This window comes from Streptomyces sp. NBC_00683 (assembly GCF_036226745.1).
Lineage (GTDB): Bacteria > Actinomycetota > Actinomycetes > Streptomycetales > Streptomycetaceae > Streptomyces.
Genome location: NZ_CP109013.1, coordinates 3,099,733 through 3,330,418, shown reverse-complemented (window position 1 = coordinate 3,330,418; position 230,686 = coordinate 3,099,733). Strand labels below are relative to the sequence as shown.

Sequence of the window (230,686 nt, the reverse complement as noted above, 5' to 3'; positions counted from 1 at the left end):
ACAATCCCGTCGACTGGTGGCCGTGGTCGCCCGCGGCTTTCGAGGAGGCCCGCAGGCGAGGTGTTCCGGTGCTGCTGAGCGTCGGTTACGCCAGCTGCCACTGGTGCCACGTGATGGCGCACGAGTCCTTCGAGGACGCGGCGGTGGCGGACTACCTGAACGCGCACTTCGTGCCGGTGAAGGTCGACCGCGAGGAGCGTCCCGACGTCGACGCCGTGTACATGGAGGCCGTGCAGGCCGCGACCGGCCAGGGCGGCTGGCCGATGACGGTGTTCCTGACCGCCGACGCCGAACCTTTCTACTTCGGCACGTACTTCCCGCCCGAGCCCCGTCACGGCAGCCCGTCCTTCCAGCAGGTGCTCGAAGGTGTCGTGGCCGCGTGGACCGACCGCCGCGAGGAGGTCGCGGAGGTCGCCGGGCGCATCGTCCGGGACCTCGCCGGCCGCTCCCTGTCGCACGGCGGGGAGGGTGTGCCCGGTGAGCCGGAGCTGGCCCAGGCGCTGCTCGGGCTGACCCGGGACTACGACGAGAAGCGCGCGGGCTTCGGCGGGGCGCCCAAGTTCCCGCCGTCGATGGCCGTCGAGTTCCTGCTGCGCCACCACGCCCGTACGGGGGCCGAGGGCGCCCTGCAGATGGCCGAGGACACCTGTGTGGCCATGGCGCGCGGCGGGATCTACGACCAGCTCGGCGGCGGCTTCGCCCGCTACTCGGTGGACCGGGAGTGGGTCGTACCGCACTTCGAGAAGATGCTGTACGACAACGCGCTGCTGTGCCGTGTGTACGCCCACCTGTGGCGTGCCACAGGATCGGAGCTGGCCCGTCGGGTGGCCCTGGAGACCGCCGACTTCATGGTGCGCGAGCTGCGGACGGCACAGGGCGGTTTCGCCTCGGCACTGGACGCCGACAGCGAGGACGCGCACGGACGGCACGTCGAGGGCGCGTTCTACGTCTGGACGCCCGCGCAGCTGCGCGAGGTGCTGGGCGAACAGGACGCGGCTTTCGCCGCCGCGCACTTCGGGGTGACCGAGCAGGGCACCTTCGAGGAGGGAGCCTCCGTCCTGCAGCTGCCCGCGACCGCGGAGCCCGAGGACGGCGCCCGGGTCGCCGATGTGCGGGCCAGGCTGCTGGCGGCGCGTGAGCTGCGGGTGCGGCCGGAACGGGACGACAAGATCGTCGCCGCCTGGAACGGCCTGGCGATCGCGGCGCTCGCCGAGACCGGCGCGTACTTCGGCCGGCCGGATCTGATCGACCGGGCCACGGAGGCCGCCGACCTGCTCGTACGGGTCCACATGGGCCCCGTGGCCCGGCTCTGCCGTACGTCCAAGGACGGCCGCGCGGGCGACAACGCCGGGGTCCTGGAGGACTACGGCGATGTCGCGGAGGGCTTCCTGGCGCTCGCCTCCGTCACGGGTGAGGGCGTCTGGCTGGAGTTCGCCGGTTTCCTGCTGGACATCGTCCTGGAGCGGTTCAAGGGCGAGGGAGGGCAGCTGTACGACACGGCGGACGACGCGGAGCAGCTGATCCGCCGCCCGCAGGACCCCACCGACAGTGCGACCCCGGCCGGCTGGACGGCGGCCGCGGGAGCGCTGCTCTCGTACGCGGCGCACACCGGTTCGGAGGCGCACCGCACGGCGGCCGAGGGCGCGCTCGGGGTGGTGAACGCGCTCGGGCCCAAGGCCCCCCGGTTCATCGGCTGGGGGCTCGCCGTCGCCGAGGCGTGGCTGGACGGGCCGCGCGAGGTGGCGGTCGCCGGGCCGGTCGGCGGTGAGCTGCACCGGACCGCGCTGCTGGGCCGGGCGCCCGGTGCGGTGGTCGCGGCGGGCGAGGCCGCCGACGCCGGTACGGAGTTCCCCCTGCTGGTGGACCGGCCGCTGGTGGGCGGGGTGCCGACCGCGTACGTGTGCCGGCACTTCGTCTGCGACGCGCCGACGACGGACGCGGCCGAGCTGGCCGGGAAGCTGGGCGGCTGAGCCCGGCGGGACGCTCAGCCGTGCTGGTAGGCGACGAGCGAGATGCCGACGTAGTGGACGATGAAAGCGGCCAGCGTCAGTGAGTGGAACACCTCGTGGAAGCCGAACCAGCGCGGCGAGGGGTTCGGCCGCTTGATGCCGTAGATGACGCCGCCCGCGCTGTAGAGCAGCCCGCCGACGACGACGAGGACGAGGACCGCGATGCCGCCCGTGCGCATGAAGTCGGGCAGGAAGAACACCGCGGCCCAGCCCATGGCGATGTAGCAGGGGGTGTAGAGCCAGCGCGGCGCGCCGACCCAGAACACCCGGAAGGCGATACCGGCCGCCGCGGCCCCCCACACCGCCCACAGGAGCGGCCGCCCGGTGGACTCGGGCAGCAGGAGCAGGGTCAGCGGGGTGTAGGTGCCCGCGATGATCAGGAAGATGTTGGCGTGGTCGAGCCTGCGCAGCACGGCTTCGCCGACCGGGCCCCAGGTGCCGCGGTGGTAGACCGCGCTCACGCCGAACAGCAGGCAGGCACTCGCGATGTAGATCGCGCAGGCGACCCGGGCGCGCGTGCTGTCGGCCAGGGCGATCAGGGTGATGCCCGCGATGACCACCGCGGGGAACATTCCGGCGTGCAGCCAGCCGCGCATCCGTGGCTTCTCGGGGACGGGGTCATCGAGGACGACGGGTCCGGACGCGGCGGCAGAAGTCATGACCGCATGCTACCTACGCAACCGTAGGTAACGAATTCGAGTGGCGATGCTCACGTGGGCGGCCCTCTGGACATATGGGCGCGATGGTCGGATGATCAAATGAGTGCGGTCGGCACCGGATGAGCGCCAGGGGAAAATGAAGGGGTCAGCATCCGGGTCGCAGCCCCCACGGGGCACCTACAACAGACACCCTCGACAAGGAGCGATCGTGGCGCGCGACATCGCGGCTCCCCTCACTGTTCCCACCCAGCACCAGGAGCTCGTCTCCTGGGTAGACGAGATCGCAGCCCTCACCGAGCCGGACCGTGTGGTCTGGTGCGACGGCTCCGAGAGCGAGTACGAGCGCCTGTGCGAGGAGCTCGTCGCCAAGGGCACCTTCACGAAACTTGACCCGGTCAAGCGTCCGAACTCGTACTACGCCGCGTCCGACCCGAGCGATGTCGCCCGCGTCGAGGACCGCACCTTCATCTGCTCCGAGAAGGAGCAGGACGCGGGCCCGACGAACCACTGGAAGGCCCCCGCCGAGATGCGGGAGATCTTCACGGGCGAGAAGGGTGTCTTCCGCGGCTCCATGCGCGGCCGCACCATGTACGTCGTCCCGTTCTGCATGGGCCCCGTCGGCTCACCGCTCTCCGCCATCGGCGTCGAGATCACCGACTCCGCGTACGTCGCCGTCTCGATGCGCACCATGACGCGCATGGGCAGCGCCGTCCTCGACGAGCTCGGGACCGACGGCTTCTTCGTCAAGGCCGTCCACACGCTGGGCGCGCCGCTGGAGGAGGGCCAGGAGGACGTTCCGTGGCCGTGCAACTCCACCAAGTACATCTCGCACTTCCCCGAGGACCGCGAGATCTGGTCGTACGGTTCCGGCTACGGCGGCAACGCCCTGCTGGGCAAGAAGTGCTACGCGCTGCGCATCGCGTCCGTCATGGCGCGTGACGAGGGCTGGCTCGCCGAGCACATGCTCATCCTCAAGCTCACCCCGCCGCGCGGGGAGAGCAAGTACGTCGCGGCGGCCTTCCCGAGCGCCTGCGGCAAGACCAACCTCGCCATGCTGGAGCCCACGATCTCCGGCTGGACCGTCGAGACCATCGGCGACGACATCGCCTGGATGCGCTTCGGCGAGGACGGCCAGCTGTACGCGATCAACCCCGAGGCCGGCTTCTTCGGCGTCGCGCCCGGCACCGGCGAGCACACCAACGCCAACGCCATGAAGACCATGTGGGGCAACTCCGTCTTCACCAACGTCGCGCTCACCGACGACGGCGACGTGTGGTGGGAGGGCATGACCGAGGAGCTTCCCGCGCACCTCACGGACTGGAAGGGCAACGACTGGACCCCCGAGTCCGGTACGCCCGCCGCGCACCCCAACGCCCGCTTCACGGTGCCGGCCGGGCAGTGCCCGATCATCGCGCCCGAGTGGGAGGACCCGAAGGGCGTGCCGATCTCGGCCATCCTCTTCGGCGGCCGCCGCGCCTCCGCCGTCCCGCTGGTCACCGAGTCCTTCAACTGGCAGCACGGTGTCTTCCTCGGAGCCAACGTGGCCTCCGAGAAGACCGCCGCCGCCGAGGGCAAGGTCGGCGAACTGCGCCGCGACCCGTTCGCCATGCTGCCGTTCTGCGGCTACAACATGGGCGACTACATGAAGCACTGGGTCGAGGTCGGCGCCGACAAGGCGGACCAGTCGAAGCTCCCGAAGATCTACTACGTGAACTGGTTCCGCAAGAACGAGGCGGGCAAGTTCGTGTGGCCCGGCTTCGGCGAGAACAGCCGCGTCCTGAAGTGGATCGTCGAGCGCCTGGAGGGCAGGGCCGAGGGCGTCGAGACCCCGATCGGCATCCTGCCGGCCAAGGGCTCCCTGGACACCGACGGTCTGGACCTCTCCGAGTCCGACCTGGACTTCCTGCTCAACGTCGACAAGGAGGTCTGGCGCGAAGAGGCCGCGCTGATCCCCGAGCACCTCAACACCTTCGGCGACCACACGCCGACGGAACTGTGGGACGAGTACCGGGCGCTGGTGCAGCGCCTGGGCTGACGCCCCTTCGATCTCCGTGGCCGGGCATCCCGACATCCGCCCTGACCTGTGGGGGTCAACTGCCCGCCGCGGTAGGGACGTGCACGAACACGCCCCTGGCCCCCGGAGCCCCTCACGGCTCCGGGGGCTGTCCCTTTTCGGTGGGAACACCCGTGTAACGCCAACTCCTTGCGCACACTCTCTTCACAACAGTTGCATGGTCCTCACAGGGCGCCGCGGGGACACCGCAGGCGCCGACAACTCTGTGGGGGGACGCAGTTGAACAGGTCACGGCACAGAAGACGCAGCATGGCGACACTGCTCGCGCTCGCACTCGCGGGTGCGGGCCTGACGGTGCTCACCGCACCCGCCGCCCACGCGGCCGAGGACGATGTGGCCAAGCTGCCCATCTCGTCGTTCTCCTCCATGGTCGTCGACTCCGTGCACGAGCGCGTCTACGTGAGCGACGACACCCGCCTGCTGAACACGAAGTCGTCGGTGCTCGTCTACAACTTCCAGGGCCAGCGCGTCGCCACGCTGCCGAGCACGGCCGGTGCCGTGAGCGGCCTCGCGCTCTCCACGGACAGCACCAAGCTGTTCGTGTCGGAGATGGGCCGGATCGCGGCGTACGACACCGAGACCCACGCGAAGACCACCCACGCCTCCACCTACTACTGGGGCGAGTGCGGGCGGCAGGTCGCCTACTCGGGCGGCAAGGTGTGGTTCACCGAGATCGCGTACGCCACGCAGTGCGACGATCGCGTGAGCCAGCTGTACGGCACCGGCAGCACCGGGGTCTACACGACGGGCTGGGAAGGCGCGGGCAGGCTGCACTTCGCGACCACACCCGGTGCCCCGGACCTGCTCACCACGGGGCAGACGCTGAGCACCGGAGAGGCCAACCCCTACCTGACCACGTTCGACAGCAGCGGCGACACGCTCGTCCGGGGCCCGCAGCGCCGCTTCGCCGACAGTGAGGGGGCGGGTGCCCTCGACCTCAAGGACCTGGCGCTCACCCCGGACGGCAGCCGACTGGCCGTCGCCGACGCCGCCTACGGCACCCGGCTGCTCGACGCGGCCGGCCTTTCCGATGCCCCGACCGCCTACCAGCCGCTCCCGGAAGGGGCGACGGCCTCGGCCGTGGCCTTCAGCGGCGACGGCAGGTACATCGCGCGAGGCGCCGCCGCCGCAGGCTCCGTGCCCGACCTGCTGATCCAGAAGGCGGACCCGGAAGAGGGCACCACCGCGTCCGAGTTCGCCTTCGAGGGCGAACTCGACGGCGCCCGGATCGCCCCGCGCGGTCTGGGGTGGTCGAACGACGGCTCCCGGCTCTTCGCCGTGAGCACCAACGCCTCGGGCACCTCCTACTGGCTGCACGTGATCCAGCCGCCCGCTGCCCAGTACGACTCCCGCTTCACGGGCTCCCTGTCCACCACCCCGGGCCGGGCGGTCGTCGGTGAACCGCTGGGAATCCGGGGCCGGCTGGAGCTCGACGGGCCCGCCCCGGCCGAGCCGGTGAAGGTTTCGGCCGTGCGCCACGACGCGAACGGCGACCGCAAGCTGGCGGCCGTGGAGGTGGGCGAGGACGGCTCGTTCACGGTCCTCGACGTCCCCTCACTGGTCGGAGAGGCCGCATACACGCTCTCGTTCATGGGCGATGTGACTCACCGTCCGGCCGAGGACGTCACCCTTGCCGTCGCCGTGGACAGGGCGCCGACGGCGATCGTGCTCAGCGCACCGGCGGAGGGGGCGAAGAACCAGAGCCTGGAGATCACCGGCACCCTCACCGGCCAGGGCCGGGCGCTGCCCACGGGCATCACCCTGTCCGTGCAGCGCACCGACAAGCGGGGCACCGGCACGCTGACCTCGGCGGCCGTCGCGGCCGACGGCACCTTCCGGATCAACGACCTGCCCTCCGCGCGGGGCGAGGTGGTGTACACGGTCAGCTATGCGGGCGACGCCCTGCACAGCGCCTCGACGGCGTCCGTGACGGTGCGCGTCCGCGCCGCCTAGCCCGTGCGGTGGCACCCGGTCCACGAGTCTTCGCGACCCGTGGACCGGGGCCGTCAGAGGGCGCCGACCAGCTCGGGCGGCGCGGCGGAGTCCGGCGCGGCCGGGTCCGGCGCGGTGGCCGTCGGCATCGCGGCCGTGTGCGCGTCCATGCGCTCGGCCGAGAGGATCGCCACGGCCGTGTCGGCGCGGGACGCGGCGACCACCAGGGCCCGGCCCGCGAGGGCGTGGGCGCGGCGGTGGAGAGTGGCCGCGGGTGCGTCGCTCAGGCCGGCGTGCCGGGTGGGCGGGGTCCCGCGGAGCCGGGCCACCTGCTCGGCGATGCGGTCGCCCGCGGTGCCGAGCCCCAGCTCGTCGGTGACCGCGAGGAGGGCGGCCAGATGGCCGGCGAGTTGGATGTCCAGCTCCTCCTCACGGGTGCGGTGCGGGAAATCGGCGTCGTCGGCCGGTGTGTGGACCGATTTGGTGCGGATCGGCTCGTACATGGGTGGCCTCCTGGTGTTGCAGTAAGGCCATCCTAGCTTGGATTCAGTCTAAAGTTGTGGGCGATCCGGAGAATGGGCGGACCGCCCGGTCCCGCACCCGGTCTCAGGGCTGGCTGTATCCGTCCAGGAAGTTCCCGATCCGGGTCATGGCGTCGGTCAGATCCTTGGTCGACGGCAGGGTGACGACCCGGAAGTGATCGGGTTCCGGCCAGTTGAAGCCCGTCCCCTGCACCACCATGATCTTCTCGGCGCGCAGCAGGTCGAGCACCATCTGCCGGTCGTCCTTGATCTTGAAGACCTTGGGATCGAGTTTCGGGAAGAGGTACAGCGCCCCCTTCGGCTTCACACAGGTCACGCCGGGAATCTGCGTCAGCAGGTCGTACGCCGTGTCCCGCTGCTCCAGGATCCGCCCGCCCGGGAGCACCAGATCGTTGATCGACTGCCGTCCGCCGAGCGCGGTGGCCACGGCGTGCTGGGCCGGCATGTTGGCGCACAGGCGCATGTTGGCCAGGATCGTGAGCCCCTCGATGTACGAGGTGGCGTGCGCCTTCGGGCCGCAGACCGCCATCCAGCCGGAGCGGTACCCGGCGATCCGGTAGTTCTTGGAGAGCCCGTTGAAGGTGAGCACCATCAGATCGGGGGCGATGGCGGCGGTCGGGGTGTGGGTCGCGCCGTCGTACAGGATCCGGTCGTAGATCTCGTCGGAGCAGACGACGAGGTTGTGGCGCCGGGCGATCTCGGTCAGCCCGCGCAGCATCTCGTCGTCGTAGACCGCACCCGTCGGATTGTTCGGGTTGATGATCACCATGGCCTTCGTGCGGTCGGTGATCTTCCGCTCGATGTCGGCGAGGTCGGGCATCCAGTCGGACTGCTCGTCGCACCGGTAGTGCACGGCCGTGCCGCCGGCCAGGGATACCGAGGCCGTCCACAGCGGGTAGTCGGGAGCGGGGACGAGCACCTCGTCGCCGTCGTCCAGCAGTGCCTGCATGGACATCTGGATCAGCTCGGACACGCCGTTGCCGAGGTAGACGTCCTCGACGTCGAGGTCGATCCCCTTGGTCTGGTAGTGCTGCATGACCGCGCGGCGCGCGGACAGCAGGCCCTTCGCGTCGCCGTAGCCGTGCGCCCCCGCGAGGTTGCGCAGTATGTCCTCGAGGATCTCGGGCGGGCACTCGAAGCCGAACGCGGCAGGGTTGCCGGTGTTGAGCTTGAGGATGCGGTGACCTGCTGCTTCGAGCCGCATGGCCTCTTCGAGCACGGGGCCGCGGATCTCGTAACAGACGCCTGAGAGCTTCGTGGACTGGATGACCTGCATGTCTGCGAGCTTACGACCGTGTTTCACCCGGTGCTCGGAGTACGGCCCCGGGTTGCTCCCTCAGGGGCCGTACGCCGGTCCGTCCCGTCTTCCATCGGCATGCCGCCCACGGCCGCCCACCGTGGGATGGGCCGGTCGTGGCGGCGGTGGGGCTTGGAATGGGGGCGTGACGTACGGAGGCGGGTGAGATGCGCCACGCCGCCGGACTCACCCGGGCAGGACGGTCCCCACGGGGAGCCGTACGCCGAAGTCGTCGGCCAGGACGCGCAGCACCTCGGCCGCGTCGCCGAGCTCCCGTTCCACGACGGTGCCGTCGTCGGCGGTCTCGACGAGGGTGCGGCCGGACAGCGCCCGGTGGAGGCCGGGCAGGGTCCGCTGGGCGTACACCGCCTGCTGGAAGGGCGAGCGCGGATTGGTCGCGACGTGCCAGTTGATGACTTCGAAGTCCGGAGCCTCGAACGGCTCCAGGGTGAACTCGTACTGCGGCTCCCAGACCCCGCCCTTGTCCGTCTGCAGCTCCCACAGCTCGAGCGGTCCGTCGTGCGGCGCGTGTACGAGCCGGTGGTGGCGCGGGGTGTCGTGCAGTTCGGTGTCCACGATCAGCGGGATGGGCTCCAGCAGCGCCCCGCTCGCGCCGAAGCCGACATCGGCCAGGAAGACGGTGGGGGCCGTGGGGTCGGCGGGGTCGCTCTCCGTCTCCACCTTCAACAGCATGTGTGTACGGGGCCTGATGTCGCCGGGCGCGGCGCCCAGCACCACCCGCGCGGCCAGCGGCGTCACCCGGAATCCGAGCTGGGTCAGGGCCGCGGTGAGGAGGGTGTTGTGCTCGTAGCAGTACCCGCCGCGTTCGCTGCGGACGAGCTTCGACTCCACGTCGGGAAGCGCCAGGGAGGGCGCACTGCCGAGGACGGGTTCCAGATTCTCGAACGGGATGCCCAGCATGTGGGCGCGGTGCACGGACCGCAGCACCTCCCGTGTGGGGCGGCGCTCCCCGGACCAGCCGATGCGGGCGAAGTAGGCGTCGAGGTCGAGTGTCATGCACCGACCCTACAAAGCCGCCCCGGGTGTGCTCCCGGGCCTCCGCATACCGGAGCGGGCGGGATCTCCCGGGTCGTCAGGCGCCGGACGGCGGCTCGATGCGCGCCAGCCAGGCGGTGAGGAGCGTTTCGAGCTGTGCGGCTTCCTCGGGGGACAGGGTGTCCAGCAGCCCCCGCTCGTTGCGCATGTGGGCGCCGAATGCCTGGTCGATGACATTCCGCCCCGCCGGGGTGAGCGCGACGACGCGCCCCCGGCCGTCGGCCGCCGAACGGCGGCGGGTGACGAGGCCGTCGCGCTCCAGGCGGTCGATCCGCTTCGTCATGGCGCCGGTCGTGACCATGGTGTGTGCCGCCAGCTCCCCGGGGGCCCGCTCGAAGGGCTCACCGGCACGCCGGAGAGCGGCCAGCACGTCGAACTCGCCCTCGCTCAGGCCGTGGCGCCGGTAGACGGCGCAGAGCTGCTCGGTGAGCAGCGCGCCCAGCCGGTGCAGCCGCCCGATCACTGCCTGCGGCCGGACGTCGAGGTCGGGGCGTTCACGGGCCCACTCGGCCTGGATGCGGGCTACGTGGTCGAGCGGCGCTTCGGAGTCCTCCTGCATGACTTCACTATAGCTTCCATGGAAGGCATAATAGTTTCCATGGAAGCTAGTGTGCGGTGGACGCTGGTCACGGCGATCGCTCCCGTGGCCTGGGGTACGACGTACTTCGTCACCCATGAGTACCTGCCGGCCGGGGACCCGCTGTACGGCGCCGCGATCAGGGCGCTGCCCGCGGGGCTGCTGCTCCTCGCCGTACGCAGACAGCTGCCGCGCGGGTCGTGGTGGTGGCGCAGCGCCGTTCTGGGGCTGCTCAACACGGGCGTCTTCTTCGCCCTGGTGTACGTCGCCGCTCAGGTGCTCCCGACCAGCCTGGCCTCGACGATCATGGCGACCTCGCCGATGGTCATGATGATGATCGCCTGGGGGCTGGTCGCGGAACGCCCGCACGTACGGCACCTGGCCGGTGCGGGCGTCGGCGCCGGGGGAGTGGCGCTCATGCTCCTCACGGGTGCGGATCAGGTCGAGCCGCTGGGTGTGATCGCCTCCGTCGCGGCCATGCTCCTGTCGTCCCTGGGGTACATCCTCGCCAAACGATGGGGAGGCGGGGTGGACGTCCTCGCCTCCACGTCCTGGCAGCTGATCGCCGGCGGGCTCCTGCTGCTGCCGTTCGCGGTCGTCGTCGAGGGGGCGCCGCCGCACCTGGACGCGCCCGCCCTGCTCGGATTCGGCTACGTCTCCGTGGTGGCGACGGCGCTGGCCTTCGCCGCCTGGTTCGCCGGGCTGAGGCACCTGCCCGCGGCGACGGTGGGCCTGGTCGGCCTGCTCAACCCCGTCACCGGTGTCCTTCTGGGCACGGTGATCGCGGGCGAGGTGCTCACGGTGCGTCAGCTCTGCGGGCTGGTCCTGGTGCTGGCCGGAGTCCTCCTCGGCAGGCCCGTCGTCAGGAAGGTGAAGGCGGCGCGGGCGGTGAGTTCCGTGCACTGATTCGCTCGGCGGCTTGAATTCGCCCCTTGTGGGGCACCTCTCCATACGCAAACATGCGCATGTCAAAAACCGGAAGAACTCCGGTCACAGGCATATACGGAGGGGACCCCCACATGAACAAGCCTCTCATCGGCGCACTTTTTGCTGTCCTGTTCCTCGGCGCGGGCATCGCACCCGCAACCGCGGCCACCGGCCCCGACACCGCCGAAGTCCGGGTGAAGGCGGTCGACTTCGCCGGGACGGTCGCGCTCAGCAACTGTTCCGGCTCGGTCGTACGGGCACCGTCCTCGCAGCCCGGCGACCCGGCCCTCGTGCTGTCCAACGGGCACTGCCTGGAGAGCGGCTTCCCCGACCCGGGCGAAGTCGTCCTCAACCAGGCCTCGACGCGGAGCTTCACGCTGCTGAACGCGGCGGGCAGCGGTGTCGGCACCCTGCGCGCGAGCAAGGTCGCGTACGGGACGATGACGGACACGGACGTCTCGCTCTACCAGCTCACCAGGACGTACGCCCAGATCGAGAGCAGCTACGGCATCAAGGCGCTGGAACTCGACTCCGCGCGACCGGTCCAGGGCTCCGCGATCACGGTGGCCTCGGGCTACTGGAAGCGCACCTACAGCTGCGACATCGACGGGTTCGCCTACCGGCTGAAGGAAGGCGCCTGGACCTGGAAGGACTCGATCCGCTACACCTCCGCCTGTCAGACCATCGGCGGGACGTCCGGCTCCCCGGTGATCGACGACGCGACCGGCAAGGTGGTCGCCGTCAACAACACCGGTAACGAGGACGGCCAGCAGTGCACGGACAACAACCCGTGCGAGGTCGACGAGAACGGCACCGTCACCGTCCGCGAGGGCATCAACTACGCCCAGCAGACGTACGGCATCGTGCCGTGCATCGGCAGCGGCAACCAGATCGACCTGAACCGGGCCGGCTGCGCGCTGCCCAAGCCGTAGCGGGAAGCGGCCGTCGAGCCGGGGTTGCCACCCCGGCTTCGACGGCCCCTTCCGTCGGAGGTTCACCCGAGGAGCGCCTCCCTCAGCCCCGCGCCCGCCCCGTACCCCGTACCGCGCGGCCGGCCAGGGTGGTGGTCCGCCTGCCGTCCTCGATGACGAAGCGGCCGTCGATCAGGACGTGCGGGATGCCCACCGGCAGGGTGCGGGGCTCCTCGAAGGTCGAGCCCGCCGCCACCGTGGCCGGGTCGAAGAGGACCAGGTCCGCGCGGTAGCCCTCGCGGACGAGGCCCCGGTCGGGCAGGCGCAGGCGGGCGGCGGGGCGGGAGGTGAGGTGCGCGACGCACTCCTCCAGGGTCAGGATGCCCAACTCCCGTACGTACCGCCCGAGGTACTGGGGGAACGTGCCGTAGGCGCGCGGGTGGGGCTTGTCGCCCTGGAGGATGCCGTCGCTGCCGCCGGTGTGCACCCGGTGGCGCATGATCTGCTGGACGTTCTCCTCGTGGCCCACGTGCTGGAGGATCGTCGTGCCGAGCCGGTCCTCGGTGAGCAGCCGGCGGGCGGTCACCCAGGGGGCCTCGCCGCGCAGCCGGGCCGACTCGGCCACCGTACGGCCGACGTAAGCGGACAGGGCCGGTGCGCCGACGCCCGAGATCTCGATCGTGTCCCACTCGATCGGGACACCGTGGCAGCCGTCCGAGCCGACGACCTCCAGGTGATGGCGTATCCGCTCCGCCGTCGCTTCGTCCGCGAGCCGGGTCAGCACCGACTCCGGACCGCCCTCGCCCGCCCAGCTCGGCAGCATCGCGACGAGCGTCGTGCAGCCGGGGGTGTACGGGTAGGTGTCCAGGGAGATGTCCGCGCCCGACGCGAGGGCGTCGTCCAGGAGTGCGAGGAGGTCCGGTGCCTTCCCCTTGTTCACGCCGAAGTTCATGGTGGCGTGGGCGAGATGGAGGGCGCAGCCGGCGTCGCGGGTGAGCTGCACCATCTCCTCGTACGCGGCGAGCGCCCCGGCACCGTACGAGCGGTGGTGCGGGCAGTAGTAGCCGCCGTGCTCGGCCACCACCCGGCACAGCTCGGTGAGTTCGGAGTCGTTCGCGTACATCCCCGGGGTGTACGTCAGCCCTGAGGACATGCCGACCGCGCCCTCGGCCATGCCCTGCGCGACGAGTTCCTTCATCCGGGCCAGCTCGGCGCCGGTGGCCGGCCGGTCCTCCCAGCCGACCGCGAGCATCCGTACGGTGCCCTGCGGGATCAGGTAGGCGGCGTTGACGGCGATGCCCTGGCCGTCGAAGTTGCGGTCGAGGCGGTCCAGGTACTCGCCGACGGTGCGCCAGTCGAAGTCGATGTCCGAGCCGTCGCCGTTCCAGCCGGCGATGGAGCGGCGCACCTCGGCGAGCGTGCGGTCGTCGGCGGGGGCGTAGGACAGCCCGTCCTGGCCGAGGACTTCGAGGGTGACGCCCTGGGCGGCCTTCGCGCTGTGGTCGGGGTCGCGCAGCAGGGCCAGGTCGCTGTGGGCGTGCATGTCGACGAAGCCGGGGGAGAGCGCGAGGCCGTCGGCGTCCAGGGTGCGGGCGGCGGTGGGGCGCGGGCCGTCGCCCTCGCCCCGGATCTCGACGATCCGGCCGTCGTCGATGCCTACGTCGGCTCGGTGGGCGGGGGCGCCGGAGCCGTCGATGACGGTCGCGTCGCGGATGACCAGGTCCATGGTGTGGCTCGCCTTTCAGGGGGCCGGTCCCGTGACCGGGGCTCCGCCGCCGGACCCCACGCCCTCCGGGCGATTGAGGAGCGGGGTTCCGGGGCGGAGCCCCGGTCACGGGAAGGGGCGGGGCGGGGAAACGAACCCCGCAGGGGTCAGAAGAACGTGCGGATGTAGTCCGTGACCGTGCCGTCCGCCTGCACCAGCGGAATCAGCTGCCACTTGTCGAAGCTCGTGCACGGGTGGGACAGCCCCATCCCGACCCAGTCGCCCACCTCCAGCTCGGCGCCCTCCTCCGTACCGACCCAGGTGTGCTGGTCGGACAGACCGGTGACCGTGATGCCGGTGGCGGCCCGCACCGAGCCGTCGCGCGCGGACCGTACGACCTGCGCCTGCGGGAGGTCGAGGTCGTACGCCGCGTCCCGCTTGCCCGCGTTGAGGAACGCCTGCTCGCCGGAGGGGCGTGAGACGACCTGGGCCCAGAGCCGGAAGGCGGGCTGCAGGGCGCCCTCCTCCGGGACGCGGTTGAACGGGGTGATGCGCAGGTAGTGGCCGTCGTCGTGCGAGACGTACGCCCCGGAGCGCAGCAGCTTGCAGACGGGGCGGGAGAGTTCGGGAATCCCCGCGAAGACGTCGGCGACCGCGTCGAACCAGGCGCTGCCGCCCGCGCTGATCAGGATCTCGTCGGCCGGGGCGAGCTTCGCGAAGCGGCCGGCCGCGTCGAAGCCGGCGGCCAGCGCGACGAGACGGCGCAGCCACTCCCGTACGCGCTCGGGGGAGGCGTCGGGCACCTCGCCCTCGTACCCGGCGACGCCCACCAGGCGCAGCGTGGACGTGGCGGCCACCGCGTCGGCGACGGCCACGCAGTCGGCCTCCGTACGGGCACCGGTGCGCGCGCCCTGGCCCGCGCCCAGTTCCACGACGACGTCGACGGGGCGTACGGCGCCCGCGGCGCGCAGGGCCTCGTCCATCAGCTCGACGCCGCGCACGGAGTCGACGTAACAGGCGAACGTGAAGTCCGGGTCGCCGTCCAGCTCGGCGGCGAGCCAGCGCAGCGCCACCGCGTCGACGACCTCGTTGGCCAGGAAGATCCGCTGGATGCCGTGCGCACGGTAGACGCGTGCCTGGTGGGGGACGGCGGCCGTGATGCCCCAGGCGCCGTACTCCAGCTGACGGGCGAAGAGCTGCGGGGACATCGACGTCTTGCCGTGCGGTGCGAAGGCCAGGCCGTGCCGCTCGGCGTACGTCTCGAGCAGCGCGAGGTTCGCCTCGACCGACTCCGCGGACAGGGCCAGCACCGGGGTGGTGAACCCGCCGGTGAAGAGGTTCCGGCGTTCGGCGGCCAGGGCGCCGACACTCAGTCCCTCCGCGTCGGGGGGCAGCGCCTTGAAGCGGTGGTCGACCCGTTCGTCGATGAGTGCCGTGACGGACTGCTCGGCGGCCAAGGGAGCCTCCTCGAAAGTGATCGTTGCATCATGTGCAACACCCATTGCGCATATCGCTTGACGCTGTCTAACATCCGAGCCGATGCCGGGTCAATGGTGAGCACCGGCGCCGACAGCCGACCACGAGGAGCCCAGAGTGTCCGGATCCGCAGCCGGGACAAGCACCGCAGACGCGGACGTCGTCTGTCTCGGTGAGTCCATGGTGACGTTCCTGCCCTCGCAGCCCGGCCGCCTCGCCGACGTCCCCACCTTCGGCCGAGGCATCGGCGGCGCCGAGTCCAACGTCGCCTGCGCGCTCGCCGCGGCCGGCCACCGGACCAGGTGGGTCAGCCGGGTCGGCGCCGACGGCTTCGGCGACCACCTCGTCGCCGCCGTCGCCGGATACGGCGTGGACACCTCCGCCGTACGACGCGACCCGGACCGCCCCACCGGCATCTACTTCCGCACGGCGACGGACCGGGCCACCGACACCCACGAGGTCGCCTACTACCGGGCGGGATCCGCCGCCTCCGCGATGTCCCCGCACAACGTCCCGTACGAGGACCTCCTGACCGGCCGCATCCTGCACCTGTCCGGCATCACGGCCGCACTCTCCGCGGACTGCCTGGCACTGCTCCAGGACCTGACCGCCCCGAGGGACGGCCGCCCGCTGGTCTCCTTCGACGTCAACCACCGCCCCGGCCTGTGGCGGAACGGCGCCGCGGGACCGGACGTACTGCTCGACCTCGCCCGCCGCTGCGACCTCGTCTTCGTCGGCGAGGACGAGGCCGAGGAGGCGTGGGGGGTCGGCGGAACAGCCGCGATCCGCGAGGCACTGCCGGAGCCCGCGGTCCTGGTCGTCAAGCGCGGGAGCGAGGGAGCGACGGTGTTCTCGCGCGGTGCGGAAGGCACCGACACCGCCACCACCGTCCCCGCCCTCCACGTCGACGTCGTCGCCCCCGTCGGCGCCGGTGACGCCTTCGCCGCCGGATTCCTCTCCGCCACCCTGCGCGAACTGCCCGTACGGCACCGGATCCGGCACGGCCACCTCATGGCCGCCGCCGTCCTCACCGTCCCCGGCGACCTCACCGGCCCCCCGGCCCGCGCGTACGCGGACCGTCTCGCGGACCTCGACGACGACGCCTGGGGGAGACTTCGTCTCGGCCCCGGGTGGACGGGGGACGATCCGGAGGTACGTACGCCGTGAACGAGCGCAGCGAGAGAACAGACAAGAGGGGCATCCCGGACGAAGTCCTGGCCGAGGGCAGCGAGGCACGCGCATGAGCCAGACCGTCGACCGCGCGCTGAGCATCCTGCCGCTGCTCGCCCAGGGCCCCGCCGACCTCGGCCAGGTCGCCGAGCGGCTCGGCGTCCACAAGTCCACGGCGCTGCGCCTGCTGCGTACGCTCCACGAGCACGGACTCGTCTACCGCCAGCAGGACCAGCGCTACCGCCTGGGCGCCCGGCTCTTCGCCCTCGCGCAGGAGGCCGTCGAGAACCTCGACGTCCGTGAGATCGCGCACACCCACCTCGTCGAGCTCAACGAACAGTGCGGGCACACCGTCCACCTCGCCGTGTACGAGGAGAACGAGGTCCTCTACATCGACAAGGTCGAGAGCCGCTACCCGGTGCGGATGTACTCGCGGATCGGCAAGCCCGTCGCGATCACCGTCGCCGCCGTCGCCAAACTGCTCCTGGCCGACCTGACCGAGCAGGAGCGGCGCGCGATCGCCGAGCGGCTCGACTACCCCATGTACACGTCCCGTTCGACCCCGAACGCCGGCGCGTTCCTCAAGGAACTCGCCGGCGTGCGCGAACAGGGCTGGGCCACCGACCTCGGTGGCCACGAGGAGTCCATCAACTGCGTCGGCGCCCCCATCCGGGGTGCGGACGGGCGGGTCGTCGCCGCCATGTCGGTGTCCGCACCGAACGTGGTCGTCACGGCCGAGGAACTCCTCACCCTGCTCCCCCTGGTGCGCCGCACCGCCGACACCATCAGCCGGGAGTACTCCGGCGCCACCCCCACCAAGAAAGCCTGAACCGTCATGACCGAGAAGACCGCACTCACCCCCAGCACCCACACCGCTCCGCCCGCGAAGTTCTCGCACGGCGTGAAGAAGGGGAACATCCTCCAGGTCGCCGGACAGGTCGGCTTCCTGCCCGCCGACCGCGACGGGACCGGCCGGGCGCCCACCCCGGCCGGCCCGACGCTGCGCGAGCAGACCCTGCAGACCTTCGCCAACGTCAAGGCGATCCTGGAGGAGGGCGGCGCGAGCTGGGACGACGTGATGATGATGCGCGTCTACCTCACGGACGTGGACCACTTCGCCGAGATGAACGCGATCTACAACGCGTACTTCGAGGAGCAGGGGCTCAAGGCCCCCGCCTCCGCCCGCACGACGGTCTACGTCGGCCTCCCCGCGGGACTCCTCATCGAGATCGACGCCCTCGCGGTCCTCGGCTGACCCGCTTCCCCCACCGCCCCACCCGCATCACGGCCCGGCGCCCCGTCCCCTTTCGCACGGGAGCGCCGTGCCGCGCTCCCCCCTGCCCCGAAGGACCCCCCTGTTACCCCCCGGAGTTGACCGAACATGCTGCTCGCTGCCCCACCGGCGCCGGCCGAGATACCACCGCACACCGGTGGACTGCTGCTCCTGATCGACGGCACCGCAGGACTGCTGACCGTCGCCGCGCTCGGAATCGCGCTCCTGCTCCTCCTGATCATCAAGGTCAGGCTGCAGCCGTTCGTCGCGCTGCTCGCCGTCTCCATAGCCGTCGGCCTGGGTGCCGGTCTCTCCGTCACCGAACTCTTCGGCACGGTCCAGAAGTCCGCAGCCGTCTCCGTCATCGAAGCCGGCATGGGCGGCATCCTCGGCCATGTCGCGATCATCATCGGCCTCGGCACCATGCTCGGCGCGATCCTCGAGGTCTCCGGCGGCGCCGAGGTGCTGAGCACCCGCCTGCTCAACCTCTTCGGCGAGAAGCGCGCCCCGCTCGCCATGGGCCTCACCGGTCTGATCTTCGGTATCCCGGTCTTCTTCGACGTCGGCATCTTCGTCCTGGCGCCGATCGTGTACGCCGCGGCGAAGCGCTCGGGCAAATCGATCCTGCTGTACGCGATGCCGCTGCTGGCCGGTCTCTCCATGACCCACGCGTTCCTGCCGCCGCACCCCGGACCTGTCGCCGCCGCCGGGCTCTTCGACGTCTCCCTCGGCTGGGTCATCCTGATGGGTGCCGTCGTCGGCATCCCGTCCGTACTCGCCGCCTGGGTCTACGCCGCCTGGATCGGCAAGCGCATCTTCGTCGAGGTCCCGCAGGACATGGTGGAGGCCGCCGAGGAGGCCAAGGCCGCCGTCGCCGCCGAACAGCGCGCCGACGGGGTCACCCCCCGCGAGAAGCCCGTCGCGCTCGGCACCGTGCTCGCGATCATCGGCGCGCCCCTGGTGCTGATCCTCGCCGCGACGTTCTCCTCCATCGCGCTGGACCCCTCCACCCTGCGCTCCGTCATCGAGTTCTTCGGCAGCCCGTTCGTCGCGCTGACCATCGCGCTGTTCCTCGCGTACTACCTGCTGGGCATCCGGCGCGGCTGGTCCCGCAAGTCCCTCGAATCGGTCTCCACGTCCTCGCTCAAGCCGGTCGGCAACATCCTGCTGGTCGTCGGCGCGGGCGGGATCTTCGGCGCCGTGCTCAAGGCCAGCGGCATCGCGGACGCGCTCGCCGACACCTTCAACGACGTCGGCCTCCCGGTCATCCTGCTCGCCTGGCTGATCTCCGTGGTGCTGCGGGTCGCCCAGGGCTCGGCCACGGTCGCGATCGTCACCACGGCGGGCATCGTCGTCCCGCTGGTCGAGGGCCAGGACATGTCGCAGGCGCACCTCGCGCTGATCATCATGGCGATCTCCGCAGGTTCCATCTTCGCCTCGCACGTCAACGACGGCGGGTTCTGGATGGTCTCGAAGTACTTCGGCATCTCGGAGCGCGACACCCTGAAGTCGTGGACGGTCCTGGAGACGGTCCTGTCGGTCGCGGGCTTCGTGGTCGCCGCGGCGCTGAGCCTGGTGATCTGACCCCTCCGGCCCGCGGATCCGACCCCTGCGGCCGCACCGGGATCCGGTGCGGCCGGAGGGGCCGGTGCGACGCGCCCCCTTGTGCGATCTGCCTCTTTGCGCTTCGTTGATCGGCATGGTGGACACAAGCGGAACCACAGAGTCAGGATCAGGGACGGGGCAGGGACCCGTCGCAGGATCAGGAACCGGGGAGCCCGACTCCCGTCCCCGTAAATCCAGTTGGAAGTACATCGGACCCGGCATCGTCGTCGCGGCCACCGGCGTCGGCGCCGGGGACCTCGTCGCGACACTCATCGCGGGGAGCAAGTTCGGCTACACCCTCATGTGGGCGGCCGTCATCGGCTGCCTCGTCAAGATCTCCCTGGCCGAGGCGGTGGGCCGGTGGCATCTCGCGACGGGCCGCACCCTCTTCGACGGCTGGCGCAGCATCGGCGGGTGGACCACGGTCTACTTCGCGATCTACGTCGTCGTCTGGGGCTTCGTGTACGGCGCGACGGCCATGTCCTCCAGCGCCCTGCCCATCGTGGCGCTGTTCCCCGACGGGCCGGGGCTGAAGACCTGGGCGATCATCACCGGGCTGGTCGGCCTGGTCTTCGTCTGGTTCAACCAGTACGCCGTCTTCGAGAAGGTCATGACGGTCCTGATCGGCGTCATGTTCGTCGTCGTGGTGTACGTCGCCATCCGGGTGGTGCCGGATGTGGGGGCCTCCTTCGCGGGCCTCCTGCCCGTGCTCCCGGACGGCTCGCTGATCTACACGCTCGGACTGATCGGCGGGGTCGGCGGCACCATCACCATGGCGGCGTACGGGTACTGGGTGAACGCCAAGGGCTGGAGCAACTCCTCCTGGATGAAAGTGATGCGGCTCGACAACAGGGCCGCCTACATCACCACCGGCGTCTTCGTCGTCGCCATGCTGATCGTCGGCGCCGAACTGCTGCACTCCTCGCAGATCGCCCTGACGAAGGGCGACCGGGGGCTGATCGACCTCGGCCAGATCCTTGAGGACCGCTTCGGGGCGACCACCGCGAAGCTGTTCCTCGTCGGCTTCTTCGCCACCTCGTTCTCGTCGCTCATCGGCGTCTGGCACGGCGTGAGCCTGATGTTCGCCGACTTCGTCGAGCGGATGCGGGCCGGCCGCCGCAGCGGGGACACGGAGCGGGCGGGCAGCGAGACGATCGGCCGCCAAGAGCGGTCCGTCCCCTTCCGCGTGTACCTGCTCTGGCTGACCTTCCCGCCGATGACCCTGCTCTGGCTGGACGAGCCGTTCGGCCTGGTCATCGGTTACGGGGTGCTCGGCGCCTTCTTCATGCCGTTCCTGGCCCTGACCCTGCTGATGCTCCTCAACTCCTCCCGCACGCCCAGGGAATGGCGCAACGGATGGCTCAGCAACGGGATGCTGGGCGCGGCGGGCCTGCTGTTCGTCGTGCTGTGCGTCCAGCAGGTGCGCGACCTGCCCTGGTGACGGCGCCGTAGGTGTCCGCGGGAACGCAGCAGCGCCGCCGGGGGAGCGGCGGCGCTGCTGGCTCGAAGGTCCGACCCGGTTACGGGAGCCCGTGGACGTGCGGGCCGACCGCGTTCGACCAGGCGTTGCCCGCCGTGGCGTCCCAGTTCGTGGACCAGGTCATCGCACCGCGCAGGTCCGGGTAGGTCCTGGACGGCTTGAACGAACCGCAGTTCGTTCCCTTGGCGAGGCAGTCCAGGGCCGCGTTCACGATGGACGGGGCGACGTAGCCGCTGCCCGCGCCGCGGGTGGACGCCGGGACGCCGAGGCCGACCTGCGACGGTGCGAGGCCGCCCTCCAGCTGGATGCAGGCGAGCGCGGTGAGGAAGTCCACCGAACCCTGCGAGTAGACCTTGCCGTCGCAGCCCAGCATCGAACCGCTGTTGTAGTACTGCATGTTGACGACGGTCAGGATGTCCTTGATGTTGAGCGCCGTCTTGAAGTACTCGCCGGACGTCGACTGCATGTCGATGGTCTGCGGCGCCATCGTGATGACGAGGCCGGAGCCCGCCTTCGACGACAGGGAGCGCAGCGCCTTCGTCATGTAGGTCGAGTTGAGGCCGTTCTCGAGGTCGATGTCGACCCCGTTGAAGCCGTACTCCTGGATGAGCGCGTACACCGAGTCGGCGAACGCGGTGGCGGAGGCGTCGCTGTTGACCGCGATCGTCCCCTTCTCACCGCCGATGGAGATGATGACGTTCTTCCCCGCGGTCTGCTTGGCCTTGATGTCGGCCTTGAACTGGGCGACGGTGTAGCCGTTCAGGCCCGCCGAGTCCAGGTTGAAGGTGACGGCACCGGGCGTGGCCGTGGCGTCCGCGAAGGAGACGGCGATGATGTCGTAGTTCGCGGTTACGTCGCTGAGCTTCTGGACGGTCGCGCCGTTGTTGAAGTTCTGCCAGTAGCCGGTCACCGCGTGCTTGGGCACGGAGGTCACGGGGCCGGGGCCGGGGTCGTCGGCCTTGGCCGTACGGCCGCTGACCGCAGCCGACTTGACCGACTCACCGGCGGAGTTGGTGGCGCTCACGGAGAACTGGTAGGCGGTGTCCGCGGCCAGCCCGGTCACGGTCGCCGAGGTGCCGGTGGAGGTGGTCGCCTTCGTGCCGCCCCGGTAGACGGTGTACCCGGTGGCGCCGGAGACCGCGTTCCAGGACAGGGACACGGAGGAGGACGTCGTCGTGCCGACGGTCAGACCGGCGGGGGTGCCGGGGATCGCCGGTTCGGGGTCCGTACCGCCACCGCCGTCGGGACCGGTCACCTCGACGTCGTCCGCGAAATAGGCCGCCTGGCCGTACCAGCCGTGGGTGTAGACGGTCACCGACGTGGTGGAGGCGCCGGTCGTGAAACTGGTCCTGAGCTGGGTCCAGGAACTGGACCCGGGGGACCAGGTGGAGACGTCCGTCGTCCCCGTGCCGCTCGCACCGATGTAGGCGTATCCGCCCTGCACCCAGGAGCTCAGGGAGTACGTGGAGTTGGGCTTCACCGCCACGGTCTGCGTGCACTTGGCGTTGTCCTGGCCGGCCGGGGTGCCCTTGAGGGCGGACGCACCGCCGTGGACGGGCGAGGAGACGGCGCTGCCGCTCCCGGCGGAACAGGTCCAGTTGGAGAGCCCGGACTCGAAGCCGGCGTTCTTGGCGACGTTGACGTCGGCCGCCTCCGCGCTGCTGACGAGCCCGGTGACGGTCAGGGCGCCGGCCGCGAGGGCGGCGACCGCCCCGCCGAGGAAGGCCCGGGAACGGCCTCTTCTGTGTCTGCTGCCTGCGGAGCGTTCCACTTGCTGCCTCCGGTGGGGGAGTTGGGGGTGCTGGCGCGAAACGGTGGCCACCGCTGGCCATAAACTGGTCCAGACCAATCAAGTTGTCAAGACCTCTGGCGACAGCTCGTCCCAACCCGCACAATGAACGAGGCGCTCAGGCGTCGTCCTGCAGCCGTGCCGCCACGTATCCGCTCACACACCCCACAGCCAGTACGGCGTTCGACATGAACAGCCCCTCCGCGGCCATCTCCTCCCACTGCACCGCCATGTTCAGCAGCTGCGCCACGATGGGCACGGCGATCGCCGCGGCCATGTGCTGCGGCAGCGAGTGGCGGAAGGGCTCGCGGTGCATGCGGGCCGCCGCCCATGCGGCCAGGGCGAGGCAGATCGCGTTGGGTATGTGGATCAGCAGCAGACGGCCGCCGAAGGTCTCCATCCGTTCCGGGGTGGCCACGTGCTCGTACACGACCGTGGCCTGCACGTACTCGGTGACGACGAGCACGACGATGCCGGCAGCCCAGGCGCGGGCCAGCGCGAAGACGGCTGCCCCGCGTCCGTCGTCCCGGTGGGTGGGGGTCCCGGGGTAGCTGTAGCGAGTCATGCGGGTGTGCCTCCGTATCGGCCGGTGAACAGCATCGAACGACCTACTTCACCGTGATGCTTTCGATGATCCGGTCCAGGTCGGATGCGGCCAGCGTGCCCTTGGCGGCATCGATGCGGACCGCGTACGTCTTCTTCTCCGAGTCCAGGCCCGTGATGATCACGCCCTTGACGCGGGTGCCCTTGGCGGGGGTTCCGTCCTCGCCGCCGGAGGTGAACTCGAACTCGACGCGCTTGGCCTCCCGCACCTCCTCGGGACCCTTGACGGAGACGTCCGACTGCTTCTTGAGCGTCGCCCCGAGCGCGATGCCGGCCTCGGCGCCGATCGCCGCCTCCTCCACCGAGTCGGCATTGGTGAAGTCCAGCTGCACGGTGATGGTCCCGACCGTCCTGCCGTCCTTCGTCAGCCGGGCCCCGGCGGCGTTGAACTTGCTGCGCTCGGCGTCGCTCTGCTCCTTGAAGGCGACCGGGTGCGCCACCGAGACGGCCGGGGTGGTGAGCTTGCCCCACCCCTGCGGTGTCGTACCGGTGGCGGCGTCGTCGCCGCATCCGACGGCGAACACGCCCAGGGCGAGTACCAGGCCCCCGGCGACCACTCCGCGCCCGGCGCGTCCGCCGCGAGGTGTCCTGTCCTGCTTGATTCCGCTGCTGTCCATGGCTGGCTGCTCCTGTCGGCCGTGATCAGTTCGCACAGTAGCTGTACGGCACATAGCTCCGGCTGCCTCCGTTCGGCGCCCCGAGGAACTCCGCGTCGTTGAGCATCTCCTCCTTCTTCTCGGTGGACACCGAGAAGCCGACGCTGAGGCCCAGGTTCAGCTCGAATCCGTACTCGGCGGCCTCGGTCTGGCCGGTGTAGGTCGTCCGGCTGGAGAGCCCGTTGTCGAAGAGCAGCTGCCCGAACGGGTCGTCGGCGCCCGGCCGCGACGTCGGCGCGTTGTCGTTGAACATGTAGCTGAAGGGCATGCCGTACTTGCCATTCCCGTTCAGCCACTCCTGTGCGATCTGCCGGTCGGCGTCGCCCTCCGGTCCCGGCTTCAGCACCACCGAGTTGGTGACCACCTCGATGCCGGTCTCCGAGTCACCGCCCTTGACGCCCCCGCTGCCGCCGCGCTTGTCGGTACCGGACTTCCCGTTGTCGCCGCCGACCTTGGCACCGTCCTTGACGCTGCCCTTCTCCACCGTGCGCGTCATGTCGATGCGCAGCAGCTCGCCGGTCTCCTTGTCGTGGGTGACGGTGATGGAACCGGTCTGCGTGGTGGAGGCGCCGGCTTCCCCGCTGATCGGCCCGGCCTCGTAGGAGGCCTTGGTGCCGTACTCGATCGCCGCGGAGTACGTGTACGCCTTGGTTCCCTTGAAGTTGTTGTCCGTCCAGGTCACCTCGGGCGAGAACTTGAAGTTGCCGCCCAGCGCCGCGCTCAGCTTCTTGTCGTCGCCCGCACCGATCTTGATACCCGCGGCGGCGCTGGCCTCGAAGCCGACCTTGCCGTAGCTGATGTGCCGGTCGCCCAGCTTCTCGTCGATGCTCTTGCGGAGCTTCTCCTCCTCGGCCATGGGGCCCTTGCCGAAGAGGTAGAGGATGCCGTTGCCGAGCCCGGCCCCCTGGGAATTGGCGTGCCGGTTGGCCAGCTCGTACGTCTTGAGCTTCTCGATGTCGTCGCGGAAGGACTTGGCCTCCTCCTCGCTCTTGAAGACCCAGGTGTCACCGTTGGTGACCTTCAGGCCGGCCCCGAGCTCCACCTTGTCCGAACCGAACTTGCCGACCTTGGCGCCCGGCTTCCAGTCCTTCTTGGCGGCGATGGAAGCGGCGTCGGTGAAGGTCATGGTGACCTGCTGGTCGTTCTCGTCGACCTTGCCGTCACCGTTCATGTCGGTCTTCGACTGGAAGGTCTGCTGCTGGAAGCCGTACTCCTCGCCCCATTCGATGAACAGGACCTTGGCCTTCGCGCCGGCCTTGTCGGAGATGGAGGAGAGCTGACAGAGCGGTGGCTCGTAGTCGGCGTCCGTCTTGGGAGCCGCCTGGTTCTCTCCGCCGCTGCCGCACTCCCCGAAGGTGACGGCGCACTTGAACCGCTCGGCGATGCGACCGCCGACCTGGGTCGCGGTGAGCGCGCCGATGATCGAGGTCACGACCACGACCATGCCCACGTACTCCGTCGCGGTGGCGCCGCGGTCGTCGAGCGGCAGGCCGTACCAGCTCCTGTTGCCCCGCCGCCCGGAAAGCGACGGTATTCGCCCGATCTGATCCATTCGAGGAGCTCCCTTCGCACCCGGCAGCCACCGCCGGCAGGAACCGGAGACTACGGAGCGAAGCAGGTTGCGGGCGTGGGTCCTGGGGCCCCAATCCGGGCCCAGAGTGCGAGGTGGGCCCGGATTCCGCGTCCCGTGGCGGAACGGGAACCGCCCTCACCGTGCTGACGTGCAACAACAGGGAGTGGATCACGCCTAATCGTGAAGTACATGATTAAACCTTTTGCTGGTACGGAATTTAACGACCGGTCACATCTCCCGATTTGGGTACGCGGGCCCTGTGTGGAACTGCTGTGGAGTGACTTACTGGGGGCCGAAAGGTGTTCTCTGCATCCGGGTACGTGGATAAAGTGCTGGATCAGGAGCACGGAGCAGGGAGCGATTGCGGCCGGCGGTACGCGGCGGCCGGAGCCGAACGGGGAACAGCGTGCCGACCGCAATAGCAGTGACCAGTGCCGACCTGGTCCTACCGCCCACCGACCAGCAGACGCCGCCCGCGGCGCTCCTGCAAGCGCCCGGTAACCAGGCGTTGGACCAGGCACTGGTGGACATGCAGGTGCTGCTCGACCAGCACGGCTATGTCATCGCCGTCTATCCGGCCAACATCGCGACCGCCCACGAGCGGCGGCTGCACACCATCCGCAACATGCTCGAGAGCGATCGGATCGCCCTGCTCAAGGTGGATCTCCCGCCTCTCGGACTCGCCGTCCTGGTGCGTCAGCTCCGGCAGTTGTCCATCTGCGACTTCAGCGCCGGGGTGGTGGCATCCGCAGCCAGGCTGCTCGCCCACTACATCCACGCCGGCGCCCTCCTCAACTCGGTCACCAAACTCGACCGGGTCCCCGTCAGCCTGAAGGCCCACGCCAAGTCATGGGTGCCCGGCTCGCAGTTCGGGGTGCTCGCCAACCCGAACCCCCAGCTGATCAAGATCGGTACGGGAGAGCTGGCCGGCCCGGAGTTCGGTACGCACCTGCTGGTCGCCAAGGGCCAGCTGCAGTCGGACTGGGTGACCGGCACGATCGCACCGGCCTGGCAGGTCCAGGCCGTGCACGAAGTCGCACTGCCCTCGGATTCACCGGGCTGGTGGGGCACGTCGAAGATGATCGAATTCGCTGCTTTCCTGCCCGATATCTCGGTCATCTACCAGCTGGTTTCTTCGGTCCGCAGGGAGGTTTGCACCTGGTGCGGAAATGAACTCATCGGCGACCGCTGTGGGTTGTGCTCGGCGCCACTGAAGCCGCAGGAGAACCAAACGCGCGCTTCCGGTGTCCTGAACCAAGGAACACCCATGCGCCAAGGGTCGTAGAACACCGCACCGTGCGTCCCCGCTGTGCTCCTCGACAGCCGGACAGGACAGCCCGGACCGAAAGGCTCCGGTGTCCCCACGCCCGTCCGGCACGGCCCCGCACGTCCCCGCTCCGCCTCATGATCCGAAACGGCACGAAACCGCTCCGCCCATCTGCCCGCTCATCGGCCCACGTCTCCCAACGAGGTTGCTCCGCTCATGAACTCACGGCAACGCCGCGGCGTCATCCTTCTGCTCCTGTCGGTCCTCTGTGCCTTCGGCGCCTTCGCCGGTGTGCTCTCGGTGATCAGCGACGTCAACTCGAAGGTCGGACCGGAGGTGACTGCCTACCAGGTGAAAACGGACGTGGCGCCGTACACGGCGCTTGAACCGGGGCAGTTCGAGAAGGTCGAGATGCCCAAGCGCTGGCTGTCCGAGAACGCGGTCACCGACCTCGCGATCATCAACGGCAAGATCGCCGTCACCCAGCTGCGCAAGGGCTCCCTCCTCCAGGACGACATGCTCGTCAAACGCCCGAGGGTGGAGAACGGCGAGCAGGAGATAGCCATCATGATCGACGCCGCGACCGGTGTCGCAGGCAAGATCCGCCCCGGCAACCTCGTCAACATCTTCGCGACCTTCGCCGCCGAGAACGAGGGCGACAAGGCCACCTCACGCGTCATCGTGCCCAACGCCAAGGTCATCGACGTGGGCCAGCTGACGGCCCTGGACCCGAAGCGGGACGACCGCAACAGCGGCCCGAGCGAGGCGGTGCCGATCACCTTCGCCCTCAACACCACGGACGCCCAGCGCGTCGCCTACGCCGAGTCCTTCGCCGAGCACGTACGCCTCGCCCTCCTCCCGGAGAACAGTCCGACCACGCTCCGTCCGGGCGAGGGCAGCTACAACCTCGACGAAGACAAGAACAAGTGAGGGCCGGATGAGCACAAGAATCCTCCCGGCCGTCGGTGATGCCGACGCCGCCCGATCCATCACCACACTGCTCAGCCAGCTCCCCGACGCGGAGCCGGCCGGGCCTCTGGGTGACTCGACCTCGTTGCTCGACACCCTGGCACGGCTGGCCGGCGAGTCCCTCGACGAGCTGCCCGAGGTCGTGCTGGTGCATGAGCGGATCGGTCCGGTTCCAGCGCTCGAGCTGATCCGGGAGGTGGCCCTCCGCTTCCCGGCGGTCGGGGTCGTGCTGGTCACCACCGACGCGAGCCCGGGGCTCTACTCGGCCGCCATGGACTCCGGTGCGCGAGGCCTGGTCGGTCTGCCGATCTCGTACGAGGAACTGGCCCAGCGAGTACAGGCCGCCGCGGCCTGGTCCGTGGGCGTCCGCCGCCACCTGGGCCAGGGTGCGGACGTCTTCACCGGCCCGGGCGGCACGGTCGTCACCGTCAGCGGCGCCAAGGGCGGCGTCGGCACGACGGTCACCGCCGTCCAGCTCGCCCTCGCGGCCAGGGCGTCCGGGCACACCGTCGCACTGGCCGACCTGGACCTGCAGTCCGGCGACGTGGCCTCGTACCTCGACGTCCAGTTCCGCAGGTCGATCGTCGACCTCTCCACCATCCAGGACATCTCGCCCCGCGTGCTCCAGGACGCCCTGTTCAACCACGACACCGGAATCGGGCTGCTGCTGGCTCCGGGAGAGGGGGAGCGGGGCGAGGAGGTCAGCGACCGGGTCGTACGCCAGACCATCAGCGCACTCAGGCACCGCTTCGAAGTGGTGATCATCGACTGCGGTACGCACATGAACACGGCCAACGCCGCAGCGATCGAAATGGCGGACCGGACCCTGCTGGTGACCACGCCCGACGTGGTGACGGTCCGGGCCGCCAAACGCATGGTCCGGCTCTGGGACCGGCTGCAGATCCGGAAGGCGGAGGAGACGATCACGGTCGTCAACCGCTACACCCGCAACACGGAGATCCAGCCGCCACTGATCGAGAAGATCACGGCCACGAAGGTGGCCCGGATCGTCATCCCCGCGAACTTCAAGGAACTGCAGGCGGTCGTGGACGCGGGCCGAATGCAGGATTTGGAGGCCAAGTCCACGGTGAAGCAGGCACTGTGGGGACTCGCGGGAGATCTGGGACTGGTCAAGAACGCCGAAAACGCGGACAAGCAGGGCAAGTTCAAGGGTGACCGAGGTGCAATCGGTGGCCGGCGCGGACGTGTGAAGTGACGAGCGAAACGATGCGACCGAGGGGGACAGTTGAACCATGAGACTTCCAGGAACGGGACCTGTCACAGGCCCAGGAGGCGCAGCCGAACACCTCATACCCGGCGTACCGGAGCCGCCGGGTGACGAGGTCATGTGTGCCGTACGAGGCCGCCGGGGCGGACTTCGGAGCGACCGGGGACAGACCGCGATCGAGTTCACGGGCACACTCCCGCTGATCCTGGTCACGCTGGCCCTGCTCTGGCAGGGCGCCGTGATCGGCTACACGTTCATGCTGGCGGGCAACGCCGCCGACAAGGCGGTCACCGCGGCCACGTCCACGTACGGGAGCCGGGAAGCGGCCTGCGAGAAGGCCGGACGGGAGGACCTGCCCAGTGCTTGGGCCGCCGACTTCGACTGCGGTGTGACCCCTGGCGGTGGCCTGGTGAAGGCCACGGTCGACGTGAAGGTTCCGCTGTTCTTCCCCGGTGCCTTCAACCTGCCGATGACGCTGACGGGCGAGGCCGCAGCCAACACGGAGAGGCTTGGACCATGGTGACGCACGTCCTGCCCATCAAGCCCGCCCGGCGTACGAGGACGGATCGCGTCCGCAGGATGCGCAGTACCTCACAGCAGGGACAGGCTGCCATCGAGTACGTGGGCGTGCTCACCCTTCTCCTCGTCGTCGCCCTCGCCGTCGTCCAGCTGGGCATCGCGGTGTACGCGGCTCAGCAAGCCGGCACGGCATCCCGCGCGGCGGCCCGCGTCGCCTCGTACGACCGGGCGAGCACGAGCGCGCAGCAGGCGGCGCGGGAATCCATGAGCGGATGGCTGGCCGACGGCGCCACCGTAGTCGAACGTCCCGGATTCGACGAGACGACGGTGACGGTAAGGATCCCCATCCCCGCCCTGCTCCCGATGCTCGACTTCGGATCAGTCACGAAGAGCGCCACCATGCCACGCGACTGACAGCCGTACCACCGCACCACACGAGGGAGTTGAGAGCATGAGTCTGCGGGCGCGCATCACCAGTCCCGAGCCGACGAACGGGCTGAGCGAGGAGAGCCAGCTGGTCGGGATCTACCGCGCCAAGCTTCTGGAGGAGATCGACCTCGCCGAGATGTCCGCCCTCGCGGCGGCCGAGCGCAGGGCGCGCCTGGAGCGCGTGCTGGGCCACATCATCAGCCGTGAGGGCCCCGTCCTCTCCTCCATGGAGCGTTCGCAGCTCATCCGCCGGGTCGTCGACGAAGCCCTCGGCCTCGGCATCCTGGAGCCCTTGCTCGAGGACGCGTCCATCAGCGAGATCATGGTCAACGGTCCTGAACAGGTCTATGTGGAGCGCGGGGGCCGGCTGGAACTCCTCCCGCTGCGTTTCTCCTCCAACGACCAATTGATGCAGACCATCGAGCGCATCGTCTCCACGGTCAACCGCCGTGTGGACGAGGCGAACCCCATGGTGGACGCCCGGCTGCCCTCCGGCGAGCGTGTCAACGTCATCATCCCGCCGCTCTCCCTCAAGGGCCCGATCCTCACCATCCGCCGGTTCCCCCGGGCGTTCACGCTCCAGGAGATGATCGGCCTCGGCTCGCTCGACGAGCACATGCTGATGCTGCTCGCCGGACTCGTCCGCGCGAAGTTCAACGTGATCGTCTCCGGAGCCACCGGTACCGGAAAGACCACCCTGCTCAACGCGCTCTCCGGACTGATCCCGAACGGCGAGCGCATCGTCACCATCGAGGACTCCGCCGAGCTCCAGCTCCAGCAGACCCACGTGATCACGCTGGAGAGCCGTCCCTCGAACGTGGAGGGCAAGGGCCAGATCACCATTCGCGACCTGGTCCGCAACTCCCTGCGTATGCGCCCCGACCGCATCATCGTCGGTGAGGTCCGTGGCGGCGAGACCCTCGACATGCTCCAGGCCATGTCCACCGGTCACGACGGCTCGCTCGCCACCGTCCACGCCAACAACGCCGAGGACGCGCTGATGCGTCTGCAGACGCTGAGCTCCATGTCCGAGGTCGAGATCCCGTTCGTGGCGATCCACGACCAGATCAACAGCGCCGTCGACGTGATCGTGCAGCTGACCCGTCACGCCGACGGCTCGCGCCGCATCACCGAGATCGCCGTCGTCGACTCGCACGGCCGCGAGGACTACCGCATCGTCTCGGTCTGTCGCTTCGCCGCCCAGCCGATCGCCGCAGACGGTCGCGTCGTCGGCAAGTTCGAGTACTACCCGCTGCCTCGCCGCGTCGCCGAGCGCTTCTACATGACGAGCGAGGCCATCCCGGCCGCGTTCGGTGTCGCCCGGTCGGAGGAGCAGCTCGTCGTTCGCCGGTCCGCCGCCTGACCCGGTCCTGTTCGTCCCCGTCCCTGCCCGCCGCTCACTGAGAAGGTCCCCGCCCGACATGGATAATCTTCCGCTCCTGACGATCGGAGTCACACTGCTTGCCGGCCTGTTCGCCGTCCTCGGCGTGCACGGCTACTCGGCGGGCAAGGCGCAGCGGCAGGTCCTGTTCGACCGGATGTCCCAGACCGGGCAGGTCACGATCGGCGGGCGGGTCCGGCGCTTCCGCGGGATCGACCGGCGCCTGCGGACGACGAGCCTCGGCAAACGCATCGAGCGCAAGATCTCGGCCACGGGCCTCGATCTGACGCCGGGCGAGTACGCCGTCTACGTCGTGGCCGCGCTGCTGGGCCTCTACTTCGTCATCGGGTCGATCTTCGCGTCGTTCTTCGGACTCCTCGCCGCGTGCATCGGCCTGTGGGGCGGCAACGCCTTCCTCAACTACCAGCGCACCAAACGCACCGAGGCGTTCATCAACCAGCTGCCCGAGCTCACCCGCGTCCTGGCCAACGCGACCCAGGCCGGACTCGCTCTGCGCACAGCGATCGGGATGGCGGTCGAGGAGCTCGACGACCCGGCACGGGAGGAGCTTCGGCGGGTGGCCGACCGGCTGGCCGTGGGCCACACCCTCGACGACGCGCTCAACGAACTTGTCGAACGGCTGCCCTCCCGTGAGCTGACCGTCCTGGTGTCCACGCTGATCCTCTCCAACCGGGCCGGCGGCACGATCGTCTCCTCGCTGCGCAACCTGACGGAGACGCTGGAGGAGCGCAAGGAGACCCGGCGAGAAGTCACCACGCTCCTGTCACAGGTGAAGGTGACAGCGGTCGCGGTCCCCATCCTCGGGATGGGCTTCCTGCTGATCATCAACGGGATGCGGGACGGGGCCCTGGACGACATGACGGCCGCGACAACGGGCCGGATCGCCGTACTGGTTGCGGCGGGCCTGTACGGCTTGGGCTTCTTCCTCATCAACCGGCTCACTCGCGTCCGTATCTGAATCCGACGGCCCGAAGAATTAGGAGAGAGGACACACCATGGACCTTCTGATCGCGGCCGTCTTCGGACTCGCCGTCTACGGAGCCTTTCACGGCATCCGCATGTACCGAGCCGACGCCAAACTCCCCGGGGACCTGGCCGTCGCGCTGGAAGTCGGTGCCACCCGCACGACAGCGGCCGGTTCCGCGATCGACCGCCTCGGCATGCGATACGCCCCCCGGGTGCTGCGCATGATGGGCCCCAAGCGGGTCGACAAGGTGCGCCGCAAGCTCGACATGGCGGGTAACCCGGGCGGTATGACCGTCGACCGTTATGCGGCTCGCCGAGCTGTCTACGGCGGCCTCGGCGCCATCGCGGCGCTGGCCATGCTGATGAACGGGCAGCCCATCCTGGCCGTCCTGCTGGCTGTGTACGGCTTCTTCTGGACCGATGTGATCATCAGGGCGGCCATCGGGCGCCGCAAGGACGACATCGACCGGACCCTTCCGGACTTCCTCGATGTCCTCGCGGTCGTGGTCTCCGCCGGCCTCGGCTTCCGGCAGGCGCTGGAGAGGGTCTCCGAGAAGTACTCGGGCCCGTGGGCCGACGAACTCCGCATCACACTCCGCCAGATGGATATGGGTGTGAGCCGACGTGAAGCCTTCGACCAGTTGCGCAAGCGCAACGAGTCGGAGCAGGTCTCAATGTTCGTCTCCGCTCTCCAGCAGGGCGAGGAGCTCGGTGCACCCATCGTGGACACCCTGATCCAGATCGCCAACGACATGCGCCGCACGGATGCCCAGAACGCCCGCCGCAAGGCCTCCAAGGCCGTGCCCAAGGCCACGCTCATCGTCACCAGTTTCATGCTCCCCGGAACGATGATCCTCATCGCCGTGGGCTTCTACTACGCGGCCGACGTCAACATCGGAGATGTCTTCGGAGGCTGAGCGTGCAACGCGACGAATACGGAGAGGAGGAGGTGAACCAACCATGGGACCACGAACGGAGCAGCTCGCTCTGACAGGCGGTCCGGACGCGTCCACGGTGGCAGGTACGCCCGGCCATGTGCCGGCCCTGCCGATACAGGTGAACGCGCTCCAGGCACTGTGCCGTCAGCTGTTCGGCTTCCGGCTCGCGATGACAGCGCTCGCCGCCCCGTTCGCGCTCAACGGGGTCGACGACGAGCTCGGCAGCTGGCTCGTGGGCGCCGCTGTTCTCGTCACCGTCATGGTGTCGTACGTGCTGATGCGCGACTGGGAGCGCTTCGGCCCGATCCTCCTGCGCCATCCCACACTGCTCGCCGCCGACATGCTCTTCGGTGCGCTCCTGCTCTTCGCGGCCTCTCCGGGCTCCACGCTGTCCTACGTCACGGTCTGCACGCCGCTCCTTGCCGGCCTGGTCTACGGCTGGCGCGGCGGTGCGATCTTCGCCGCACTCCAGTCGCTGCTGCTGGCTGCTGCGTACGGGGTGAGCGAGAAGGTCGAAGCGGACGCCTCGGCGCTCCTCGTGGTGGGGCTCTGCATCATGGCGGGCGCGGTCGGCAGCACCCTGCGGGGTCTGCTGCTCCGGTTCGGCGCGGCCTCCCAGGCGCTTACTGATACCCGAGCCCGCCTCGCCGTCAACGGTGCGGTGGAGGAGGAGCGGGCCCGTCTCGCCCGTGAGATGCATGATTCCGTCGCCAAGACCCTCCACGGCCTCGCACTCGCGGCGGAGGGACTGGCCAGCACGGCGGACCGCATGGACCCGCTCACGGTCAAGCACCAGGCGGAGCTCGTCGCCCGGTCCGCCCGCCGGGCCGCAGCCGAGTCCCGGGAGTTGCTTTCCGATCTCCGTAGGGAGTCCGGCCTGGACGGTGGCGTGGACGTCCTCGATGAACTGGAGGCACGCACGCGCGACTTCGCGCGCCGCCATGGCGTCAAGGCGGCCTTCCACAGACTGAGTGAGGGTCCCGTTCCGCTCATTCCGCACGCCGTGGCGAGGCACGCACTCACGATCGCGACCGAGGCGATGGAGAACGCCCAGCGGCACGCGCGCCCCAGCTATGTAGACGTCTCCGCCGGCTTGGTCCGCGACGTGGTGCGCATCAGCGTCTACGACGACGGTGAGGGCCTGCCCCCGGGCACGTCGCTCGCCGACCTCCGTAAGGCAGGCCACTTCGGCCTGGTCGGCATGGTCGAGCGGGCCGCTTCCATCGGCGCGCGCATCCGTATCGGCCGAGGCCGAGCGGCACGGGGGACCGAGGTACGCCTGGACCTCTCGCTCGCCGCGATGGATCTGGCACCTCCCGCACTCCCCAGCACCCCGGAGTACCGGCCCCCGCTCGGGCAGGTCCCCGGCCAACACGTATGAAACCGAAACTGACGCTCACAGACGAACAGTTACAACACAGTCCCCACCCTTGAGAGAGGAGGCCGCACCATGTCGGACGAGATCTCCCGCAGCTCCGGAGAGCAGTGGACACAGCACCCGCATGTCTCGCAGCACACGTCCTCGCATCCCAGCCCGCTCAGTTCCCACCACACCTCCGGTGCCTCGACCGCCGCGGCATCCGGAGAGCTTCCTGCCTTCCCCGGCCTTGCGGCCATGCCCCCACCGATGCCCCTCAGGGTCGTTGTGGCCGACGACAATCCGGTCGTACGCGCCGGGCTGACGGTTCTGCTGCAGGGCCGCGACGACATCGATGTGGTCGCGGAGGCGGGTGACGGCCGTCAGGCCTACGAAATGACGGTGCAGCACCGCCCGGATGTCGTCCTGCTGGACGTGCGTATGCCAGGGGTCGACGGCATCTCCGCGTTGCCCCACCTGGTGCGCCTCGCACCGGTCCTGATGATGACCTACAGCCGCGAGAGCGAGATTGTCCACGAGGCACTGCGGCTGGGCGCCGGTGGGTACCTCGTGCACGGCGAGTTCACTGCGGACCAGCTCGTGGCCGCTGTGCGGGACACGAAGGAGGGGCGGGCCCACTTCACGTATTCGGCGTCCAGCGCTCTGCTGGAGTCGGTGCGAGGGGGCGCCAGTCCGTCGGGGCAGGGTGGCCAGCCCTTGCCTGAAGGGCTCGGAACGGCCTTCACCGGACAGGGGTACCGACCGGCGTCCCCTCCGGGACATCAATCTGCATCCGCACACAGCGCGCGGGACCGGGCAATCCCCACATCGGGATCGAATGGCCAGGTCAGCTCAGGGCGAGCGGAGTTGGGGCAATCCCAGTTCGCTCAAAAGGCTTCGCTTGCGCAACCTTCTGTGGCACATTCAACTTCAGAGGCATCCTCGATGGCGCCTCAGGGAATGGTCGACGAGCTGAGCGAACGGGAGGTGGAAGTGATGGGTCTGATCGCGTCGGGCATGACCAATCAGCAGATCGCGGCCACCTGCTTCATCAGCCAGAAGACCGTCAAGAACCACATCAACCGCATCTTCGCCAAGTTGAACGCCAGCAGCCGGGGCGAGGCCATCGCCTACTGGCACCGTGCGTCGTCCGGGGGGTCGACGAATCGTGGCTGAGCGCGCCGTGGGCCCGAAGGCCCAACTGAACCAATGGGCCCGGAGTTGGGCCCGCAGGCCCATGTGGGCGGGTGTTGTCCCGACGTACGTTTCTCATGTCGAAAGCGAGACCGGCCAGGAGGAAGCCGGAAGCGCGGACGACACGAAGACTTACGTAGCAGTGTCGGCCGACTCACGGTCGGCCGAACTTGGAGGGGAACACCATGTCGAACATCACCCTGAAGGCCGCCACCACCACGCAGACCTACGTCAACGGCTGGAAGAACACGGCCGTCGAGGCGATGAAGCGTCGCAGCGACAAGGGTCAGGGCGCCATCGAGTACGTGGGCATCACCATCCTGGTTGTGGCGATCGTCGTTGCGCTGCTCAACACCAACATGGGTGCGACGATCGGCAACAAGTTCACCACCAAGATCAACGAGGTTCTCAACAAGTGAGTCCGCGGACTCACAGCGAGTCAGGGCAGGCCGCACCGCTGTACATCACAGCGGTGGCGGGCCTGCTCTTTCTCGCGTTGATCTTCTTTGCGTTCGGTGAAGCGGATGTCAAACGCAACGGTGCCCAGACCGCGGCGGATGCCTCTGCGTTGGCGGCAGCCCAGCAGTCCCGCAGTCTGGAAGCGCTGGACCTGCGAGCCCACATATTGGACAGGGCCTACCTCGCCCTCCTGTTCAACAGCCCTTTCCCCGGTACCCACAACGGTTGTGGGAAGGCGTCGAGGTTCGCTGCGCAGAACGACGCCACCAGCGTCGAGTGCCGCATGCTCTTCGATGGCCGCTGGGGATTCCGGGTCGGTGTCGAGTCGAACAAAGGGATGAGCGCGAACCTGGTTCCGGGTACCAAGGGGAAGCGCGCGAAGGCCACTTCAGTGGCTGTCGTCGAACCTCGCTGCAAGTTCGTCCCGAACCCGGACTTGTCGTCGCCGTCGCCCGGCGCGCTCGCCTGTGACACCAAGGTGTGGGTGATCGACCCCAAGGATCTGGCGCTTCTGCCGGAAATGACCGATCTCTTCACCGTACGCCTAGCCGAAGATTGACCGCGATCGTAAAGGACCTTGACTGATGAGTACTCCGCACGTGAGGAAGCTGCGCCGAGCAGCAACGGCCGTAATTCTTGCGGCCGGCCTCACCCTTTCCGTGGCCGCCTGCGGCGGTGATTCAGGCAAGGGTGAGAAGGAGAGTTCGTCCGCCTCTTCGTCGAAGCCGGCTGAAGACTCCGGAAAGGGTGAAGGGGAGACGGTACCCGACACCAGCAAGGTTCTGGTAACGATCAAGAGCGACTCCGGAATCGACATGGTGATCAACTCGGCGAAGCGCGACACCGGCGGCTTCCTCACCATCAGCGGACAACTCAAGAACACAGGCAGCGGTCTGTACACGACTCCGATCCAATGGAGCGGTGAGGAGCAGGCCGTCGCCGGCACCGGACGGTCGCTCGCAGCCATGACCTTGGTGGATTCAGAGGCAAAGAAGCGCTACTACGTGCTTCGCGACACGGACAACAGGCCGCTGACGACGAGCGGATTCGACCCGAGCATCGAGGCCGGAAAGAGTCTCACCTTCTTCGCACAGTTCCCGGCTCCTGCCGCGTCGACCAGTCAGGTCGACCTTCAGTTCCCGGGCTTCGCCAACGCGACGATTGAGATCTCTTGATGAGTAGCGCCATCATTAGCACCCAGGGGGTCCGGGCCCGGGTGGCGATGACCGTGCTTGCCGGGGCAATGGCCTTCGGAGTCGTTGCGGCGCCCGACGCCGCAGCAGAGGACAGCCCGTACCCGTCGGCGTCCGCAGAAGTGCCGGTAAAGGTGGATCCGAACGACACGGATCTCAAGCTGCCGGATGGTGCCACCCTTGCCGCGCCCAAGGTCCTCGACATCAAGTCCGTCATCGAGGACCTGGGCGGGGAAGAGCGTCGTGAGGACACCAACACCGACATCAAGTTCGCACTCCAGGCCGAGGTCCTCTTCGGCAAGGACAGTGCCAAGCTGAGCTCCGCGGCCAACGGGCGCATCAACGCGATCGCTGCCGAGATCAAGAAGCAGGACGCGAAGAAGGTCCGTGTCTTCGGCTTCACCGACAACCTGGGCTCCTCCGCGCACGGAGACGTTCTCTCCAAGCAGCGTGCGGAGGCCGTGCACAACGTCCTGGAGTCGTCGCTGTCGGGGTCCGGCATCACGTTCGAGATCCGGGGCTACGGCGAGCAGTACCCGATCGCTGACAACGGCACGGAAGAGGGCCGTAAGAAGAACCGCCGGGTGGAGGTCTCCTTCCTCCGCGCCGAAGGTTCGCAGAGCTGAACCGTCCGGGGAGTACCCGCACATTCCCGGGGCTCGCCGCACGGCCCAAAAGGGGCCTCACGGCAGCGGCATCCACACCGCTGCCGTGAGGCCCCGCCTTCTGTCAGTGGTGGCTGCCACCATGAGGACATGGCCAACCCGAACCTGACCGCCGGAGGCCTCTGGCGGCTGCACCACGACGGCCAGGAGATCGCCCGGCTGACGGTCACCGGCGGCGACATGCCCTGGATCCACGCCGAAGTCGAGACCCTCCCGGGATTCGAACAGTTCCGCCCGGTCTTCGCCGAGCAGGAGCGGGCTGCCGACGAGGAGGACTGGGAGCGGATCGACGCGTGCTGCACCCGGATAGGCGCTGCGCTCACCCTTACGTCTCCCGACGGCGAACGGGTCACCGAGTTCATGCTGCGCATCCATGGCGACGGCACGGCCGGCTGGCGCTGGTGAGACGGGCAGGCACGGAGGCTGACGGGCGTCAGAGCAGATGGACAGGGAGGAGCCGCCTGTTGCGACGGGCGCCGTCGCCGCGCCCAGTGCCTGTCGGCCGTCATGGTCGGCGACTGGGCGTCTGAATCCGGTGGATTGGGTCCTGGGGCCCATGCTTCGCGCGCCGTGCCGTGGTCCGATGGAGTGTGTGAACTCTCCGCGCGCAACGGCTGGTTGGGGGACGCAGCATGTCTGGCACAGGCGGATTCGCGGTTTCGGGCGGTGCCGGAGACATACCGGCTCCGGCGGGCAGGCAGTCGTTGCCGAGGCCGTTGCAGGCGGTACTGCTGCTCGTTGGGCTGCTGTTCGCCTTCACGGTCCTCGGCGGCATCGGCGTACTGACGCTGGCGTCGTCGGCCGACGCCATCGACGGAGAGCTGCTCGGGCTGCTGCTGTACGCGGCGTTGCCGGGCGCGGCAGGGCTCGCGCTGTCGCTGCATGTGCGGACGGGTGATGTCTGGATCTGGCGTGGACTCATTGCCGTCCACGTGTGGTTCGTCCTCGGGGCACTGGCGGCTCTGGGCGATGGCGGGCAGGGTGCGCCGCAGCTGGTGATTCCTGTCGTCGTCCTGCTCCTGCTGCTGCGCCGCAGTTCGCGTGACTGGTTCGGCCTGCGCATGGAGCAGCGGGCCGATCACCGGCGGTTCAGCATCGCGCGGATGATCAGGTGGCGCAGGGACGGCGGCCAGAGCGCCCTGGAGTACGTGGGGCTGGTGCTGGTCGTCGTGGCGCTCATCGGCGGTCTGATGGCGGCGGGGATCGGCGGTCAGATCGCCGGCGGCTTCCGCAGTGCGGTGTGTGAAGTGATCGGCAGTTCGTGCCCGGCGCCGGGCAGCGGTGACGTGGTGGCCGGTGAGGGCGCCGACTCCGGTGGTACGGATGCTGGCGGGTCGACCGTGGCCGGTGGTACCGATGCCGGTGGGACCGGCTCCGGCGGCACGGGCGGGGACGGATCGACCGTGGCCGGCGGTACGGATGCGGGTGGGGCCGACGCGGGCGGGGCGGACGCGGGCGGGGCGGGTGCCTCGGGTGGCGGTTCGGACTCCGGAGGCGCCGGCGCTTCCGGTGGCAGTGGCGGCACGGTCGTTCAGGTGGACGAGGGCGGCGACGACGTGGACGCCTCCGCGGGGGCGGACGGCGGTGATCCGGGAGAGGGCGACGACGAGGGCGAGAGCTGCACCTCTGGCTTCGGCGCGTTCCTCTCCTGCGCAGGGCATCAGACCGGCGGCTTCTTCACCGGTGTGTTCGCCAACGGCCTGTGGGGTGACGTCACCGGCACGATCGACACCGTCTTCCATCCCGTCAAGGCGTGGAACGGCCTGATGGACTACGGCAGCAGTCTCGGCGACAAGTGGTCCCAGGACTCGGAGGGCGCAGGCGACAAGTGGTCCGACGGCGACTACGTCGGGGCTGCCTGGGACTGGACGAAGGCATCCGGCGGTACCGGGCTGAAGGTCCTGGACGACGTCTTCATCGGTGATGAGGTACGGGATCTGTGGAAGGACGGCAACGAGGGCCAAGCGATCGGTACCGGCCTGTGGAACATCGGGTCCCTCTTCATCCCCGGATACGGCGAAGCCAAGCTCGTCGGCAAGTTGGGGAAACTGGGCAAGCTCGGGAAACTCGGCAGGCTGGGCGAGGTGGCCCAGAAGGCCGCGGACGCCTCGGCCAAGGCCAGGAAGGCAGCCAAGGACGGGGACGTCGAGGGCGCCAGGAAGGCCGCCGACGAAGCCCAGGAACACGCGGACGAGGCTGCGGACGAAGCAGGGCTCACCGGTTGCACCGTCGGACTGGGCGGACGCCTGCACGTCCCGTACGGCGGGGGCGGTGCGGGACTGGGACTGCCCGGCTCCGGCAGGGGCACCCTGGCGGCGGCGCGGGCGACCGTGCCGGTCCTGCTCCTCGCCAAGGAGTGCGACGAGGTCGACCCCGAGAAGAAGGCCGCTGCCGAAGAGGCGCAGAAGCAGGCCGACGAGGCGAAGAAGGCCGCCGACGCGGCCAAGCGCAAGAAGGAGCTCGAACGGGCGAAGAACGCCCCGAAGCCCGCCTGGTACAACGACCTGACGAATCCGCGCGCCGGCACGAAGGACAACGGCGACGGGAAGTGGAAGTCGATAAAGCCCGGTGTCTGGAACTATCCGACGGAAATGGGTGCGCGTTACCAGGAGCAGATCTCGAAGGTGGCGCGCGGGAAGGAGTACCGAGTCGAACTCGACAAACTCACGGGCAATCCGGTCGACTTCGACGGCTGGGACTCGACCCGCGGTACCTATCTGGAGGCGAAGTACGGGTACCGGGGGCCGGATTTCTACAATGCGGAGACGGGCAGGCTCACATCCGGCATAGCCGACCGGTGGGCCGATCAGGCGACCCGTCAACTGGACGCGGCTCGTGGGAAACCGGTCGAATGGCACATGTCCGATCCGGAGGTGGCCGAGGCCGCGAGGATCATGTTCGAGGACAGGGGCATCGACGTCGAGGTGATCGATACGCCCGGAGACGTCACCGGTTGACCATCGGGTTCCGGACAGGACCGGACAAGAAGAGCTGATCGCTGATCACGGTGCCGGGAAGCCGTCGCCCAGGGAGTCTGTCGTGCTGGATGTCGGTGTCAATGGGTTCTGGGGTACTCGGGCGGAGAGCCTGCGGTCGATCGCCGAGAGGTGGTTCGCGACATTCGAGGGCCTCAGGGGCCTCGACGCCACGAGCTTCCACGGTTGGCACGAGGCGGGCAACGATCTCCCGTCCGACCCCATGCTGACTCCCGCAGTGCCCGCGCTGACCGAGTACGTGGAGCGGAGGAACACCGGGCCGGACCCCGACGTGGCCGGTTACACGGCCTCCCTGTGGGCGCACAGCCCCGGGATGCCGCGAGTGGTCGTCGCCATCCACGCGGGTGGGTCCTCCCCGTACGTCACCAATTCGGTTTCGGTTTCCTTCGGCTCGCGCACAGTGGATGAGGACGCGGAAGTGATCCGGCGGGCCCCCGAGGTCCTCCACATCATCGCGGATGCGTGGGACACCGATACGGGGCAGGTGTACAACAGGTCCCAGCTCAGGGCTGTGTCGAAGCACTTCGCCCTCAAGAACTCCGATCCCCGTTGCGGCCGGGCCGTCCAACTGTCCGCCCGGCGTGCGGCGCTGGCGCCCGACGGGCTGCCGGGTACGTATACCCGTACCGCTGCGGGCGGCTTGCTCATCGACCTCACGCGCGGCGGTACGGAGGCCCCGTCCGACGAGACGATCATCGAGGCCAACACGGTGCTGCGGGCGGCCGGCGCGTTGGAACCGCTCGCCACCCCGTTCGACCGGGCGACGTTCTGACACCGGGCCCGCGGCAGGGAAGACTCCGTCCGGACCGAGGTCGTCCAGCGGCTGCTCGATGCCGAAGTGGGCGAGGGAGGGACCTGCGGCTCGCGTACGGTCAGGTGGTTGATCCCGGCGTCCGCGGAGAGTGCCTGGACCGCCTGCAGATAGGCATCCTCGACCTGGCCGTGGTCGCTGACGGTGTTGTCGGCGCCGGTGTAGTGGCCGTGTTCGTCACGGTCGGCGGGGTCGTACTTGGTGACGCGATAGACGCAGGGCAGCACGATCCCATCCTCCGGCATGGGTCGGACTTGGCTTGCCTCCATGAACCAAAACCGGTCTCTGGGCGTCGTTGCCCATGATCGGACGAGACGTGCGACGGGCGAAGGACCATGGGACATGCGATTACTCATTGATGTACTGGAGGGGGACCGGTCCGTCGTCTCCCGCGGTGCGATCGCAGTGAGAACCGCACGGCACTTGTGCCGCCGCCGTGACTCGTCTGTCCGAATGGCCCGTGAGTGACAGGGTCGCGAGCGGACCGAGGCCCCCGCTTCAGCAGGAGCCGATGTCGTACCCGGCTGGCAGAGTTCCCAGCCATGGACACCTCGGAATTCTGGACCGTCATCGAGGCCGCTCGCTCTGCCGGCGCAGACAAGCCTTTCGCCGAAGCCCTGGTCGATGAACTGGCCACCCGTACGGAGGACGACATCCTCCGCTACCAGGAACGCTTCGACGAGGCGCACGGAGCCGTGTACCGCTGGGACGTGTGGGCAGCCGCCTACCTCATCGGCGGCGGTTGCTCGGACGACAGCTTCATGGACTTCCGCGCCGGCCTGATCGGGCTGGGCCGCGAGTGGTACGCGAGGGCGGCGGCTTGCCCGGACGTTCTTGCGGAGCACCCGGCGGTGGCAGCCGCTGCGGAGGCGCACATCGACGAGATCGTGTTCAACGAGGCCGTCAACTACGCGGCCAGTTATGCGTTCGAACGCGTCGCCGGGGATGGGGCGGACTTCTACGAGGCATGGAACGAGTACAGCGCCTCACGGAATGCCGGCTCCGAAGCAGCCTCCGAAGGCATGGGCGAAGACTTCGATTTCGATGACCCCGATGAGATGCGACACCGACTCCCGCTGCTCGCCGCTCTCTACTTGGGTGACACCCCCTGACCTTGTTCACGCTTCCGGCTCTGGCTCAAGTTCTGTGGAGTCGGCAACCTTGAGCATCAGCCGCCCTGATCAGGGTGGCGTCAGCCTTCGTCGCCGAGCCCCATAGGTCGTCTCAGGCGGCTTCGAAGCGCCCGGTCCACGGTGATCATCATGGAATGGATGCCCTTCGAAATCTCGGAGCGGGGGAGCAGGGAAGTTCGTATGATCGCGGCAGGGATGGGGCTCGTAGCGCAGTGGTCGTCGCGCCTTCACCGCATGTGGGAGGACACCGGTTCGAATCCGGTCAGCCCCGTCCCCGCTCCCGCTCGGGAGCCGGTCGCGAGTCCTTTCCGCGGCGGCCCCCGTCGCAACGCAAGACGCATCCGCGCGTCCGGCGTTCCGGAGGCCAGCAGGTGGCGTTCAGCTGGAGTACACGCCCTTTCAAGATCGTGTCACCAGAGTTGCTCCTCGTGCCTACCTCACACTCGCGTGCCGGCGTCGCCTCTGCATGCGCCACGGCTTTGACGCTCTCAGGACTGCTCCTCACAGGGATGCTGGCCGCTCAGCCCGCGGCTGCCGCGGACCCGACCGGTTACCCGAACGTTCGGATCAACGAAGTCACCTCGTCGAACAACGACACGGTGGAGCTGTACAACACCGGCTCGACCGCAGTGAGCATCAGCGGCTGGAAGATGTCCGACGACAGCTTCTCGCCGCAGTCGTTCAGCCCGTCCTCCAGCACGATCCCGGCCGGCGGCTTCGTCACCTTCAACTCGCCCAAGGGGCTGGGTGATGCGGACAAGCTGGTCATCTATACGTCCGGCGGCACGGTGGTCGACCGCGTCGAGTGGGCGACCGGCAAGGCCAAGCCGGCGATGGTGCGTTGCGGCGACGGCTCCGGGACGTGGGTGACCGCCGCCTCGGCGTCCACGTTCGGCGCCCCGAACGCCTCGGGCTGCCCGTCGTCGATCCCGGCGGCGAGCCGGGCGCGGATCAACGAGGTCACCTCGAACGGCTCCGACACGGTGGAGCTGTACAACGGCGGAACGAGTGCGGTCAGCGTCGGGTCGTGGAAGTACGTCGACAGCGACACCTCCCACGCTCCGGTGTCGATCTCGTCCTCCTCGCCGAGCGCGACCAGCATCCCCGCGGGTGGCTACGTCACGTTCAACTCCACCATCGGACTGGGTGACAACGACTCGGTCTTCCTCGTCGACAGCAGCGGCAACACCATCGACTCGGTGACCTGGGCGACCGACGGTGCCAAGCCGTCGGACGAGCGCTGCGCCAACGGCACCGGCTGGTTCCGGACCGCCGCGACCGCGACGCCCGGAAGCGCGAACTCCTGCTCGGGCAGCGGCGGCGGCACGGGGGGCGGCGGCACCGGGACCGGTCAGCTGCTGGGCGGCGGCGGCTCGCTCACCAGTGGCTGCACCCCCGAGGCGCCCAGCGGTTCTGGTTCCACCCCGTCGGGCACCCTGGCGTGGCCGGGCGGGCTGGACGTCACGATCGCGGACAACGTCTGCGCGTTCACCACGTCCACCGGCCCGGAAGGCCGCGACCTGAGCGGCCTGGCGTTCGACCCGGCGAACCCGTCGGTGCTGTGGGCCGCCAAGAACAAGAACTGGCTGTACAAGCTGGTCAAGAGCAACGGCAAGTGGGTCCCGGACGCGACCTGGAGCGCGACCGGCAAGCAGATCCGCTTCGCGGGCGGCTCCGGCGAACCGGACGCCGAGGGTCTGACGGTCGGGAGCAACGGCCACATCTACGTGACCTCCGAGCGCGACAACACCAAGAACACGGCGCCCAAGGACACGATCCTGGAGTTCGACCCGGCGGCGACCGGATCGACGCTGTCGCCGGTTCACCAGTGGGACATGACCTCGCAGTTTCCACAGCTCGACACCGGCAGCAAGGATGACGCCAACCTCGGCTTCGAGGGCGTCGGGTACGTACCGGACAGCTGGCTGACTACGAACGGCTGGGCCGACCCGCTCACCGGCGCCGCCTACAACCCGGCGAACTACCCGCTGCACGGGTCGGGCCTGTTCTTCGCCGGCCTGGAGTGGGACGGCTCGCTGCACGTCTACGGCCTGAACTCCGACGGCACCTTCACCACGTTCGGCAGGATCGTGACAGGAAAGGCCTCCGTGATGGACGTGACCTTCGACGACGGCACCCAGCGTCTCGTCGCGACCTGCGACAACACCTGCGGTGAGACGCACACGTTCATGAAGGTCAACGCCTCCGGTGCGATCGTGCCGGACGTGACCTACACGAACCCGGCCGTCATGCCGGCAGACAACCTGGAGGGCTTCGCGATCGCGCCTGCCGCGACCTGTGTCAACGGCTTCCGCGAGGCGGTCTGGAGCGACGACGGCATCTACGGCTTCGGCTCCGGAAGCTCCTCGTACGGACACACCCTCTACAGCGGCACCTTCCCCTGCTGACCCTGTTGATCCTGCCGACCACGGAAGGCGGGCCCACCACGGGGCCGCCTCCCCGGTAGGGCGCCCAAGCAGTACGCAACGATGAAGCTCCTGGTAGGCGGGGACACCCGCCGACTACCAGGAGCTTCGTCGTGCCTGCCCCGGGACCGCCTCCAGCAAGTGGAATCCGGCCGCTCCATAAGGCTGTCTGGTTCCTGGGGGTGCAAGGTGAATTGGGTGAATGTACAACCAGTCCAGACCGATGCGGCAAGGTGAAGATCGGATCAGGTACTGCGAAGCTTCCTACCAAGGAGATCGGTTGGCGATATTGGACAACAAGTTCATGACGCGGCCACCGCGCCGTATGCGGCGCCGCCTTGTCCTCTGTTGCGCTTCCGTGTTGTCCGTTGCTCTCGCCGCAGGGTGCACCAGCGACACCAGCGGGGCAACCGGGCCGGGCGCGTCGAAGAGCAGGCCGGGACAGCAGCCGACGAACCCCTCCGACGCGCCGGCCCGCACCGAGGCGAAACTCGCTAAGCAGCTCGAGGAAGTTCTCGGCACGGAGGAGGTCAGTGACAGTGATCCCCTTTTTGTCGAGGCGGGTCTTGAACGTGTCAGCGACGGAATCCACACCGAGCCGGAACTGGTACGGGGGCGCTCCTACGAGTTGGCGGTCGCCTGCGCCGGACAAGGCGGAGTGACCCTGTCCGTAGCCCTGGACAACCCCGCCCGCCGTACCGTGCATTGCGATGGCGTCCCTATTCGGCTGCGCGTCACAGGTTCAGCGGCCAAGGTCGGGATCGATACCGAGGGGATGCCGGGGGCCACGGGAATGGTTGCCTGGCGCCTGGACAAGGCTGACGGGTAGGTCGCAGGCCCACCGGGAACCGGTCCGCCATGGCGGGCTGCCTGAGGTTGCTCCCCGCGTCGTTCCCGCTCTGCGGTGTGCGACGGGGGAGCGACCTGTGCGTCGGAATCCTCTGCGCCGGTGTCCGGGCGTGTCAGGCGATGCGGATGATGCTCCTGCCGAGGGTGGTGCCGTCGGCGAGCTGTTGGACGGCGGTGGCCAGGTCCGCCAGGTCGAACTCGGCGGTGATGTCCACGCGCACCTGGCCCTCTGCGACGAGGTCGAGTGCGCGGCGGACACTGTCGGCGAGTCGCTCGGGGTGCGTCTGGCCGAGCAGGTTGCTGTTGTAGGTCACGAGCGACTTGCCCTGCATGAGGAGGTCGTTGGCATCGGCCAGTACCGGGTCGAAGGTGCTGAGGTTTCCGTAGGCGGCCAGTCGGCCGTGTGCCGCGAGCTGGGCCAGGTTCGTGCTGCGGGTCGGGCCGCCGACCGGGTCGAGGATCACGTCGAAAAGCTCGTTGCCGAGCTTGGCCGGGAACTCCTCGCGCAGCAGGAGTTGGTGGTAGCCGAACTGCGCGGCGTAGTCGGCCCGCGCCGCGTTGCCGACGACGCCCACGATCCGCGTGGCCCCGGCCGACGCGGCGAACTGCGCGGCGAGTGTGCCGACTCCGCCGGCGGCGGCGTGGATCAGCACGCTCTCGCCGGGCCGCACGCGGGTGGCCGTATGGATCAGGTCGTAGGCGGTCGGAGTGCTCCAGCCGACACCTGCGGCCGACCGCAGCGGGATTCCGTCGGTGTCCAGCGTGAGTACGGACGGTGCGACGACCACCTCGGCGTGGGCGCCTCCCGTGACCAGGGCGGTGACGGGCCGGCCCACGCGGCTTGCGTCGACGCCCTCGCCGACCGCGGTGATGTGTCCGGACGCCTCGAAGCCGGGGACGAAGGGGCGGGGCACGGGGAAGTGGCCCGCCCGGACCATGGTGTCCCCCCACTGGACCCCGGCGTAGGCGACGCGGATGGCGACTTCGCCGGGGCCGGGGGTGGGCTCGTCGAGTTCGGTGACCCGGTACTGGTCATCGGTGTCGAGGATGACTGCCTTCACGGTTACAGCTCCTTGCGTTGACTCAGTATCCTTATATTCGAACCGTAGGTATATAAGGTTCCTTAGTCAACCCATGAATCTGTCATTGGAGTGGGAGCGCATGGTGGACACCCCGGTCGAGGAGTACCTCTGTACCCGGATCCGGCGGGCGGAGCAGGCGCTGATGGCGCACCACGAGGCGGTGCTGCGCACCCACGGGCTCGCCATGACGCAGTACGCCGCGCTGCTGGCCCTCTCCCGCGAGGGCGGCATGTCCGGTGCGCAGCTGGCCCGTTCCTGCGGGGTGACGCAGCAGAGCATGGGCAGCGTGCTGGCCAACATGGAGACCAAGGGCCTCATCCGCCGGGAGGCGTCGCCGGTGCACGCCAAGGTGCAGATCGCCACCCTGACCGATGACGGTCAGGTGCTGCTGGACCGCGCCTACCAGGAGGTGGTCATCCTCGAGCGCGCACTCACCGACTCGTTCTCGCCCGCCGACCACGCTGCGCTGTGTGAGCTCCTGGAACGCGCCACCGCCGTCCTGGCCCAGCAGACGCGCCGGGCGGGCGACCGGTCGGCCGACTGAGCGTCCGCGCCGCGGCCGCGGAGGCCTGGACCGCTCGTAGGGGCAGGCGTCCGAGAACCGCGGCTCAGCGCTTCACCGGCTCATGGCCGGGGCGCAGGCCGTTGACCATGAGGTCCAGCAGGTGATCGGCCATGTCCTCCTGCACCTGCTCGCGCATCCAGGCGGCGGCGTTCATCAGCGCATGCACGTCTGCCGCCGTGACGTCATCGCGTACCGCGCCCGCCTCGCGGGCGGCGTGCAACAGGGCCTCGGTGATCGCGGCCATCCGTCCACAGGCTTCGTGCAGCTCCGAGGCCTCGTCGTCGAGGCTCTCCATCAGGAGCGTGGCGAGCCCCCGGTACGCCGCCGCGTGGGCGGTGACGGCCCTCATCCACTTCGCGAGCGCGTCCAGTGCCGAGCCCTGTCGGGGCAGCTGATCGCCGAACTCGAAGAGTGCCGTGTGCCGTTCGCGCAGCAGGGCCGCGCACAGTGCCCGCCGGTTCGGGAAGTGCCCGTACAGGGTCCCGATCGCGACGCCGGCCTGGCGGGCGATCTTCTCCAGTGACGCCCCTGTGCCCTGCTCGCGGAACACTTCGTCCGCCGCCGCCAGGATGCGGTCGTGGTTCCGCTGCGCGTCGGCGCGCGGCCGGCGCGTTCGGGCGTCGCTCATCCATCTGCCCCTTGCCAAGTCGAGGGTGCCTCGACTTATTATTCCGAGGACCCCTCATCTTAGAGGAAGGGCTTCACATGATCTTGGTAACCGGAGCAACCGGATCCATCGGCAAGCATCTGGTCCAGCAACTACAGCAACTCCAGGTGCCGTTCAAAGCCCTCGTCCGGGATGCCGGCAAGGGCCGTATGCTCGGCTGCCCGTACGTCGTCGGAGACTTCGACGACCCCGAGTCGATCGACGCGGCACTCACTGCCGTCGACCAGGTCCTTCTCAACGGTGCAGGTGCGGTCCCCACCGCGGACGGGGCGGAGCAGCCCATGGTCGCCCAGCAGAAGGCGGCCATCGACGCGGCTGTGCGTGCCGGTGTGGCGAAGATGGTCAAGATCTCGGTCTGGCGTGCTCACCAGGGCGGCAGACTCGCGGAAGGCGCGCACTGGGACATCGAGCAGCACCTGAAGGCATCGGGCATCGAGTGGGCCCTCCTCCAGCCCAGCGGCTTCATGCAGAACTTCATCACCGGAGCGGGCACCTTCAGCGACGACGGAAGCCTCATCGCCCCGGCGGTCGATGCGCCCGTCTCGTACATCGACTGCTACGACATCGCCGCGTGCGCGGCCGCCCTGCTGACCGAACCCTCGGGCTCGGGGCGGAGTTTCGTGCTGACCGGCCCCGAAGCGCTCACGATGGCCGAGATCGCCGGGCAGCTCTCCAGCGCGCTGGCCAAGCCTGTCGATGTGGTCGGCCTCAGCAGCGACGACATGGCGGCCAGGCTCCAGGCGCAGGGTGTACCCGCACAGTTCGCCCTCGACGTCGCCCACCTCTGGGCGGACGTCGGCACCGGCTCCCTGGCCGCGACAACGCCCGAGGTCAAGAACCTGACCGGCCGTGAACCCCGCACCTTCGCCGAGTTCCTGGCCGCCAACCGGGCCGCCTTCCGCTGAGCGCGGGCCCGGAGGCCGTGACCCGCGGTTCCGGATTGGGTCGGGAGGTGGGTCCCTGGGCCTACGCAGCGGGCCCGGGGGGCTGAATATTCTCGCCGGTGAGCCGGTTGACCGGCGCCGAAGCGAAGTGTTCACGCTGTGATGGGGTGAGGCGTTCCATGGGTGCCGGGTTCTTCCACTCGTACCACCTGGGCTGGACCCGGGTGGATGCCGGGACGCTGCTCGGCGATCTCGAAGCGGCGGGGCTCCGGCTGGCCCATCCGGTCACCGGGCGCATCGTGCTCGACAGCCAGGACCCCGCATCGCCGGTGTCCGGCGGGACCCGGTCGCCGGTCTCCAGGGAGCAGCTGCTCTCCATCGCCGGGCTGGAGCGACTGGACGGGATCGGTGTGCGGCTGTGGGTGAGCCATGACCTGGACGTCCTGATGCGTATCCGCCGGGCGGGGCCGCGGGTGGCCGTGGCCGAGTTCGGTCTCGGAGGGCTGCCCCCGGAGGAGTTGGAGAAGGCCGTACGGGCGATCAGGCTGACGGTCGGGCGGGCGTCCGTGCTGTGCATCGGCTTCGTCGTCGACCGCGAGGGTGCGACCGCGGGGACGGACTGGGACGGGGTGGTCGTCGACGGCACGGCCGGTCTCGACAGGTGGCCCGACGCCGTTGCCGTACGGGAGGGCATCGCGTCCGGGCACCCGCAGCTGGCGGCCCTGGAGTCGGTGGAGCAGTCGCCGTGGCGGGTGTACGGGAACGCGGTCCTCAGCGTGTGACGCAGCCCCGGCGAAGAAGCCTGCGAAATGGGGTTCATCGTGTGCGTATTGAGGTCGGGCCTCGGCGTGAATTGGGGAGGAAGCACTCCTGAATCGCGGGCGGTTACGGGTGCAGGGCCGCCAGGGCCGCGCGGATCTGGGTGACCACGCGGTCGGGGTGGCGGAATACCTCGACCGCGGTGAAGCGCAGCACGCGGCGGACCTCGGGGCAGGCCTGGAGCTCGTTGAACCGGCGCAGATCGATGGCGTGGGCCTCGCGGGTGCCGTGGCAGGCGTAGCCCTCGACCTCGACCACCAGGCCGTGGGACCGGAAGAAGAAGTCCGGGTGGAGGGTGCGGCCGGACGGTGTGCGCAGGGCGGCCTGTGTTTCCGGGTGCAGGCCGGCGTCGTGCAGGTGGAGGCGGGCCAGGGTCTCCGCCGGGGAGCCGGACCGGGCGTCGGTGAGGGGGAGCCAGGCGCGCGCCCGCACCGCCCCCCGCCGGTGGGTGGCCAGCTCGGCGCGGAGAGCGGCCATGTGGACGAGCGGCGGGCGCTGGACTCCTCGTACCGTACGGGTGGCGAGCGCCGAGTCTGCGGCGGCGACGGCCTCGTCGCGGGGGAGGCACCGTATGAGGTCGCCCACCGTCCGGGCGGCCGACGTGGTGGTCAGCCCCCGGCGGACCGTCCGGTCGGCCGCGTCGAGGGGCAGGCGGTGGACGCGGGTCCCCGGGCGGCGGCGGTATGCGCCGGGGCGCGGGTCGGTGAACTCGGTGGCATGGCAGGTACGCGAAGGGTCGAGGATCTCGACGAGGTGCAGGGCTGCCGCCGTGCGGTGGCTGCACACCAGGTGGGGCTGCAGGCTCTGTACGACCCAGGCGTGGGTCAGCCAGTCCACCAGCCGGCCCGGAGCTGCCCAGGCACCCGGGTGGATGGGCTGCCAGCCGGCCGCTGCCAGCCGCTGGTACAGCGGGTGCGCCGGCCAGCCCGCTTCCCGGGCCCTCGCGGTGAAGAGGACGCCGCCGGGTGCGAGGGACGCCAGTTCCCGTATCTGACGGGCCCTGCGGACGGCGCGCGGTTCCTGCGGGTCGGGCGGGCGCCATGTGCGGATCGGGCGGCTCATGGCACAACAATCCACGAAGGGGGCGCGGGCTGCGGAGGGCTGTGGATAACGGGATCCCTAACTGATCGTTTCAGAATGACTTGGCCGGACTGGCTTTGTTCACGAGAACCGGCTCTGGCTCATCTTCTGTGGAGCAGTGACGCTGCGTCCTGTCGAAAACCTGCTCACCCGACCTGGGTCCCAGTTGGCGCCCCTCCCGTCTCAGGTCCACGGCAGGCTTACTCCGCCGCGCGCCATCAGCTGCGTGCTCGTCGCGAGAGGATGGGGTGGTGATCCGCTACGACCCCGAGACACAGGCCCTGTACCGCCGCTATTGCCTCCCTGCGCGCCGCTACCTGAAGCTTGGCGGAGCGGTACTTCGCATGCCGCGCGAGGAGTACGAGCCATTCGTTCATGCCCTGGCCGCTGATGCGAGGGCTGTAACCGACGCCGAGCTCACCATCCTCTTCGAGGGCAGCTGGCGCGAGCGGCGCACCGCGGCATGGCTAGCCGCCGTCTCGCGCCGTGACCACTTCCGCGAGCGTCTGGGAGCGCTGCTGCTGGAGAGCGAGGTCTGCTTCGCGGGTGGGGCCTACTGCGTGGCGTTGGCGAGTTTCGGCACCGCGCGGGACGCCGACCTGCTCGCCGCTTACCTGGATCACTACCTGCATCGGCCCGACCTCGCCTACGACCAGCCGACAGCCATGGGCGCCCTGGCGTACACCGACTCCGTCCTGCACAGCGACCGGGCCAGCCGTTTCCTCCAGGAGGGCGGCCTGTGGCGGCAGTGGTTCCAGGACGCGCCCCACATGCACGGCGAGGACGGTATCTCCACCTACCTGGGCGGCATCCGCCTCGCTTGCACCGTCATCGACGAATGCGCCGACACCTGACCCCATCGGTCTTGTTCGCGTCGAAGACTCTGGCTCGTCGTCCTTGACGCGGCGACCCTCCGTCACGCCCACAGAAGTTGACCCAGAGCCCGAGAACCGACAGCAGATGTTCGCCACTTCGGGAGTCACTTGAGTGAGTCCCGGATTCCAATGGCTTGCGCTTCGTGGCATACGGGAAGCAATCGCCTGGGGCCTCTTCCCCCGGGCGTCGCCGGGGGAAGATAGACCCTCTTGATGCCACCGAGTTGTCGTGGACGGCTCTCGCCCCAGCTGGATCAGGCTGTGGGGCGACGGCGGGCGCGGAGCAGATGGACTCCCTTCACGGCGTGCCGACCTGGGGGGCGTCAGTCGGACCGGCGATCACGTACCCGCCGACGGGCGCGGTCGACAACCCGTGTGTCCGGTCACCGTCGGCGAACGAGCCGGCCGTTCAGGACGAGGTGCGCTGTCATGCCGAGGACGAGCCCCCAGAACGCCGAGCCGATGCCGAACAGGGTGACGCCGGAGGCCGTGGCCAGGAATGTGACCAGGGCGGCCTCACGGTCCTTGTCCTCCTTGACCGCACCCGTCAGGCCCGCGGACAGCGCGCCGAAGAGGGCGACGCCTGCGAGAGCGGCGACGAGTTCCTTGGGCAGGCCCGCGAAGAACGCCACAAGGGTGGAGCCGAACGCGCCGACCACCAGATAGAACGCACCGCAGGCCACCCCGGCGACGTAGCGCCGCCGGGGGTCGCGATGCGCCTCGGGGCCCGTACAGATCGCGGCGGTGATCGCGGCGAGGTTCACGGCGTGGGATCCGAAGGGGGCGAGCACGGCGGAGACCAGGCCGGTGGAGCCGACCAGGAGACGGTCGTCGGGGCGGTAGCCGGAGGCGGACAGCACGGCGACTCCGGGGGCGTTCTGCGAGGCGAGCGTGGCCAGGGTCAGCGGGACGGCGATGCCGATCAGTGAGGCGACGGAGACGCTGGGCGCGGTGAACACCGGCTGCACCAGGCCGACATGGTCGAGGCGGATGTGCAGGCGTGACGTGGCCGCGCTGCACAGGACGCCGACGACGAGGGCGATGAGCACGGCGTACCGGGGGAGCAGGCGCCTGCCCAGCAGGTAGGCCAGCAGGACCGAGCCGGCGATGAGCGGGGTGCCTTCCAGCGAGGTGAACACACCGGTGCCGAAGGAGAGGAGGATGCCCGCGAGCATGGCGGAGACGACCGCGCCCGGCACCATCCGCATCAGTCGCCCGAAGACCCCGGTCAGTCCGATCAGGGCGATCACGACACCGGAGACCACGAAGGCGCCGATCACGTCTCCGTACGCGTACGAGCCGATGCTGGTGACCAGGAGCGCGGCACCCGGGGTGGACCAGGCGGTGATCACCGGCATACGGGTACGCAGGCTGAGGGCGATGCAGGTGAGGCCGCTGCCTATCGAGATCGCCCAGATCCAGGAGCCGGTGCGGGCGGCGTCCAGGTGCGCGGCGTGGGCGGCGGACAGCACGATGACCAGCGGACCGGAGTAGGAGACGACGACCGCGACGAGCCCGGCGAGGACCGCCGAGAGCGAGAGGTCGCGTGCGAGCCCGGGGCGTGGCGCCTGCCCGGAAGGCCCCGAAGGCCCGGAAGCTTCGGTGGGCCCGGAAGCTTCGGTGGGCCCGGAAGCTTCGGCGGGCTCGGAAGGCCCGGAAGGCCCGGAAGGCCCGGAAGGTTCGGCGGGCGCGGCAGACTCGGAGGACTCGGCGGGCTCGGGAGGACCGTTGCCCTCCGCCCATTCGTCCGTCGCCGGGGTCGAAGGACCGGGCATCGCTGTAGCGCCTCTCCGCTCTGGGGGGCTCGTAGCCGTACGAACCGTAGGGACTTACGAACCCTTACACGAACGGACGCGGTCGACCCGCCGGTTCCGGCCCGCGAGACGGACGTCTGCCGGGGCGCATTGGGCTCGGGGCTGGGCCTACGGGCGGCGGGAGACCCCCAGTACTACATCCGGGCGGTCGTGCGCGATGGGAAGCTCAATCACCGCGTTCCCGTCCGCGGCGCCGTGACCCGGCGTCCTGACGAGGTTCTGGCAGCGAGACGGAAGAGACGAGGGCCGCGTCCATGGGTGTCGACGCAGTGCTGAAGCGCGTGGACCGGCCCGGCACCAGTCCCAGGCGGCGCCGGCTGACCCAGGTCGACGTGTTCGTGGACGACGCGGACACGTTCGCCCGCATCTGCGGCGGGAGCGCCCTGCCGATGCTGTCCCGGGTCGACCTCGACGGAACGCTGGTCCTGACCGCCGCCGACATGGAGCAGTTGCTCACCGAACTCGACGGAACCCGCAGCCGCACCACCGGGGCGGCGCAGCGAGCTGCCCTGGACGCGGTCGGGCGCATCGCCCGGATCTGCCGGGACGATCCCGCCACGGAACTCCATCTGGAGGGCGACTGACCGCCCGGGCGCACAGTCGCAGGAGCGGGATTCCCGTCCGGGCGTGCCGAGTTGGGTCCGTGGGCCCAAGACGGGCGACCGCCCGGAAAATAGCGTCGTCGCGGCAGATGATCGACGCCCGCCCCGGCGCGCCCCCACAGCGCCGGGCCGGGCCGCAACCGGAAGGTGACGACGGATATGCCCACGGCTGAGCAACTGACCCTGACCGACGAGGAGTCCCGGCTCCTCCAGCAGGGCCTGATCGAGTGGAGCGGCCCCGCACGCTGTACGGAGGAGTTCGCCGTGGCCATGGGCTTCGACGGTACGGAGGATCTGAACCGCCGGGGCCTGTGGATCCGAAGAGCCCTCGCCGAGAAGGAGGCTCTGGACCCGATGGACTGGGCGCGGGCGCTGCTCGCGACGGAGCTCGCCTTCGCCAGCGATGTGGTCGGCTCGGGCTACGGGTGGTCGACCACGACCGGCTGGCCCGACGACACCACGGTGCGCGTCCTGCGCTCGACCCAGCTGAAACTGATCCGTACCGTAGCTCCGCTGGTCGGCCGGGGCCTCGGGACCCTGACCGAGGCCGAGCAGTAGGGTCACCGGTCGGCCCGCGTCCGCAGAGTTGGGTCCGTGGGCCCAAGACGACTGCCGTGTGCGGTAGTTAGCGTCGTATGCATGCCAGTTCTGGGGGTTGTGCGTCGTCGGTTGCGCCGTTGGTCGCGGGGGTTCGTCCCGCGTACGGATGTGCGTCTTGCGGGTCTGCGCCGGTCGCAGCGGGGTCAGGGTGCGATCGAGTACGTCGGCCTGGTCGTTGTGGTCGTGGCCATTGTGGGCGCCTTGTTGGCGACGGGGATGGGCCCTCAGCTGGCGGAGCGGTTCGGTACGGCCGTCTGTCAGGTGACCGGTGGCGGCAACTGTGGCGGCGGTGACGGGACCGAGGCCCAGGGCGGCGACTCGGGTTCACCGGGCGACGGGTCCCCGGCGTCGGACGACGGTTCCCCCAAGACGCAGACACAGATCGATTATGACGATGCGTTGAAGGACCTTCAGGATGCGCAGAAGGAGGAGAAGACCAACTCCGACAAGGCTGTCGAGGCGGCCAAGGAGCTTGCGAAGATCCTTGCCGAGGAGTTGGGGATCACGGATGCGCTGGACTGTGTCACCAAGGGTGACATGGGTGCGTGCACCGAGACGTTGATCAATGTGCTGCTGAGTCTTGTGGGGGGTGCGGTCGGGAAGCTCGCGGCGAAGTACGGGGCGCCGTGGAAGTGGAAGAAGGCCGTCGAGCTGATCAAGAAGCTCAAGAAGCACGGTGGGGACCTGTATGACGGGCTGACGGGTCTGATCAAGAACCGCAAGAAGGTTCAGGACGCGGAGAAGAAGCTCGCCGACGCGAAGAAGAAGCTCGACGCGGAGAAGAAGGACCCGCCGAAGAAGGACGAGAAGGCCGACGACAAGCCGACCACCTGCCCGGTGAGCCACAGCTTCCCGCCCGGGACCCCGGTCCTGGTCGCCGACGGCGGGCGCGTCCCGATCGAGTCGCTGCGGACGGGGGACGAGGTCGTCGCCACCGACCCGGTTCGCGGTCTCTCCGAGGTACGCAGGGTCACGGAGACCTTCACCACGTACGACGACAAGGAGTTCACCCGGCTGAGCACCTCCGCCGGTCAGGTCACGGCCACTGACACGCACCCGTTCTGGCTCACCGGCCGGCAGCGGTGGGTGGACGCCGGCGACATCGTGACCGGGGACCGGCTGCGGCTGCCCGGCGGTGCTTCGCTCCTCGTGACCGGCGTCTCCCGGTACACCGAGCAGCAGACCACGCACGACCTGTCGGTCGAGGGAATCCACGCGTACTACGTCGGTGTCGGCGCCGCCAGCGCGCTCGTGCACAACAACGACTGCGAATTCGAGACGGACCCGAGCGTCAAGGGCCCCGCGGCCGGCAAGAAGCTCAAGCCGCCGCACCCCCGTCACACCGTCGCAGGGGCGCGCAACGGCATGGTGAAGGAGAAGAACACCGTCATCCTCAAGGGCAATGAGGCGGACATCCAGAACGACATCAAGGGGATCGCGGAAGGCAAGGGGAAGCTCGTCGACAACGGCAGCGCCTACGAGATCAACGGCCGCAAGTACGGGGTCGAGGAGAACGGCCGGACCTTCCCGATCTCCGGCAAGGGCCTCGTGGAACTCGACAGGAACGAGTACGCGGCCCTCAAGGAGATCGCCAAGGCGGGAGGGAAGACCGATTCGCCCGCTTTGACAAGGAACCCGCGATTCGCCGACCATCCCGAAGTGGTCGAGAAGGCCAAGAAGGTCTACGACGGGACCTATTCGTGACTGTGCTCTACACCTTCCTCTCGGTGCACCGGCCGGAACCGCGGACCATCGCGGCGGCGCTGGCCGGTGCGATCGGTCTGCCGGTGGCGGACACGGACGTGGCCGACGAGGACGACGAGCAGACGTACGACCGCAACTGGGACGCTCCGGTGCTGTGCACCTACCGGGGCGTCGGCGGGGACGTGGCGCTCTCCTGGGACGTCTCGGTATCGGACGCGGTGACGTCCCCGCCCGACGAGTCGGAGGCGGCACTGCGGCTGGCACTGCGCCTCGGTACGACCGTGCTGTACCCCGCACAGGAGCAGGCACCGTCGGCGTACTGGGCGGCCGGCCCGGACGGGACGGTCACCCGGGCGCGGTTGCTGGAGACGGACGGCGAGGGGGACGGGGAGCCCCCGGCCCTCGTGGTCGACGCGGTCGAGGCATCCATGGCGCAGCTACCGACCGCACGCGTCGAAGTGCTGGCCGAGATCCTGCGGGGGGAGAAGCTCGGCACCCCGGTCGCCGATGGTTTCGCGGACACCACGGACCCGGGGCGCACCGCCCCCGCGGAGAGCCCCGTGAACCGTGCGCGCGAGGCGCTGCTGCTCTGGGAGCGGCTGGTACGCCGCATCGCTGCCGACTGGGGGCCGACCGGGCGCTACCCGTTCGACCTGTACGCCGAGGACCTCGGCACCCGCGACCGCCTGGAGGAGCTGATCGAGGCGGCCTCGGGCGATGAGCGGGAGCGGCTGGCCCGAGCCGTCGCAGCGCTCGACGACGTGTTCCGCGGACACACGGAGGACGACGGCGGCGCGCTGCTCGGACATCTCACCCGGTCGGGCACGGCGGTCGCCGAGCGCGGCTGGTGGTGGTGCCGCCGCCCGGCCCGGCCGCCCTGGGACGGCTGAGGACGCGAGCCGGCGAGGAGGCGGCCGGGGCATCGGCGATTGGGAGCGGGGCGGGCGCCTGTGCTCATAATCGGCCGCATGCACGACAACCTGACCAGCGCCCGGCCGTCGGTGCCGCCTCCGCACGGGCACGCCGTCCGTCTCCGCGCCGCGGCGGCGTTCAAGGCCGCAGCCCCCGCCCTCGGGGCCTACGCGGTCGTACGGGTCACCGGGCTCGTCGTCTTCTGGGTCGCCGCCTCCCTAGCGGGCAAGGACGCGCTCAAGCTGCTCGGCGGTCGCTGGGACTCCGTCTGGTACCAGCGGATCGCCGAGCACGGCTACCGCTACACCGCCACCCTTCCCGACGGCAGCGTCCACTCCGACCTGGCCTTCTTCCCGCTCCTGCCCGCGCTGGAACGCGCCATCGCCGAGGTGACCCCGCTCACCGTCCGGGGAGCGGGGATCACGGTCGCCTGGGCCGCGGGGCTGCTGGCGGCCTGGGGGATCTTCGCCGTCGGGGCGCGCCTGCACGGGCGGCGGACCGGGGTGGTGCTGGCGGCACTGTGGGGCGCGTATCCCACCGCGTTCGTGCAGTCGATGGCGTACACCGAGACTCTCTTCACCGCGCTCGCCGCCTGGGCGCTGTACGCCGTGCTCAGGGACCGCTGGATCGTGGCGGGCGGGCTGTGCGTCCTCGCGGGCCTGACCCGGCCCTCGGCGGCCGCGCTCGTGGCCGCGCTGGCGGTCACGGCCCTGGCCGTGCTCGTACGGGAGTACCGGGCAGGTGACCGGAAGGGCCTCGTGCGCAGGCATGCGCGCATGCTGGCGGGCGTCTGCCTCGCACCGCTGGGCTGGCTCGCGTACGTGGTGTTCGTCGCCGTGCGGGAGGACAGCCCGTTCGCGTACTTCGAGGTCCAGGCCGCCTGGGGCAACAGCATCGACGGGGGCCGGGCGCTGGCCGCCTTCATCGTCGGCCTGCCGCTGCCCGCCGCTCTCGGGCTGTGCGTGGCGCTCGGGCTGCTGGGCTGGCTGGTCGCCCTGTGCGTACGGCAGCGGCAGCCGCTCCCCGTCCTCGTGTACGCCATCGCCGTCGTCGTCATCTCGCTGATCGGCTCCGGGTACTTCGGCTCCCGGCCGCGCCTGATGATGCCGGCGTTCCCGCTGCTCCTCCCGCCCGCCGTCGCGCTCCTGAGGCTGCGCACGACGGCCCGTACGGCCACGGCCGTCGGCGTGCTCGCCCTGGCCTCCGCCGCCTACGGGGCCTGGACGCTGCTCGGCTCGGGACCGCCCTGACCGAGGCGGTGTCCGCCGCCTCCTGGCTCCGGGGGCCGCCATTGGGCCCACGGGCCCACGCGCCCGCGGACTCCCGGTTGTTAGCGTGCAGACTCCGGGTGCACTGTCGGTCAGGAGCGTTGAACGATGAAGGTACGTACGACTGTCATGGCGGCGACCGCGGCTGTCCTGTGTCTCACGGCTGTCGCGTGCGGGCCGGGCGACAGCGCGGACAAGGGTGAGCGCAAGGACAGCGGGAAGGCCACCGGCAAGGCGAGCGGCAGCGCGAGCGCCTCGCCCGCTCCGGGCTCCGACACCGGATCCGCTCCGGGACCCAAGCCCACCAGCAACGGCAAGACGCTCACGGAGGCCGAGCTCCTCAAGGTGGCCCTGGCCAACGGTGAGCTGCCGGACTACGACTTCGCCAAGATGCCGGGCGGCGACGAACGCGGCACCGAGCAGTCCGAGAACCCGGCCTGCCGGCCGATCGCCTCGATCATCAACGGATCGCCCGAACCCGCCCCGGCCGCCACCGTCTTCCGTACGGCCATGGACGTCTCGGAAGAGGGCCAGGACGACCAGACGGTCGTCACGGAGATCCTCACCTCGCACGCACCCGGCGGGGCGGAGCAGCTGCTGAGCTCGGTGCGCGACGCGGTGAAGGCCTGCGCGGGCGGCTTCCGTACGACGAGTGACGACGGGCCGTCCACGTACACCGAGGTCAAGGCGCTGCCCGCGCCGAAGGCGGGGCAGGAGTCGCTCGCCTACCAGGTCACGGGCAGCATCGAGGGGGAAGGCGTGCCGCTGGTCTTCCAGCTCGTACGGACCGGTTCGACGGTCGTCACCTTCTACGCCGCCAACTTCACTTCGGCCAGGACGCCCGAGGTGCCGGCCGCACTCGTCACCGCACAGGCGGCCAAGCTCCCCTGAGCCCCGGCAGGCGTACGGCCGGGGTCAACGCAGCACCGCCATGCCCAGTGCCGCGAACAGGGCCACGAGGACCAGTGACGCGGCGGCGATCGCGGCGACGTTGCGGACGCGTTCCTTCGTCGGGCGGGACGTGACTTCGATACCCGTGTGGGACGGGAAGGCGTAGTAGTCGCGGTGCGGGTCCGCGTGGACGCGGACGTGGGCCAGCGGGAGGCGGCGGAGGGTCGCGCGGCGGGCGACCTCGTCCTTCCGCGGGGCCAGGAGCGGGTCGATCAGGGTCCGGTCGGCCTCGTCCAGGTCGTCCGGGAGTTCGTCGGCCGCGCCGCGCAGCACGGTCTCGTGCCACCGGCCCGCGTTGCCGGTCGTGCGCCTCAGGTCCAGTCTGCCGAGCCGCCGCTCCTTCTCCCGGCGGGGGCTCTGGTTGATGTAGCCCTCGGTCCACACCGTGAAACGGCCGGTGCCCTCGCACTCCTGGTGGATGACGCGCTTGGTGCCCTCGCAGGTACCGCACTGCACGGAGCCCGTCTTCTTGCAGGTGGTGCAGTCCAGTTGGCGCCGGCCGCCGCACTTGGGGCAGGCCACCTGCGAGGTCCGGCAGCGTGTGCAGAGGACCCGGTGCGCCGAGGGGGCCGCGGCGTACGGGTGCGCAGGTCTGCCGGCGCGTCTGCGCCCCGTGCCCTCGCACTCCCAGCAGGCGTCCGGGCCGCCCTGGCAGACGGGGCAGTCGACGAACCGGGGGCAGTCGCGGACGCCGCGCCCGCCGCACGCCCCGCAGGAGTTCGTTCCGCCCTTGCACTTCTCGCACCGCTCCTCACCGAGCGAGCCCCGGCGCACCAGCCGCCAGGCGTCGTGCCGCTCCGGATCGTCGGGCGGGGCGACCCGGTAGGACTCGATGGAGGTGTACGTCGGCCGTCCGGCCAGTTCCTCGCGGCGGCTGCCGGGCTCCCGCATCGGGCGTTCGCCGCGCTCCTCGACGGACCGCACGATGCGGAAGTCCAGCAGGAACTGCCAGGTGAGGGCGGCGGCGCCGGGATCGGCCAGGCGGGCGGAGACTCCGCGCCGGCGTGCGTACACCTCCACCGCCTCGAGTATCTCCGTGTCGGACGGCACCCGGGCCACGGTCGCTCCCCCCTGTCGACGACCAGACGCTCAGGGTAGGAGCGGCCCGCAGGTCCGGCAAGGTCGATACGGCGGGGTGCGGCAGGGGCGCCCGCGGAGCGCCCCGCGCCCGACTACCGTGTCGTGGCGGTCACTTGGACCCGTGTGCCCGGCCGCAGCCCCCACTTCTCCATCGCGCCCGCCTCCGACTCCACCACATGGCGGGCGCGCAGCCGGGGCAGCCCGAGGCGGCCCGGCTTCATCGTGCGGACCGCCAGGACGTTGAACTTCCGGTCCAGATACGCCACATCGATGGTGAACCGCATCCGGAAGGTGTGCACACTCCCGCACGGCGTGATCAGGAGTGCCCCGTCGACGCCCTCCACACCCAGCAGTCCCCGCATCCGCGCCCGGTAGGACGCCGCGATCCGCAGCGGCACCTCCTGCGTGCCCGTACCCGTACCGACCGTCAGCGTTCCGCCGCCATTGCGCCATTTCCCCATGGGCACCGACCGTAGCCGCCGGAGCCCCGATCTGGGTCCGGATCGGTCACTGGTGGGCCCCAGGGCCCAAGACCCCTGCCGTGCCGCCGGATTAGGGTCGGCGTCGTGGACGCCACACTGATTGCGGTCGCCGCCCTCTGGGGCGCCGCCACCGGACTGCTGCTCCCGCGCGCCGCCTACCGGTTCTCCGTCGAGCCGGAGGAGCCCTGGCGGGTCGCGTGCCCGGCCGGGCACGCACTCACCGGCCCGGGCCGCGGCTGGCTCGGCTCGACCCGGTGCGCGAACTGCGCCGTGGCCGTCCCCTCGCTCCCGGCAGGCGCGGCCCCGCAGGCCGCCCCGCCGGCCGGACGGCACCGCTACGCCCCCGCGGTCCTCGCCCCCGTCGTCACCGTCCTCGCGTGCGTCGCCCTCGCCGCCGCCACCGGCGCCCGGCCCGAGCTCGCCGTCTGGCTGCTGCTGGCCCCGGTCGCGGTGCTCCTCGCCGTCATCGACCGCAGGGTCCACCGGCTCCCCGACCGGCTGACGCTGCCGCTGGCCGGTGCCGCCGTCGTGCTCCTCGGTGCCGTGGCCCTGCTGCCCGAGCACGCCGGGTCCTGGATCTCCGCGCTGCTCGGCGGAGCGGCGCTCGGCGGCTTCTACTTCCTGCTGTTCCTGATCAACCCGAACGGCATGGGCTTCGGCGATGTGAAGCTCGCCCTGGCCCTGGGCGTGGCGCTCGGCTGGTACGGGTGGGCGGTGCTGTGCGCGGGAGGCTTCGCGGGGTTCCTGCTCGGGGCGCTGTACGGACTCGGCCTGATGCTGCTGCGTCGGGCCGGGCGCAAGACGGGCATCCCGTTCGGCCCGTTCATGATCGCGGGCGCGCTGCTGGGGCTGCTGTTCGGCGGACTGGCCGCCTGACCGGGCCCCACGGAATTACGGTCGCGCGGCCCGCACCCGGCTGACACGATTCCCGTATGAGCGAACAGTCCCCGGCCGACGGGTCCCAGGCCTCCGACGCGCGCTTCGGCGCCCTGGTCGCCGAGGCCGCCGCCGTCTCCGTCGACGGCTGGGACTTCTCCTGGCTCGACGGGAGGGCCACCGAGGAACGCCCCTCGTGGGGGTACGCGCGGGCCATGGCGGACCGGATGGGGCGGGCGCGGGCCGCGCTCGACATCCAGACCGGGGGCGGCGAGGTCCTCGCCTCCGCACCCGAACTGCCGCCGCTCACCGTGGCCACCGAGTCCTGGCCCCCGAACATCGCCCGCGCCACCGCCCTGCTGCACCCGCGCGGAGCCGTCGTCGTCGCGGACGCCGACGAGCCGCCGCTGCCCTTCGGGGACAGCGCCTTCGATCTGGTGGTCAGCAGGCACCCGGTGACCACATGGTGGGACGAGATCGCCCGGGTGCTGACACCCGGTGGCACGTACTTCTCGCAACAGGTCGGGCCCGCAAGCGTCTTCGAACTCGTCGAGTACTTCCTCGGCCCGCAGCCGCCCGAGGTCCGCGCCGGCCGTGACCCCCGGCGGGCGCGGGCCGACGCCGAGGCCGCGGGGCTCGACGTGGTCGACCTGCGCTCGGAGCGGCTGCGCACCGAGTTCTTCGACATCGGCGCCGTCGTCTACTTCCTGCGGAAGGTGATCTGGATGGTGCCGGGATTCACCGTGGAGGCCTATCTGCCCCAACTGCGCTCCCTGCACCGGCACATCGAGGCCGAGGGGCCCTTCGTCGCGTACAGCGCCCGGTTCCTGGTCGAGGCCCGCAAGCCGCTGTAGCGCCAACGGGCATACGCTGAAGACGGTTTCACGGGCCGCCGGATGCAACGGCAGCACCCGCTCCTCCGTCCTACCCATGGGTAGTGCGACCCTGGTGGTTGAGCGCACAGCGAAGGAGCAGGTCATGACGGTGGGAAGGGATACGCCCGGCGAAGAGATCCGCCAACCCGCCGGCCGGCCGCGCCACGGCAACGCCGACTGGCTCACGGGTGCGCGGATCACCGCCGTCCACGGCCTGTTCTACCGCCCCGAGGGGCGCGCCGGGGAGCCCGAAGCCGTCGAATTCCTCCTCGACGGCGGCCAGTCGGTCCTCATGACCTGCGTCTCCGACTGGACGCTGCGGATCACCTCGGGCACCTGGCCCGGACTTCCCGACTGGTGCGTGCCCGCGGGGCAGTGGCAGTTCGCGCAACTGGGCCAGCTGCCCCCGCCGCCGTACGGAGGAGCCTGGACGGTCCTCGGAACCCAGGAGCGCCGGGACGAGCACGGCGAGGTGCACGAGGCCGTCATCCGGTGCGAGAACGGCGACTTCGTGATCATCGGCGGGGACACGGTCGCGATCCGCTTCGTCCGCCGCTGAGCCGCCGCGACGCGGGGCCGTCCTACGCGTGCGGCCGTCCTACGCGTGCGGGCCCACCGTCACCTTGCCCACCGTCAGCTCGGGCCTGCCCTCCAATACGGCACCCACCCGCTCCACCTGCTCCTCCAGCGCCCGCAGGTGAGCGGCGCCGAGGACGGACAGCGGCTCCACCGTCACGGCGATCCGCTTCCCCGACCGGCGCTGGTGCCAGACACCGGCGACCGTGCCGTCCACCAGCAGCACCGGGAAGTTGCCGGCCTGCCCGCCCGCGAGCGCGCGCTCGTACGCAGCGCCGGGGAACAGCCGCTCACGGGGGAAGGAGGCGATCGTGAACGCGTCGAAGTAGGGGAGCAGACGCACGCCGCGCGCGGGGGCCGCCGGGAAATCGGTGTCGCCCGCGGCCACCCAGGCGGTCCCGCTGTCCTCGAAGGCGACCTCTTCGATCGCGCCGTCCCCGGCCAGGGTCCCGAAGAGCTCTCCGGCCCAGCCGCGCGGCGCGGCGAGCCACCGGGCGAAGTGGGCGGGGGTGGCGGGACCGTACGCGTACAGGTAGCGCCGCACGAGCGCGGCCAGCGCCTCGGGGCCGGGCAGCGGCACGTGGCCGGGGTTGGTGTAGGTGGCCCTGCGGCCCCGGTTCGGGGCGTAGCACAGGGCGCCCCGGTGGCCGGCGAGGTGCAGCACCTGGCGCCAGCGCGGCCACATGTCCTGGAACCCGGGCATCACCAGGTCCCCGGCCCAGGGCCCGGTGCGGGCCACGACCTCCTCGGAGAGCTCGTCGATCGTCAGCTCCGCACCGGTCAGCGCGTCGGACACCGCCGCCACGACGGCCTCGACCTGGTCCGGCGTCATCCGGGCGTCCTTCGGGAACGGACTCGTCCCGGTCGGTACGGCGGAGAGGGCCCCGGTCCAGAGCGGGAGGTCGCCGGCGGGCAGCAGGTGCACCGTGCCGCGCGGGCCGAACGTCTTGACGAGCGTCCGGTCGGTCCACAGCGCCGTGCGCACATCGGCCCGGGTCGACCCCGCCGTACGCAGGCACACCGAGAGTTCCGCGGCGGACAGCACCTGGGCGTGCGCGCCGAGCATGGCGGCGACGGCTTCCGCGGGTGACGAGGGGCGCGCGGGCGAGGTGGAAGCGGTGCCCGGGGAGCGGCCGGTGTCCTCGGTCAGGGACTGCCGGGCCAGCCGCCGGGCATTCGCCTGGGGCCAGGTCACGGTCACGGTGCGGGCGCGTGTCGTCATGGACCGAACCTAGGACGTCAACAGGACAGTTCCGGTCCTGTACGGCTGGGGCGCGGAGCTTTCGGGTGCCGGAATCCGTGCTCACAGCGAAGTCCGGCGAACTCGGAGAGTAATTATGGAGTGGCGTGGCACGCAGCATCACTTACGAAGGGTTATGGTGGAAACCCCCCCTCGGGCCGGTCCGTAACCCCCCCCACGGACCGGCCCGTTTTTTTGTGGCCGGGCTGTGTTACCCCTGTGGCTCCTGTGCAGAAGCGGTACCGGCTCCGTGTCCGGGACCGGCTCCTCAGCCCCGGTTGGCCCAGATGTTGGTGCTCGCGGTGTCCACCGCGAAGGTGTCGATCTCCTTCAGTTCGGCCTCGGAGAGCGCCGGTGCGCCGAGCGCGGCCACGTTCTCCTCCAGCTGCCTCACACTCGACGCACCGATGAGGGCCGACGTCATGCGGCTGTCCCGCAGCACCCAGTTCAGCGCCAGCTGGGCGAGGGACTGTCCGCGGCGCACGGCGATGTCGTTCAGCCCGCGCAGCCGGCGCACCATCTCGTCGGAGAGAAGGTCCGGGTCCAGGGACTTGCCCTGCGAGGCGCGCGAACCCTCCGGGATGCCCTTGAGGTACTTGCCCGTGAGCAGCCCCTGGGCGAGCGGCGCGAAGGAGATGCAGCCCATGCCGGCCGTCTCCAGCGTTTCGAGCAGCCCGTCGGACTCCACCCAGCGGTTGACCATCGAGTAGGACGGCTGGTGGATCAGGGCGGGCACGCCCATCTCCCTCAGCAGCCGGGCCGCCTCGGCGGTCTGTGCGGCGTTGTACGAGGAGACACCCGCGTACAGCGCCTTGCCCTGGCGTACGGCGGAGGCGAGCGCCCCCATCGTCTCCTCGAGCGGCGTGTCGGGGTCGAAGCGGTGGGAGTAGAAGATGTCGACGTAGTCGAGCCCCATCCGCTTCAGCGAGGCGTCGAGCGAGGACAGCAGGTACTTGCGGGACCCCCACTCCCCGTACGGGCCCGGATGCATCTCGTAACCGGCCTTGGTGGAGATGATCAGCTCGTCCCGGTACGGGGCGAAGTCCTGCCGGAAGAGCTTGCCGAAGTTGAGCTCGGCGGAGCCGGGCGGCGGACCGTAGTTGTTGGCCAGATCGAAGTGGGTCACGCCGAGGTCGAAGGCGCGGCGGAGGATGGCCCGCTGGGAGGCGAGGCTGCGGTCGTCGCCGAAGTTGTGCCACAGGCCGAGCGAGACGGCGGGGAGCTTGAGCCCGCTGCGGCCCGTGCGGCGGTACTCCATGGAGTCGTAGCGCGACTCGGCGGCGATATGGGGGAGGGAATCAGTCACGTTTCTCTCCCTATCACGGACTTGTGACAGACCGGGTTGGGCCCTTACCACTCGTGCGCAGTAATGTGGCGGCTTCGGGAAATGCCGATGCGCGGCGCGAGAGTGTGATGTGCGGACTGCGCGGGATTCCCCCCGGGGACCGCCCCGGACCCCCGGCGACGGGGAGGACGGGCCTGCGGCCCGTACGGAACCGAGAGGGTGAACTCAGTGAACTTGCGCGACCTGGTGTACGGGCTCTACGCACGCCGGGTGGAAGGCCGCCTGGATCACGCGCAGGTGCCCAAGCACATCGGAGTCATCCTCGACGGAAACCGGCGCTGGGCGAAGGCCTCGGGCGGTTCGGCCGTGCAGGGACACCAGGCGGGCGCGGACAAGATCTCCGAGCTGCTCGGCTGGTGCAGCGAGACCGAGGTCGAGGTCGTCACCCTCTGGCTGCTCTCCACGGACAACTTCGACCGGCCCGAGGCGGAGCTCATCCCGCTGCTCGGCATCATCGAGAACACCGTGCGCAACCTGGCGGCCGACGGGCGGTGGCGTGTCCACCACGTCGGCACGCTCGACCTGCTGCCGGCGCGGACCCAGACCGTCCTGAAGGAGGCGGAGGAGGCCACGGCCGGTATCGACGGAATAATCGTCAATGTCGCCGTCGGCTACGGCGGGCGCCAGGAGATCGCGGACGCGGTGCGGTCCCTGCTGCTGGACCACTCCGCCAAGGGCACGACCTTCGAGGAGCTCGCGGAGGTCGTCTCCACGGACCTCATCTCCGAGCACCTCTACACCCGCGGACAGCCCGACCCGGACCTGGTGATCCGGACCAGTGGCGAGCAGCGGCTGTCCGGCTTCATGCTCTGGCAGAGTGCCCATTCGGAGTACTACTTCTGCGAGGTGTTCTGGCCGGCCTTCCGCAAGGTCGACTTCCTCCGCGCCCTGCGCGACTACGCGGCCCGCCACCGCCGCTACGGCGCCTGACGGACGGGTCGGGCCCGTCCGGCGACTGACGGCACGACAACCACGGGCGGCCCCCGTGGAACCCGGGCCGAAGTGCTGGTCCACCCCACGCGCATGGCTTCGCGTGTTCGAGGGAATACCCCTGTCAGGTCGATATCCAGTCACAACCAGGCGGATGTCGCAGCCAAGTGAGCGGAGCCCAGTCCGCTCGCCCGGGAGGCCCTTTGCACACGAAGGACCGCACATCGTGCGGCCGACGCGGAGGGCCGGTGTTCGGCCCGCGCAAGGGGTCCGAACCCGGTCCGTCCTCTCCCTTTGGGAAGTTCCGCGACGTCCGTCGCACTCCCCGACCTCGTCCGAGGGGGTACGTCCTTCCGTGGTGACCAGCACTAAGCGCCGCATGCCCGACAGGCGCACCTATGTTCTCGACACCAGCGTCCTGCTGGCCGACCCCAACGCCATGGCCCGCTTCGACGAGCACGAAGTAGTGCTGCCGATCGTCGTGGTCACGGAGCTGGAGGCCAAACGGCACCACCCCGAACTCGGGTACTTCGCCCGGCAGGCCCTGCGCCTGCTGGACGACTTCCGCGTCCGGTACGGCCGGCTGGATGCCCCGATCCCCCTCGGGGATCTGGGCGGGACGCTCCGCGTCGAACTCAACCATTCCGACCCCGGTGTACTGCCCGCCGGCTACAGGTTGGGGGACAACGACTCACGGATTCTCGCGGTAGCGCGCAATCTGCAGGCCGAGGGGTACGACGTCACCGTCGTCTCCAAGGACCTGCCGCTCAGGATCAAGGCGTCATCGGTCGGCCTCCTCGCCGAGGAGTACCGCGCCGAACTCGCCATCACCGACTCCGGCTGGACAGGGATGTCCGAGCTGTCGCTCTCCGCCGAACAGGTCGATCTGCTGTTCACCGAGGAGACGCTCTACGTCCCCGAGGCGGCCGACTTCCCCGTACATACGGGACTCGTCCTCCAGTCCGAGCGCGGCAAGGCCCTCGGCAGGGTCACCGCCGAGGGCAATGTGCGCCTCGTGCGCGGCGACCGGGAGGCCTTCGGGATCCACGGCCGCAGCGCCGAGCAGCGCATCGCGCTCGATCTGCTCCTCGACCCGGACGTCGGCATCGTCTCGATGGGAGGCAGGGCGGGCACCGGCAAGTCGGCACTGGCGCTCTGTGCGGGCCTGGAGGCCGTGCTGGAGCGCAGGCAGCACCAGAAGGTGATGGTCTTCCGGCCGTTGTACGCGGTCGGCGGGCAGGAGCTCGGCTATCTCCCCGGCAGCGAGTCCGAGAAGATGAGCCCCTGGGCGCAGGCCGTCTTCGACACGCTGTCGGCGGTCGCCGGGCGCGAGGTCATCGAAGAGGTGCTGGGGCGCGGGATGCTGGAGATCCTGCCGCTCACCCACATCCGGGGCCGTTCGCTCCACGACGCGTTCGTGATCGTGGACGAGGCGCAGTCACTCGAACGGAATGTCCTGCTGACCGTGTTGTCCCGGATCGGGACGAATTCCCGCGTCGTGCTCACCCATGACGTGGCCCAGCGGGACAACCTCAGGGTCGGCCGGTACGACGGAGTCGTCGCCGTGGTCGAGAAACTGAAGGGACATCCGCTCTTCGCGCACGTCACGCTCACCCGCTCCGAGCGCTCGCAGATCGCCGCGCTGGTGACCGAAATGCTGGAGGAAGGCCGGATCTGACACCGGAAGTCCCAAAGATGCCGCCCGGCGAGCCAAGGAGCTTAGCCGGGCGGCATCGTGTTGCGCCGTCATTTCCGTAAAACACTTGCTCCAAACGGGGTGTGACCTTTAACACGCAACACAGAATTGCAACGCCCCGTGTCCGTCCGGCAGAGTCTTGCTTCCGTCAGGCCCCGCATACGGCACTTGGGCACCTCCAGAGGCGCCACGCACCACACAACTCAACAATCGCCGTCCGTATGCCGCCCGCGAGCACCACGCGGCACTTCCGCAAGGAAGTTGCCCACCGGGCCCGTGCCTCCCGTGACCCAAGCAGTAGGGAGGCCAGCGTCAAGGGCACGATTGCGCCCGCGAGGTCACCTAAGCGGGCGATGCTGGAAGGACACCATGTGAGCCGGATCTCGGTCCGGGGGTTCGCAGTGGCATCTGCCACCGCGGTCACCACCGTAGGCGCCGTCGTCGGCGTTGCGTCGGGCAGCACTCCCGCTGCTGACGACAACTTCGAGGCTGCCGCAGCCGACACCACGCTGCTCGCAGACATTCCCGCGGGCCAGCAGGCCCAGGTTCAGACCGCTTCGTTGACGCAGCAGGCCGATGCACAGGCCTCCGCTGCCGACGCGGCGGCGAAGAAGTCTGCTGAAGAAACGGCCCGCATCCAGGCCGCCAAGGACGCCAAGTCGAAGAAGCAGGCGGCCGAGGACAAGCTGGAGGAGGAGCGCGAGGCGAAGGCGGAAGCCGATCGCGCGAGCCGCTCCGACGTCCGCGACGCCTCGTCGTTCTCGGCTCAGGGCTCCTACAGCGTGGCCGAAGTCCAGGCGATGGCCCGCCAGATGATGCCGGCCGACCAGTTCCAGTGCTTCAGCAACATCGTGGAGCGCGAGTCGGGCTGGAACTACAGGGCGTCGAACCCGTCCTCGGGTGCCTACGGCATCATGCAGGCGCTGCCCGGTTCCAAGATGGCGTCCGCGGGCGCCGACTGGCAGACCAACCCGGCCACCCAGATCAAGTGGGGCCTCAGCTACATGAACAGCGACCGCTACGGCAGCCCGTGTGCGGCCTGGTCGTTCTGGCAGGCCAACCACTGGTACTAGGAACCCCCGCGAGGTTCCGCTCTCAACCTCGTGAAGCCCCGCACCGTCATACGGTGCGGGGCTTCACGCGTGTACGGTCGATCCGAACAGCTCCGGGGGAGTGATGGGAGCAAGCGGGGGAAAGGGAAAGTTCATGTCAAAACTTCCGGGGTGGCTCGGGCGTCTGGGCGCCGAACTGACGCAGATCGGGGCGCGCCTGGAAGAACGGCGCGCCGAGGACGAACGCCGGGCCGACTCCCTGTCCTCCTCGACCCTCTCCACCGTTGCCGCCGCCAATGCGGCCGCCGCCGAGCAGGTGCCGCGCCCGCCCGCGTACGCCCCCTCCGTGGCCGCCAGGCCCGATCCGGTGGCGGCGATCCCCTGGGGGATGCGCGTCGCGGCCGAGGCCGGCTGGCGGCTGCTGGTGCTCGCGGGCACGCTCTGGGTGCTGATGCGGATCATCAGCGCCGTCCAGCTGGTCGTCCTGGCCTTCGTCGCCGCACTGCTCGTGACCGCCATGCTCCAGCCGACCGTCGTACGGCTGAAACGGCTCGGACTGCCGCGCGGTCTCGCCACCGCCGTCACCGCCGTGCTGGGCTTCGTCGTCATGGGCCTGGTCGGCTGGTTCGTCGTGTGGCAGGTGATGGACAACCTCGACACGCTGTCCGACAGGGTGCGCGACGGCATCGACGAGCTGAAGCGCTGGCTCCTGGACAGCCCGTTCCATGTCACCGAGTCGCAGATCAACGACATCGCGAAGAACCTCAGCGACACCGTCGGCACCAACACCGAGGAGATCACCTCGGCCGGACTGCAGGGCGTCACCGTGATGGTGGAGGTCCTCACCGGGATACTGCTGGCGATGTTCTCGACGCTCTTCCTGCTGTACGACGGGAAGCGCATCTGGCAGTGGGTGCTCAAGCTGGTACCCGCCCAGGCCCGGCCGGGCGTCGCCGGCGCCGGACCGCGTGCCTGGCGGACGCTGACCGCCTATGTGCGGGGCACGGTGATCGTCGCCCTGATCGACGCGATCTTCATCGGACTCGGGATCTACTTCCTCGATGTGCCGATGGCGGTGCCGCTGGCCGTCTTCATCTTCCTCTTCGCCTTCATCCCGCTGGTCGGCGCCGTGATCTCCGGGGCGCTCGCCGTGGTCGTCGCACTCGTCACCCAGGGCGTGTTCACCGCGCTGATGGTGCTGATCGTGGTGCTGGCCGTGCAGCAGATCGAGGGCCACATCCTGCAGCCGTTCATCCTCGGCCGCGCGGTGCGCGTCCACCCGCTGGCGGTCGTCCTCTCGGTCGCGGCGGGCGGCATGATCGCCGGCATCGGCGGCGCGGTCGTCGCCGTACCGCTGGTCGCCGTGACCAATACGGTGGTCGGCTATCTGCGGGCGTACGGGCGGGAGGACTCCCTGCGCCACTCGCCGCAGCCACACGGCGCGACGGCGATCGGGGTGGCGCCGACGGAGGCTCCCGGGGCGCGGCAGGCCCGCGAGGTGCCCGCCGACGACGACGGGACGGGCACGCAGGACGAGCCCGGGAAGCAGTAGCGCGCACAGACGCATAAGAAGGGCCCCGGGGACGGTCGGTCGTCCTCGGGGCCCTTCTCGTACATGGGTACTGCGGGTGTTACTCGGCGAGCACGGCCTCGGCCTCGAGGGTCACGCCGACAGCCTGGATCACCGAAGCGATCTTTACGGCTTCCTGAATGGTCTCACGGTCCACGCCGGCCTTGCGCAGCACCTGCTCGTGGGAGTCCAGGCACTGGCCGCAGCCGTTGATCGCGGAGACGGCGAGCGACCACAGTTCGAAGTCGACCTTCTCCACGCCCGGCTTGCCGATGACGTTCATCCGCAGGCCCGCACGGAGGTTCCCGTACTCGGGGTCCGACAGCAGGTGCCGGGTGCGGTAGAAGACGTTGTTCATCGCCATGATGGCCGCAGCCGACTTCGCCGCGGTGTACGCCTCGGCGGAGAGGTTGGCCTTCGCCTCCGGCTCGAGCTCACGCAGCACCTTCGGCGAGCGCGAGGCGATCGCGCAGGCGAGGACGGTGCCCCAGAGCTGCTGCTGGGGGAGCTCACTGTTCCCGATGACCGAGCCGAGGTTCAGCTTCAGGTCCTTGGCGAAGTCCGGAATCGCGGACTTCAGTTCGTCGAGTGCCATGGGGGTATCAGCTCACTCGCCCGAGAGGAGCGCGACCGGGTCGAGGGTGTTCTCGCCCTTGGTCCAGTTGCAGGGGCAGAGCTCGTCGGTCTGCAGGGCGTCGAGGACCCGCAGGACCTCCTTGGGGTTACGGCCCACGGAACCGGCGGTCACCATCGTGAACTGGATCTCGTTGTTCTGGTCGACGATGAAGACGGCGCGCTGGGCGAAGCCGTCCTCGCCCTCGATGCCGAGGTCACGCATGAGCTCGTGCTTCGAGTCGGCCAGCATCGGGAAGGGCAGGTCGGTCAGGTCCGGGTGGTCCTTGCGCCAGGCGTGGTGCACGAACTCGGAGTCACCGGAGAAGCCGAGGATCTGGGCGTCGCGGTCGGCGAACTCCTCGTTCAGCTTGCCGAAGGCGGCGATCTCGGTGGGGCACACGAAGGTGAAGTCCTTCGGCCACGCAAAGACGATCTTCCACTGACCCTCGTAGGTCTTGTGGTTGATCTGCTCGAACTCCTTGCCGGTCTCCAACGACACGCAAGCGGTCAGGTCGAACTGGGGGAACTTGTCACCGACAGTGAGCACGCGCACTCCTTGAAGCATAGGAATTCCCTTTTTGGGGGTGTTCCTGGGGGTTGGACGATCTCCACCTTGGCACAGAGTGCATTGATCGCGGAAATAGCTACACTCGGTCGTGATGATCGGAGGTACCTATCAGTGGCGTACGTAAATCAGGGTATTAGGGCCAAGCAGCCCAGTCTCTCGCAGCTGCGCGCCTTCGCGGCCGTCGCGGAGCATCTGCACTTCCGGGACGCGGCGGCAGCAATCGGGATGAGTCAGCCCGCACTCTCCGGAGCCGTATCGGCGCTGGAGGTGGCACTGGGTGTCCAGCTCATCGAGCGTACGACGCGCAAGGTGCTGCTCTCGCCCGCCGGGGAGCGGCTCGCGGTGCGGGCCGACGCGGTGCTGGAGGCCGTGGGCGAGCTGATGGAGGAGGCGGAGGCGGTGCGGGCGCCGTTCACCGGGGTGCTCAGGCTCGGTGTGATCCCGACCGTGGCGCCGTACCTGCTGCCCGCGGTGCTGCGGCTGGTCCATGAGCGCTACCCCGAGCTGGACCTCCAGGTGCACGAGGAGCAGACCTCCTCGCTGCTGGAGGGGCTGGCGGCGGGGCGGCTGGACCTGCTGCTGCTCGCCGTCCCGCTCGGCATGCCCGGTGTCACCGAACTGCCGCTGTTCGACGAGGACTTCGTCCTCGTCATGGAGCAGGAGCACCGGCTGGGCGGGCGCACCGACATTCCGCGGGAGGCACTGCGCGACCTGCCGCTGCTGCTGCTCGACGAGGGGCACTGCCTGCGCGACCAGGCGCTCGACATCTGCCGTGAGGCGGGGCGCACCGACGGGGCGCCGGTGACGACGACCGCCGCGGGGCTCTCCACGCTGGTGCAGCTCGTCGCGGGCGGTCTCGGGGTGACGCTGCTGCCCCGGACGGCGGTGACGGTGGAGACCGGGCGCAACGAGGCGCTGGCCACCGGGTACTTCGCGGATCCGGCCCCCTCGCGGCGGATCGCCCTGGCGATCCGCACGGGGACGGCGCGGCACGAGGAGTTCGAGGAGTTCGCCGCGGCGCTCCGGGAGGCGCTGGTGACCCTTCCGGTACGGGTACCGACAGCCGGCTGAGCGCGGCCCTGTCCGCAGAGGACGGGGCCGCACCCGTGCGGCGTCACTCCGTACGCAGGCCGTCCGGGCGCATCATGCGCCACAGCAGGGGGAGCGACAGCAGGGTCACGGCCAGGACGATGCCCGCGCCCGTGCCCGCCAGCGGCAGGAACAGCCACCACTGCGTCACCGTCTTGGCGATCATCCAGGTCAGCACGGCGCCGAGCCCGAGGCCGCCCGCGATCGCGGCCAGCAGGCCGATGACCACCGGGACCGCGGTCTGCCAGAGCACCGACCAGCCCAGGGTGACACGCCTGGTGCCGAAGGCGACCAGGACCGACAGCAGCCGCCTGCGCTCCCGGAGCTGCTCCAGCTGGGAGACCAGCATGGACGCGGCGATCAGCAGCAGGGTCGCCGCGGCACCGAACCGCAGGCCGGTCTGCACGCTCGCGTACTGCCGGTCACGCGTCACCGAGGTCAGGGTGCCGACCCGCATCCCGGGGTCGATCCTGGCCGCCGTGTTCCGTACGTACTCGGCGGCGTCCTCGACGCTCCCGTCGACCCGGATCTGCGCCATGGTCTGGGCGTTCGGCAGCGTGCGCGGGTCGATCGCGCCGACCGTCGCCATGATTCCCCAGTGGTCCTCGCCGAGCGGATCGCGGGCAGAGGTCACGGTCCGGGCGTCAGCGGGCAGTGTCCACCGCAGGGGCTTCGCGCCGGCCGCGGTGCCGACGGTCGGGTCGAGCTCGATCTCCTTGCCCTTGCGGGCGGTCCGGTCGACCCAGTCGGACATCTTCCTGTCACCCCTCGGATGGACGACGAAGACGTCTCCGTCCTTGCAGGAGGTGATCTCGGCGATCTCCATCAGGGTCGCGCAGTCACCGATGCTGAGGGAAGTGGTGGGCTGCAGCTCGTCGGCCGTGTACGTCCCAGGCCGGGTCACGTACGTCTCGACCGTCCCGATGACGGTCTCCACCCCCTTGGTGGCCCGGAACGCCTCGACGGTGCGGGTGGCCGCGTCCCCGGAGACCTTCTCGGAGTACGTGTGGAACTGGGCGCGCGAGGGGTCCTGCCCCGTGACCCGCTCGAAGTCGTCGCCCATGGCGGCGAACAGCATCTGCAGGGCCACCGCCCCCGCCACCGCGACCGTGATCCCGCTGACCGCGCGGGTCGCCGCCCCGCTGTTCAGCTGGAGCCGGCGGACGGCGAGCTGCCAGGGCACCGGGCCGCCGCGCAGCCGGTTCACGAACGCCTCGACGAGCCAGGGCAGCAGCAGCGCCAGCCCGACCAGGACCAGTACCGCGCCGGCCGCGATCGGGAACGGGCTGACGGGCGTCGTCTCGTCGACCCGGCCGGTGAGTCCCAGCACCACGAGACCCAGGGCGGGCATCGGCAGACGCCACCACAGGCGGCGCCTGCGGGCACGGGCGCCCCGTACGACGCCGAGCGGTTCGATGACCACGGACCGCAGGGCGGCCAGGGTGACGAACACCGCGGCGAGGGGCACCGCGACGGCGATCAGCGCCGCCAGCCACGGGGCGGGCACCAGATCGGACGGGAAGGCGCTGTGGTCCCACAGCTCGACGGCGCCCACGAACGACCGGCCCACCAGGAAGAACACCAGGCCGGCCAGCAGGCCGAGCACCGAGCCGAACAACGCCTCACCGGCCGCGATCCGGCGGGTCGACCGGATGTCCGTACCGACCAGGCGCAAGGCGGCGAGCCGGCGGTCGCGGCGGTCGCCGCCGAACCGCACGGCCGTGGCGATGAAGATCGCGACGGGCACCAGCAGGACGACGCAGATGATGATGACCAGCACCACCAGGAGGGGCGGGAGCCGATCACTCCCGGAGTCGTTCCCGTACCCGGCCAGGCGGTGGCCGCCGGCTGCGGTGGTCAGGCTGTCGCTGCCCGCGTAGAAGAGCAGCTCGCCAGGGGAGAGCAGACCAGGATCGCCGATCGTCCCGGAGATCCGGTACGGCAGCCGCTCCCTGAGGAGTTCGCCCTCGGAGGACGCCAGCAGCTCCCGGAGGGCCGGGGAGACCACCATCTCCCGCGGACCGGGGAAGCCCGCGACTCCGGGCGGGGTGGCCGGCCGGGTGCCCTCCGGGCGCATCAGGAACCCGCCGACGGAACGGCCGCGGTACTCCGTCTCCGCACTGATCCGCAGGACCGTGGTGTCCGACTTCGGGACGTCGGCCCTGCGCGAGGCCGCGACCTCCTCGCGGGCACGCTCGCGAGCGGAGCGCAGGTCCAGCAGCTGGGGGACGGACGAGGCGGCCAGCAGCAGTGCCACGCCGAGGCCGACGCCCACGGCGGTGAGCGCGGTCCGCGCCCAGCCCTCGCGCCCGCCCGCGGCGGCGAAGCGTATGCCGAGGCCGAGATCGCGCAGCCAGGTCATACGGCGTACTCCGCGTCGCGGGAGCGGCCGTCGCGCACGACGACGTCGCGGTCCGAGTACGCGGCGACCCGCGCCTCGTGCGTCACGAGGACGACGGCCGTGTTGGCCGACCGGGCGCACTCGGTGAGCAGTTCCATGATGCGCTCGCCGTTGAGGGAGTCCAGCGCACCGGTCGGCTCGTCCGCGAAGACCACCTTGGGCGATCCGACGAGGGCTCGGGCCACGGCGACGCGCTGGCCCTGACCGCCGGAGACCTCGCCGGGACGCTGGGCGGCCAGGCCGTCGACCTCCAGGCGCTCCATCCACCGCAGGGCCATCCGCTCGGCCTCCTTGCGCCGGGTCCCGTTCAGCCGGAGCGGCAGGGCGACGTTCTCCACGCAGGTCAGCTCGGGGACGAGCTGGCCGAACTGGAACACGAAGCCGAAATCGCTGCGCCGCAGGGCGCTTCGCTGTGCGTCCGACATGGCGGAGAGCTCACGGCCCGCGTAGGTGACGGTGCCCGAGTCGGGGGTGATGATCCCGGCGAGGCAGTGCAGGAGGGTCGACTTGCCGGAGCCGGAGGGGCCCATGACCGCGACGACCTCGCCGGGGTGGACGGAGAACGAGGCGCCGTCGAGCGCGGCCGTCGAACCGTAGGTCTTGCGCAGGTCGTGGGCGACGAGCAGGGAGCCGGCCGGGGTCACGCAGCCACCGCCGCGGCGAGCTGGTCCAGGCGGGCCGCGGTCAGTTCCAGCCAGCGCAGGTCCGCTTCGAGGTGGAAGAGGGCGTGGTCGCAGATCAGCTGGTCGGCGAGGTCGCCCTTGCGCTTGCGGTCGGTGAGGATGCGCATCAGGCGCAGGTGCTCGGAGCGCTGGGCGTCCAGCAGATCGGCGGCGCTGCGGCCGGTGAGCAGGGCCAGGACGACCTTCGTGTACAGGGTCGACTGGAGATACGGCTCAGGCTTCTCCGGCTGCGCCAGCCAGGTGGTGACGTCGGTGATGCCGGCGTCGGTGATGGCGTAGCGCTTGCGCTCGGGGCCACCGTCGGACTCGACGCCGTCGACCTCGACGAGACCGTTCTTCAGCAGCCGGGACATGGTCGCGTAGACCTGGCCGTAGTGGAGGGGCCGGTCGTGGCCGAACTTGTCGTCGAAGGCGCGCTTGAGGTCGTAGCCGTGGCGGGGGCCGGATTCGAGGAGCCCGAGGAGGGTGTGACCGATTGACATGGCGGCACTCTACATCGGGTGTATACCTCGCGTGTATATGGGTGCGGGGGTGCGGGGCCACCCCGGGGGCTCTGCCCCCGGACTGCCCCCGGACCCCCGGTCCTCAATCGCCGGACGGGCTTGATCCGGCACCCCGTACCGCGCGGTGCGGGCTTGAACCGGCGCCTTGTGCCGCTCGGTGCCGGCCCGCGAATTCAAGCCCCGCCGGCGATTGAGGCGCGGGGGTTCGGGGGCGGAGCCCCTGACGCGGGTGCGGGGTCACTCCGCGGCGCCCGGCTCCGGGGGCGGCGAATTCGGCGGGCGTCCCCGGCGGGGGATCGGGGCCGCACCGCCCGGCAGTCGCCCCGCCTCCGCCAGCGCCCTCCGCAGCAGGAACTCGATCTGCGCGTTGGCGCTGCGCAGCTCGTCCGAGGCCCAGCGGGCCAGCGCATCGTGCACCGCGGGATCCAGCCGCAGCAGCATTTGCTTGCGCTGCGGCCGCCGGGCGGCAGGGGTGGAGGCGTCGTCCGTCACTGGTAGAGCGTGCCCGTGTTCAGGACCGGCTGCGCCGCACGGTCACCGCACAGCACCACCATCAGGTTGCTGACCATCGCCGCCTTGCGCTCGGAGTCGAGCTCGACGATGTCCTGTTCGGCGATGCGGGTCAGGGCCATCTCGACCATGCCCACCGCTCCCTCGACGATCATCTGGCGGGCCGCGACGACCGCCCCCGCCTGCTGCCGCTGGAGCATCGCGGAGGCGATCTCGGGGGCGTACGCGAGATGGCTGAAGCGCGACTCGATGATCAGCACGCCCGCCGCCTGCACCCGCGCGGTGAGCTCGACGGCGAGCTTCTCGGTGATCTCCTCCGCGTTGCCGCGGAGCGAGAGGCCGCCCTCGTCGTGGGCGTCGTAGGGGTACTCGATCGCGATGTGCCGCACGGCCGCCTCGGTCTGCGTGGCGACGAACTCCAGGAAGTCGTCCACCTCGAACAGGGCCTGCGCGGTGTCCTCGACCTTCCAGACGACGATCGCGGCGAGCTCGATCGGGTTGCCGTAGGCGTCGTTGACCTTCAGGACGGCCGTCTCGTGGTTGCGGACCCGGGTGGAGATCTTGCGGCTGGAGGTCAGCGGGTTGATCCAGCGCAGACCGTCCGAGCGGATCGTGCCGACGTACCGGCCGAAGAGCTGGATGACCCGCGCCTCGCCCGGAGCGACCATTTTCACACCGCTCATGCAGAAGAACGAGGCGATGACGAGCAGCACACCGAGGATGAACAGGGGGATGCCGATGCCGTTGTGCCCGTTGGCTCCGAGGACGCCGCCGCCGATGGCCAGGCCGACGCCGACGAACACCCCGAGGACGGTCAGCAGCAGCCCGAGGCCGCCGGGGATGGAGTGCGCCGTGGTCTCCCTGACCTGGGGAGCGGGCATCTCGGGCGCGTCCGGCGTCAGGTCGGCGGCGGGGCCGGCGGAGTCGGGACGGTCGTGCGGTGCGGACATGGTTCCCCCGTTTCGTACGGCATAGCGCCGCGCTAGCAATGTGATTTCACATTATCCGACGTCGCAACCTTGTGCACCCCTCGTGAGTCGGTTCCTTAGTGACAGGTGCTGATTGTCACGTCCGGAAAAGACCGGATCGCTTGCCATTTGTCCGTGCTTTCGGTGTTAGCTGATTGGTCTGACCGGAGCAGAACGAGCAGAGGAACAGGAGCACCACAGCAATGGGTCGAGCGGATGCGCGACGAGCTCAGGGGCGGGGAGCGCGCCGGGCCGCGAAGAGCGGCGGCATACGCGGACTCTTCACCTGGCGGAAGATGCTGGGCACGTTCTTCGGGCTCTGCCTGCTGGTGATGGGTGCCTTCGTCGCGCTCTACATGTACGTGGACGTACCTGCGGCCAACGCCCAGGCCGAGAAGCAGAGCAACGTCTACAAGTACAGCGACGGCACGCTCCTGGCCCGTACCGGCACCGGCGTCAACCGGGAGATCGTGGACCTCGCCGTCGTGCCCAAGAAGGTCCAGCACGCCTTCGTCGCCGCCGAGAACAAGTCCTTCTACCGGGACCAGGGCGTCGACCTCAAGGGCACCACGCGCGGCGTGCTCAACACGCTCTCCGGCAAGGGCAAGCAGGGTGGCTCGACGATCACCCAGCAGTACGTGAAGAACTACTACCTCACGCAGGACCAGACGGTCACCCGCAAGCTCAAGGAGCTGGTGATCTCGCTCAAGGTCGACCAGCGGATGAAGAAGAACGACATCCTCGCCGGGTACCTCAACACCGTGTACTACGGACGCGGTGCGAGCGGCATCCAGGCGGCGGCGCAGGCCTACTACGGGGTCGACGCCAAGGACCTCGACGTCTCCCAGGGCGCCTATCTCGCGGCCCTGCTCCAGGCTCCGAGCCAGTACGACTGGGCGGTCGCCTCGCCGACCGGCAAGAAGCTCGTCAAGGAGCGCTGGGCCTACACCCTCAACAACATGGTCGATGAGGGCTGGCTCGACCAGGCCGAGCGCGACAAGCTGACGTTCCCCGTCCCGAAGTCCCCCAAGGCCGCCCCCGGCCTGGAGGGCCAGACCGGCTATCTCGTCGAGGCTGCCAACCAGGAGATGGCGCGGCAGGGCATCACCGAGGAGATGCGGGAGGCCGGCGGCTGGACCGTCACCCTCAACGTCGACAAGAAGAAGCAGAAGCAGCTCGAGAAGTCGGTCGACCGCCAGCTGGAGAGCAAGCTCGACCGCAAGGGCAACAAGACCGACGCGACCGTCCAGGCCGGTGCCACCTCCGTGGACCCGAAGACGGGCAAGGTTCTCGCGCTCTACGGCGGTGTCGGCGCCACCGAGCACTGGATGTCCAACGCCACCCGGCGGGACTACCAGCCCGCGTCCACCTTCAAGCCGCTGGTGCTCGCCTCCGCGCTGGAGAACGGGTCGAAGACCCAGGACGGCGACGTGATCGGTCTCGACACGGTCTACGACGGCACCAGCAAGCGCCCCGTCGTGGGCAGCGACATCCCGTTCAACCCGCAGAACGAGGATGACATCAGCTACGACAACCCCACCGTCCAGAAGGCGATGGACAAGTCGATCAACTCCGTCTTCGCGCAGATGGTCGTCGACGTCACCCCGAGCGCGGTGAAGAAGACCGCCCTGGCCATGGGCGTACCGGACAAGAACTTCCCCGTGGCCCCCGCGATCACCCTGGGCACCATGAACGCCTCGACCTGGGACATGGCCGGGGTGTACGCCACCCTCGACAACCACGGCAAGAAGGTCACCCCGACCATCGTGAAGTCCGCGAAGCACCGTGACCGCACCATGGAGCCGGTCGACGGCACCGGCGAGCAGGTGATCAGCCGGGCGTCCGCCGACACGGTGACCAAGGCGCTCACCGAGGTCGTCGACATCGGTTCCGGCCACGAGGCCAACACCTCGGCCTACGACGCGGCGGGCAAGACGGGTACGTCGGAGAACAACAAGGCCGCCTGGTTCGCGGCCTACACCCCGGAGCTCTCGACGGTCGTGGCCCTGTACGGCGAGTCCACCAAGGAGGGCGGAGGCCAGGTCACCCTGACCGGTACGGCCAACTCCGGCCGCGCCAACGGTGGCGGATTCCCCGCGAAGATCTGGGCGGACTACACGCTCGGGGCACTCGGCGGCGGCTCGGACGCCAGGTTCGACCTGGAGGGTGTGGAGCGCGGTGAGACGGCCGTGACCGAGAGCCCCTCGGCCACTCCGTCGGAGACGGAGACCCCGGAGGAGACCCCCTCCGAGGAGCCCGAGGAGCCCACCGAGACGCCCAGCGAGACGCCGAGCGAGGAGACGACGCCGAGCTGGCCGCCGAGCGAGTCGCCCTCGGGGACGCCGAGCGACGATCCCAGCGCGACGAAGGACCCCGATGACGGGGACCAGCCGCCGGGTGAGCGCCCGGGGAACGGTCTGCTGGGACAGTGAGCATGCGGAAGGGGCGGTGTCGTCGGACACCGCCCCTTCCGCATGCCGTGCGTCAGCCGCCGTTCACCTTCTTGGCGATCCGGTCGCCGACGGCCTTGTCGATGTTGCGCCAGTACTGCAGAGCACGCTCCAGGACCGGCTTGCTCACGCCGTTCAGCAGATGGCCCGAGACGTTGGAGACGAGCCGCTCCCGCGCCGCGTCGTCCATCACCTCGCGCACCAGCGTGCCCGGCTGGCCCCAGTCGTCGTCGTCCTTGCGCAGCGTGTACGCCTCGTGGACCATCTCGCCCGCCGTGGCCCAGCCCGCGGGCTCCCCGAAGCGGGCGGTGTCCGCCGCGGGGCCGCCGTACGAGTTCGGGGCGTAGACCGCACCCGTGCGCGCCGGCTCGTACCGCATGGGGCCGTCCTTCGCGTACGAGCGGACGGGCGAACGCGGCCGGTTGGGCGGCAGCTGCAGATAGTTCGGGCCGATCCGGTACCGGTGGGTGTCCGGGTACGAGAAGAGCCGGCCGAGCAGCATCTTGTCGGGCGACGGACCGATGCCGGGCACCATGTTCGACGGCTCGAAGGACGCCTGCTCGATGTGGATGAAGAAGTCTTCCGGGTTCTTGTTGAGCGTCATCCGGCCGACCTCGATCAGCGGGTAGTCGCCCTGCGGCCACACCTTGGTCAGGTCGAACGGGTTGAACCGGTAGTCCGGCGCGTCGTCGAACGGCATGATCTGGACCTTCAGGGTCCAGCTCGGGTGGTCGCCGCGCTCGATCGAGTCGAACAGGTCGCGGCGGTGGGCGTCGCCGTCGGTCCCGGCCATCGCGTCGGCGTCGGCCTGCGTGTAGAAGTCGATGCCCTGGTCGGTCTTGAAGTGGTACTTCACCCAGAACCGCTCGCCGCCCGCGTTCACCCACATATAGGTGTGCGAGCTGTAGCCGTTCATGTGGCGGTACGTCTTCGGGATGCCCCGGTCGCCCATCAGCCAGGTGACCTGGTGCGCCGACTCCGGCGAGAGGGTCCAGAAGTCCCACTGCATGTTGTTGTCGCGCACCGCGCTGTCCGGGCGGCGTTTCTGGGAGCGGATGAAGTCCTGGAACTTCATGGGGTCCCGTACGAAGAAGACCGGCGTGTTGTTGCCGACCATGTCGTAGTTGCCGTGCTCGGTATAGAACTTCAGTGCGAATCCGCGCGGGTCGCGCCAGGTGTCGGGCGAGCCCTGCTCACCGGCGACCGTGGAGAAGCGGGCGAGCATCTCGGTGCGCTTGCCCGGCTGGAAGAGGTCCGCCTTGGTGAACTGGCTGACGTCGTTGGTCACTTCGAAGACGCCATAGGCACCGGAGCCCTTGGCGTGGACCACCCGTTCGGGGACCCGTTCACGGTTGAACTGGGCCATCTTCTCGATGAGGTAGTGGTCCTGGAGCAGGATCGGGCCGTCGGATCCGACGGTGAGCGAATGTTCGTCGCTCTCCACCGGGATCCCGGCGTTGTTCGTGGTGTAAGGAACCTTGCCGGCTTCCTCGGTCACGATCGGCCTCCCGTCGGTGTGGGGTTTCGGTCAGGTCGCTTCGTTCACGACTGAAGTCAACTCCGCCGACGGGAGGTCGGCAACATCTGGAAAGGGTCCAGAACGGGATGAAGTACTACGAACCTTGAATAGTCATCTCGAACCAGACCACTTTGCCCGTGGAGAGCCGGGTGGCCCCCCACCTCCTGGCCAGCCGGTTGACCAGGAACAGACCGCGTCCGCCCTCGTCCGTGTCGCGGGCGCGGCGCTGCCGGGGCAGCTGAGGGGAGTCGTCGCCGACCTCGCAGCGAAGGATGTCGGTCCGCAGCAGCCGCAGGGTCACCGGGCGCTCCGCGTACCGCACCGCATTGGTCACCACCTCGCTGACCAGCAGCTCCACCTCGTCCGAGAGGGAGTCCAGCCCCCACCGGCTGAGCGCCCTGCGGGCCAGCCTGCGGGCCCGGCCCGGAGCTGCGTCCTCCGGTTCCAGGAACCAGTAGGCGACGTCGCTCGGCGCGATCCCGTCGAAACGGGCGGCCAGCAGGGCGATGTCGTCGTCACGGTCGCCGGGACCCAGCATGTCGAGCACGTCGTCGCAGAGCGCCTCCAGCGGCGGCGAATGGTCCGGCCCGGTCAGCTGCGCCGTCGCGGCGAGCCGCTCCCGCAGCTGCTCGATCCCGGTCCAGACGTCCCGCAGCCGGGACTCCACCAGACCGTCCGTGTACAGCAGCAGCGTGGCACCGGCCGGCGCGTCCAGCTCGACGGCCTCGAAGTCGACCCCGCCGACGCCGATCGGAGCACCCGGCGGCACCCGCAGCACCTCGGCCCGGCCGCCCAGATGCAGGAGCACGGGTGGCGGGTGGCCGGCGTTGGCGATGGTGATCCGGTGCGCGACCGGGTCGTACACCGCGTACAGGCACGTCGCCATCCGGTCGCTGCCGAGCCGCTGCGCCTGCTCGTCCAGATGGTGCAGGACCTCCTGCGGCGGCAGGTCGAGACCGGCCAGGGTCTGCGCGGTGGTGCGCAGCTGGCCCATGATCGCCGCGGACGTCATGGAGTGGCCCATCACATCGCCGACGACCAGGGCGACCCGGCTGCCCGGCAGCGGGATCGCGTCGTACCAGTCACCGCCGACCCGGGCCGTCTCGGCGGCCGGAAGGTAGCGGGAGGCCAGTCGTACGCCGGTGGGCTGCGGCAGCGAGTCGGGCAGCATCGTGCGCTGCAGCTCGTCGGCGATGTACGCCTCGCGGCCGTACAGCACGGCCTTGTCGATCCCGAGCGCGGTGTGCGTCGCGAGCTGGGCCGCGACCAGCAGGTCGTTGGCCTCGAAGGGCGGGCGGTCCGTGCCCCGGAGGAAGACGGCGGCGCCGATGACCCGGCGCCGGCCGCGCAGCGGTGCCAGGATCGCGCGGTGCCCGGTGGGTACGGTCCGGCCCGCCCCGAGCAGTTCGGGCAGGGCGACGCGGGCCGCGGCGGAGTCCCCGAAGACGGGACGCACCCCGCGGAGCACCTCGGCGAGCGCGCCGCCCGCCAGGACCTCGCACAGGTCGGCCGCGGGCAGCAGGCCGGCCTGCGGGTCGGTGACGGGCAGCCGCAGCCGCTCGCCCTCCGGGCCGTTCTCGCTGTCCTCGTCGGTCAGCCGCAGCCTGTCCGTGCGGCGCAGCCGCAGGACGAAGGGGTTGACCGGACGCTCGTCGCCCACCGGGAGCGGGTCGCGCAGATAGACGAGTATGGCGTCGGAGAACGTCGGCACGCTGGCCCGGCACAGGCCGAGCACGATCTCGTCGAGGTCTATGCCCCGGGCGATCCGGCGGGTCGCCGCGCCGACGAAGCGCAGCCGGTCGCCCTCGCGGCGGGTGACCGCCTGGGTGTCGACGCCGGGGGTGGCGGACTCCGGGGCGGTACCGGGTCCCGGATTCGGCACCGCGGAGGGACCGGGGATCGAGGCGGTGGCAGCCGCACCCGGTCCGGACTCCTGCTGCCGGGGCCGGGCGCGTTCCTGCGACCTGGCAGCGAGGGGCTGCCGGCCTTCGTGGGAGGTGGGATGCTCCGTCACGCGTGGGATTCCGTCCGTCCGGGCCGGTTGTATGAGGCAATCACCTCGTGGGGCGCCACTGTGCCCCGGCAAGAGCGGTAAGAACAACGGCTGTCACCGGATGCCCTCATGAGCGGGGCCGAAACCGTACGGCCGCGCGGTGGGCCGATATCGGTCATTCCGGCGACGGGGCAGCGGACAGCGAGCACATCTCCACCCCCTCGTAGCGGTTCAGACGACCGCACGACCCGCCCGGCTCCGTGTCCCGTGCGGCTCATGCGACGTGTGCGACTTGTTCGATGACTTGTGGTCAGGTCCCGTGCCGCGTCCGCCGGTTGTGGCGACGCGGATGGTGGAAGGCGATCCTACGTTTGCCCCCCTGGGGTGCATCAAGGGTCTCACGACCGGGTGGGGGCAGGGGTGCGGTCCCAGTCATCCGGCAGCGGGGGAACCCGCCACTGCGGATCCGGCCGCCAGTGCTCCCAGCCGTCCCGGAACGGAGCCCCCCAGGCCCGGATCACGTCGACCGCGGCCAGGCCCGCCTCCCGCACACCCCGGGCGGTGGCGGCATCCATCAGCCCGACCCGCTGGGCCTGGGCGAACTCGTCCTCGTCGAGCCACTCCCAGCTGCGGTCCGGGTGCACGGAGATGTCGAGAAAGTGATCCTCGGAATCGACGCCCCCGGCCCAGCGGGCGCGGGGTTCCTCGAGGTTGACGTACCAGTTGCGGAAGAGCCAGCCGCGGTCCCAGAACAGCCAGACCGACCACGGGTCGCCCGGCCGGGCGAGCTTCAGCACACCCGCGCCGAACCAGCGCGAACGCACCGTGGTGCGCGGGCGCGTGTAGCGGGTGGCCAGCGGCTCGGCGTGCACCTGGGTGCCGTCGGCGAGTACGGGCTTCACGCATTCCGTGCCGGGCGCCATCCACACGGCGAGCAGGTCGTCGGTGTCCTGGACCACGGTCACCGGCCGGCAGATGTGCACGGGGCTCCCGCCCCCGTTGCCGCGGTAGCGCCAGAGGATCTGGTCCCCCGGTGCCCAGTGCGTGCCGTTTCCCGCACCGGCACCGGTGCCTGCTCCCGTACCCGCTTCCGTGGCTGTCATGAAGAGATCTTACGGACGCGGGCGCCCGCCCGCTGCGATACGCGTCACGGCCTGGTCATACGCAACACGTCCAGGGCCTCGTCGAGCTGCTCCACACTCAGGTCGCCGCGTTCGACGTACCCCCCTGCCAGCACGGTCTCCCGGATCGTGGTGCCCTCGGCCAGGGATTTCTTGGCGACCTTCGCCGCCTCCTCGTAGCCGATGTACTTGTTCAGCGGGGTCACGACCGACGGCGAGGACTCCGCGTACTGCCGGGCACGCTCCACGTTGGCCGTGATGCCGTCGACCGTGCGGTCGGCGAGCAGCCGGGAGGCGTTCGCGAGCAGGCGCACCGACTCCAGCAGGTTCCTGGCGATCACCGGAAGCATCACGTTCAGCTCGAAGTTGCCGGCCGCCCCGGCGACCGCGACCGTGGCGTCGTTCCCCATGACCTGGGCCGCGACCATCAGCACGGCCTCCGGGATCACCGGATTGACCTTGCCCGGCATGATCGACGAACCGGGCTGGAGGTCGGGCAGATTGATCTCGGCCAGCCCGGTGCGGGGCCCCGAGGCCATCCAGCGCAGATCGTTGGAGATCTTGGTGAGCGAGACGGCGACGGTACGGAGCTGGCCGGACGTCTCGACGAGCCCGTCCCGGGCACCCTGCGCCTCGAAGTGGTTGCGCGCCTCGGTGAGCGGCAGCCCGGTGGTCCTGGCGACCTCCGCGATCACGGCGGCCGAGAAGCCGGGCGGGGTGTTGATCCCCGTGCCCACCGCCGTACCGCCCAGCGGGAGCTCGGCGAGGCGGGGGAGCGAGGCCCGCAGCCGCTCGACGCCGTAGCGGATCTGCGCCACGTAGCCGCCGAACTCCTGGCCCAGGGTGACGGGAGTGGCATCCATCAGATGGGTACGGCCCGACTTCACGACCTCCGCAAATTCGGCTGATTTCCGCTCCAGGGAAACCGCCAGATGCTCCAGCGCGGGGATCAGATCCGCGGTCACCGCGGCGGTCGCGGCGATGTGGATGGAGGAGGGGAACACGTCGTTCGACGACTGCGAGGCGTTGACGTGGTCGTTGGGGTGGACCTCGCGCCCCAGCCGCTCGGTGGCGAGCGTCGCCACGACCTCGTTGGTGTTCATGTTGGACGAGGTGCCGGAACCTGTCTGGAACACGTCGATGGGGAAGTGTTCGTCCCACTGCCCCGCGACGACCTCGGCGGCGGCCTCCTGGATCGCCTGCGCGATCTCGGGATCCAGCACCTTCAGCTCGGCGTTGACCTTCGCGGCGGCGGCCTTGATCCGGGCCAGCGCCTCGATGTGGGCCCGCTCGATCCGCTGCCCGGACACGGGGAAGTTCTCCACGGCGCGCTGCGTCTGGGCCCGCCACTTGGCGTGCGCGGGGACCCTCACCTCTCCCATCGAGTCGTGCTCGACGCGGTACTGCGGGTCCTCGGTCGATCCGTCCATGTGTTCCAGCCTCCTGATGGAGATGAGCGCGTGTCGCGTTCCAGGTATTCCGGCGGCGTCATCCGCCAGTAAATACCTGGAGCAACTCCATGAACCGGCAGGGCGCGGGCGGGCGTCCCCGCGACCGTGCCGCTGTGTCAGCCCAGGGGGGTCCCGGCGCCGTCCCGGTCACCTCGACGCGGCTGCCGTACCCCTCGCAGCGCCCCTTTCCGCACCCCTGGTCCGCCGGCCTGCTGCGCGGACACCCGCAGCAGGAACGCCAGCGCGACCACGATGGCGGCCCCGTGGGACCACGCGACCACGGTCAGGGGGCTGTAGCCCTCCAGCGCGGCCGCCACGATGATCATGCCGACGCCGAACCCGAGATTCTCGAAGGTCGCGGACAGCCCGAACGCGTGGCCGCGCAGCCGGGCGGAGAGCGTCTGCAGGTGCGAGGTGTACGAGACCTCCGTCAGCCCGTCCGCCGCCCCGGCGACCAGCGCGACGACAGCCGTCGCGGCGAGCGGCAGACCCACGAACGCGAGGATGAACGCCGCCGACATCACCACCGTCCCGTAGCCGAAGCCCAGCGCACCCACCGCGCGGCCCGTGCGCCGTGCGTACCGCTGGATCACCTGCTGCGCGCCGATGTTCCCGACCGCCCACAGGCACCAGAACGCACTGACGAACACCGCGGGGTGCGAGGCGTCCAGCGCGCTGGAGTGGACGGGCAGCGCGGCGTTGTGGGACGAGGAGCCGAAGGCGTCCACCCCGCGCAGGGCCACCATCAGCCCGAGGCCCGGAGCGGCGGCCAGCGCGGCGAGGGCGACGGGCATCCGCCTCCGCCCCGGCGGCTCCGCCTCCGCGCCCCCGGCCGGCACCGCCTCCGCGCCCGTGCCCGCGGCGCCGCCCGCGACGGGCAGCAGCGCAACCGTCACCGCACACACCACGAAGGTCGCCGTATCGATGACGAAAGCCGCCGTGTAACCCACCAGCGACACCACCACACCGGCGGACGCGAACCCGGCCACCATCGCCACCGAACGCGCCGTGATGGAGAGCGAGTTCGCCCAGGTGAGGCGTTCCGGGGCCACCATCTCCGGAACGGAACTGCGCAACGCCACCATGAACAGCGTCCCGCAGGCCCCGACGACCACGCAGACCGCGATCAGCGCGCCCGTCCGCAGTTCGTCGGGCGCGAGGACCAGCGACAGCATCACCGCGGCCTGCGCGGCGTTCGTCCACAGCATGACGCTCTTCGCCGTGAAACGTGCGAGCAGTGCGCCGGCCGTCAGTCCCGCGGCGAATCCCGACGCCAGCCGCACGGCCATGAACAGCCCCATGGCGAGCGCCCTCCCCGTCGTCGCATAGACGAAGAGATTGAGCGCCACGGTATTCAGGAAGGTGCCGTACGAGGAGACGGCGTAACCCGCGACGAGAAATCGATAACGGCGTTCCGGGCGGGCCGTGTTGTTGTCCGTGGTGTTGATACCGGGCGTCATCCGCTCATACTCGCCGGGCGGTCCGGCCCGCAGGACCCCTACCGCCCACACATAGGCAATCTGCACACATGTGAAGAGCGGTCATTCATGCCACCGCCAGATGATTGCCGCACACCGTCGTACAAGAGCACGTCCCGGGTGAGCGGGAATGCCCCAGGGGCGCCCCCGCGGTAACGGGAACGCCCCTGGATGCGCGCGGGCCGGTCAGCCGAGGCCGGGGCCGCGCACCGGAATGCTGGTGAACGTCGGTGCCGGGGCGGGCTCGGTGAAGAAGTCGTTGCCCTTGTCGTCGACCACGACGAACGCGGGGAAGTCCTCCACCTCGATGCGCCAGACCGCCTCCATGCCGAGCTCCTCGTACTCGACGACCTCGACCTTCTTGATGCAGTCCTGCGCGAGACGTGCCGCGGGGCCGCCGATCGAACCGAGGTAGAAGCCGCCGTGGGCGTCGCACGCGTCGGTGACCTGCCTGGACCGGTTGCCCTTGGCGAGCATCACCTTGGAGCCGCCCGCCGCCTGGAACTGCGCGACGTAGCTGTCCATGCGGCCGGCCGTCGTGGGGCCGAAGGAGCCGGACGCGTAACCCTCGGGGGTCTTCGCCGGGCCCGCGTAGTACACCGGGTGGTCCTTGAGGTACTGCGGCATCTCCTCGCCCGCGTCGAGCCGCTCCTTGATCTTGGCGTGCGCGATGTCGCGCGCCACGACCAGCGGGCCGGTCAGCGAGAGCCGGGTCTTGACCGGGTACTTGGTCAGCTCGGCGAGGATGTCGTCCATCGGCCGGTTGAGGTCGATCCGTACGACGTCACCCGCCTCGTCGAGGTGCTCGTCGGTGGTGTCCGGGAGGAAGCGCGCCGGGTCCTTCTCCAGCTGCTCCAGGAAGACGCCCTCGGCGGTGATCTTCGCGGTGGCCTGGCGGTCGGCCGAGCAGGACACGGCGATGGCGACGGGCAGCGAGGCGCCGTGCCGGGGGAGGCGGACCACGCGCACGTCGTGGCAGAAGTACTTTCCGCCGAACTGCGCGCCGATGCCGATCTTCTGCGTCAGCTCGAAGACCTTCTCCTCCAGCTCCTTGTCCCGGAAGCCGTGGCCGGTCGGGGAGCCCTCGGCGGGCAGCTCGTCCAGGTAGTGCGCGGAGGCGTACTTCGCGGTCTTGAGCGCGAACTCGGCCGACGTACCGCCGACGACGATCGCCAGGTGGTACGGCGGGCAGGCGGCCGTCCCCAGGGAGCGGATCTTCTCCTCCAGGAACTTCATCATGGAGGTCTCGTTGAGGACCGCCTTGGTCTCCTGGAAGAGGAACGACTTGTTGGCCGAGCCGCCGCCCTTGGCCATGAAGAGGAACTTGTACGCGCCGCCGTCCGTCGCGTACAGCTCGATCTGGGCCGGGAGGTTCGAGCCGGTGTTCTTCTCGTCCCACATGTTCAGTGGGGCCATCTGCGAGTACCGCAGGTTGAGCTTGGTGTACGCGTCGAAGATGCCGTGCGACAGGGCCTCCTCGTCACCGCCCTCGGTCAGCACGTTCTGTCCGCGCTTGCCCATGACGATCGCCGTACCGGTGTCCTGGCACATGGGCAGGACACCCGCGGCGGCGATGTTCGCGTTCTTCAGGAGGTCGAGTGCGACGAACTTGTCGTTCGACGATGCCTCGGGGTCGTCCACGATGCGCCGCAGCTGCGCCAGGTGGGCGGGCCGCAGGTAGTGCGAGATGTCGTGCATGGCCTCGGCGGCGAGGGTGCGCAGGGCCTCCGGAGCCACCTTGAGGAACGTACGGCCGTCGGCCTCGAAGGTCGAGACGCCCTCGGCGGTCACCAGCCGGTACGGCGTGGTGTCCTCTCCCAGTGGGAGCAGATCGGAGTACGCAAACTCTGGCATTACGGCCATTCCTCACTCGGTGACAGCGCCGTCCTCCCTTGGGCAGCGCATCAACCAGGGTAGGACCCCGCGGCGGCGGTGAGCCTGTGAGGTAAGGCTCACCCGGATCCGGCCCGGTGCCTTCGTCCGGATCATGACGGGCCCGTGGCCCGATCCGTCACCGGGCCGGGGCCGAACGGGGCCGGATCCCGCGGAAGTGGCGCAGGGGTACTGGTCGCGATCTATCGCGTTTGGGTACGCTGGGCCGGTGGACCTCGAGAAGCAGCCCCAGCAGCCCGTCGCTCCGGCCGGTCCCGCGCCCGCCGGTATCCGCGCATCCGATGCGGACCGCGACCGGATCGCGGACATCCTGCGGGAGGCCATGGCCGAGGGCCGGCTGACCGCCGAGGAGCACGCCGAGCGGGTCGACCTCGTCTACCGGGCCAAGACCGTGGGTGAACTCGAGCCGCTGGTCCAGGACCTGCCCGCGGGCAGGGCCGCCGGCCGGCCGGCCGCCTCTCCGTACGCGTACGGCCCCGAGGGGCCGAGCGGGCCCGCCGAGAACCTGGTGGCGGTCTTCAGCAGCTCCACCCGGAAGGGCCGTTGGCGCGTCGGTGGCCGCACGAACGCCTTCTCGCTCTTCGGCAGCATCGAGATCGATCTGACCGAGGCCCTTTTCGGCCAGCGTCTGACCGTCATCAATGCGACGTCCATCTTCGGCAGTGTCGAGATCAGGGTCCCCGAGAACATCTCGCTGCGCGGCAGTGGCACAGGTGTTTTCGGCAATTTCGAAGTCGACACACTGGAATCGACAGACCCGGAAGCCCCGGTGGTCGTAGTCAACGGCTATTCCGTCTTCGGGAACGTCGAGGCAAAGCCCAAGCGTGGCAAGCTCATTGCCAACCTCCACGACCAGCTGCGCAAACACCTCGGCCACTGAGGCGGGGTGGCCGGTACAGCTCGAATTCCGGCCAGAAGGCGGGTGAGCGGAATTGGGTGGACCCGAAGCCGGGGCCACTCAGTGCATAGGCGCGCGCACAGCGGGTAGGGAGTGCTGCATCGTCTCTCGCTCGCGAAGCCGTCGTCAGGAGTAGACCGTGCTGCAACTGCCGCATCAGCCCCTGCAGGTCGCCGCCGTGCCGTCCCAGCGCAGTCCTGCGCGGGAGGACCAGGCAGGCCCCTGGCATGCGGAGGCGGTGTGCCGCCGGGACGAAGCCGGGCTGTTCTTCGCCCCGTCGAAGGAGCCGACTGCTGCCCGGCTGTCACGCGAGGAGGCCGCGAAGCAGGTCTGCGCGCGGTGCCCGGTGATGGTGGACTGCCGCGAACACGCGCTCATACAGCCCGAGCCCTACGGGGTGTGGGGCGGCCTCACGGCCGCCGAACGCCGCGTGGTGCTCGCCCGGCGCCGCAGGCGCGACATCGAACTGAAGACGGCGGCCCCCACGGAGCACCTCGCAGCCGGCTGAGACCTGCGGGCAGGGGTGAGGGGGCTGCCCACCGGCAGCCCCCTCACCCCTGCATGCACGGTCCTACTTGGCGCGGTCGAAGTCGATCGCGCTGTAGGCGCGCAGCTTCGAGAGCCGGTGCGTCGAGTCGATCTTCCGGATGGTGCCCGACTTGGAGCGCATCACCAGGGACTCCGTGGTCGCCGTCTCCGCGCGGTACCGCACACCGCGCAGCAGCTCGCCGTCGGTGATCCCGGTGGCGACGAAGAACACGTTGTCCCCGCTGACGAGGTCGTCCGTCGACAGCACCCGGTCCAGGTCGTGCCCGGCGTCCAGCGCACGCTGACGCTCGGCCTCGTCCTTGGGCCAGAGCTTGCCCTGGATGACACCGCCGAGGCACTTTATGGCGCAGGCCGAGATGATGCCCTCGGGGGTGCCGCCGATGCCCATGAGCAGGTCGACGCCGGTTCCCTCGCGGGCGGCCATGATGGAGCCGGCCACATCGCCGTCGGAGATGAACTTGATCCGGGCGCCCGTCTCCCGGATCTCCTTGACGATGCCCTCGTGCCGGGGGCGGTCCAGGATGACGACGGTGACGTCCTCGGGAGTGGAGTTCTTGGCCTTCGCGACGCGTCGGATGTTCACCGACACGGGCGCGTTGATGTCCACGAAGTCGGCCGCCTCGGGGCCGGTCACCAGCTTGTCCATGTAGAAGACGGCGGACGGGTCGAACATCGCGCCGCGGTCGGCCGCGGCCAGCACGGCGATCGCGTTCGGCATGCCCTTGGCGTTGAGCGTGGTCCCGTCGATCGGGTCGACGGCGATGTCGACCTCGGCGCCCGTGCCGTCGCCGACCCGCTCGCCGTTGAACAGCATGGGAGCTTCGTCCTTCTCGCCCTCACCGATGACGACGATGCCGTTCATCGACACGGTGGAGACGAGGGTTCGCATGGCCTTCACTGCGGCGCCGTCGGCGCCGATCTTGTCGCCGCGGCCGACCCAGCGCCCGGCGGCCATGGCGGCGGCCTCGGTGACCCGGACCAGCTCCAGGGCCAGGTTGCGGTCGGGGGCCTCCGGAGAGACCTCGAGCTGGGACGGCAGATGATGCTCGGACATCGGAGCGCACCTTTCTGTACGACGACGACCGGAAAAGAGGGTGCTGTGACTCTATCGGTAGGTCGATAAAATGAGCAGGGCGGGTCACGTATGAGCGGAAGCCCCGTGGCCGGGCGCCCGGGAGCCCATGCCACCATTGAGTCCGTGGCAAGCAAGCGAGGCAAGCAGACCGTCCGGGACATGTTCCTGTCGATGATGGTCATCACCGCACTGGCGGGCGTCATCTACATCTTCGTCCCGCACGACGACAAGGCCGATCCGGTCCGCGCCGTGGACTACAGGGTCGAGCTCGCGACGGCGAGGCGCGCGGCACCGTATCCGGTGGCCGCCCCGGCCGGGCTCTCGAAGGAGTGGAAGCCGACCTCCGTCTCGTACGAGGGGCAGGCGGGCGCCGGCTGGCACCTGGGCTTCCTCGACCCGGACGGCAAGTACGTCGCGGTGGAGCAGTCCACGTCCCCGGCGAAGAAGTACGTCCCCGAGGTCAGCCAGGACGCCAGGAACACCGGGCGTACCCGTGAGGTGGCCGGTGAGGCGTGGCAGCACTGGGAGGGCCCGAAGTACGACGCCCTCGTGCTGCACGCCGAGGGCGTGACGACCGTGGTCACGGGCTCGGCCTCGACGGAGCGGCTGACGGAGATGGCGGCGGCGCTGAAGACGGCGTCCTGACCCGCGTTCCCCCGTACACCGAAGACCCCCGCGGCGCCGAGCGCTGCGGGGGTCTTCGGTGTATGCGGGGCCTCAGACGGTCGTGACGACCTCGTCGTAGGACAGGCGCGGCAGCCGCGGGAGCGAGGCGTCCTCGCCCGGCTTGCCGATGTTGACGACCATGAGCACCTGGTGGTCGCCGTCGAGGAACTCCTTCTCGATGCCCGCGGCGTCGTAGCCGGTCATCGGGCCGGCGGCCAGCCCGGCGGCGCGGACGCCGACGATGAAGTAGGCGGCCTGCAGCGCGGAGTTGAGCGCGGCGGACTTCTCGCGGACCGGACGCTCGGAGAAGAACACGTCCTTGGCCTGCGGGAAGTGCGGCATGAGCGCGGGGAGCTCCTCGTGGAACTCGTTGTCCGCGACGAGGATCGCGACCAGCGGCGCGGCGGCGGTCTTCGGCCGGTTGCCCTCGGCCATGTGCTGGACGAGCCGCTCGCGGCCCTCTGCCGAGCGGACCAGGATGACGCGCAGCGGCGACTGGTTGAACGCGGTGGGGCCGTACTTGACCAGGTCGTAGATCGCCTGGACCTGCTCCTCGGTCACCGGCTCGTCGGTGAACGCGTTGGCGGTGCGGGCCTCGCGGAAGAGGAGGTCCTGGGCGGCGGGGTCAAGGACGAGGGACATCTGGGGGGTACCTTCCGGACGGCTACGGGGTCACGCGGGCCCGTGGGCCGCGCAAAGCGATGTGATCACCGTAACCGAGATATTGATTAACGTTCAACTAAATCTGTCCCAGGGTGATCGACCGCACAGTGCTCCGCCCCGCCCCGTTCCCGCTCGGGCGGATCCGGCGCCGCCGTCCGGCTCAGTCCGTGCGCTCACCCTCGGCGGGCTCGTCCGGGCCGGCCAGCGCCGCGTCCAGCCGGGCACGCGCGCCCTCCAGCCAGCGCCTGCACACCTTCGCCAGCTCCTCGCCCCGCTCCCACAGGGCCAGCGACTCCTCCAGCGTCGTGCCGCCCGCCTCCAGGCGCCGCACGACCTCGATCAGCTCGTCCCGCGCCTGCTCGTACCCGAGCGTGCCGGTCGCCGCAGCGGCAGTCGTCGTCCCGTCGTCCGTCATGCGTTCACCCTATTCGTGAGCTGTGACATCAGGGGCCCGGCCACCGGCCCGCGACCCGGCCTCCGGTGCGTCACTCGGCCACCCGCACCGTGAACTCGCCCTCCGACACCCGTGCCCGCAGCTCCTCGCCCGGCTCCCCGGCGTCCGACGGGGAGCGCACCACATGTCCGTCCGGCCGCTGCAGCACCGCGTACCCCCGCTCCAGCGTCGCCGCGGGCGACAGCGCGACCACCCGCGCCCGGGTGTGCGCGAGCTCCGAGTCGGCCCGGTCCAGCAGATGGCCCAGCACCCGGCGGCTCCGCCCGGCCAGCGCGTCGATCTCCGCCGCCCGCTCGTCCACCATCCGCTGCGGGCGCTCCATGGCGGACCGGCCCAGCGCGTGCGCCAGCCCCCGCTCCTCGCGGTCGAGCAGTCCCCGTACGGTCCGCAGTGCCCGGTCCCGGAGCTGCTGCACCCGGTCGAGCTCCTCGCCCACGTCCGGGACGACCTTCTTGGCCGCGTCGGTCGGTGTCGACGCCCGCAGATCCGCGACCAGGTCGAGCAACGGGGAGTCCGGCTCGTGCCCGATGGCCGACACCACCGGCGTGCGGCACGCGGCCACCGCACGGATGAGCTGCTCGTCGGAGAACGGCAGGAGGTCCTCCACGCTGCCGCCGCCGCGCGCGACGACGATCACGTCGACCTCGGCCAGCTCGTCGAGCTCCTTCACCGCCTGGACGACCTGGTTCACCGCGTGCACCCCCTGTACGGCGGTGTTGCGCACCTCGAAGCGCACCGCGGGCCAGCGGCGCCGCGCGTTCTCCAGGACGTCGCGCTCGGCGGCCGACGCCCTCCCGCAGACCAGGCCGATCAGTTGGGGCAGGAACGGCAGGGGCTTCTTGCGGTCCAGCGCGAAGAGGCCCTCGGCGGCCAGCGACTTCTTCAGCTGCTCCAGCCGGACCAGCAGCTCGCCGATGCCCACCGGCCGTATCTCCGTGGCCCGCAGGGACAGCTGCCCGCGGGGCGCGTACCACTCGGGCTTGGCGAGGACGACGACGCGCGCGCCCTCCGTCACCACATCGGCGATCCGGTCGAACACCTGGCGGAAGCACGTCACGCTCACCGAGATGTCGTGCGACGGGTCGCGCAGTGTCAGAAAGACGACGCCCGCGCCCGGCCGCCGTGACAGCTGGGTGATCTGCCCCTCGACCCAGACCGCACCGAGCCGGTCGATCCACCCCCCGATGAGCCGTGACACGTCGCCGACGGGCAGCGGAGCTTCCGGGGACGTAGTGAGAGCCATGCGGCGAGCGTATCGGCCGGGACGGACATCGACGGGGGAACCCGGCCCGCCTCCCGGCCCTCGGGGCGCCGCCCGCCCCCCACCGCGCTCCTCAGACCGCCCGCCGCCCCCACTGGGCCCCCAGCACCACCAGGCCGATCCCCAGCCAGCACAGCCCCACCAGCTGGGCGCTCGTCGTCGCCTCCAGGATGACCGCGATCAGCACGCCGGCGCCCACGACCGGCAGGAGCACATGCCGCCACCAGTTCGGCGGGCCCTCCATCCGGCGTACGGCGAACCAGCCCACCACCGACGCGTGCAGCAGCACGAACGCCGTGAGGGCGCCCACGTTCACGACCGACACCAGATGGTCGAGCCCGTCGTCGCGCCGGGCCGCCCACACCGCCGCCACCAGCGTCACGATCGCGGCGCCCCCGATCGCGACGCGCGGTACCCCGGACCCGCCGTCGACCCGGGCGAGGAACGACGGCAGACGGTGCTCCCGGGCCATGGCGAACACCAGCCGCCCGGCCGCGGCCTGCCCGGCCAGCGCGGCGAAGGCCGCCCCGATGGCCTTGCTCACGGCCACCAGATCGTGCAGCCACGTCCCGACCGAGGCGTCCACCGCGTCGTAGAACGCCGACCCCTGCATCACCGGGTTCGCCGCCAGCTCCGCCGAGCTCACGGGCTCCAGCAGCGCCGCCAGGTACGACTGGACCACGAACAGCACCCCGGCGAGGACGAGACAGAACAGCACCGCCCGCGCCACCTTCGCCGAACCCCCCGTCACCTCCTCCGCGAACGAGGCGATCGCGTCGAAGCCCAGGTACGACAGCACCGCGACGGACACCGCCCCCAGCACCGCCGTCATCGAGAAACCGGTGTCCCCGGTGAACGGCGTCAGCCAGCCGCGCTGCGCCCCGTCCCTGGCCAGCACCACCACCGCGGACACCACGAACACCAGCAGCACCACGATTTCCATGGCGAGCACCGCGAAGCCCACCCGGGCCGCCGCCCTCACCCCCCACAGGTTGAGCAGCGTGGTCACGGCCACCGCGATCGCCGTCCACACCCACCGCGACACCTCCGGGACGAGCGCGTTCATCGCGATCCCGGAGAAGAGATAGGCGACCGCCGGAATGAGCAGGTAATCGAGCATCGCCATCCAGCCCGCGATGAAGCCCGGCCCTTCCCCGAGCCCCTTGCGGGCGTACGCGAAGACGGAACCCGCCAGCGGGGCCACGCGCACCATCTGGGCGTAACTGAAGGCGGTGAAGGCCATCACGACGGTCGCCACGACATAGACCAGCGCGACAGCGCCGTCGGACTTCGCGTCGAGCGTGCCGAACACGCCGACCGGGGCCATGGGGGCGATGAACAGCAGCCCGTAGACCACCAGGTCCCGGAAGCCGAGCGTGCGTCGCAGCCTTCCGCCGTCCACGCTGCTGCCCGCCATGAGTCCTCCGTCGCTCGCCTGCCCGCCGCACAGGGCTTCAGTCTCCCGACCCCGCCGAGCCCGCGCCTGTTCGGTACGGCCTTACGATGGGACGCATGACTGCTACTCCTGCCCGCCGTGTCCTTCTCGCCGCTCCCCGTGGCTACTGCGCGGGCGTGGACCGTGCCGTGATCGCCGTCGAGAAGGCCCTGGAGCAGTACGGGGCCCCGATCTACGTCCGGCACGAGATCGTGCACAACAAGTACGTCGTGCAGACCCTGGAGAAGAAGGGCGCGATCTTCGTCGACGTCACCGCGGAGGTCCCCGAGGGCTCCATCGTGATGTTCTCGGCCCACGGCGTCGCGCCGACCGTCCACGCGGAGGCCGCCGAGCGCAAGCTCGCCACCATCGACGCGACCTGCCCGCTCGTCACCAAGGTCCACAAGGAAGCCGTCCGCTTCGCCAAGGAGGACTACGACATCCTCCTGATCGGCCACGAGGGCCACGAGGAAGTCATCGGCACGAGCGGTGAGGCCCCCGACCACATCACGCTGGTCGACGGCCCCGAGGACGTCGCGGGCGTCTCCGTACGCGACGAGTCGAAGGTCGTCTGGCTCTCCCAGACCACGCTCTCCGTCGACGAGACGATGGAGACGGTGGACGCGCTCAAGGAGAAGTTCCCGAAGCTGATCTCCCCGCCGAGCGACGACATCTGCTACGCCACGCAGAACCGTCAGATCGCGGTGAAGAAGCTGGCCGAGGACGCCGAGCTGGTCATCGTCGTCGGCTCCAAGAACTCGTCGAACTCGATCCGCATGGTCGAGGTCGCCCTGGACGCCGGCGCGCCCGCCGCGCACCTGGTGGACTTCGCCGCAGAGATCGACGAGAGCTGGCTGGAAGGCGTCAGCACGGTCGGCCTCACCTCGGGTGCCTCGGTCCCCGACGTCCTGGTCGACGGAGTGCTGGAGTGGCTGGCCGAGCGGGGTTACGGCGACGTCGAGACGGTGAAGACCGCGGACGAGTCGATCACCTTCTCGCTGCCCAAGGAGCTCCGCAGGGACCTGCGCGCCGAGGCGGCGGCACTCTCCGCCGAGTAACGGGAACGCACCCCGCACGGCACGGATCCCCGCCCCGGGAAGTGATCCGTGCCACCTGCCCGTACCGTGGATTCCATGGAGATCTTCGGTGTGGACATCGGCGGGTCAGGGATCAAGGGTGCGCCCGTGGACCTGGACCGCGGAGAGCTGGCGCAGGAGCGCCACAAGGTACTGACACCGCATCCGGCCACGCCCGCGAGCGTGGCCGACGGTGTGGCCGAGGTCGTCGGCCACTTCGACTGGCGGGGCCCGGTCGGCATCACGTTCCCCGGGGTGGTCACGGGCGGCATCACGCGTACCGCGGCCAACGTGGACAAGGACTGGATCGACACGGACGCCCGTGCGCTGCTCAGCGACCGCATCGGGCAGCCGGTCACGATCCTCAACGACGCCGACGCGGCCGGAATCGCCGAGATGACCTTCGGCGCGGGCCGCGGCCGCAAGGGCACGGTGATCATGCTGACCCTGGGTACGGGAATCGGCAGCGCCCTCTTCACAGGCGGTCAGCTGGTCCCCAACACCGAGCTCGGCCACCTGGAGCTGCACGGGCACGACGCGGAGAAGCGCGCCTCCACGAAGGCCAAGGAGGACGAGGACCTGAGCTGGCACCACTGGGCGCACCGGGTGCAGAAGTACCTGGTCCACGTGGAGATGCTGTTCTCGCCCGAGCTCTTCATCATCGGCGGGGGAGTCAGCCGCAAGGCGGAGAAGTTCCTCCCCCTCATCGAACACGTACGGGCCGAGATGGTTCCGGCCGAGCTGCAGAACAACGCGGGCATCGTGGGCGCGGCCATGGCGGCCGCGGGGAACTGACCCGGGCTACGAGCGGGGGCGGCGCGCACCCTGACCGGTCCTGGCCAGGTACCGCTGCCGCTCCCGCATGTGCCGGATCTTCCGGACGGTCGCGATGATCCCGGCGATGAGCGTGCCGCCGTACAGCCAGCCGGCATGGACGGCGAGCGCGGTGACGACGGCCATCGTCTGCCCGCCGAAGCCGCCCGTGCCCCCGGCGACGGGGATCACACCGACGGCGAAGGCGATGGGCACACTGATCGGTGCCGTGACCAGGTCGGCGGGCCGCACCCAGAGCGCCGTCAGCGCGCTGACGGGCAGGAACAGCACCCCGTACACGACCTCGGAACCGCCGAGGAGCAACTGGTCCAGGCAGGCCAGCAGGAACATGGCCAGGGCGGCGAAGAGCCCGGCGCCGATGCCGGTCAGCCGGGGGTTGGGAAACCTGCGCAGCGCGAGCACCACCGGTGCGACGGTGCGGGACCTGGGTGCCGGCCCCGGTGCGACCGCTACTCCCACGCCTGCCGGCACCGGACAGGCCGCGGCCTCGCCGAGGCCGCCCGGCGGGGACAGCGGGGCCTGCTGGGGCTGCCTGCGCTGCGGGGTACGTGTCCTGTGCTGCTCCACCTGGACAACCTAGGTCGCGGTGCGGGTCCTTTCGGGCGTTGGACACGCGCTTTGGCCGACCTTGGCCCTGCGTTCGATACCGCACGGCCGAAACCGGCCCCGTCCGGCCGCACACCCGCCCCGCCCCGGACCCGTGACCGGCCGCCCCGCCCCGCCCGTAAACTGGAGAATCGGTCCACCCCGGGCCCGCCCGCCACAGCCCCGCAGCTCACTCATCGTCCTCACTCCAGGAAGTCGCCAACGTGTCGCTCACGATCGGAATCGTCGGCCTGCCGAATGTCGGCAAGTCGACCCTGTTCAACGCCCTGACCAAGAACGACGTGCTGGCGGCCAACTACCCGTTCGCCACCATCGAGCCGAACGTCGGAGTCGTGGGTGTCCCCGACCCGCGCCTGCACACGCTCGCCGAGATCTTCGGCTCGCAGAAGCTGCTCCCCGCCACCGTCGACTTCGTCGACATCGCGGGCATCGTGCGCGGCGCGAGCGAGGGCGAGGGCCTGGGCAACAAGTTCCTCGCGAACATCCGCGAGTCCGATGCGATCTGCCAGGTCATCCGTGCCTTCAAGGACGAGAACGTCGTCCACGTCGACGGCAAGGTCTCGCCCAAGGACGACATCGAGACGATCAACACCGAGCTGATCCTGGCCGACCTCCAGTCCGTCGAGAAGGCCGTCCCGCGCCTGACGAAGGAGGCCCGCCTCCAGAAGGAGAAGGTCGCCGTCCTCGCCGCGGTCGAGGAGGCCCAGAAGATCCTCGAGGCGGGCGACACGCTCTTCTCCGTGGGCATCACCGCGGCCACGGAGAAGGGACAGCTCCTGCACGAGCTGCACCTGCTCACGACGAAGCCGTTCCTGTACGTCTTCAACGTCGACGAGGACGAGCTGGTCGACGAGGACTTCAAGAACGAGCAGCGCGCCCTCGTCGCCCCGGCCGAGGCCATCTTCCTCAACGCCAAGATCGAGTCCGAGCTGATCGAGCTCGACGACGACGAGGCCCTCGAGCTCCTCCAGTCCATGGGCCAGGAAGAGCCCGGCCTGGCGACCCTCGGCCGCGTCGGCTTCGACACGCTGGGCCTTCAGACCTACCTCACGGCAGGCCCGAAGGAGACCCGCGCCTGGACGATCAAGAAGGGCGCCACGGCCCCCGAGGCGGCCGGTGTGATCCACACCGACTTCCAGAAGGGCTTCATCAAGGCGGAGATCATCTCCTTCGACGACCTGGTCGAGACGGGCTCGGTCGCCGAGGCCCGCGCCAAGGGCAAGGCGCGCATGGAGGGCAAGGACTACGTCATGCAGGACGGCGACGTGGTGGAGTTCCGCTTCAACGTGTGATCGGTGCATTACCGCGGGACAGGGCGTTCCGCCAGGTTCGCAGATGGCGAGGGGTCGGCTCTTCCGGGAGCCGGCCCCTCGCCGTTCCGGGTGTCCTGACGTTCGGTCACCTGGCCCGGGCGGCCGGAGCCGGCCACGTCTCCCGGCTGGTGGCGAACTGCTGGGTGGCGGGGCCGGGTACAGGCTGCTGACCGGCCTGCCGGGCGTTCCCCGTCAGGCGGACTCGCGTACGACCAGTTCCGGTTCGAAGACGACCGACGTCGGCTCGGAGCGCACGCCTTCGACGTGTTCGCACAGGAGCTTGGCCATGGTTTCGGCCATCTTCTCCACCGGCTGACGGACCGTGGTCAGCGGCGGTCGGCACACCGAAGCGGCGCTCGAGTCGTCGAAACCGACGACCGCGACGTCCTGCGGTATGCGCCGCCGGCGCTCACGCAGGAGTTGGCAGGCGCCCTGTGCCATCAGGTCGTTGGCCGCGAAGACGCCGTCGACGGAGGGGTCCTCCTCCAGGAGCCGGCTCATCGCCGCCGCGCCGCTGTCGAGGGTGAACGTGCCCTCGGCGATCAGCGGGGCGGGGTGGCCGGCGGCGGCCAGCGCGTCACGGAAACCGTCGAGCCGGGCCCGGGCGGCGGGAAGGTTCTGCGGAGCGGGGATCGCGGCGATGCGCCGGCAGCCGCGGGCGAGCAGGTGCTCCGCGGCCAGCTCGGCCCCGGAGTAGTTGTCCAGGTCCACGAAGCTGAACGGCTGGGGCTGGGCCGGCCGTGCGTACAGGACGGTGGGGATCCCGGCCGAGGCGAGCAACTGCGGCAGCGGGTCCGGCGCTTGGAGCGACACCACGAGGGTGCCGTCCACGTTGCCCTGCCGCGCGTAGTCGACGACCTGCTCCCTGGCCGCCTCCGACTCCGCGAACAGGAGCACCGGGTGGATGGCACGGCTCCGCAGGTACCCCATGGCGCCGTCGACCACCCGTCCGAAGAACGGGTCCGCGAACACCTGGGCGGCGAACTCGTCACCCGCGCCCGAGATGATGAGCGCGATCGTGCCCGCGCGCCGGGTGACGAGGAACCTCGCCGCGCGGTTCGGGGTGTACCCCGTCCGTTCGATCGCGACACGGACCAGGTCCTGGATGGCGGGGTCGACGTTGCGCACACCGTTGACCACCCTCGACACAGTGGCGCGGGACACCCCCGCCTGCTGCGCGACGTCTTCCAGTGTCGGTGCCCCTCGGTTCATGGCCGGATTTTAACCCTCGGTGCCGAAACCGGTACACGCGGCGGGAGTTCGCACGAAACCGGGATACCGCCGCCGACGCCGGCGCCGTGTCGTTCACCGGCCGCGGACGACCAGTTCGCTCACTCCCGCCGGCTTCTCCGCGTCCGCCGAGCGCACCGTCACCCGCACCTGGCGCGCGAGGTCCCCGGACCGGTACGGCCGCCAGGTCCCGCCGTCGAGCGACGTCTCCAGGGTGTGGGAGGCGGGAGCGGTGTCGGACCACCGGGGGGTGATCGAGGTGACCCGCAGGACCCGGCGCAGGTCCACCGCCAGGGTTCCTGTCGCGCCCTCGGGGGACCAGGCCGTCGACGGGCTGCCGTCCACCGCCGCGACGGCGTACAGGCCGGGGGTCTCGGAGGTGGCCGTCGCGGGGCGGCATCGCGCGGCGTCCGCCGTCACGGCGAGGTCGGGACGGCGGGTGGGGAGGGTGAGCGTGGTGGAGAGGCGGCGCGGGCCCGACGGGGTGTGGACCGTGAACGGGGCGCCGTCCGTCAGCCGGACCGTGGTGCTGCGGGGGCCGATCGAGATGTCGTACGTACGGCCCCGGTAGCGCAGCCCTGTCAGTTCCACGCCCTCGCGGAGCTGGGGCGGCAGGAGCGGGTCGAGCCGTACGCCGTCCTCGCGCAGCCGGAGGCCCGTCAGGCCGTGGGTGAAGACCTGGAGGAAGCCGCCCTTGCCGGTGAGGAAGTCCTCGGCGGGGAAGCCGGAGAGCGGGTCCTCGGCGCCGGACTTCTCGCCGCGTGCCTCGGAGAAGAGGTTGAAGGGGCCGCGGACGAACGGCCGTACGGCACGCTGGAGATACGTGTACGTGGCGCAGCCGGGTTCCCCGATCGCGGCCGCGTCGATCGCGTGCACCGAGTCCGTCATCGCGGGGCCGTCCGGATCGGTGCGCGCGGCGTAGTAGTCGAGTGTCGCGGCGGCGGCACCCTCCTCCATCGGCCACTCCAGCGGGTAGACGAGCAGCACGGTGTCGGCCTGCTTGATGGTCGAGCCGTTGTACCCGGCGTACTGGAGGAACAGCTTCCGCTCGGCGTCGTACGGGATGCGGAGCCCGTCGGCGACCCGGGTCCACCCCGCCGGTGCCGGGTGGCCGAGGAGCTGGGCGGCGCGGGTCGCGTTGCGCAGAGCGGTAGCGGCGACGGCGTTGGTGAAGACCCCGTCCGTGACCCCGTTGCTGTACTCGTCCGGGCCCGCGACGTTCCTCACCGAGTAGCTGCCGTCGCTGTTCGCCGTGGCGTGTGACTGCCAGAAGTCGGCGATGCCCTCCAGGAGCGGCCAGCCCCGGCTCTCGAGCCAGGTCCGGTCGCCGGTGGCCAGGTAGTACTGCCAGACGGCGAGCGAGATGTCGCCCTGGAGGTGGTTCTGGGTGAGGCAGTGCGGCGGGTCCCAGCTCTGGCACTCGGAGTCGAGCCGGCCCCTGCTCGCGCTCGTCCACGGGTAGAACAGGCCGCTGTGGCCCAGCTTCTCGGCGTTGGCGCGGGCGGCTCCCCTGGTGCGGTAGCGGTACTCGACCACCGTGCGGGCCAGTTCGGGGCGGGTGGCGAGCAGCCCCGGGTACATCCACGTCTCGGCGTCCCAGAACACCATGCCTGCGTAGTTGTCGCTGGTCAGCCCCGCCGGGGCGATGCTGTCCGAGGAACCTGTGCGGGTGCCGGCGAGCAGGCCGTACTGCGCGGCACGCAGCCAGGCCTGCAGATCCGGGCTGCCCGGGACGGCGATGTCGGAGGCCCAGGCGGTCCGCCAGGCGGCCGCGTTGCCGGCGAGGACCCCGGACCAGCCGCGCCGGGCGGCGCGCCGCGAGGCGTCGCGCGCGGAGACGAGGGGGGTGCGGGAGGTGAGGGCGGTGTCGATGCCCACGTACTTCTCGAACGTGTACGAGCGGCCCGCCTCGACCCGGGCGGTCCGGGTGCCGTTGCCGGTACCCGTCTGGACGATCGCCCCCTCCGTGCCCGTGCCGAGCGTGCGGAACGTGCCGTCGTCCGCGACCGTCATCCGGCGCGCCCCGCGCTCGTCCAGCCGGCCCGTGACCGTTGCCGTGCCGCTCCAGTGCGGGGTCATCCGCAGGCGTACGGCCCCGGTGTGCACGTCGGAGCGGTCGGTCAGCACTTCGTACGTCAGATCGGTCGCCCGGCCGTCGGCGGTGGTCCAGCGCAGCGAGGTCACGACGACACCGCAGCGCAAGAAGGCGGTCTGCCGGTACCGCGAGACGCGGCCGGCGGGAGTGCCGGTGCCGAAGGTCTCCGTACCGACGCGCACGTCGAGGGTGGTCCAGCTCGGCAGGGCGGCGATCACCTCGCGGCCCTCGGCGAGGCCCTTGTCGCGGGCGTAGAGCCCGGAGACGAAGGCTCCGTCGTACCGTGGTGTGTAGAGGGGCCAGCCGGTCTTCCCGCCCGTCGCCGCGTATCCGGCGCCCGTGGCGGGCACCCGGTGGCCCAGATAGCCGTTGCCGACGTAGGGGTCGTATCCCGCGGCCTCGCCGAAGGCGGTGGACGTCGGCGCCCAGGAGGCGCCGTCGGAGGCGGCGGACGCACCGGATGCGTCCCGGGCGCCCGCGTGGCCCGTCCGCCCGCACGAGGCGGGCGGTGGCGCCGTCACGGGTGCGGCGGTCCTCGCGCCGGTCGCGTACGAGAGCGGCGGCAGGGGGGCGATCAGTGCGCCCGCCACCAAGGACGTGAGAACAGAGATGCGCGTGAGGCTCACCGTACGAAGGTAGGCACGGCGGCGTCGCGGGTAGGGCTGCGGCGCGCGGGTGAACGGCTGATCGGACGGCACATCGGAGCGGACCGGTCCAGGGCAGAGGGAGAACGGCATGTCGTATCCGGAACCCAAGTACACGGACGGCGAGGGCGAGATCAGCGCGCAGTACCGCCCGGCGGACACCACGCCGAATCTGCTGACGCGCAGCGGTGGCACCACGCACTACCTGGCGACCACGGAGTCGACGCACGGCGAGTTCGGGCTCTACCGGATCAACATGGCGCCCAGGGCCGGTGGCCCTGCCACGCACTTCCACCGCACGATCTCGGAGTCGTTCTTCATCCTCGGCGGGACGGTGCGGATCTACAACGGCGAGCGCTGGGTCGACACGACCGAGGGCGACTTCCTGTACGTACCGCAGGGCGGCCTGCACGCCTTCCGCAACGACTCGGACGCACCCGCCTCGATGCTGCTGCTGTTCACGCCCGGGGCGCCCCGCGAGGAGTACTTCGAGAAGGTGTCGCAGGTCTCCGACTGGCCGGAGAAGGAGCGTGCCGAGTTCTTCATCAGGCACGACACGTACTGGACGGACTGACGGGCGGTCACGGCGCGGGGCGGATTCCGGTCACGGTGCGGGCGCCAGGCCCGTCTTGAGGCCGGCGCCGCACAGGGGTACGACGACGCTGCGGTCCGTCCAGTCGCCCACGGCCGCCCAGCAGGCGACCCCGGTCGTCTCGACGAAGAAGCCGCGGGCCGCCAGGTCCTGCTGCGCGGCACGGATCCGTTCCTCGGTGACGGTGAGGAAGGTGCCGCCCGACTCCCTGACGGCCGCAAGGATCTGCCGGGCGCGCGGCGGACGGGGGATGGCGATGCCCTCGGCGAGGGTGGGGGAGGCGTGGACGGGCGAATCGAGCAGTTCGCCGGCGCCCGCACGGAACGCCTCCGCGAGCGGGGACACAGCCTCGGCCTGTACGGCGATCAGCGCGGGACGGCGGTCGATCAGGCCCTGCGCGAGGAGTTCCGCCGTGGCCAGGGCCGCGCCGAGGAGCAGGGTGCCGTTGCCGACCGGCACGGCGATCGCCTCCGGCAGCGTGCCGCCGAGGTCCTCCCACATCTCGTAGACGTAGGTCTTCGTGCCGTGCAGGAAGTACGGGTTGAAGACGTGCGAGGCGTAGAAGGTACCGGGCCCGTCGGCGGCCGCGCGGGCGGCCCGTGCGGTGGCCTCGCGGTCGCCGGGCACGATCTCCAGCCGGGCGCCGTGCGCGCGGATCTGCTCGGTCTTCTTCGGGGACGTGCCCTCGGGGACGTACACCGTGCAGGGCAGGCCGGCGCGGGCGCAGTACGCGGCGACGGCCGTGCCCGCATTGCCGCTGCTGTCCGCGACGACCCGCTCCGGGGCGAGGCGGCGGGCCAGTTCGGCCAGCATGACCGCGCCCCGGTCCTTGAAGGAGAGCGTCGGCATCAAGTAGTCGAGCTTGGCCGAGACACTCGCGGTGAGGGGGACGAGCGGGGTCCTGCCCTCGCCGAGGCTGACCGCAGGACCGCGGAGGGGCAAGGCCTCTTCGTAACGCCACAGTGAACTCACGCGTCCGGTGAGCGAGTCGAGGGACATCGGTGACCGGACGTCGAAGTCGAGGTCCCAGGGCCCCCGGCAGAGGGGACAACACCAGGTCAGCTCGGTCGTGTCTGCGCGGGTCCCGTCCTGCGGGCAGCGATAGGTGGCCATGCCCGCCAGCATGTCAGCCATGTGGCGAATGTATTGCTCATGCCAAGACAGTCTTGTGGGATTCCTATGGATGGGCCAATCTTTCGCTGGCAGCAGGGCACGCCGCCGTACGAGGAACCCGGAACGCGGTTCTGTCGTGTCTGGTTTGTCATGCCCATGTTGTTGTTTGGCCGAAGGCACCCCGCTCGACCGAATGCACCCCCCATGCACCGCGATGCAGGTCAATGCACCCCCAGGCATCCCCCACCAGCGCACCGCAAACGAGGAGGACCCCTCAGATGGCAGTGAAGCGTCACGCACGCTACGCGCGAAGACTGGCCGCGACGAGCGTCATAACCGGCGCGGCCCTCGCCCTCTCGACCGCGGCGGCCTTCCCGGCCCTCGCGACCCCGAGCGCGGCGGAAGGCCGGATCGAGAACGCGGGCGCCCCGGGCGCCATCAGCGGCAGTTACATCGTCACCCTCGACGAATCCGCCGCCGACGCCGGATCCGCCGACGGCAAGGCGCTCGCCGCGGAATACGGCGCGAAGATCAAGAAGACCTACAGTGCGGCGCTCAACGGCTACGCCGTCGAACTCCCGGCCGAGCAGGCGAAGAAGTTCGCCGCGGACCCGGCAGTCGAGTCCGTCGTGCAGAACCGGACCTTCACGATCTCGGGCACCCAGCCCTCCCCGCCCTCGTGGGGACTGGACCGGATCGACCAGACGGCCCTGCCGCTGAACCAGAGCTACACCTACCCGGACAAGGCGGGGGAGGGCGTCACCGCGTACATCATCGACACCGGTGTACGCATCAGCCACAACGACTTCGGCGGCCGAGCGTCGAACGGCTACGACGCCATCGACAACGACAACACCGCGCAGGACGGCAACGGCCACGGCACCCACGTGGCCGGCACCGTCGCCGGGACCTCGTACGGCGTCGCCAAGAAGGCGAAGATCGTCGGCGTCCGCGTCCTCGACAACGCCGGCTCCGGCACCACGGCGCAGGTCGTCGCGGGCATCGACTGGGTGACGGCCAACGCCGTCAAGCCGGCCGTCGCCAACATGAGCCTGGGCGGCGGCGCGGACACCGCGCTCGACACCGCCGTGCGCAACTCGATCGCCTCCGGCGTCACCTACGCCGTCGCGGCGGGCAACGAGTCGACGAACGCCTCCACCAAGTCCCCGGCGCGCGTCGCCGAGGCCATCACGGTGGGCTCCACCACCAGCACCGACGCCCGTTCGAGCTTCTCGAACTACGGCACCGTCCTGGACATCTTCGCCCCGGGCTCCTCGATCACCTCGTCGTGGAACACCGGTGACAGCGCGAGCAACACCATCTCGGGCACGTCGATGGCAAGCCCGCACGTCGCCGGTGCCGCCGCCCTGTACCTCGCCGACCACCCGGGCCAGACCCCGGCGCAGGTCTCGGCGGGACTGGTCGCCGCGGCCACCAGCGGCGTCGTGACGAGCCCGGGCACCGGGTCGCCGAACAAGCTGCTGAACGTCGGAACCGGCACCACCCCGCCGCCCACCGGCACCAAGTTCGAGAGCACGACCGGCTATACGATCGCCGACAACGCCACGGTCGAGTCGCCGATCACCGTCTCCGGCATCAGTGGTAACGCTCCGTCAGCGCTCAGCGTTCCCGTGAACATCACGCACACCTACTCCGGCGACCTGAAGATCGACCTGGTCGCGCCCGACGGTTCGGTCTACAACCTGAAGGCGTACGGGACCGGCGGCAGCGCCGACAACGTGATCACCACCTACACGGTGAACGCTTCGTCGGAGGTCGCCAACGGCGCCTGGAAGCTCCGGGTCAGCGACAACGCCACGTACGACACCGGGAGGATCAACTCCTGGGCACTGCAGTTCTGATGCCGGACCGCTTCTGAGCCGGACATGAACGCACGCGGGGCGGCTGCCGACGGCAGCCGCCCCGCACGCTTCCTCCGGGAGCCCGGCCTGATCCGGGCGGGAGGGCTTAGCGGCGATTGAGTCCGCGGTCGACCGCGGACATCAGCTCGCCGTCGTCCGTGTCGCCGTCCAGCGACCAGAACATCGCACCGCCGAGACCGCGGTCACGGATGTACGAGGTCTTGGCGCGCAGCACCTGCGGGTCGTCGTACGTCCACAGCGTCGTCCCGTCGAACAGCCAGGCGTGGCCGTTGCGGGTGTCGCGGTGCACCGTGTACTGCCCGGAATCGGCCAGCTTCTTGAGGGCCTTGTAGTCCTCGTAGCCCGCCGCGTACGTGGCCGGGGCGGGCGCCGTCGCCGGCTGCCCGAGACCGTCGCCGCCACCGGTCACTCCGGTCCAGCCCTGCCCGTAGAACGGCATGCCCACCACCAGCTTGCGGGCGGGGGCACCGCGCCTGATCCAGTCGCGGACCGTCTGGTCGACGCTGAAGTCGCCCTTCGCGTACAGGGCGGACTGTTGGGCGGTCGTCGTCTCACCGGAGACGTGGAAGTCGTAGCCCTGGAGGTTGACGAAGTCGAAGTCCCGCATGATGCGGCGGACATCGAAGCCCGCGTCGATCTTGGCGGGGGCGGTGGGAACGAACGCCGAGAGCTCGTAGTGCTTCTGACGTGCCTTCCGGTCCGTCAGTGACTTCTGCGGCTTCTGCGACGTCGCGTAGGCGTCGAGCTGGGTACGGAACTCGTGCACCAGGGCGGTGAAGTTCTTCTTGTCCTCGGGGCGGTAGACCGTGTCGGTGTCACCGGCGGAACCGGGCCACTCCCAGTCGATGTCGATGCCGTCGAAGAGGCCGGCCGCGGCCCCCTCGCCCCCGCGTACGCCGTCGACGGGCAGGTTGCCCTTGATGTACAGGTCGATGCAGGACGAGACGAGGGCCTTGCGGGAGGCGGCGGTGCGGGCCGCGTCGGAGAAGTGGGTGGACCAGCTCCAGCCGCCCAGCGAGATCATCACCTTGAGGCCGGGGTGCTTGGCCTTGAGCTCGCGCAGCTGGTTGAAGTTGCCCGCGAGGGCCTGGGTGTCGGTGTCGGCGACGCCGTCCACCGATCCCGCGGCATCCAGCGGACGGGCGTAGTCCGCCCAGGCGTCCGCCTCGCCGGGCACATTGCCGGTGAAGCACCTGCCTTCGGCACTGACGTTGCCGAAGGCGTAGTTGATGTGGGTGAGCCTGGCCGCCGCACCGCTCGTGTCCAGGTCCTTGACCTGGAAGTCGCGTCCGTAGACGCCCCATTGGGTGAAGTAGCCGATGCTCTTGTACGCGCGGTTGTGGCCCGCGCCTCGGTCGTCGCGGCCGCCGTCGTCGTGGGCGCCGTCGGCCGTGGCCGCGGGGGCGATGCCGGCCAGCAGCGCGAAGGCGCAGGCGGCCGTGGTCAGTCTGGACAGGGTTCTTCGACGCATGGGACTCGTTCCTGTGCGTGTGCCGGAGCTGGAGAGCCAGCGAGAGCCGTGCTGTGCAGAGGAAGGTATTGGTCTGGACCAAAAACGGTCAAGAGCCCGCGCGGCGTCGCGCGAGGTATGCGCTGGTCGGCGAGGAATCATCACATCGAGTGAAACTGTGGCCTGTGCTTGCGGTGCACAACCGACGGTTGCCAGGCTGTTGCAGTCTGTCAACCTGTTGGGAGTGGCCTGTGACTTTCGGTGAGCAGCCCGCCTATCTGCGCGTGGCGAGCGATCTCAGAGAGAAGATCGTCAACGGCGCGCTGCCGCCTCATACCCGCCTGCCGTCGCAGGCGCGTATCCGCGAGGAGTACGGAGTCTCGGACACCGTCGCGCTGGAGGCGCGGAAGGTGCTGATGGCCGAAGGGCTGGTCGAGGGGAGGTCGGGCTCCGGGACGTACGTGCGTGAGCGCCCGGTCCCGCGCCGGATCGCCCGCTCCGGCTACCGGCCGGGAGCCGGAGCCAGTCCGTTCCGCCAGGAACAGACGGCGGAAGGCATGCGCGGGACCTGGGAGTCCCGCAGTGAACAGGAGGGCGCCAGCCCCGAGATCGCCGAACGCCTCGGCATCGAGCCTGGCGACCGGGTGATGCGTACGAGGTACGTCTTCCGGGACGCGGGCGAGCCGATGATGCTCTCGACGTCCTGGGAGCCCCTCGCCGTCACGGGCCGTACGCCGGTGATGCTTCCGGAGGAGGGCCCGCTGGGCGGCTGCGGCGTGGTCGACCGGATGGCCGCGATCGACGTCGTCGTGGACAACGTGGCGGAGGAGGTTGGCGCGCGCCCGGGGCTGGCGGAGGAGCTCCTGGCGCTCGGTGGTGTGCCGGGGCACGTGGTGATGGTGATCGGGCGCACGTACTACGCGTCGGGGCGTGCGGTGGAGACGGCGGATGTGGTCGTGCCCGCCGACCGCTACCGGATCGCCTACCATCTGCCGGTCAAGTGACCGGCCGTGCGGGCTGTACCGGCCGTGACGACCGCTATGAGGGATGGTGTGTCCGCCGTCCGTGACGAGGAGTTAACTCCCCCTCGCCGCCCTTAACCCGCAGGCAATCGCCGACTGTGGGGGCTTGTCATGTCCGGCTCGTAACTTCCCGTTCGTCACCCGCACACGGACCGACGAACGGGAAGTCACCGATGACGGACACGGCAACGCCCACAACGGCCGAGGTGCCGCCGCCGGCGCCGGAGGACGGCGCCGGGGCGGCGCCCCGGCGCAGCTATGCGAAGCTCGCGGCCGACGAGAGCCGGGAGGACTACTCCCTCCGCTACGCGCCGCACTCCTTCCGGCGCTGGTCGCCCTCGATGGTCGCGGGTACCGCGCTCGGCGGTATCGCCTATCTCGCCGACTTCGCGATCGGCGCCTCGATCGTCTTCACCTACGGGTTCACGAGCGGGTTCGCGTCGATCCTCGCCGCCGCGGCGATCATCTTCCTCACCGGCATACCGATCGCCCGGGCCTGCGCGAAGTACGGCTTGGACATGGACCTGGTCACGCGAGGGGCGGGCTTCGGCTACTTCGGATCGACGCTGACCTCGCTGATCTACGCGTCGTTCACGTTCATCTTCTTCGCCCTCGAAGGCTCGATCATGGCGCAGGCCATGCACCAGGCCGTCGGGCTGCCGGTCGAGGCCGGCTATCTGATCACCACGCTGATCGTCATCCCGATCGTCTTCCGGGGCATGGGCGCACTGGCCAAGGTGCAGGCCTGGACCCAGCCGGTCTGGATCATCGGCATGATTCTGCCCTTCGTGGTGCTGGCCTTCGAAGCCCCGGACGCCTGGGGGGCGTTCAGCTCCTTCGGCGGCACGGAGGGGGCGGGCTCGGGCTTCTCCTGGGTCGCCTTCGGGCTCGGTACGGGCGTCGCGCTCTCCCTGATCGCCCAGATCGGTGAGCAGGCCGACTACCTGCGCTTCATGCCGGCCAAGACCGAGACCAACAGGCGCCGGTGGAATCTCGCCGTCCTCGCGGCGGGACCCGGCTGGGTCATCATCGGCGCGGCGAAGCAGCTCGGCGGCGCGTTCCTCGCGTTCGTCGCGCTGGAGGCGGTCGGCAAGACGCACGCCCTGGAGCCGATCGCGCCGCAGATCGAGGCACTGAAGCCGTGGCTGGGGTCGTTCGCGCTCCCCGCAGCCGCGATCTTCGTGATCGTCTCCCAGGTGAAGATCAACGTCACCAACGCCTACAGCGGCTCGCTGTCCTGGTCGAACTTCTTCTCCCGGATCACGCACAAGCACCCCGGCCGGGTCTGGTACATCTTCCTCAACCTCGCCATCGCGCTGACGCTGATGGAGATGAACATGTTCGCGGCCCTGAACAAGCTGCTGGGCTTCTACTCCAACGTGGGCATCGCCTGGATCGCGGCGGTCGCGGCCGACCTGGTCATCAACAAGCGGATCGGGCTGAGTCCCCGGTACATCGAGTTCAAACGCGCCTACCTCTACGCGGTCAACCCCGCCGGATTCGGTGCGATGGTGATCGCCTCGACCGTGTCGATCCTGGCCTTCTTCGGGCTGTTCGGCGTCTACGCGGAAGCCTTCTCCACCTTCATCGCGGCCGGACTCTCGCTGGTCCTGTGCCCGTTGATCGCCTGGGCGACCAAGGGGAAGTACTACCTCGCCCGGCCGAACCCGGTGAACGGCCCGGACGTCGAGATCGCCGACATCACCGCCACGCACACGTGCGCGGTGTGCGAAACCGCCTATGAGCTGCCCGACATCGCCGACTGCCCGGTCCAGTCGGGGCCGATCTGCTCACTGTGCTGCTCCCTGGACGCGGAGTGCGGCGATGTCTGCCGCAAGGAGCAGGGCGCGGGCCCGGTTCTGCTGCCGTCGCCCACGGTGCGTACGGCGGCCGACTGACGCGGGACGCTCGTGAGGGGGCGCATCCGGACGGGTGCGCCCCCTCACGCATGACCGGATGTGTATCTCTTTGTGTAAACACGCATCCGCTGAGTGAAGGTCAGGCGTACGCTCGGGCATATGCGTACTGCGGTTTCCTGGGGATCCTTAGAGACGTGCACGCCGGTGGGGAGAGGGGCGAAATGCTTGGGAGGGACACGATGACCGACAGCGGTGCCGTGCTCCCTTGGCTGGTGATTCGGCAGGACGACAACGGCAACAGATACCGCGTCGGCCGCTATGCGACACAGGACGAGGCGCAGAAGATCGCGGACAGCCTGGAGCGCCACGGGCACAAGCAGCTCTACTGGGTGGAGCGCGTGGGCCAGAGCGCTCGCCCCTGACGGCCGCGGCCTCCGGGGCCGCGCCGGCCGCCCCCGTCTGCTGCCCGTACGGACCGCCTGCGGTCCGGGAATGACTCCGAGCTGTCGCCGGGGCCGTCCGCTGTCGAGGACGGCCCCGGCCGCCGTCCGTCGCGGACGTGGCGGCCCGGCATGCCGGACAGCGCCGTATATTCGCGTCCCGGAAGCCCTTTTCCCGCACGTCCTCGGACAGCACGTCAGGCGTGGGGGCGGCCCGGATGTTGTCGGTAGCGCCGGCTGCCGGCGAGGTGTCGAACGCGCCTGAGCCGTTGAACGTGCTGAGGCGCCGAGCGCGCCTGAGCCGTTCGAACGCGCTGAGCCGTCGAACGCCCTGAGCCGCACCCCACCGCATCCGAAGCTGCGGCAGACAGATGGTGAGGACGGAACGATGCCGGTGCTGATCGACACGGTGGCCTGGGTGCGGGTGGAGAACGGCAGGATTCTCTGCGCGCGACCGAAGGGGAAGGACATCTTCTACATCCCCGGAGGGAAGCGGGAGAGCGGGGAGACGGACCTGCAGACCTTGCTGCGCGAGGTCGAGGAGGAGCTGACGGTGAACGTCGTCCCGTCGACCGTCATCCATGCGGGTACGTACGAGGCGCAGGCGCACGGCCATCCGGACGGTGTGGTGGTACGCATGAGCTGCTACTACGGCGACTACCGGGGCACGCTGGCCGCCAGCAGTGAGATCGACGAGATGGCCTGGTTCTCCTACGGGGACCGTGCCCTCGTCCCCCCGGTCGACCAGTTGCTCTTCGATGATCTCAACGCCACGGGCGAGCTGATCTGAGCCCCTGGCGCATGCACCCGTACGCCCCACCTGTCGGGTCCTGCGATAGGCTGCACCAAATTTCGGGTATGTGCTGATTATCCCCTCCGAGTGGGGTGCACCCCCCGTTTTTGGTCTTGGGAAGTGATCGGCGTGACCGATACCGAAGGCGACTGCGCCGAGTGGAGCTTTCCGGCGGTGCCGGGCTCCGTGCGCAGCGCCCGGCATGCGGTACGCGATGCGCTGCACGTCTGGGGGCTCGACGCGGCGGTGGGAGACGTCGCCGTGCTGCTCGTGAGCGAACTGGTGACCAATTCCCTGCGCTATGCGGACGGCCCCATCGGGGTGCGGCTCGTGCGCCCGCAACCGGACGGTGAGGGTCCCGGTTCGCGGACCGCCGGGCAGGCCCTGCTCGTGGAAGTCTCCGATCCGCTTCCGGATGCGCCCACCGAACGTATGGCCGGACCGGAGGACGAAGGGGGGCGCGGGCTGCAGCTCGTGGCTTGTTCTGCGCGCCGCTGGGGGACCCGGCGCGGAAAGAGTGGCAAGACGGTGTGGTTCGAGCTCGCTCTCCCTGGTTAGGAGTGGGAGGGGACGCACAGCGATCATCGGCGGTCAGGCAGAACCTGGCTGAAAGGGACTGAGACCGTGCTGTGATCGTGAACGCCGTGCCGGTAAGGCCCGTAGTGCTGAATACTGCGGGCAGGACCGGTCCGGTGTGTGAGCTGGAGGGGACGGTCGCGTGAGCGAAATATCTGGGTCGGCGGGCGACGTCGTGTGGCAGAGCAGCCCGCCTGGCTCGATCTATGACTACATCAGGGTCGCCTCCTTCTCGATCGGGCCTGACGGGCTGATCGAGCAGTGGAGCCGGCGGGCCGCCGGTCTGTTCGGCATGGCCTCCCACGAGGCGGTGGGCAGGGATCCGGTCGAGGCGTTCATGCCTGACGAGCTGCGCTCGGACGCTCATCGGCGGGTCGGCGAAATCCTCGACGGCAAGGAGTGGACGGGTCTCGTCCCGTTCCGGATTCCGGGCGAGGGCGGCGCCGAGGGTCTTGCCGAGATCTACGTCATGCCGAGCGAGACGGGGAGCGGCGAGCGTGCCGCGCTCTGCATCGTCGTCGATGTCCGGGCACTACGGCGCATCGAAACTGATCTTGCCGCATCGCAGGCGATATTCGGCCAATCTCCCTTCGGCTTCGTGCTCTTCGGCGCGGACTTCACGGTCGTACGGGCCAACCAGCGGTTCGCCACGGTCTTCGGCGGCGAGGCGGACGACCACCGCGGACGCACGGTGGACGACTACCTGGCCGGCCAGGAGGCCGACCGGCTCTCCAGCACGCTGAAGCGCGTCCTGGAAACCGGTGACGCCGTCACCGACCTCCAACTGGTCGGCACCGTCCCCGGCTCCAGCGACCGGCGCCACTGGTCCATGAACCTCTACCGGGTACACAGCGGTGCCGGACGCCCCATCGGCGTCGCGGGCCTCGCCACCGATGTCACGGGCCGGCACATCGCCGCCCGCGAGGCAGCCAGCGCCCGTCGTAACCTCGCGCTTCTCAACGAGGCCAGTGCGCGCATCGGCAACTCCCTCGATCTGGAGACCACCGCCCGCGAGCTGCTCGACGTCGCCGTGCCCGGTTTCTGCGACCTGGCATCCGTGGACCTCTACCAGGGGCTGCTCACGGGCGACGAGGCCTCGCCCGGAAGCTGGGGCCGGCTCCGGCAGGAGTCCGGCGGCGGTTCGGCGGAACTGCGCCGGGTCGCCCAGGCCAGCGCCGTCTCCGACGCGCTCCCCGACGGCCTGCCGGGTGCCAGCATGAGCGGCGGTGCCGATCCCGACGGGAACGCGCCCCCGGGGCCTCCCGCGCTCGGCGCCGTCCACCGCTACCCGTTCAACTCGCCCTGTGCCGTCGCCCTGCGCACCGGCCATGTCGAGGACGTGCCAGGTGACGAACGCGGCTTCGTGCACTCCACGCTCGCCGTGCCGATGGTCGCGCACGACATCGTCATCGGCCTCGTCCAGTTCTCCCGCACCAAGGGCAGCGAACCCTTCGGCGAGCGGGACCGGGCCCTGGCCACCGAACTCGCCGCACGTGCGGCCGTCTGCATCGACAACGCACGCCTCTACCGCCGCGAACACGAACGGGCACTGATACTCCAGCGCAGCCTCCTCCCCCCGGGCGACCCCGAGGCCGCAGGCCTCGACATCGCCTGCCGCTACCTCCCCGGCAACACAGCCACCGAGGTCGGCGGGGACTGGTTCGACGTGATCGAACTCCCCGGCCATCGCACGGCCCTCGTCGTCGGTGATGTCATGGGCCGTGGGCTGCGGGCCGCTGTCGCCATGGGAGAGCTGCGCACCGCCGTACGCACACTGGCGCTCCTGGACCTGGAGCCGGCCGAGGTGCTCTCCGCCCTCGACGAGGTCGCCCGTGGCCTCGGCACCCCGGGCGGCGGCGACCGGAGCGACGCCTTCGGTGGAGGCGGCGGCGCCCAGTGGCCCTCACGCGTCGCCCACAAGTCACGCGAGGCGGACCTCTCCGAGGTCTACCTGGCGACGTGTGTGTACGCGGTGTACGACTCCGTTACCCGGCGGTGCACCTTCGCCAACGCCGGTCATCTCCCCCCTGTGGTGGTCGAGCCGGGCGAACCGGCCCTGCTGCTGGACGTCCCTCCCGGAATGCCGCTCGGCGTCGGTGGCGAGCCCTTCGAGGAGGTCGAGGTGGAGCTCAAGGAGGGCGCCCTCCTCGCCCTCTACACCGACGGTCTCGTCGAGTCACGCGACCATCCCCTCGACGAGGGCCTGCAGGCCTTCAGGGAAGCCCTCACGGAGCCGTCCCAGCCGCTCGAGGACGTCTGTGACCATGTGCTGGCCACCCTCGACACCCGTCACGGCGAGGACGACATCGCCCTGCTGATGGCGCGCATCCAAGGGCTTCCGGTGGATGCCGTGGGCGACTGGCGGCTTCCCCGCGAGCTCCGTTCCGTCGGCCGGGCCCGCGAGCTGGCCCGTGCCCAGCTGACGGCGTGGGACCTCGACGACCTGGTGGACACCACCGAACTGCTGGTCAGTGAGCTCGTCACCAATGCGCTGCGCTACGGCGAGGGCGAGATCAGACTCAGGCTCCTGCGCGACCGCACCCTCGTCTGCGAGGTATGGGACGCGGGACTGGTCCAGCCACGGCGGAGGCGGGCACGCGACACCGACGAGGGCGGGCGTGGGCTGCAGTTGGTCGGACTGCTGAGCGCGGCCTGGGGGTCACGGCGGACACCGCGAGGCAAGACGGTGTGGTTCGAGCTGGCGCTGCCCGACGGTGAGCCGGCTGCCGAACTCTCGGTCGAGCAGCTGCTGAGCATGTACTGACCGGGAGCCGGGAGCCGGGAGCCGGGAGCGGGGCGGCGTGAGGCGTGCGGCGTGTGGGCGGGGCCTACGGCCTCCGGCCGCCTCATGAGCCCGACTTCAGGGCGGCGAGCCGGGCCTCGACCTCCGCACTCTCACCGAGGCTGTCCAGCTGCTCGAACTGTGCGTCCAGGGACGACGCGGCGAGCTCCTGCTTGCCCACCGCCTTCGCCTCCTCGCGCCGCACCTTGTCCTCGAAGCGGCTGAGCTCACTCGTCGGATCCATGACGTCGATGTTCTTCACGGCGTCCATCATCTGGTTCTGCGCCTGAGCCGACTTGGAGCGCGCAACCAGCTCGTCGCGTTTGGACTTCAGCTGGGTCAGCTTGGTCTTCATCTGGTCCAGGCCCGTCTTCAGCTTGTCCACCACCACCGTCTGCGAGGCGATGGTGGGCTCGGCGGTCTTGGCCTCCTGCTCCGACTGGAGCTGGCGGCCCAGCGCCACCTTGGCCAGGTTGTCGAACTTGTCGGCGTCGGCGGCCGATCCCGCAGCGCGCAGCTCGTCGGCCTTCTTACTGGCCGCGAGGGCCTTCTGCCCCCACTCCCGCGCCGCGTCGACGTCCTCCCGGTGATCCTGCTCCATCAGCCGGAGGTTGCCGATGGTCGCGGCCACGGCCTGCTCCGCCTCCGAGATGTTGCCCGTGTACTCGCGGATCAGCTGGTCCAGCATCTTCTGGGGGTCTTCCGCCTGGTCGATCAGGGCATTGATGTTGGCCCGCGCCAGCTGTGTGACGCGCCCGAGGATGGTCTGCTTGGTCATGGCACCTCTCCTTGTGTGAATGACAGCGACTGACGCAACGTGAAAAAGTCCGCGGCTGACGCAAAGCGCCGTCCTTCAGAACCTCAGAACCTCAGAACCGGCCTCCGCCGCCCCGTCGGCCACGGGTTCCCCCACCGCCGAAGCTGCCAGGGCCGCCTGAGAAGCCTCCGCCTCCGAAACCTCCCGAGAACCCCCCTCCGAATCCCCCGCCCCGGCCGCTCCCGCCGAGGAGTCCGCCGAGGAGGATGCCGCCCAGCACCGCCCCGCCCATCCCGCTTCCCCCTCCTTGTACACCGCCCGGACCGTTCTGGTTCCGGTAGGCACGCACGTCCTGTTCGGCCAGGCTCTGCGCCAGCCCCGCCAGGGCGTCCGCTTGCTGGGCCTCGCTCAGGGCGCCCTGCGGATCGTTCGATTCACCCAGTTCCCGGGCCCGCTCCCACCGCCGCTGGGCCTCGGCCAGCCGGGTGCGGGCCTGGCTGCCCACCGCTCCTCTGTTGGTGGTGATGTAGTCCGCGGCGGCCCCGATCGCCGAACGCGCGGTGAGCATCGCCCGGTCGAGGAGCGAGCGGGCGCGCAGGTTTCCGTGCTCCTGCTCGCGGGCCCCGGCGAGGGCTTCGTCCAGCGCCGCGTCCGCCTCCTCCACCCTGCGCAGAGCGTCGATGGGGTCGTAGGGGCCGGCTTCCACCTCGCTCCGCACATCGCCGAGCACCGACGACGCGCGCGCGATCCTGCCCTGCAGATCCGCGGTGGAGACTCCCTCGGCCGTACCTTTCAGCAGACCTCCCGCATCGGCCAGATCCGTTTCCGTCTCGGTGAGGGCACCTGGCAGCTTGCCCGCAGCCTCGGCCAATTCCACGGCACGCCGGTCCACGGCATCGACGAGTGCGGACGCCTGCCCGATCGCGCCCTCGGCGGCCCGGACGTACACCGCGGCCTTGGCGTTGTCGCCGTCGGCCACGGCCTGGCGCGCCTGATCGAGACCGGACGTGGCGAACAGCAGCCGGTCCTTGGCCTGTTCGACGTCGTCGGCCACCGGTGCGGCGGCCGACTCCGTATACCGGCTGCGCATTCCGGTGAGCGTGGACTCCGCCGTGGAGATCCGTCCGGAGAGGTCGGTGAAAGCAGCCTCCGCAGTCGCCACGGCCTGGGGCGCGGTCTGCTCGAGGGCGCGCAGCCGGTCGAAGTCCTCGGCCACGGCGTCCAGACGTCCGTTCGCCTCCGCGCAGCGGCTGACGATCTCGTCGAGCATGCGGCGCCGTGTCGCGTCGTCCTCCGGGAAGGCGTCGTCGAGTTGCTGCCGCAAGCGGAAGGCCGCGGTCAGCTCCGACTTGGCGTGGTCGACGGCCTGGGAGAACGGAGCCGCCGCCTCCTCGCCGAACTGCGCGGTGGCGAATCCGAGCTCCTCCTCGCTGGTGCGCACGGCGTCGTCCGTGTCCACCAGGTCGGCCTTGGCCTGTGCGTCGAGTTCCGGCAACGGCGTCGGCGGCTCCGCCGATTCCTGTGCGCCGCTGCCCCAGCCGGCCGCGGCAGGGGTCGTCCGGCTCGACGTACGCCTCCTGCGGCGGGTGTACGCGTAGGCGGCGACCGCACCTGCGGCGCCGACGACGGCGATGGGCACGATCAGGTTCCCCGCGCTGCCACTGTTGGAGTCGCTGCCGGTCCCGGGATCCGAGGCACCCGGTGTGATCGCGGGGGTCGGAACGGGCCGGCCGGCGAGCACGGCGGCATAGCCGTTCGCGGCGCCGATCGCGGCCCCGGCCCAGTCGTTCTGCCGCAGAGCCGGTTCGATCGCCGTGCTCGCCACGTCCTGGAGCTGTCCGTCGGTGAGCCGCGACCCCTGGTCGACGGAGTAGGCGTACTGCCGGTCGTGCGTGGCCACGGCCAGCAGCACGTCGTCCTGTCCGAGCCCGTTGCGGTTCGCGGTCTCGTCGGCCCAGGTCTGCGCGTCGCGGCCGGAGAAATCGCGTACGTAGACGACGAAGAGCTGGATCCGGCTGCTGTCGAACAACTCGTCGAGCGCGGACTCGACCTGCTGGTCACGGTCGCCGAGAGCCCCCACCTTGTCGGTGATCTGCCCGTCGCGGGACAGCACGACGGGGTCGTCGGCACGGGCGCCCGGCGCGGCGGGCAGAGCGATCCAGCACATCGCTGCCAGCACGGCGAGGAGGACCCTGGCGGGTATGGAGATCCGGGCACGGCTCGCGGGCTGCATCACATTTGGGAGGCTATGTCCGCCCAGTTCCCCTCGCGACCCGGCGCCCTCGGTCCTTGGACGGGCCGGCTGACCGCCGTACAGCCGCTTCCGCCACCCCGCCTCGCAACGCCATGGACGGCGGCACGGATGAGGAGTGGGGGAGTGCCGCGCAGCGGCTCCGCGTCCGATCGGGCGACCTGGGCGCCCTGAAGAAGGAACGGAAGTGGCTGAGGATTGCGTCTGTGACGCCAGGGACGAAAGCGGTGCGGGCCTTCCGGCAGGGGGACGTCATGCCGCCCGTACTGCAGCGGCACAGCGAAACTCAGGGGGTACGGACATGGGCACAGGGAAGAAGGCCGGAACGGTGCGGAACAGGTGGGCCCGCTTCCGGTGGACCTGGCCGCGACGCATCGCTCTGGCACTGGTCCTGCTGCTCGTCCTGCCGGTCCTGACCGCGGGCATCGCGCTGCGGCTGAACTACACCGGGGATCCGGGCGAGGACACCCGTACCCGCAGCCGTGATGCCATCTGGCTCGGCCATGCGTGGGTCGACGGGCGCAAGGGCGACAGAGACCTGGCGGCCTTCGCCGCACAGATAGAAGGAACCGGCATCAAGGACCTCTACGTGCACGCCGGACCGCTGGAACACGACGGCACCCTGCCGGCGAAGCGCTATCCGAAGGCGCAGTGGCTGATCGACGCGGTGCACCGCACCCTGCCCGGCATCCGGGTACAGGCCTGGCTCGGCGACGTTCTGGCGACCGAGGGGCCCGACGGCCTGCGCCTCGAAAGCGCCGCGTCCCGCGCGGCCGTCGTCACCTCCGCGCGGCAGATACTCGACGCGGGGTTCGACGGAGTCCACTTCGACCTGGAACCCCTGCATTCCGGGGACGGCCACTACCTCTCCCTCCTCGACGATCTGGGCGAACTCACCGGTGCCCGCAAGGCGCAGCTCTCCGTTGCCGCCCACCAGATCGATCCGGTACCCGCCGCGCACAGCATCCTCGGCGCGTTCACAGGCAGGGAGAAGTGGTGGTCGCAGGAATTCTTCGGTGAAGTCGCCGGGCGGGTCGACCAGATCGCCGTGATGTCGTACGACAGCTGGATGCCGTTCGAGGGCACCTACGGCGGATTCGTCGCCCAGCAGACCGCGCTCGCTCTCGAGGTGACGCCCGAGGACACCGACCTGCTGATGGGCCTACCGTTCTTCCACGAGAACGATCTGGGCCACCGGGACGCCGCGGAAACGGTCGAGGCCGCGGTCCGCGGTACCAGGCTGGGCCTGGCACGGACGGACCGCGACCGGAAGCGTTTCGGCGTCGCCCTCTACGTCGACTTCGCCGCGCGCGAGGGCGACTGGGCGGCCTATCGGGAAGGCTGGCACTGAGTCCGCCTCGCGGCGCAGGAGTCAGATGCCGAACCGCTCCTTGGCGAGCAGCGGGCGCACCCGTGACCGGAAGCCACCTGTCCGGAACGGCCGTTGCAGCAGTCCGGGCCGGATGGCCTGCGCCAGCGCCGCGGCGATCATGCCCTGGTCGAGCGCGAGCATGAAGTCGCTGACCCGCCCGGTGCCGACATTGACCGAGTCCCGGAAGCCGTATCCCTCGTGGTACGCGCCGAAGTCGCGCTCCAGCGCGCGGAGGTTGGCCACCGCCTCGTGCGGTGCGTACGGGAGAGCGAGGAACGAGGCGTGCGGAGTGACCACGCCGTTGGTGAAGGCGGACGGGGCGGGAAGCGGCGAGCCGTCCGTGGTGTACGTACGGTCGGTGTTGGAGGCGTAGCCGTCGACCTGCATGCCGAGAGCGTCCACGCCGTACTCCTGGTAGCCGCCCTCGGGGACATTGGAGGGGGAGAATCCCCAGTACCCGTACTCCACCTCGTCGAGACCGTGCTCGATCTGGCTGCGGACGTAGCGCCGGTGCGTGAGGCCCCAGGACTGCGGTGACCACTCCGGCTCCGGTACGAACAGCGGCACCATGAGTGCCTCGAACATCGAACCGCCCCAGGTGGGGATGATCTTCCGCCCGCCGTGGGTGTAGTGCCCCTGCCACACGCGGACACCGTCGACGACCGCGTACCTGCCCTGCGGGTGCTGCTCCTGCTCATGCTCGGGAAGCATCGTGCGCAGCAGGTGCCAGTAATGCTCGGCGGGCAGGGAGCCGTCCGCGATGCCGAGATAACCGGCCATGCGGGGCTCGGTGTTGAGCGCGCCGTAGTGGTGGGCGGTGGGCTCCTCGGTATCGGTCCAGAACCCGCCGCGCAGCTGGCCGGGTCCGGCGACCGGGTCGGCGGCGTCGTACGGCGTGTAGTAGTAGGACCAGTCGGCGGTCGCGAGGATCCGTCCGATGCGGGGGCGCAGCGACGGTGCGGCGTCGGCGGCGATCCGCAGGCCGGTGACCAGCCAGGCGTTGTCGACGGAGGAGAGGAACGGGCGGACGGGGTCACCCGTGCCGGGCCACTCGGTCAGCACCGAACCGTCGTGGGCGTCGTACCAGTTGAGCCAGAAGCCGTGGTGGCGCTCCAGCTTCTCGACGGCGGACACCGTGCGGCCCAGCGTGCGGAGCATCGCGTCCTCGCCGATCACGCCGAGCCCCGCGGCCGCCACGGCCGCCCACAGGCCGCAGCCGATGTTGGTGGGGGAGGTCTGGCGGGACGGGACGGGGCCCGACCCGCTGAGGTCGATCTTGTCGGCGGCGAGACCGAAGTCCGTCGTCATGGCCTCGATCGAGCGGTACGTATCGCGGAACCAATGCAGCAGCTGCGGTGTATCAAAGGCATGAAGGGAACGAGCGGTGCGCGTGGATCGAAGGGCCCCGGCCGTGGGAGCGGCCTGGGCGGCGGATGCGGAGGGAGCGGAGACGGCTCCGAGGGACAGGGCAGCGGCCCCGGTCCCGGCAGCGGTGAGAAATGTTCGACGGTCCATCAGAACCTCTCGAAGAAGAGTCATCGTCTGTCACGGATGTTGTTCGGATTCAGATGGCGGCCGGACGAGGTGGGGCCGCGGAAATGCAGTGGGGGAGCCGACGGCCGTCAGGTGCCGACGACTCCCCCACCGGAGAGAGCCATCACGTGGCTCCCCGTCCTGGGGCCGGTCTCAGCCGGCGGTGCGGGGCAGTTCGCGGGAGCGGCCGAGGGAACCCAGCCAGACGGCCGACGGCCGCGCGGTTCGCTCGAAGGTCTCCAGGTCGACGGCGATCAGGCCGAACGTCGGCTTGAACGAGCCCCATTCATAGTTGTCCAGTGCGCTCCAGGCCAGGTAGCCCTGGATGTTGAGGCCGTCCTCCAGCGCGGAGGCCACCTCGTTCAGGGCACCGGCGTAGTAGTCGACACGGCGGGTGTCGTCGGAGGTCGCGATGCCGTTCTCGGTGACGATCAGAGGCACGTCGCTGCCGACCACCTCGGCGGTGTGGCGCAGGGCGTATCCGACGGCGGCCGGGTAGTACTCCCACTGCGTCAGCGTCCGCTCGACCGTCTCGGACGCGGGAATCGGGCCGTCGTGACCGATCCGGGTGCGGGTGTAGGACTGGACGCCGATCCAGTCGTCGCCGCGGGAGGCCTCGATGAAGATGTCCTCGCGCGGGTGGCGGTAGGCGGCGGTGACATCTTCGGCGCCCGGGATCGCCTGGTAGACCTGGTTGGCGATGGTCCAGCCGACCTGGATGCCGGCGTCCAGGGCACGGATCTCCTTCACGGCCGCGTGGTGGGCGGCGATGACGGCCTGGGTGGTCTCGTCGTCCGGGGTGGGCAGCCCGGCGGGCGGGAAGCCGATGTCGCCCCGCTTGGCCTGACCGGCCATCACGGCGATCATGTTCGGTTCGTTGATCGTGCAGACATGGCTGACACCGGTGGAGATCACCGGCGCGCAGGCCGCGGCATAGCGGGCGAAGAGCTCGGTGGCACCGTCGGCCGTCCAGCCGCCGCGTGCCTCGAACCACTGCGGCACGGTGAAGTGGTGCAGGGTGACCATCGGGCGCAGGCCGCGCTCGATCGCTCCTTCGACCATGCGCCGGTAGTGGGCGAGCTCGGCCCGGGAGAACTGCCCCTCGGCCGGCTCGATGCGGGCCCACTCGATGGAGAAGCGGTAGTCCGTGAAGCCCAGTCCTGCCAGCAGGTCCATGTCCTCACGCCAGCGGTGGTAGCTGTCGCAGGCGTCCAGGCTGGGCTCCTGGATGTGGGTGCCGGTGGAGTGCTCCTTGACCCACCAGTCGCTGTTGGTGTTGTTGCCCTCGATCTGGTGGGCGGCTGTGGAGGCACCCCACAGGAAGCCTTCGGGGAACGGGACCGGGGTGTGCGTCATCGCGGAATGTCTCTCTTGTGCGTGAAGGGGTGTGGCCGAGGGGGTGGGGCACGGCCTCGTGAGTGCGTGTGGGGCTGCCCGGGCGGGCTACTTCAAGCCCGCCGTGGCGATGCCCTGGGTGAAGTGCCGCTGCAGGGCGATGAAGAGGATCAGCACCGGCAGTACGACAAGGAACGCTCCGGCCATCAGCATCCCGTTCGATCCGCCGGCCTTGTTGGGGTCCGTGGCGAACGTGGCGAGGGCGACGGGGAGGGTGTACTTGTCCGGATCGTTGGTTGCGATCAGGGGCCAGACGAAGTTGTTCCAGGAACCGAGGAAGGTGAAGATCGAGAGCGTCGCGAGGGCGGGCTTCACCAGCGGCATCACGATTCGCCAGAAGATGTACCACTCGCCGGCCCCGTCCATCCGGGCGGCCTCCAGCAGCTCGTCCGGGATCGACTGCATGAACTGCCGCATCAGGAAGACCCCGAAGGCCCCGGCGGCGAAGGGCAGCACCAGACCCGCATACGAGTCGATCAGCTGGAGCTTGCTCATCAGCACGAACAGCGGCAGCAGCATCAGGTTTCCGGGAACCATCAGAGCACCGAGGACGACGCCGAAGATCTTGTTGCGGCCGACGAAGTTCAGCTTGGCCAGCGCGTACCCGAGCATCGAGCAGAACACCAGATTCGAGACGGTGACCAGCACCGCCACGATCACGGAGTTCATGAAGTAGAGCGGCAGATTCAGCTTGTCGAGCAGTTCCCGGAAGTTGTCCAGGGTCCACTCGGTGGGAATCCACACGGGGGGACTGGCCGACAGCTCGGAGGTCGTCTTGAACGACGAGAGGGCCATCCACAGGAACGGCGCAGACATGATCAGCAGGCCCAGCGAGAGCAGGGCATAGGCCAGGGGACGCCTCAGGTTCCGGGGCTTCCTCGCCGGCGCCGTCCGTACGGCACCGGGTGCATTGCCGACGGTCATTTCGTGTTGTCCTTCAGCAGTCGGAGCTGCAGCACCGTGATGCCCATGATCACTACGAAGAGGACATACGCCATGGCGCTCGCATAGCCCATGTGGAAGAAGTTGAAGCCCTCGCGGTACATGTTCAGCGACACGGTGAGCGTGGAGTCGGACGGGCCGCCCTGCGTCATCACGAACGGCTCCTCGAACACATTGAGGTATCCGATGGTCGTGATGACCGTGGCGTAGAGGACCGTGGGCCGCAGCAGGGGCACCGTGATCCCGCGGAACTCCTGCCACACTCCGGCACCGTCCAGCTTTGCGGCTTCCCGCACCTCGGTGGGGATGGCCTGCAGACCTGCGATGAAGAGCACCATGACCGTACCGACGTTGCGCCAGACCGCCATCGCGATCATCGACGGCATGGCCAGGGTCTCGGAGCCGAGGAAGTCCGGTGCGGTCAGACCCACTTCGGAGAAGAGACCGGCGATGAGGCCGTCGCTCGGATCCAGGACGAAGCGCCACACCACGGCGACCGCCACGATCGTGGTGACCACCGGTGCGTAGAAGCCGACGCGGAAGAAGGTCCTTGCCCGGTCGATGCCGTTGTTCAGCAGTACGGCGACGACCAGTCCGAGGGCGATGGTCAGGGGGACGCCGATCACCACGAAATACGCCGTGTTGAAAAGCGACTTGAGGAACTTCTCGTCGCTGAAGAGATTGACGTAGTTCTCGAAGCCGATGAAGTTCGCGTCCCAAGGGCGCGTGACATTGCGCAGCCCGAAGTCCGTGAAACTCATCAGCAGAGTGGCGAGGATCGGGAATGCCATGAAGACGGTGAAGAGGACGAGGAAGGGGGTGGAGAACAGCCAGCCGGCCGCGTTCTGCACACCCATCGACGCCTTGCGCCCCTGCCGGCCCGGTCGGCCCCGCTGGTCATGGGGCAGGGCGCCCGGGGACGGAGAAGTCCCGGGTCCGCCCTGCACCTCGGCCGCCCGCGCGGCCTTTCCGGTCGTAGTGCTCATGGCTCCTACTTCACGAGGCCTTCGATCTCGGACTGCGCGGTCTTCAGCGCGTCCTCGGGGGAAGCCTTGCCCTGCGTCACCTTGGCGATGGCCTGGTCGACCTTGTCGGTGATCTCCGTCCACTTGGCCGTGGACGGCGAGGCCTTGGCGGTGTCCATCTGCTTCTTGAAGATCTGGAGGTTCGTGTCGTCGGCGAGCTTGCCGGAGGTCCAGGCCGCGGTGTTCGCGGGGAGGTCCTTGGTGCGCTCGTACCAGTCCGCCTGGCCCTCGGTGCCGGTGAGGTACTTGATGAGCTCCGTGGCGGCGGCCTTGTGCTCGCTGTCCTTGGAGACCACCAGGGAGGACCCGCCTGCCATGGAGACCGAGGACTTGTCCGCCGGCACGGCCGCCACCGCCCACTTGCCCTTGAGCTGCGGCTGGCCCTCGTTCAGCAGGGTGACGTGCCAGGGGCCGCCGAAGAACATGGGGACCCGGCCGTTGCCGAAGTCCTTCACCACGTCGTAGCCGGGCTGCACGGACTTGTTGGAGAGTCCCTTGTCGAAGTACGAGCCGTACTCCTTGAGCGCCCTGACGGCCTCGGGGCTGTCGATGACCGCGTCGCCCTTGTCGTTGACGATCTCGCCGCCGGCGGAGTACAGGAAGGAGTAGAAGTTCTGCACCGTGTCCAGGCCGCTGGGCTGGATGGACAGGCCCCACTTGGTGCCCGCCTTCTTCTGGTACGCGGTGGCGAGGTCCTGCATCTCCTGCCAGTCGGACGGCGCCTTGTCGACACCGGCCTTCTCGGCCAGGTCGGTGCGGTAGTAGAGGACGCGCGTGTCGACGTACCACGGGACGCCGTACGCGGTGCCGTCCACCTCGCCCTGGTTCCAGCCCGCGGGGAAGAAGTCCTTCTTGTCGAAGGTCTTGGTGTCGACCGGCTCCAGGACGCCGAGCTCGGCGAACTCGCCCATGTAGCTCCCGCCCATCTGCGCCACATCCGGCAGGGTGCCGGCCGCGGCGGCGGACACCAGCTTCTGGTGGGCGACGTCCCAGCCGACCGGGGTCACCTTGACGGTGATGTGGGGGTTGGCCTTCTCGTAGACCTTGGCCACATCTGCGAGCTTCTCGCCCTCGGCGCCCATGGCCCAGACGGTGAGCGTCTGCTTCTTGTCCGCGGCGACATCGGCGCCGCCGGAGCTCCCGCAGGCGGTGATGCCGTAGGCGAGCGCGACTGCGATACCGGCGGAGACGGTTCTGGCGGTGCGGGACATGGAGGGCTCCTCCTTGAGCAATCCGGATGTATGCGCTGCCTGTAAGCGCATACATCACTCTGCGACAGTTCTTCGCGAATCCGCAAGAGGGTGCTGGGTCACACTCGTGCAACGTGCTCGACACCTGGGGGCTCGACTGTGGAACGGTAAGCATGCCGTTTGCGAATTAGAAGTGGATGTGACTGATTCCGCTTGATTGGGAGGGGTTCGGCGAGGTTCCGGCGAGGATCCAGGCAGGGGCCGGTGGGCGAAAGCGAGCGCGCTACCGTCGTGGCCATGGCTTCGTTCGCGCACGGCTTTCCCTTCGATCCGGCCCACGGGCACACGCTCGACGAGCTGCTGCGCGTACCTGCGCCGACCGCGCCCGAGGATTTCGAGGCGTTCTGGCAGGAGCGGTACAGCGAGGCCCGTGCTGTCGCCACCGCTCCCGAGATCGGCCCCGCGGAGGGTGAGCGCGACGGCGTCCGGCTGCACGAGGTGTCCTTCACCTCCGTGGGCGGGGTACGCCTCGGCGGCTGGCTGGCGCTGCCCGTCGAGGGGCCCGCGGAGCACGGCTTCGTCATCGGACACGGCTACGGCGGCCGGCACAACCCGGGGGCGGAGGTGCCGCTGCCGCTGCCCCGGTCCGCCGCGATCCTGCCCTGCGTGCGCGGGATGGGAAGCCGTGGTCTGTGGCCCGGCATTCCCAGCAGGGCCGCCAGGCATGTTCTGCACGGCATCGGGTCGCGTGACACCTATGTCATCGGCGACTGCGTGGCCGACCTGTGGTGCGCGGCCTCGGCCCTCCAGGAACTGCTGCCGGAGCTGCGCGGCCTCGGCGCCCTCGGCTATGTCGGCGAGAGCTTCGGAGGCGGCCTCGGCGCACTCGCACTGCCCTGGGACGAGCGGTTCGGCGCCGCGCAGCTCACCGTTCCGACCTTCGGCAACCATCCGCTGCGGCTCACCCTGCGCTGCAGCGGCAGCGGGGAGTCGGTACGGGCGCACCACCGTGACCACCCCGGCGTCACGGACGTTCTGCGGTATTTCGACGCGGCCACGGCCGCCGCGCGGCTGGAACTGCCGACGTTCGTCGCCGCAGCGCTGTTCGATCCTGCGGTGCCGCCGCCGGGACAGTTCGCCGTGCACAACGCGCTCCCCGGCCCGCGGGAGCTGCTGGTGCTGGGCGCCGGGCACTTCGCGTACGAAGGGAGCGCCGCCGAACTGGCCGAGCTCCGCACCCGTCGTCGGCGGTTCTTCGGGGAGTGGCTCGGACGGTGACCCGGAGGACGCGGCTCGGACGGTGACCCGGAGGACGCGGCTCGGACGGTGACCCGGAGGACGCGGCTCGGACGGTGACCCGGAGGACGCGGCTCGGACGGTGACCGGGGCGCGGCTCGGACGGTGATCCGGAGGACGTGGCTCGGGCAGTGACCGGATCGGCGCCGGCCGCAAAGGGCGCCCGGGTCAGCCGCAGCCGCAGCTCGCCCGCCTGGCCGGGGAGACGGGCAGCTCCAGCGACACGGGGTCACGGTTCCGGTCGGCCAGTCGTTGCACCAGCAACTCCACGGCCTGTTCGCCCAACTGTCGAATCGGCTGCCGCACGGTCGTCAGCGACGGCCGCACGATCCGGCTCAGCGGGATGCCGTCGAATCCGGTCACAGCGATGTCCTCGGGGACCCGGACCCCGCGCCTCTCCAGCGCGCGCAGCGCGCCCACCGCCATCTGGTCATTGGCGAAGAGCACCGCCTGCGGCCGCTCGGAGTCCCGGTCGAGCAGTGTCTCCGCGGCGCGGGCGCCCTCGGCCTGCGTCATCATCTCCGTCCGCAGATCCGGTGCGTCCGGAACCGGCAGGCCGGCGTCGCGGCACGCCTCGCGGAAGCCGCGGAACCGCGCCTCGGCATCCGGTGACGCGGGGTCGCCCCCGACGAAGGCGAGCCTGCGCAGGCCGTGGTCCTCGATCAGATGGCGGGCCAGCTCGCGCTCCCCGTCGGCGTTCGCGACGACGATGTGGTCGAGGTGGTCGATCTCGCGCGGCCCGGCGAGCATGACCACCGGCAGCCGGCGCGATATCACCTCGAGGTCCTCGGTCGGCACGGTCTGCGCCAGTACGGCGAAGCCGTCCACCCGCCCCGCGACCTTCGCGACGAGGCTCTCCGGCCCGCCTTCCAGCGACGCGGCGATCAGCAGGGCGTAACCGTGCCGGCGCGCCGCCCGTTCCATGCCGCGGATGATCTGGTCGGAGTACAGCATCACCGCGTCGTCGGCGTCGCTGTCGGCCTCCGCGTCCGCCTCGGCGTCGGGGTCGGCGTAGTCCGGGAAGCAGAGGCCCAGCACACCGGTGGTGCGGCTGGCCAGGCCACGGGCGTTGCCGCTCGGTACGTAGCCGAGTTCGCGGGCCGCCTCCAGTACCCGCTCGCGCGTCTGGGCGCGCACGGAATCCGGGTTCCGGTACACCCGGGAGACCGTGGCAATGGAGACGCCCGACCGCTCGGCGACGTCGTACACCGTGGGGGCGCTCACTCGACCGACCGTCCGCTTCTTCTTCCGTAGCGACGCGCCTGATGCGTGTGCTGGTACGTGTGCTCCTGGATGGCCGGCGCGGTCGCCGACCGGTCCTTTGAAAGCGCATTCACCCTAGATCGCGGGCTGGCGGGCGAGCAAGAGCGAACGGTGTGGCGCGCGCCGCGTTCACGCTCCCGGAACCCCTTTGCCGAACGCTGGGCAGAAAATAGACAGGCTGCCTTGCAAGGTGCCCTGTCCATCCTTACGGTCGAAGGATGTCCAGTACCTCCCCGGACCCCCGGGACCGCAGGCCCGCCGACCCGAGCGCCGAGCGCGTGGCGACGGACCTCGCGGCAGTGGTGGGCCGGCTGCTCCGGCGCTTGCGCACCAGCTCGGCCGACAGTCTGCTCACGCCCTCCCAGCGGTCGGTGCTGGCGAGACTGGACGAGGGCGGACCCGCCACAACCGCGGCGCTGGCCCGCGCCGAGCTCGTGCGGCCCCAGTCGATGCGGCTGACCCTCGGCGCGCTGGGAGACCTGGGTCTCGTCGCCCGCGCCCCCGACCCGTCGGACGGGCGGAAGTCGGTCGTGTCCCTCTCGGACGCGGGGCGCAGCACGCTGGCCGAGGTCCGGGCCGCCAAGCGGAGCTGGCTGGCCGAGGCGATCACCGCCGAACTGGACGGGGAGGAGCGCCGTACGGTCGCCGAAGCCGTCGCGCTCATCGGCCGCCTCGTCGAGAAGTGACGACCGCTCGACTCCTGCTGATCATCCCGACCGTCGGCGACCGCGCCCCGCGCGCACGCCACGGATCACCCGACCCCCCCCGCACCACAAGGAGTACGCGCATGAGCGCCACCACCCTGGACCCGAACACCGCACTCGTGGTCGTCGACCTCCAGAAGGGCATCGTCGGCCGCCCCACCGTCCACCCCGCCGCCGACATCGTCGCGAACTCGGCGACCCTCGCCGACGCCTTCCGCGCCAAGGGCCTCCCGGTCGTCCTGGTCCGTGTCACCGGCGGAGCCCCCGGCCGTACGGACGCCTCCGCGCCGGCCGGCCGGCCCGCCGCGGACTGGGCCGACCTCGTGCCCGAGCTCGGGCCCCGCGAGGGCGACATCGTCGTCACCAAGGAGCAGTGGGGAGCCTTCCACGGCACCGACCTGGATCTGCGGCTCCGGCGTCGCGGCATCACCCAGATCGTGGTGACGGGCATCGCGACCAGCATCGGGGTGGAGTCCACCTCCCGTTCCGCCCACGAGCACGGTTACCACGTCACCATCGCCACGGACGCGGTCACCGACATGGACGCCGACACCCACCGCAACAGCGTCGAGAAGATCTTCCCGAGGCTCGGCGAGACCGACACCACCGCCGCGATCATCAAGCTCCTCGGCTGAGAGGCCCAGGAGGCCAAGGGTCCAGGGCGCCAGGAGCCCAAGCCCGGTCAGGGCCCCTCCCGCCGCCTGATCTTGTTCCCCAGCCAGACCAGCGGGTCGTACTTGCGGTCCACGGCCCGCTCCTTCAGCGGGATCAGCGCATTGTCCGTGATCTTGATGTGCTCGGGGCACACCTCCGTACAGCACTTGGTGATGTTGCAGTAGCCCAGGCCGTGCTCCTCCTGCGCCGTCGCCTTCCGGTCCAGTCCCGACTCGGCGGCGGCGTCCAGGGGGTGCATGTCCAGCTCGGCCACCCTCATCAGGAAGCGGGGCCCGGCGAACGCCGCCTTGTTCTCCTCGTGGTCGCGCACCACATGACAGGTGTCCTGGCACAGGAAGCACTCGATGCACTTGCGGAACTCCTGGGAGCGGTCCACGTCGACCTGCTGCATCCGGTAGTCGCCCGCCTTCACCCCCTGCGGCGGTACGAAGGCGGGCACCTCGCGCGCCTTGGCGTAGTTGAAGGTCACATCCGTCACCAGATCGCGCACGACCGGGAAGGCCCGCAGCGGAGTGACCGTGATCGTCTCCTCGCGGCTGAACACCGACATGCGTGTCATGCACAGGAGCCGGGGCCGTCCGTTGATCTCCGCGCTGCACGAACCGCACTTGCCCGCCTTGCAGTTCCAGCGCACCGCCAGATCGCCCGCCTGGGTGGCCTGGATCCGGTGGATGATGTCGAGGACGACCTCCCCGTCGTTCACCTCGACCGCGAAGTCCTTCAGCTCACCGCCGTCGGTGTCCCCGCGCCACACCCTGAACCGGGCTTCGTAGCTGCTCACTCGTACAGCTCCTCTTCGGCGAGGTACTTGACCAGCTCCTCCTTCTCGAAGAGGGAGAGCAGGTCGGGACGGATGGGTTCGGTCGTCGTACGTACGAGCTCGATCAGGCCGCCTGCGGGATCGTCGTTCCCGGCGAGCCGCGCCAGCAGGTTGACGGGGCGCCAGGAGCGTTCCATCGAGGGGCAGTCCTCGCGGGTGTGCCCGCCACGGCTCTCCGTACGCTCCAGCGCGGCCCGGGCGATGCACTCGCTGACCAGCAGCATGTTCCGCAGGTCCAGTGCGAGGTGCCAGCCGGGGTTGAACTGCCGGTGCCCCTCGACGACGGCGTGCTGCGCCCGTTCCCGGAGCGCCGCCAGTTTCTCCAGCGCCTGCTCCATCTCGTGCTCCCGCCGGATGATGCCGACCAGGTCGTTCATCGTCTGCTGGAGTTCCTGGTGCAGGGTGTACGGATTCTCCGCGGGTGTCCCGCCGGTGCCGGCCGCCTCGGTGCCGAACGGCCGCAGGGCCTCGGCCGCCGCCGTGTCGATCCGGTCCTGGTCCACCACGGGCGGTGTGTCGAGCGAGCTCGCGTACTCGGCGGCGTGCGCTCCTGCCCGCCTGCCGAAGACCAGCAGGTCCGAGAGGGAGTTCCCGCCGAGCCGGTTGGAGCCGTGCATGCCGCCGGCCACCTCGCCCGCCGCGTACAGCCCGGGGACGGCGAGGGCGCTGGCGGTGTCGGAGTCGACGGCGATGCCGCCCATCACGTAGTGACAGGTCGGTCCGACCTCCATCGCCTCCGCCGTGATGTCGACGTCCGCCAGCTCCTTGAACTGGTGGTACATCGAGGGCAGCCTCCGCCGGATCCTCTCCGCGGGCATCCGGGTCGACACGTCGAGGAACACGCCGCCGTGCGGCGAGCCGCGGCCCGCCTTCACCTCGGAGTTGATGGCGCGGGCCACCTCGTCGCGGGGCAGCAGTTCGGGCGGACGCCGGTTGTTGTCGGGGTCCTCGTACCAGCGGTCGCCCTCTTCCTCCGACTGCGCGTACTTCTCCTTGAACACATCGGGGACGTAGTCGAACATGAACCGCTTGCCCTCGGAGTTCCGCAGTACCCCGCCGTCGCCGCGCACCGACTCGGTGACGAGGATGCCCTTCACCGACGGAGGCCAGACCATGCCGGTCGGGTGGAACTGCACGAACTCCATGTTCAGCAGCGGCGCTCCCGCGAGCAGGGCCAGCGCATGGCCGTCGCCGGTGTACTCCCAGGAGTTCGACGTCACCTTGAAGGACTTGCCGATGCCTCCCGTGGCAAGGACCACCGCGGGGGCCTCGAGCACGAAGAAGCGGCCGGACTCCCGTTCGTAGCAGAAGGTGCCGGCGACCCGGTCCCCGTCCTTGAGGACCTGGGTGACCGTGCACTCCTGGAAGACCTTCAACCGGGCTTCGTAGTCGCCGAATTCGCGGTGGTCCTCCTGCTGGAGGGCGACGATCTTCTGCTGGAGCGTGCGGATCAGTTCGAGGCCGGTACGGTCCCCGACGTGTGCGAGCCGCGGATACTCATGGCCGCCGAAGTTGCGCTGGGAGATCTTCCCGTCCGGCGTACGGTCGAAGAGCGCACCCCAGGTCTCCAGCTCCCAGACCCGGTCGGGAGCCTCCTTGGCGTGCAGCTCGGCCATCCGCCACTGGTTGAGGAACTTCCCGCCGCGCATCGTGTCGCGGAAGTGGACCTGCCAGTTGTCGCCCGAGTTCACGTTGCCCATGGAGGCCGCGATGCCGCCCTCCGCCATGACGGTGTGCGCCTTGCCGAAGAGCGACTTGCAGATGACCGCGGTACGCGCCCCGCGCTCCCTGGCCTCGATCGCGGCGCGCAGGCCGGCACCCCCGGCACCGACCACGACGACGTCCCACTGCTGCCGTTCGAGCTCTGTCATTCAGAAAAACCTCGGATCGTCGAAGGCGCCGGAAGCGACGAGGTACACATAGAAGTCCGAGAGCGCCACGCTGATGAGCGAGGCCCAGGCGAGCAGCATGTGCCGGGCGTTCAGCCTGCCGACCCAGCCCCACAGCCGGTAGCGCACCGGGTGCTTGGAGAAGTGCCGCAGCCGGCCGCCGATGATGTGGCGGCAGGAGTGGCAGGACAGGGTGTACGCCCAGATCAGCACGATGTTGACCAGGAAGATCAGCGAGCCGAGCCCCATGTGGCCCCAGGCGTAGTGCTCGTCACGGAAGGAGAGCACGGTGTCGTACGTGAGGATTCCGGCGACCGGCACCGCGGCGTAGAAGAAGTAGCGGTGCATGTTCTGCATGACCAGCGGGGAGCGGGTCTCGCCGGTGTACGTCGTGTGGGGCTCGGCGACCGCGCAGGCCGGGGGCGAGGCCCAGAAGCCCCGGTAGTAGGCCTTGCGGTAGTAGTAGCAGGTCAGCCGGAAGCCCAGCGGGAAGATCAGGATGATCAGCGCGGGGGAGAGGCCCCACCAGCTGCCGAGTACGTCCCAGTTCGGGCCGCCCCGCATCGGTACGCAGTTCTCCGCCAGGCAGGGGGAGTAGAACGGCGACACGTAGGGGGCCGCGTAGTAGTCGGCGTTGGAGAACGCCCGCCAGGTCGAGTAGACGATGAAGGCGAAGAGGCCGGCGGCGGTCGCGGCGGGCGCCAGCCACCACCGGTCGGTGCGCAGATGGCGGGCGGCGATGGCGGCGCGCGACGCTCCGCGCACCCCTGCCCCGGCGCCCGTCGTGCCCGCCGGCGGCGCGGCGGACCTCGGTGGTTCCGTACCTGGTTCCGTACCGGTGGCCAAGGAGCTCTCCTAGAAGGCGTGCCTGCCGCGGACGCCCAGACCCTCGTCGTCCGAGTCCGTCCACAAGGCGGCGTCGTACGGCGTCTCGGTGATGGTGATGACCCCGGGGCCGGGACCGCCGGGAGTGTCGGGGCCGGGGGTCTCCGTCGCGGCGGAGTCCTGGGCGCGCAGCTGCGCGATGGTCCGCTCCAACCGGCCGACTGTGCGGACCAGGTCGTCGAGGCAGTGCTGAACGGCTGTCAACTCATCGTGCAGAGACATGATTTGACCAACCTCCCGCGATGGCGGAGCGCAGTTGTGTGCCTGAGAGTGTTGCGCGTCACACCGCTGCTCCACAAGGGTCCGGCAGGCCCCCGTGGCCGGGGCGCGGGCGTGGGGCCGCTCGGGTGAGGTTTGCCGCCGTACGGGCCGTGTCTGCCGTCCGACGCGCGTGGAGGTGGGTTCAGTGGGTCAACGAATCAGTGTGATCAACTGCAAATGCCACCAGAACGAATAATCCGGTCCATTCCGGTACGGGTGGGCCGGGCCGGCCCCGGAGGTATCAGCCATGGCCCACCTCGGCGTCCCACAGGGGACGGCCCGAAAGCGCCGCTCGGTCGCGCTCCTGGCGACAGGCGTCCTCACGATCCCGGTGCTGGCCGGCTGCAGCTCGGGCGGCGAGGGCGCCGCCTCGGTAGCCGTCCCGCAGGACATCGCCCCGGCCTCCCGCGACCGGGTCACCGAGGGATCCACGCTCAACTGGGCGATCGACGCGGTGCCCGCCACCCTCAACACCTTCCAGTCCGACGCCGACAGCGCGACCACCCGGATCACGGGCGCCCTGCTGCCCTCCCTCTTCCCCATGGACGCGCGGGGTGAGCCCAGGCTGAACCCCGACTACCTGGAGTCGGCGAAGGTCATCGAGCAGGAGCCGAAACAGGTCGTCCTGTACAAGCTCAACCAGCAGGCCGTGTGGAGCGACGGCCGGGAGATCGGCGCTCCCGACTTCGTCGCGCAGTGGCGCGCGCTGAGCGGCAAGGACTCGGCCTACTGGACGGCGCGCAACGCCGGCTACGAGCGGATCGAGAAGATCGAACGCGGCAAGGACGACCTGCAGGTCAGAGTCACCTTCTCCAAGCCCTACGCGGACTGGCGCGCACTGTTCTCCCCGCTGTACCCGAAGGAGGTGACCGGATCCCCGGGCACCTTCAACGACGGCGCGAGGACGACGCTCAAGAGCACCGCAGGACCGTTCCGGCTGCGCGGCGTGGACAAGGCCAAGGGGACCGTCACCCTCGACCGGAACCCGCGCTGGTGGGGTGCCGAGGCCAAGCTCGAATCCCTCGTCTTCCGGACCGTCGAACCCCAGAAGCGCGACAAGGCGCTCACCGCGGGCACCGTCGACGTCGCCGACGTCGACCCGGCGACCGCGAACCGTATCGCCCTCGCGGCCCGCTACCGGGGAGGCAACGGACAGCCCGCCCACGGCCCTGGAGCCGACATCACCCCCGCGGCGGCCCTGCGCTCCTGGGCGCTGGCCCACGGATCGGACGAGGAGGCCGCGGAGACCGCACAGGCGGCCCGCGCCGAGAACCGGGCGGCAATCGCGGCGTACGCGGCCGAGCAGAAGTCGCTGGGCAGTTTCGCCGTACGCAAGTCCCTGGAGCCCGCCTACACGCAGCTCGCGATGAACGGGGAGTCGGGCCCCCTCTCCGACGACCGGGTCCGTCGCGCCGTGGCCCGTGCCCTGGACCGCCAGGAGCTGGCCGACATCGTCCTGAAGCCGCTGGGCCTGCCTGCGAAGCCGCCGGGCAGCCACCTGGCGCTGGCCGGGCAGCCCGCCTACAAGGACGGCAGCGGTGCGCTGGGCGACCAGGACACCAAGGAGGCGCAGGCGCTGCTGGGCGACGCGGGCTGGACGAAGGGCGGAGCCGCCGTGACGCCGAAGGAGGCCGGCAGCGAGGCCGACAAGAAGAAGGCCGAGGAGAAGAAGGGGACGAAGCCCGAGGCCGAGAAGTCCGGGAAGGCCGAGAAGCCGGCGGAGAAGCCGGAGAAGTCCGCGAAGCCCGCCGAGTCCGACGAAGCCGGGTCCGACGAAGCCGGGTCCGACGAAGCCGAGTCGGACGCGGCAGGGTCGGACGACGCGGGCAAGGACGACCGGGCCTCCCGCGACGAAGGCCTGTACATCGTCGGCGACGACAAGCCGGGAGGCCGGCCCGCCCGGGTCCTCGCCACCGCCCCGGCCGCCGCGGCCCACAGCGCCGCCCTGCAGCGCCAGGCCGCCGCGCTCACCGGCGCCGCCGGGGACGGAGCCGGCACCAAGGTCGCCGCCCAGGACAGGCAGCCGGGCGGCGCGGCGGGCGCCTACGCCCCCGTGGGCACGGCGGCACCGGCCCCCGCCTCGGTCCGCGGCCGACTCGGCAAGGACGGCAAGCCGCTGACGCTGCGCTTCGTCCTGCCGTCCGGCCCCGGCTCGCAGTCACTGCGCAGCGTCGGCGAAAGGATCGTCGAGATGCTGGACACCATCGGCATCGGAACGCAGATCACCAAGGTCTCGGACGACAGCTACTTCAAGGACCACATCGCCTCCGGCGACTACGACCTGGCGCTGTACTCCTGGCCCGCCACCGCCTACCCGGCGACCGACGGCCGGCCGATCTTCTCCAAGCCCGAGCCCGCCACCGACGGGTCGCTGCTCGTCGAGCAGAACTACACGCGGGTGGGTTCGGACCACATCGACCAGCTCTTCGACCAGGCCGTCTCCGAGCTCGACGCTGCGGCGTCCAGGGATCTGCTGAAGCAGGCGGACGCACGGATCTGGGCCGCCGCAGGATCGATTCCGCTGTATCAGCGGCCACAGCTGGTCGCCGTGAACAAGAAGCTCGCCAACGTCGGTGCCTTCGGCTTCGCGGCACCCCGCTACGAAGACATCGGATTCACCGGGCGACAAGCGGCAGGTTCCCCCGCGAATCGTAAGAAGTAGCAGGTCAAAGCCGTATCGGAAGCTCAGAACCAGCTCAATTCCCTTGCCCGCCGGGACCCCCGGCGGGCAAGGTGGTTTCTGCCCAGACCCGGGCTGCTCACCCCCCACACCCCCCTCCGTCCGGCCTGTCACAGGTCGGATGATGACTTAATACCGGCTGAATATCGGCTGAATACTGCTTGGAGTCCGGTCCTGCGGATCGGGCCGGGAAGCCCAGGACGCGTCGGGCCCGTACCATTGGACTAGCCGTGGCGTGTCCGCCCGGCGGGCGTACGAGGACTCGAGACCGACTGAGACGCCTGATCCCACGATCCGAGAGAAGCGCAAGCCACCCATGCCCACGCGCCACGACATCCGTAACGTAGCCATCGTCGCCCACGTCGACCACGGCAAGACCACGCTGGTCGACGCCATGCTCAAGCAGGCGGGCGCCTTCGCGGCCCACGCCGCGGAGAACCTCGACGAACGCATGATGGACTCGAACGACCTGGAGCGTGAGAAGGGCATCACGATCCTGGCCAAGAACACGGCCGTGAAGTACCACCCGAAAGATGGCGGCGACGTCATCACCATCAACATCATCGACACCCCCGGCCACGCCGACTTCGGTGGTGAGGTCGAGCGAGGCCTGTCGATGGTGGACGCGGTCGTCCTGCTCGTGGACGCGTCCGAGGGGCCGCTCCCGCAGACCCGCTTCGTGCTCCGCAAGGCGCTGACGGCCCGGCTGCCGGTCATCCTCTGCATCAACAAGACGGACCGCCCGGACTCCCGGATCGCCGAGGTCATCGACGAGACGTACGACCTCTTCCTGGACCTGGACGCCGACGAGGACCAGATCGAGTTCCCGATCGTCTACGCCTGCGCCCGTGACGGCGTCGCCTCGCTGACCAAGCCCGAGGACGGCACGGTTCCGCCGGACAGCGACAGCCTGGAGCCGTTCTTCAGCACGATCCTCTCCGCGGTCCCGGCCCCGGAGTACGACGCCGACGCGCCCCTCCAGGCCCACGTCACCAACCTGGACGCCGACAACTTCCTCGGCCGTATCGCGCTGTGCCGCGTCGAGCAGGGCGAGCTCCGCAAGGGCCAGACGGTCACGTGGATCAAGCGCGACGGCACGATGTCCAACGTGCGCATCACCGAGCTGCTGATGACCGAGGCGCTCACCCGCAAGCCCGCCGAGGTGGCCGGCCCGGGCGACATCTGCGCCATCGCCGGTATCCCGGACATCATGATCGGCGAGACCCTGGCCGACCTCGAGAACCCGATCGCGCTGCCGCTGATCACGGTCGACGAGCCGGCGATCTCCATGACCATCGGTGCGAACACCTCGCCGCTCGTCGGCAAGGGCGGCAAGGGCCACAAGGTCACCGCCCGGCAGATCAAGGACCGTCTGGACCGCGAGCTGGTCGGTAACGTCTCGCTCCGCGTCCTGGACACCGAGCGCCCCGACGCCTGGGAGGTCCAGGGCCGTGGTGAGCTCGCGCTGGCGATCCTCATCGAGACGATGCGCCGCGAGGGCTTCGAACTCACCGTCGGCAAGCCGCAGGTGGTCACCAAGCAGGTCGACGGCAAGACGCACGAGCCGATCGAGCGCATGACCATCGACTCGCCCGAGGAGCACCTCGGCGCCATCACGCAGCTCATGGCGACCCGTAAGGGCCGCATGGAGACGATGACGAACCACGGTTCGGGCTGGGTCCGCATGGAGTGGATCGTCCCGTCCCGCGGCCTCATCGGCTTCCGTACGGAGTTCCTGACCCAGACCCGCGGTACGGGTATCGCGCACTCCCTCTTCGAGGGCCACGAGCCGTGGTTCGGCGAGCTGCGCACCCGTCACAACGGCTCGCTCGTGGCGGACCGTGCGGGCGTCGTGACGCCGTTCGCGATGGTCAACCTCCAGGAGCGCGGTGTCATCTTCACGGAGGCGACCACCGAGGTCTACGAGGGCATGATCATCGGTGAGAACTCGCGCTCCGACGACATGGACGTGAACATCACCAAGGAGAAGAAGCTCACCAACATGCGTGCGGCTTCCGCGGACACCACGGAGAACGTGGTGCCGGCGCGCAAGCTCTCCCTGGAGCAGTCGCTCGAGTTCTGCCGCGACGACGAGTGCATCGAGGTGACCCCGGAGACGGTCCGTATCCGCAAGGTCGTCCTGGACCAGAAGCAGCGGGGCCGTACGGCCTCGCGTGCCAAGAACGGCTGACGCCTGGTCCGGAGCGCCCGCTCCGGTCTGCGAACCGCCTGCACTAGCCATTGACATGAGGCCCGGACCCCCGCAGAGACTGTGGGGGGCCGGGCCTTTCGTCAATCGGTTTTTCTGACCGAGGTGTCCGGATATCGGGCGTCGCTCTCCGGAACATGTGTTAACGGTCCGTTTCGCGGGTGTCTGTCTGGGATCCCTTTGTCCGGATTTCGGTCAACCACGGCTTCCTGATGTTGTCAAACCGAGACCCTTTAAGTGTGGTTTACAGCTCGGTGTTCCTTAATAGTTGGCTCCATTGAGCTCGGGTCAATGGGTCGACGCACTGTGGGGAGTGCGGACTCACGAGCACACTCGGGGCACTGAAACGATCGCCGTCAGGGGTGTCGGTGGATCTCTCCAGTGCCCCTCTTGTAGTCAAAAGTGGACTCATGAGGAGGAAACCCATGCGCGGTGCCAAGAGCGCCAAGTGGGTCGCGGGAGCGGCAATCATCGCCCTGGCCGCGACCGCCTGTGGCGGCGGCGACAGTGACGACAGCAGCGACTCGGCTTCGAAGGAGAAGGGCAAGCCTGCGGGCTACGTGTCCATCGACGTCGGTGAGCCGCAGAAGCCGCTGATTCCGGCTGACACCAACGAGTCGCTCGGCAGCTACGTCATCCAGTCGCTGTTCACGCAGCTGCTGGACTTCGATGCCGACGGCAACATCGTCTACACGAACGCCGAGTCTGTTAAGACGACCGACTCCAAGACGTGGACGGTCAAGCTCAAGGCCGGCTGGAAGTTCCACGACGGCACCCCCGTCACCGCCGACTCGTACATCAAGGCGTGGAACTGGTACGCCAACAGCAAGAACAACCAGCAGAACGCCTTCTGGTTCGAGGACATCAAGGGTTACGCGGACGTCCACCCCGAGAAGGGTGACCCCAAGTCCGACGTGATGTCCGGTCTGAAGCTGGTCGACGACACCACCTTCACGATCGAGCTCAACACCGCCGTGCCGTACTTCGAGTACAAGCTCGGCTACGCGACCTTCGCCCCGCTGCCGGAGGTGTTCTACAAGGACACCAAGGCGTTCGGCCAGGCGCCGGTCGGCAACGGTCCCTACATCTTCGAGAAGTGGGACCACAAGAAGCTCATCCGCGTCAAGGCCAACCCTGACTACCAGGGCCCGAACAAGGCCAAGAACAAGGGTGTCCTCTTCAAGAACTACGCGACCGTCGAGGCCGCGTACCAGGACCTCCTCTCCGGCAACCTGGACATGATCCGCCAGGTCGGCCCGAAGGACCTGCCGAAGTACAAGCAGGACCTCGGCGACCGCGCGATCGACCAGCCGTACGCGGCGATCCAGTCGCTCGTCCCGACCTTCTACTCGAAGACCTTCAAGGGCATCAACCCGAAGGTCATCCAGGGTCTGTCGATGGGTATCGACCGCGACACGATCACCAAGACCGTGCTCAACGGCACCCGCAAGCCCGCCACCAGCTTCACGCCTCCGGGCGTCGCCGGTAACCAGGACCTGGGCACCGACGTGTTCAAGTTCGACCCGGCGAAGGCGAAGGCGCTCGTCACCGAGGGCGGCGGCGTTCCCGAGAACAAGATCTTCATCCAGTACAACGCCGACGGTGGCCACAAGGAGTGGGTGACCGCAGTCTGCGAGTCCATCCGCAACTCCACCGGTGTGGACTGTGTCCCGGACGCCAAGCCGGACTTCCAGACCGACCTGGAAGCGCGTGACAACAACCAGGTCAAGTCGATGTACCGCGGTGGCTGGGTCGCCGACTACCCGCTGAACGTCAACTTCATGCGGGAGCTGTACGGCACCACCGCTGAGGCCAACAACGGCCGGTTCTCCGACAAGGAGGTCGACGCGGCCTTCAAGAAGGGCGACAACGCCAAGACCCTGGACGAGTCGATCAAGGCTTACCAGGAGGCCGAGAAGCTCGTCCTGACGAAGATGCCGGCGATCCCGCTCTGGGAGTACAAGACCAACGGCGGCTACTCGAAGTCGGTCGACAACGTGACGGTCGACTTCCACGGTGACTACAACATCACCGAAGTCACCGCCAAGTAACACGCCTGAGGGCCCCCAACAGGCCATCAGCCGCCCACACAGGCAGTAGGTCCCGGGGGCCGCTCTTCGAATCCGGAGAGCGGCCCTTGGGCTGCATTATCCCTAAATCGGAGGCAAACATGGGGCGTTATGTCGCGCGGCGACTGCTCCAGATGATCCCGGTCTTCCTCGGATCAACGTTGCTGGTCTTCTCCATGATGTACGCGCTGCCCGGCGATCCCGTGCGCGCGCTCGCAGGTGAGCAGACCGTCGACCCGACGCAGATCGCGAACATGAAGAAGGAGCTGGGTCTCGACCTTCCGCTCTGGCACCAGTACTGGAACTACCTCATCGGCCTTTTCCAGGGTGATTTCGGCACTCAGATCGCCAGTGGCCGGCCGGTGGCGGACATCATCTCGGAAGCATTTCCGATCACGGTCAGACTGGCCCTGTTTGCCTTCATCTTCACGGTCCTCGTCGGTATCTCCATGGGCATCTTCGCCGGTCTGAAGGCCGACACCTTCCGGGACCGTGGACTGCTCGTACTGACGCTCCTGCTGATCTCCGTGCCGTCCTTCGTGCTGGGCTTCCTCGGCCAGTACTTCTTCGCCTTCCAGCTCGGCTGGGTCCAGCCCAACGTGAGCATGGAAGCCACCTGGGACGAGCTGATCCTGCCCGCGGTCGTACTCGGGTCCCTGTCACTCGCGTACGTCGCGCGACTGACCCGTACCTCGGTCGCGGAGAACCTGCGCTCCGACTACATGCGTACCGCTGTGGCCAAGGGGCTGCCGCGACGCCGCATCGTCGGGGTCCACCTGATGCGCAACTCGATGATCCCCGTGGTCACCTTCCTCGGCACCGACCTCGGTGCGCTGCTCGGCGGCGCCGTCGTGACCGAGGGCATCTTCAACGTCAAGGGTGTCGGTTCCGCCGTCTTCGACGCGCTGAGGCACCGCGAGGGTGCCACGGTCGTCGGCATCGTGACGCTGATCGTCATCGTCTATCTCGTCGCCAGCCTGGTCGTCGACCTGCTTTACGCGGTCCTGGACCCGAGGATCCGTTATGCCTGAGACGCTCAAGGAAACCACCGCGGGCCAGCTGCCCGAGGCGACTGCCGCACCGGCTCCCGCCGCCAAGGCGGGCAAGCCCCGCAGCCTGTGGTCGGACGCCTGGCACGACCTGCGGCGCAGCCCGCTGTTCGTCGTCTCGGCCGTCCTGATCGTCTTCCTGCTGACGATGGCGGTCTTCCCCGGCCTGTTCACCGGCGCGGACCCGCGCTACGCGGACCTGGCCCACCACTACCTGCAGAAGCCCAAGTGGGGGAACTTCTTCCAGGAGGACTGGTTCGGGTACGACATCCAGGGCCGCTCGATCTACGCGCGTGTCGTCTACGGCGCCCGCGCCTCGATCACCGTCGCCGTCGTCGTCACCGCCCTCGTCACCATCCTGGGCACCGTGGTCGGCATGCTCGCCGGCTACTTCGGCGGCTGGATCGACACCCTGCTCTCCCGGATCACCGACATCTTCTTCGGCGTTCCCTTCATCCTCGGCGCGATGGTCGTCCTGACCTCGTTCGCGGAGCGCCACATCTGGGTCGTCATCCTGGCCCTGGCCTTCCTCGGCTGGACCTCGATCGCCCGTGTCGCACGCGGCTCCGTCCTGACGATCAAGCAGGCCGACTACGTGATGGCGGCCAAGGCGCTCGGCGCCTCGACCACCCGCATCCTGCTCCGTCACATCCTGCCCAACGCGATCGCCCCGGTGATCGTCGTCGCGACCATCGCGCTCGGCGGCTACATCTCGGCCGAGGCCACGCTGTCCTTCCTGGGCATCGGCCTCGCCGAACCGACCGTGTCGTGGGGTGTGGACATCTCCTCCGGCCAGGAGCAGCTGCGCAACGCCGCGTTCGTGCTGATCATCCCGTCGGTCATGGTGTCGATCACCGTTCTGGCGTTCATCATGCTCGGCGATGCGGTACGCAACGCCCTCGACCCCAAGCTGCGCTGAGGGAGGCGTACATGACCATCATCGACAAGACGGCGGATATTCCTGCTCCGCGTGGTTCCAACGACGAGAGCGGCCCGCTGCTCGAAGTCCGCGATCTGCACGTGGAGTTCCACACCCGTGACGGCGTTGCCAAGGCCGTCAACGGGGTCAACTACAGCGTCAGCGCGGGCGAGACCCTCGCCGTGCTCGGCGAGTCCGGCTCCGGCAAGTCCGTGACCGCGCAGGCGATCATGGGCATCCTGGATATGCCCCCCGGCCGCATCCCCAAGGGCGAGATCCTCTTCCGCGGCCAGGACATGCTCAAGATGTCCAACGAGGAGCGCCGGCAGATCCGCGGCCAGAAGATCGCCATGATCTTCCAGGACGCGCTGTCCTCGCTGAACCCGGTGCTCTCCGTGGGCTACCAGCTCGGCGAGATGTTCCGTGTGCACCAGGGGCTCTCCAAGAAGGACGCCAAGGCCAAGGCCATCGCGCTGATGGACCGGGTGCGCATTCCGGCGGCCAAGGAACGGGTCAACGACTACCCGCACCAGTTCTCCGGCGGTATGCGCCAGCGCATCATGATCGCGATGGCGCTGGCCCTGGAGCCCGACCTGATCATCGCGGACGAGCCCACCACGGCGCTCGACGTGACCGTCCAGGCTCAGGTCATGGACCTGCTCGCGGAGCTCCAGCGCGACTTCAACATGGGCCTGATCCTGATCACGCACGACCTCGGTGTCGTCGCCGACGTGGCCGACAAGATCGCCGTGATGTACGCGGGCCGGATCGTCGAGACCGCCCCGGTCCACGAGATCTACAAGCGCCCCGCGCACCCGTACACCAAGGGTCTGCTGGAGTCGATCCCGCGCCTGGACCAGAAGGGCCAGGAGCTCTACGCGATCAAGGGCCTGCCGCCCAACCTGCTGCACGTGCCGTCCGGCTGCGCCTTCAACCCGCGCTGCACGATGGCGCAGGACATCTGCCGTACGGAGATCCCGGCACTGCGCCCGGTCACCGAGCAGGACGGTACCGAGCTGGTCGGCCGCGGCAGCGCCTGCCACTTCTGGAAGGAGACGATCCATGGCTGACCTCGAGAAGGAGTCCGTGGACGCCACCCCGAACGTCACCGAAGTGGAGACGGTCGACGCGGCCACCGAAGCGGAGGCCGTAGCCGCCCTCGAAGCCCCGGTGTCGCAGGGGGAGCCGATTCTTCAGGTGCGCAACCTGGTCAAGCACTTCCCGCTGACCCAGGGCATCCTGTTCAAGAAGCAGGTCGGCGCGGTCAAGGCCGTGGACGGGATCTCGTTCGATCTCTACCAGGGCGAGACGCTCGGCATCGTGGGCGAGTCCGGCTGTGGCAAGTCCACGGTCGCCAAGCTCCTGATGACGCTGGAGCGGGCCACCGCCGGTGAGGTCTTCTACAAGGGCCAGGACATCACCAGGCTGTCCGGCCGCGCGCTGAAGGCCGTGCGCCGCAACATCCAGATGGTGTTCCAGGACCCGTACACCTCGCTGAACCCGCGCATGACGGTCGGCGACATCATCGGGGAGCCCTTCGACATCCACCCCGAGGTGGCCCCGAAGGGCGAGCGGCGCCGCAAGGTGCAGGACCTCCTGGACGTCGTCGGTCTGAACCCGGAGTACATCAACCGGTACCCGCACCAGTTCTCCGGCGGCCAGCGCCAGCGCATCGGCATCGCCCGCGGCCTCGCGCTCAACCCGGAGATCATCATCTGCGACGAGCCGGTCTCCGCGCTCGACGTGTCGGTGCAGGCGCAGGTCATCAACCTGATGGAGAAGCTCCAGGACGAGTTCAACCTCTCCTACCTCTTCATCGCGCACGACCTGTCGATCGTCCGGCACATCTCGGACCGGGTCGGCGTCATGTACCTCGGCAAGATGGCCGAGATCGGTACGGACACGCAGATCTACGACCACCCGACGCACCCCTACACCCAGGCGCTGCTGTCGGCGGTCCCGGTCCCGGACCCGAGTGCCCGTGACGGACGCGAGCGGATCATCCTCTCCGGTGACGTCCCCTCGCCGGCCAACCCGCCGTCGGGCTGCCGCTTCCGTACGCGGTGCTGGAAGGCCCAGGACAAGTGCGCCACCGAGGTGCCGCTCCTGGCGATCCCCGAGCGCTTCAAGGCCTCGGACACTCCGGCCGCGCACGAGTCGGCGTGCCACTTCGCCGAGGAGAAGGACGTCGTGCACGCGGCGTAGCTCGTCGGTCAGCTGAACGGAAGACGCCCGGCCCCCCAGGGGGCCGGGCGTCTTCGTGTGTTCGGGCCGGTCCCCGTACGGCGGACATGAACATGCGACGCAGTGTCATATGAGGTGATATGAGGCATTGAGCTACTCACGGGAACCCTAGGAGGCACTCCATGCGCGGAGCCACACACGCCAGGTGGGCCGCATGCGCGGTCGCCGTCGCCCTGGCAGCGACCGCCTGCGGCGGCGGGGACGACAGCGGTGGCGGTGGCGGCGCGGACGGGATCGTGAGCTCCTCCTGGGGCGACCCGCAGAACCCGCTGGAGCCGGCCAACACCAACGAGGTGCAGGGCGGCAAGGTCCTCGACATGCTCTTCCGCGGGCTCGTGCGGTACGACCCCAAGACCGGCGAGGCCGAGAACGAGATCGCCGAGAAGATCGAGTCCACCGACTCGCAGAACTTCACCATCACCATCAAGGACAACTGGACCTTCAGCAACGGCGAGAAGGTCACCGCACAGTCGTTCGTCGATGCCTGGAACTACGGCGCGGCGCTGAAGAACAACCAGAAGAACGCGTACTTCTTCGCCTACATCGACGGCTACGACGCGGCCCACCCCGAGACGGGCAAGGCCACCACCGACACCCTCTCCGGCCTCAAGGTGGTCAACGGGACGACCTTCACGGTCAAGCTGTCCCAGAAGTTCTCGCTCTGGCCCGACACCCTCGGCTACGCGGCCTTCGTACCGCTGCCCAAGACCTTCTACTCGGACCACGACGCGTGGCTCTCCAAGCCCGTCGGCAACGGTCCGTACACCGTCGACTCGTACGCCAAGGGCTCCTCGATGAACCTGCGCCGGTGGGACGACTACCCCGGCACGGACAAGGCGCAGAACGGCGGCATCGACCTCAAGGTCTACACCGACAACAACACCGCCTACACCGACCTGACGGCCGGCAACCTCGACCTGGTCGACGACGTGCCCGCCTCGCAGCTCAAGAACGTCGAGGCGGACCTGGGGGACCGGTACATCAACACCCCGGCCGGCATCATCCAGACGCTCGCCTTCCCGTTCTACGTGAAGGCGTGGAACACGCCGGACGCGGTCAAGGTCCGCCAGGGCCTGTCGATGGCCATCAACCGGGAGCAGATCACCGACCAGATCTTCCAGAAGACCCGCACCCCCGCCTCCGACTGGACCTCCCCGGTCCTCGGCGAGGACGGCGGCTTCAAGGAAGGCCTGTGCGGCGACCCGTGCGAGTACAACAAGGCCGAGGCCAAGAAGCTGATCGAGGACGGCGGAGGCATCCCCGGCGGCCAGCTCAAGATCTCGTACAACGCGGACACGGGCTCCCACAAGGAATGGGTCGACGCGGTCTGCAACAGCATCAACAACGTCATGGGCAACAACGAGGCCTGTGTCGGCAGCCCGGTCGGCACGTTCGCCGACTTCCGCAGCCAGGTGTCCACCCAGAAGCTGACCGGCGCCTGGCGCGCGGGCTGGCAGATGGACTACCCGCTCATCCAGAACTTCCTCCAGCCGCTCTACTACACCAACGCCCCGTCCAACGACGGCAAGTGGAGCAACGAGGAGTTCGACGGCCTGGTCAACAAGGCGAACGCCGAGACCGACAAGGCCACGGCCGTCAGCACCTTCCAGGACGCGGAGAAGATCCTCGCCGAACAGATGCCCGTGATCCCGCTCTGGTACCAGAACGGCAGCGCCGGCTACTCGGACCGGGTGGAGAACGTCGCCCTGAACGTCTTCAGCGTCCCGGTGTACGACCAGATCAAGGTCAAGTGACCCGAGCCGGGCGGCCGGTGCGGACCACCGCGCCGGCCGCCCGGCTTCCCGGTCCCTCCGCTGTTCGCCCCGACCCCCGGAGCCCTTCATGGGACGTTATGTGATCCGGCGGCTGCTGCAGATGATCCCGGTCTTCTTCGGCACCACGCTGTTGATCTTCCTCATGGTGAACGTGATGGGCGACCCCATCGCGGGCCTCTGCGGCGACCGCCAGTGCGACCCCGCGACCGCCGCCCAGCTGCGCACCGAATTCGGTCTCGACAAGCCGGTCTGGCAGCAATACCTGACCTACATGGGCCACATCTTCACCGGGGACTTCGGCACCGCGTTCAACGGGCAGGAGGTCACGGAGCTGATGGCCAGCGCCTTCCCCATCACCATCCGGCTCACCATCGTCGCGATCGTGTTCGAGATCGTCATCGGCATCAGCCTCGGCGTCGTGACCGGACTCCACCGCGGAAGGCCCGTCGACACCGGGGTACTCATCCTGACCCTGGTCGTCATCGCCGTACCCACCTTCGTCACCGGCCTGCTGCTCCAGCTCCTCCTCGGTGTGGAGTGGGGGATCATCAAACCGTCCGTCTCCCCCGAGGCGCCGCTCGACGAACTCATCGTCCCCGGCCTCGTGCTGGCCTCCGTGTCCCTGGCCTACGTCACCCGCCTCACCCGGACCTCGATCGCCGAGAACGCCCGCTCCGACTACGTCCGTACCGCCGTGGCCAAGGGTCTTCCCCGGCGCCGGGTCGTGGTCAGGCACCTGCTGCGCAACTCCCTCATCCCCGTCGTCACCTTCATCGGTACGGACGTGGGCGCCCTGATGGGCGGGGCCATCGTCACCGAGCGCATCTTCAACATCCACGGAGTCGGCTACCAGCTCTACCAGGGCATCCTGCGCCAGAACACGCAGACCGTCGTCGGGTTCGTCACCGTGCTGGTCCTCGTCTTCCTCGCGGCGAACCTGATCGTCGACCTCCTGTACGCCGTACTCGACCCGAGGATCCGCTATGCCTGAGCCGCAGCAGCCGTTCGACGAAGCGATCTCGGGGGCCGGGGCCGGCGGTGCGATGGACCTGGCGGTGGACGAGGGCACCACCCTGGAGAAGACGCCCGGCGGCCCGGAGGGGACCGGCCCCGCCGGCAAGCCGCGCAGCCTGTGGTCCGACGCCTGGCGGGATCTGCGCCGCAACCCGGTCTTCATCATCTCCGGGCTGATCATCCTCTTCCTGGTGATCATCTCGATCTGGCCGTCGCTCATCACCGACCAGGACCCGCTCGACTGCGATCTGAGCAAGGCCCAGGAGGGCTCCCAGCCCGGTCACCCCTTCGGCTTCGACGGACAGGGCTGCGACGTCTACACCCGTACCGTCTACGGGGCGCGGACCTCGGTCACCGTCGGCGTCTGCTCCACGCTCGGCGTCTCCCTGCTCGGCGGTGTGCTGGGCGGCCTCGCCGGCTTCTACGGAGGCAAGGGCGACGCCGTCCTCTCCCGCATCACGGACGTCTTCTTCGGCATCCCCGTCGTCCTCGGCGGCCTGGTCTTCCTCTCCGTGGTCACCAGCTCCACCGTCTGGCCCGTGATCGGCTTCATCGTGCTCCTGGGCTGGCCCCAGATCGCCCGCATCGCACGAGGCTCCGTCATCACCGCCAAACAGAACGACTACGTCCAGGCGGCGCGGGCCCTGGGCGCCTCCAACTCGCGGATGATGCTGCGCCACATCACCCCCAACGCCATCGCCCCGGTGATCGTCGTCGCGACGATCGCGCTGGGTACGTACATCTCGCTGGAGGCGACCCTCTCGTACCTGGGCGTGGGCCTGAAACCGCCGGCCGTCTCCTGGGGCATCGACATCTCCGCCGCCTCCCAGTACGTCCGCAACGCGCCGCACATGCTGCTCTGGCCCGCCGGTGCGCTGGCGATCACGGTGCTCGCCTTCATCATGCTCGGCGACGCGGTGCGCGACGCCCTCGACCCCAAGCTGCGCTGAGGAGCCCGCTGCCATGTTGCTCGAAGTGCGCGATCTGCACGTGGAGTTCCACACCCGCGAGGGGGTGGCCAAGGCCGTCAACGGGGTCAACTACTCGGTGGCCGAGGGCGAGACGCTCGCCGTCCTCGGTGAGTCCGGCTCGGGCAAGTCGGTCACCGCCCAGGCGATCATGGGCATCCTCGACATGCCGCCCGGGAAGATCAGCGGGGGCGAGATCCTCTTCAAGGACCGCGACCTGCTGAAGCTCAAGGGCGAGGAACGGCGCAGGGTCCGCGGCCAGGAGATGGCCATGATCTTCCAGGACGCGCTGTCCTCGCTGAACCCGGTGCTGAGCGTGGGGCAGCAACTGGGCGAGATGTTCGTCGTGCACCGCGGGATGTCCCGCAAGGACGCGAAGGCCAAGTCCATCGAGCTGATGGACCGGGTGCGTATCCCGGCCGCCAAGGAGCGGGTCGGGAACTTCCCGCACCAGTTCTCCGGCGGCATGCGCCAGCGCATCATGATCGCCATGGCGATGGCACTGGAACCCTCGCTGATCATCGCCGACGAGCCGACCACCGCCCTGGACGTGACGGTCCAGGCCCAGGTGATGGAGCTGCTCGCCGAACTGCAGCGCGAGCTGAACATGGGGCTGATCCTCATCACCCACGACCTCGGTGTGGTGGCCGACGTCGCCGACAAGATCGCCGTGATGTACGCGGGCCGGATCGTCGAGACCTCGCCCGTCCACGAGATCTACAAGGCACCCGCCCACCCGTACACCAAGGGCCTCCTCCGGTCGATCCCGCGCCTGGACCAGAAGGGCCAGGACCTGTACGCGATCAAGGGGCTGCCGCCCAACCTGCTGCACATCCCGCCCGGCTGCGCCTTCCACCCGCGCTGCCCGATGGCCCAGGCCGTGTGCCGTACGGACGTCCCGCCGCTGTACACCGTGGACGAGAGCCGCCGGAGCGCCTGCCACTTCTGGAAGGAGACGCTCGATGCACGCTGAGGACCCGAGCCGTAGGGGCGTCACCGCCGGGGGCTCCACCCTGGTCTCCGAGGTACGCGAGAGCGGTCCTGCGCGGCCGTACGCGGAGGGCGACCCGATCCTGGAGGTGCGCGGCCTGGTCAAGCACTACCCGCTCACCCGGGGCATCCTCTTCAAGAAGCAGATCGGGGCGGTCAAGGCCGTCGACGGGGTCGACTTCGATCTGGCGGCGGGCGAGACGCTCGGCATCGTGGGCGAGTCCGGCTGCGGCAAGTCGACCGTCGCCAAGATGCTGGTGCACCTGGAGCCGCCCACCGGGGGCTCCATCCGGTACAAGGGCGAGGACGTCACCAAGATGTCGGGCCGTGCGCTGAAGGCCGTGCGCCGCAACATCCAGATGGTGTTCCAGGACCCGTACACCTCGCTGAACCCGCGCATGACGGTCGGCGACATCATCGGGGAGCCGTACGAGATCCACCCCGAGGTGGCGCCCAAGGGGAGCCGGCGCCAGAAGGTGCAGGACCTGCTCGACGTGGTCGGTCTGAACCCGGAGTACATCAACCGGTACCCGCACCAGTTCTCCGGCGGCCAGCGCCAGCGCATCGGCATCGCCCGCGGCCTCGCGCTCAACCCGGAGATCATCGTCGCCGACGAGCCGGTCTCCGCACTCGACGTGTCGGTCCAGGCCCAGGTGGTCAACCTTCTCGACCGGCTGCAGGCGGAGTTCAGCCTGAGCTTCCTGTTCATCGCGCACGACCTGTCGATCGTCCGGCACATCTCGGACCGGGTCGGCGTCATGTACCTCGGCCGGATCGTCGAGATCGGTACGGACGAGGAGATCTACGACCACCCCACGCACCCGTACACGCAGGCGCTGCTGTCCGCCGTTCCGGTGCCGGACCCCACGGCCCGCGAGTACCGCGAGCGGATCATCCTGCACGGCGACGTCCCGTCCCCGGCGAACATCCCGTCGGGCTGCCGCTTCCGTACGCGCTGCTGGAAGGCGCAGGAGCGGTGCGAGCTGGAGGTGCCTCTGCTGGCCGTCCCCGCGGTCTTCCGGGAGACGGACACACCGGCCAGGCACGACTCGGCCTGCCACTTCGCCGAGGAGAAGCAGGTGGTACCGCCGGAGGGGATCCTGGAGACCCCCGAACCGGAGGACGCGCCGCCGTCCCTGCGCAAGGACGATCCGGGAGAAAAGAAATGATAAAAGGGCATCACATTCGTTAACACAGAGGCAACTTGACTGTCGCCGCACCGATATACGAACGCACCACCATGAAGAACGTACGGCCGTGCGGGTGCCGTGAACCGGCCGGGGTGCTCATCACGTCGCCCCGGCCGGTTTCCCGTTCCCCGCCTTTCCCCACAGGTCCCCTTGTTCAACGGCGGACCGCGGTGGAGTATCGCTGGGGTGATACTCACCCGGGGAGCCAGAATCACCGGTGCGGTGCTGTGCGCCGTACTGGGCGTCATCGTCGCGGGCTGGATCGTGCGGGACGTCCGGGCGGCCGGCGACCCGCTGGACCTGCTTCGCTACTGGGCCGGATACACCGACGCACGGCCGGAATCGCTGCCGGCGACGGCGCAGTCCGACATCGTGCTCCTCGCCGTGTACGTCCTCGCCACGATCGCCGCCCTGCGCTCCTCGGTGGCCGCTTCCGCGCTCGTCGCCACCGGCGTGGTCACGCTCGCCCTGCGGCTGCCCGGCGTCTGGACCACCGGCGCCTCCTGGACGGACGGGCGCTACGGCGACGAGCTGCGCACCCGCGCCCTCCTCAGTACCTTCGTCGCGCTGGCCGCCGGGCTCGCGCTCGTCGTCACCGGGGCGGCGGGCCGCAGGCCGTCCGCGGACTTCTACGAACCGGGGCCCACCCGGCCCGGCCAGGGAGCCGCGGTCGTCGCCTTCCTGGTGCTCGGCGCCTCGGGCGCCGTGCTGATCGCCTGGGAGATCCGCCAGTTCGTCACGCTGCCGTCCGCGGTGTATCCCGACTGGTTCATCGGCGGGGACGCCGTCCGGGTCGAACTGACCAGTGCGCCGCCCGGCTGGAGCACGGTGGCTCTCGCGGTGCTCTGCCTCGTCGTCGCGTTCACCGCGCTCTTCCACGCCGTCCACGCCCGACCGTTCGGCATGATCGCCGCCGGGTTCCTGCTGCTCTCCGGAGGCCTCGGGATCGCCCGGGCCGTCCACCACGAGATGCTCGACCGCTTCGGGGACCTGGGGACCGAGTACCAGCTCATCGTGCTGACGTCATTCTTCCTCGCCTTCGCCGGGGCGGCAGGACTGATCGCGCTGTCCCGCAGAGGCTTCGAGGACGCGGACGGGGACAGCAGGGGCTACGACAGCTACGGAGCGGGCGGATACGGCCCGCCGCCGGGCGACGGCTACGGATACCCGCAGGGACCCGGCCGGGGCCCCGCTCCGGGGTACGGCTACCCCCAGGCGCAGCCGCCCGGCCCGGGCCCCGGCTACGGGCCGCCCCCGGGCGGCGGATTCGGCCCTCCGCCGCCCTCGTCCCCGCCGCCCGCCTGGTGACGCCTACGACAGCCCCAGCGACCGCCTGAGGAAGTCCACCTGGAGCAGGAGCAGATTCTCCGCCACCTGCTCCTGGGGGGTCATGTGCGTCACCCCGCTCAGCGGCAGCACCTCGTGGGGCCGGCCCGCCGACAGCAGCGCCGACGACAGCCGCAGCGCATGGGCGACGACCACGTTGTCGTCGGCCAGACCGTGGACGATCATCATCGGCCGCGCCTCCTCGGCGGGCCGGGAGAGCCCCTCGTCCGTCACCAGGGAGTTGTACGCGTACACCTCGGGCTGCGCCGCGGGGTCGCCGAGATAGCGCTCCGTGTAGTGGGTGTCGTACAGCCGCCAGTCCGTCACCGGGGCGCCCACGACAGCGGCATGGAAGACATCGGGGCGCCGCAGCACCGCGAGCGCCGACAGGTAGCCCCCGTAGGACCAGCCGCGCATCGCCACCTTTGAGAGATCCAGCGGGAACCGTCCGGCCAGTGAGTGCAGGGCCTCGATCTGGTCGTCCAGGGTGAGGGCGAAGTCGTCCCTGATCGCCTTCTCCCAGCCGGGCGAGCGTCCCGGCGCGCCGCGGCCGTCCGCGACGATCACGGCGAACCCCTGGTCGGCGAACCACTGGGACGTGAGATGCGCATTGTGCGCGGCGACGACCCGGCGGCCGTGCGGGCCGCCGTACGGGTCCATCAGGACCGGAAGGGGGCCGTCGGACTCCTTGTAGCCGGAGGGGAGCAGCACGGCGCACGGAATCCGCTGTGCGCCCCCCTCCGTCAGCTGCACCCGGGCCGTCAGCACCGGCTCCTGGGCGTGGCTGGCGACGGTGGCGGTCCGCCTGCCGTCCCGCAGGACCCGCACCACCGTTCCCGGGTGCTCCAGGGACGCCGAGAGCAGCACCGTCACGCCGCCCGAGCGCACCGCGGAGTGCACTCCCACGCCTTCCGAGACCCGCTCGACGCCCAGCTCGTTCACCCGGTACACATGGCTCTGCCCGGTCTCCGGATCCGCCGCCTTCTCGCCCGCTGTCGCCGACACCAGGATGTCCGACTCCCCGATGTCCAGCACCGACTGGATGTGCAGCTGTGCCCCGGTCAGCGGCCGGTCGCCGACCGACAGCACCCGCGCGCCGCCCTCGTCCGCGATCCGCACGAGCCGCCCGTCCGGCGCCCACGCGGGCACACCGTCGAAAAGATCAAGCCAGACCGCGTCCTCGTCGACGTGCACCGTACGGGTCGTTCCGCTCTCCGTGTCCACGGCCAGATGCAGCTGACTGCGCTGGTCACGGGCCTGCACCAGGATCAGCGGGGCGCCGTTGGACGACCAGTGCACCCGGGCCAGATACGGGAAGCGGGTCCGGTCCCAGACAACCTCCGTACGTGCCCCGTCCAGGCTCATCACGAAGAGCCGCACCTCGGCATTGGGCGTCCCCGCGGCCGGATAGCCGACCTCCGAGGGCTTGTTGCCCGGGTGTGCGGGGTCGGCGATCCACCACCGCTGGACGGTGCTGTCGTCGGCCCGCGCGACCAGCAGGCGGTCCGAATCGGGCGACCACCAGAAGCCCCGGTAGCGGCTCATCTCCTCCGCCGCCACGAACTCGGCGAGGCCGTACGAGGTGTGCGCGTCCTCCGGCTCGGCGACGGCACGGTCCCCGTCGCCCGCCGCGCCCACGACCCGCAGTGCGCCGCGGGTGACATAGGCGATGTGCCTGCCGTCCGGGGAGGGACGCGGGTCGATCACCGGGCCCGGAACCGGCAGGGCGCGCGCCGTGCCGGCCCGCAGCTCGGCCACGTACACCTTCCCGGAGAGGGCGAACGCCGCCAACTCGGCCGCATCGTCCACCGCGTAGCCGACGATGCCCGCCGATCCCTCCCGCACCCGTTCGCGCCTGGCCCGCTCCTGCGGCGACAGCTTCTCCGCCGAACCCCCCAGCAGGGCCTCGGGGTCGGCGGCGATCCGCTCCTCGCCGGTTCCCGGGTCCAGCACCCAGAGACTGTTGGCCCGGTCCGTGCCGGACGCCGAGCGGAGGAAGACCACCCGCGTCCCATCCGGTGAGACGGTGAAGGCCCGGGGTGCGCCCAGAGTGAACCGCTGGGTCCGGGCGTGCTGGCGGGCGAAGGACAGCTTCTGCGAGGTCATGGCTCCGAACCTAGCCCGGAGGGAGCCGCACGTGCGCCCCTCGTGCTGCTGTGCCCCGATCAATGCGTTGGCACGGATAGTTATGATCCGTAGCGCTCGGTGGGTATGAACCTGCTGGCTCCACGTGTGCTGCCCGTCCCGACCGTACTGATGGAGGTGAACCGCCGTGGCACTCTCGATTTCGGCGGTGGTGCTGCTGGCGATCGTCGTCTTCCTGCTGATCCGGAAATCCGGACTGAAGGGCGGACATGCGGTGGTCTGTGTGTTGCTCGGGTTCTACCTGGCGAGCTCGTCGATCGCGCCGACCATCTCGGAGGTGACGTCGAACGTGGCAGGCATGATCGGGGGCATCAAGTTCTGAGGTGGGGAGTCGGCCCGGACCCGGGCGGGCTCGTAGGGTGGACCCATGAAGGACCTTCCTGCCCGCCGTCTGCTCCTGGTGCACGCGCACCCCGACGACGAGTCGATCAACAACGGCGCCACCATGGCCAGGTACGCGGCCGAGGGCGTCCACGTCACCCTGGTGACGTGCACGCTCGGCGAGGAGGGCGAGGTCATCCCGCCGGACCTGGCGCACCTCGCCGCGGACCGTGACGACGCCCTGGGCGCCCACCGCGTCGGTGAACTCGCCGCCGCGATGAAGGAGCTCGGGGTCACCGACCACCGCTTCCTGGGCGGCCCCGGCCGCTTCCGCGACTCCGGAATGATGGGCACCGGGCAGAACCACAGGCCCGGCGCCTTCTGGGACGCGGACCCGGACGGCGCGGCCGGGCACCTCGTCGAGGTGATCCGCTCCGTGCGCCCCCAGGTCCTGGTCACCTACGACCCCGACGGCGGCTACGGCCACCCCGACCACATCCAGGCACACCGCGTCGCGATGCGCGCGGCCGAACTGGCCGCGGATCCCGCGTACGGCGACGGCACCGGTGACCCGCACACGATTGCGAAGATCTACTGGAACCGGGTGCCGCGCTCCGTGGCCGAGGAGGCCTTCGCCCGGCTTCGGGACGCCGCCCCGGACGCCTTCCCGGGGATCGCCGCCGTCGACGACGTGCCCGGCGTGGTGGACGACGCGGAGATCACCGCGGAGATCGACGGCTCGGCGTACGCCGCCGCGAAGACCGCGGCGATGAGGGCGCATGCCACCCAGATCGCCGTGGACGGGCCGTTCTTCGCTCTTTCGAACGACCTCGGGCAGCCCGTTTTCACCACCGAGTACTACCAGTTGGTGCGCGGGGCCCGCGGCAGGGACGATGATGCCCGGGAGCACGACCTCTTCGCAGGCGTGCCGGACGTGGCGGCAGCACCGGGAGCACAGGCATGAGCAGCAGGCAGAGACAGCGGGCCGCATCGCAGTCGCCGCGCACCAACGCGCCGCCCAGAGGCCCTGAGCAGACCGGTCTCGCCGCACCCCTCAACCCCGCACGGATCGCCCTGTACGTCGGTCTCGCGGTGCTGGGCGCCGTCGTCGGGCTTGCGGGCGCACTCGTCCAAGCGGGCCTGTTCCCAGGAGGGTTGCTGCTCGCGCTCGCCGCGTCGGCCGGACTGTTCCACGGGGGCCGGGTGCTCGCCCGGACCCAGCTCGGTGCGCTGGCACCGGCGGTGGGTTGGTTCATCGCCGTCGTCGTCCTGCTCAGCGGCCGTCCCGAGGGCGACTACGTCTTCGGTGACGAGATCGGTCTGACGCTCTTCATGCTCGGCGGCATGGGTGTCGCTGTGATGTGTGCCACCATGTCGCGGCTGCCTTATTCGGCCACCAACACCGGCCGACCGGGCACGTGATGTGCCACATCCGCTCCCGGATTGCCCCCCTCCACGGTGACGGGTGCATCCTTGTTTTCCCCGCGGGCGGAGAGTCTGTCGGCGGCGGCCAGTATGGTGGTGCGCGCGCCGAGCCGTCCCCTGGCCTGCGGCATGGGGGAAGTACGGGCGGCGGAGCCAATCGGGAGAACCTGCTTTGAGTCGTGAAACTGACAGTTCGTCCTCCGGGCCCCAGGGGCGCGGCGGAGCCGCGTACCCGTCGGGTACGCCGCCGTACGGATCACGCCAGTATCCGTCGCTGCACCCGTCTCAGGACGGGCCGGAGGAGACTCCGGAGCCTGTGGATCCGCCTCGGCCCGAGGAGCCCAGAACCGAGACGACGCTGACGACGCGCATCCGGATCAACATCCCGGGTTCGCGTCCGATCCCGCCTGTCGTCGTGCGTACGCCGATGAGTGACACCGGCACCTCCGGCGGCCGTCCGGACGCCGAGCGCACGGGCAGCACACCGAGGCCCGGCGCGCCCGCGCCGTCGTCCGGTGCCGCGGCGGGCGCCGGCGAGCGCGGCGGTTCCGGCCCGGAAGCCCGGGACGGCCAGGCCGCCGAGGCGTCCGCCGAGAAGCCGGCCAGGGAGAAGAGCGGCAGCGACTGGTTCGCGCCGCGCAAGAACCCGGCGCCTGCGCCCGGCGCAGCGGCCCCCGGCCCTTCCGGGCCCCCTGCCGGGCCGTCCTCCACGGGCGGCGGACAGGGCGGCGGGCAGGGCTCGGCGCCTACACCGCCCCGCGCCGAACCGCCGTACTTCTCGGACGGTCCGCAGCCTGGCGCCCCGCGCCCCGGGCGCAGCGCCCTGGACGACATCGACGCGGACATCCCCGGTGGTTCCCGCCCCACGCCGAATCTCGGGGTGCGCACACCGGGTCCGTCCGGTCCGACCAACGGTCCGGTCACGGGCAGTTCGTCCCTGACGCCGAACCTCGACGGCATGCCCGGCATGGGCGGCCCCGCGGGCCCCGGCGGTCCGGCGGGCCCCAGGCCTGGCGGTCCGTCCCAGGGCGGCCCCGGCGGTCCGCTCGGTCCCGGTGGTCCGGGTGGTCCCGGCGGCCCCTTCGGTCCCGGTGGCCCGTCCGGCCCGGGTGGCCCCGGCGGCGTACCGCCCCGGATGTCCGACGACACGGCGATCCTGACGCCGCAGGCCGCGGCCCCCGCTCCCGGCTCCGCCGGCCATGTCTCCGGTGACACGCTCACCAGCGGCATCCCGGTCGTCCCGTCGGATTCACGTTCGGCGTTCCCCGGTGGCCCCGGTGCCCCCGGCGGTCCCCGTGCCGACCTGGGGTCCGACGGCGCCATGGGCAGCGGACCGGCAGGTCCGGGCCGCCAGGCGTCCGCTCCGGTACCCCGGCCCGTACCGAAGTCCGCACCTCCCGCGAAGAAGGGCCGTTCCAAGCTGGTCCTCCTGGGTGCGGGCGTCTTCGTGCTGCTCGGCATCGCCTACGGCGCCGGACTGCTGATGAACCACTCCGAGGTCCCCAAGGGCACCACCGTCCTCGGCGTCGACATCGGCGGCGGCACGAAGGAGGAGGCGGTCACCAAGCTCGAGGCCGCCCTCGGGAAGCGCGCCCAGGCGCCTCTCCAGCTCTCCGTGGACGGCAAGAAGCAGAAGCTCGCCCCGGACAAGGCCGGACTCACCCTGGACAGCCAGGAGACCGTCCGCGGCGCCGCGGGCAGCGACTACAACCCGGTCTCGGTGATCGGCTCCCTGTTCGGCGGGGCACGCCCGGCCGACCCGGTGATCCCGGTCGACGAGGAGAAGCTCGGGGTCGCGCTGACCGACCTGGCGGGTGTCTCCGGATCCGCGAACGACGGCACGATCAAGTTCGAGCCGAACAAGGCCGTGGCCGTCCCCGGCAGGACCGGCAAGGCGCTGGACGTCAACCGGTCGATGATCTCCGTCCGCGATGCCTACCGCGCGCAGGTACAGACCGGTGAGCCCGCCGTGGTCGAACTGCCCGTCGCCACCACCCAGCCCACGATCACCAAGGCCGAACTGGACCGGGCCATGAAGGAGTTCGCCGAGCCGGCGATGTCCGGGCTGGTCACGATCAAGGCCGGTCCCAAGCAGATCGACTTCGGTCCCGCGAGGTCCCTGCCGCAGATCCTGTCCATGAAGCCGGTCGAGGGCAAGCTCGTCGCGGTCTACGACAGGGAAGCGATCAACACCCTGCTGGACGGTGTCTTCGACGGCATCATGATCACCAAGGGCGACGGGAAGCAGCACGAGGTCAGCGCCACCGACGTGGCCCAGGCCATGCAGACCGCGCTGCTCGGCAAGACCCCCGCCGAGCGCACCGTCGCGATCAACCTCGGCGGCGAGGGCTGACCGGCCCCCACCCCCTGTGGCCGCCCCTGTCCGGACTCCGGGCAGGGGCGGTGCCGTGTCCCGGTCCGGCGGCTGCTGTCCTGCGTCCCGGGCCGGCCGGGACGGCGGTCCGTGCGGCGGTGCCCGGGCGGGATCGCCGGTCCTCGCCGCGCCCGGCGTCGCCATCGGCTACCTTGCGAGCGGTGACGCGGTCCGCCCGGTCGCCATCGGCCACCCCTGCGTACCGGAAGGACACCGTGCGGGCGTGAGTGACGACGAGACGTACGCGGTGACGGCGGGCCCGCCGCAGGGCAGGCACCAGTTCGTCATCAAGCTCATGTGGATCGGCATCTGGCTCGCGTTCATGAGTGCACCGGTGAAGGACCTCCTCGACGGAGACCGCACGGGGTGGGCACGCGCGTTGGGCACCCTGGGGCTCGTGGTGTTCGTCGGGGTCTATCTCGTGCTGGTCTTCCGCCAGACGTCGAAGGGCATGGGGCGGCAGCGCGTCCTGTCCACGATCGCCTTCCTCGGCGCCCTCGCCGTACTCCTCGCGCTGACGTTCGGGGCCCCGTGGCTCGTCCTGTTCGTATACGTCTGCGTCTCGGCGGGCGCCACGCTGCCTCTCCGGTACTCGCGCCTGCTGATCCCCCTGGTCTGCGCCGTGATGGTGGGGACCGGGCTCACCCTGCACGATGCCCGTGAGACCGTCACCGCGCTCGTCTTCCCCGCGCTTCTCGGCGGATTCGCCATGACCGGCGTACGGCAGCTGATCCGTACGACCATCCAGCTGCGCGAGGCACGCGCCACCGTCGCCCTGCTCGCCGCCAACGAGGAACGCCTGCGGCTCGCCCGCGATCTGCACGACCTGCTCGGGCACTCGCTCTCCCTGATCACGCTCAAGAGCGAACTGGCGGGCCGGCTGCTGCCCGGGCACCCCGACCGGGCGGCCGAGCAGGTCGCCGACATCGAACGGGTCAGCAGGCAGGCCCTCGTGGACGTGCGCAGCGCGGTCACCGGCTACCGGCGGCCGACCCTTCCCGGCGAACTGGCCGGGGCCCGTACCGCACTTGCCGCAGCGGGCATCACCGCCGACATACGGGCCGATGCCCCCGAGGGCGTGCCGGAGGTGCCGGAGGAGGTGCTCGCCTGGGGCATGCGGGAAGCGGTGACGAACGTCGTGCGCCACAGCGGTGCCCGGCGCTGCACGATCACCCTCACCCGGCGCCAGACCCTCGAAGGGCCCCTGCTCGAACTCGTCGTCGCCGACGACGGACGTGGCGCCCCGGGCCCGAAGGCGGGCAACGGGCTCACCGGCATCGCCGAGCGCCTGGCCGCGGTCGAGGGGACGCTCGTCACGGGACCGGCCGACGGCGGACCCGCCCCGGGCAAGGGCTTCGCACTGACCCTGCGCGTCCCTGTCGGTTCCGGCCTAGGATCCACAAAATGAGCATGATCAGACTTCTCCTCGCCGAGGACCAGTCCATGGTGCGCGAGGCTCTGGCGGCACTCCTGGGCCTGGAGCCGGACATCGAGGTGGTCGCCCAAGTGGCCCGCGGGGACGAGGTGCTGGACGCGGCGCGCGAACACCGCGTCGACGTCGCCCTCCTCGACATCGAGATGCCGGGCCGCACGGGTATCGAGGCGGCCGCCGAGCTTCACCGCGAGCTGCCCGGCGTCAAGATCGTCGTCGTCACCACCTTCGGACGCCCCGGCTATCTGCGCCGGGCCATGGAGGCGGGCGCGGACGCGTTCCTCGTCAAGGACGCCCCCGCGTCCCAGCTCGCCGCGGCCGTGCGCAAGGTGCTGGCGGGCGAGAGGGTGATCGATCCGGCTCTTGCGGCCGCCGCGCTCGCCGACGGTGCGAGCCCGCTGACCGACCGTGAGCGCGATGTGCTGCGGGCGGCGGCGGACGGCTCCACCAATGCGGAGATCTCGGGTGCGCTGCACCTCTCGCAGGGGACGGTACGCAACTATCTGTCCACGGCGATCCAGAAGATGGCGGCCCGCAACCGCGCGGAGGCCGTTCGGATCGCCCGCGAGAAGGGCTGGCTCTAGGACCCGGGCCGGCCGGTGAGGAAGGGAACCATGTCCACCAGGTGGAATCTGACGATCGACTGCGCACGTCCCGCGGAACTGGCGCGGTTCTGGGCGCTGGCGCTCGGATACGTGGAGAAGCCCCCGCCCGCAGGGTTCGCGAGCTGGGAGGAATGGTTCGCCCACCACGACATCCCGGAGGACGAGTGGGGCGACGGCGCCTATCTGTCCGACCCGGACGGTGTGGGCCCCGCCCTGTCGTTCCAGAAGGTCCCGGAGCCCAAAGCGGCGAAGAACCGGGTGCACTTGGACGTGCAGGCCGGCGGTGGCCGCGAGACGCCCTGGGAGGTGCGGTGGCCGCGGGTCGTGGAGGCCCGGGAGCGGTTGACGGCCGCCGGCGCCACGGTGGTCGCGGAGTACGACATGCAGGGCAGGCCCGACCATGTGATGTTGGCGGACCCGGAGGGCAACGAGTTCTGCCTGGTCTGACTCCTGGCCTCCCGCTCCCGTCCCCTTCCGCCCGACAGGGCACTGACCGGTCCCGCGCAGAAGGAACGGGGCCCGGCCGCAGCTGCGGCCGGGCCCCGTTCCTTTCCGTTCGCTGCTACGGGAAGGAGACCACCTGTGACGGGACGGTGGTGTCACCGGAGGTGGGGGATCCGGTGTCGTTGATGACGTGTTCGTACTGCCCCTTGCCGCCCAGGGACACCACGAGCAGGTCGTGGAACTTCACACCGGGCTTCACCGGTGCCTGGAACCCGTGGTGCTGCTGAATGGTCGGGTCGACGTTGTAGTAGCAGTAACTGCCCATGCCCCAGCCCTCATGGGTGGTCACCGAGTCGGCCACCTTGTAGGCGGCGTACCCCTTGGTGTCGCCGTTCTGGATGGCGGCCTGGTTGGGGGCGTCGTACGCCTTCTCGTTCTGGAAGAAGATCGTCTTGCCGTTCTCGCCGTACCACTGCACGTCGTACTTGTTGAAGTGCTCGACGAACAGCCCGGTGGCCAGCACGTCGTCGCCGTTCACCCGCAGACCGTAGTCGGACCGGTTGGTCTCCCAGCCGACCCCGTCGCCGTGGTCGGCGCGCCAGAGCCAGGTGTGGTCGATGATCGTGTCGTCGCTGTTGACGACCATGCCGGTGGTCGCCTTGCCGGCGCCCGCTCCGCCGACGCGGACGAACACGTCCTGGAGCGACGTCGGGTTGGCCGAGTGGTCGGCGGAGGCGCCCTCGGGGCCGACCTCGACGAGCGTCTCGGAGTTGACCGGACCCGCGTCGATCAGCAGACCGGCCAGCTTCACGCCGTCGACGTCACCGACCTTGATCGCGGTCACCCCGTTGTCCGGGATGATCGTGGCGAGCCCCAGGCCGAGGGCCACGGTGTCCGCCCGGTTGATGTTGATCGTCCGGTCGACGTGGTAGACACCCGGCGTGAACAGCAGGTGCAGCCCCTGCTCCACGGCCGCGTTGATGGTCTCGGCGGTCGCTCCGGGCTTGACCACGTAGAACTGGCTCAGCGGGATCGACTCGCCCTGAGGGGTGCCGTTGCCCCACGTGGTGCCGCGCGCGTTGGTGCGCTTGGCGGGGACGAAGACCTTGTAGTCGGCGCCGTCCAGGTAGAGGAACGGCTTCTCGCGGGAGACGGGGGTGGTCTCGAGCGTGGTGTACGGGGGTTCGGGGAAGCTCTGCGCGGGTGCGCCCTCGACTCCGGAGAACGTCATGTTCCAGACGCCGTTGCCCCAGCTGCCGATGGAGCTGTCGCGGGTGTACCACTGCTGCTGCGAGTAGGGGCCGACCTGGCCGTCGATCTTGCTGTCGGCGATGTAGCCGCCGCTGGCCCAGCCGTATCCGTCGGGCGCGAGGTTGAGGCCGCCCTTGACGTGCATGCGGCGGAAGGGGGCGGCCTGGGAGACGGCCCAGCGGTTGGTGCCGCTGACCGGGTTGAGGGCCAGGTTCTCGGCCGAACGCCAGAAGTTCTGGGTGGCGTTGCCGTTGAACCAGCCGGCGTCGACGGTCACATCACCGTTGAAGGTGGTGTCGTCGGGGTTGAGGCCGAGGCCGGCGATGGAGGTGTAGAAGCCGATCTGGGCGTTGATGTTGCTGTACGTGCCCGGCTTGAACATCAGCGCATAGCGGTCGGTGCCGAACTGCGCCGACTCCTGCTTCTTGAAGATCTCGTCGACCTTGCCCTGGATGTTCGGGGTCGAGGGGTCGAAGACCAGGACGTTGGGGCCGAGGTCGCCGCCGCCGGGTATCTCCTGGATTTCCTCGCCGAAGGCCGTCTGGGTGGCGGGGACCGCCATGAGGAGCGACACGGCGAGCGCCGCGAAGCCGAGGGCCCGGAAGCGGCGGCGCCTGTGGGGGGCGGTCCGGCCGGTGGGGCTCGTGGGGGGAACGTGCATGAAGTACATCTCCTGAGTCGTGGTACGGGTGCACGACGTACGTCCGAGAGAAGCGAGAGAGCGCTCTCTCGTGTCGGCGATGTAACCGCCATTGGTCAGTACGCGTCAAGAGGTGTGCGTCAGAAGCCCCGGCTGTTTGCTGATGACGCCACAATTAACCGCTGCGGAAAGGCAATTCACCCGCTATGGGACCAGTTCGCGGCGCCGGTGACTTCACAGGATGACGACGCCGTCCGGGCCCGTCCGGGGTGACCGTCGTGACTTCAGGCCCGGACGGGCATGCGTCATCCGGCGTCCGTGTCCTGGACGGTCCGGATCTCGCGGATCACGCGGGCCGGATTGCCCACCGCCACGACATCGGCGGGCAGGTCCTTGGTGACCACCGCGCCCGCGCCGACCACCGTGTTCTCACCGATGGTCACCCCGGGGCAGACGATCACTCCGCCGCCCAGCCAGACGTTGTCGCCGATCGTAATGGGCTGCGCGGCCTCCCACTTGGCCCGGCGGGCCTCCGGTTCCACCGGGTGGGTGGGAGTGAGGAGCTGGACGTTCGGGCCGATCTGGACGTCGGCGCCGATGCTGATGCGGGCGACGTCGAGGAACACGGCACCGAAGTTGACGAACGTGCGGGCGCCGATCGAGATCCCGTAGCCGTAGTCCACCCGGAGCGGGGCCCGGACCTCCACGCCCTCGCCCAGCTCGCCGAGCAGCTCGGCGAGGGCCGCCCGCCGGGCCTCGGGGTCGGCGGCCGAAGCGGAGTTGAACCGCTCGCTCAGCAGGGCCGCGCGCAGTGCGTCGGCGGCGAGCTCGGGGTCGTCGGCGATGTACGGCTCGCCGGCGAGCATGGCTTCCTTCTGACTGGTCACGTCGTAAGCCCCTCAGTTGTCCGCGGTCGCCTCTTCCGGACGGAACACGCTAGTTCAGCAGCGCCCGGGCGGCCCGGGCGCGTTCACGGATCGCCTGTGCCGCAGTCGGCTCGATCGCGTCGACGACCTTTGCGTACTCCTCCATCTCCGCCGCCCCGCGCAGGAACTCCCCGCGCTGTACGAGCAGCTGAGCCCGCTCGTAGCGGAGCCTGGCCGGGTGCGAGGGCAGCAGCAGGGACAGTTCGAGCGCCCACAGCGCCACGTCCGTGCGCTCGGGGCGGGCCGCGGCCCAGGCCCTGATGTTGTTCAGGATCCGCAGCACGGTCTCCAGCGGTCCCGCGGGAGCCAGCATCGAGGCCTCGAGCGGTGCGCCGGTCGCCCCCGCCACCATCAGCTCGGCGTCCTCGCCGCTCAACGGCGCTCCGCCGGCGAACGGGTCGGCCAGTACCCGTTCCGCCGGATCGCCGAACCCGACCACGAAGTGCCCCGGCAGGGCCACCCCGTACACGGGTGCGCCCGCCCTCCGCGCGACCTCGGTCCAGACCACGGAGAGCAGGATCGGCAGGCCCCGGCGGCGCAGCAGCACCTGTTGGAGCAGTGAAGACTCCAGCCGCTGGTAGTCGGCGGACGAGCCGGCGAAACCGCACTGCTCGCCGAGCAGTTCCCCGAGCGCGGACGCCCACGCGACCGCGCCTCGCGCACCGTACGGAAGGAGCCCCGCCAGCCGGTCCAGCTCGATCTGCGCCGCGTCGATGCCGTACGGATCGGCGGAGGGCCGGGAGTCGGCCGCCGTCGGGGGCCCCGCCTCCGCGCCCACCAGCAGGCAGAGCAGCGCGAGGTCCGGCCGCTCCGCGCGGGCCTCGTCGGCGAACTGCCGCCGGCGTTCGGCCGCACCGGAATCCTGAGCGCTCATATACGACTAATCCCCTGCTGTTCCCGCTAGGCGGACCGGAAGTGGTGGTACCGATGGTGGGTGGCGAATCCCATGCCGTCGTACAGCGCGCGTGCACCGTCGTTGTCCGCCTCGACCTGGAGCCAGGAGGCCGACGCGCCCTCGTCCAGCGCCTTGCGGGCCAGCGCGGTCATCACGGCCGTGGCCAGACCCCGGCGCCGGTACTCGGGGCCCACCTCCACGGCCATGAACCCCGCCCAGCGGCCGTCCACGACACAGCGTCCGATGGCGGCGGGCACCCCGTCGGCGCCCTCGCCCGGAACGGTGGCGAACCACACCGAGGGGCCGCTGCCGAGCACCTTTAGCACCTCGGCGCCCGGGGCGTGCCCCGGGGCGGCGAATCGCTGGTACCGGGAGAGCCACGCATCGTCCGTCCCACGGGCGAGCCGCACCGCGGAGACGTCCGCATCCAGGTCACCGACCGGAGCGAGCGCCCCGATCCGCACTTCGGCCGACACCTCGCGCCGCCATCCGTGCTCCTCCAGCGCCGCACAGAGCTGCTCCTGCGTGCCCTGGGCGCCGGTGGCGGTCTGGATGTACGCGGGCAGGCCGCGCTCCCCGTACCACCGCAGGATGTGCTCCAGCGCCGCGTCGAGCGGCAGTCCGGGATCGCCGAGCGGGAGTACGGAGTTGGCGCGGCGGGTGAATCCGCCGGCGGCGCGCAGCTGCCAGTCGCCCAGCGGCGCGCTCTCCACGGGCTGCCAGGCGCGCGCGGCGACGCGTGCGAGTTCGTCGAACGAGGCGGCGGGGCCGCGACGGCGGGCCGGAGCGGCGGGCACCACCTTGCCCGCCACCAGCGACGATTCCGCCATATGGACACTTTCGCCGCTCCGGGGCGTGATGGAGAGCACCCCGTTGTCCCACGATGTGAGAACGCCGACCGTGTCCGTGAACTTGGGGGCCTCACCGGGGGCACTGATCAGTTGGCGGACGGACACGCGTTTGCCCACGTCAGCAGCTGTCATGCGAACCTCAAGCCGTCCGCTGATGGTGAATTCCATAGGTCAGTGCGCCCCTCCTGTTCGGATCGTGCCCCGGAACGGAGATACTAGGTGCGGGCATCGACGACGCCGCGCTCCCGCGCGAGAGCCAACGCCCTACCGAGGAGGAACGACAGCGTGACCTACGTCATCGCGCAGCCTTGTGTCGACGTAAAGGACAAGGCCTGCATCGAAGAGTGCCCCGTCGACTGCATCTACGAGGGCTCACGGTCCTTGTACATCCACCCGGACGAATGCGTCGACTGCGGAGCCTGTGAGCCGGTCTGCCCGGTGGAGGCCATCTTCTACGAGGACGACACCCCGGAGGAGTGGAAGGACTACTACAAGGCGAACGTCGAGTTCTTCGACGACCTCGGTTCGCCCGGTGGCGCCTCCAAGCTGGGCCTCATCGAGCGCGACCACGCCTTCATCGCCGCGCTGCCGCCGCAGAACCAGTAACAGCGGCCGCACGAGCGCCGCCCGGTCCCGTACGGCTCGTCACCGTGCGGGACCGAGGTGTTTCCAGGCATGCACGTCCACGTACGAGAAAGCAGAGATCCGTGTCTGCAGCAGTCCCCGTCTCCTCCCGGCTCCCGGTCTTCCCCTGGGACAAGCTCACGCCCTACAAGTCGACGGCTGCTGCCCACCCGGACGGCATCGTCGACCTGTCCGTCGGCACGCCCGTCGACCCGGTGCCCGAGCTGATCCAGCAGGCACTGATCACCGCCGCCAACAGCCCCGGCTACCCGACGGTATGGGGGACCGGAGCCCTGCGCGACGCCCTGACCGGCTGGGTGGAGCGCCGGCTCGGCGCCGTCGGCGTGGAGCACGAGAACGTCCTGCCGGTCGTCGGCTCGAAGGAGCTGGTGGCCTGGCTGCCGACCCAGCTCGGCCTCGGCGCGGGGGACAAGGTGGCCTACCCGAGGCTCGCCTACCCGACCTACGAGGTCGGCGCGCGGCTCTGCGGCGCCGAACCCGTCGCCTACGACGACCCCACCGAGCTGGACCCGGCCGGGCTCAGGCTGCTCTGGCTCAACTCGCCGTCCAACCCGACCGGCCGCGTCCTGCCCAAGGACGAGCTGGCCCGCATCGTCGCCTGGGCCCGTGAGCACGGCGTGCTCGTCTTCAGCGACGAGTGCTACCTGGAGCTCGGCTGGGAGGCCGAGCCGGTCTCCGTGCTCCACCCGGACGTCTGCGGCGGCTCGTACGAGGGCATCGTCGCCGTCCACTCGCTCTCCAAGCGCTCCAACCTCGCCGGTTACCGGGCCGCCTTCGTCGCCGGCGACGCGGCCGTCCTCGGCGAGCTGCTCCTGATCCGCAAGCACGGCGGGATGATGACGCCTGCGCCGGTCCAGGCGGCGACGGTCGCGGCGCTGGCCGACGACACGCACGTGGCCGAGCAGCGGGCCCGGTACGCGCAGCGGCGCACGGTCCTGCGGGAGGCGCTGGAGGCCCACGGCTTCCGGATCGAGCACAGCGAGGCGAGCCTCTACCTGTGGGCCACGCGCGACGAGCCGTGCTGGGAGACCGTGGCGTACCTGGCCGGGCTCGGCATTCTGGTGGCGCCGGGTGACTTCTACGGGCCGGCCGGGGACCGCTTCGTACGGGTGGCCCTGACGGCCACGGACGAGCGGGTGGCGGCGGCGGCCAAGCGGCTGTCCTGACGCGATACGCCGATGGGCCTCGGGAGTGCGCACTCCCGAGGCCCATCGGCGTATCGGTGCCGTGTACGTGCGGGTGGATCAGCCGATCGGCAGGCCGCCGGTGGGGAGACCGTCGGTCGCCAGGGTGTCGTTCGCCAGTTCGCCGCCCGCCACCGTGCCGGCCTTCTCGAGGGTCTGGCCGGCGACCGGGAGGGTCGTGCCGACGACCTTGCCGCCGGTCTCGTTCGCCACTCCGGTGCCCTGCTTCGAGGCGGAGTCCAGCGTGCTGCTCACGCCGGCACCGTCGAGCGTGGTCAGGCCGCCCAGGGCAGGGGTCTGCGGGAGCCCCGCGGCACCTGCGGCACCGGCCGCACCGACCACGGGTGCCGCGCCTGCGGCGATCAGCAGCGCGGCACGGGCGATCCGACGGGTCAGGGGGAGGGACATGATGCTCCTTCGACGGGACTACAACGGTTCCGGGCAAATGTGGAATTTGCCTGTCCGGTGATCCGGACGCACTGACAACCGGTCGAAGGGCAGGGAAGGTTGCGGCCCGCAAAGGTAAAGACTGGGTAATGCGTCAGATAATCCGCAACGGAGGAACCCGGGCAAACAATGCATTCCATCGGCGTCGGACGAACCGTCACTTCCCTTTGTTCGCACGGAAATCCGGGGGCGGGCGGGGCTCGTGGGAAGGGTGACGCGAGGGGGGTTGCGGGAAGGGTTGGACGGCCCGTACGGGCGACACCCCGTACTACTGTGCGAGCCGCATTCGGACTGCGGTAGTGCCCGATTCCTTATGTTCCGTCCGCCAGCCCGCATCTGCGTTCCACACCCGGCCGGCATACGAGACCTCATCGATCCGCAGCGCGTCGGCCCGGGCGACCGCCCAGTGGGCCAGCTCCCAGCCGCGCCGGGGTGCCGTGTCCTCGGCGGTCTTCACGGCGGTCCGCACGGGCACCGAGACCGTGCCGGCGGCCGAGGCTCCGGCCGCCCCGGCGGCAGGCAGGACATCCTTGCCGAAGGCGCGCACCAGCTCGGCCCGCACTTCGGCCGCGTCCCCGGGGGTGGCCGCCGCCGACAGCGTGCAGCTGAGCGAGGCGGGCGCGCGTCCGGTCAGCGCGGCGGCCAGCAGCGCGGCATCCGGCTCGTGCTTGGCGTACGCCTGCGGGAACCCGCTCTTCTGCACCCGCTGCGCGGCGACGGTCAGCGGCAGCCGCGAGTAGCCCGGAACCTCGGCGAGGTGCTCGTAGAACTTCCCGGACGAATAGACCGGATCCATGATCTGCGCCGGCGTTCCCCAGCCCTGCGAGGGACGCTGCTGGAAGAGTCCGAGCGAGTCCCGGTCACCGTGGTCGATGGTGCGCAGCGCGGACTCCTGCAGCGCGGTGGCGAGCGCGATGGTCACCGCACGCTCCGGCAGACCGCGGGTGGTGCCCACCGCCGAGATCGTCGCGGCGTTGGCGGCCTGGTCGGGGCTCATCTCGTACGTACGCCCCTCGGTGCCGTCCCCGTCCGCGGAGCGCACGGTGCAGCGGGGAGCACCCTTGTTGCCGGAGACGTACTGCACGGCCAGATAGCCGGCCAGGGCCACGAGCACGGCGAAGGCGGCCGCGACACGGAAGAAGCGGCTGCGGCGGGTGGAAGTGGCGGTCCGGGGCACGGAGCCCACCGTACTGGAGGGTACGGGCGGGGCCGAGACCGAAGTCCTTTAGGGTCGTGACCATGGACGGACACACGCTTGACCTCGCTCTCGGCGGACCCGAGCTCACGGCCCGGCTCGTCGACTTCCCGTCGGTCAGCGGGCAGGAGAAGGACCTGGCCGACGCGATCGAGGCGGCCCTGCGCCCGCTGCCGCACCTGACGGTCGAGCGGCACGGCAACAACGTCGTGGCCAGGACGCAGCTGGGCCGTGCCGAGCGCGTCGTACTGGCCGGCCACATCGACACCGTGCCGATCGCGGACAACGTCCCGTCCCGGCTCGACGAGAACGGTGTGCTGTGGGGGTGCGGAACCTCCGACATGAAGTCGGGCGTCGCCGTGCAGCTGCGGATCGCCGCGACGGTGCCCGAGCCCAACCGTGACCTCACGTTCATCTTCTACGACAACGAAGAGGTCGCCGCCCACCTCAACGGCCTCGGACACGTGGCCGAGGCGCACCCCGACTGGCTCGACGCGGACTTCGCCGTCCTCCTGGAGCCGTCCGACGCCCAGGTCGAGGGCGGCTGCCAGGGCACGATCCGGGTCCATCTCCAGCTCGAGGGGGAGCGGGCCCACTCCGCGCGCAGCTGGATGGGATCCAACGCGATCCACGCCGCCGCCCCGGTGCTGGCGAAGCTCGCCGCGTACGAGCCGCGCCGGCCGGTCATCGACGGGCTCGAGTACCACGAGGGGCTCAACGCCGTGAGCATCGAGGGCGGCGTCGCCACCAATGTCATCCCGGACGCCTGCACGGTGGTGGTCAACTACCGGTACGCCCCCGACCGCACCGCCGAGGAGGCCGAGGCGCACGTCCGTGAGGTCTTCGCGGACTGCGGCGTCGCCGGTCTCACGGTCGACGACCACTCCGGCGCCGCGATGCCCGGCCTCTCGCACCCGGCGGCCAAGGCGTTCATGGAAGCGGTCGGCGGTACGGCACAGCCCAAGTTCGGCTGGACGGATGTGTCCCGGTTCGGCTCCCTCGGCATTCCCGCGGTGAACTACGGGCCCGGGGACGCACTGTTCGCGCACAAGCGGGACGAGCAGGTGGCCGTCGAACGGATCACGCACTGCGAGGAGCGCCTCCGCTCCTGGCTCACCAGCTGACTCACGGCATTCCCCTGCTCGTAACCTCGGCCGATCTACGCTGAAGCGACACGCACATCGCATGTCGGCGGAGGGAGCAGATCATGGGCAACCCGGAGGACGCACGGATCCCCGAGGGCGCGCAGGTTCCTGAGGGCGCGGTGAGGCCCGAGGAGCAGCGGCTGGGCCCGGTACTGCGCCGCAGGGACCAGGTGCAGCCGGGCACGACGGATCAGCGGCTGCTGGATTCCGAGGGCGATTCCGAATGGGTGCACACGGATCCCTGGCGCGTGATGCGCATCCAGTCGGAGTTCGTGGAGGGCTTCGGGGCCCTCGCCGAACTGCCGAGCGCCATCAGTGTCTTCGGTTCCGCCCGCACTCCGGCCGACGGACCGGACTACGAGGCGGGTGTGCAGATCGGCAGGGCGCTGGTCGAGGCGGGCTTCGCGGTCATCACGGGCGGCGGCCCCGGGGCGATGGAAGCGGCGAACAAGGGCGCCCGGGAGGCGAAGGGGGTCTCCGTCGGACTCGGCATCGAGCTGCCGTTCGAGTCCGGACTGAACCCGCACGTCGACATCGGCGTCAACTTCCGGTACTTCTTCGTTCGAAAGACGATGTTCGTCAAGTACGCGCAAGGCTTCGTCGTCCTGCCCGGGGGCCTCGGCACGCTGGACGAACTGTTCGAGGCGCTGACGCTCGTGCAGACAGGCAAGGTGACCCGCTTCCCGATCGTGCTGTTCGGCACGGCCTACTGGCGCGGGCTGGTGGACTGGCTGCGGGACACGGTGGTGGCCCAGGGCAAGGCGTCCGAGAAGGATCTGCTGCTGTTCCACATCACGGACGACGTGGACGAGGCGGTCGCCCTGGTGACCAAGGAGGTCGGCCGGTAGGGGCCCGTCCCGGCGCCCCCGCCCGCCCCCTCGGCTAAGCCAGTCCCCGGCGGGCCACCGCAGGCGCGCGGTGGCCCGCGATGGAGGCCACCATGTCCAGGACCTGGCGAGTCTCCGCCACCTCGTGCACCCGGTACACCTGCGCGCCCAGCCAGGCCGACACGGCGGTGGTCGCGAGCGTGCCGATCACGCGTTCCTTGACCGGCTTGTCGAGGGTCTCCCCGACGAAGTCCTTGTTGGACAGCGAGACCAGCACCGGCCAGCCCGTTGCCGTCATCTCGCCCAGCCTGCGCGTCGCCTCCAGCGAGTGCCGGGTGTTCTTCCCGAAGTCGTGACCGGGGTCGATCATGATTCCGTCCGGCCTCACCCCGAGCCCGACGGCCCGCTCGGCGAGGCCGACCGTCACCCGCAGGATGTCCGCCATCACGTCGTCGTACGTGACCCGGTGCGGCCGGGTCCGCGGCTCGGCGCCGCCCGCGTGCGTGCACACGAGCCCCGCCCCGTACCGCGCCGCGACCTCGGCGAGCTTCGGGTCGACGCCGCCCCACGCGTCGTTCAGGAGGTCCGCCCCGGCCTCGCAGACGGCCTCGCCCACGTCATGGCGCCAGGTGTCCACGCTGATCACCACATCCGGGTGGCGGCGGCGCACCTCGGCGACGAAGCCGACCGTGCGGCGGGCCTCCTCCTCGGCCGTCACCTCCTCGCCGGGGCCGGCCTTCACCCCGCCGATGTCGATGATCGCGGCACCCTCCGACACGGCCTGTTCGACCCGGGAGAGCGCGGGCTCGTCGCGGAACGTCGCACCCTGGTCGTAGAAGGAGTCGGGGGTCCGGTTCACGATCGCCATGATCACCGGCTCGTGCGGCCCGAATTCCCGCCGCCCAAGCCTGAGCGCACCGCTTCGCATCCCTGGTTCCTCCTCGGTAGGTCGCCTGCGACCCTAACTGTCGGTGCCGCATGGCACGATCTGACCCGGACAGGTTTCCGCTCCCGGGGAGATGCACGTGTTCTGGTTCTTGCTGCTCACGATGGCCGTGGTGGTGGCCGCGGTCACGCTGGCGGTGGTCGGCGGAGGCGGAAGTGCGGTGCTGCAGGACGTGGAGCCCGAGCGGCTCACCGACCCGCTGCCGACGAACCGCCCGGTCGGCCGCGCGGATATCGAGGTCCTGCGGCTGCCGCTGGCGGTGCGCGGCTACCGCATGGCGGAGGTGGACGATGCGCTGGGCAGGCTCGGCGCCGAGCTCGCCGAGCGGGACGCTCGCATCGCCGAGCTGGAGTCCGCGCTCGCCGGCGCTCAGGCGACCGCGGTGACCGGTCCCGACCTGTTCAAGCGGCCGGGCGAGCCGCTCGGCGGGGAGAACGGCCGGGACAGCGCCGGCGACGACAGCCGTGACAACGGCAGGCCGCCGGGCGAGGAGGGACCGCGATGAGCGACGCCCGACCGGCCGCCGACGGCGGTCTGCGCTGCCCCTGGGGCCTGTCCACGGAGGACTACCTCGCCTATCACGACACGGAGTGGGGCCGTCCGGTCCACGGCGACGACGCCCTCTTCGAGCGGCTCTGCCTGGAGGCGTTCCAGTCCGGGCTCTCCTGGCTGACGATCCTGCGCCGCCGCGAAGGGTTCCGCAGCGCCTTCGCCGGGTTCAAGATCTCCGCCGTGGCGGAGTTCACCGACGCCGACAGGGAACGGCTCCTCGCGGACGCCGGCATCATCCGCAACCGGGCGAAGATCGACGCGACGATGGCCAACGCCAAGGTGCTGGCCGGCTGGGGCGAGGGCGAGCTGGACGCACTCATCTGGTCGTACGCCCCCGACCCGGCCGGCCGGCCCGCCCCGCGCGCCCTCGACGACATCCCGGCCGTCACCCCGGAATCCACGGCGCTGGCCAAGGACCTCAAGAAGCGGTCCATCCGCTTCGTCGGCCCCACGACGGCCTACGCCCTCATGCAGGCCTGCGGCCTCGTCAACGACCACCTGGCCGACTGCGTGGCCCGTGAGGCGCTCCAGGGGTCGTCCAGCGGGTCCTGACCGGCTCCAGGACGTCCGGCGCCGAACTGCCGAACTGCCGGACGACGAACCGCCGAACGGCCCCGACGTCACCCGCCGGGGCCGGTCGGCCGCGGCCGCTACTTGCCGAGGTACTTCGGCGGCTGCTTGGCGAGGAACGCCTCGACCGCGATGGTGTGGTCCTGTGACGCGCCCGCCCGGGTCTGGAGCTCGTCCTCCTTCTCCAGCGACTCGGCGAGCGTGTGGCCCGCGCCGTACGCCATCGACGCCTTCAGCGCCGCGTACGCCACCGTCGGCCCCTCCGCGAGGGCACGCGCCACCGCCAGGGCCTCCTTGGCCAGGTCGGCGGCAGGCACCACCTTGTTGGCGATGCCCAGCTCGTACGCCTCCTGCGCGGAGATCGAACGCGGGAAGAACAGCAGGTCGGCGGCGCGACTCGCGCCGATCAGCCGGGGCAGCGTCCAGGAGACGCCCGAGTCGGCCGTGAGGGCCACGCCCGCGAAGGACGTGTTGAAGGCGGCCGTATCGGCGACCACGCGGTAGTCGGCCGCGAGTGCGAATCCGAAACCGGCGCCCGCGGCGACCCCGTTGACCCCTGCCACGACGGGCTTCTCCATCTCGGTGATGGCCCGCACGATCGGGTTGTAGTGCTCCTTCACGGTGCTCAGCGCGTTGCCGCCGCCCGACTCGCGGGCCTCGGCGAGCTTGGAGACGTGCTCTTTGAGGTCCTGGCCCACGCAGAAGGCGCGCCCGGTGGCGGTGAGCAGAACTGCTCGTACGGCGGTGTCCTCGGCGACGGATCGAAGGGCGTCGCGGAGCGCGACCTTCGCCGCGGTGTTCATGGCGTTCATCGCGTCGGGTCGGTTGATCGTGATCGTCGCGAGCCCGTCGCTCACGTCCGTGAGCACGGCATCAGCCGTGGTGTCGGCCATGTCGGCCATCGCTGGGTCTCCTTAACGGCTCCGGCATTGTGCCTGTCCAGGCAAGCATGGCCGACGTCGGACGGGCCTGAGATGTGACCTGCGTCTAACAATTGGCTCTCGGCTGAGGGCCGATGGCGGCGCAGTATCGCAGCCGGATCGCCGAATTGGGTGGTTTTGAGAGAGTGCGTTGCGCAAGCGATGCCGACCGATGTTGGTCATCGGGGTCTCCGATGCGGGATAATGCGAAGGAAGCAATGTGTTCGACGCCGGTGAGGCAGCGCCTGTCATGGGGCCGCCGGTTGGGATGAGCTGGTTTCAGGAAGGGGAACGAGCATGGCGGCCATGAAGCCGCGGACGGGCGACGGCCCGCTCGAGGTGACAAAGGAGGGGCGGGGCATTGTCATGCGCGTTCCGCTCGAAGGCGGCGGTCGGCTTGTCGTCGAGCTGACTCCGGACGAGGCCGATGCACTCGGCGATGCCCTGAAGAAGGTCGTCGGCTGACGTAGACGCGCCCACACTTCACCACTGCCCCGGCACGGATTTCCGTGCCGGGGCAGTGGTGCGTCACGGATCAGGTGGCACGGCCTCAGCCGCGTCGCACCGCGCACAGCAGCCCGTCGCCCACCGGCAGCAGCGTCGCCATCAGCTCCTGGCTCTCCCGCACCGCCCGCAGCAGCTCACGCAGGCGCAGTACCTCGGCCGGCTGGGCGGCGGAATCGATGGTGCGGCCGTCCGCGAAGACGCCTTCGAAGCAGACGAGACCGCCGGGCCGCAGCAGGCGCAACGATTCAGCGAGGCAGTCCAGGCTCTCCAGCCGGTCACCGTCGCAGAAAACAAGGTCGTACCCGCCGTCGGCGAGCCGCGGCAGTACGTCGAGGGCGCGCCCGGGGATGAACCGTGCCCGGTTCGTGGCGAAACCCGCAGCCCGGAACGCCTCGCGCGCGAACTGCTGGCGCTCCGGTTCCGGATCGACGGTGGTCAGTACGCCGTCGGGGCGCATCCCGTTCAGCAGATAGATGCCGGACACGCCCGTACCGGTGCCGATTTCGGCCACCGCTTTGGCGTCCGCGGCGGCAGCGAGCAGGCGCAGCGCAGCTCCGGTGCCTGGGGACACCGAGCGGAGCCCTGCCTCGCGGGCCCGGTCACGGGCCCAGCGCAGAGCTGCGTCCTCGGCGACAAAGGCGTCGGCGAACGCCCAGCTTGTCTGCCGGTTGGCGGTAATGACCCTCTCCTGTCCCCGTAGTTGGCGCAACGGTGACTGTATCCGCTGGAGCCGGGAACCCGCAGATGGGACCGGGCGTTAGGTAGAGGCAGGGGAAAACACATGGATCGGACCCGCCGGCCGGGCCCGGAATATGGCCCTTGTTCCCGGGTACGCCCGGGTGACAGCAGGTAAAAAGGCTTATCCGGAGCTAACGGGCGAGGTGGCTATGGTAGGGGCTCCACTGGACACCACCAGAGCCGATAGGGGAGGTGCGGCTGCGCCTGTGGATCGGGGAGGAGTGCTGCGGCGCTTTCTCAGGTCGGCGGGTGAGCCGAAATCCGTGACCAACATTGCTGACCGTTCTTCCAACGATTCCGCACCGACCGCGACCTTCGCCTCAGATGCGGATTCTCAGGCGTGGACCCCGCCCTCATGGGAAGAGATCGTCAGCACGCACAGCGGTCGCGTGTACCGCCTTGCCTACCGGCTGACAGGAAACCAGCACGACGCCGAGGACCTCACCCAGGAGGTCTTCGTCCGCGTCTTCCGATCGCTGTCGACGTACACGCCCGGCACCTTCGAGGGCTGGCTGCACCGGATCACGACGAATCTCTTCCTGGACATGGTCCGCCGCAAGCAGCGGATCCGTTTCGACTCCCTGGGCGACGACGCCGCGGAGCGGCTGCCGAGCCGTGAGCCGTCCCCTCAGCAGGTCTTCAACGACACCCACTTCGACGCGGACGTCCAGCAGGCGCTGGACACCCTCGCGCCCGAGTTCCGTGCGGCAGTCGTGCTCTGCGACATCGAGGGCCTCTCTTACGAGGAGATCGCCGCCACACTCGGCGTGAAGCTCGGGACCGTGCGCAGCCGTATCCACCGGGGCCGCTCGCACCTGCGCAAGGCGCTGCAGCACCGTTCCCCGGAGGCACGCGCCGAGCAGCGTTCGCTGGCGGACGCGGTCCTGGCAGGGGAGGGCGGAACGGCGTGAGCGCCACAGGTCCGACCCCCGCGGAGCAGCATCTCGGGGACCGGCTCGCCGCGCTTGTAGACGGCGAGCTCAAACACGACGCCCGGGAGCGGGTCCTCGCCCACCTGGCGACCTGTTCCAGGTGCAAGGCCGAGGCCGACGCCCAGCGGCGGCTGAAGAGCGCCTTCGCGACCGCCACCCCTCCGTCCCCCTCCGAGGGGTTCCTTGCCCGTCTGCAGGGCCTTCCCGGGGGCCCCGGGAGTGACGACGACGGCCCGAGCCGCCCCTTCGGCAGCGGACGGCGCTTCGGGGAGGGACTCTTCCCCGAACTGCAGCACCCCGACGGACGTACGGGCACGGCCTCCGGGTCCTCACCGCTGGACGGATTCGGCTACCTCCCCACCGCGCACGGCTCCACCGCCGTGCTGCCGGGCGGCCCCGCCGGATCGGCCTTCCGCATCCACGGAGTGGGCCGCGAGGCAGACCGTTCGCCGTGGCGTGCCCGGCGCTTCGCGTTCGCCGCGGCAAGTGCCGTCTCGCTGGCAGCCATTGCGCTCGGCGGCGCCCTCCCCCTGGACCAGGGTCCCGACGTGCCGCTCAGCGCGGAGGGCGCGGGAAGCAGCGTGACGCCGCTCGACGCCGACGCACGGACCGGCAGTGCCAGCGCCGCGGCCAGCCGCAGTGGCGGCGGTGCCCTCGCGGTCGGTGAGAGCCCGGCCGCGGTCGCGCCCTCGCCGTCCTCGTCCGCCCGGCCGGTGCTCGCCGCCGCGCCGTCGCTCCTCAGCACGACGATGCTGAGCGGGCACTCGTACGCGTACCCGGTGCTGAACGTGACCGTGCCGCCGCTGATACGCCCGACCGATGCCGGCCCGCTGTTCTCGGCCACGCTCGGCGGGGGAGCGGACCCGAAGTCGGCGGCGCCCACGGCGACGGCCGCGCCGCAGCTGCGTGACCACGCGATGCCGCTTTCTCCCCTGCGCTGACCGGGACCCTGCGCACGGATTCGCAAACCTGGTTGAATTCCGGGAGGGACGCCCCTGTGGGGGCGTGCAGAGGCCAGTTGCGGGGAGAGCATGGACGACGGAAAGCCCAGCGGGCCGAAGGCGAAGTGGTGGAGCCGTCCCTCGACGGGACGTGCTGTCCCTGCCGAGCCGGAGGACTCGACGCCCGTCGCGGACACGGCCGAGGACACCGCGGTCCACGGGACGGCACCGGCAGCGGAGCCGGCGGCCGAAGCAGCACCCCGGCCCGCCCCCGCGGTCGCCGAGCCGCCCGCGCCTCCGCTCGCCGAGCCGCCCGCCGTCGCCGAGCCGCCCGCCCCCCGTGCACAGCCGCTGCACGCTCCCGACGAGTACAGCACCCCGCCCTACGGAGGCCCGGGGCCATGGGCGCCCGCGCCGCCCGTGCAGCGCCCGGTGCCGACCCCGGCGCACGGCACCCCGGTACCCCCGCCGTACGCGGGGACGAACGGGCAGGGGACGGCCGTCCATGCCCCGGCACCGGTACCCGTCCCGGCCCCTGCCCCTGCAGGGCAGGGCCCCGGTGAGGCGTACGCACCGCCGCCCCAGCCCCACGCGGTGCCGCAGCAGCATCACCACGGCGCGCCCCCGCAGCAGCCCCAGCCCCACCCCGCCCAGCACGAGTTCCAGCCGCAGACGTCCCAGTGGCTGCGCTACGACCCGTGGGGCGCGCCCCAGCAGCCGCTCACCCACCCCGGCCCGCCCCTCGGCGCCGACCCGCAGCCCCGCAGGCGCCGTCGCGGATCCGCCCTGATCGGTGCCGCGTTGCTCGCTCTCGTCGCCGGCGGGATCGGCGGCGGCATCGGCGCCTACGCCGAGCGCAACGGGGGTCTGACCACGGTCGAGCTTCCGCAGGCCGGCCGGGACAGCGGAGGCAGGGCGCCCGACAGCGTCGCGGGCATCGCGTCCAGTGCGCTGCCCAGCGTGGTGACCCTGCACGTCAGCGGTTCCGCCGAGTCCGGCACGGGCACCGGCTTCGTACTCGACAACAAGGGCCACATCCTCACCAACAACCACGTGGTCGCTCCCGCGGGTTCCAACGGGGACATCACCGTCACGTTCAGCGGGGGAGAGACCGCGCAGGCCGAGATCGTCGGCAAGGACAGCGGCTACGACCTGGCGGTCGTCAAGGTGACCGGCGTCTCGGGCCTCAAGCCCCTGCCCCTCGGCAACTCCGACAACGTGCAGGTCGGCGATCCGGTGGTGGCCATCGGTGCCCCCTTCGACCTGTCCAACACGGTCACGTCCGGCATCATCAGCGCCAAGCAGCGGCCCATCACCGCAGGCGGCGAGAAGGGTGACGGCTCGGACGTCAGCTATGTCGACGCCCTGCAGACCGACGCCCCGATCAACCCCGGCAACTCCGGCGGCCCGCTCGTCGACTCCGAGGCCCATGTCATCGGCATCAACAGCGCCATCCGTGGCGCCGACAGCGGCTCCGGCCTCGACGGCGGTCAGTCCGGCTCCATCGGCCTCGGCTTCGCCATACCGATCAACCAGGGCAAGCGCGTCGCCGAAGAGCTGATCAACACGGGCAAGGCCACCCACCCGGTGATCGGCGTCACGCTGGACATGAAGTTCACCGGCGACGGCGCCAAGGTCGGCGGAAAGGGCGCTGACGGCGGGTCCGCGGTCACCGCCGACGGTCCCGCGGACAAGGCGGGCATCAAGCCGGGCGACATCATCACCGAGGTGGAGGGCGAGCGCGTGCACAGCGGTGAGGAACTGATCGTCAAGATCCGTGCCCACCGGCCGGGCGACCGGCTCGGCCTCAAGCTGACCCGTGGTGGCAAAGAGCTGTCCATGACTTTGACGCTCGGCTCGGCGAGCGGCACCTGACGGCCACCGGCAGGTACCGCCCGGACAGCTTCGCCGGGTACCGTGGAGCCGGTCCGGGCCCCTGACGACCTGGTGGCGGAGAACCGCGGAGAACACGCAGAGAACACGAGGAGCAGCAAGGTGTTCAATGACATAGGCGCACTCGAGCTCCTGACGCTCGTGGTTCTTGCCGTGCTCGTATTCGGTCCGGAGAAACTGCCGAAGGTCATCCAGGACGTCACGCGGACCATCCGCAAGATCCGTGAGTTCTCGGACAGCGCCAAGGAAGACATCCGCTCGGAGCTCGGCCCGCAGTTCAAGGACTTCGAGTTCGAGGATCTCAACCCCAAGACCTTCGTCCGCAAGCAGCTCATGGACGGCAACGACGACCTGGGGCTCAAGGAGATCCGCGAGAGCTTCGACCTGCGCAAGGAGATGGCCGATGTCACCGACGCGGTGAACGGCCGTGAGAGTGCCTCCTCCGCCTCCGGCGCCGGTGCTGCGGCAGCGTCCGCCGTCGGCGCGTCGGCCGGTTCCGGTTCCGCGCCCGATCTGCTCAAGAAGCCCGCGCAGCCCGCGAAGGACGAGCGTCCGCCGTTCGACGCAGACGCCACCTGAGACCGGTCAATCCCGACTCGTCCGGACGGTATGGCTATTCTCCATCTGTCCGGTTGCGAGGTTGCCCATGCCCACGGGGGGAGGGCCGCTCCGGATCAGTGCAAGATCGAGGAGGCGGCCGGACAGATGGAGACGACGAGTCGGGTAGGGGCGGAAGACGCGCCCAGCGCAGTCACCGCAGAGGGGGTGCCGGCGACCCGGCGTACTGTCGACGGCTATCTCAAGGCGCCGTTCCCCTGGTACGGGCTGGACGGGGCCTTCACCGGCCCGCGCTGGCTGATGCAGGTCACCGCCTCGGCGGACGGCACCGTGCAGCACGGTTCCACCGGGCACGGCGAGGAGCCGGTGGTGCGGGCCGACGCGGGCGCCGAGAAGGCTCGCTTCGCGGTGGTCGTGACGGTGGCCAGCAGTCCGGTACGGCGCAGTGGTGACGGCACCGGTGTGCTGGACGCCACCACCGTGTCCTCGGCGGCCTGGCTGGCGGGCTCCGGTCTGCTGGCCTACACATGGCCCCCGCAGATGGACCACACCCTGCGCAACGAATGGCTGAACCAGCAGACCGAGACCGCGTTCGAACTCGCCGACGACCTGGGTGAGGCGCCCTGGTCGACGCTCTCCCTGCCGGTGGACGGCGTTCCGGTGGAGTTCCACTACCGCGAGTCCGAGTTCGGCTGGGTGCTGGCGGGTTCGGCGCCCGACGGGGTGCACATCGGCGCGTACGGGCGTGGGATGAGCGCCTACGGCCTGGGCTTCGCCGTGGTCGGCGACATCGCCGCGTACGACAACTGAGCGAACGCGCGGCGGCGAGCGAACCGTCCTGGGACAACAGTGCCGGGGCGGCAGCGGTCAGGGGCGGCACCTCCGAGGAGGTGCCGCCCCTGACCCGTCGGACCGCTCAGAACTTGTTGCGCGGGGTGAGCCCCAGCGACATGCCGGACAGGCCGCGCTGACGGCCGCTCAGCTTCTCCGCGATGGACCGCAGCGCGGCGCCGGCCGCGGAGTCCGGGTCGGACAGCACGACGGGCTTGCCCTCGTCGCCGCCCTCGCGCAGGCGCACGTCGATCGGGATGGTGCCCAGGACCGGTACCTCGGCGCCCACCGTCTTCGTCAGCCCCTCGGCGACCCGCTGGCCGCCGCCCGAGCCGAACACGTCGACGATCTCGTCGCAGTGCGGGCACGGCATCCCCGACATGTTCTCGACGACGCCGACGATCTTCTGGTGGGTCTGCACGGCGATGGAGCCGGCCCGCTCGGCAACCTCGGCCGCGGCCTGCTGGGGGGTCGTGACGACGAGGATCTCGGCGTTCGGCACGAGCTGTGCCACGGAGATCGCGATGTCACCGGTGCCCGGCGGCAGGTCGAGCAGCAGGACGTCCAGGTCGCCCCAGTACACATCGGCGAGGAACTGCTGCAGCGCGCGGTGCAGCATGGGCCCGCGCCACACCACCGGGGCGTTGCCCGGGGTGAACATGCCGATGGAGATCACCTTCACGCCGTGCGCCGACGGCGGCATGATCATGTTCTCGACCTGGGTGGGCTTGCCGTCCACGCCGAGCATCCGGGGCACGCTGTGGCCGTAGATGTCCGCGTCCACCACGCCGACCTTGAGTCCGTCGGCCGCCATCGCCGCGGCGAGGTTCACGGTCACCGAGGACTTGCCGACGCCGCCCTTGCCGGACGCGACCGCGTAGACCCGGGTCAGGGACCCGGGCTTGGCGAACGGCACCTCACGCTCCGCCGTGCCGCCGCGCAGCGAGGAGGCGAGCTCCTTGCGCTGTTCGTCGCTCATCACGTCAAGAGTGACCTCGACCCGCGACACGCCCTCGACACGGGCCACCGCGTCGGTCACGTTCTTGGTGATCGTCTCTCGCATCGGGCAGCCGGAAACCGTGAGGTACACGGTGACAGCGACCACACCGTCAGGATCGATTTCGACCGATTTCACCATGCCCAGCTCGGTGATCGGTCGGTGGATCTCCGGGTCGTTCACTGTCGCCAGTGCTTCACGCACCGCGTCTTCCGTAGCCATAGGACGATGGTACGGCGCCGGTGCCTACGCGCGGGTAGCCCTTCAGCGGTCGCCTTCGTCACTCTCGACCTGGAAGAGGACCTGTCGCTCCTCCATGTCCTTCACCATGGCTTCCAGCTCCGAGCGGATCCAGTCCCGGGTGGCGACCTCGCCGAGACCCATCCGGAGCGCCGCGATCTCGCGGGTGAGGTACTCGGTGTCCGCGATCGACCGCTCGTTCTGCTTGCGGTCCTGCTCGTGGGTCACCCGGTCGCGGTCGTCCTGGCGGTTCTGTGCGAGGAGGATCAGCGGGGCCGCGTACGAGGCCTGGAGGGACAGCATCAGGGTCAGGAAGATGAACGGGTACTGATCGAACCGGAACTTCTCCGGCGCGAAGATGTTCCACACCACCCACAGGATGATGATCAGCGTCATCCAGACGATGAACCGTCCCGTGCCCAGGAAACGGGCGATGCGCTCGGAGAAGCGGCCGAACGCCTCGGGGTCGTACTCCGGCAGCAGCCTGCGCCGCTGGGCCTTCGGCTGGTCGAGCCGGGGCCGCGGGGGCCGCACGATGCCCGACGCGCCGGTAGACGCGGCCCTGGGGCGGTCCTCACCGGTCATCGGCGATCCCCTCCTCGCCCTGGAAGTCGGTCTCGCGCCAGTCCTCGGGCAGCAGGTGGTCGAGCACGTCGTCGACCGTCACCGCGCCCAGCAGCGACCCGGTCTCGTCCACCACGGGAACGGAGACCATGTTGTACGCGGCCAGAAAGCTGGTCACGGCCGACAGCGGGGTGTCCGGCGTCAGGGGTACGAGATCGCTGTCGACGAGCGAGCTGACCAGCGTGAACGGCGGATCGCGCAGCAGCCGCTGGAAGTGCACCGTGCCCAGGTACTTGCCCGTCGGGGTCTCGTCCGGTGCCCTGCAGACGTACACCTGCGCGGCCAGCGCCGGGGAGAGGTCCTGCTGCCGGACCCTGGCCAGCGCGTCCGCGACCGTCGCGTCGGGCCGCAGGATGATCGGCTCGGTCGTCATCAGACCGCCCGCGGTCCGCTCCTCGTAGGACATCAGTCGCCGTACGTCGGCGGCGTCGTCCGGCCGCATCAGCGCCAGCAGTCGTTCCTTGTCCGCCTCCGGCAGCTCCGAGAGCAGGTCGGCCGCATCGTCCGGGTCCATCGCCTCGAGGACGTCCGCCGCGCGGTCCTCCTTGAGCTTGCCGAGGATCTCCACCTGGTCGTCCTCGGGGAGTTCCTCCAGGACGTCCGCGAGCCGGTCGTCGTCCAGGGCGGCGGCGACCTCGGCCCGGCGCTTGGGCGACAGGTGGTGCAGGGCGTTGGCGACATCCGTCGGACGCAGCCGTTCGAAGGTGGCGACCAGGCTCTCGGCACCCTGGCCGTGCTCGTCCAGCGAGAAGCCGCTGATCGCCGACCACTCCACGGTCAGCGTCTCGCCCTTGCGGCGCAGCGCGCCGCCGCGCCCCTTGCGTACGAAGAACTTGTCGATCTCCCAGTCGCGGCGGGCCGGCAGCTGCTGGATCGCGACATCGAGGACGGTGACCTCCTCGTCGGTCTCGACCAGGTGCACCCGCCGGTCAAGGATCTCGCCGAGAACGAGTCGCTCGGTCGGGCGCTGCTCGAAGCGCCGCATGTTGACCACTCCGGTGGTGATGACCTGACCCGACTCGACGCCCGTCACCCGGATCATCGGCAGGAAGATCCGCCGCCGGCTCACCACTTCGACGACCATCCCGAGCAGCCGCGGCGGTTTGCCGCCGACGCGCAGCATGGCCACCAGGTCGCGGACCCGGCCGACCTGGTCGCCGTTGGGGTCGAAGACCGGCACACCGGAGAGGTGCGAGACGAAGACACGGGGAGCGCCTGCTGCCATCCTGTGCGCCTCCCTGAAGTCCCTCACGCCCTCCTTTGCGTGATCAGGCTAGCCCGTACCGCGACGGTGTGCCCCGGTGGACCCGTCCGTACGGCGCACTGCCGAAGGGCGTACGCGGCACAGGTACGCTGCCGTCTGCCACCCCCCGACACACAGACGAGAGGCAGTGCGCCCGTGACCTCTTCCGCCCCGGCCGTCCGGGCCCATCGCCGGACCGCTCTCGCCGTGGTGCTCTGTGCGGGCCTGACGGCCGCGCTCACGGCCTGCGCCGGAGAGGACCCGGACAAGGGGACCAACGGCGTCGGCAAGCTGACCGCGGCCCGGATCGATCAGAAGGCACGGGCGGCGGCGGACGCCGCGGACGCGGTGCGGCTCGCCGGAAAACTGGTCAGCAAGGGGGGCACGTACACCCTGAACATGCAGCTCAGCGCCGATGGCGGCACCGGATCGGTCACCTCGAAGCAGAGCACGTTCGCGTTGCTGCGGATCGGCGACGAGCTCTTCCTCAAGGCCGACGCGGGCTTCTGGAACCACGAGGAGTCGGGCGACGGCGACAACGAGGACGACCAGGCCGCCGCCGACAAGCTGCAGGGCAAGTACGTGAAGGTCCCTCAGGACGACCCGACGTACAAGCAGCTGCGCGGCTTCACGGAGAAGAAGATCCTGCTCGACGGGGTCCTCGCACTGCACGGAAAGATCAACAAGGGCGACCGCGACACGATCGGCGGGGTGCGGACCGTGCAGATCATGGGCGGAAAAGGTGAGGGTGGCGCGCTCGACGTCTCCCTGGAGGGCACCCCGTATCCGCTGCGCGTGGCGCGTGGCGGGGGCGGCGGCATCGTCACCCTCGCCGACTGGGGCAAGGCCTTCACACTGGAGGCGCCGCCGGAGAGCGCCACCGTCGACTACGGCGGCGAGCTCCCCAAGTCCTCCGGCTGAGCGCGGACCCGTCCGCCGGCTCCTCCCGGCCCGACGGCTGCCGGTCCGTCAGCTCTTCCTGCGGCGCTTGAGCAGCAGCCGGGGAAGCGCGGCGGGCGCGGGCTGCCGCGTGGTCGCCGCCGTGGGCAGCGGGGCCGCGGCCAGGGAGCCGTCCGGCAGTTCCGTACGGGAGGCGCCCGGTGTCAGCCGTACCACCCGGCACTCACGCGCCCACCGGTCAGTCATCTGTTCGGCGTCCGGTGCGTTCAGCCGCTTGCCCTTGAGCTCGGCGACCGCGGCCTCCCACTCCTCGGAGTGCGGTTCCAGCACGGCGACCGCGGCGGTCCAGGCGACGAGCCTGCCGCCCTTGTCCTTGCTGCGCACGGTCACTTCGGCGGCGCCGCCGTCCACCAGGCCCTCGGGGAGCGGCTGCTCCCCGGGGCCGTCGCCGACGAGCACGGCCGCGGCCTCGTGCCAGACGTGCCACAGGGCCCGGGCGGGGCCGGTGCCCCGCACCCAGATCAGGCCGGACTTCTTGGTGGCCTCTTCGACGAGAGCCCGGCCCAGCAACACGTCAGCAGCAGTCATGCCCGAACTCTATTAGAGCCAGCCGTTGCGCTTGAGGCTGCGGTGGATGGTGAAGCAGACGATTCCGATGACGCCCATCACCACCGGATAGCCGTACGTCCACCTCAGCTCCGGCATGTGATCGAAGTTCATGCCGTACACGCCGCAGATCATCGTCGGTACGGCGATGATGGCGGCCCAGGACGTGATCTTGCGCATGTCCTCGTTCTGCGTCACCGTCGCCTGCGCCAGATTGGCCTGAAGGATCGAGTTGAGCAGTTCGTCGAAGCCGATGACCTCCTCGTGCACGCGGGCGAGGTGGTCGGCGACATCGCGGAAGTACTTCTGGATGTCGGGATCGATCAGCCGCATCGGGCGCTCGCTCAGCAGCTGCATGGGCCGCAGCAGCGGCGACACGGCGCGCTTGAACTCCAGTACCTCGCGCTTCAGCTGGTAGATCCGGCCCGCGTCCGAACCGCGGGGCCCGCCCTTCGCCGGGGTGGAGAACACATCGATCTCGACCTCGTCGATGTCGTCCTGCACCGAAGCGGCCACCGCGATGTACCCGTCGACCACATGGTCCGCGATGGAGTGGAGCACGGCGGAAGGGCCCTTGGCGAGCAGCTCCGGGTCGTCCTGGAGCCGGTGGCGCAGGGCGCGAAGCGAGCCCTGTCCGCCGTGCCGGACGGTGATGACGAAGTCCCGCCCGGTGAAGCACATCACCTCGCCGGTCTCGACGACCTCGCTGGTCGCGGTCAGCTCGGCGTGCTCGACGTAGTGGATGGTCTTGAAGACGGTGAACAGCGTGTCGTCGTACCGCTCCAGCTTGGGCCGCTGGTGGGCATGGACGGCGTCCTCGACGGCGAGCGGGTGGAGGCCGAACTCCCGTGCGATACCGGCGAATTCCTCCTCGGTCGGCTCGTGCAGGCCGATCCAGGCGAATCCGCCGTCCTCACGCACGCGCAGCATCGCCTCGTGCGGGGTCTGGCAGGCGTCGGCCGCGAGCCGGCGCCCGCCCCGGTAGACCGCGCAGTCGACGACAGCGCTGGAGACGGTCGGGTCGCGGGTGGTGTCGTAGCTGTTGTACGGGGTGTTGCTCTTGCGCAGGGACGGGCGCACGGCGGCGCGCAGGTCGCGGATCATCGACAAGGCTGGCTCCTTCACGGAGGGCCGTCGGCGGGGGCGTGGAACAGCCCGGAATGGGGACGTGCGCTCACGTCCGCAAAGCGGGCGGCACCGCGCAGGCGCGATGACGGCGTTCGCTACAGACAGGCAAAAACGAGGGGCTCTTCCGTTGCGCGAACTGCCGCGAGGACGTCCTGGGAGGGCGTCAGATCACAGAAGGTAGGCGTCGTGCGGAAGAACGGTTGGTACTGCACGGTCGACTTGGATCCACCGCAGCCCCACCTCCTCCGGCCGGTCCCCCGTGGGGGATCACGTGTGCCGGGACTGAGAGCAACGCTTCTGCGTGCTGTCCCGGCCGACGGCCCAGGCTATCAGCCACCCCGGGGCCAATCCGTACCTTTGCCCGTTCGAAACGCGTTCTATGCTCGCGGCATGGGAGAAATTCTTGCTCTGGTCGAGGCCCGGCTCCGTACGGCCCTGGGCGAACCGGACGCACGCGCCGATGTGACGTTCCTCGGCACGGACCGTATCGAGGTGCTCCGCTTCATCGACGGCGACGTGGTGCGCTACGCCACGCTCGGCATGTCCGCACAGCCGATGGCCGATCCCACCTCGCCCCTCGCCGACCCGGTGAAGGGCCCGCGCGCGGAACTGGTCCTGTCGGTACGGGCCGGCCTCGCCGACACCGACCAGGTGCTGCGGCCGCTCGCGGTGCTGGCCGCCTCCCCGCAGGTCGAGGGATTGATCGTGACCCCGGGCGCGTCGCTGGACCTCGGCCAACCGCTGTGGTCCGGGGCACCGTTCGACGCGGTGCTCGTCGCCGAGCCGGGCGGCCTGGTCGAGGACCTGGAGCTGGACGAACCGATGGACCCGGTGCGCTTCCTGCCGCTGCTGCCGATGACCCGCAACGAGGCGGCCTGGAAGAGGGTCAGGGGGGCGCAGGAACTGCAGGAGCGCTGGCTGTCCCAGGGGACGGATCTGCGAGACCCGCTGCGTTCCTCGGTACCCCTGGACTGACCGGGTCCGCGGGGTCGCCGCGCTGCGGACGGGTGATCGTCCTTGACGCGGCGACGACCGGGGAGGACCGTTGGGCCCTATGAGGGGCGAACCCAGTTGCCCGAAGTGCGGTGGCCGGGTCAGGGCGCCCGGTCTGTTCGCCGATTCCTGGCAGTGCCCCGAGCACGGCCAGGTGCATCCGATGCAGCCGGTGATCCCACCCAGTGTCGAGGCGCTGGGCGTGGTGGTGCACCGGGCTCAGGTGCCGGTGTGGATGCCGTGGCCGCTCCCGGTCGGCTGGCTGTTCACCGGCGTGGCGTACGCCGGTGACGACCGCAGCGGCGGCCGGGCGACCGCGATGGCGTGCTCCGGCCCCGGTCCGCTCGGGGGCATGGGCGAGCTGCTGCTCGTCGCGGAGGAACTCGGCGTCGGACTCGGCGCGCGCTACGCGGGCATCGAGGGCCTGGACCCCGGTGCCGGATTCGGTGCCGAGGGCGCACCGGACGCCAAGGTGCACGCCGCAGGGCGTCCCACTCCGCTCTGGCACGTCAAGGACGCCCCGGACGACCGGGCGGTGTTCGCGGGCGAGGCACGCGGTCTGTGGCTCTGGGCAATCATCTGGCCCGAACAGTCCGGCCTCCTGATGTACGACGAACTGGTGCTGACCGATCTGCGCGACGCCGGCGCGGAGGTGGACCTCCTCCCGTGCGGGGCCCTCACACCCCGGCTGCTCACGCCGCCCTGACCGGGGCCGCGGCGACGGGGCCGGGCGCGCCGTGCCCGGCGGTTATCCTTGACCGTCCCCCTGTCCGCAGCCTGCCCTGGAGTACGCGTCGTGCGCATCGATCTGCACACCCACTCCACCGCGTCGGACGGCACGGACACCCCCGCCGAACTGGTGGCCCGTGCCGCCGCGGCGGGCCTGGACGTCGTCGCCCTCACCGACCACGACACGGTGGGTGGGCACGCGGAAGCGGCCGCGGCCCTTCCTGAGGGCCTCACGCTCGTCACGGGCGCCGAGCTCTCCTGCCGCATCGACGGCATCGGCCTGCACATGCTGGCGTACCTCTTCGATCCCTCGGAGCCCGAACTGGCGCGCGAGCGCGAGCTCGTACGGGACGACCGGGTGCCGCGCGCGCAGACGATGGTGGCCAAGCTCCGGGAACTCGGCGTACCGGTCACCTGGGAGCAGGTCGCGCGGATCGCCGGGGACGGCTCCGTGGGCCGTCCCCACATCGCCACCGCGCTGGTGGACCTCGGCGTCGTCGACACCGTCTCCGACGCCTTCACGCCGGCCTGGCTCGCGAACGGCGGACGCGCCTACGCGGAGAAGCACGAACTCGACCCGTTCGACGCGATCCGGCTGGTCAAGGCCGCCGGCGGCGTCACGGTCTTCGCCCACCCGCTCGCCGTCAAGCGCGGCGACGTGGTGCCCGAGGCGGCGATCGCCCGTCTGGCGGCCGCGGGGCTCGACGGCATCGAGGTGGACCACATGGACCACGACGAGCCCACCAGGGCCCGGCTGCGCGGCCTCGCGGGCGACCTGGGGCTGCTGCCCACCGGGTCCAGCGACTACCACGGCACCCGCAAGACCGTACGGCTCGGGGAGTACACCACCGATCCCGAGATCTACGGCGAGATCACCCGGCGCGCCACGGGAGCCTTCCCGGTGCCGGGAGCCGGCGGAGCCCGCCGGGCGTAACGCGCCTCCCGCACGCTCCTCACTCCTGTTTCCGGCGGCACCCCTGTCGCCCCCTCGCAGCGTCCGGCCGTCCTCGCGGCCCCGGACATGCGCACCCCTGTTCGGCCCGCTCTTCTCTCGCAAGGCTCACTGTGTTCGACGTCGCTGTCTTCGGATCCCTTTTTCTCACCCTTTTTGTGATTATGGATCCCCCCGGAATCACTCCGATCTTCCTGGCCCTCACCGCGGGCCGTCCCGCCAAGGTGCAGCGCAGGATGGCCCTTCAGGCGGTCGCGGTCGCCTTCGGGGTGATCGCCGTCTTCGGTCTGCTCGGTCAGCAGATCCTCGACTACCTGCATGTCTCCGTCCCCGCGCTGATGATCGCGGGCGGGCTGCTCCTGCTGCTGATCGCGCTGGACCTGCTCACCGGCAAGACGGACGAGCCGACGCAGACCAAGGACGTCAATGTGGCTCTCGTTCCGCTGGGGATGCCGCTGCTCGCCGGGCCCGGCGCCATCGTGTCGGTGATTCTGGCGGTGCAGCACGCGGACGACGCGGCCGGTCAGCTCTCGGTCTGGTCGGCGATCATCGCCATGCACGTCGTGCTCTGGGTGACCATGCGCTATTCGCTGTTGATCATCCGTGTGATCAAGGACGGCGGTGTGGTGCTGGTGACCCGGCTCGCCGGAATGATGCTCTCGGCCATCGCCGTCCAGCAGATCATCAACGGGGTCACCCAGGTCATCCAGAACTCCTGACGCCCGGACAGCACAGCGCCCCCGCACAGACCTTCCGTGCGGGGGCGCTTCTCTTCAACGGCGCAAAGCGGTGTAAGGCGTTACGAAGCCGAACTGTCGGCCGGCCGGATGTAGATGCGCTGGCCTATGGCCGCAGCCTGCTGCACGATCCGGTTGACGGAGGCGGCGTCCACGACGGTGCTGTCCACGGCGGTACCGTCGACATCGTCGAGTCGCATGATCTCGAAGCGCATATGGCTTCCCTTCGTCTGATCCTCCTGCTGGAGAACTACTGGGAGGACGGGCTGGCCGTCCGCAAGGATGAAGAGCGCAAGGCGTCTGCGTCTCGCGCTCCACGGGGGGTACAACGGCTTGCCCTCTACAAACATTCCCTACGCTAAGGAAATTTTTTGGATGTCTAAGTACCCTTCAGTAATTGAGCATGCGCAGACAATGAGGACCGCATGAACGACGCGGACACGCAGCCGGACGAAGGAGCGGGCATCCGCGAGCAGCTGGACCGCACCAACGAGCTGCTCCAGCGCGTGCTCGCCGAGGTGTCCAAGACGCCCTCGACCCACGCGATCTTCGTGGACGCGGGTTATGTCTACGCCGCGGCCGGGCTGCTCGTCACCGGCACCGAGGACCGCCGATCCTTCGACCTCGACGCGGAAGGGCTGATCGAGGCCTTCATCGACAAGGCCCGCACGATCTTCGCGGACAGCAGGCTGCTGCGCGTGTACTGGTACGACGGAGCCAGGCGCCGGATCCACACGGTCGAGCAGCAGTCCATCGCGGAGCTCCCCGACGTCAAGGTCAGGCTCGGCAACCTCAACGCCAACAACCAGCAGAAGGGCGTCGACTCGCTGATCCGTACCGACCTCGAGTCACTGGCCAGGCACCGGGCCATCAGCGACGCGGCACTCGTCGGCGGCGACGAGGACCTGGTCTCGGCCGTCGAGGCGGCACAGGGCTACGGGGCACGCGTCCACCTCTGGGGCATCGAGGCCGGCGAAGGACGCAACCAGGCCGAGCCGCTGCTCTGGGAGGTCGACAGCCAGCGCACCTTCGACCTCGACTTCTGCCGCCCGTACGTGACCCGGCGCTCCGTCACGATGTACGAGGACGACAGCCCGGCACCGGCCCGCGAGGACGTCCGCTTCGTCGGCGCGCAGATCGCCGCCACCTGGCTCTCCTCGCGCGGCCGGGAATCCCTCGCCGATCTGCTGCCGGGACACCCCTACCTGCCGGGCTCCGTCGACCAGGACCTGCTCGTCGAGGCCGAGCGGCTGCTCCAGCACTCACTGCGCGGGCACGCGCACCTGAGGCGAGCGCTGCGCGACGGCTTCTGGCAGCACCTGCAGGCGCAGTACTGACACCTCCGACAAGGTGCACGTGACCACGACGAAGGCCGGTCAGGGCGGGCCGGGGGCGAAGGACAGCATGCGGGCTTCGTGCTGGTCGTCGGCGCCGCTCACGCTCGCCGACGTGATCACGACCCGTCCGTCGGCATAGGCCAGCCGCCCGCCGGCCATCTCGTACTCCTGCACCGTGGTCGATGCGGGGTGTCGCAGCACCACCTTCTCCGTACCTGCGGCACCCGGGCCCATCAGGAAGGTCCGGCCGGGGCGGCTCGGTGTGGCCGACTCGTAGACGAGCACCGCCTTGCCCTTCTCCGCACGCAGGGGGTGCAAGGTGCGCAGCTCGTTGCTCTTGACCCCCCAGAGGAACTTCCCGGTGGCCAGGTCGTACAGGCGGATCCTGTCGTTGCCGCCCAGAACGATGAGGCCGTTGCCGACCGCGGTGCCGCGACAGGGCTGGATGTCGCCGCCGCTCCCGTACCCGGCGCATCGCTCGATACTCGTGCCCCGCGGGTCGATGGTGGTGCCGGGCTTTCCTCCCGGGCCCAGGGCCACGACCCGCCAGTCGTCGATGTGATCCACGGCGTTCTCCGTGGTGAAGACGACCGGATCGACGGAGATCATGCTTCCGACCTTCCATCCGGTCCTGGTCCGGTGGCGCCACAGGACCTTGCCGGTGAGCGGGTCGATCTCGCGGAGCTGGCTGTGGTTCTTGCTCTGGTCGACGTCGATCGCGCAGTCGGACTTCACCAGGAGCCGGGAACCGCCCGCCACGTCGTCGGGGAAGCACTTCCCCGGGTCCTCCCAGGGGATGTCGAACAACTCGGTACCGTCATCGACCCGGTAGGCGGTCGCCTTCATGCTCCGGGCGATCGCGAAAGTACCGGCGCTGATGGCGCTGTGCACGATGAACGTGTTGTCCCCGTCACCGGTCTCGGGGAGCTCCTTGTACCAACCCGGCTTCCCGGTCTTCAGATCGATCATCCGCAGTTGGTTGCACCGGTTGTTCCGCCCGGAGTCGGCCCGCTTGTGGTAGACGAGCACGACCTTGCCGTCGGGCGTGGGGTTGGCCGGTGTCTCGCAGACGGGAGCGGGCAACGGCATGCTCCAGACCTCGGCGCCGTCCGAGAGACGGTAGGCCGCGACCTTTCTGTGCAGGGCCTGGACAACGGTGTCGCCGACGATCCACAGGTCGTAGAGCTTCTGGTGCCCGCTGGGAAGATCGGTCTTGTCGTCGACGATCCACGTCGCCGCGTCCCCCGGCTTCCGTGCGGCGTTGATCTCCTCCGTGGTCGGGATGTGCTTCGCCTGCGGGGTGCCGACCGCCGGGGAACCGGGCGGGGCCATCGGCGCGGAGGGGCTGGACGATTCCTTCGCCACGGGGGTGGCGGGCCCGTCCTTTCCCCGGTCGGCGAGGGCGTACACCCCTCCTCCCACGGCCACGAGCAGGAGCGCGACGGCGGCGGCGATGACCGGTGCTCCGCCGAAGCGCCGCCGACGCGGTGGCGGTCCGGGCGGCGGCCCGAAGCCTTCCGAGGCATACGGGTTGCCGGGAACCGGCTGCTGCGGCGAGCCCGGTGTGTACCAGGGCTCGGTCGGGTCGGGCATGGGTCTTCCCCCTGAGACGCGCCACTCGGTCAGGAACCTACTTCTCGGGCTCAGGCTCGGGAGACGCCGGGCGGAGGTGTGCTCCGTCGTCTTACGAGGCGGCCCGTGAAGATCACTGGTATGGACGCGCCTCGCGCCGTTGCGGTTCTCCCGCAACGGCAAGGGACCGCACGGTCGCTGAGAAGCCGTCAACCATCCTCGAAGAGCTGGTTCTCCGCCCACGGCGATGCTCGGGCAACAGCGTCAGATCGATCACTGATTCCGCTTTCCTGACGTGAACGGCCCGGACACGGGGGCCACGCACTTGTCGACGACGGTCCCCTCGCCGGCCGCCGAGCCCTCCAGGCAGAGCCGTCCGCCCTTGTCACGCAGGTCGAGGAAGAACCGTGTGGTCGCACCCGACTGCTTCAGGCCGTGAATGCGCTCGTCGCCATAGCCGAGGTCGTTCAGGATCGTCCTGACCTCGGCGGGGCTGGGATCCACCAGATCCCGGAGCGCCTGGGCGATGCGCTCCTCATGGAGATTGCTCGCGCACCAGTCACGAGCGTTCAACTCCACTTCCGGCCCCGCCGTGGGGGCGGCGGGCTCGACGTCCGGCGGTGTCTCCACCGCACCAGCCGGCAGTGGCAGCGCCGGACCGCTCGGCGGCGGCTCCGGCGGGGCGCTCGGGGGGCACGACTCCTCGACCCTGTCTGCTATCTCCGTGAGGCCGGGCCGGGCCTCGGCGGTGTCAGCGCGCTCGCTTCGCAGTCCTCCGGCGCTCGTCTTCTCGGTGCCGCAGGCGGCGAGCGCCAGAGCGGCAAGAGCTGTCATGACGAGCGTGTGCCGTGTGCGGCGTGGGAAGCGGGTAACCGTGCTGGTCAGGGCGGGGTTTCGTCTCATGCGCCAAGTCTGTGATCAAGCCGCCCCCCGCACGTGAGTACTCGTACTCACGTGCGCGGGGGGACTCGCTCAAACTTCGATCAGACGTGACCGAACTTCAGCGGGGCGAGACACCGGTGGATGAAGAGCAGGATCAGAGGCTGTTCCAGAACGAGACGAGCGCCGCCGCCGTCACGTCCGGCCTGGCCGTGTTGGGGGAGTGCTCGGCTCCCTCGACCACGGTGCGCCGCGCACCCAGCCGCCGCGCCATGTCGTCCAGCAGCGGCACGGGCCAGACGTCGTCGCTCTCGCCCGACACCACGTGGACGGGCAGGGGCAGGGCGGCGAGCTCGGCCACCCGGTCCGGCTCGGCCGAGAGCTGGGCACCCGTGGCGATCAGCTGCGCGGGGTGGTGCCGCATCCAGCGGCGGCGCAGGTCCTCCCCGTCCCCGGTGTCCGCGTCCTCGGGCGGATCGAGGGCGCGCATGGCCTGCCAGACGTCGGCCATGCTCCAGCGGGTCAGGGCGTCGCTGAGCAGCTGGGCCTTCTTCTGCTGGGCGGGGGCGATCTCGGCCGGTCCGGACGACATCAGGGTGAGCGAACGGAACGGCGACGCGTCGAGCAGCACCGCGGCGCGGGCGATCTGGCCGCCCAGGGAGTGCCCGAGCAGATGGATCCCACCGGTTGCGGGGGCGCCGTCGGGGCCGGCGAGCGCGGCGGCCTGGGCGAGTACGTCACGGGCCAACTCGGCCTGTGCGTAAGACTCCTGACGGTCCGTCCCCTCGGTCTCGTACTGACCTCGGCCGTCGACGGACACCACCCGGAACCCGGCATCCGCAAGAGGTTCGAGCAGGGCGATGAAGTCCTCCTTGCTGCCGGTGTACCCGGGCAGCAGAAGGGCGGTGGAGTGCGCTTCGGTACGCGGTGCCGCGTCCAGCACGGCGAAGTCCCCGCGCGCGGTACGCAGCATGCGGGCACGGGCACAGGGGGGCGGGGCGAAGGTGGGCGGCCGGCTCATGGGGCGAGGTTATCGCCGGTGGCGGTACCGCGCCCGGGAACGCGTACGGCCCCGGTCCCCGCGGGTGCGGGAACCGGGGCCGTACGGGCGGACCGGAGTGATCAGCCTTCGGTCGTCGCTGCCTCGGCGGCGGCCGTGGTCGCGCGGGCACGACGACGGCGCGGCTTCGCAGGTGCCTCGTCCTCGGACACGGCAACGCTCGAAGCCGTCTCGGAGACTGCGGCCTCCGCCTTCACGGCGGCGCGCGGCCGACGGCGGCGCGGCTTCGTCTCCACGGCGTCCTCGGTGGCGGCCGGAGCAGCGGCCACCGCCTCGGTCTTCGGCTTGGCGGCGGCGCGGGGCCGACGGCGGGCCTTGGTGTCCGGCACGGGCTCGGACGCCGGAGCGATCTGGAAGTCGACCTCGTCGACGACCGGCTTGACGACACGGGCGCGGCGGCGCGGCTTGGTGACGGGCTCCGCCACCGGTGCGGCAACGGCCACGGTCTGGAAGTCGACCACGGTCTCGGCGGCCGGGGCCACCGTCACCGTCTCGGCGACAGCCTTCACGGTGGTGGTCCGGGCGCGGCGGCGGCGAGGCTTCGCGTCGGCCTCCGGCTCGGCCTCGGCCACGGGTGCGGCCACGACGGTCTCGACGACAGCGGGCGAGGCCGGAGCCTCGGCCACGGCCACCGCGGACTCCACGACGCCCTCGGGGGCGCCGACGCGGGCGCGGCGACGGCGGCGCGGGGTACGCGCCTCCGTCTGCTCCTCGCCGGCCTCCGTGGACGGCGCGGGCACGGTGACGGCGCCTTCCTCGGAGGCGCTGCCGCCCCGGGTGCGACGACGCTGACGCGGGGTGCGCGGGGCGCGCTCCTCACGAGGGGCGGGGGCGGTCGCGGCCGACTTGCGGCCGCGGCCGCCGGTCTCGCCGAGGTCCTCGAGCTCCTCGGCCCGCAGACCCGCACGGGTCCGCTCGGTCCGCGGCAGAACACCCTTGGTGCCCGCGGGGATGTCGAGGTCCTCGTACAGGTGCGGCGAGGTGGAGTACGTCTCGACCGGGTCCGGGAACTTCAGGTCCAGGGCCTTGTTGATCAGCTGCCAGCGCGGGATGTCGTCCCAGTCGACCAGCGTGATCGCGATGCCCTTTGCGCCCGCGCGGCCGGTGCGGCCGATGCGGTGGAGGTAGGTCTTCTCGTCCTCCGGCGACTGGTAGTTGATGACATGGGTCACACCCTCGACATCGATACCGCGCGCGGCGACATCGGTGCAGACGAGGACGTCCACCTTGCCGTTGCGGAACGCCCGCAGTGCCTGCTCACGGGCGCCCTGGCCGAGGTCGCCATGGACCGCGCCGGACGCGAAACCGCGCTTCTCCAGCTGGTCGGCGATGTCGGCGGCCGTGCGCTTCGTACGGCAGAAGACCATGGCCAGTCCGCGTCCGTTGGCCTGGAGGATGCGGGAGAGCATCTCCGGCTTGTCCATGTTGTGCGCGCGGTAGACGTGCTGCGCGGTGTTCTTGACGGTCGTGCCCTCGTCGTCGGGCGACGTGGCGTTGATGTGCGTCGGCTGCGACATGTAGCGGCGCGCGAGAGAGATGACGGCGCCCGGCATGGTGGCCGAGAACAGCATCGTCTGGCGCTTCGGCGGCAGCATCGTGATGATGCGCTCGACGTCGGGCAGGAAGCCGAGGTCGAGCATCTCGTCGGCCTCGTCGAGGACGAGGACGCGGATGTGCGAGAGGTCGAGCTTGCGCTGGCCCGCCAGGTCGAGCAGACGGCCCGGGGTGCCGACGATCACATCGACGCCCTTCTTGAGGGCCTCGACCTGGGGCTCGTACGCCCGGCCGCCGTAGATCGCGAGAACGCGGACGTTACGGACCTTGCCGGCGGTGAGCAGGTCGTTGGTGACCTGCTGGCACAGCTCGCGGGTGGGGACGACGATGAGAGCCTGCGGCGCGTCGGTGAGCTTCTCCGGCGCGGCGCGGCCCGACTCCACATCGGCGGGGACGGTCACGCGCTCCAGGAGCGGAAGACCGAAACCGAGCGTCTTGCCGGTGCCGGTCTTGGCCTGGCCGATGACGTCGGAGCCGGAGAGCGCTACGGGGAGCGTCATCTCCTGGATGGGGAAGGGGGACGTGATGCCGACAGCCTCAAGGGCTTCGGCCGTCTCGGTAAGGATTCCGAGGTCGCGGAAGGTAGTCAGGGTGCTGCCTCTTCTGTGAGACGCGGTCCGAGGCGAACGCTGGGGGTCGTACCGTGCCGGGGTTGGTCATCCGGCCGTGGATGGGCCGGGTGGCGCGGGACCACTGCCGTCGCTCGAGCGCTCGTGCCGCTGAGGGGGCCCCTCATCTGCGGTCGTACGTGTCGCACACACCGCGTGGAGGGCTGTCGGGTCGGAGCCGATCGGGCCACCGACCGGGCATCCTCATTCAAGGTCGCGCTTCTGGCACATGAAAATGCTCAGTAAGCGCAATACCACTGTACCCCGGATTCGCGCATGTGTGTTGGGCGAATTCATCGGAACGGTGTGATGTCTCCGGCTGACCAGGCCCTTCCGTCCCGGAGCGGGCGGGCTATTCTGCGCTCCATGGAGACGCCTGACAACGCCACTGAAGCATCCGAAGAAGCCCCCGTACCCACCGGGATCGCCGCCCAGGACTGGGCCACCGCGTCCGCCGACCCGCAGTACCGTGCCGCAGTCGTGGATCTGCTGGGCGCGCTCGCCTATGGCGAACTGGCGGCCTTCGAGCGGCTCGCCGAGGATGCGAAACTCGCGCCGACACTCGGCGACAAGGCTGCACTGGCAAAGATGGCGTCCGCCGAATTCCATCACTTCGAGCAGCTGACGGACCGGCTCACCGCGATCGAGGAGGAGCCGACGGCGGCCATGGAGCCGTTCGCCAAGGCGCTGGACGACTTCCACCGGCAGACCGCGCCCTCGGACTGGCTCGAGGGCCTGGTCAAGGCGTACGTGGGCGACTCGATCGCCAGTGACTTCTACCGTGAGATCGCGGCCCGCCTCGACACGGACACCCGCTCCCTCGTGCTGTCCGTGCTCGACGACACCGGGCACGGCAACTTCGCGGTCGAGAAGGTGCGGGCCGCCATCGAGGCGGAACCCCGTGTGGGCGGCAGGCTCGCGCTCTGGGCCCGTCGGCTGATGGGGGAGGCGCTCTCCCAGGCCCAGCGGGTGGTCGCCGACCGGGACGCCCTGTCGACGATGCTCGTGGGCGGGGTCGCGGACGGCTTCGACCTGGCCGAGGTCGGCCGGATGTTCTCCAGGATCACCGAGGCCCACACCAAGCGGATGGCCGCACTCGGCCTCGCGGCCTGACGGACGCCGCTACTGGGCCGCCGCGGACCGGACCGGCCGGCTGCGGCGCGGGCGGATGAGCAGCGACAGGGTCACCGCCCCGACCAGTACCGCGCCGACCGGTGTCGCCAGGACATGGCCGGAGCCCAGCGCCGAGTGCGTCAGATACGCCCCGAACAGGGCCCCGAGCGCCCCGGTGACGAGCACGGTGCGGTGGGACGGGAGCCGGTCGGGCAGCCGGCGGAGCGCGACCCAGGACAGTGCGAGTCCGAGCACGACGGAGCTGATGGATTCCCAGAGCACAGAGTGTCACCTCGCTTGATTGTGCGGCGGGCAGATCGGTCGTAGGCGGTATTACCCGAGGCCGCGGAATGCAACCCTCCCCCGCCCCCGCGAAACCCCTCCGGGGGAAAACCGGTGGTGAAACGGTTGGGGCGGGAAAACGGGGGCAGCGGAAGAGGCCCGGCGGATGTTCTCCGCCGGGCCTCTTCCGCTGTCTTTCGGGTCGCGCGACCTACAGCGCGCCGAACCCCACCCGTCGGGTGCTGGGCTCGCCGATCTCCACGTACGCGATCCGGTCGGCCGGCACCAGAACCTTGCGGCCCTTGTCGTCCGTGAGGCTGAGCAGCTGCGCCTTGCCGCTGAGCGCCTCGCCGACCGCGCTCTCGACCTCTTCGGCGGAAAGCCCGCTCTCCAGAATGATCTCCCGGGGCGTGTGCTGCACCCCGATCTTGACCTCCACGGCTATGTCCCTCCGACGGTCCGTCTCTGCGCGGTGAACCGCGCCGTACGCAGCACACATTAGCCCGGTGAAGGGAACGACCACGGGTCGACCGGCAACGCCCGCAGCGAACACCGGCGCCTGCCGCGCCGGGGACTCAGCTCTGATCGGTGCCGTGCAGCGGGAATCCCGCGATGCCCCGCCACGCGAGCGAGGTCAACAGCTGTACCGCGGTGTCACGCGGAATGCCGGACCGGCTGGAGAGCCAGTAGCGCGCGACCACCTGGGAGACACCGCCCAGGCCGACCGCGAGCAGCATCGACTCGTCCTTGGACAGACCCGTGTCACCCGCGATCACGTCGGAGATCGCTTCGGCGCACTGCAGCGAGACCCGGTCGACCCGCTCGCGGACCGCGGGCTCGTTGGTCAGGTCGGACTCGAAGACCAGGCGGAAGGCGCCGCCCTCGTCCTCCACGTACGCGAAGTAGGCGTCCATCGTGGCCGCCACGCGCAGCTTGTTGTCCGTCGTCGAGGCAAGGGCCGTGCGGACCGCCTGGAGCAGCGACTCGCAGTGCTGGTCGAGCAGGGCCAGGTAGAGCTCCAGCTTGCCCGGGAAGTGCTGGTACAGCACCGGCTTGCTGACACCGGCCCGCTCCGCGATGTCGTCCATCGCGGCGGAGTGGTAGCCCTGCGCGACGAAGACCTCCTGCGCAGCGCCCAGCAGCTGATTACGTCGGGCGCGGCGGGGCAGGCGAGTGCCCCGCGGGCGCGCTGCCTCTGTCTGCTCGATGGCTGTCACGCCGCCTCCCAAATTTGTGATCAAGCACAGCCGTTCAGTACACGCTGCGCCGTGCAGCCATCGTACTTTTGAGTAACCCGGGTGTGCGCGGCGCGGACGCAGAATTTCACGGACCGGACTGCTGCGGTAGCCATAGATGTGTCAGGTGATGCCGCAAAGCAGGGCGTATTACCGGTAATCGTCCTCATCTTGTGCGACAACGCGGGCCTGCTCCGCCGCATCGGCCTCGTTTGCCTTGGTCCGGTCGATGTCGGTGAGCGGTTCGTCGCGCTCCTGCCGGATGTCGGCGTGCTGCTCCGCGGCGTCGGCTTCGGGCGTCTCCTGGTCCGGTTCGTCGGACTGGGCGTCCTCGAAGGTCTCCGGGTCGCTCGGGTCGACCGTCATGATGGCTCCCTTCCTTCCCTTGAAGCCTAGGAGCAACCCTTCGGGGGCGCGATGTGGCCTGTGATGGCGAACACATGAACCAGCGCGTGATCGTCTCGTAACATTGCCGCATGTCTTCGACCGAGCTGCCCGGTACCCGCGCCGCCGCCGCCGCGCTGGCTCCCACGGTCAGTGCTGTGAGGGTTGCGGAGGGTGAGAAGCTTCGCTCCGTCCCGCTGCCCGGCCTCACGCTGACCGTCCGTGCCCGCCCCGGGGCGACGGCGGGTCTCGCCCCCGCTCTCTATGTGCACGGCCTGGGCGGCTCGTCCCAGAACTGGTCGGCGCTCATGCCGATGCTGGCGGACGTGGTCGACGGGGAGGCGGTCGATCTGCCCGGCTTCGGGGACTCCCCGCCGCCGGACGACGGCAACTACTCGGTCACCGGACACGCCCGGGCCGTGATCCGGCTGCTGGACGCGGGGCAGCGCGGACCCGTTCACCTTTTCGGGAATTCTCTGGGCGGCGCCGTTGCCACCCGGGTCGCGGCCGTCCGCCCCGATCTGGTGCGCACCCTGACGCTGATCTCGCCCGCCCTGCCCGAGATCCGGGTGCAGCGGCCGGCCGTGCCGACCGGGCTGCTCGCACTCCCGGGCGTCGCTTCCCTGTTCTCCCGGCTCACCCGGGAGTGGACCGCGGAACAGCGCACCCGCGGTGTCATGGCACTCTGTTACGGCGATCCGGCACGTATCTCCGACGAAGCCTTCCGCCACGCGGTGGCCGAGATGGAGAGACGGCTGGAGCTGCCGTACTTCTGGGACGTCATGACGCGCTCGGCACGGGGCATCGTCGATGCCTACACACTGGGCGGACAGCACGGGCTGTGGCGCCAGGCCGAGCGGGTGCTCGCACCGACCCAGCTCGTGTACGGCGGACGGGACCAGCTCGTCTCGTACCGGATGGCACGCAGAGCGTCCGCGGCCTTCCGCGACTCGCGGCTGCTGACACTGCCCGACGCGGGGCACGTGGCGATGATGGAGTACCCGGAGGCGGTCGCCCAGGCGTTCCGGGAACTGCTCGACGAATGCGGCGGGAGCTGATCCGGGGCGTGGGACGACACAGTCGAAAAGGCCCGGCGGTCAAAGGGCGCGATACCGGGGCCGCTGCCGTGGCCGACGGCGAACGCGGCGCCACCCGCTCCGAATCAGGCCCCGGGCGGCGCAGGGTGGACTCCGCCGCACCGTCCGCAGGGGACGGGCACACGCCGTTCCACGATGTTCCGCAGGCGCGCGGCGGCCATCCCGAGCAGCGTGAGCAGGGCGGCGGCTGGGGCACGGGTACGCAGCAGCGGTACGGCGACTGGCAGGGGCTCGGCCCCGGTCAGCAGGCCTACGCCCGACAGGCCGTGGCGCGGCAGCTGACGGCACAGCAGGCGGCGCAGCGCGCGGCCGACCGGCGCCCGACCACAGGGCCGCAGACCGGTGGAACGCCGCTGATACCGGGCCCCCGCAGGGAGTTCGTCGACGCGTTCGACCGTGCGGACGCGCCCACGGCGCAGCCCGAGGAGGCCGAAGGTTCCGACGGATCCGGGGACGTCCCGGGCACCGGTGCCCGGGAGGGCAAGGGGGGCAAGGGCCGCGCCTTCACCGGGATCGCGGCCGCCGCGGTGACCACGGTGCTCGCGGTCGTGGTGGCCGGACAGGTCGCACAGGACTCCGGGGGTGACTCCTCGGTCGCATCGCAGGCCGCGGGTGTCGACCGGCAGGGCCCCGAGGACACCTCCCGCTCCGTGGAGCGGCAGACCCCGCAAACGCAGCCGCAGCAGGTGGAGGCCAAACCCCTGACGTACGCGCAGAAGATGGCCAAGCCCTATCCGCTCACCCCCACGCTCAAGGGGTCCGGAAAGTTCGAAGCCGTCCCGGGGCTGGCGAAAGCGCCCGGCAAGGGGCAGAAGTACAGGTATCGGATCGACGTCGAAAAGGGCCTCGGTCTCGATGCGGTCCTCTTCGCCGAGGCCGTACAGCAGACGCTCAACGACGACCGCAGCTGGGCGCACAACGGCGCCATGACCTTCGAGCGGATCTCCTCCGGCGAGCCCGATTTCGTGATCACGCTCGCCAGCCCGGGCACCACCGGGATCTGGTGCGAGAAATCGGGTCTGGACACCACGGAGGACAACGTCTCCTGCGATTCCGCCGCCACGGACCGCGTCATGATCAATGCGTATCGCTGGGCCCAGGGTGCCTCGACCTTCGGTCCGGACAACCTTCTGGCCTACCGTCAGATGCTGATCAACCACGAGGTCGGGCACCGGCTCGGACACAACCATGTGAGCTGCCGCACTCCCGGCGCACTGGCGCCCGTCATGCAGCAGCAGACCAAGACATTGGAGCTGGGCGGCATCAAGTGCCGGCCCAATCCGTGGGTACATCCCGGCAGTTGAGCCGCCGCCGGACCACCGGTCCCACATGTCGAGACGGGCGTCTCATTCCGCGTTGACATCGGGGAAGGGGTCGTCCATATTTCTCGGCATGTCACGCAGCCCCGCATCCTCCGAGAGCACCGCCCTTGAGCGGGCGCTCCTCGGCGTGGCCGGGCACTGCGTAGCCGACATTCTCTGTCGCTGACGCCTGCTCGAGCGCGCGTCGGCCCTTTTCCGCCCCCTTTTTCCGGGGCACCCTCGGTCATGACTGCCGCGCCCGGGCGTATTCCGTCCGCAGGCGCGGCATTTCGGTGTTCGGTCTCCTTCCCCGTTCCGGGGCAGAACCTCATGCGTCTGCGCGGTACTTCTTTCTCCTTTTCCCGCCGCAGCACACCGAGAGGTCATCTTCCGATGAGTCAGCCGTCCGTCATATCGCGTCGTGTGGCAACGACCGCAGCCGTCAGCCTCGCCCTGGTCGCGGGTCTTGCCGCCTGCGCGGGACCCCAGGACACAACGGAGGGCGACGGCGAGTCCGGCGCCGGGGGCAAGCCGCAGAAGGGCGGCACCCTCACAGTCCTCAACAGCAACCCGCAGGAGGACTTCGACCCGGCGCGCCTCTACACCTCGGGCGGCGGCAACGTCCCCTCCCTCGTCTTCCGTACGCTCACCACCCGCAACCGGGAGGACGGCGCCGCGGGCGCGCAGGTCGTCCCCGACCTGGCGACCGACCTGGGCACGCCCAGCAAGAACGCCACCGTCTGGACGTACACCCTCAAGGACGGGCTGAAGTACGAGGACGGCACCGCGATCACCAGCGCGGACATCAAGTACGGCATCGAGCGGTCCTTCGCCGCCGAACTCTCCGGCGGCGCGCCCTACCTGCGCGACTGGCTCATCGGCGGCGCCGACTACCAGGGCCCGTACAAGGACAAGAAGGGCCTCGCCTCGATCGAGGTGCCCGACGCGAAGACCATCGTCTTCCACCTCAACAAGCCCGAGGGCGAGTTCCCCTACCTCGCCACGCAGACCCAGACCACCCCGGTGCCCCAGGCCAAGGACAAGGGCACCAAGTACGAGGAGCACCCCGTCTCCTCCGGGCCGTACAAGGTCGTCTCCAACGAGAACGACGGCGAGCGGCTCGTCCTGGAGCGCAACCCGCACTGGTCGGCCGCCACCGACGAGGAGCGCAAGGCCTACCCGGACCGGATCGACGTACGCTCCGGGCTGGACTCCGCCGTCATCAACCAGCGCCTCTCCGGCTCCCAGGGCGCCGACTCCGCCGCCGTCACCACCGACACCAACCTCGGCCCGGCGGAACTCGCCAAGGTCTCCGGCGACAAGAAGCTCGCCGCCCGTGTCGGCACCGGCCACTTCGGCTACACCAACTACATCGCCTTCAACCCGAAGGTGAAGCCGTTCGACAACCCCAAGGTGCGCCAGGCGATCTCGTACGCCGTCGACCGCTCCTCGGTGGTCAACGCTGCCGGCGGGTCCTCGCTCGCCGAGCCCGCCACCACCTACCTGCCGAACCAGAAGTCCTTCGGATACACGCCCTACGACCACTTCCCGGCAGGCGAGACGGGCAACGCCGCCAAGGCCAAGGAGCTGCTGAAGGAGGCCGGTTACCCCAAGGGCCTGACCGTCACCCTCACCCACTCCAACGACAAGGACTTCGAGACCAGCCCGGAGATCGCCACCGCCCTCCAGGCCGCCCTCAAGAAGGCCGGCATCACCGTCGAGCTCAAGGGCCTGGAGAGCAACGACTACTCCGACACCATCCACAGCGCCTCCAAGGAGCCGGGCTTCTTCCTCGCCCACTGGGGTGCCGACTGGCCCTCCGGCGGCCCGTTCCTCGCCCCGATCTTCGACGGCCGCCAGATCGTGAAGGACGGAGCCAACTTCAACACCGGCTTCCTGAACGACGCGTCGGTCAACAAGGAGATCGACGAGATCAACAAGCTCACCGACCTGGACGCCGCGGCCCAGCGCTGGGGCGCCCTGGACAAGAAGATCGGTGAGCAGGCGCTGACCGTGCCGCTCTTCCACCCGGTGTACAAGCGGCTCTTCGGCCAGGACATCAAGAACGTCGTCATCAGCGACTGGACCGGCGTCCTCGACATCTCCCAGGTCGCGGTCAAGTAGCCATGTCGGAAGCACTTCTGGTCCAGGAGGCGGGAGCGGCCCCGGTGGCCGCTCCCGCCTCGGGGGCCCGGCAGTTCCGGCAGCGGCTGCGCGCACAGCGCGCGGCCACCGCCGCGGCGGTCGTGGTCCTCCTGCTCATCCTGGCCGCCCTCGCCGCGCCGCTGCTCACCGCGCTCGCGGGCCAGGACCCCAACACCTACCACCCCGACCTCGTCGACTCGGCCGCCGGCGGGGTGCCCATCGGACCCTTCGGCGGCATCAGCGCCGAGCACTGGCTCGGTGTCGAACCGCAGACCGGCCGAGACCTCTTCGCCCGCGTCGTCTACGGAGCCCGCGTCTCCCTCGGCGTCGCCGTCGTCGCCACCCTCCTGCAGGTCGCCATCGGCCTCGTCGTGGGACTCGCCGCGGCACTCGGCAACCGCTGGGTCGACCAGGTCCTCAGCAGGATCACCGACATCAACGTCGCCCTGCCGCTCATGGTCATCGCCCTGGGACTCCTCGCGATCGTCCCGCCCGCCTTCCCCCGGCCCGTCCTGATCGCCCTGGTCATCGGCGGAATCAACTGGGCCGGCACGTCGAAGATCGTGCGTGCCCAGGCGCTCAGCCTGAAGTCGCTCGACTTCGTCGCGGCGGCCAGGCTGAGCGGACGCGGGAAATGGAGCGTCGCCCGGCGCGAACTGCTGCCCTCGCTCGCCGCGCCCGTCATCACGTACGCCGCGCTGCTCTTCCCCGTCAACATCACCGTCGAGGCTGCCCTGTCCTTCCTCGGCGTCGGCATCAAACCGCCCACACCGTCCTGGGGGCAGATGCTCACCGAGGCGGACACCTGGTACCAGTCGGCCCCCACCTATCTGCTGCTGCCGGCCGGGCTCCTCTTCGTCACCGTGCTCGCCCTGACCGTCTTCGGCGAGGGCGTCCGCACGGCTCTCGACCCGCGGGCCGCGTCCCGGCTGCGGATCGGCACCGGACGCAAGGAGCGCAAGGAACCTTCGAAGGGGCGGGCGTCGTGACCGGATTCCTGCTGCGGCGCATCGGCGGCGCCGTCTTCGTACTCCTCTCCCTGACCGTCATCCTGTACGCGGTCTTCTACGTCGCCCCCGGCGACGTCGCCCAGATCGCCTGCGGTCCGCGCTGCTCGCCCGCACAGGTCGCCCAGGTCACCGAACAGCTCCGGCTCGACGACCCGGTGTACACGCAGTACTGGCACTTCCTCCAGGGCATCGTCGCCGGGCACGACTACTCCACCGGGACGGGCACCGAGCACTGCCCCGCGCCCTGCCTCGGAGTCTCGTACCAGAGCGACCAGCAGGTCACCCAGCTGATCCTGGCCAAACTGCCGGTCACCGGATCGCTCGTCATCGGCGCGTTCGCCGGCTGGGTCCTGCTCGGCGTCGGTACGGGAGTGCTGTCCGCCTGGCGGCGGGGCCGGATCACCGAGCGGGTGCTGACCTGGCTGACCCTGGCCGGCACGGCCACGCCCGTGTTCGTCATCGGGCTGCTGCTCATCATCGTCTTCTGCTCCACCCTCCAGTGGCTGCCGTCGCCGACCTACGTGCCGTTCGCCGAGGACCCCGAACAGTGGGCCTGGGGGCTGCTGCTGCCCTGGGTGTCCCTCGCCCTCATCGAGTCCGCCAAGTACGCCCGGCTGACCAGGAGCTCCATGCTGGAGACGCTCGCCGAGGACCATGTGCGCACCTTCCGCGCGTACGGGGTCAGCGAGCGCGCCATCATCGGGCGGCACGCGCTGCGCGGTGCGCTCGCACCGGTGATCGCGCTCAGCGCCCTCGACTTCGGTTCCATGTTCGGCGGCGCGGTCCTCACCGAATCCCTCTTCGGGATCCCGGGCATCGGGCGCGAACTTGTCCACGCCGTCAAGGTCGTCGACCTGCCGGTGGTCGTCGGCATGGTGCTCGTGACCGGCTTCTTCGTGGTGCTCGCCAATGCCGTCGCGGACGTCCTGTACGCGCTGGCCGACCGACGGGTGGTCCTGTCATGACAACGCCGCTGATCCGGGTCGAGGACCTCACCGTCGACTTCGGAACCGTCCGGGCCGTGGACGGACTCTCGTTCACCCTGGAGGCGGGCGGCGCGCTCGGCGTCGTCGGCGAATCCGGCTCCGGCAAGAGCGCGACCGCGTACGCGCTGCTCGGACTGCACCGCGGTACAGGGGCCCGGGTCACCGGGTCCGTCCACGTCGCCGGCACGGACGTGGGCAGCGCGGACGAGAGCGGACTGCGGGCGCTGCGGGGTGCGAAGGCCGCTATGGTCTTCCAGGACCCGCTCTCCTCGCTCGACCCGTACTACACGGTCGGCGACCAGATCGCCGAGGTGTACCGGGTGCACACCTCCGCCTCGCGGCGGGCCGCGCGCGCCAGGGCCGTCGAGGTCCTGGACCGGGTCGGCATCCCCGACGCGGCGCGCCGGGCGGGGTTCCGGCCGCACGAGTTCTCGGGCGGGATGCGGCAGCGTGCGCTCATCGCGATGGCGCTGGCCTGCGAACCGCAGCTGATCGTGGCCGACGAGCCGACCACGGCCCTGGACGTCACCGTGCAGGCCCAGATCCTGGACCTGCTGCACGACCTGCGCCACGAGACGGGCATGGGGCTGTTGCTGGTCACGCACGACGTGGGCGTCGCGGCGGAGAGCGTGGACGACGTACTGGTGATGCAGGACGGGCGCGCGGTGGAGCGCGGCCCGGTCGCCGAGGTGCTGGGTGCGCCCCGGCAGCCGTACACCCGTGAACTGCTCGCGTCGGTACCCCGGGCGGATGTGAAACGCGTGCCGCGGATCCCGGGCCCGAGGGCTGCGGAGGCGGGCGGCGAACCGCTGCTCGAAGCCGTCGGCCTACGGCGGGAGTTCGGCCGGGGCGCACGCCGGGTCACGGCCGTGGACGGTGTCTCGCTCACCGTCCGCCGGGGCGAGACCCTGGGCATCGTGGGGGAGAGCGGCAGCGGCAAGACGACGCTCGGCCGCATGCTTGTGCGGTTGCTCGACCCGACGGCGGGCCGGCTCCGGTACGGGGGTACGGAGATCGGCTCCCTCTCGGAGAAGGCGCTCCGCCCGCACCGCCGTGAGCTCCAGATGGTCTTCCAGGACCCCGTCGCCTCGCTCAACCCGCGCCGCTCGATCGGTGAGTCCGTCGCCGATCCGCTCCGTGCGGCGGGCGGGAGCGACGAGACACGGATCCGGGACCGGGTGCGCGAACTGCTGGAGAGGGTAGGACTCGACGCCGACCGGTACGAGCGCTACCCGCACGAGTTCAGCGGGGGGCAGCGGCAGCGGATCGGGATCGCCCGCGCACTGGCGGCGGAGCCGAAGCTGATCGTGTGCGACGAACCGGTCTCCGCGCTCGACGTCACGACCCAGGCCCAGGTGATCGCGCTGCTCGCCGAGCTCCAGCGCGAGCTGGGCATCGGCCTGGTCTTCATCGCCCACGACCTGGCGGTCGTACGGCAGGTCAGCGACCGGGTGGCGGTCATGCGGGCGGGCCGGATCGTCGAACAGGGAGAGGTGGACGAGGTGTACGGATCCCCGCAGGACCCGTACACGAAGCAGCTCCTGGCGGCTGTTCCGGCGCTCGATCCGGCACGTGCGGCCGTGCGCCGCGCCGCCCGCAAGGAGCTGGCCGCAGCCTGACGCCCTGTAACCGAACGGCACCTTATCGCGACAGAACGCGACGGGGGCGGGAAAGTTACGGTGGTTCACCCCTTTCGGTGGTGCGACGGACAACCGTCCGTCGCACCACCGGCGTATCCGCTTACGGTCGTCCCGCTGTGAGTCGCCGATCAACGGCGGCCGCCCACAAGGGAGATCGGGGGTGTGCTCGTGCGGATCGGACTCCTCACGGACGGTGGTTATCCGTATGCGACCGGTGAGTCCAGACTCTGGTGCGACCGCTTGGTGCGCGGTCTGCCCCAGCACGAGTTCGACCTCTTCGCGCTCAGCCGCTCCGCCCACCAGGAACAACAGGGCTGGGTGAGGCTCCCGGACCGGGTCGCGCGGGTGCGGACGGCGCCGCTGTGGACGCACGACGACGAGGCCCGGCACGGACTCCGTCCGAGAGGGCTGCCCGGCCGGCTCGCCACCGGCCTCGGGCGCTCGTACGGGCGGCGCGACCGGCGGCGCTTCACCTCGCACGTGACGGCGCTCGTCGACGCGGTCTGTGCGGGGGGCGACGCCGCCGCGGAGACCGGCGAGGACACCGGGCGGGCGGCCGCCTGCGCCGCGTCGGCGGACCGCTTCACCGACGGCCTCTACGGTCTGGCCGAACTGGCCCGGGAGCGCGGTGGCCTGCACACCGCACTGCGCTCCGAGGTGACCGTACGGATCGTGGAGTCGGCGTGCCGCGCCCCGGGGACCGGACGGACCGTGCACGGCGCGACCGTCCCCGACTACCTCGCCTTCGCCGCCGAACTGGAGCGCGTCCTGCGCCCGCTCTCCCTCGACTGGTACGACGAGGAGAGCCTCGGGGCGGTCGACCTCTGCCACGCGGCCTCCGGCGGCGCCGCGGCCCTGCCCGGGCTGCTGGCCAAACGCTTCTTCGGAGTACCGCTGCTGGTCACGGAACACGGTGTACCGCTGCGGACGCACTATCTGGCCGCGCCCGAGGCGCCGTTCGGTGCGCCGGTGCGCGCCCTGCTGGCCAACTTCCACGGGCAGCTGGCCTCCGAGGTGTACCGGCAGGCCGCGGTCATCACGCCCGGCAACACCCATGTACGCCGCTGGCAGGAGCGGTGCGGGGCCGACCGCGCCAAGCTGCGCACGGTCTACCCGGGCATGGAGGCGGAGCGCTTCGCGGCCGTCGGGGAGGGCGACGACGACGGCGGTCCGGACACGCTCGTCTGGATCGGACGGATCGAACCCGCCAAGGACCTGATCGCCCTGCTGCACGCCTTCGCCGAGGTGCGCCGGGCCGAACCGGACGCCCGGCTGCGCATCTTCGGGGCCCCGGCCCAGGGCGGCGAGGGGAACACCTACCTCGCGCACTGCAAGGCGCTCGCCGCCCAGCTCTTCCCCGACGAGGCGACGGACGCGCACGCCGTGGGCGACAACCCGGTCACCTTCGAGGAGATCGGCGGCCCCGAGGTACCCGACCTGGCGGAGGCCTACGCGGCGGGCGGTGTCGTCGTCCTGTCCAGCGTTGTCGAGGGCTTCCCCATCAGCCTGGTCGAGGCGATGTTCTGCGGCAGGGCCACCGTCTCGACGGACGTGGGCGCCGTGGTCGAAGTCATCGGCGGTACGGGGCTCGTGGTGCCCCCGCGCAACCCCCGGGCGCTCGCCGACGCCTGCGTCGCGCTGCTGCGCGACCCCGAGCGCCGCGCACGACTCGGCGCCGCGGCACGTGCCCGGGCGCTCGAACTCTTCACCGTCGAGCAGAACCTTGCGGCATTTCGCGGCATTTATCTGGACCTCGTGATGCAGTCCCCGGCCCGATGGGCGGCGACAGCGGGTCCCGAGGACCCCGACGGCCCGCCACGCCCCTTCGCCACACCCCCCGAGGCCCATGTGCTGGGCCACCTGCCTCCCGCCCCGGCGGCTTCGGGCGCCCCCCGGGTGCCGAGCTGGGCGGTCGGAGCCGAGGAGGGCGTGTGCGCGGGCGCACGCCGAGCGGGGGACCGCGATGCGTGACGACCTGACCGGCCATGACCACGGAGGACCCACGATGGGCCGACCGACCGACGTCCGGGCCGGAGCCGCCGCACTGCCGGAGCGCGCCCCGGAGGCCACCGCGACGGACCCGCTGTCCGCCACGGCCACCGGCGACACGGACGGCGGGACGTCCGCGTCGCCGGCCGGCGGTGCCCCGGAACCGGCCGCCCCCGGCGTCCGCGCACCCGAGATCGCCTACCACCCCGCCCGCAGGCCCGCCGCGCGGCGCGGCCCCGCCGACCCCGTGAAGCTGCTCATGCACCGGCACCGCGACCTCTGCGAGCGGGCCGTCGACCCCCTGGAGATCGCCGCCGGTCTGGAGGCCCACGGGCTCACCGACCGCACCGCCGCCCGCTACCGGCACCGTGACGTCTTCAGCCTCGCGGAGGAGCTCTACGCCCGCGTACCGGGCGCTGTACGGCCCACCCCCTCCGACGCCCCGCAGCCGGGGCCCGACACCGAGGCGCGGGCCGGCTGGACGCTGCTCGCGCTGCTGCCCGGCGCCGCGTGCCTCGCGACCGTCGGGGCGCTCAGGGCCACCGAAGGGGTCCTCGACGGGGAGGCGCGGTTCGCCGTGACGGCCGTCGGGGCGCTGCTCGTCGCCCTCGCGCTCCGGCTCTGCCTGCGGACCGGCCCCCTGCGCACCGCGGACAGCGTCGGCGGCGTCACGCTGTACGTCTGCTGGCTCCTCGGTTACGCGGTGTACGGCGACGATCTGCTCGGCCAGGTCATCAGCGGTGGTCCCGACGGGCACTGGGCGGCGGCGCCCGCGCCCGTGCTCGGGCTGGCGCTGGCCGTGGCCCCCGCCGCCTGGTGCGCGCACCTGTTCGCCGTGCACGCCCGCGACCGCCTCGCCGGCAGCCACGGGCTGGCGGAGTTCGGTGACGGAGTACGCCCCCTGCTCCTCGGCCTCGTCGCCGTCTTCCTGTGCGCGCTGGGCGCCCTGCTGTTCCTCGCGGATCTCGGCTACGGGGGCGGCGGAGCCCCTCTCGCCCCGGCCGCGCTCGGAGCCCTGCTCTTCCTGGCCCGCCTGCTGGCCGTCCACGGCTTCCCCGAACCCGCCGCCACCGGACTCGCCGCAGCATGCGCCGTCGAAGTGGCCGCTCCCTTCCTGATCCTGGCCGGGCGGCTGCCCGGTCTCGACCTCCTCGCCCGGCCCGTCGAGGCCCTCGTCATGACGGCCGGCACCGGAGGAGTACCCACCCTGGCCTGCGGCGTCGCCGCCCTCGGCCTCCTGATCCACGCCTCGGTCGCGCTCTCCCGGGCTTCCGCCCACGCCACGGCGTAACCAGAGAACGCCCATCCGCGGAGCCGACGCCGCGGACCTTCCTCCCGCACCACACCTTCCTCAAGGAGACACCGGACATGACCCCCCAATCCCTCGCACCGGCAACCCGCCGTCGGCACTCAGGGGGCGCGCGATGAGGGTTCTGCTGCTCGGAGCCAATGGATTCCTCGGCCGCTTCGTCGCCGACCGCCTGCTCGCCGACCCCGCCGTGCACCTCACGGCGCTCGGCCGCGGCGACGACGCCGACGTACGCTTCGACCTCGCTGGCGGAAGTCCCGGAGCGCTCACCCGCTTCCTGGACGCGGTCCACCCCGGAGTCGTCGTCAACTGCGCGGGCGCCACCCGCGGCGGCGCACGCGACCTCACCCGCCACAACACCGTCGCCGTCGCCACCGTCTGCGAGGCCATGCGGCGCAGCGGCTGCAGCGCCCGGCTCGTCCAGGTCGGATGCGCCTCCGAGTACGGGCCCTCGCAGCCCGGTTCGTCCACCCCCGAGGACGCCGTGCCCCGTCCCGGAGGCCCGTACGGCGTCAGCAAGCTCGCCGCCACCGAGCTCGTCCTCGGCTCCGGCCTGGACGCCGTCGTCCTGCGGGTCTTCTCGCCGGTCGGGCCCGGCACCCCGGCGGGCTCCCCGCTCGGCAGGCTCGCCGAGACGATGCGCCGCGCCATGCAGTCCGGCGACCCCGAGCTCAAGCTCAGCGGCCTCGGTGTGCAGCGCGACTTCGTCGACGTACGGGACGTGGCGCGCGCCGTCCACGCCGCTTCGCTGTCCGCCGCCCAGGGCGTCGTCAACATCGGCACCGGCAGGGCCGTGAGGCTGCGCGACGCGGCGGCGGTCCTCGCCAGGGTCGCCGGATACGCGGGCGCTCTCCACGAGCTGGACTCGCCTCCCGCCCGGCTCCCGATCGGCGCGCCCCGGACCTCCGCGGAGTCCGTCGTCGAGCATCTCGCCGCGACCCCGTCCCCCTACCCGGACGGCTGCGGCGCGTGGCAGCAGGCCGATGTGCGCACCGCCAGGGACCGGCTCGGCTGGCGCCCCCGGATCAATCTGGAGGAGTCCCTGGCCGACATCTGGATGGAGGCGGCATGCCGTATCTGACCAGTACCGGCGCCGCCCTGCGGACCAGCGGCGCCGAACAGCTCGGCGTCGGCGTCCCCGGCTACGCCCATCCGATGCTCGCCCCCACCGAGTGGGCCGAGCTCAACCGCCCCGGCACGCCGCTGCACTGGGCGGTCCTCAACATCGACAACGGGCCGGGGGCCCGACCCGACCCGCACTGTCTGGAGGCGGCGGGCCGCCTCCGTAACGCCCGGGAACGGGCCCTGCACGGAGAGGCTCCCGACGACGCGGTACGGGCGGCGGGCGGCCGGCTGCTCGGCCACCTCGACCTGGCCTTCGGCAGCCGCCCCTTCGGGGAACTGGTCGCCGACGCCCAGTCCTTCCTCGACTGGTACCGGGTCGGCGGCTTCTACCTCGACCGCTGCCCCGCCGAGCGCGCCGGCCTCCCGGCGGTCCGCCGGCTCACCAGCACCCTGGGTGCGCTCCTGGAGGACAGCGACAGCGCGGACGGGGGCGGCATGCTGGTCCTGGGGCACGGCACCCACCCGCATCCCGGCTACGCCGAGGCCGCCGACCAGCTGGTCACCTTCCGCGGGCCGTGGACCGACTACCGCTGGTCGCAGGTGGCCGAGTGGACCGCCGCGTACGAGCCGGGCCGCTTCGCCCACTTCGTCCACGGGGTTCCGCGCACCCACCTGGAGGAGGCCATGCGCGTCGCCCGGTGGCAGGGCGCGGGCACGATCTTCTTCACCGACCGTGACGACCGACGAGGACAAACGAACCCATTTGCGGCACTGCCCAGCTACTGGGACGAATTTGTCTCGCGGATCGGACCCGGTATCTCGGAATGAGGAGCGGCGTGGCAGTGTTACGGCAGAACAACCGTACGTAGATGAAGTACGTAGAAACCGACCACCTGCATTGTTGAGGTTCCTGTGTCGCTGCCACCCTTGGTCGAGCCAGCTGCTGAGCTCACCGTCGACGAGGTCCGCAGGTACTCCCGCCACCTGATCATCCCGGATGTCGGGATGGACGGACAGAAGCGGCTGAAGAACGCGAAGGTGCTCTGTGTCGGCGCCGGCGGGCTCGGCTCGCCGGCCCTGATGTACCTGGCCGCGGCCGGTGTCGGCACGCTCGGCATCGTGGAGTTCGACGAGGTCGACGAGTCGAACCTGCAGCGCCAGATCATCCACAGCCAGGCCGACATCGGCCGGTCCAAGGCCCAGTCGGCCAAGGACTCGGTGCTGGGTATCAACCCGCTGGTGAACGTCGTCCTTCACGAGGAGCGGCTCGAAGCCGAGAACGTGATGGACATCTTCGCCCAGTACGACCTGATCGTGGACGGCACGGACAACTTCGCCACCCGCTATCTCGTCAACGACGCCGCGGTCCTGCTGAACAAGCCGTACGTCTGGGGCTCGATCTACCGTTTCGACGGCCAGGCGTCCGTCTTCTGGTCCGAGCACGGTCCCTGCTACCGCTGCCTCTACCCGGAGCCGCCGCCCCCCGGCATGGTCCCGTCCTGCGCCGAGGGCGGTGTCCTGGGCGTGCTCTGCGCGTCCATCGGCTCCATCCAGGTCAACGAGGCCATCAAGCTGCTCGCCGGCATCGGCGACCCGCTGGTCGGCCGGCTGATGATCTACGACGCCCTGGAGATGCAGTACCGCCAGGTCAAGGTCCGCAAGGACCCGGACTGCGCGGTCTGCGGCGAGAACCCCACCGTCACCGAGCTCATCGACTACGAGGCCTTCTGCGGCGTCGTGTCCGAGGAGGCCCAGGAGGCGGCGGCCGGCTCCACGATCACTCCCAAGCAGCTCAAGGAGTGGATCGACGGGGACGAGAAGATCGAGATCATCGACGTCCGCGAGCCGAACGAGTACGAGATCGTCTCGATCCCGGGCGCCAAGCTGATCCCGAAGAACGAGTTCCTGATGGGCAACGCGCTTCAGGACCTTCCGCAGGACAGGCGCATCGTCCTGCACTGCAAGACGGGTGTCCGCAGCGCCGAGGTCCTCGCGGTCCTCAAGTCGGCGGGCTTCGCCGACGCGGTGCACGTGGGCGGCGGCGTGATCGGCTGGGTCCACCAGATCGAGCCCGAGAAGCCGGTCTACTAGGTCTTCCGCTGTACGGAAGGGGTCGGCTCCGCACCGGGGCCGGCCCCTTCCGCATGGGGCCGTCAGCCGCAGGTCCGGCCGTCCGCCGGGATCTTCCCGTCCAGGAAGTAGGCGTCGACGAGCGAGGTGACGCACGTGCTCTCGCCGTACGAGCCGTGCCCCTCACCCTTGTTGGTCACCATGATGCCGACCCCCTCGCCCAGCTCGTCGGCCATCTTCTGCGCGCCCTCGTACGGTGTCGCCGGGTCGCCTGTCGTGCCGATGACGAGCATCGGCGCGGCGCCCGGAGCACTCGCCTCCGGCGTGTCGTGCTCCCCCGCGACCGGCCACCGGGCGCACCATCCGGCCGTGTCCCACGCCAGGAACGGGCCGAAGACCGGCGACAGTTCGCGGAACTCGGGCAGCAGTGCCCGCGCCTCGGACGCCGTCGGCCTGGCCTTGGTGTCGGCGCAGGAGATCGCCCGCTGCGAATGGTTCTGGGTGTCGTAGTGCCCTTCCTCGTCACGGCCGTTGTACGAGTCGGCCAGCCGGAGCAGCCCGTCGCCCGTGCCACTGTTCTGGGCCTCGTCGAGCGCGTCCGTCAGGGTCGGCCAGCCGCTCTTCGAGTAGAGAGGGGTCACGATGCCGGTGATGGCGAGCGTCTCGTTGAGCCTGCGGCCCGAGGAGGTCGGCAGGGGGTCGGCGTCGATCCGCCGCAGGAGCGCCGCTATCCGCCGTGTGCCCGCCTCCGGGTCCTGGCCGCGGTCCTCGAGGTAGTTCTCCAGCGCCCGCTGGAAGCCCGTCGCCTGGTTGCGCGCGTGGCCCACGGTGTCCGCCGTCGGGTCGACGACCGCGTCCAGCACGACCCGTCCCACGTTCTTCGGGAAGAGATGGGCGTACGTTCCGCCGAGCTCCGTACCGTACGAGATGCCGAAGTAGGAAAGCTTCTCGTCGCCGAGCGTCCTGCGGATCACGTCCATGTCCCGGGCCGCGTTCGTCGTGCCGACATGGGGGAGCACCTTGCCGGACCGGCGCTCGCAGCCGGCGCCGAAGTCCGCGCCGTCCTTGACGAACGCGGTCTCCTCCGCAGCCGTCTCCGGGGTCATGTCGATCTCGCGGTAGGCCTTTTCCTGCTCCTCGTCGGTGCGGCAGCGGACCCCGGAGCTGCCGGCGACGCCGCGGGGATCGAAGCCGACGAGGTCGTAGCGGGTGTTCAGCTTCCGGTACGAACCGGCGGCGCGCGGCAGGATGTCGACGCCTGAGCCCCCGGGGCCGCCGAAGTTGAAGAGCATGGAGCCGATGCGCCGGCTCTTCGCCGTGGCCTGCTTGCGGATCAGTGCGATGCCGATCGTGTCGCCGTCCGGGCGCGCGTAGTCCAGCGGGACGTCGACGGTGGCGCACCGCCAGGCGGGACCGGGTGCCCTGCCGCCCTCCGGGGCTTCGCAGCGCTTCCAGCTCAGCTTCTGGGGGGCGGACGAGGAGGACGGCGGGGAGCCGGGCCGCGCGGACGCGGTTTCCGGGGACGCGGGCTGAGGGGGTGCGGGGCTGTCGCATCCCGCCAGCACTCCTGCCGTCAGCAGGGCCGCCCCGGCCAGGGCAGCGGCCCTGGCGGCCCGTCCGCGTACACGCATGTGCGTTCCCTCCCCGTTGCCCGGAGCCCGATTCCGCGAAGGCGGTGGGCGCACGCGGGCGTTTCAGATGCCCGGTCATGCTAAGGGCTGTCATTCACAGACCGTGCCCGTCGCCGGTACCTTCCCGTTCAGCAGATAGCCGTCCACGGCCCTCTGCACACAGACGCTGCCGCCGTTGTACGCACCGTGCCCCTCGCCCTTGTAGGTGAGCTCGATCCCGACCCCCTTGCCGAGCTCGGCCGCCATCGCCTTGGCGCCCGCGTACGGCGTCGCCGGGTCCCCGGTGTTGCCGATGACCAGGATGGGTGCCGAACCCGGGGCGCTGACGTCGGGAGTTTCCCAGGCGCCCGCGACGGGCCAGCCGGTGCACGACATGAGTCCCCAGCCCAGGTAGTCGCCGAAGACCGGGGAGGCCTCACGGAACGCGGGGAGGGCCGCCCTGGTCTGCTCCAGGGTGAACCGCTCCTTGGAGTCGGCGCAGTTGATGGCCGCGTTGGCGGCGTTCGAGTTGTCGTAGCGGCCGTCCTCGGAGCGGCCGTTCAGCGAGTCGGCGAGCGCGAGCAGCAGCCCGCCGTTGTCACCGTCCGCCTCGTCGAGACCCTGTTCGAGCAGCGGCCACGTCTCCTTGGAGTAGAGGGCCGACGCGATGCCGGTGGTGGCCTGGGTCTGTGTCAGTTCGCGTTCGCCGAGGCCCGGGACGGGCTTCTTCTCCAGTTGGGCGAGGAGTGCGGCGATCCAGTCCTGGACCTCCTGCGAGGTGGAACCGGGGAGCCTGCAGTCGTCGCGCTCGGCGCAGTCGGCGGTGAAGTTGTCCAGGGCGAGCTGGAAGCCCTCGGCCTGGCCGAGCGAGGACTCCTTGGAGTTCTCCGTCGGGTCGACGACGGCGTCCAGGACCATGCGGCCGACCTCCTTCGGGAACTGGTGGGCGTAGACACCGCCCAGTTCCGTCCCGTACGAGATCCCGAAGTAGTTCAGCTTGTCGTCGCCGAGCACTTCGCGGAGCAGGTCCATGTCCCTGGCGGCATTCGTCGTACCGACGAAGGGCAGCACGTCGCCGGAGTTGTCCTCGCAGTCCGCGATGTAGGACTTCTGGTCCTCGACGAAGGCCTTCTCCTCGGCGGCGTCGTCCGGGGTGCCGTCCTTCTCGTACCGCGCGTCGAGTTCCTCGTCGTCCGAGCAGGCGACGCCCTCGCTGCGGCCCACCCCGCGAGGGTCGAAGCTCACCAGGTCGTAGCGGGTACGGAGCGTCTCGTACTCCGTTCCGAAGGACGGCAGGGTGGCGACACCGGAGGCGCCCGGTCCGCCGAAGTTGAAGACGAGCGAACCGATCCTGCGGTCCTGGTTCCTTGCCCTGGCCCGGACGAGCGCCAGTTCGATGGTCCTGCCGTCCGGCTCCGCGTAGTCGAGCGGCACGTCCATGAAGGAGCACTCCCATACCGCCCCGCCCGGCAGCGGGGAGGGCGAGGCCCCGCTGCCCTGGGCCTCGTTCGGGGCGGGACAGGGCTGCCAGTCGAGCTTCTGGGAGGACAGCTCCTCCGCCGTCGCCGTGGGGGAGGCGGTCGATGCCGTGGAGGGCTTCGCCCGGTCCGTACCCCCGCTGTCGTCGCTGTCGGAACAGGCCGCCAGCGGCAGCAGCACGGCGGTGGTGGCAGCGAGGGCAGCGGCACGCAGGGCGGGGGAGGTCCTCATGACCCCATCGTGCGGCGGGGCGCTGGGGAGCGCGCGGGGCACGGTCCATGCGAGTGGCACGTGCCCCGCGCGGTTTGTTCCGGAGCGTGTCCTGGGACGCGCTCTAGAGCTCGCCCTTCCGGGTCAGCTGGTTGAAGCAGATCCAGCCGGGAAGCACCGGCAGCCACAGCGTCATCACGCGGTACAGGAGCACCGCAGGCGCCGCGACCTCCTTCGGCAGGCCCACCGCGATGAGACCCAGGGTCAGCGCACCCTCGACCGCCCCCATACCGCCCGGGGTCGGCGCCGCGGATCCCAGGGCGTTGCCCGCGAGGAAGACCACCGCGATGCTGGCGTAACTGAGCTGCGGTACGTCGGGACCGCTGAACGCGCGGATGGACGCGTCCAGGCAGAGCACGAACAGGCCGGTCAGCAGCAGCATGCCGCCGATGCCGGTGACCAGCTTCTGCGGGCGCTGCACGACGTCGAGCATGCGGGGCACGACCCCGGCGAACAGCGACCGCACCCGGGTCACGATGAACTTCCGCATGAAGGGGATCGCGGTCACCACCAGCACGAGCACCGCGACGGTGAGCAGCCCCGCGATGACCGTTCTCGACGGGGTGAGCGAGTCCGGCGTCTTCTCCGTACCGGTCAGATAGCCGAACAGGGCGAGCAGCAGGATGTGGCAGCCGAGACCGAACAGCTGGGAGGCGCCGACACTCGCGACGGCGAGCCCCGGGCGTACTCCGGCGCGCTGCAGGAAGCGGGTGTTCAGGGCCACACCTCCGACCGCCGCCGGTGCGACGATCTTCACGAACGACCCGGCCACCTGCGCCAGCACCGTCTTGCCGAACGGCACCCGCTCCGGCACGAAGCCCAGCAGGCTCATGGCCGCCGCGATGTAGCTGAGGGCGGAGAAGCCCAGCGCCGCCGCCACCCAGCCCCATTCCGCCTGCTCGACGACCGTCCCGAAGTCGGCCTCGGTGACCTGCGAGATCAGGAAGTACGCGGCGATCGAACCCGCGATGAAGCTGAACAGGGTGCGCGGCTTGATGCGTTCGAGCCGCACCGGCTCGACCGGCGCCTGCGGCCGGATCAGCAGCACCTGCCGGCGGATCTGCGCGAGCAGGTCCTCCTCGCGTGCCTCGTCCAGGGCGTCGTCGATCGCGCGCTTCTCGGCCTGCTTCTCCGTGCGCAGCGACTTGCGTGCCGTCTTGCGGTCGCCTGCCGCCGCTTCGTCCTGCCCGTCCGCCCTGGCCTGCTTGGCCGACTGGGAGGCCTCGAGCACGGCCTCACGCTCGCGCTGCGAGCGCTCGCGGGCGATCCTGCGCAGCGTCGCCCGGGTGGAGCGACTGAGCGCGATCGGCTGGAGCAGCGGCAGGCTGTCGGCCACGGCGTCGGGACCGAGCACGGCGAGCGCCCCGGCCACCGCCCGTTCGGCACCCACCCGAAGCCCCGTGGTGGTCAGCAGCTGGGCGACGTCCATGCGCAGGATCAGGTCGCCGGCGGCGATCTCACCGCCGCGGAGATCCGTGACGAACACCGTGCCGGAACGATCCACCAGAATCGCGTCACCGGTGAGCCTGCGGTGCGCGATCCGCCGCGACTGGAGCGCCTTGACCTGCCGCCAGGCGCCGCGCACCAGGTCGTCGGTGATCTCCTCGTCCTCCATCGAGTCCAGCGAGCGCCCGCCGATGTGCTCGTACACCAGCATCACGGCGTCGGGACCGAGCTCGGAGGTCGCGATCAGCTTGGGCGCGTTGGCCCCGGCGGCGATCGCCGCGTACGCGAGCAGCGCCTCCTGCTCCAGAGCCTGGCGCAGTGACTGGATGGAGCGGCGCTGGGTGATGCTGCGCAGGGTGAGCCTGCGCCACACCCGGTAGAAGAAGCCCTGTGCCTGCTGTTCCCGGTCGACGACCGTCACATCCAGCGGTGGACCGTCCTCCAGGGTGACCAGATAGCGGCGGCCGCGGTCGCTCTGGTCGACGTTGTCGGCGGTGTCCTCGGTGCGCATCGCGGCGACCGGGTGGAAGCCCACATGGCGCAGACCGGCCATCAGGTGCTGGCCGGTCGGACGGACGTTCGGCGAACCGACCGCGTACAGCGTGCCGTACGCCACGGTCCAGCCGATGAGCACGGTCAGGATGATCGAGAACGGCGTGGTGTAGCCACCGACCAGCATCGCGAACGCGTCCAGGAGCAGCACCACCCACAGCACGACCCGCCAGCGCGGTCTGCGCGCCATGCCCACCGCTGTCATGTAGGCGATCACGGGGGCGAGATAACCGTGTACGGGATCGGTGAGCGCGTCACCGGGCTGCGGCTGGGTCAGCGCGTCCTGGATCGTCCCGGACGCCGATCTCGCGACCCAGAGGTCGGTGGCCAGCGTCACCCCGTGGGCCAGCACGGCGGCGAGCACGCCGTCCGCGATGCGCAGCCCGTCACGTTTGACCAGACGCTCGATCGCGAAGGCGACCGGTACGAGCAGCACAGCGATGCTGGACACCAGTCCGGCGATCTTGATCAGCAGGTCGGGCGCCTGGTCGGTGCCCTTGGAGATGTCGTCCTCGAGGCCGGTGGTGGTGCCCTGGGCGAAGGCGGCGATGGAGAAGAGAAGGACGATCGCGAGGACACCGACGAGGAGCCGCAGCAGATCGGAGGGGCGGTGCACACGGGCGGGCAGCAGCGGCTCGTCACCCGATACGCGGTCGGTCAGCCCCGCGCCGGCCGTGGCGAGGGTCGAGCCCGCGAGGTGCTCCCCCTCGGTCCCGGGGGTGCTCCGGTCGTCCGTGGCGGCGGTCTGCGCATCCGGGGCGTCGGCCGCGTTCGGCCGCGGCTCCGCATCAGAGGCGTCGGCCGCCTTCGGTGGCTGCACGCCCTGCTCCTTCGTCGCCTCTGATTGGTCTTCGTGTTCTCGTATCACCGGTCACCGCCCGCATGATGGTGGCACGGCCTGCAGACAGAGGGGGGCATCAGGGTGCATTGCACGGGTGCGCGATGCGCAACATACGCTCCTTTGCCCTCGCGTGCACGCTGTGTGATCAGGGCGACACCGAACCGGCACGGCTGTCGGTGGCGTACGGCAGGATGTGCCGGATGAGCGAAGACCGGACGAGCGGCGGCGCTGCCGGTGCGGCGCCGCAGCCCCCCACGGACGCGGAACTGCCCGAGTACGCGGAGCGGGTCCTGGACGTCGCCGACCTGATCCCGCCCGGCCGCGTCATGACGTACGGCGATGTGGCGGAGTGGCTCGGCGACGGCGGACCGAGACAGGTCGGCCGGACGATGGCCCTGTACGGCTCCGCGGTGCCCTGGTGGCGTGTCGTGCGGGCCGACGGGGCACTGCTCCCGGGGCACGAGCTGCGGGCGCTGGACCACTACCGCGAGGAGGGCACACCACTGCGCGAAGCCTCGCGCAGTGGTGTGCACCTCCCGCGCCTCGACATGAAGCGCGCCAGATGGGACGGCGTCACGGACGCGACAGGCCGTCCGGGCAGCGGTCCGGACCACGGTCCGGCCGGGGGCGAGGAAGCTCACATCTGACAGCTTCGGCCATCGCGCGCCCAGGAGACATGCGCCGGGCCGGTACGGGACACGAGCCGGATCCGCGGGGCGCACACGTGACGAGGGACGCAGCCCAGTCGCTGCGCGCCGGCCCGCCGCTGGCGTAGCGTCGTCCACGCGCGGCACGCTCCGCTCCTTCGTTCCCAGCACACCCAGGCCACCCGAGCAGACCGAGTACACCCACCAGGACCGGCGATCCACGTGAGCTCCTCCTTCACCACCCGGAACAGTCCGCACCGTCAGGCACGGCGGCGGACCCCGGGCGCCTACCGGCTGGTGCGCACCCCGCCGGGATCCGTGGACCCCCCTCTCCTGGACGCAGGTCAACGCGCGGTGGTTGACCACCGGACCGGCCCGCTGCTGGTCCTCGCCGGACCGGGCACGGGCAAGACCACCACGCTCGTCGAGGCCGTCGCCGCCCGCGTGGCCGCGGGGACCGACCCGGCCCGCATCCTGGTCCTCACCTTCAGCCGCAAGGCGGCCGTGGAACTGCGCGACCGGATGGCGTCCCGGCTCGGTGGCCCCAGGGGCCCGCAGGCCACCACCTTCCACTCGTACTGCTACGCCCTGGTGCGCGCACACCAGGACGCCGACCTGTTCGCCGATCCGCTGCGGCTGCTCTCCGGACCCGAGCAGGACGTCACCGTCCGCGAGCTCCTCGCGGGCCAGCTCGGCCTCGAACAGGCAGGGCTCGCCCATGTCCGCTGGCCCGACGAGCTGCGGGCCTGTCTGACCACGCGCGGCTTCGCCGACGAGGTGCGCGCGGTGCTGGCCCGCAGCCGCGAACTCGGTCTCGGCCCGGACGCCCTCGCCGCCTTCGCGCGCCGCACCGGCCGCCCGGACTGGAGCGCCGCCGCGCAGTTCCTCGCCGAATACCTGGACGTCCTCGACGCACAGGGCGTCCTGGACTACGCGGAACTGGTCCACCGGGCCGTCCTGCTCGCCGAGCGTCCCGAGGTCGGCGCACTGCTGGCCCGGAGCTACGACGCGGTCTTCGTCGACGAGTACCAGGACACGGACCCGGCCCAGGTGCGGCTGCTGCACGCGCTCGCGGGGAACTCCGGGAGCGCCCCGGGCACCGGGGGAGGCCGGACACTGATCGCCTTCGGCGACCCGGACCAGTCGATCTACGCCTTCCGGGGCGCCGATGTGAACGGCATCCTCGAGTTCCCCGACACCTTCCGCCGTGCCGACGGCGCGCCCGCCCCCGTCGGTGTCCTCACCACCTCGCGCCGCTCCGGCGCGCAGCTGCTCGCCGCCACCCGGCTGCTCACCCGCCGGATGCCGCTCACCCGCCTGCCGTCGGACAAGGTCCGGGCCCACCGCGAGCTGTCCGCCGTACGCGGAGGCGGCCGCGTCGAGACGTACACCTATCCGACCGCTTCCACCGAGCTGGAGAACATCGCCGACCTGCTGCGGCGTGCGCACCTGGAGGAGGGCGTGCCGTGGAAGGACATGGCGGTCCTCGTGCGTGCCGGAGGCCGGTCGATTCCCGCCGTGCGCAGGGCGCTGACCTCCGCCGGTGTGCCGCTGGAGGTGGACGGCGACGACCTTCCGCTGCGACATGAGCCGGCGGTCGCACCCCTGCTGACCGCGCTGCGGACGGTGGCGACGGCGGCGGTGGGCCGCGCCGTGCCCGAGCGGCACGAGGACGCCGGGACGGGCGAGGACACCGCCCACGGCGACACCGACAGTGACAGTGACGGCGACACCGACACCGACACTGACACCGACAGCGCCGCGGATGCGGGCCGGCTCGACACCGAGACCGCCCTCACCCTCCTCACCTCCCCGCTCGGCTCCATGGACGCCGCCGATCTGCGGCGCCTGGGCCGTGCCCTGCGCGACGAGGAGCGGGCCGCCGGCAACCGTGTGCCGCCGCCGTCCGGCGAGCTGCTGGCCCGGGCCCTCGCCGAGCCCGAGCGCCTCGTCGCGCACGATCCTGCATACGCCCGCGGCGCCCAGCGCCTCGGTGCGCTCCTGCGCAAGGCCCGCGAACTCCTGGAGGGCGGCGGCACCGCCGAGGAGGCCCTGTGGGCCCTGTGGGACGGCACCCCCTGGCCCGGAAGGCTGGAGCGGGCAGCCCTGCGCGGCGGCGCGGGCGGCCGGAACGCCGACCGGGACCTCGACGCCGTGTGCGCCCTCTTCGAGACAGCGGCCCGCGCCGAGGAGCGCACCGGAGGACGAGGCGCGCTCAACTTCCTGGAAGAGGTCGACGCCCAGGACATCGCCGCCGACACGCTCTCCCGGCGTGCCGTGCGCCCCGATGCCGTACGGCTGATGACCGCGCACCGCTCCAAGGGCCTGGAGTGGCGGCTGGTCGTCGTCGCCGGGGTGCAGGAAGGGCTCTGGCCCGACCTGCGCCGCCGCGGTTCGCTCCTCGAGGCGGACCGGATCGGCCGTGACGGCCTGGCCGAACCCCTCACCCCGGGGGCGCTCCTGGCCGAGGAACGCCGCCTGTTCTACGTCGCGGCCACCCGCGCCCGGGAACGTCTCGTCGTCACGGCCGTCAAGGCCCCCGCCGACGACGGCGACCAGCCGTCACGCTTCCTCACCGAACTCGGGGTCGAACCCCGCGACATCACCGGCCGGCCCCGCCGTCCGCTCGCGGTCGCCTCGCTCGTCGCCGAACTCCGGGCGACGACCGTCGACCCCGCAGCCTCGGCCGCCCTGCGCGACGCCGCCGCCCACCGGCTCGCCCGGCTCGCCGCGCTGGCCGACGACGAGGGCCAGCCGCTGGTGCCCGCGGCCCATCCGTACCGCTGGTGGGGACTGAACGAGCCGACCCGTTCCGAGGTGCCGCTCCGCGACCGGGACCATCCCGTCGCGCTGTCCGGGAGCGCCCTCGACCAGCTGGCCAACACCTGCGCCCTGCAGTGGTTCCTGGGCCGTGAGGTGAAGGCCGACGCCCCGGCGACGGCCGCGCAGGGCTTCGGCAACGTGGTCCACGTACTCGCCGACGAAGTGGCCTCCGGCCGTACCGCCGCCGACCTGGACGTCCTGATGGAGCGCCTGGACTCCGTCTGGAACGGCCTGGTCTTCGACGCCCCCTGGAAGTCCCAGCAGGAGAAGGACCAGGCGCGCGCCGCCCTGGAGCGCTTCCTGCGCTGGCACGTCATGGACCGCACCGGTCGCACCCCGGCCGCCAGCGAGCACGACTTCGACGTGACGCTCGAAGCGGGGGAGTACGCGGTGCGCATCCGGGGCTCCATGGACCGGGTCGAACAGGACACCGAGGGCCGGGCGTACGTCGTCGACTTCAAGACCGGGAAGGGGGCCCCGACCAAGGACGAGGTGGCCGCGCACCCCCAGCTCGCCGTGTACCAGCTGGCGGTCAGGGAAGGCGCCGTCGACGACGTCTTCGACGGCCGGCGCCCCGATTCCGGCGGTGCCGAACTCGTACAGCTGCGCCAGCCGGCCCCGAAGAAGGAGGGCGGCGACGCCCTTCCCAAGGTGCAGGCCCAGGAACCCCTGTCGGGGGAGTGGGTCTCGGACCTGCTGGCCACGGCAGCCGGCCGCGTCCTGGACGAACGCTTCACACCCACGGCCGGTCAGCACTGCACCCACTGCACCTTCCGGGCCTCGTGCAGCGCACAGCCCGAAGGCCGTCAGATCATCGAGTGACGTCCCGGGTGAGCCGCCCTGCGACGTCCCGGGCACCGGACCGGGTGCTGTCCGGGGCACTGTCCCGGGCCCCTGCCCGTGCTCTGTCCGGGCAGGACGGCTTTGTCGGTGTCTCCGGTTAGCCTCTCTGGAGTGTCCTCGCGTATCACCGACCCCGAGCAGCTCAAGGAGCTCCTCGGGATCCCCTTCACCCCGGAGCAGACGGCCTGCATCACCGCGCCGCCCGCCCCGCAGGTGATCGTGGCCGGAGCCGGCTCGGGGAAGACCACGGTGATGGCGGCCCGCGTGGTGTGGCTCGTCGGGACCGGACAGGTCGCCCCGGAGCAGGTCCTCGGCCTCACCTTCACGAACAAGGCCGCGGGCGAGCTCGCCGAGCGGGTCCGCAAGGCCCTTGTCGCAGCCGGGGTCACCGACCCGGACGTCATCGACCCGGACAACCCCCCGGGCGAACCCAGCATCTCCACGTACCACGCCTTCGCCGGCCGGCTGCTCACCGATCACGGCCTGCGGATCGGGCTCGAACCCACCACCCGTCTCCTCGCCGACGCCACCCGCTACCAGCTCGCCGCCCGGGTGCTGCGCGAGGCCCCCGGCCCCTTCCCGGCGCTGACCAGGTCCTTCCCCACGCTGGTCAGCGACCTGCTGGCCCTGGACGCCGAGCTCGCCGAACACCTCGTACGCCCCGAACAGCTCGCGGAGTACGACACCGAACTGCTCCGCACGCTCGCAACGGCCAGGCTCAGCAACGCCGAGCTGCGCAAGATCCCCGAGGCGGCCGAGGCCCGCCGCGAGCTCCTCGAACTGACCCGGCGCTACCGGGCGGCCAAACGCAGCCGCGATCTCCTCGACTTCGGCGACCAGATCGCACTCTCCGCCGAGCTGACCCTCACCCGGCCCGAGGTCGGCGCCATCCTGCGCGACGAGTTCCGGGTCGTCCTGCTCGACGAGTACCAGGACACCTCCGTGGCCCAGCGCCTCCTGCTCGCCGGCCTCTTCGGCGGGTCGGGCGAAACCGCGGCCGGCCACGCCGTCACCGCCGTCGGGGACCCGTGCCAGGCGATCTACGGCTGGCGCGGCGCCTCCGTCGCCAACCTCGACGACTTCCCGCACCACTTCCCGCACGCCGACGGCACCCCCGCCACCCGCTACTCCCTCAGCGAGAACCGCCGCAGCGGCGGCCGCCTCCTCCACCTCGCCAACGGCCTCGCCGACCCCCTGCGCGCCATGCACGAGGGCGTGGAGGCCCTGCGGCCCGCGCCCGGTGCCGAGCGGGACGGCATGGTGCGGTGCGCCCTGCTCCGTACCCACGCCGAAGAGATCGACTGGCTCGGCGACTCCCTCGCCCACCTCGTACGGACCGGCACCGCACCCGGGGAGATCGCCGTCCTGTGCCGGACCGCAGGAGACTTCCCCCTGATCCAGGCCGCCCTCGTCGCCCGGGACATCCCGGTCGAGGTCGTCGGGCTGTCCGGGCTGCTGCACCTCCCCGAGGTCGCCGACCTCGTCGCCGTCTGCGAGGTCCTCCAGGACCCCGGGGCCAACGCCTCGCTCGTCCGGCTGCTCATCGGGCCGCGCTGGCGGATCGGCGCCCGGGACCTGGCACTGCTCGGCCGCCGCGCCCGCCTCCTCGTCCACCGTGCCTCCCACGGCGAGGACGACGACTTCGACCCCGACCGCCGTCTCGCCGAAGCGGTCGAAGGCATCGACCCCGCCGAGGTGATCTCGCTCGCCGACGCCCTGGACACCTTCCTGGAGTCCGGAGGGGCCGAGGACGACGGACTGCCGTTCTCGGCCGAGGCACGCGTCCGCTTCGCCCGCCTCGCCACCGAGCTGCGCGACCTGCGCCGCTCACTGGCAGACCCCCTCATGGACGTACTGCACCGCGTCCTCGGCACCACCGGCCTCGAAGTGGAACTCTCCGCGTCGCCGCACGCCCTCGCCGCCCGTCGCCGCGAGACCCTCGCCAACTTCCTGGACGTCGCCGCGGGCTTTGCCGCAGTCGACGGGGAAGCCTCCCTGCTCGCCTTCCTCGGCTTCCTGCGCACCGCCGCGCAGTACGAGAAGGGCCTGGACAACGCCCTGCCCGGCGGGGAGAACACCGTCAAGGTGCTCACCGCGCACAAGTCCAAGGGCCTGGAATGGGACGTCGTCGCCGTGCCGGGGCTGGTCACCGGTCAGTTCCCCAGCGGCCAGTCCCGGGACGCCTGGACCTCGCAGTCCAAGGTGCTGCCGCACGCACTGCGCGGCGACGCGGCCACCCTCCCGGTCATCCACTCCTGGGACGCCAAGGGCCTCAAGGCCTTCAAGGAGGAGATGAAGGAGCACCAGCACACCGAGGAGCTCCGCCTCGGCTACGTCACCTTCACCCGCCCCCGCAGCCTGCTCCTCGGCTCCGGCCACTGGTGGGGCCCGTCCCAGAAGAAGACACGCGGCCCGTCCGCCTTCCTCGAGGCGCTGTACGAGCACTGCGCCGCCGGATACGGCGAGATCGAGGCCTGGGCCGACGAGCCCGGGGAGGACGAGGAGAACCCGGCACTCCAGGAGAAGGACACCGATCAGGCCTGGCCGCTTCCCCTGGACGACGTGTCCATGGCCCGCCGCCGCGAGGCCAGGGACACGGTGCTGGCCCACCTGGAGGCCTTGGCCGCCACTCCCGTACCGGATGTGTACGAGGAGGGCCCCGCCCTGGCGTACGAGGAGCCCCCGTACGACGAGGATGTGGAACCCCCGTACGACAACGGGGAGGAGCTGTACGACGAGACCGACGCACCGTACGACGACCCGTTCCCCGACGGTGCGCCCTCCCACGATGCCCCGCCCACCCCCCAGGTCCCCGCCGCCCGCACCCCCGCGGACGCGGAGCTCACCCCGGAGGAATCGCGCACCCTCGCCTCCTGGGACCGCGATCTCGACGCCCTCGCCGGTGAACTGCGCCGTGCCCGCGCATCCGTGCGGGACGTCCTCGTACCCGCCTCGCTCTCCGCCACCCAGCTCCTGCACCTGGCCGACGACCCCGAGAGCTTCGCGCGGGAACTGGCCCGCCCCATGCCCAGGCCCCCACAGCCCGCCGCCCGCCGGGGGACCCGCTTCCACGCCTGGGTGGAGTCCAGATTCGAGGAGCTGCCGCTGCCCATGCTCGGCCCCGACGAGCTCCCCGGGGGCGACGACAACGACACGGAGATCGCCGACGAACGCGATCTCGCCGCGCTCAAGGAAGCCTTCGAGCGCAGCGTGTACGCCCGGCGCACCCCGTACCGCGTCGAGACCCCCTTCCAGATCACCCTCGCCGGCCGGGTGATCCGGGGCCGGATCGACGCGGTCTACCGCACGGGCGACACCTACGAGATCGTCGACTGGAAGACCGGCCAC

At 70.2% G+C, this 230,686-nt stretch carries 202 protein-coding genes and 1 tRNA gene (2 of these 203 running past the window's edge); 122 read left to right on the top strand and 81 right to left on the bottom strand.

The features are described from left to right. On the top strand, nucleotides 1-1,970 hold the 3' portion of the coding sequence (locus tag OG257_RS14570; protein WP_329207948.1) for a thioredoxin domain-containing protein. It extends 52 nt beyond the left edge of the window; 1,970 of the gene's 2,022 nt are visible here — the last part of the coding sequence; its start codon lies off the left edge, out of view; its stop codon occupies nucleotides 1,968-1,970. A 14-nt stretch (nucleotides 1,971-1,984) separates the two neighbouring features. Here OG257_RS14570 and trhA read toward each other — a convergent pair whose 3' ends face one another. Further along, nucleotides 1,985-2,668 (bottom strand): PAQR family membrane homeostasis protein TrhA, encoded by a 684-nt coding sequence (gene trhA, locus OG257_RS14565; RefSeq protein WP_329207946.1) that lies wholly within the window; start codon nucleotides 2,666-2,668, stop codon nucleotides 1,985-1,987. A gap of 208 nt (nucleotides 2,669-2,876) precedes the next feature. Here trhA and OG257_RS14560 point away from each other — a divergent pair, with 208 nt between their 5' ends. After that, complete coding sequence (locus tag OG257_RS14560; protein WP_329207944.1) at nucleotides 2,877-4,703, top strand: phosphoenolpyruvate carboxykinase (GTP); 1,827 nt, start codon at nucleotides 2,877-2,879, stop codon at nucleotides 4,701-4,703. A gap of 288 nt (nucleotides 4,704-4,991) precedes the next feature. After that, a complete protein-coding gene (locus tag OG257_RS14555; RefSeq protein ID WP_329207943.1) occupies nucleotides 4,992-6,695 on the top strand; it encodes an Ig-like domain repeat protein in 1,704 nt (567 codons plus the stop codon). Between the two features lie 53 nt (nucleotides 6,696-6,748). Here the strand turns inward: OG257_RS14555 and OG257_RS14550 are convergent, their stop codons facing one another. From OG257_RS14550 to OG257_RS14535, 4 genes are all read right to left on the bottom strand, one after another. Further along, nucleotides 6,749-7,177: an SCO4983 family protein gene (locus tag OG257_RS14550; protein ID WP_329207941.1), complete on the bottom strand. Its 429-nt coding sequence runs from the start codon at nucleotides 7,175-7,177 to the stop codon at nucleotides 6,749-6,751. Between the two features lie 103 nt (nucleotides 7,178-7,280). After that, nucleotides 7,281-8,492, bottom strand: coding sequence for a pyridoxal phosphate-dependent aminotransferase (locus OG257_RS14545; RefSeq protein ID WP_329207939.1), 1,212 nt, complete (start codon nucleotides 8,490-8,492; stop codon nucleotides 7,281-7,283). 207 nt (nucleotides 8,493-8,699) lie between these two features. Then, nucleotides 8,700-9,530 carry an arylamine N-acetyltransferase family protein gene (locus OG257_RS14540; RefSeq protein ID WP_329207937.1) on the bottom strand — a complete coding sequence of 277 codons (831 nt, stop codon included), beginning with the start codon at nucleotides 9,528-9,530 and terminating at the stop codon, nucleotides 8,700-8,702. 76 nt (nucleotides 9,531-9,606) lie between these two features. After that, nucleotides 9,607-10,128 (bottom strand): MarR family winged helix-turn-helix transcriptional regulator, encoded by a 522-nt coding sequence (locus OG257_RS14535; RefSeq protein ID WP_329207935.1) that lies wholly within the window; start codon nucleotides 10,126-10,128, stop codon nucleotides 9,607-9,609. 39 nt (nucleotides 10,129-10,167) lie between these two features. Between OG257_RS14535 and OG257_RS14530 the strand changes: the two genes are divergently transcribed. Together OG257_RS14530 and OG257_RS14525 are read left to right on the top strand one after the other, a co-directional pair. After that, on the top strand, nucleotides 10,168-11,052 hold the full coding sequence (locus tag OG257_RS14530) for an EamA family transporter (protein WP_329207933.1): 885 nt from the start codon (nucleotides 10,168-10,170) through the stop codon (nucleotides 11,050-11,052). A 113-nt stretch (nucleotides 11,053-11,165) separates the two neighbouring features. Further along, nucleotides 11,166-12,005, top strand: a complete 840-nt coding sequence (locus OG257_RS14525) for a S1 family peptidase (protein WP_329207932.1) — start codon at nucleotides 11,166-11,168, stop codon at nucleotides 12,003-12,005. An 82-nt stretch (nucleotides 12,006-12,087) separates the two neighbouring features. Here OG257_RS14525 and OG257_RS14520 read toward each other — a convergent pair whose 3' ends face one another. Continuing rightward, on the bottom strand, nucleotides 12,088-13,710 hold the full coding sequence (locus OG257_RS14520; protein WP_329207931.1) for an N-acyl-D-amino-acid deacylase family protein: 1,623 nt from the start codon (nucleotides 13,708-13,710) through the stop codon (nucleotides 12,088-12,090). A gap of 146 nt (nucleotides 13,711-13,856) precedes the next feature. Further along, nucleotides 13,857-15,191, bottom strand: coding sequence for an alanine racemase (locus OG257_RS14515; protein WP_329207929.1), 1,335 nt, complete (start codon nucleotides 15,189-15,191; stop codon nucleotides 13,857-13,859). Nucleotides 15,192-15,282: 91 nt separating this feature from the next. On the opposite strand from OG257_RS14515, the gene OG257_RS14510 reads away from it, so the two are divergent. The 5 genes from OG257_RS14510 to OG257_RS14490 all read left to right on the top strand — a co-directional run bounded on the left by OG257_RS14510 (nucleotide 15,283) and on the right by OG257_RS14490 (nucleotide 20,654). After that, nucleotides 15,283-16,332: a sugar kinase gene (locus tag OG257_RS14510; protein WP_329207928.1), complete on the top strand. Its 1,050-nt coding sequence runs from the start codon at nucleotides 15,283-15,285 to the stop codon at nucleotides 16,330-16,332. Nucleotides 16,333-16,405: 73 nt separating this feature from the next. Beyond that, nucleotides 16,406-17,164: an IclR family transcriptional regulator gene (locus OG257_RS14505; RefSeq protein ID WP_329207926.1), complete on the top strand. Its 759-nt coding sequence runs from the start codon at nucleotides 16,406-16,408 to the stop codon at nucleotides 17,162-17,164. Nucleotides 17,165-17,170: 6 nt separating this feature from the next. Further along, the gene (locus tag OG257_RS14500; protein WP_329207924.1) at nucleotides 17,171-17,590 is read left to right on the top strand and encodes a RidA family protein; all 420 of its coding nucleotides are present in this window, start codon (nucleotides 17,171-17,173) and stop codon (nucleotides 17,588-17,590) included. Nucleotides 17,591-17,716: 126 nt separating this feature from the next. After that, nucleotides 17,717-19,192 carry a GntP family permease gene (locus OG257_RS14495; protein ID WP_329207922.1) on the top strand — a complete coding sequence of 492 codons (1,476 nt, stop codon included), beginning with the start codon at nucleotides 17,717-17,719 and terminating at the stop codon, nucleotides 19,190-19,192. A gap of 115 nt (nucleotides 19,193-19,307) precedes the next feature. Continuing rightward, entirely contained in the window at nucleotides 19,308-20,654 is a 1,347-nt protein-coding gene (locus OG257_RS14490; protein ID WP_329207921.1) for an Nramp family divalent metal transporter, read from the top strand. A 79-nt stretch (nucleotides 20,655-20,733) separates the two neighbouring features. On the opposite strand, the gene OG257_RS14485 is transcribed toward OG257_RS14490, so the two are convergent. The 4 genes from OG257_RS14485 to OG257_RS14470 all read right to left on the bottom strand — a co-directional run bounded on the left by OG257_RS14485 (nucleotide 20,734) and on the right by OG257_RS14470 (nucleotide 25,293). After that, nucleotides 20,734-22,464, bottom strand: coding sequence for a chitinase (locus tag OG257_RS14485; protein WP_329207919.1), 1,731 nt, complete (start codon nucleotides 22,462-22,464; stop codon nucleotides 20,734-20,736). A 136-nt stretch (nucleotides 22,465-22,600) separates the two neighbouring features. Beyond that, nucleotides 22,601-23,047, bottom strand: coding sequence for a hypothetical protein (locus OG257_RS14480; protein ID WP_329207917.1), 447 nt, complete (start codon nucleotides 23,045-23,047; stop codon nucleotides 22,601-22,603). A gap of 43 nt (nucleotides 23,048-23,090) precedes the next feature. Beyond that, on the bottom strand, nucleotides 23,091-23,702 hold the full coding sequence (locus OG257_RS14475; RefSeq protein ID WP_329207915.1) for a hypothetical protein: 612 nt from the start codon (nucleotides 23,700-23,702) through the stop codon (nucleotides 23,091-23,093). A 25-nt stretch (nucleotides 23,703-23,727) separates the two neighbouring features. Next, a complete protein-coding gene (locus OG257_RS14470; RefSeq protein ID WP_329207914.1) occupies nucleotides 23,728-25,293 on the bottom strand; it encodes a hypothetical protein in 1,566 nt (521 codons plus the stop codon). Between the two features lie 445 nt (nucleotides 25,294-25,738). Between OG257_RS14470 and OG257_RS14465 the strand changes: the two genes are divergently transcribed. From OG257_RS14465 to OG257_RS14365, 21 genes are all read left to right on the top strand, one after another. Beyond that, on the top strand, nucleotides 25,739-26,599 hold the full coding sequence (locus tag OG257_RS14465; protein ID WP_329215090.1) for a hypothetical protein: 861 nt from the start codon (nucleotides 25,739-25,741) through the stop codon (nucleotides 26,597-26,599). Between the two features lie 198 nt (nucleotides 26,600-26,797). Further along, on the top strand, nucleotides 26,798-27,511 hold the full coding sequence (gene cpaB / locus OG257_RS14460) for a Flp pilus assembly protein CpaB (RefSeq protein ID WP_329207912.1): 714 nt from the start codon (nucleotides 26,798-26,800) through the stop codon (nucleotides 27,509-27,511). A 7-nt stretch (nucleotides 27,512-27,518) separates the two neighbouring features. Further along, entirely contained in the window at nucleotides 27,519-28,766 is a 1,248-nt protein-coding gene (locus OG257_RS14455) for an AAA family ATPase (protein WP_329207910.1), read from the top strand. Between the two features lie 37 nt (nucleotides 28,767-28,803). After that, nucleotides 28,804-29,301, top strand: coding sequence for a pilus assembly protein (locus tag OG257_RS14450; protein WP_329207908.1), 498 nt, complete (start codon nucleotides 28,804-28,806; stop codon nucleotides 29,299-29,301). Beyond that, nucleotides 29,295-29,711, top strand: a complete 417-nt coding sequence (locus OG257_RS14445) for a TadE/TadG family type IV pilus assembly protein (RefSeq protein WP_383806626.1) — start codon at nucleotides 29,295-29,297, stop codon at nucleotides 29,709-29,711. The genes OG257_RS14450 and OG257_RS14445 overlap by 7 nt, the downstream gene beginning before the upstream one ends. Nucleotides 29,712-29,748: 37 nt before the next feature. Then, nucleotides 29,749-31,089, top strand: a complete 1,341-nt coding sequence (locus OG257_RS14440; RefSeq protein ID WP_329207907.1) for a CpaF family protein — start codon at nucleotides 29,749-29,751, stop codon at nucleotides 31,087-31,089. 58 nt (nucleotides 31,090-31,147) lie between these two features. Further along, the gene (locus tag OG257_RS14435) at nucleotides 31,148-32,086 is read left to right on the top strand and encodes a type II secretion system F family protein (RefSeq protein ID WP_329207905.1); all 939 of its coding nucleotides are present in this window, start codon (nucleotides 31,148-31,150) and stop codon (nucleotides 32,084-32,086) included. A 37-nt stretch (nucleotides 32,087-32,123) separates the two neighbouring features. Next, nucleotides 32,124-33,011 (top strand): DUF5936 domain-containing protein, encoded by an 888-nt coding sequence (locus OG257_RS14430; protein WP_329207903.1) that lies wholly within the window; start codon nucleotides 32,124-32,126, stop codon nucleotides 33,009-33,011. Nucleotides 33,012-33,054: 43 nt separating this feature from the next. Then, the gene (locus OG257_RS14425; protein ID WP_329207902.1) at nucleotides 33,055-34,413 is read left to right on the top strand and encodes a sensor histidine kinase; all 1,359 of its coding nucleotides are present in this window, start codon (nucleotides 33,055-33,057) and stop codon (nucleotides 34,411-34,413) included. Between the two features lie 69 nt (nucleotides 34,414-34,482). After that, nucleotides 34,483-35,565 carry a response regulator transcription factor gene (locus tag OG257_RS14420; RefSeq protein WP_329207900.1) on the top strand — a complete coding sequence of 361 codons (1,083 nt, stop codon included), beginning with the start codon at nucleotides 34,483-34,485 and terminating at the stop codon, nucleotides 35,563-35,565. A 203-nt stretch (nucleotides 35,566-35,768) separates the two neighbouring features. Next, entirely contained in the window at nucleotides 35,769-36,002 is a 234-nt protein-coding gene (locus tag OG257_RS14415) for a hypothetical protein (protein WP_329207899.1), read from the top strand. Beyond that, on the top strand, nucleotides 35,999-36,601 hold the full coding sequence (locus tag OG257_RS14410) for a pilus assembly protein TadG-related protein (protein WP_329207897.1): 603 nt from the start codon (nucleotides 35,999-36,001) through the stop codon (nucleotides 36,599-36,601). The genes OG257_RS14415 and OG257_RS14410 overlap by 4 nt, the downstream gene beginning before the upstream one ends. 25 nt (nucleotides 36,602-36,626) lie before the next feature. Continuing rightward, complete coding sequence (locus tag OG257_RS14405) at nucleotides 36,627-37,217, top strand: hypothetical protein (RefSeq protein WP_329207896.1); 591 nt, start codon at nucleotides 36,627-36,629, stop codon at nucleotides 37,215-37,217. Further along, a complete protein-coding gene (locus tag OG257_RS14400; protein WP_329207894.1) occupies nucleotides 37,217-37,861 on the top strand; it encodes an OmpA family protein in 645 nt (214 codons plus the stop codon). Before OG257_RS14405 ends, OG257_RS14400 begins: the two co-directional genes overlap by 1 nt. Before the next feature lie 129 nt (nucleotides 37,862-37,990). Continuing rightward, nucleotides 37,991-38,305: a hypothetical protein gene (locus OG257_RS14395; protein ID WP_329207892.1), complete on the top strand. Its 315-nt coding sequence runs from the start codon at nucleotides 37,991-37,993 to the stop codon at nucleotides 38,303-38,305. A gap of 227 nt (nucleotides 38,306-38,532) precedes the next feature. Further along, nucleotides 38,533-40,857 (top strand): Tox-REase-5 domain-containing protein, encoded by a 2,325-nt coding sequence (locus OG257_RS14390; RefSeq protein WP_329207890.1) that lies wholly within the window; start codon nucleotides 38,533-38,535, stop codon nucleotides 40,855-40,857. 82 nt (nucleotides 40,858-40,939) lie between these two features. After that, nucleotides 40,940-41,668: an Imm52 family immunity protein gene (locus OG257_RS14385; RefSeq protein ID WP_329207889.1), complete on the top strand. Its 729-nt coding sequence runs from the start codon at nucleotides 40,940-40,942 to the stop codon at nucleotides 41,666-41,668. A 581-nt stretch (nucleotides 41,669-42,249) separates the two neighbouring features. Beyond that, nucleotides 42,250-42,819, top strand: a complete 570-nt coding sequence (locus OG257_RS14380) for a DUF4240 domain-containing protein (RefSeq protein WP_329207887.1) — start codon at nucleotides 42,250-42,252, stop codon at nucleotides 42,817-42,819. Between the two features lie 218 nt (nucleotides 42,820-43,037). Further along, a tRNA-Ala gene (locus OG257_RS14375) sits at nucleotides 43,038-43,111 on the top strand. Between the two features lie 208 nt (nucleotides 43,112-43,319). Further along, complete coding sequence (locus OG257_RS14370; RefSeq protein ID WP_329207886.1) at nucleotides 43,320-45,248, top strand: lamin tail domain-containing protein; 1,929 nt, start codon at nucleotides 43,320-43,322, stop codon at nucleotides 45,246-45,248. Nucleotides 45,249-45,468: 220 nt separating this feature from the next. Continuing rightward, nucleotides 45,469-46,095, top strand: a complete 627-nt coding sequence (locus OG257_RS14365) for a hypothetical protein (protein WP_329207884.1) — start codon at nucleotides 45,469-45,471, stop codon at nucleotides 46,093-46,095. A 133-nt stretch (nucleotides 46,096-46,228) separates the two neighbouring features. On the opposite strand, the gene OG257_RS14360 is transcribed toward OG257_RS14365, so the two are convergent. Further along, complete coding sequence (locus tag OG257_RS14360; protein WP_329207883.1) at nucleotides 46,229-47,176, bottom strand: quinone oxidoreductase family protein; 948 nt, start codon at nucleotides 47,174-47,176, stop codon at nucleotides 46,229-46,231. Nucleotides 47,177-47,249: 73 nt separating this feature from the next. Between OG257_RS14360 and OG257_RS14355 the strand changes: the two genes are divergently transcribed. Then, nucleotides 47,250-47,741 carry a MarR family winged helix-turn-helix transcriptional regulator gene (locus OG257_RS14355; protein WP_329207882.1) on the top strand — a complete coding sequence of 164 codons (492 nt, stop codon included), beginning with the start codon at nucleotides 47,250-47,252 and terminating at the stop codon, nucleotides 47,739-47,741. Nucleotides 47,742-47,805: 64 nt separating this feature from the next. Here OG257_RS14355 and OG257_RS14350 read toward each other — a convergent pair whose 3' ends face one another. After that, nucleotides 47,806-48,390, bottom strand: coding sequence for a TetR/AcrR family transcriptional regulator (locus OG257_RS14350; RefSeq protein ID WP_329207880.1), 585 nt, complete (start codon nucleotides 48,388-48,390; stop codon nucleotides 47,806-47,808). Between the two features lie 77 nt (nucleotides 48,391-48,467). Here OG257_RS14350 and OG257_RS14345 point away from each other — a divergent pair, with 77 nt between their 5' ends. Both OG257_RS14345 and OG257_RS14340 read left to right on the top strand, forming a co-directional pair. Next, nucleotides 48,468-49,334: an NmrA family NAD(P)-binding protein gene (locus tag OG257_RS14345; protein WP_329207878.1), complete on the top strand. Its 867-nt coding sequence runs from the start codon at nucleotides 48,468-48,470 to the stop codon at nucleotides 49,332-49,334. 158 nt (nucleotides 49,335-49,492) lie between these two features. After that, entirely contained in the window at nucleotides 49,493-50,095 is a 603-nt protein-coding gene (locus OG257_RS14340; protein WP_329215086.1) for a hypothetical protein, read from the top strand. A 103-nt stretch (nucleotides 50,096-50,198) separates the two neighbouring features. Here the strand turns inward: OG257_RS14340 and OG257_RS14335 are convergent, their stop codons facing one another. Next, a complete protein-coding gene (locus tag OG257_RS14335; RefSeq protein WP_329207876.1) occupies nucleotides 50,199-51,194 on the bottom strand; it encodes an endonuclease domain-containing protein in 996 nt (331 codons plus the stop codon). 269 nt (nucleotides 51,195-51,463) lie between these two features. On the opposite strand from OG257_RS14335, the gene OG257_RS14330 reads away from it, so the two are divergent. Then, nucleotides 51,464-52,066, top strand: coding sequence for a DUF6000 family protein (locus tag OG257_RS14330; RefSeq protein WP_329207875.1), 603 nt, complete (start codon nucleotides 51,464-51,466; stop codon nucleotides 52,064-52,066). 404 nt (nucleotides 52,067-52,470) lie between these two features. Here the strand turns inward: OG257_RS14330 and OG257_RS14325 are convergent, their stop codons facing one another. Next, nucleotides 52,471-53,862 carry a benzoate/H(+) symporter BenE family transporter gene (locus tag OG257_RS14325; protein ID WP_329207873.1) on the bottom strand — a complete coding sequence of 464 codons (1,392 nt, stop codon included), beginning with the start codon at nucleotides 53,860-53,862 and terminating at the stop codon, nucleotides 52,471-52,473. Between the two features lie 293 nt (nucleotides 53,863-54,155). Here OG257_RS14325 and OG257_RS14320 point away from each other — a divergent pair, with 293 nt between their 5' ends. The 6 genes from OG257_RS14320 to OG257_RS14295 all read left to right on the top strand — a co-directional run bounded on the left by OG257_RS14320 (nucleotide 54,156) and on the right by OG257_RS14295 (nucleotide 59,878). Then, nucleotides 54,156-54,485 carry a hypothetical protein gene (locus OG257_RS14320; protein WP_329207871.1) on the top strand — a complete coding sequence of 110 codons (330 nt, stop codon included), beginning with the start codon at nucleotides 54,156-54,158 and terminating at the stop codon, nucleotides 54,483-54,485. 177 nt (nucleotides 54,486-54,662) lie between these two features. Beyond that, nucleotides 54,663-55,061: a hypothetical protein gene (locus OG257_RS14315; protein ID WP_329207869.1), complete on the top strand. Its 399-nt coding sequence runs from the start codon at nucleotides 54,663-54,665 to the stop codon at nucleotides 55,059-55,061. 81 nt (nucleotides 55,062-55,142) lie between these two features. After that, a complete protein-coding gene (locus OG257_RS14310; RefSeq protein WP_329207867.1) occupies nucleotides 55,143-56,807 on the top strand; it encodes a Hint domain-containing protein in 1,665 nt (554 codons plus the stop codon). After that, nucleotides 56,804-57,697: a hypothetical protein gene (locus OG257_RS14305; RefSeq protein ID WP_329207866.1), complete on the top strand. Its 894-nt coding sequence runs from the start codon at nucleotides 56,804-56,806 to the stop codon at nucleotides 57,695-57,697. The genes OG257_RS14310 and OG257_RS14305 overlap by 4 nt, the downstream gene beginning before the upstream one ends. 78 nt (nucleotides 57,698-57,775) lie before the next feature. Beyond that, nucleotides 57,776-58,969 carry a hypothetical protein gene (locus OG257_RS14300; RefSeq protein WP_329207864.1) on the top strand — a complete coding sequence of 398 codons (1,194 nt, stop codon included), beginning with the start codon at nucleotides 57,776-57,778 and terminating at the stop codon, nucleotides 58,967-58,969. Nucleotides 58,970-59,095: 126 nt separating this feature from the next. Continuing rightward, complete coding sequence (locus OG257_RS14295) at nucleotides 59,096-59,878, top strand: hypothetical protein (RefSeq protein WP_329207863.1); 783 nt, start codon at nucleotides 59,096-59,098, stop codon at nucleotides 59,876-59,878. A 24-nt stretch (nucleotides 59,879-59,902) separates the two neighbouring features. Here OG257_RS14295 and OG257_RS14290 read toward each other — a convergent pair whose 3' ends face one another. Together OG257_RS14290 and OG257_RS14285 are read right to left on the bottom strand one after the other, a co-directional pair. Next, nucleotides 59,903-60,988: a hypothetical protein gene (locus tag OG257_RS14290; protein ID WP_329207861.1), complete on the bottom strand. Its 1,086-nt coding sequence runs from the start codon at nucleotides 60,986-60,988 to the stop codon at nucleotides 59,903-59,905. Nucleotides 60,989-61,110: 122 nt separating this feature from the next. Beyond that, the gene (locus OG257_RS14285) at nucleotides 61,111-61,479 is read right to left on the bottom strand and encodes a DUF192 domain-containing protein (RefSeq protein WP_329207859.1); all 369 of its coding nucleotides are present in this window, start codon (nucleotides 61,477-61,479) and stop codon (nucleotides 61,111-61,113) included. 105 nt (nucleotides 61,480-61,584) lie between these two features. Here OG257_RS14285 and OG257_RS14280 point away from each other — a divergent pair, with 105 nt between their 5' ends. The 3 genes from OG257_RS14280 to OG257_RS14270 all read left to right on the top strand — a co-directional run bounded on the left by OG257_RS14280 (nucleotide 61,585) and on the right by OG257_RS14270 (nucleotide 63,810). Further along, the gene (locus OG257_RS14280) at nucleotides 61,585-62,376 is read left to right on the top strand and encodes an A24 family peptidase (RefSeq protein ID WP_329207857.1); all 792 of its coding nucleotides are present in this window, start codon (nucleotides 61,585-61,587) and stop codon (nucleotides 62,374-62,376) included. A gap of 56 nt (nucleotides 62,377-62,432) precedes the next feature. Further along, entirely contained in the window at nucleotides 62,433-63,230 is a 798-nt protein-coding gene (locus OG257_RS14275; RefSeq protein ID WP_329207854.1) for a class I SAM-dependent methyltransferase, read from the top strand. 124 nt (nucleotides 63,231-63,354) lie between these two features. Further along, a complete protein-coding gene (locus OG257_RS14270) occupies nucleotides 63,355-63,810 on the top strand; it encodes a hypothetical protein (protein WP_329207852.1) in 456 nt (151 codons plus the stop codon). Between the two features lie 39 nt (nucleotides 63,811-63,849). Here OG257_RS14270 and OG257_RS14265 read toward each other — a convergent pair whose 3' ends face one another. Both OG257_RS14265 and mgrA read right to left on the bottom strand, forming a co-directional pair. Next, on the bottom strand, nucleotides 63,850-65,049 hold the full coding sequence (locus OG257_RS14265) for a winged helix DNA-binding domain-containing protein (RefSeq protein ID WP_329207850.1): 1,200 nt from the start codon (nucleotides 65,047-65,049) through the stop codon (nucleotides 63,850-63,852). Between the two features lie 286 nt (nucleotides 65,050-65,335). Further along, the gene (mgrA, locus tag OG257_RS14260; RefSeq protein ID WP_329207848.1) at nucleotides 65,336-66,373 is read right to left on the bottom strand and encodes an L-glyceraldehyde 3-phosphate reductase; all 1,038 of its coding nucleotides are present in this window, start codon (nucleotides 66,371-66,373) and stop codon (nucleotides 65,336-65,338) included. Between the two features lie 207 nt (nucleotides 66,374-66,580). Between mgrA and OG257_RS14255 the strand changes: the two genes are divergently transcribed. From OG257_RS14255 to OG257_RS14240, 4 genes are all read left to right on the top strand, one after another. Further along, the gene (locus OG257_RS14255) at nucleotides 66,581-67,342 is read left to right on the top strand and encodes an isoprenyl transferase (RefSeq protein ID WP_329207846.1); all 762 of its coding nucleotides are present in this window, start codon (nucleotides 66,581-66,583) and stop codon (nucleotides 67,340-67,342) included. A 355-nt stretch (nucleotides 67,343-67,697) separates the two neighbouring features. Then, nucleotides 67,698-69,020: a PhoH family protein gene (locus OG257_RS14250; RefSeq protein ID WP_329207844.1), complete on the top strand. Its 1,323-nt coding sequence runs from the start codon at nucleotides 67,698-67,700 to the stop codon at nucleotides 69,018-69,020. A gap of 389 nt (nucleotides 69,021-69,409) precedes the next feature. After that, nucleotides 69,410-70,111, top strand: a complete 702-nt coding sequence (locus OG257_RS14245; RefSeq protein ID WP_329207842.1) for a transglycosylase SLT domain-containing protein — start codon at nucleotides 69,410-69,412, stop codon at nucleotides 70,109-70,111. Between the two features lie 133 nt (nucleotides 70,112-70,244). Then, nucleotides 70,245-71,642, top strand: coding sequence for an AI-2E family transporter (locus OG257_RS14240; protein WP_329207841.1), 1,398 nt, complete (start codon nucleotides 70,245-70,247; stop codon nucleotides 71,640-71,642). A 79-nt stretch (nucleotides 71,643-71,721) separates the two neighbouring features. On the opposite strand, the gene OG257_RS14235 is transcribed toward OG257_RS14240, so the two are convergent. Together OG257_RS14235 and OG257_RS14230 are read right to left on the bottom strand one after the other, a co-directional pair. Then, the gene (locus tag OG257_RS14235; protein WP_073744727.1) at nucleotides 71,722-72,255 is read right to left on the bottom strand and encodes an alkyl hydroperoxide reductase; all 534 of its coding nucleotides are present in this window, start codon (nucleotides 72,253-72,255) and stop codon (nucleotides 71,722-71,724) included. Between the two features lie 12 nt (nucleotides 72,256-72,267). Next, the gene (locus OG257_RS14230; protein ID WP_329207840.1) at nucleotides 72,268-72,822 is read right to left on the bottom strand and encodes a peroxiredoxin; all 555 of its coding nucleotides are present in this window, start codon (nucleotides 72,820-72,822) and stop codon (nucleotides 72,268-72,270) included. Between the two features lie 132 nt (nucleotides 72,823-72,954). Between OG257_RS14230 and OG257_RS14225 the strand changes: the two genes are divergently transcribed. Then, nucleotides 72,955-73,914, top strand: a complete 960-nt coding sequence (locus OG257_RS14225) for a hydrogen peroxide-inducible genes activator (RefSeq protein WP_329207838.1) — start codon at nucleotides 72,955-72,957, stop codon at nucleotides 73,912-73,914. 43 nt (nucleotides 73,915-73,957) lie between these two features. On the opposite strand, the gene OG257_RS14220 is transcribed toward OG257_RS14225, so the two are convergent. The 5 genes from OG257_RS14220 to OG257_RS14200 all read right to left on the bottom strand — a co-directional run bounded on the left by OG257_RS14220 (nucleotide 73,958) and on the right by OG257_RS14200 (nucleotide 78,979). After that, nucleotides 73,958-76,294 (bottom strand): ABC transporter permease, encoded by a 2,337-nt coding sequence (locus OG257_RS14220; RefSeq protein ID WP_329207836.1) that lies wholly within the window; start codon nucleotides 76,292-76,294, stop codon nucleotides 73,958-73,960. After that, nucleotides 76,291-76,977 (bottom strand): ABC transporter ATP-binding protein, encoded by a 687-nt coding sequence (locus tag OG257_RS14215; RefSeq protein ID WP_329207834.1) that lies wholly within the window; start codon nucleotides 76,975-76,977, stop codon nucleotides 76,291-76,293. The genes OG257_RS14220 and OG257_RS14215 overlap by 4 nt, the downstream gene beginning before the upstream one ends. Beyond that, nucleotides 76,974-77,498 (bottom strand): PadR family transcriptional regulator, encoded by a 525-nt coding sequence (locus tag OG257_RS14210; protein WP_329207832.1) that lies wholly within the window; start codon nucleotides 77,496-77,498, stop codon nucleotides 76,974-76,976. Before OG257_RS14210 ends, OG257_RS14215 begins: the two co-directional genes overlap by 4 nt. 258 nt (nucleotides 77,499-77,756) lie before the next feature. Continuing rightward, nucleotides 77,757-77,960 carry a hypothetical protein gene (locus OG257_RS14205; RefSeq protein ID WP_329215084.1) on the bottom strand — a complete coding sequence of 68 codons (204 nt, stop codon included), beginning with the start codon at nucleotides 77,958-77,960 and terminating at the stop codon, nucleotides 77,757-77,759. 47 nt (nucleotides 77,961-78,007) lie between these two features. Further along, nucleotides 78,008-78,979 carry an SPFH domain-containing protein gene (locus OG257_RS14200; RefSeq protein ID WP_329207830.1) on the bottom strand — a complete coding sequence of 324 codons (972 nt, stop codon included), beginning with the start codon at nucleotides 78,977-78,979 and terminating at the stop codon, nucleotides 78,008-78,010. Nucleotides 78,980-79,200: 221 nt separating this feature from the next. On the opposite strand from OG257_RS14200, the gene OG257_RS14195 reads away from it, so the two are divergent. Beyond that, entirely contained in the window at nucleotides 79,201-81,429 is a 2,229-nt protein-coding gene (locus OG257_RS14195; RefSeq protein ID WP_329207828.1) for a transglycosylase domain-containing protein, read from the top strand. A gap of 52 nt (nucleotides 81,430-81,481) precedes the next feature. Here OG257_RS14195 and OG257_RS14190 read toward each other — a convergent pair whose 3' ends face one another. The 6 genes from OG257_RS14190 to OG257_RS14165 form a co-directional block, all read right to left on the bottom strand. Beyond that, nucleotides 81,482-82,945, bottom strand: a complete 1,464-nt coding sequence (locus OG257_RS14190) for a catalase (protein WP_329207826.1) — start codon at nucleotides 82,943-82,945, stop codon at nucleotides 81,482-81,484. 115 nt (nucleotides 82,946-83,060) lie between these two features. Next, on the bottom strand, nucleotides 83,061-84,980 hold the full coding sequence (locus OG257_RS14185) for a SpoIIE family protein phosphatase (RefSeq protein WP_329207824.1): 1,920 nt from the start codon (nucleotides 84,978-84,980) through the stop codon (nucleotides 83,061-83,063). A 377-nt stretch (nucleotides 84,981-85,357) separates the two neighbouring features. Next, nucleotides 85,358-86,062 (bottom strand): cytidylyl-2-hydroxypropylphosphonate hydrolase, encoded by a 705-nt coding sequence (fomD, locus tag OG257_RS14180; protein WP_329207822.1) that lies wholly within the window; start codon nucleotides 86,060-86,062, stop codon nucleotides 85,358-85,360. A 44-nt stretch (nucleotides 86,063-86,106) separates the two neighbouring features. Continuing rightward, a complete protein-coding gene (locus OG257_RS14175; protein WP_329207820.1) occupies nucleotides 86,107-87,510 on the bottom strand; it encodes a class II fumarate hydratase in 1,404 nt (467 codons plus the stop codon). 137 nt (nucleotides 87,511-87,647) lie between these two features. Next, nucleotides 87,648-88,991, bottom strand: coding sequence for an MFS transporter (locus OG257_RS14170; protein WP_329207818.1), 1,344 nt, complete (start codon nucleotides 88,989-88,991; stop codon nucleotides 87,648-87,650). 204 nt (nucleotides 88,992-89,195) lie between these two features. Further along, nucleotides 89,196-90,863 carry a fumarate hydratase gene (locus OG257_RS14165; RefSeq protein ID WP_329207816.1) on the bottom strand — a complete coding sequence of 556 codons (1,668 nt, stop codon included), beginning with the start codon at nucleotides 90,861-90,863 and terminating at the stop codon, nucleotides 89,196-89,198. Nucleotides 90,864-91,110: 247 nt separating this feature from the next. Between OG257_RS14165 and OG257_RS14160 the strand changes: the two genes are divergently transcribed. Together OG257_RS14160 and OG257_RS14155 are read left to right on the top strand one after the other, a co-directional pair. Beyond that, entirely contained in the window at nucleotides 91,111-91,782 is a 672-nt protein-coding gene (locus OG257_RS14160) for a DUF1707 SHOCT-like domain-containing protein (protein WP_329207814.1), read from the top strand. Between the two features lie 157 nt (nucleotides 91,783-91,939). Beyond that, nucleotides 91,940-92,308 (top strand): WhiB family transcriptional regulator, encoded by a 369-nt coding sequence (locus OG257_RS14155; RefSeq protein ID WP_329207812.1) that lies wholly within the window; start codon nucleotides 91,940-91,942, stop codon nucleotides 92,306-92,308. Between the two features lie 63 nt (nucleotides 92,309-92,371). Here the strand turns inward: OG257_RS14155 and glpX are convergent, their stop codons facing one another. Then, entirely contained in the window at nucleotides 92,372-93,403 is a 1,032-nt protein-coding gene (gene glpX, locus OG257_RS14150) for a class II fructose-bisphosphatase (protein WP_329207811.1), read from the bottom strand. A gap of 144 nt (nucleotides 93,404-93,547) precedes the next feature. Here glpX and OG257_RS14145 point away from each other — a divergent pair, with 144 nt between their 5' ends. Then, nucleotides 93,548-94,069 (top strand): DUF4245 domain-containing protein, encoded by a 522-nt coding sequence (locus OG257_RS14145; protein WP_329207810.1) that lies wholly within the window; start codon nucleotides 93,548-93,550, stop codon nucleotides 94,067-94,069. Between the two features lie 72 nt (nucleotides 94,070-94,141). On the opposite strand, the gene OG257_RS14140 is transcribed toward OG257_RS14145, so the two are convergent. The 4 genes from OG257_RS14140 to OG257_RS14125 form a co-directional block, all read right to left on the bottom strand. After that, on the bottom strand, nucleotides 94,142-94,732 hold the full coding sequence (locus OG257_RS14140; protein WP_329207808.1) for a malonic semialdehyde reductase: 591 nt from the start codon (nucleotides 94,730-94,732) through the stop codon (nucleotides 94,142-94,144). Nucleotides 94,733-94,913: 181 nt separating this feature from the next. Further along, nucleotides 94,914-95,168 carry an exodeoxyribonuclease VII small subunit gene (locus OG257_RS14135; protein ID WP_329207806.1) on the bottom strand — a complete coding sequence of 85 codons (255 nt, stop codon included), beginning with the start codon at nucleotides 95,166-95,168 and terminating at the stop codon, nucleotides 94,914-94,916. A 70-nt stretch (nucleotides 95,169-95,238) separates the two neighbouring features. After that, a complete protein-coding gene (gene xseA / locus OG257_RS14130; RefSeq protein ID WP_329207804.1) occupies nucleotides 95,239-96,450 on the bottom strand; it encodes an exodeoxyribonuclease VII large subunit in 1,212 nt (403 codons plus the stop codon). Nucleotides 96,451-96,541: 91 nt separating this feature from the next. Then, the gene (locus OG257_RS14125) at nucleotides 96,542-97,885 is read right to left on the bottom strand and encodes an APC family permease (RefSeq protein ID WP_329207803.1); all 1,344 of its coding nucleotides are present in this window, start codon (nucleotides 97,883-97,885) and stop codon (nucleotides 96,542-96,544) included. An 86-nt stretch (nucleotides 97,886-97,971) separates the two neighbouring features. Between OG257_RS14125 and OG257_RS14120 the strand changes: the two genes are divergently transcribed. Beyond that, nucleotides 97,972-98,961, top strand: a complete 990-nt coding sequence (locus OG257_RS14120) for a 4-hydroxy-3-methylbut-2-enyl diphosphate reductase (RefSeq protein ID WP_329207801.1) — start codon at nucleotides 97,972-97,974, stop codon at nucleotides 98,959-98,961. Nucleotides 98,962-99,036: 75 nt separating this feature from the next. Further along, the gene (gene ppgK / locus OG257_RS14115; RefSeq protein WP_329207799.1) at nucleotides 99,037-99,774 is read left to right on the top strand and encodes a polyphosphate--glucose phosphotransferase; all 738 of its coding nucleotides are present in this window, start codon (nucleotides 99,037-99,039) and stop codon (nucleotides 99,772-99,774) included. A 6-nt stretch (nucleotides 99,775-99,780) separates the two neighbouring features. On the opposite strand, the gene OG257_RS14110 is transcribed toward ppgK, so the two are convergent. Continuing rightward, the gene (locus OG257_RS14110; protein ID WP_329207798.1) at nucleotides 99,781-100,380 is read right to left on the bottom strand and encodes a DUF6542 domain-containing protein; all 600 of its coding nucleotides are present in this window, start codon (nucleotides 100,378-100,380) and stop codon (nucleotides 99,781-99,783) included. Nucleotides 100,381-100,622: 242 nt separating this feature from the next. Here OG257_RS14110 and ychF point away from each other — a divergent pair, with 242 nt between their 5' ends. Beyond that, nucleotides 100,623-101,711: a redox-regulated ATPase YchF gene (gene ychF / locus OG257_RS14105; protein ID WP_329207796.1), complete on the top strand. Its 1,089-nt coding sequence runs from the start codon at nucleotides 100,623-100,625 to the stop codon at nucleotides 101,709-101,711. A gap of 213 nt (nucleotides 101,712-101,924) precedes the next feature. Here ychF and OG257_RS14100 read toward each other — a convergent pair whose 3' ends face one another. Both OG257_RS14100 and OG257_RS14095 read right to left on the bottom strand, forming a co-directional pair. Further along, nucleotides 101,925-102,944: a LacI family DNA-binding transcriptional regulator gene (locus OG257_RS14100; RefSeq protein WP_329207794.1), complete on the bottom strand. Its 1,020-nt coding sequence runs from the start codon at nucleotides 102,942-102,944 to the stop codon at nucleotides 101,925-101,927. 93 nt (nucleotides 102,945-103,037) lie between these two features. Continuing rightward, a complete protein-coding gene (locus tag OG257_RS14095; protein WP_329207792.1) occupies nucleotides 103,038-105,683 on the bottom strand; it encodes a glycosyl hydrolase family 65 protein in 2,646 nt (881 codons plus the stop codon). Nucleotides 105,684-105,792: 109 nt separating this feature from the next. Between OG257_RS14095 and OG257_RS14090 the strand changes: the two genes are divergently transcribed. Continuing rightward, a complete protein-coding gene (locus OG257_RS14090; protein ID WP_329207790.1) occupies nucleotides 105,793-106,275 on the top strand; it encodes a cupin domain-containing protein in 483 nt (160 codons plus the stop codon). A gap of 30 nt (nucleotides 106,276-106,305) precedes the next feature. On the opposite strand, the gene OG257_RS14085 is transcribed toward OG257_RS14090, so the two are convergent. Further along, the gene (locus tag OG257_RS14085) at nucleotides 106,306-107,418 is read right to left on the bottom strand and encodes a threonine synthase (RefSeq protein WP_443054561.1); all 1,113 of its coding nucleotides are present in this window, start codon (nucleotides 107,416-107,418) and stop codon (nucleotides 106,306-106,308) included. Nucleotides 107,419-107,684: 266 nt separating this feature from the next. Here OG257_RS14085 and OG257_RS14080 point away from each other — a divergent pair, with 266 nt between their 5' ends. Further along, a complete protein-coding gene (locus OG257_RS14080) occupies nucleotides 107,685-109,268 on the top strand; it encodes a S8 family peptidase (protein ID WP_329207786.1) in 1,584 nt (527 codons plus the stop codon). A 106-nt stretch (nucleotides 109,269-109,374) separates the two neighbouring features. Here OG257_RS14080 and OG257_RS14075 read toward each other — a convergent pair whose 3' ends face one another. Beyond that, the gene (locus OG257_RS14075; protein WP_329207785.1) at nucleotides 109,375-110,760 is read right to left on the bottom strand and encodes a glycoside hydrolase family 18 protein; all 1,386 of its coding nucleotides are present in this window, start codon (nucleotides 110,758-110,760) and stop codon (nucleotides 109,375-109,377) included. Nucleotides 110,761-110,990: 230 nt separating this feature from the next. Between OG257_RS14075 and OG257_RS14070 the strand changes: the two genes are divergently transcribed. The 6 genes from OG257_RS14070 to OG257_RS14045 all read left to right on the top strand — a co-directional run bounded on the left by OG257_RS14070 (nucleotide 110,991) and on the right by OG257_RS14045 (nucleotide 118,193). Continuing rightward, nucleotides 110,991-111,743: a GntR family transcriptional regulator gene (locus OG257_RS14070; RefSeq protein ID WP_329207783.1), complete on the top strand. Its 753-nt coding sequence runs from the start codon at nucleotides 110,991-110,993 to the stop codon at nucleotides 111,741-111,743. 191 nt (nucleotides 111,744-111,934) lie between these two features. Further along, nucleotides 111,935-113,659: a purine-cytosine permease family protein gene (locus tag OG257_RS14065; protein WP_329207782.1), complete on the top strand. Its 1,725-nt coding sequence runs from the start codon at nucleotides 111,935-111,937 to the stop codon at nucleotides 113,657-113,659. Nucleotides 113,660-113,859: 200 nt separating this feature from the next. Next, complete coding sequence (locus OG257_RS14060) at nucleotides 113,860-114,042, top strand: SPOR domain-containing protein (protein ID WP_329207780.1); 183 nt, start codon at nucleotides 113,860-113,862, stop codon at nucleotides 114,040-114,042. Between the two features lie 406 nt (nucleotides 114,043-114,448). Next, on the top strand, nucleotides 114,449-114,850 hold the full coding sequence (locus OG257_RS14055; protein WP_329207779.1) for an NUDIX hydrolase: 402 nt from the start codon (nucleotides 114,449-114,451) through the stop codon (nucleotides 114,848-114,850). A 123-nt stretch (nucleotides 114,851-114,973) separates the two neighbouring features. Continuing rightward, entirely contained in the window at nucleotides 114,974-115,411 is a 438-nt protein-coding gene (locus OG257_RS14050) for an ATP-binding protein (RefSeq protein ID WP_329207778.1), read from the top strand. A 193-nt stretch (nucleotides 115,412-115,604) separates the two neighbouring features. After that, nucleotides 115,605-118,193, top strand: coding sequence for a SpoIIE family protein phosphatase (locus tag OG257_RS14045; RefSeq protein ID WP_329215082.1), 2,589 nt, complete (start codon nucleotides 115,605-115,607; stop codon nucleotides 118,191-118,193). A gap of 82 nt (nucleotides 118,194-118,275) precedes the next feature. Here the strand turns inward: OG257_RS14045 and OG257_RS14040 are convergent, their stop codons facing one another. Together OG257_RS14040 and OG257_RS14035 are read right to left on the bottom strand one after the other, a co-directional pair. Next, entirely contained in the window at nucleotides 118,276-118,989 is a 714-nt protein-coding gene (locus OG257_RS14040) for a PspA/IM30 family protein (RefSeq protein ID WP_329207777.1), read from the bottom strand. A 91-nt stretch (nucleotides 118,990-119,080) separates the two neighbouring features. Next, a complete protein-coding gene (locus OG257_RS14035) occupies nucleotides 119,081-121,201 on the bottom strand; it encodes a TPM domain-containing protein (protein WP_329215080.1) in 2,121 nt (706 codons plus the stop codon). Between the two features lie 319 nt (nucleotides 121,202-121,520). Between OG257_RS14035 and OG257_RS14030 the strand changes: the two genes are divergently transcribed. Beyond that, nucleotides 121,521-122,570: a hypothetical protein gene (locus OG257_RS14030; RefSeq protein WP_329207775.1), complete on the top strand. Its 1,050-nt coding sequence runs from the start codon at nucleotides 121,521-121,523 to the stop codon at nucleotides 122,568-122,570. Between the two features lie 21 nt (nucleotides 122,571-122,591). Here the strand turns inward: OG257_RS14030 and OG257_RS14025 are convergent, their stop codons facing one another. From OG257_RS14025 to OG257_RS14005, 5 genes are all read right to left on the bottom strand, one after another. Beyond that, nucleotides 122,592-124,106: a glucoamylase family protein gene (locus tag OG257_RS14025; protein WP_329207773.1), complete on the bottom strand. Its 1,515-nt coding sequence runs from the start codon at nucleotides 124,104-124,106 to the stop codon at nucleotides 122,592-122,594. A gap of 171 nt (nucleotides 124,107-124,277) precedes the next feature. Then, nucleotides 124,278-125,480, bottom strand: coding sequence for a glycoside hydrolase family 1 protein (locus OG257_RS14020; protein ID WP_329207771.1), 1,203 nt, complete (start codon nucleotides 125,478-125,480; stop codon nucleotides 124,278-124,280). 87 nt (nucleotides 125,481-125,567) lie between these two features. After that, the gene (locus OG257_RS14015; RefSeq protein WP_329207769.1) at nucleotides 125,568-126,443 is read right to left on the bottom strand and encodes a carbohydrate ABC transporter permease; all 876 of its coding nucleotides are present in this window, start codon (nucleotides 126,441-126,443) and stop codon (nucleotides 125,568-125,570) included. Then, nucleotides 126,440-127,447 (bottom strand): carbohydrate ABC transporter permease, encoded by a 1,008-nt coding sequence (locus OG257_RS14010; protein WP_329207767.1) that lies wholly within the window; start codon nucleotides 127,445-127,447, stop codon nucleotides 126,440-126,442. The genes OG257_RS14015 and OG257_RS14010 overlap by 4 nt, the downstream gene beginning before the upstream one ends. 5 nt (nucleotides 127,448-127,452) lie before the next feature. Beyond that, a complete protein-coding gene (locus OG257_RS14005; RefSeq protein WP_329207766.1) occupies nucleotides 127,453-128,697 on the bottom strand; it encodes a sugar ABC transporter substrate-binding protein in 1,245 nt (414 codons plus the stop codon). Between the two features lie 276 nt (nucleotides 128,698-128,973). Here OG257_RS14005 and OG257_RS14000 point away from each other — a divergent pair, with 276 nt between their 5' ends. Continuing rightward, nucleotides 128,974-129,954 carry an acetylxylan esterase gene (locus tag OG257_RS14000; RefSeq protein WP_329207764.1) on the top strand — a complete coding sequence of 327 codons (981 nt, stop codon included), beginning with the start codon at nucleotides 128,974-128,976 and terminating at the stop codon, nucleotides 129,952-129,954. Between the two features lie 186 nt (nucleotides 129,955-130,140). Here the strand turns inward: OG257_RS14000 and OG257_RS13995 are convergent, their stop codons facing one another. Further along, nucleotides 130,141-131,196 carry a LacI family DNA-binding transcriptional regulator gene (locus OG257_RS13995; protein WP_329207762.1) on the bottom strand — a complete coding sequence of 352 codons (1,056 nt, stop codon included), beginning with the start codon at nucleotides 131,194-131,196 and terminating at the stop codon, nucleotides 130,141-130,143. Nucleotides 131,197-131,453: 257 nt separating this feature from the next. Here OG257_RS13995 and OG257_RS13990 point away from each other — a divergent pair, with 257 nt between their 5' ends. Then, a complete protein-coding gene (locus OG257_RS13990) occupies nucleotides 131,454-131,921 on the top strand; it encodes a MarR family winged helix-turn-helix transcriptional regulator (RefSeq protein ID WP_329207760.1) in 468 nt (155 codons plus the stop codon). 101 nt (nucleotides 131,922-132,022) lie between these two features. Further along, on the top strand, nucleotides 132,023-132,574 hold the full coding sequence (locus OG257_RS13985) for an isochorismatase family protein (RefSeq protein WP_329207758.1): 552 nt from the start codon (nucleotides 132,023-132,025) through the stop codon (nucleotides 132,572-132,574). 47 nt (nucleotides 132,575-132,621) lie between these two features. Here OG257_RS13985 and OG257_RS13980 read toward each other — a convergent pair whose 3' ends face one another. From OG257_RS13980 to OG257_RS13965, 4 genes are read right to left on the bottom strand one after another with little or no spacing between them, the layout of a single operon-like run. Then, nucleotides 132,622-133,395: a succinate dehydrogenase/fumarate reductase iron-sulfur subunit gene (locus tag OG257_RS13980; RefSeq protein WP_329207757.1), complete on the bottom strand. Its 774-nt coding sequence runs from the start codon at nucleotides 133,393-133,395 to the stop codon at nucleotides 132,622-132,624. Continuing rightward, nucleotides 133,392-135,305, bottom strand: a complete 1,914-nt coding sequence (locus OG257_RS13975; RefSeq protein WP_329207755.1) for a fumarate reductase/succinate dehydrogenase flavoprotein subunit — start codon at nucleotides 135,303-135,305, stop codon at nucleotides 133,392-133,394. The genes OG257_RS13980 and OG257_RS13975 overlap by 4 nt, the downstream gene beginning before the upstream one ends. Beyond that, a complete protein-coding gene (locus OG257_RS13970) occupies nucleotides 135,306-136,169 on the bottom strand; it encodes a hypothetical protein (protein ID WP_443054390.1) in 864 nt (287 codons plus the stop codon). A gap of 9 nt (nucleotides 136,170-136,178) precedes the next feature. Continuing rightward, nucleotides 136,179-136,430 (bottom strand): hypothetical protein, encoded by a 252-nt coding sequence (locus OG257_RS13965; protein ID WP_329207753.1) that lies wholly within the window; start codon nucleotides 136,428-136,430, stop codon nucleotides 136,179-136,181. A gap of 286 nt (nucleotides 136,431-136,716) precedes the next feature. Here OG257_RS13965 and OG257_RS13960 point away from each other — a divergent pair, with 286 nt between their 5' ends. The 13 genes from OG257_RS13960 (at nucleotide 136,717) to OG257_RS13900 (ending at nucleotide 154,884) form a co-directional block, all read left to right on the top strand. Beyond that, entirely contained in the window at nucleotides 136,717-139,131 is a 2,415-nt protein-coding gene (locus tag OG257_RS13960; protein ID WP_329207751.1) for an ABC transporter substrate-binding protein, read from the top strand. A gap of 334 nt (nucleotides 139,132-139,465) precedes the next feature. Continuing rightward, on the top strand, nucleotides 139,466-141,340 hold the full coding sequence (gene typA, locus OG257_RS13955; RefSeq protein ID WP_329207749.1) for a translational GTPase TypA: 1,875 nt from the start codon (nucleotides 139,466-139,468) through the stop codon (nucleotides 141,338-141,340). A 443-nt stretch (nucleotides 141,341-141,783) separates the two neighbouring features. Continuing rightward, nucleotides 141,784-143,409, top strand: a complete 1,626-nt coding sequence (locus OG257_RS13950) for a peptide ABC transporter substrate-binding protein (protein ID WP_329207747.1) — start codon at nucleotides 141,784-141,786, stop codon at nucleotides 143,407-143,409. A gap of 119 nt (nucleotides 143,410-143,528) precedes the next feature. Continuing rightward, nucleotides 143,529-144,458, top strand: coding sequence for an ABC transporter permease (locus OG257_RS13945; protein ID WP_329207745.1), 930 nt, complete (start codon nucleotides 143,529-143,531; stop codon nucleotides 144,456-144,458). Next, nucleotides 144,451-145,395 (top strand): ABC transporter permease, encoded by a 945-nt coding sequence (locus OG257_RS13940; RefSeq protein WP_329207744.1) that lies wholly within the window; start codon nucleotides 144,451-144,453, stop codon nucleotides 145,393-145,395. Before OG257_RS13945 ends, OG257_RS13940 begins: the two co-directional genes overlap by 8 nt. An 11-nt stretch (nucleotides 145,396-145,406) precedes the next feature. After that, complete coding sequence (locus OG257_RS13935; RefSeq protein ID WP_329207742.1) at nucleotides 145,407-146,465, top strand: ABC transporter ATP-binding protein; 1,059 nt, start codon at nucleotides 145,407-145,409, stop codon at nucleotides 146,463-146,465. Further along, a complete protein-coding gene (locus OG257_RS13930) occupies nucleotides 146,458-147,600 on the top strand; it encodes an ABC transporter ATP-binding protein (RefSeq protein WP_329207740.1) in 1,143 nt (380 codons plus the stop codon). Before OG257_RS13935 ends, OG257_RS13930 begins: the two co-directional genes overlap by 8 nt. A gap of 161 nt (nucleotides 147,601-147,761) precedes the next feature. Continuing rightward, the gene (locus tag OG257_RS13925; RefSeq protein WP_329207738.1) at nucleotides 147,762-149,393 is read left to right on the top strand and encodes a peptide ABC transporter substrate-binding protein; all 1,632 of its coding nucleotides are present in this window, start codon (nucleotides 147,762-147,764) and stop codon (nucleotides 149,391-149,393) included. 88 nt (nucleotides 149,394-149,481) lie between these two features. Then, the gene (locus OG257_RS13920; RefSeq protein ID WP_329207737.1) at nucleotides 149,482-150,405 is read left to right on the top strand and encodes an ABC transporter permease; all 924 of its coding nucleotides are present in this window, start codon (nucleotides 149,482-149,484) and stop codon (nucleotides 150,403-150,405) included. Then, the gene (locus tag OG257_RS13915) at nucleotides 150,398-151,378 is read left to right on the top strand and encodes an ABC transporter permease (RefSeq protein ID WP_329207736.1); all 981 of its coding nucleotides are present in this window, start codon (nucleotides 150,398-150,400) and stop codon (nucleotides 151,376-151,378) included. Before OG257_RS13920 ends, OG257_RS13915 begins: the two co-directional genes overlap by 8 nt. Before the next feature lie 13 nt (nucleotides 151,379-151,391). Beyond that, the gene (locus OG257_RS13910; protein ID WP_329207735.1) at nucleotides 151,392-152,369 is read left to right on the top strand and encodes an ABC transporter ATP-binding protein; all 978 of its coding nucleotides are present in this window, start codon (nucleotides 151,392-151,394) and stop codon (nucleotides 152,367-152,369) included. Then, nucleotides 152,359-153,555, top strand: coding sequence for an ABC transporter ATP-binding protein (locus OG257_RS13905; protein WP_329207734.1), 1,197 nt, complete (start codon nucleotides 152,359-152,361; stop codon nucleotides 153,553-153,555). The genes OG257_RS13910 and OG257_RS13905 overlap by 11 nt, the downstream gene beginning before the upstream one ends. Nucleotides 153,556-153,762: 207 nt before the next feature. Further along, nucleotides 153,763-154,884, top strand: coding sequence for a hypothetical protein (locus tag OG257_RS13900; protein WP_329207733.1), 1,122 nt, complete (start codon nucleotides 153,763-153,765; stop codon nucleotides 154,882-154,884). 3 nt (nucleotides 154,885-154,887) lie between these two features. Here OG257_RS13900 and OG257_RS13895 read toward each other — a convergent pair whose 3' ends face one another. After that, on the bottom strand, nucleotides 154,888-157,008 hold the full coding sequence (locus OG257_RS13895) for an alpha/beta fold hydrolase (protein ID WP_329207731.1): 2,121 nt from the start codon (nucleotides 157,006-157,008) through the stop codon (nucleotides 154,888-154,890). Nucleotides 157,009-157,174: 166 nt separating this feature from the next. Here OG257_RS13895 and OG257_RS13890 point away from each other — a divergent pair, with 166 nt between their 5' ends. From OG257_RS13890 to OG257_RS13860, 7 genes are all read left to right on the top strand, one after another. Continuing rightward, a complete protein-coding gene (locus tag OG257_RS13890) occupies nucleotides 157,175-157,369 on the top strand; it encodes a hypothetical protein (RefSeq protein WP_329207729.1) in 195 nt (64 codons plus the stop codon). A gap of 45 nt (nucleotides 157,370-157,414) precedes the next feature. Then, nucleotides 157,415-158,332 (top strand): N-acetyl-1-D-myo-inositol-2-amino-2-deoxy-alpha-D-glucopyranoside deacetylase, encoded by a 918-nt coding sequence (gene mshB, locus OG257_RS13885; RefSeq protein ID WP_329207726.1) that lies wholly within the window; start codon nucleotides 157,415-157,417, stop codon nucleotides 158,330-158,332. Then, nucleotides 158,329-158,790 carry a DUF6113 family protein gene (locus OG257_RS13880; protein ID WP_329207724.1) on the top strand — a complete coding sequence of 154 codons (462 nt, stop codon included), beginning with the start codon at nucleotides 158,329-158,331 and terminating at the stop codon, nucleotides 158,788-158,790. The genes mshB and OG257_RS13880 overlap by 4 nt, the downstream gene beginning before the upstream one ends. 175 nt (nucleotides 158,791-158,965) lie before the next feature. Beyond that, complete coding sequence (locus OG257_RS13875) at nucleotides 158,966-161,146, top strand: hypothetical protein (RefSeq protein WP_329207722.1); 2,181 nt, start codon at nucleotides 158,966-158,968, stop codon at nucleotides 161,144-161,146. A gap of 244 nt (nucleotides 161,147-161,390) precedes the next feature. Then, entirely contained in the window at nucleotides 161,391-162,575 is a 1,185-nt protein-coding gene (locus OG257_RS13870) for a sensor histidine kinase (protein ID WP_443054389.1), read from the top strand. Further along, complete coding sequence (locus tag OG257_RS13865) at nucleotides 162,572-163,183, top strand: response regulator transcription factor (protein WP_329207721.1); 612 nt, start codon at nucleotides 162,572-162,574, stop codon at nucleotides 163,181-163,183. Before OG257_RS13870 ends, OG257_RS13865 begins: the two co-directional genes overlap by 4 nt. Nucleotides 163,184-163,213: 30 nt before the next feature. Next, nucleotides 163,214-163,651, top strand: a complete 438-nt coding sequence (locus tag OG257_RS13860; RefSeq protein WP_329207719.1) for a VOC family protein — start codon at nucleotides 163,214-163,216, stop codon at nucleotides 163,649-163,651. A gap of 115 nt (nucleotides 163,652-163,766) precedes the next feature. Here the strand turns inward: OG257_RS13860 and OG257_RS13855 are convergent, their stop codons facing one another. The 4 genes from OG257_RS13855 to OG257_RS13840 form a co-directional block, all read right to left on the bottom strand. After that, on the bottom strand, nucleotides 163,767-165,560 hold the full coding sequence (locus tag OG257_RS13855; RefSeq protein ID WP_329207717.1) for a coagulation factor 5/8 type domain-containing protein: 1,794 nt from the start codon (nucleotides 165,558-165,560) through the stop codon (nucleotides 163,767-163,769). A 284-nt stretch (nucleotides 165,561-165,844) separates the two neighbouring features. Then, nucleotides 165,845-166,405: a sugar O-acetyltransferase gene (locus tag OG257_RS13850; RefSeq protein WP_329215074.1), complete on the bottom strand. Its 561-nt coding sequence runs from the start codon at nucleotides 166,403-166,405 to the stop codon at nucleotides 165,845-165,847. Between the two features lie 70 nt (nucleotides 166,406-166,475). Next, nucleotides 166,476-167,339: a transglutaminase-like domain-containing protein gene (locus tag OG257_RS13845; RefSeq protein ID WP_329207715.1), complete on the bottom strand. Its 864-nt coding sequence runs from the start codon at nucleotides 167,337-167,339 to the stop codon at nucleotides 166,476-166,478. Nucleotides 167,340-167,365: 26 nt separating this feature from the next. Next, nucleotides 167,366-168,379 carry a GNAT family N-acetyltransferase gene (locus tag OG257_RS13840; protein ID WP_329207713.1) on the bottom strand — a complete coding sequence of 338 codons (1,014 nt, stop codon included), beginning with the start codon at nucleotides 168,377-168,379 and terminating at the stop codon, nucleotides 167,366-167,368. 117 nt (nucleotides 168,380-168,496) lie between these two features. Between OG257_RS13840 and fdxA the strand changes: the two genes are divergently transcribed. Continuing rightward, nucleotides 168,497-168,817 carry a ferredoxin gene (fdxA, locus tag OG257_RS13835; protein WP_014154250.1) on the top strand — a complete coding sequence of 107 codons (321 nt, stop codon included), beginning with the start codon at nucleotides 168,497-168,499 and terminating at the stop codon, nucleotides 168,815-168,817. A 101-nt stretch (nucleotides 168,818-168,918) separates the two neighbouring features. Beyond that, nucleotides 168,919-170,022, top strand: coding sequence for a succinyldiaminopimelate transaminase (gene dapC / locus OG257_RS13830; RefSeq protein ID WP_329207711.1), 1,104 nt, complete (start codon nucleotides 168,919-168,921; stop codon nucleotides 170,020-170,022). 78 nt (nucleotides 170,023-170,100) lie between these two features. Here the strand turns inward: dapC and OG257_RS13825 are convergent, their stop codons facing one another. After that, nucleotides 170,101-170,448, bottom strand: a complete 348-nt coding sequence (locus OG257_RS13825; protein ID WP_329207709.1) for an ATP-binding protein — start codon at nucleotides 170,446-170,448, stop codon at nucleotides 170,101-170,103. Nucleotides 170,449-170,755: 307 nt separating this feature from the next. After that, nucleotides 170,756-171,664 carry a hypothetical protein gene (locus tag OG257_RS13820; RefSeq protein WP_329207707.1) on the bottom strand — a complete coding sequence of 303 codons (909 nt, stop codon included), beginning with the start codon at nucleotides 171,662-171,664 and terminating at the stop codon, nucleotides 170,756-170,758. A gap of 62 nt (nucleotides 171,665-171,726) precedes the next feature. On the opposite strand from OG257_RS13820, the gene dapE reads away from it, so the two are divergent. Continuing rightward, a complete protein-coding gene (gene dapE, locus OG257_RS13815; protein ID WP_329207705.1) occupies nucleotides 171,727-172,806 on the top strand; it encodes a succinyl-diaminopimelate desuccinylase in 1,080 nt (359 codons plus the stop codon). Nucleotides 172,807-172,889: 83 nt separating this feature from the next. After that, nucleotides 172,890-173,675, top strand: coding sequence for a TIGR00730 family Rossman fold protein (locus OG257_RS13810; RefSeq protein WP_329207703.1), 786 nt, complete (start codon nucleotides 172,890-172,892; stop codon nucleotides 173,673-173,675). 34 nt (nucleotides 173,676-173,709) lie between these two features. Here the strand turns inward: OG257_RS13810 and folP are convergent, their stop codons facing one another. Then, nucleotides 173,710-174,582 carry a dihydropteroate synthase gene (folP, locus tag OG257_RS13805; RefSeq protein ID WP_329207701.1) on the bottom strand — a complete coding sequence of 291 codons (873 nt, stop codon included), beginning with the start codon at nucleotides 174,580-174,582 and terminating at the stop codon, nucleotides 173,710-173,712. Nucleotides 174,583-174,679: 97 nt separating this feature from the next. On the opposite strand from folP, the gene OG257_RS13800 reads away from it, so the two are divergent. Continuing rightward, nucleotides 174,680-175,105 (top strand): DivIVA domain-containing protein, encoded by a 426-nt coding sequence (locus OG257_RS13800; protein ID WP_329207700.1) that lies wholly within the window; start codon nucleotides 174,680-174,682, stop codon nucleotides 175,103-175,105. Beyond that, entirely contained in the window at nucleotides 175,102-175,704 is a 603-nt protein-coding gene (locus tag OG257_RS13795) for a DNA-3-methyladenine glycosylase I (protein ID WP_329207699.1), read from the top strand. The genes OG257_RS13800 and OG257_RS13795 overlap by 4 nt, the downstream gene beginning before the upstream one ends. Nucleotides 175,705-175,802: 98 nt before the next feature. Here OG257_RS13795 and OG257_RS13790 read toward each other — a convergent pair whose 3' ends face one another. Next, entirely contained in the window at nucleotides 175,803-176,615 is an 813-nt protein-coding gene (locus OG257_RS13790; protein WP_329215072.1) for an enoyl-CoA hydratase/isomerase family protein, read from the bottom strand. 324 nt (nucleotides 176,616-176,939) lie between these two features. Between OG257_RS13790 and OG257_RS13785 the strand changes: the two genes are divergently transcribed. Next, nucleotides 176,940-177,107, top strand: coding sequence for a DUF3117 domain-containing protein (locus OG257_RS13785; protein WP_003966491.1), 168 nt, complete (start codon nucleotides 176,940-176,942; stop codon nucleotides 177,105-177,107). Nucleotides 177,108-177,192: 85 nt separating this feature from the next. Here OG257_RS13785 and OG257_RS13780 read toward each other — a convergent pair whose 3' ends face one another. Then, nucleotides 177,193-177,858 (bottom strand): O-methyltransferase, encoded by a 666-nt coding sequence (locus tag OG257_RS13780; RefSeq protein ID WP_329207697.1) that lies wholly within the window; start codon nucleotides 177,856-177,858, stop codon nucleotides 177,193-177,195. Nucleotides 177,859-178,036: 178 nt separating this feature from the next. Here OG257_RS13780 and sigE point away from each other — a divergent pair, with 178 nt between their 5' ends. The 5 genes from sigE (at nucleotide 178,037) to OG257_RS13755 (ending at nucleotide 183,021) form a co-directional block, all read left to right on the top strand. Beyond that, a complete protein-coding gene (gene sigE, locus OG257_RS13775; RefSeq protein WP_329207695.1) occupies nucleotides 178,037-178,798 on the top strand; it encodes an RNA polymerase sigma factor SigE in 762 nt (253 codons plus the stop codon). Further along, nucleotides 178,795-179,760: an anti-sigma factor family protein gene (locus OG257_RS13770; protein ID WP_329207693.1), complete on the top strand. Its 966-nt coding sequence runs from the start codon at nucleotides 178,795-178,797 to the stop codon at nucleotides 179,758-179,760. Before sigE ends, OG257_RS13770 begins: the two co-directional genes overlap by 4 nt. A 90-nt stretch (nucleotides 179,761-179,850) precedes the next feature. Then, entirely contained in the window at nucleotides 179,851-181,635 is a 1,785-nt protein-coding gene (locus tag OG257_RS13765; protein WP_329207692.1) for a S1C family serine protease, read from the top strand. A gap of 120 nt (nucleotides 181,636-181,755) precedes the next feature. Continuing rightward, complete coding sequence (locus OG257_RS13760) at nucleotides 181,756-182,232, top strand: sec-independent translocase (protein ID WP_329207690.1); 477 nt, start codon at nucleotides 181,756-181,758, stop codon at nucleotides 182,230-182,232. Nucleotides 182,233-182,358: 126 nt separating this feature from the next. Beyond that, entirely contained in the window at nucleotides 182,359-183,021 is a 663-nt protein-coding gene (locus tag OG257_RS13755) for a hypothetical protein (protein WP_329207688.1), read from the top strand. Nucleotides 183,022-183,127: 106 nt separating this feature from the next. Here the strand turns inward: OG257_RS13755 and OG257_RS13750 are convergent, their stop codons facing one another. From OG257_RS13750 to OG257_RS13740, 3 genes are read right to left on the bottom strand one after another with little or no spacing between them, the layout of a single operon-like run. Further along, nucleotides 183,128-184,261 (bottom strand): Mrp/NBP35 family ATP-binding protein, encoded by a 1,134-nt coding sequence (locus OG257_RS13750; RefSeq protein WP_329207687.1) that lies wholly within the window; start codon nucleotides 184,259-184,261, stop codon nucleotides 183,128-183,130. 42 nt (nucleotides 184,262-184,303) lie between these two features. Next, a complete protein-coding gene (locus OG257_RS13745) occupies nucleotides 184,304-184,864 on the bottom strand; it encodes a DUF1003 domain-containing protein (RefSeq protein WP_329207685.1) in 561 nt (186 codons plus the stop codon). Beyond that, entirely contained in the window at nucleotides 184,854-186,128 is a 1,275-nt protein-coding gene (locus tag OG257_RS13740) for a magnesium transporter MgtE N-terminal domain-containing protein (protein WP_329207683.1), read from the bottom strand. Before OG257_RS13740 ends, OG257_RS13745 begins: the two co-directional genes overlap by 11 nt. 174 nt (nucleotides 186,129-186,302) lie before the next feature. On the opposite strand from OG257_RS13740, the gene OG257_RS13735 reads away from it, so the two are divergent. After that, nucleotides 186,303-187,067: a hypothetical protein gene (locus OG257_RS13735; protein WP_329207681.1), complete on the top strand. Its 765-nt coding sequence runs from the start codon at nucleotides 186,303-186,305 to the stop codon at nucleotides 187,065-187,067. A 48-nt stretch (nucleotides 187,068-187,115) separates the two neighbouring features. Here OG257_RS13735 and OG257_RS13730 read toward each other — a convergent pair whose 3' ends face one another. Next, nucleotides 187,116-187,634, bottom strand: coding sequence for a hypothetical protein (locus OG257_RS13730; RefSeq protein ID WP_329207679.1), 519 nt, complete (start codon nucleotides 187,632-187,634; stop codon nucleotides 187,116-187,118). A gap of 12 nt (nucleotides 187,635-187,646) precedes the next feature. Beyond that, nucleotides 187,647-188,762: a magnesium and cobalt transport protein CorA gene (locus tag OG257_RS13725; RefSeq protein WP_329207678.1), complete on the bottom strand. Its 1,116-nt coding sequence runs from the start codon at nucleotides 188,760-188,762 to the stop codon at nucleotides 187,647-187,649. 408 nt (nucleotides 188,763-189,170) lie between these two features. Here OG257_RS13725 and OG257_RS13720 point away from each other — a divergent pair, with 408 nt between their 5' ends. From OG257_RS13720 to OG257_RS13705, 4 genes are all read left to right on the top strand, one after another. Continuing rightward, on the top strand, nucleotides 189,171-189,755 hold the full coding sequence (locus tag OG257_RS13720) for a suppressor of fused domain protein (RefSeq protein ID WP_329207676.1): 585 nt from the start codon (nucleotides 189,171-189,173) through the stop codon (nucleotides 189,753-189,755). A 79-nt stretch (nucleotides 189,756-189,834) separates the two neighbouring features. Further along, nucleotides 189,835-190,479, top strand: a complete 645-nt coding sequence (locus OG257_RS13715; protein WP_329207674.1) for a DUF6758 family protein — start codon at nucleotides 189,835-189,837, stop codon at nucleotides 190,477-190,479. A 90-nt stretch (nucleotides 190,480-190,569) separates the two neighbouring features. Next, nucleotides 190,570-191,436 carry a PHP domain-containing protein gene (locus OG257_RS13710; RefSeq protein ID WP_329207672.1) on the top strand — a complete coding sequence of 289 codons (867 nt, stop codon included), beginning with the start codon at nucleotides 190,570-190,572 and terminating at the stop codon, nucleotides 191,434-191,436. A gap of 131 nt (nucleotides 191,437-191,567) precedes the next feature. After that, on the top strand, nucleotides 191,568-192,173 hold the full coding sequence (locus OG257_RS13705; protein ID WP_329207670.1) for a MarC family protein: 606 nt from the start codon (nucleotides 191,568-191,570) through the stop codon (nucleotides 192,171-192,173). 80 nt (nucleotides 192,174-192,253) lie between these two features. Here OG257_RS13705 and OG257_RS13700 read toward each other — a convergent pair whose 3' ends face one another. After that, complete coding sequence (locus OG257_RS13700; protein ID WP_093692475.1) at nucleotides 192,254-192,406, bottom strand: hypothetical protein; 153 nt, start codon at nucleotides 192,404-192,406, stop codon at nucleotides 192,254-192,256. 210 nt (nucleotides 192,407-192,616) lie between these two features. Between OG257_RS13700 and OG257_RS13695 the strand changes: the two genes are divergently transcribed. Next, the gene (locus OG257_RS13695; protein WP_329207668.1) at nucleotides 192,617-193,528 is read left to right on the top strand and encodes an NYN domain-containing protein; all 912 of its coding nucleotides are present in this window, start codon (nucleotides 192,617-192,619) and stop codon (nucleotides 193,526-193,528) included. A gap of 39 nt (nucleotides 193,529-193,567) precedes the next feature. Here OG257_RS13695 and OG257_RS13690 read toward each other — a convergent pair whose 3' ends face one another. From OG257_RS13690 to OG257_RS13675, 4 genes are all read right to left on the bottom strand, one after another. Next, the gene (locus OG257_RS13690; RefSeq protein WP_329207667.1) at nucleotides 193,568-195,121 is read right to left on the bottom strand and encodes an outer membrane protein assembly factor BamB family protein; all 1,554 of its coding nucleotides are present in this window, start codon (nucleotides 195,119-195,121) and stop codon (nucleotides 193,568-193,570) included. A 252-nt stretch (nucleotides 195,122-195,373) separates the two neighbouring features. Next, the gene (locus tag OG257_RS13685; RefSeq protein WP_329207665.1) at nucleotides 195,374-196,003 is read right to left on the bottom strand and encodes a hypothetical protein; all 630 of its coding nucleotides are present in this window, start codon (nucleotides 196,001-196,003) and stop codon (nucleotides 195,374-195,376) included. A 133-nt stretch (nucleotides 196,004-196,136) separates the two neighbouring features. Further along, nucleotides 196,137-197,000, bottom strand: coding sequence for an alpha/beta fold hydrolase (locus OG257_RS13680; protein WP_329207663.1), 864 nt, complete (start codon nucleotides 196,998-197,000; stop codon nucleotides 196,137-196,139). Between the two features lie 101 nt (nucleotides 197,001-197,101). Continuing rightward, complete coding sequence (locus OG257_RS13675) at nucleotides 197,102-199,093, bottom strand: DEAD/DEAH box helicase (protein WP_329207662.1); 1,992 nt, start codon at nucleotides 199,091-199,093, stop codon at nucleotides 197,102-197,104. A gap of 474 nt (nucleotides 199,094-199,567) precedes the next feature. Here OG257_RS13675 and OG257_RS13670 point away from each other — a divergent pair, with 474 nt between their 5' ends. Continuing rightward, nucleotides 199,568-200,314 carry a ferritin-like fold-containing protein gene (locus OG257_RS13670; RefSeq protein WP_329207660.1) on the top strand — a complete coding sequence of 249 codons (747 nt, stop codon included), beginning with the start codon at nucleotides 199,568-199,570 and terminating at the stop codon, nucleotides 200,312-200,314. A 9-nt stretch (nucleotides 200,315-200,323) separates the two neighbouring features. Here OG257_RS13670 and OG257_RS13665 read toward each other — a convergent pair whose 3' ends face one another. The 4 genes from OG257_RS13665 to OG257_RS13650 form a co-directional block, all read right to left on the bottom strand. Further along, nucleotides 200,324-200,596 (bottom strand): hypothetical protein, encoded by a 273-nt coding sequence (locus OG257_RS13665; protein ID WP_329207658.1) that lies wholly within the window; start codon nucleotides 200,594-200,596, stop codon nucleotides 200,324-200,326. 211 nt (nucleotides 200,597-200,807) lie between these two features. After that, the gene (locus OG257_RS13660; RefSeq protein ID WP_329207656.1) at nucleotides 200,808-201,035 is read right to left on the bottom strand and encodes a DUF3107 domain-containing protein; all 228 of its coding nucleotides are present in this window, start codon (nucleotides 201,033-201,035) and stop codon (nucleotides 200,808-200,810) included. Between the two features lie 136 nt (nucleotides 201,036-201,171). Further along, nucleotides 201,172-201,813, bottom strand: coding sequence for a TetR/AcrR family transcriptional regulator (locus OG257_RS13655; protein ID WP_329207654.1), 642 nt, complete (start codon nucleotides 201,811-201,813; stop codon nucleotides 201,172-201,174). Between the two features lie 168 nt (nucleotides 201,814-201,981). Beyond that, nucleotides 201,982-202,197, bottom strand: a complete 216-nt coding sequence (locus OG257_RS13650) for a hypothetical protein (protein ID WP_329207652.1) — start codon at nucleotides 202,195-202,197, stop codon at nucleotides 201,982-201,984. A gap of 110 nt (nucleotides 202,198-202,307) precedes the next feature. On the opposite strand from OG257_RS13650, the gene OG257_RS13645 reads away from it, so the two are divergent. The 12 genes from OG257_RS13645 (at nucleotide 202,308) to moeZ (ending at nucleotide 216,848) form a co-directional block, all read left to right on the top strand. After that, nucleotides 202,308-203,273 (top strand): alpha/beta fold hydrolase, encoded by a 966-nt coding sequence (locus tag OG257_RS13645; RefSeq protein WP_329207650.1) that lies wholly within the window; start codon nucleotides 202,308-202,310, stop codon nucleotides 203,271-203,273. After that, complete coding sequence (locus tag OG257_RS13640) at nucleotides 203,258-204,616, top strand: DUF3152 domain-containing protein (protein WP_329207648.1); 1,359 nt, start codon at nucleotides 203,258-203,260, stop codon at nucleotides 204,614-204,616. The genes OG257_RS13645 and OG257_RS13640 overlap by 16 nt, the downstream gene beginning before the upstream one ends. 25 nt (nucleotides 204,617-204,641) lie before the next feature. Then, entirely contained in the window at nucleotides 204,642-204,800 is a 159-nt protein-coding gene (locus tag OG257_RS13635) for an Ms4533A family Cys-rich leader peptide (protein WP_329207647.1), read from the top strand. A 206-nt stretch (nucleotides 204,801-205,006) separates the two neighbouring features. Next, a complete protein-coding gene (locus OG257_RS13630; RefSeq protein ID WP_329207646.1) occupies nucleotides 205,007-206,737 on the top strand; it encodes an ABC transporter substrate-binding protein in 1,731 nt (576 codons plus the stop codon). Nucleotides 206,738-206,739: 2 nt separating this feature from the next. Continuing rightward, entirely contained in the window at nucleotides 206,740-207,747 is a 1,008-nt protein-coding gene (locus OG257_RS13625; RefSeq protein ID WP_329207645.1) for an ABC transporter permease, read from the top strand. Continuing rightward, a complete protein-coding gene (locus OG257_RS13620) occupies nucleotides 207,744-208,733 on the top strand; it encodes an ABC transporter permease (RefSeq protein WP_329207643.1) in 990 nt (329 codons plus the stop codon). Before OG257_RS13625 ends, OG257_RS13620 begins: the two co-directional genes overlap by 4 nt. Next, nucleotides 208,730-210,373, top strand: coding sequence for an ABC transporter ATP-binding protein (locus tag OG257_RS13615; RefSeq protein ID WP_329207642.1), 1,644 nt, complete (start codon nucleotides 208,730-208,732; stop codon nucleotides 210,371-210,373). Before OG257_RS13620 ends, OG257_RS13615 begins: the two co-directional genes overlap by 4 nt. A gap of 189 nt (nucleotides 210,374-210,562) precedes the next feature. Beyond that, nucleotides 210,563-212,365 (top strand): DUF3492 domain-containing protein, encoded by a 1,803-nt coding sequence (locus tag OG257_RS13610; protein WP_329215070.1) that lies wholly within the window; start codon nucleotides 210,563-210,565, stop codon nucleotides 212,363-212,365. A gap of 34 nt (nucleotides 212,366-212,399) precedes the next feature. Beyond that, nucleotides 212,400-213,674, top strand: a complete 1,275-nt coding sequence (locus OG257_RS13605; protein WP_329207640.1) for a hypothetical protein — start codon at nucleotides 212,400-212,402, stop codon at nucleotides 213,672-213,674. A 133-nt stretch (nucleotides 213,675-213,807) separates the two neighbouring features. Beyond that, on the top strand, nucleotides 213,808-214,773 hold the full coding sequence (locus OG257_RS13600; RefSeq protein ID WP_329207638.1) for an NAD-dependent epimerase/dehydratase family protein: 966 nt from the start codon (nucleotides 213,808-213,810) through the stop codon (nucleotides 214,771-214,773). Further along, nucleotides 214,761-215,585, top strand: a complete 825-nt coding sequence (locus OG257_RS13595; protein ID WP_329207636.1) for a spherulation-specific family 4 protein — start codon at nucleotides 214,761-214,763, stop codon at nucleotides 215,583-215,585. The genes OG257_RS13600 and OG257_RS13595 overlap by 13 nt, the downstream gene beginning before the upstream one ends. Nucleotides 215,586-215,669: 84 nt before the next feature. Next, nucleotides 215,670-216,848 carry an adenylyltransferase/sulfurtransferase MoeZ gene (moeZ, locus tag OG257_RS13590; protein WP_329207634.1) on the top strand — a complete coding sequence of 393 codons (1,179 nt, stop codon included), beginning with the start codon at nucleotides 215,670-215,672 and terminating at the stop codon, nucleotides 216,846-216,848. Nucleotides 216,849-216,910: 62 nt separating this feature from the next. On the opposite strand, the gene OG257_RS13585 is transcribed toward moeZ, so the two are convergent. The 3 genes from OG257_RS13585 to OG257_RS13575 all read right to left on the bottom strand — a co-directional run bounded on the left by OG257_RS13585 (nucleotide 216,911) and on the right by OG257_RS13575 (nucleotide 223,004). Beyond that, nucleotides 216,911-218,458 (bottom strand): alpha/beta hydrolase, encoded by a 1,548-nt coding sequence (locus tag OG257_RS13585; RefSeq protein ID WP_329207632.1) that lies wholly within the window; start codon nucleotides 218,456-218,458, stop codon nucleotides 216,911-216,913. A 90-nt stretch (nucleotides 218,459-218,548) separates the two neighbouring features. Then, nucleotides 218,549-220,147 carry an alpha/beta hydrolase gene (locus tag OG257_RS13580; RefSeq protein ID WP_329207630.1) on the bottom strand — a complete coding sequence of 533 codons (1,599 nt, stop codon included), beginning with the start codon at nucleotides 220,145-220,147 and terminating at the stop codon, nucleotides 218,549-218,551. A 103-nt stretch (nucleotides 220,148-220,250) separates the two neighbouring features. Further along, nucleotides 220,251-223,004, bottom strand: a complete 2,754-nt coding sequence (locus OG257_RS13575; RefSeq protein ID WP_329207628.1) for a lysylphosphatidylglycerol synthase domain-containing protein — start codon at nucleotides 223,002-223,004, stop codon at nucleotides 220,251-220,253. A gap of 221 nt (nucleotides 223,005-223,225) precedes the next feature. On the opposite strand from OG257_RS13575, the gene OG257_RS13570 reads away from it, so the two are divergent. From OG257_RS13570 to OG257_RS13560, 3 genes are all read left to right on the top strand, one after another. After that, a complete protein-coding gene (locus OG257_RS13570) occupies nucleotides 223,226-223,672 on the top strand; it encodes an MGMT family protein (protein WP_329207627.1) in 447 nt (148 codons plus the stop codon). Between the two features lie 222 nt (nucleotides 223,673-223,894). Next, nucleotides 223,895-227,317, top strand: coding sequence for an ATP-dependent helicase (locus tag OG257_RS13565; protein WP_329207625.1), 3,423 nt, complete (start codon nucleotides 223,895-223,897; stop codon nucleotides 227,315-227,317). 132 nt (nucleotides 227,318-227,449) lie between these two features. Beyond that, nucleotides 227,450-230,686: the 5' portion of a UvrD-helicase domain-containing protein gene (locus tag OG257_RS13560; protein ID WP_329207623.1), read on the top strand. Its footprint extends 195 nt past the window's final position; 3,237 of the gene's 3,432 nt are visible here — the first part of the coding sequence; it begins with the start codon at nucleotides 227,450-227,452; its stop codon lies off the right edge, out of view.

Coding starts and splice junctions, on each gene's coding strand:
- trhA (WP_329207946.1), bottom strand. CDS start 2,668: ATGACTTCTGCCGCCGCGTCCGGACCCGTCGTCCTCGATGACCCCGTC.
- OG257_RS14555 (WP_329207943.1), top strand. CDS start 4,992: ATGGCGACACTGCTCGCGCTCGCACTCGCGGGTGCGGGCCTGACGGTG.
- OG257_RS14550 (WP_329207941.1), bottom strand. CDS start 7,177: ATGTACGAGCCGATCCGCACCAAATCGGTCCACACACCGGCCGACGAC.
- OG257_RS14545 (WP_329207939.1), bottom strand. CDS start 8,492: ATGCAGGTCATCCAGTCCACGAAGCTCTCAGGCGTCTGTTACGAGATC.
- OG257_RS14540 (WP_329207937.1), bottom strand. CDS start 9,530: ATGACACTCGACCTCGACGCCTACTTCGCCCGCATCGGCTGGTCCGGG.
- OG257_RS14535 (WP_329207935.1), bottom strand. CDS start 10,128: ATGCAGGAGGACTCCGAAGCGCCGCTCGACCACGTAGCCCGCATCCAG.
- OG257_RS14530 (WP_329207933.1), top strand. CDS start 10,168: ATGGAAGCTAGTGTGCGGTGGACGCTGGTCACGGCGATCGCTCCCGTG.
- OG257_RS14525 (WP_329207932.1), top strand. CDS start 11,166: ATGAACAAGCCTCTCATCGGCGCACTTTTTGCTGTCCTGTTCCTCGGC.
- OG257_RS14520 (WP_329207931.1), bottom strand. CDS start 13,710: ATGGACCTGGTCATCCGCGACGCGACCGTCATCGACGGCTCCGGCGCC.
- OG257_RS14515 (WP_329207929.1), bottom strand. CDS start 15,191: ATGGGTGTTGCACATGATGCAACGATCACTTTCGAGGAGGCTCCCTTG.
- OG257_RS14505 (WP_329207926.1), top strand. CDS start 16,406: ATGAGCCAGACCGTCGACCGCGCGCTGAGCATCCTGCCGCTGCTCGCC.
- OG257_RS14500 (WP_329207924.1), top strand. CDS start 17,171: ATGACCGAGAAGACCGCACTCACCCCCAGCACCCACACCGCTCCGCCC.
- OG257_RS14495 (WP_329207922.1), top strand. CDS start 17,717: ATGCTGCTCGCTGCCCCACCGGCGCCGGCCGAGATACCACCGCACACC.
- OG257_RS14490 (WP_329207921.1), top strand. CDS start 19,308: ATGGTGGACACAAGCGGAACCACAGAGTCAGGATCAGGGACGGGGCAG.
- OG257_RS14480 (WP_329207917.1), bottom strand. CDS start 23,047: ATGACTCGCTACAGCTACCCCGGGACCCCCACCCACCGGGACGACGGA.
- OG257_RS14475 (WP_329207915.1), bottom strand. CDS start 23,702: ATGGACAGCAGCGGAATCAAGCAGGACAGGACACCTCGCGGCGGACGC.
- OG257_RS14470 (WP_329207914.1), bottom strand. CDS start 25,293: ATGGATCAGATCGGGCGAATACCGTCGCTTTCCGGGCGGCGGGGCAAC.
- cpaB (WP_329207912.1), top strand. CDS start 26,798: ATGAACTCACGGCAACGCCGCGGCGTCATCCTTCTGCTCCTGTCGGTC.
- OG257_RS14455 (WP_329207910.1), top strand. CDS start 27,519: ATGAGCACAAGAATCCTCCCGGCCGTCGGTGATGCCGACGCCGCCCGA.
- OG257_RS14450 (WP_329207908.1), top strand. CDS start 28,804: ATGAGACTTCCAGGAACGGGACCTGTCACAGGCCCAGGAGGCGCAGCC.
- OG257_RS14445 (WP_383806626.1), top strand. CDS start 29,295: ATGGTGACGCACGTCCTGCCCATCAAGCCCGCCCGGCGTACGAGGACG.
- OG257_RS14440 (WP_329207907.1), top strand. CDS start 29,749: ATGAGTCTGCGGGCGCGCATCACCAGTCCCGAGCCGACGAACGGGCTG.
- OG257_RS14435 (WP_329207905.1), top strand. CDS start 31,148: ATGGATAATCTTCCGCTCCTGACGATCGGAGTCACACTGCTTGCCGGC.
- OG257_RS14430 (WP_329207903.1), top strand. CDS start 32,124: ATGGACCTTCTGATCGCGGCCGTCTTCGGACTCGCCGTCTACGGAGCC.
- OG257_RS14425 (WP_329207902.1), top strand. CDS start 33,055: ATGGGACCACGAACGGAGCAGCTCGCTCTGACAGGCGGTCCGGACGCG.
- OG257_RS14420 (WP_329207900.1), top strand. CDS start 34,483: ATGTCGGACGAGATCTCCCGCAGCTCCGGAGAGCAGTGGACACAGCAC.
- OG257_RS14415 (WP_329207899.1), top strand. CDS start 35,769: ATGTCGAACATCACCCTGAAGGCCGCCACCACCACGCAGACCTACGTC.
- OG257_RS14405 (WP_329207896.1), top strand. CDS start 36,627: ATGAGTACTCCGCACGTGAGGAAGCTGCGCCGAGCAGCAACGGCCGTA.
- OG257_RS14400 (WP_329207894.1), top strand. CDS start 37,217: ATGAGTAGCGCCATCATTAGCACCCAGGGGGTCCGGGCCCGGGTGGCG.
- OG257_RS14395 (WP_329207892.1), top strand. CDS start 37,991: ATGGCCAACCCGAACCTGACCGCCGGAGGCCTCTGGCGGCTGCACCAC.
- OG257_RS14390 (WP_329207890.1), top strand. CDS start 38,533: ATGTCTGGCACAGGCGGATTCGCGGTTTCGGGCGGTGCCGGAGACATA.
- OG257_RS14380 (WP_329207887.1), top strand. CDS start 42,250: ATGGACACCTCGGAATTCTGGACCGTCATCGAGGCCGCTCGCTCTGCC.
- OG257_RS14365 (WP_329207884.1), top strand. CDS start 45,469: ATGTACAACCAGTCCAGACCGATGCGGCAAGGTGAAGATCGGATCAGG.
- OG257_RS14355 (WP_329207882.1), top strand. CDS start 47,250: ATGAATCTGTCATTGGAGTGGGAGCGCATGGTGGACACCCCGGTCGAG.
- OG257_RS14350 (WP_329207880.1), bottom strand. CDS start 48,390: ATGAGCGACGCCCGAACGCGCCGGCCGCGCGCCGACGCGCAGCGGAAC.
- OG257_RS14345 (WP_329207878.1), top strand. CDS start 48,468: ATGATCTTGGTAACCGGAGCAACCGGATCCATCGGCAAGCATCTGGTC.
- OG257_RS14340 (WP_329215086.1), top strand. CDS start 49,493: ATGGGTGCCGGGTTCTTCCACTCGTACCACCTGGGCTGGACCCGGGTG.
- OG257_RS14335 (WP_329207876.1), bottom strand. CDS start 51,194: ATGAGCCGCCCGATCCGCACATGGCGCCCGCCCGACCCGCAGGAACCG.
- OG257_RS14325 (WP_329207873.1), bottom strand. CDS start 53,862: ATGCCCGGTCCTTCGACCCCGGCGACGGACGAATGGGCGGAGGGCAAC.
- OG257_RS14320 (WP_329207871.1), top strand. CDS start 54,156: ATGGGTGTCGACGCAGTGCTGAAGCGCGTGGACCGGCCCGGCACCAGT.
- OG257_RS14315 (WP_329207869.1), top strand. CDS start 54,663: ATGCCCACGGCTGAGCAACTGACCCTGACCGACGAGGAGTCCCGGCTC.
- OG257_RS14310 (WP_329207867.1), top strand. CDS start 55,143: ATGCCAGTTCTGGGGGTTGTGCGTCGTCGGTTGCGCCGTTGGTCGCGG.
- OG257_RS14300 (WP_329207864.1), top strand. CDS start 57,776: ATGCACGACAACCTGACCAGCGCCCGGCCGTCGGTGCCGCCTCCGCAC.
- OG257_RS14295 (WP_329207863.1), top strand. CDS start 59,096: ATGAAGGTACGTACGACTGTCATGGCGGCGACCGCGGCTGTCCTGTGT.
- OG257_RS14285 (WP_329207859.1), bottom strand. CDS start 61,479: ATGGGGAAATGGCGCAATGGCGGCGGAACGCTGACGGTCGGTACGGGT.
- OG257_RS14275 (WP_329207854.1), top strand. CDS start 62,433: ATGAGCGAACAGTCCCCGGCCGACGGGTCCCAGGCCTCCGACGCGCGC.
- OG257_RS14270 (WP_329207852.1), top strand. CDS start 63,355: ATGACGGTGGGAAGGGATACGCCCGGCGAAGAGATCCGCCAACCCGCC.
- OG257_RS14265 (WP_329207850.1), bottom strand. CDS start 65,049: ATGACGACACGCGCCCGCACCGTGACCGTGACCTGGCCCCAGGCGAAT.
- OG257_RS14240 (WP_329207841.1), top strand. CDS start 70,245: ATGTCAAAACTTCCGGGGTGGCTCGGGCGTCTGGGCGCCGAACTGACG.
- OG257_RS14235 (WP_073744727.1), bottom strand. CDS start 72,255: ATGGCACTCGACGAACTGAAGTCCGCGATTCCGGACTTCGCCAAGGAC.
- OG257_RS14220 (WP_329207836.1), bottom strand. CDS start 76,294: ATGACCTGGCTGCGCGATCTCGGCCTCGGCATACGCTTCGCCGCCGCG.
- OG257_RS14210 (WP_329207832.1), bottom strand. CDS start 77,498: ATGTCAATCGGTCACACCCTCCTCGGGCTCCTCGAATCCGGCCCCCGC.
- OG257_RS14205 (WP_329215084.1), bottom strand. CDS start 77,960: ATGCTGCTGCGGCTGGATCCCGCGGTGCACGATGCGCTGGCCCGCTGG.
- OG257_RS14200 (WP_329207830.1), bottom strand. CDS start 78,979: ATGTCCGCACCGCACGACCGTCCCGACTCCGCCGGCCCCGCCGCCGAC.
- OG257_RS14195 (WP_329207828.1), top strand. CDS start 79,201: ATGGGTCGAGCGGATGCGCGACGAGCTCAGGGGCGGGGAGCGCGCCGG.
- fomD (WP_329207822.1), bottom strand. CDS start 86,062: ATGACAGCCACGGAAGCGGGTACGGGAGCAGGCACCGGTGCCGGTGCG.
- OG257_RS14175 (WP_329207820.1), bottom strand. CDS start 87,510: ATGGACGGATCGACCGAGGACCCGCAGTACCGCGTCGAGCACGACTCG.
- OG257_RS14170 (WP_329207818.1), bottom strand. CDS start 88,991: ATGACGCCCGGTATCAACACCACGGACAACAACACGGCCCGCCCGGAA.
- OG257_RS14165 (WP_329207816.1), bottom strand. CDS start 90,863: ATGCCAGAGTTTGCGTACTCCGATCTGCTCCCACTGGGAGAGGACACC.
- glpX (WP_329207811.1), bottom strand. CDS start 93,403: ATGTCCGAGCATCATCTGCCGTCCCAGCTCGAGGTCTCTCCGGAGGCC.
- OG257_RS14140 (WP_329207808.1), bottom strand. CDS start 94,732: ATGTCCCTCGTCCTTGACCCCGCCGCCCAGGACCTCCTCTTCCGCGAG.
- OG257_RS14135 (WP_329207806.1), bottom strand. CDS start 95,168: ATGACGGACGACGGGACGACGACTGCCGCTGCGGCGACCGGCACGCTC.
- xseA (WP_329207804.1), bottom strand. CDS start 96,450: ATGGCTCTCACTACGTCCCCGGAAGCTCCGCTGCCCGTCGGCGACGTG.
- OG257_RS14125 (WP_329207803.1), bottom strand. CDS start 97,885: ATGGCGGGCAGCAGCGTGGACGGCGGAAGGCTGCGACGCACGCTCGGC.
- OG257_RS14120 (WP_329207801.1), top strand. CDS start 97,972: ATGGGACGCATGACTGCTACTCCTGCCCGCCGTGTCCTTCTCGCCGCT.
- ppgK (WP_329207799.1), top strand. CDS start 99,037: ATGGAGATCTTCGGTGTGGACATCGGCGGGTCAGGGATCAAGGGTGCG.
- OG257_RS14100 (WP_329207794.1), bottom strand. CDS start 102,944: ATGAACCGAGGGGCACCGACACTGGAAGACGTCGCGCAGCAGGCGGGG.
- OG257_RS14090 (WP_329207790.1), top strand. CDS start 105,793: ATGTCGTATCCGGAACCCAAGTACACGGACGGCGAGGGCGAGATCAGC.
- OG257_RS14085 (WP_443054561.1), bottom strand. CDS start 107,418: ATGCTGGCGGGCATGGCCACCTATCGCTGCCCGCAGGACGGGACCCGC.
- OG257_RS14080 (WP_329207786.1), top strand. CDS start 107,685: ATGGCAGTGAAGCGTCACGCACGCTACGCGCGAAGACTGGCCGCGACG.
- OG257_RS14075 (WP_329207785.1), bottom strand. CDS start 110,760: ATGCGTCGAAGAACCCTGTCCAGACTGACCACGGCCGCCTGCGCCTTC.
- OG257_RS14065 (WP_329207782.1), top strand. CDS start 111,935: ATGACGGACACGGCAACGCCCACAACGGCCGAGGTGCCGCCGCCGGCG.
- OG257_RS14060 (WP_329207780.1), top strand. CDS start 113,860: ATGACCGACAGCGGTGCCGTGCTCCCTTGGCTGGTGATTCGGCAGGAC.
- OG257_RS14055 (WP_329207779.1), top strand. CDS start 114,449: ATGCCGGTGCTGATCGACACGGTGGCCTGGGTGCGGGTGGAGAACGGC.
- OG257_RS14040 (WP_329207777.1), bottom strand. CDS start 118,989: ATGACCAAGCAGACCATCCTCGGGCGCGTCACACAGCTGGCGCGGGCC.
- OG257_RS14035 (WP_329215080.1), bottom strand. CDS start 121,201: ATGCAGCCCGCGAGCCGTGCCCGGATCTCCATACCCGCCAGGGTCCTC.
- OG257_RS14030 (WP_329207775.1), top strand. CDS start 121,521: ATGGGCACAGGGAAGAAGGCCGGAACGGTGCGGAACAGGTGGGCCCGC.
- OG257_RS14025 (WP_329207773.1), bottom strand. CDS start 124,106: ATGGACCGTCGAACATTTCTCACCGCTGCCGGGACCGGGGCCGCTGCC.
- OG257_RS14020 (WP_329207771.1), bottom strand. CDS start 125,480: ATGACGCACACCCCGGTCCCGTTCCCCGAAGGCTTCCTGTGGGGTGCC.
- OG257_RS14015 (WP_329207769.1), bottom strand. CDS start 126,443: ATGACCGTCGGCAATGCACCCGGTGCCGTACGGACGGCGCCGGCGAGG.
- OG257_RS14010 (WP_329207767.1), bottom strand. CDS start 127,447: ATGAGCACTACGACCGGAAAGGCCGCGCGGGCGGCCGAGGTGCAGGGC.
- OG257_RS14005 (WP_329207766.1), bottom strand. CDS start 128,697: ATGTCCCGCACCGCCAGAACCGTCTCCGCCGGTATCGCAGTCGCGCTC.
- OG257_RS14000 (WP_329207764.1), top strand. CDS start 128,974: ATGGCTTCGTTCGCGCACGGCTTTCCCTTCGATCCGGCCCACGGGCAC.
- OG257_RS13990 (WP_329207760.1), top strand. CDS start 131,454: ATGTCCAGTACCTCCCCGGACCCCCGGGACCGCAGGCCCGCCGACCCG.
- OG257_RS13985 (WP_329207758.1), top strand. CDS start 132,023: ATGAGCGCCACCACCCTGGACCCGAACACCGCACTCGTGGTCGTCGAC.
- OG257_RS13975 (WP_329207755.1), bottom strand. CDS start 135,305: ATGACAGAGCTCGAACGGCAGCAGTGGGACGTCGTCGTGGTCGGTGCC.
- OG257_RS13965 (WP_329207753.1), bottom strand. CDS start 136,430: ATGTCTCTGCACGATGAGTTGACAGCCGTTCAGCACTGCCTCGACGAC.
- OG257_RS13960 (WP_329207751.1), top strand. CDS start 136,717: ATGGCCCACCTCGGCGTCCCACAGGGGACGGCCCGAAAGCGCCGCTCG.
- typA (WP_329207749.1), top strand. CDS start 139,466: ATGCCCACGCGCCACGACATCCGTAACGTAGCCATCGTCGCCCACGTC.
- OG257_RS13950 (WP_329207747.1), top strand. CDS start 141,784: ATGCGCGGTGCCAAGAGCGCCAAGTGGGTCGCGGGAGCGGCAATCATC.
- OG257_RS13945 (WP_329207745.1), top strand. CDS start 143,529: ATGGGGCGTTATGTCGCGCGGCGACTGCTCCAGATGATCCCGGTCTTC.
- OG257_RS13940 (WP_329207744.1), top strand. CDS start 144,451: ATGCCTGAGACGCTCAAGGAAACCACCGCGGGCCAGCTGCCCGAGGCG.
- OG257_RS13935 (WP_329207742.1), top strand. CDS start 145,407: ATGACCATCATCGACAAGACGGCGGATATTCCTGCTCCGCGTGGTTCC.
- OG257_RS13930 (WP_329207740.1), top strand. CDS start 146,458: ATGGCTGACCTCGAGAAGGAGTCCGTGGACGCCACCCCGAACGTCACC.
- OG257_RS13925 (WP_329207738.1), top strand. CDS start 147,762: ATGCGCGGAGCCACACACGCCAGGTGGGCCGCATGCGCGGTCGCCGTC.
- OG257_RS13920 (WP_329207737.1), top strand. CDS start 149,482: ATGGGACGTTATGTGATCCGGCGGCTGCTGCAGATGATCCCGGTCTTC.
- OG257_RS13915 (WP_329207736.1), top strand. CDS start 150,398: ATGCCTGAGCCGCAGCAGCCGTTCGACGAAGCGATCTCGGGGGCCGGG.
- OG257_RS13910 (WP_329207735.1), top strand. CDS start 151,392: ATGTTGCTCGAAGTGCGCGATCTGCACGTGGAGTTCCACACCCGCGAG.
- OG257_RS13905 (WP_329207734.1), top strand. CDS start 152,359: ATGCACGCTGAGGACCCGAGCCGTAGGGGCGTCACCGCCGGGGGCTCC.
- OG257_RS13895 (WP_329207731.1), bottom strand. CDS start 157,008: ATGACCTCGCAGAAGCTGTCCTTCGCCCGCCAGCACGCCCGGACCCAG.
- mshB (WP_329207726.1), top strand. CDS start 157,415: ATGAAGGACCTTCCTGCCCGCCGTCTGCTCCTGGTGCACGCGCACCCC.
- OG257_RS13880 (WP_329207724.1), top strand. CDS start 158,329: ATGAGCAGCAGGCAGAGACAGCGGGCCGCATCGCAGTCGCCGCGCACC.
- OG257_RS13865 (WP_329207721.1), top strand. CDS start 162,572: ATGAGCATGATCAGACTTCTCCTCGCCGAGGACCAGTCCATGGTGCGC.
- OG257_RS13860 (WP_329207719.1), top strand. CDS start 163,214: ATGTCCACCAGGTGGAATCTGACGATCGACTGCGCACGTCCCGCGGAA.
- OG257_RS13855 (WP_329207717.1), bottom strand. CDS start 165,560: ATGCACGTTCCCCCCACGAGCCCCACCGGCCGGACCGCCCCCCACAGG.
- OG257_RS13850 (WP_329215074.1), bottom strand. CDS start 166,405: ATGCTCGCCGGCGAGCCGTACATCGCCGACGACCCCGAGCTCGCCGCC.
- OG257_RS13845 (WP_329207715.1), bottom strand. CDS start 167,339: ATGAGCGCTCAGGATTCCGGTGCGGCCGAACGCCGGCGGCAGTTCGCC.
- OG257_RS13840 (WP_329207713.1), bottom strand. CDS start 168,379: ATGGAATTCACCATCAGCGGACGGCTTGAGGTTCGCATGACAGCTGCT.
- OG257_RS13825 (WP_329207709.1), bottom strand. CDS start 170,448: ATGTCCCTCCCCCTGACCCGTCGGATCGCCCGTGCCGCGCTGCTGATC.
- dapE (WP_329207705.1), top strand. CDS start 171,727: ATGGACGGACACACGCTTGACCTCGCTCTCGGCGGACCCGAGCTCACG.
- OG257_RS13810 (WP_329207703.1), top strand. CDS start 172,890: ATGGGCAACCCGGAGGACGCACGGATCCCCGAGGGCGCGCAGGTTCCT.
- folP (WP_329207701.1), bottom strand. CDS start 174,582: ATGCGAAGCGGTGCGCTCAGGCTTGGGCGGCGGGAATTCGGGCCGCAC.
- OG257_RS13795 (WP_329207699.1), top strand. CDS start 175,102: ATGAGCGACGCCCGACCGGCCGCCGACGGCGGTCTGCGCTGCCCCTGG.
- OG257_RS13790 (WP_329215072.1), bottom strand. CDS start 176,615: ATGGCCGACACCACGGCTGATGCCGTGCTCACGGACGTGAGCGACGGG.
- OG257_RS13785 (WP_003966491.1), top strand. CDS start 176,940: ATGGCGGCCATGAAGCCGCGGACGGGCGACGGCCCGCTCGAGGTGACA.
- sigE (WP_329207695.1), top strand. CDS start 178,037: ATGGTAGGGGCTCCACTGGACACCACCAGAGCCGATAGGGGAGGTGCG.
- OG257_RS13765 (WP_329207692.1), top strand. CDS start 179,851: ATGGACGACGGAAAGCCCAGCGGGCCGAAGGCGAAGTGGTGGAGCCGT.
- OG257_RS13755 (WP_329207688.1), top strand. CDS start 182,359: ATGGAGACGACGAGTCGGGTAGGGGCGGAAGACGCGCCCAGCGCAGTC.
- OG257_RS13750 (WP_329207687.1), bottom strand. CDS start 184,261: ATGGCTACGGAAGACGCGGTGCGTGAAGCACTGGCGACAGTGAACGAC.
- OG257_RS13745 (WP_329207685.1), bottom strand. CDS start 184,864: ATGACCGGTGAGGACCGCCCCAGGGCCGCGTCTACCGGCGCGTCGGGC.
- OG257_RS13740 (WP_329207683.1), bottom strand. CDS start 186,128: ATGGCAGCAGGCGCTCCCCGTGTCTTCGTCTCGCACCTCTCCGGTGTG.
- OG257_RS13730 (WP_329207679.1), bottom strand. CDS start 187,634: ATGACTGCTGCTGACGTGTTGCTGGGCCGGGCTCTCGTCGAAGAGGCC.
- OG257_RS13720 (WP_329207676.1), top strand. CDS start 189,171: ATGGGAGAAATTCTTGCTCTGGTCGAGGCCCGGCTCCGTACGGCCCTG.
- OG257_RS13715 (WP_329207674.1), top strand. CDS start 189,835: ATGAGGGGCGAACCCAGTTGCCCGAAGTGCGGTGGCCGGGTCAGGGCG.
- OG257_RS13700 (WP_093692475.1), bottom strand. CDS start 192,406: ATGCGCTTCGAGATCATGCGACTCGACGATGTCGACGGTACCGCCGTG.
- OG257_RS13695 (WP_329207668.1), top strand. CDS start 192,617: ATGAACGACGCGGACACGCAGCCGGACGAAGGAGCGGGCATCCGCGAG.
- OG257_RS13690 (WP_329207667.1), bottom strand. CDS start 195,121: ATGCCCGACCCGACCGAGCCCTGGTACACACCGGGCTCGCCGCAGCAG.
- OG257_RS13685 (WP_329207665.1), bottom strand. CDS start 196,003: ATGAGACGAAACCCCGCCCTGACCAGCACGGTTACCCGCTTCCCACGC.
- OG257_RS13680 (WP_329207663.1), bottom strand. CDS start 197,000: ATGAGCCGGCCGCCCACCTTCGCCCCGCCCCCCTGTGCCCGTGCCCGC.
- OG257_RS13675 (WP_329207662.1), bottom strand. CDS start 199,093: ATGACGCTCCCCGTAGCGCTCTCCGGCTCCGACGTCATCGGCCAGGCC.
- OG257_RS13670 (WP_329207660.1), top strand. CDS start 199,568: ATGGAGACGCCTGACAACGCCACTGAAGCATCCGAAGAAGCCCCCGTA.
- OG257_RS13650 (WP_329207652.1), bottom strand. CDS start 202,197: ATGACGGTCGACCCGAGCGACCCGGAGACCTTCGAGGACGCCCAGTCC.
- OG257_RS13645 (WP_329207650.1), top strand. CDS start 202,308: ATGTCTTCGACCGAGCTGCCCGGTACCCGCGCCGCCGCCGCCGCGCTG.
- OG257_RS13640 (WP_329207648.1), top strand. CDS start 203,258: ATGCGGCGGGAGCTGATCCGGGGCGTGGGACGACACAGTCGAAAAGGC.
- OG257_RS13635 (WP_329207647.1), top strand. CDS start 204,642: ATGTCGAGACGGGCGTCTCATTCCGCGTTGACATCGGGGAAGGGGTCG.
- OG257_RS13630 (WP_329207646.1), top strand. CDS start 205,007: ATGAGTCAGCCGTCCGTCATATCGCGTCGTGTGGCAACGACCGCAGCC.
- OG257_RS13625 (WP_329207645.1), top strand. CDS start 206,740: ATGTCGGAAGCACTTCTGGTCCAGGAGGCGGGAGCGGCCCCGGTGGCC.
- OG257_RS13615 (WP_329207642.1), top strand. CDS start 208,730: ATGACAACGCCGCTGATCCGGGTCGAGGACCTCACCGTCGACTTCGGA.
- OG257_RS13605 (WP_329207640.1), top strand. CDS start 212,400: ATGGGCCGACCGACCGACGTCCGGGCCGGAGCCGCCGCACTGCCGGAG.
- OG257_RS13600 (WP_329207638.1), top strand. CDS start 213,808: ATGAGGGTTCTGCTGCTCGGAGCCAATGGATTCCTCGGCCGCTTCGTC.
- OG257_RS13595 (WP_329207636.1), top strand. CDS start 214,761: ATGCCGTATCTGACCAGTACCGGCGCCGCCCTGCGGACCAGCGGCGCC.
- OG257_RS13585 (WP_329207632.1), bottom strand. CDS start 218,458: ATGCGTGTACGCGGACGGGCCGCCAGGGCCGCTGCCCTGGCCGGGGCG.
- OG257_RS13580 (WP_329207630.1), bottom strand. CDS start 220,147: ATGAGGACCTCCCCCGCCCTGCGTGCCGCTGCCCTCGCTGCCACCACC.
- OG257_RS13570 (WP_329207627.1), top strand. CDS start 223,226: ATGAGCGAAGACCGGACGAGCGGCGGCGCTGCCGGTGCGGCGCCGCAG.